The sequence below is a fragment of the Enterobacter sp. MGH 4 genome (genome assembly GCF_000534735.1).
In the GTDB taxonomy this organism is placed as follows: domain Bacteria; phylum Pseudomonadota; class Gammaproteobacteria; order Enterobacterales; family Enterobacteriaceae; genus Enterobacter; species Enterobacter intestinihominis.
Genome location: NZ_KI973289.1, coordinates 2,240,782 through 2,443,686, shown reverse-complemented (window position 1 = coordinate 2,443,686; position 202,905 = coordinate 2,240,782). Strand labels below are relative to the sequence as shown.

At 53.9% G+C, this 202,905-nt stretch carries 184 protein-coding genes, 3 tRNA genes, 2 rRNA genes, 1 other RNA gene and 9 pseudogenes (1 of these 199 only partly in view); 126 read left to right on the top strand and 73 right to left on the bottom strand.

From position 1 onward, the window contains the following. Positions 1 to 98 precede the first annotated feature (98 nt). The 4 genes from L350_RS10875 (at position 99) to dkgB (ending at position 4,286) form a co-directional block, all read left to right on the top strand. Positions 99 to 3,003: ribosomal RNA gene (locus L350_RS10875) — 23S ribosomal RNA — on the top strand. A 71-nt stretch (positions 3,004 to 3,074) separates the two neighbouring features. Beyond that, a 5S ribosomal RNA gene (gene rrf, locus L350_RS10880) occupies positions 3,075 to 3,190 on the top strand. A 55-nt stretch (positions 3,191 to 3,245) separates the two neighbouring features. Then, positions 3,246 to 3,322, top strand: a tRNA-Asp gene (locus L350_RS10885). A gap of 160 nt (positions 3,323 to 3,482) precedes the next feature. After that, positions 3,483 to 4,286, top strand: coding sequence for a 2,5-didehydrogluconate reductase DkgB (dkgB, locus tag L350_RS10890; RefSeq protein WP_032624808.1), 804 nt, complete (start codon positions 3,483 to 3,485; stop codon positions 4,284 to 4,286). A 30-nt stretch (positions 4,287 to 4,316) separates the two neighbouring features. Here dkgB and yafC read toward each other — a convergent pair whose 3' ends face one another. Then, positions 4,317 to 5,222, bottom strand: coding sequence for a DNA-binding transcriptional regulator YafC (yafC, locus tag L350_RS10895; RefSeq protein WP_022647124.1), 906 nt, complete (start codon positions 5,220 to 5,222; stop codon positions 4,317 to 4,319). Positions 5,223 to 5,326: 104 nt separating this feature from the next. Here yafC and L350_RS10900 point away from each other — a divergent pair, with 104 nt between their 5' ends. The 3 genes from L350_RS10900 (at position 5,327) to L350_RS10910 (ending at position 8,291) form a co-directional block, all read left to right on the top strand. Next, entirely contained in the window at positions 5,327 to 6,502 is a 1,176-nt protein-coding gene (locus L350_RS10900) for an MFS transporter (RefSeq protein WP_022647125.1), read from the top strand. Positions 6,503 to 6,639: 137 nt separating this feature from the next. Next, entirely contained in the window at positions 6,640 to 7,440 is an 801-nt protein-coding gene (locus L350_RS10905) for an endonuclease/exonuclease/phosphatase family protein (protein ID WP_032621812.1), read from the top strand. A gap of 77 nt (positions 7,441 to 7,517) precedes the next feature. Continuing rightward, positions 7,518 to 8,291, top strand: coding sequence for a class I SAM-dependent methyltransferase (locus L350_RS10910; RefSeq protein ID WP_023299379.1), 774 nt, complete (start codon positions 7,518 to 7,520; stop codon positions 8,289 to 8,291). Between the two features lie 52 nt (positions 8,292 to 8,343). On the opposite strand, the gene mltD is transcribed toward L350_RS10910, so the two are convergent. Both mltD and gloB read right to left on the bottom strand, forming a co-directional pair. Beyond that, a complete protein-coding gene (gene mltD, locus L350_RS10915) occupies positions 8,344 to 9,708 on the bottom strand; it encodes a murein transglycosylase D (RefSeq protein WP_022647128.1) in 1,365 nt (454 codons plus the stop codon). 68 nt (positions 9,709 to 9,776) lie between these two features. After that, positions 9,777 to 10,535, bottom strand: a complete 759-nt coding sequence (gloB, locus tag L350_RS10920; protein ID WP_032624806.1) for a hydroxyacylglutathione hydrolase — start codon at positions 10,533 to 10,535, stop codon at positions 9,777 to 9,779. 32 nt (positions 10,536 to 10,567) lie between these two features. Here gloB and L350_RS10925 point away from each other — a divergent pair, with 32 nt between their 5' ends. Next, positions 10,568 to 11,284, top strand: a complete 717-nt coding sequence (locus L350_RS10925) for a class I SAM-dependent methyltransferase (RefSeq protein ID WP_032624804.1) — start codon at positions 10,568 to 10,570, stop codon at positions 11,282 to 11,284. On the opposite strand, the gene rnhA is transcribed toward L350_RS10925, so the two are convergent. Beyond that, positions 11,285 to 11,863 carry a ribonuclease HI gene (gene rnhA / locus L350_RS10930; RefSeq protein WP_160840538.1) on the bottom strand — a complete coding sequence of 193 codons (579 nt, stop codon included), beginning with the start codon at positions 11,861 to 11,863 and terminating at the stop codon, positions 11,285 to 11,287. Between rnhA and dnaQ the strand changes: the two genes are divergently transcribed. The 9 genes from dnaQ (at position 11,817) to L350_RS10975 (ending at position 20,919) form a co-directional block, all read left to right on the top strand. Beyond that, entirely contained in the window at positions 11,817 to 12,548 is a 732-nt protein-coding gene (gene dnaQ / locus L350_RS10935) for a DNA polymerase III subunit epsilon (RefSeq protein WP_072201000.1), read from the top strand. The genes rnhA and dnaQ overlap by 47 nt on opposite strands. A 132-nt stretch (positions 12,549 to 12,680) precedes the next feature. Further along, a tRNA-Asp gene (locus tag L350_RS10940) sits at positions 12,681 to 12,757 on the top strand. A 387-nt stretch (positions 12,758 to 13,144) separates the two neighbouring features. Further along, entirely contained in the window at positions 13,145 to 13,864 is a 720-nt protein-coding gene (locus L350_RS10945) for a FadR/GntR family transcriptional regulator (RefSeq protein WP_022647132.1), read from the top strand. Then, entirely contained in the window at positions 13,861 to 14,874 is a 1,014-nt protein-coding gene (locus L350_RS10950; protein ID WP_032624803.1) for an ABC transporter ATP-binding protein, read from the top strand. The genes L350_RS10945 and L350_RS10950 overlap by 4 nt, the downstream gene beginning before the upstream one ends. Beyond that, positions 14,871 to 15,953: an ABC transporter ATP-binding protein gene (locus L350_RS10955; protein ID WP_032624802.1), complete on the top strand. Its 1,083-nt coding sequence runs from the start codon at positions 14,871 to 14,873 to the stop codon at positions 15,951 to 15,953. The genes L350_RS10950 and L350_RS10955 overlap by 4 nt, the downstream gene beginning before the upstream one ends. 2 nt (positions 15,954 to 15,955) lie before the next feature. Beyond that, on the top strand, positions 15,956 to 17,470 hold the full coding sequence (locus L350_RS10960; RefSeq protein WP_186004936.1) for an ABC transporter substrate-binding protein: 1,515 nt from the start codon (positions 15,956 to 15,958) through the stop codon (positions 17,468 to 17,470). A gap of 18 nt (positions 17,471 to 17,488) precedes the next feature. Further along, positions 17,489 to 18,430: an ABC transporter permease gene (locus L350_RS10965; RefSeq protein WP_032624801.1), complete on the top strand. Its 942-nt coding sequence runs from the start codon at positions 17,489 to 17,491 to the stop codon at positions 18,428 to 18,430. Positions 18,431 to 18,432: 2 nt separating this feature from the next. Beyond that, a complete protein-coding gene (locus L350_RS10970; RefSeq protein ID WP_032624799.1) occupies positions 18,433 to 19,308 on the top strand; it encodes an ABC transporter permease in 876 nt (291 codons plus the stop codon). Between the two features lie 9 nt (positions 19,309 to 19,317). Next, positions 19,318 to 20,919 carry a gamma-glutamyltransferase family protein gene (locus L350_RS10975; RefSeq protein ID WP_032624798.1) on the top strand — a complete coding sequence of 534 codons (1,602 nt, stop codon included), beginning with the start codon at positions 19,318 to 19,320 and terminating at the stop codon, positions 20,917 to 20,919. A 41-nt stretch (positions 20,920 to 20,960) separates the two neighbouring features. Here the strand turns inward: L350_RS10975 and L350_RS10980 are convergent, their stop codons facing one another. Then, positions 20,961 to 21,731, bottom strand: coding sequence for an amidohydrolase (locus L350_RS10980; protein ID WP_023305484.1), 771 nt, complete (start codon positions 21,729 to 21,731; stop codon positions 20,961 to 20,963). A 107-nt stretch (positions 21,732 to 21,838) separates the two neighbouring features. Further along, positions 21,839 to 24,283, bottom strand: a complete 2,445-nt coding sequence (gene fadE / locus L350_RS10985; RefSeq protein WP_032624797.1) for an acyl-CoA dehydrogenase FadE — start codon at positions 24,281 to 24,283, stop codon at positions 21,839 to 21,841. A 239-nt stretch (positions 24,284 to 24,522) separates the two neighbouring features. On the opposite strand from fadE, the gene lpcA reads away from it, so the two are divergent. Together lpcA and L350_RS10995 are read left to right on the top strand one after the other, a co-directional pair. Next, the gene (lpcA, locus tag L350_RS10990; RefSeq protein ID WP_003863232.1) at positions 24,523 to 25,101 is read left to right on the top strand and encodes a D-sedoheptulose 7-phosphate isomerase; all 579 of its coding nucleotides are present in this window, start codon (positions 24,523 to 24,525) and stop codon (positions 25,099 to 25,101) included. A gap of 48 nt (positions 25,102 to 25,149) precedes the next feature. Then, complete coding sequence (locus tag L350_RS10995; RefSeq protein WP_017383120.1) at positions 25,150 to 25,917, top strand: class II glutamine amidotransferase; 768 nt, start codon at positions 25,150 to 25,152, stop codon at positions 25,915 to 25,917. Here L350_RS10995 and dpaA read toward each other — a convergent pair. Beyond that, the gene (gene dpaA / locus L350_RS11000) at positions 25,888 to 26,628 is read right to left on the bottom strand and encodes a peptidoglycan meso-diaminopimelic acid protein amidase (RefSeq protein ID WP_006810008.1); all 741 of its coding nucleotides are present in this window, start codon (positions 26,626 to 26,628) and stop codon (positions 25,888 to 25,890) included. The genes L350_RS10995 and dpaA overlap by 30 nt on opposite strands. Positions 26,629 to 26,928: 300 nt before the next feature. Here dpaA and L350_RS11005 point away from each other — a divergent pair, with 300 nt between their 5' ends. The 9 genes from L350_RS11005 to L350_RS11045 all read left to right on the top strand — a co-directional run bounded on the left by L350_RS11005 (position 26,929) and on the right by L350_RS11045 (position 35,405). Then, the gene (locus tag L350_RS11005; protein ID WP_023305487.1) at positions 26,929 to 28,272 is read left to right on the top strand and encodes a Na(+)-translocating NADH-quinone reductase subunit A; all 1,344 of its coding nucleotides are present in this window, start codon (positions 26,929 to 26,931) and stop codon (positions 28,270 to 28,272) included. 2 nt (positions 28,273 to 28,274) lie between these two features. Continuing rightward, complete coding sequence (locus tag L350_RS11010; RefSeq protein ID WP_022647143.1) at positions 28,275 to 29,510, top strand: NADH:ubiquinone reductase (Na(+)-transporting) subunit B; 1,236 nt, start codon at positions 28,275 to 28,277, stop codon at positions 29,508 to 29,510. Further along, positions 29,503 to 30,297 carry a Na(+)-translocating NADH-quinone reductase subunit C gene (locus L350_RS11015; RefSeq protein ID WP_022647144.1) on the top strand — a complete coding sequence of 265 codons (795 nt, stop codon included), beginning with the start codon at positions 29,503 to 29,505 and terminating at the stop codon, positions 30,295 to 30,297. The genes L350_RS11010 and L350_RS11015 overlap by 8 nt, the downstream gene beginning before the upstream one ends. Next, positions 30,290 to 30,928: an NADH:ubiquinone reductase (Na(+)-transporting) subunit D gene (locus L350_RS11020; protein ID WP_003863219.1), complete on the top strand. Its 639-nt coding sequence runs from the start codon at positions 30,290 to 30,292 to the stop codon at positions 30,926 to 30,928. The genes L350_RS11015 and L350_RS11020 overlap by 8 nt, the downstream gene beginning before the upstream one ends. A gap of 6 nt (positions 30,929 to 30,934) precedes the next feature. Then, positions 30,935 to 31,531 (top strand): NADH:ubiquinone reductase (Na(+)-transporting) subunit E, encoded by a 597-nt coding sequence (nqrE, locus tag L350_RS11025; RefSeq protein ID WP_003863217.1) that lies wholly within the window; start codon positions 30,935 to 30,937, stop codon positions 31,529 to 31,531. Positions 31,532 to 31,541: 10 nt separating this feature from the next. Then, entirely contained in the window at positions 31,542 to 32,765 is a 1,224-nt protein-coding gene (gene nqrF / locus L350_RS11030; RefSeq protein WP_015571374.1) for an NADH:ubiquinone reductase (Na(+)-transporting) subunit F, read from the top strand. 2 nt (positions 32,766 to 32,767) lie between these two features. Then, positions 32,768 to 32,968, top strand: coding sequence for a (Na+)-NQR maturation NqrM (gene nqrM / locus L350_RS11035; RefSeq protein WP_003863212.1), 201 nt, complete (start codon positions 32,768 to 32,770; stop codon positions 32,966 to 32,968). Positions 32,969 to 33,075: 107 nt separating this feature from the next. Further along, positions 33,076 to 34,134 (top strand): DNA polymerase IV, encoded by a 1,059-nt coding sequence (dinB, locus tag L350_RS11040; RefSeq protein WP_032624796.1) that lies wholly within the window; start codon positions 33,076 to 33,078, stop codon positions 34,132 to 34,134. 113 nt (positions 34,135 to 34,247) lie between these two features. Then, positions 34,248 to 35,405 (top strand): DDE-type integrase/transposase/recombinase, encoded by a 1,158-nt coding sequence (locus L350_RS11045; protein WP_032624508.1) that lies wholly within the window; start codon positions 34,248 to 34,250, stop codon positions 35,403 to 35,405. Between the two features lie 82 nt (positions 35,406 to 35,487). Here L350_RS11045 and pepD read toward each other — a convergent pair whose 3' ends face one another. Then, the gene (gene pepD / locus L350_RS11050) at positions 35,488 to 36,945 is read right to left on the bottom strand and encodes a cytosol nonspecific dipeptidase (protein ID WP_032624795.1); all 1,458 of its coding nucleotides are present in this window, start codon (positions 36,943 to 36,945) and stop codon (positions 35,488 to 35,490) included. Between the two features lie 258 nt (positions 36,946 to 37,203). On the opposite strand from pepD, the gene gpt reads away from it, so the two are divergent. The 3 genes from gpt (at position 37,204) to crl (ending at position 39,469) form a co-directional block, all read left to right on the top strand. After that, positions 37,204 to 37,662 carry a xanthine phosphoribosyltransferase gene (gpt, locus tag L350_RS11055; protein WP_003863205.1) on the top strand — a complete coding sequence of 153 codons (459 nt, stop codon included), beginning with the start codon at positions 37,204 to 37,206 and terminating at the stop codon, positions 37,660 to 37,662. 104 nt (positions 37,663 to 37,766) lie between these two features. Next, entirely contained in the window at positions 37,767 to 39,011 is a 1,245-nt protein-coding gene (gene frsA, locus L350_RS11060) for an esterase FrsA (RefSeq protein WP_032624794.1), read from the top strand. A gap of 56 nt (positions 39,012 to 39,067) precedes the next feature. After that, positions 39,068 to 39,469, top strand: a complete 402-nt coding sequence (gene crl, locus L350_RS11065; protein ID WP_022647149.1) for a sigma factor-binding protein Crl — start codon at positions 39,068 to 39,070, stop codon at positions 39,467 to 39,469. A 131-nt stretch (positions 39,470 to 39,600) separates the two neighbouring features. On the opposite strand, the gene phoE is transcribed toward crl, so the two are convergent. Further along, on the bottom strand, positions 39,601 to 40,653 hold the full coding sequence (gene phoE / locus L350_RS11070; protein ID WP_022647150.1) for a phosphoporin PhoE: 1,053 nt from the start codon (positions 40,651 to 40,653) through the stop codon (positions 39,601 to 39,603). A 305-nt stretch (positions 40,654 to 40,958) separates the two neighbouring features. On the opposite strand from phoE, the gene proB reads away from it, so the two are divergent. The 5 genes from proB to L350_RS11090 all read left to right on the top strand — a co-directional run bounded on the left by proB (position 40,959) and on the right by L350_RS11090 (position 44,641). Further along, positions 40,959 to 42,062: a glutamate 5-kinase gene (gene proB / locus L350_RS11075; RefSeq protein WP_015571369.1), complete on the top strand. Its 1,104-nt coding sequence runs from the start codon at positions 40,959 to 40,961 to the stop codon at positions 42,060 to 42,062. An 11-nt stretch (positions 42,063 to 42,073) separates the two neighbouring features. Further along, on the top strand, positions 42,074 to 43,327 hold the full coding sequence (proA, locus tag L350_RS11080) for a glutamate-5-semialdehyde dehydrogenase (protein WP_032624793.1): 1,254 nt from the start codon (positions 42,074 to 42,076) through the stop codon (positions 43,325 to 43,327). A 111-nt stretch (positions 43,328 to 43,438) separates the two neighbouring features. Continuing rightward, a tRNA-Thr gene (locus L350_RS11085) sits at positions 43,439 to 43,514 on the top strand. 568 nt (positions 43,515 to 44,082) lie between these two features. Further along, positions 44,083 to 44,241 carry a hypothetical protein gene (locus L350_RS24465; protein ID WP_023303150.1) on the top strand — a complete coding sequence of 53 codons (159 nt, stop codon included), beginning with the start codon at positions 44,083 to 44,085 and terminating at the stop codon, positions 44,239 to 44,241. A 157-nt stretch (positions 44,242 to 44,398) separates the two neighbouring features. Then, positions 44,399 to 44,641: a hypothetical protein gene (locus tag L350_RS11090; protein ID WP_023303151.1), complete on the top strand. Its 243-nt coding sequence runs from the start codon at positions 44,399 to 44,401 to the stop codon at positions 44,639 to 44,641. A 21-nt stretch (positions 44,642 to 44,662) separates the two neighbouring features. Here the strand turns inward: L350_RS11090 and yecR are convergent, their stop codons facing one another. After that, entirely contained in the window at positions 44,663 to 44,836 is a 174-nt protein-coding gene (yecR, locus tag L350_RS24685) for a YecR family lipoprotein (protein WP_223862021.1), read from the bottom strand. 276 nt (positions 44,837 to 45,112) lie between these two features. Here yecR and L350_RS11095 point away from each other — a divergent pair, with 276 nt between their 5' ends. After that, positions 45,113 to 45,484, top strand: coding sequence for a hypothetical protein (locus tag L350_RS11095; protein ID WP_023303152.1), 372 nt, complete (start codon positions 45,113 to 45,115; stop codon positions 45,482 to 45,484). 87 nt (positions 45,485 to 45,571) lie between these two features. On the opposite strand, the gene L350_RS11100 is transcribed toward L350_RS11095, so the two are convergent. Beyond that, a complete protein-coding gene (locus L350_RS11100; protein ID WP_023303153.1) occupies positions 45,572 to 46,132 on the bottom strand; it encodes a tyrosine-type recombinase/integrase in 561 nt (186 codons plus the stop codon). 1,513 nt (positions 46,133 to 47,645) lie between these two features. Between L350_RS11100 and L350_RS24455 the strand changes: the two genes are divergently transcribed. The 9 genes from L350_RS24455 (at position 47,646) to L350_RS11150 (ending at position 55,013) form a co-directional block, all read left to right on the top strand. After that, entirely contained in the window at positions 47,646 to 47,822 is a 177-nt protein-coding gene (locus L350_RS24455) for a hypothetical protein (protein ID WP_013098603.1), read from the top strand. Then, positions 47,819 to 47,977 carry a hypothetical protein gene (locus L350_RS24450; protein WP_023303154.1) on the top strand — a complete coding sequence of 53 codons (159 nt, stop codon included), beginning with the start codon at positions 47,819 to 47,821 and terminating at the stop codon, positions 47,975 to 47,977. Before L350_RS24455 ends, L350_RS24450 begins: the two co-directional genes overlap by 4 nt. Beyond that, positions 47,943 to 49,391 carry a DEAD/DEAH box helicase family protein gene (locus tag L350_RS11115; RefSeq protein ID WP_023303155.1) on the top strand — a complete coding sequence of 483 codons (1,449 nt, stop codon included), beginning with the start codon at positions 47,943 to 47,945 and terminating at the stop codon, positions 49,389 to 49,391. The genes L350_RS24450 and L350_RS11115 overlap by 35 nt, the downstream gene beginning before the upstream one ends. 408 nt (positions 49,392 to 49,799) lie before the next feature. Next, positions 49,800 to 50,195, top strand: coding sequence for a hypothetical protein (locus tag L350_RS24250; RefSeq protein ID WP_032623407.1), 396 nt, complete (start codon positions 49,800 to 49,802; stop codon positions 50,193 to 50,195). After that, positions 50,185 to 50,541, top strand: coding sequence for a hypothetical protein (locus L350_RS11125; RefSeq protein WP_023303157.1), 357 nt, complete (start codon positions 50,185 to 50,187; stop codon positions 50,539 to 50,541). The genes L350_RS24250 and L350_RS11125 overlap by 11 nt, the downstream gene beginning before the upstream one ends. Before the next feature lie 656 nt (positions 50,542 to 51,197). After that, a complete protein-coding gene (locus L350_RS11130) occupies positions 51,198 to 51,413 on the top strand; it encodes a hypothetical protein (RefSeq protein ID WP_023303158.1) in 216 nt (71 codons plus the stop codon). Next, on the top strand, positions 51,410 to 51,769 hold the full coding sequence (locus tag L350_RS11135) for a hypothetical protein (RefSeq protein WP_023303159.1): 360 nt from the start codon (positions 51,410 to 51,412) through the stop codon (positions 51,767 to 51,769). The genes L350_RS11130 and L350_RS11135 overlap by 4 nt, the downstream gene beginning before the upstream one ends. Before the next feature lie 16 nt (positions 51,770 to 51,785). Continuing rightward, positions 51,786 to 52,826 (top strand): major capsid protein, encoded by a 1,041-nt coding sequence (locus L350_RS11140; RefSeq protein ID WP_023303160.1) that lies wholly within the window; start codon positions 51,786 to 51,788, stop codon positions 52,824 to 52,826. A gap of 324 nt (positions 52,827 to 53,150) precedes the next feature. Next, on the top strand, positions 53,151 to 55,013 hold the full coding sequence (locus L350_RS11150; protein ID WP_032624790.1) for a cell envelope integrity TolA family protein: 1,863 nt from the start codon (positions 53,151 to 53,153) through the stop codon (positions 55,011 to 55,013). A 42-nt stretch (positions 55,014 to 55,055) separates the two neighbouring features. Here L350_RS11150 and L350_RS11155 read toward each other — a convergent pair whose 3' ends face one another. From L350_RS11155 to L350_RS11165, 3 genes and pseudogenes are all read right to left on the bottom strand, one after another. Further along, positions 55,056 to 55,727 carry an EAL domain-containing protein gene (locus tag L350_RS11155; RefSeq protein WP_023303163.1) on the bottom strand — a complete coding sequence of 224 codons (672 nt, stop codon included), beginning with the start codon at positions 55,725 to 55,727 and terminating at the stop codon, positions 55,056 to 55,058. Between the two features lie 293 nt (positions 55,728 to 56,020). Beyond that, positions 56,021 to 57,271, bottom strand: a complete 1,251-nt coding sequence (locus L350_RS11160; protein WP_023303164.1) for a DUF6538 domain-containing protein — start codon at positions 57,269 to 57,271, stop codon at positions 56,021 to 56,023. A 172-nt stretch (positions 57,272 to 57,443) separates the two neighbouring features. Then, positions 57,444 to 58,010: pseudogene (locus L350_RS11165) on the bottom strand (site-specific integrase); the annotation flags it as partial. Between the two features lie 65 nt (positions 58,011 to 58,075). Between L350_RS11165 and L350_RS23270 the strand changes: the two are divergent. Next, positions 58,076 to 58,324 (top strand): annotated as a pseudogene (locus L350_RS23270) (transposase); the annotation flags it as partial. A 9-nt stretch (positions 58,325 to 58,333) separates the two neighbouring features. Here L350_RS23270 and L350_RS11170 read toward each other — a convergent pair. Further along, positions 58,334 to 59,485, bottom strand: a complete 1,152-nt coding sequence (locus L350_RS11170; protein WP_001254932.1) for an IS30-like element IS30 family transposase — start codon at positions 59,483 to 59,485, stop codon at positions 58,334 to 58,336. A 61-nt stretch (positions 59,486 to 59,546) separates the two neighbouring features. Here L350_RS11170 and L350_RS0122415 point away from each other — a divergent pair. Beyond that, positions 59,547 to 59,666: pseudogene (locus tag L350_RS0122415) on the top strand (IS3 family transposase); the annotation flags it as partial. 209 nt (positions 59,667 to 59,875) lie between these two features. On the opposite strand, the gene L350_RS11175 reads toward L350_RS0122415, so the two are convergent. The 4 genes from L350_RS11175 to L350_RS11185 all read right to left on the bottom strand — a co-directional run bounded on the left by L350_RS11175 (position 59,876) and on the right by L350_RS11185 (position 62,815). Beyond that, on the bottom strand, positions 59,876 to 60,949 hold the full coding sequence (locus L350_RS11175; RefSeq protein WP_032624789.1) for a hypothetical protein: 1,074 nt from the start codon (positions 60,947 to 60,949) through the stop codon (positions 59,876 to 59,878). Positions 60,950 to 61,073: 124 nt separating this feature from the next. Next, positions 61,074 to 61,529 (bottom strand): hypothetical protein, encoded by a 456-nt coding sequence (locus L350_RS24245; RefSeq protein WP_144300341.1) that lies wholly within the window; start codon positions 61,527 to 61,529, stop codon positions 61,074 to 61,076. Positions 61,530 to 61,538: 9 nt separating this feature from the next. Beyond that, positions 61,539 to 62,456 (bottom strand): glycosyltransferase family 2 protein, encoded by a 918-nt coding sequence (locus tag L350_RS11180; RefSeq protein ID WP_032624788.1) that lies wholly within the window; start codon positions 62,454 to 62,456, stop codon positions 61,539 to 61,541. Further along, positions 62,453 to 62,815, bottom strand: a complete 363-nt coding sequence (locus L350_RS11185) for a GtrA family protein (RefSeq protein WP_032624787.1) — start codon at positions 62,813 to 62,815, stop codon at positions 62,453 to 62,455. The genes L350_RS11180 and L350_RS11185 overlap by 4 nt, the downstream gene beginning before the upstream one ends. A 118-nt stretch (positions 62,816 to 62,933) precedes the next feature. Between L350_RS11185 and L350_RS24550 the strand changes: the two are divergent. Beyond that, a pseudogene (locus L350_RS24550) lies at positions 62,934 to 63,158 on the top strand (S24 family peptidase); the annotation flags it as partial. A gap of 71 nt (positions 63,159 to 63,229) precedes the next feature. Next, a protein-coding gene (locus L350_RS11195) for an IS3-like element ISSen4 family transposase (RefSeq protein ID WP_085950818.1) occupies positions 63,230 to 64,350 on the top strand; the annotation gives its coding sequence in 2 pieces (ribosomal slippage) (positions 63,230 to 63,488 and positions 63,488 to 64,350; 1,122 coding nt in all). Here L350_RS11195 and L350_RS11200 read toward each other — a convergent pair. The 3 genes from L350_RS11200 to L350_RS11210 all read right to left on the bottom strand — a co-directional run bounded on the left by L350_RS11200 (position 64,343) and on the right by L350_RS11210 (position 67,312). Continuing rightward, positions 64,343 to 64,603 (bottom strand): YjhX family toxin, encoded by a 261-nt coding sequence (locus L350_RS11200; protein ID WP_032624786.1) that lies wholly within the window; start codon positions 64,601 to 64,603, stop codon positions 64,343 to 64,345. The two genes, L350_RS11195 and L350_RS11200, sit on opposite strands and share 8 nt — an antisense overlap. Before the next feature lie 259 nt (positions 64,604 to 64,862). Continuing rightward, a complete protein-coding gene (locus L350_RS11205) occupies positions 64,863 to 66,800 on the bottom strand; it encodes a putative bifunctional diguanylate cyclase/phosphodiesterase (protein WP_032624784.1) in 1,938 nt (645 codons plus the stop codon). 17 nt (positions 66,801 to 66,817) lie between these two features. Beyond that, complete coding sequence (locus L350_RS11210; RefSeq protein ID WP_022647187.1) at positions 66,818 to 67,312, bottom strand: putative pterin-binding protein; 495 nt, start codon at positions 67,310 to 67,312, stop codon at positions 66,818 to 66,820. Positions 67,313 to 67,494: 182 nt separating this feature from the next. Here L350_RS11210 and L350_RS24670 point away from each other — a divergent pair, with 182 nt between their 5' ends. Together L350_RS24670 and L350_RS0122410 are read left to right on the top strand one after the other, a co-directional pair. Further along, positions 67,495 to 67,662, top strand: coding sequence for a hypothetical protein (locus L350_RS24670; protein WP_240183884.1), 168 nt, complete (start codon positions 67,495 to 67,497; stop codon positions 67,660 to 67,662). 2 nt (positions 67,663 to 67,664) lie between these two features. After that, positions 67,665 to 68,003 carry a hypothetical protein gene (locus L350_RS0122410; protein WP_240183883.1) on the top strand — a complete coding sequence of 113 codons (339 nt, stop codon included), beginning with the start codon at positions 67,665 to 67,667 and terminating at the stop codon, positions 68,001 to 68,003. A gap of 22 nt (positions 68,004 to 68,025) precedes the next feature. Here the strand turns inward: L350_RS0122410 and L350_RS0122405 are convergent. Both L350_RS0122405 and L350_RS11215 read right to left on the bottom strand, forming a co-directional pair. After that, positions 68,026 to 69,810, bottom strand: a pseudogene (locus tag L350_RS0122405) (diguanylate cyclase). 114 nt (positions 69,811 to 69,924) lie between these two features. Next, positions 69,925 to 71,034: an AI-2E family transporter gene (locus L350_RS11215; RefSeq protein ID WP_022647190.1), complete on the bottom strand. Its 1,110-nt coding sequence runs from the start codon at positions 71,032 to 71,034 to the stop codon at positions 69,925 to 69,927. A gap of 158 nt (positions 71,035 to 71,192) precedes the next feature. Between L350_RS11215 and mmuP the strand changes: the two genes are divergently transcribed. From mmuP to tauD, 6 genes are all read left to right on the top strand, one after another. Beyond that, a complete protein-coding gene (gene mmuP / locus L350_RS11220; protein WP_032624783.1) occupies positions 71,193 to 72,593 on the top strand; it encodes an S-methylmethionine permease in 1,401 nt (466 codons plus the stop codon). After that, positions 72,580 to 73,512 (top strand): homocysteine S-methyltransferase, encoded by a 933-nt coding sequence (gene mmuM / locus L350_RS11225; protein WP_032624782.1) that lies wholly within the window; start codon positions 72,580 to 72,582, stop codon positions 73,510 to 73,512. Before mmuP ends, mmuM begins: the two co-directional genes overlap by 14 nt. A gap of 222 nt (positions 73,513 to 73,734) precedes the next feature. Continuing rightward, positions 73,735 to 74,697 (top strand): taurine ABC transporter substrate-binding protein, encoded by a 963-nt coding sequence (gene tauA / locus L350_RS11230; RefSeq protein WP_032624781.1) that lies wholly within the window; start codon positions 73,735 to 73,737, stop codon positions 74,695 to 74,697. A gap of 10 nt (positions 74,698 to 74,707) precedes the next feature. Continuing rightward, positions 74,708 to 75,475, top strand: a complete 768-nt coding sequence (gene tauB / locus L350_RS11235; RefSeq protein ID WP_022647194.1) for a taurine ABC transporter ATP-binding subunit — start codon at positions 74,708 to 74,710, stop codon at positions 75,473 to 75,475. Then, entirely contained in the window at positions 75,472 to 76,299 is an 828-nt protein-coding gene (tauC, locus tag L350_RS11240; RefSeq protein ID WP_022647195.1) for a taurine ABC transporter permease TauC, read from the top strand. Before tauB ends, tauC begins: the two co-directional genes overlap by 4 nt. Then, entirely contained in the window at positions 76,296 to 77,147 is an 852-nt protein-coding gene (gene tauD / locus L350_RS11245) for a taurine dioxygenase (RefSeq protein WP_023305554.1), read from the top strand. Before tauC ends, tauD begins: the two co-directional genes overlap by 4 nt. A 69-nt stretch (positions 77,148 to 77,216) precedes the next feature. On the opposite strand, the gene L350_RS11250 is transcribed toward tauD, so the two are convergent. Beyond that, entirely contained in the window at positions 77,217 to 78,941 is a 1,725-nt protein-coding gene (locus L350_RS11250; RefSeq protein ID WP_032624780.1) for a bifunctional ornithine lipid synthase OlsF, read from the bottom strand. Between the two features lie 125 nt (positions 78,942 to 79,066). Continuing rightward, positions 79,067 to 80,041, bottom strand: coding sequence for a porphobilinogen synthase (gene hemB / locus L350_RS11255; protein WP_003859169.1), 975 nt, complete (start codon positions 80,039 to 80,041; stop codon positions 79,067 to 79,069). Between the two features lie 452 nt (positions 80,042 to 80,493). Here hemB and L350_RS0122395 point away from each other — a divergent pair. Further along, positions 80,494 to 83,268: pseudogene (locus L350_RS0122395) on the top strand (autotransporter outer membrane beta-barrel domain-containing protein). 87 nt (positions 83,269 to 83,355) lie between these two features. Beyond that, on the top strand, positions 83,356 to 83,982 hold the full coding sequence (locus L350_RS11260) for a helix-turn-helix domain-containing protein (RefSeq protein WP_022647199.1): 627 nt from the start codon (positions 83,356 to 83,358) through the stop codon (positions 83,980 to 83,982). Between the two features lie 2 nt (positions 83,983 to 83,984). Here the strand turns inward: L350_RS11260 and ampH are convergent, their stop codons facing one another. Continuing rightward, the gene (gene ampH / locus L350_RS11265) at positions 83,985 to 85,145 is read right to left on the bottom strand and encodes a D-alanyl-D-alanine-carboxypeptidase/endopeptidase AmpH (RefSeq protein ID WP_032624778.1); all 1,161 of its coding nucleotides are present in this window, start codon (positions 85,143 to 85,145) and stop codon (positions 83,985 to 83,987) included. 204 nt (positions 85,146 to 85,349) lie between these two features. Here ampH and L350_RS11270 point away from each other — a divergent pair, with 204 nt between their 5' ends. The 3 genes from L350_RS11270 (at position 85,350) to L350_RS11280 (ending at position 88,328) form a co-directional block, all read left to right on the top strand. Further along, positions 85,350 to 85,883, top strand: coding sequence for an isochorismatase family protein (locus tag L350_RS11270; protein ID WP_023305557.1), 534 nt, complete (start codon positions 85,350 to 85,352; stop codon positions 85,881 to 85,883). A 114-nt stretch (positions 85,884 to 85,997) separates the two neighbouring features. Next, a complete protein-coding gene (sbmA, locus tag L350_RS11275) occupies positions 85,998 to 87,218 on the top strand; it encodes a peptide antibiotic transporter SbmA (protein ID WP_022647202.1) in 1,221 nt (406 codons plus the stop codon). A gap of 12 nt (positions 87,219 to 87,230) precedes the next feature. Next, positions 87,231 to 88,328 (top strand): DUF1615 domain-containing protein, encoded by a 1,098-nt coding sequence (locus tag L350_RS11280; RefSeq protein WP_032624777.1) that lies wholly within the window; start codon positions 87,231 to 87,233, stop codon positions 88,326 to 88,328. Here the strand turns inward: L350_RS11280 and L350_RS11285 are convergent, their stop codons facing one another. Further along, the gene (locus tag L350_RS11285) at positions 88,329 to 88,631 is read right to left on the bottom strand and encodes a DUF2755 family protein (RefSeq protein ID WP_003859159.1); all 303 of its coding nucleotides are present in this window, start codon (positions 88,629 to 88,631) and stop codon (positions 88,329 to 88,331) included. It lies immediately after the preceding gene. Positions 88,632 to 88,879: 248 nt separating this feature from the next. Between L350_RS11285 and L350_RS11290 the strand changes: the two genes are divergently transcribed. After that, entirely contained in the window at positions 88,880 to 89,098 is a 219-nt protein-coding gene (locus tag L350_RS11290) for a DUF2754 domain-containing protein (protein WP_022647204.1), read from the top strand. Positions 89,099 to 89,101: 3 nt separating this feature from the next. Here the strand turns inward: L350_RS11290 and ddlA are convergent, their stop codons facing one another. After that, a complete protein-coding gene (gene ddlA, locus L350_RS11295) occupies positions 89,102 to 90,199 on the bottom strand; it encodes a D-alanine--D-alanine ligase (protein WP_022647205.1) in 1,098 nt (365 codons plus the stop codon). 104 nt (positions 90,200 to 90,303) lie between these two features. Between ddlA and L350_RS11300 the strand changes: the two genes are divergently transcribed. The 5 genes from L350_RS11300 (at position 90,304) to adrA (ending at position 94,661) form a co-directional block, all read left to right on the top strand. Next, on the top strand, positions 90,304 to 90,987 hold the full coding sequence (locus L350_RS11300; protein WP_032624776.1) for an extensin-like domain-containing protein: 684 nt from the start codon (positions 90,304 to 90,306) through the stop codon (positions 90,985 to 90,987). A 169-nt stretch (positions 90,988 to 91,156) separates the two neighbouring features. Next, complete coding sequence (locus L350_RS11305) at positions 91,157 to 92,371, top strand: multidrug efflux MFS transporter (RefSeq protein ID WP_032624775.1); 1,215 nt, start codon at positions 91,157 to 91,159, stop codon at positions 92,369 to 92,371. 208 nt (positions 92,372 to 92,579) lie between these two features. Beyond that, complete coding sequence (gene iraP, locus L350_RS11310; protein ID WP_003859148.1) at positions 92,580 to 92,840, top strand: anti-adapter protein IraP; 261 nt, start codon at positions 92,580 to 92,582, stop codon at positions 92,838 to 92,840. Between the two features lie 294 nt (positions 92,841 to 93,134). Further along, positions 93,135 to 93,455 carry a phosphate starvation-inducible protein PsiF gene (psiF, locus tag L350_RS11315; RefSeq protein ID WP_022647208.1) on the top strand — a complete coding sequence of 107 codons (321 nt, stop codon included), beginning with the start codon at positions 93,135 to 93,137 and terminating at the stop codon, positions 93,453 to 93,455. Positions 93,456 to 93,557: 102 nt separating this feature from the next. Continuing rightward, entirely contained in the window at positions 93,558 to 94,661 is a 1,104-nt protein-coding gene (gene adrA / locus L350_RS11320; RefSeq protein ID WP_032624773.1) for a diguanylate cyclase AdrA, read from the top strand. A gap of 16 nt (positions 94,662 to 94,677) precedes the next feature. Here the strand turns inward: adrA and proC are convergent, their stop codons facing one another. Further along, positions 94,678 to 95,487 (bottom strand): pyrroline-5-carboxylate reductase, encoded by an 810-nt coding sequence (proC, locus tag L350_RS11325; RefSeq protein ID WP_032624772.1) that lies wholly within the window; start codon positions 95,485 to 95,487, stop codon positions 94,678 to 94,680. Positions 95,488 to 95,584: 97 nt separating this feature from the next. On the opposite strand from proC, the gene L350_RS11330 reads away from it, so the two are divergent. The 5 genes from L350_RS11330 to ppnP all read left to right on the top strand — a co-directional run bounded on the left by L350_RS11330 (position 95,585) and on the right by ppnP (position 98,221). Beyond that, positions 95,585 to 96,043, top strand: a complete 459-nt coding sequence (locus tag L350_RS11330; RefSeq protein ID WP_022647211.1) for a YaiI/YqxD family protein — start codon at positions 95,585 to 95,587, stop codon at positions 96,041 to 96,043. A gap of 144 nt (positions 96,044 to 96,187) precedes the next feature. Continuing rightward, on the top strand, positions 96,188 to 96,712 hold the full coding sequence (gene aroL / locus L350_RS11335) for a shikimate kinase AroL (protein WP_022647212.1): 525 nt from the start codon (positions 96,188 to 96,190) through the stop codon (positions 96,710 to 96,712). A gap of 44 nt (positions 96,713 to 96,756) precedes the next feature. Continuing rightward, positions 96,757 to 96,948 carry a protein YaiA gene (gene yaiA, locus L350_RS11340; RefSeq protein ID WP_032624771.1) on the top strand — a complete coding sequence of 64 codons (192 nt, stop codon included), beginning with the start codon at positions 96,757 to 96,759 and terminating at the stop codon, positions 96,946 to 96,948. A 236-nt stretch (positions 96,949 to 97,184) separates the two neighbouring features. Further along, complete coding sequence (locus L350_RS11345) at positions 97,185 to 97,862, top strand: AroM family protein (RefSeq protein WP_032624770.1); 678 nt, start codon at positions 97,185 to 97,187, stop codon at positions 97,860 to 97,862. Positions 97,863 to 97,933: 71 nt separating this feature from the next. Further along, on the top strand, positions 97,934 to 98,221 hold the full coding sequence (gene ppnP, locus L350_RS11350) for a pyrimidine/purine nucleoside phosphorylase (protein ID WP_003859131.1): 288 nt from the start codon (positions 97,934 to 97,936) through the stop codon (positions 98,219 to 98,221). Between the two features lie 47 nt (positions 98,222 to 98,268). Here ppnP and rdgC read toward each other — a convergent pair whose 3' ends face one another. Then, positions 98,269 to 99,183 carry a recombination-associated protein RdgC gene (rdgC, locus tag L350_RS11355; protein ID WP_032624769.1) on the bottom strand — a complete coding sequence of 305 codons (915 nt, stop codon included), beginning with the start codon at positions 99,181 to 99,183 and terminating at the stop codon, positions 98,269 to 98,271. Positions 99,184 to 99,306: 123 nt separating this feature from the next. Here rdgC and mak point away from each other — a divergent pair, with 123 nt between their 5' ends. Continuing rightward, on the top strand, positions 99,307 to 100,212 hold the full coding sequence (gene mak, locus L350_RS11360; protein ID WP_003859127.1) for a fructokinase: 906 nt from the start codon (positions 99,307 to 99,309) through the stop codon (positions 100,210 to 100,212). 87 nt (positions 100,213 to 100,299) lie between these two features. Here mak and sbcC read toward each other — a convergent pair whose 3' ends face one another. Together sbcC and sbcD are read right to left on the bottom strand one after the other, a co-directional pair. Beyond that, positions 100,300 to 103,431, bottom strand: a complete 3,132-nt coding sequence (gene sbcC, locus L350_RS11365) for an exonuclease subunit SbcC (protein WP_032624768.1) — start codon at positions 103,429 to 103,431, stop codon at positions 100,300 to 100,302. Continuing rightward, complete coding sequence (gene sbcD, locus L350_RS11370; RefSeq protein WP_032624766.1) at positions 103,428 to 104,633, bottom strand: exonuclease subunit SbcD; 1,206 nt, start codon at positions 104,631 to 104,633, stop codon at positions 103,428 to 103,430. The genes sbcC and sbcD overlap by 4 nt, the downstream gene beginning before the upstream one ends. A gap of 187 nt (positions 104,634 to 104,820) precedes the next feature. On the opposite strand from sbcD, the gene phoB reads away from it, so the two are divergent. From phoB to L350_RS11405, 7 genes are all read left to right on the top strand, one after another. Next, positions 104,821 to 105,510, top strand: coding sequence for a phosphate response regulator transcription factor PhoB (phoB, locus tag L350_RS11375; protein ID WP_003859122.1), 690 nt, complete (start codon positions 104,821 to 104,823; stop codon positions 105,508 to 105,510). 21 nt (positions 105,511 to 105,531) lie between these two features. After that, positions 105,532 to 106,827 (top strand): phosphate regulon sensor histidine kinase PhoR, encoded by a 1,296-nt coding sequence (gene phoR, locus L350_RS11380; RefSeq protein ID WP_023299433.1) that lies wholly within the window; start codon positions 105,532 to 105,534, stop codon positions 106,825 to 106,827. 409 nt (positions 106,828 to 107,236) lie between these two features. Continuing rightward, complete coding sequence (gene brnQ / locus L350_RS11385) at positions 107,237 to 108,556, top strand: branched-chain amino acid transporter carrier protein BrnQ (RefSeq protein ID WP_003859118.1); 1,320 nt, start codon at positions 107,237 to 107,239, stop codon at positions 108,554 to 108,556. 81 nt (positions 108,557 to 108,637) lie between these two features. Next, positions 108,638 to 110,011 carry a proline-specific permease ProY gene (gene proY, locus L350_RS11390; RefSeq protein ID WP_017383160.1) on the top strand — a complete coding sequence of 458 codons (1,374 nt, stop codon included), beginning with the start codon at positions 108,638 to 108,640 and terminating at the stop codon, positions 110,009 to 110,011. Between the two features lie 599 nt (positions 110,012 to 110,610). Continuing rightward, positions 110,611 to 112,428: a maltodextrin glucosidase gene (malZ, locus tag L350_RS11395; protein WP_032624764.1), complete on the top strand. Its 1,818-nt coding sequence runs from the start codon at positions 110,611 to 110,613 to the stop codon at positions 112,426 to 112,428. 90 nt (positions 112,429 to 112,518) lie between these two features. Beyond that, positions 112,519 to 115,128 carry a DUF2339 domain-containing protein gene (locus L350_RS11400; RefSeq protein ID WP_032624762.1) on the top strand — a complete coding sequence of 870 codons (2,610 nt, stop codon included), beginning with the start codon at positions 112,519 to 112,521 and terminating at the stop codon, positions 115,126 to 115,128. Then, complete coding sequence (locus tag L350_RS11405; protein ID WP_032624761.1) at positions 115,125 to 116,504, top strand: DUF3999 domain-containing protein; 1,380 nt, start codon at positions 115,125 to 115,127, stop codon at positions 116,502 to 116,504. The genes L350_RS11400 and L350_RS11405 overlap by 4 nt, the downstream gene beginning before the upstream one ends. A 48-nt stretch (positions 116,505 to 116,552) precedes the next feature. Here the strand turns inward: L350_RS11405 and L350_RS11410 are convergent, their stop codons facing one another. Together L350_RS11410 and acpH are read right to left on the bottom strand one after the other, a co-directional pair. Further along, the gene (locus L350_RS11410) at positions 116,553 to 117,155 is read right to left on the bottom strand and encodes a peroxiredoxin C (protein WP_003859113.1); all 603 of its coding nucleotides are present in this window, start codon (positions 117,153 to 117,155) and stop codon (positions 116,553 to 116,555) included. A gap of 127 nt (positions 117,156 to 117,282) precedes the next feature. After that, a complete protein-coding gene (gene acpH, locus L350_RS11415; RefSeq protein WP_032624760.1) occupies positions 117,283 to 117,864 on the bottom strand; it encodes an ACP phosphodiesterase in 582 nt (193 codons plus the stop codon). 92 nt (positions 117,865 to 117,956) lie between these two features. Here acpH and queA point away from each other — a divergent pair, with 92 nt between their 5' ends. From queA to L350_RS24240, 6 genes and pseudogenes are all read left to right on the top strand, one after another. Continuing rightward, a complete protein-coding gene (gene queA / locus L350_RS11420; protein WP_022647221.1) occupies positions 117,957 to 119,027 on the top strand; it encodes a tRNA preQ1(34) S-adenosylmethionine ribosyltransferase-isomerase QueA in 1,071 nt (356 codons plus the stop codon). A gap of 53 nt (positions 119,028 to 119,080) precedes the next feature. Further along, positions 119,081 to 120,208, top strand: coding sequence for a tRNA guanosine(34) transglycosylase Tgt (gene tgt / locus L350_RS11425; protein ID WP_003859110.1), 1,128 nt, complete (start codon positions 119,081 to 119,083; stop codon positions 120,206 to 120,208). A gap of 22 nt (positions 120,209 to 120,230) precedes the next feature. After that, complete coding sequence (gene yajC / locus L350_RS11430) at positions 120,231 to 120,563, top strand: preprotein translocase subunit YajC (protein ID WP_003859109.1); 333 nt, start codon at positions 120,231 to 120,233, stop codon at positions 120,561 to 120,563. A 27-nt stretch (positions 120,564 to 120,590) separates the two neighbouring features. Then, positions 120,591 to 122,438 (top strand): protein translocase subunit SecD, encoded by a 1,848-nt coding sequence (secD, locus tag L350_RS11435; protein ID WP_032621613.1) that lies wholly within the window; start codon positions 120,591 to 120,593, stop codon positions 122,436 to 122,438. Positions 122,439 to 122,448: 10 nt separating this feature from the next. Continuing rightward, positions 122,449 to 123,420 (top strand): protein translocase subunit SecF, encoded by a 972-nt coding sequence (gene secF, locus L350_RS11440; protein WP_003859105.1) that lies wholly within the window; start codon positions 122,449 to 122,451, stop codon positions 123,418 to 123,420. A gap of 70 nt (positions 123,421 to 123,490) precedes the next feature. After that, a pseudogene (locus L350_RS24240) lies at positions 123,491 to 123,601 on the top strand (DNA-binding transcriptional regulator); the annotation flags it as partial. Between the two features lie 88 nt (positions 123,602 to 123,689). Here the strand turns inward: L350_RS24240 and L350_RS11445 are convergent. Both L350_RS11445 and L350_RS11450 read right to left on the bottom strand, forming a co-directional pair. Further along, positions 123,690 to 124,574, bottom strand: a complete 885-nt coding sequence (locus L350_RS11445) for a nucleoside-specific channel-forming protein Tsx (RefSeq protein ID WP_032621817.1) — start codon at positions 124,572 to 124,574, stop codon at positions 123,690 to 123,692. A 268-nt stretch (positions 124,575 to 124,842) separates the two neighbouring features. After that, complete coding sequence (locus L350_RS11450; RefSeq protein ID WP_032624927.1) at positions 124,843 to 125,382, bottom strand: SadB/YajI family lipoprotein; 540 nt, start codon at positions 125,380 to 125,382, stop codon at positions 124,843 to 124,845. A gap of 152 nt (positions 125,383 to 125,534) precedes the next feature. On the opposite strand from L350_RS11450, the gene nrdR reads away from it, so the two are divergent. The 5 genes from nrdR (at position 125,535) to thiL (ending at position 129,140) form a co-directional block, all read left to right on the top strand. Then, positions 125,535 to 125,984, top strand: coding sequence for a transcriptional regulator NrdR (gene nrdR / locus L350_RS11455; RefSeq protein ID WP_003859099.1), 450 nt, complete (start codon positions 125,535 to 125,537; stop codon positions 125,982 to 125,984). A 4-nt stretch (positions 125,985 to 125,988) separates the two neighbouring features. Then, on the top strand, positions 125,989 to 127,092 hold the full coding sequence (ribD, locus tag L350_RS11460) for a bifunctional diaminohydroxyphosphoribosylaminopyrimidine deaminase/5-amino-6-(5-phosphoribosylamino)uracil reductase RibD (RefSeq protein ID WP_022647225.1): 1,104 nt from the start codon (positions 125,989 to 125,991) through the stop codon (positions 127,090 to 127,092). 87 nt (positions 127,093 to 127,179) lie between these two features. Next, positions 127,180 to 127,650: a 6,7-dimethyl-8-ribityllumazine synthase gene (gene ribE / locus L350_RS11465; RefSeq protein WP_003859098.1), complete on the top strand. Its 471-nt coding sequence runs from the start codon at positions 127,180 to 127,182 to the stop codon at positions 127,648 to 127,650. Between the two features lie 21 nt (positions 127,651 to 127,671). Continuing rightward, positions 127,672 to 128,091, top strand: a complete 420-nt coding sequence (nusB, locus tag L350_RS11470) for a transcription antitermination factor NusB (protein WP_006809908.1) — start codon at positions 127,672 to 127,674, stop codon at positions 128,089 to 128,091. A 77-nt stretch (positions 128,092 to 128,168) separates the two neighbouring features. Further along, complete coding sequence (thiL, locus tag L350_RS11475) at positions 128,169 to 129,140, top strand: thiamine-phosphate kinase (protein ID WP_032624759.1); 972 nt, start codon at positions 128,169 to 128,171, stop codon at positions 129,138 to 129,140. A gap of 69 nt (positions 129,141 to 129,209) precedes the next feature. Here the strand turns inward: thiL and L350_RS11480 are convergent, their stop codons facing one another. The 4 genes from L350_RS11480 to xseB all read right to left on the bottom strand — a co-directional run bounded on the left by L350_RS11480 (position 129,210) and on the right by xseB (position 133,276). Next, positions 129,210 to 130,184: an aldo/keto reductase gene (locus tag L350_RS11480; RefSeq protein WP_032624758.1), complete on the bottom strand. Its 975-nt coding sequence runs from the start codon at positions 130,182 to 130,184 to the stop codon at positions 129,210 to 129,212. A 62-nt stretch (positions 130,185 to 130,246) separates the two neighbouring features. Then, positions 130,247 to 132,109: a 1-deoxy-D-xylulose-5-phosphate synthase gene (dxs, locus tag L350_RS11485; protein WP_022647228.1), complete on the bottom strand. Its 1,863-nt coding sequence runs from the start codon at positions 132,107 to 132,109 to the stop codon at positions 130,247 to 130,249. Positions 132,110 to 132,133: 24 nt separating this feature from the next. Next, complete coding sequence (gene ispA / locus L350_RS11490) at positions 132,134 to 133,033, bottom strand: (2E,6E)-farnesyl diphosphate synthase (RefSeq protein WP_022647229.1); 900 nt, start codon at positions 133,031 to 133,033, stop codon at positions 132,134 to 132,136. Next, on the bottom strand, positions 133,034 to 133,276 hold the full coding sequence (gene xseB, locus L350_RS11495) for an exodeoxyribonuclease VII small subunit (RefSeq protein ID WP_003859094.1): 243 nt from the start codon (positions 133,274 to 133,276) through the stop codon (positions 133,034 to 133,036). It abuts the gene before it with no gap. Between the two features lie 178 nt (positions 133,277 to 133,454). Here xseB and thiI point away from each other — a divergent pair, with 178 nt between their 5' ends. Then, positions 133,455 to 134,903: a tRNA uracil 4-sulfurtransferase ThiI gene (gene thiI / locus L350_RS11500; protein WP_022647230.1), complete on the top strand. Its 1,449-nt coding sequence runs from the start codon at positions 133,455 to 133,457 to the stop codon at positions 134,901 to 134,903. Positions 134,904 to 134,978: 75 nt separating this feature from the next. Here the strand turns inward: thiI and L350_RS11505 are convergent, their stop codons facing one another. The 3 genes from L350_RS11505 to panE all read right to left on the bottom strand — a co-directional run bounded on the left by L350_RS11505 (position 134,979) and on the right by panE (position 137,753). Next, positions 134,979 to 136,136 (bottom strand): DDE-type integrase/transposase/recombinase, encoded by a 1,158-nt coding sequence (locus L350_RS11505; RefSeq protein WP_032624508.1) that lies wholly within the window; start codon positions 136,134 to 136,136, stop codon positions 134,979 to 134,981. A 152-nt stretch (positions 136,137 to 136,288) separates the two neighbouring features. Further along, positions 136,289 to 136,879, bottom strand: coding sequence for a protein deglycase YajL (gene yajL / locus L350_RS11510; protein WP_022647231.1), 591 nt, complete (start codon positions 136,877 to 136,879; stop codon positions 136,289 to 136,291). Next, complete coding sequence (gene panE, locus L350_RS11515; protein WP_032624757.1) at positions 136,842 to 137,753, bottom strand: 2-dehydropantoate 2-reductase; 912 nt, start codon at positions 137,751 to 137,753, stop codon at positions 136,842 to 136,844. Before panE ends, yajL begins: the two co-directional genes overlap by 38 nt. A 125-nt stretch (positions 137,754 to 137,878) precedes the next feature. On the opposite strand from panE, the gene L350_RS11520 reads away from it, so the two are divergent. Then, complete coding sequence (locus L350_RS11520) at positions 137,879 to 138,370, top strand: YajQ family cyclic di-GMP-binding protein (RefSeq protein ID WP_022647233.1); 492 nt, start codon at positions 137,879 to 137,881, stop codon at positions 138,368 to 138,370. 32 nt (positions 138,371 to 138,402) lie between these two features. Here L350_RS11520 and L350_RS11525 read toward each other — a convergent pair whose 3' ends face one another. The 7 genes from L350_RS11525 to L350_RS11555 all read right to left on the bottom strand — a co-directional run bounded on the left by L350_RS11525 (position 138,403) and on the right by L350_RS11555 (position 146,693). After that, on the bottom strand, positions 138,403 to 139,764 hold the full coding sequence (locus L350_RS11525; RefSeq protein WP_032624756.1) for an MFS transporter: 1,362 nt from the start codon (positions 139,762 to 139,764) through the stop codon (positions 138,403 to 138,405). A gap of 114 nt (positions 139,765 to 139,878) precedes the next feature. Continuing rightward, positions 139,879 to 140,526 (bottom strand): L-fuculose-phosphate aldolase, encoded by a 648-nt coding sequence (fucA, locus tag L350_RS11530; RefSeq protein WP_017383181.1) that lies wholly within the window; start codon positions 140,524 to 140,526, stop codon positions 139,879 to 139,881. Between the two features lie 27 nt (positions 140,527 to 140,553). Beyond that, entirely contained in the window at positions 140,554 to 141,549 is a 996-nt protein-coding gene (locus L350_RS11535) for a LacI family DNA-binding transcriptional regulator (RefSeq protein WP_032624755.1), read from the bottom strand. A 60-nt stretch (positions 141,550 to 141,609) separates the two neighbouring features. Further along, a complete protein-coding gene (locus L350_RS11540) occupies positions 141,610 to 143,199 on the bottom strand; it encodes an FGGY-family carbohydrate kinase (protein WP_032624754.1) in 1,590 nt (529 codons plus the stop codon). Positions 143,200 to 143,210: 11 nt separating this feature from the next. Continuing rightward, positions 143,211 to 144,161, bottom strand: a complete 951-nt coding sequence (locus L350_RS11545; protein ID WP_000858088.1) for an ABC transporter substrate-binding protein — start codon at positions 144,159 to 144,161, stop codon at positions 143,211 to 143,213. A gap of 46 nt (positions 144,162 to 144,207) precedes the next feature. Further along, positions 144,208 to 145,191: an ABC transporter permease gene (locus L350_RS11550; protein ID WP_022647237.1), complete on the bottom strand. Its 984-nt coding sequence runs from the start codon at positions 145,189 to 145,191 to the stop codon at positions 144,208 to 144,210. Between the two features lie 2 nt (positions 145,192 to 145,193). Next, the gene (locus L350_RS11555; RefSeq protein WP_023299446.1) at positions 145,194 to 146,693 is read right to left on the bottom strand and encodes a sugar ABC transporter ATP-binding protein; all 1,500 of its coding nucleotides are present in this window, start codon (positions 146,691 to 146,693) and stop codon (positions 145,194 to 145,196) included. A 407-nt stretch (positions 146,694 to 147,100) separates the two neighbouring features. On the opposite strand from L350_RS11555, the gene fucI reads away from it, so the two are divergent. From fucI to fucU, 3 genes are read left to right on the top strand one after another with little or no spacing between them, the layout of a single operon-like run. Continuing rightward, positions 147,101 to 148,879 carry an L-fucose isomerase gene (fucI, locus tag L350_RS11560; protein WP_032624753.1) on the top strand — a complete coding sequence of 593 codons (1,779 nt, stop codon included), beginning with the start codon at positions 147,101 to 147,103 and terminating at the stop codon, positions 148,877 to 148,879. 49 nt (positions 148,880 to 148,928) lie between these two features. Then, entirely contained in the window at positions 148,929 to 150,332 is a 1,404-nt protein-coding gene (gene fucK, locus L350_RS11565) for an L-fuculokinase (RefSeq protein WP_023305580.1), read from the top strand. After that, positions 150,325 to 150,753, top strand: a complete 429-nt coding sequence (gene fucU, locus L350_RS11570) for an L-fucose mutarotase (protein WP_023299449.1) — start codon at positions 150,325 to 150,327, stop codon at positions 150,751 to 150,753. The genes fucK and fucU overlap by 8 nt, the downstream gene beginning before the upstream one ends. A 40-nt stretch (positions 150,754 to 150,793) precedes the next feature. Here fucU and cyoE read toward each other — a convergent pair whose 3' ends face one another. The 7 genes from cyoE to L350_RS11605 all read right to left on the bottom strand — a co-directional run bounded on the left by cyoE (position 150,794) and on the right by L350_RS11605 (position 158,156). Then, positions 150,794 to 151,681 (bottom strand): heme o synthase, encoded by an 888-nt coding sequence (gene cyoE, locus L350_RS11575; protein ID WP_022647242.1) that lies wholly within the window; start codon positions 151,679 to 151,681, stop codon positions 150,794 to 150,796. A gap of 11 nt (positions 151,682 to 151,692) precedes the next feature. Continuing rightward, positions 151,693 to 152,019, bottom strand: coding sequence for a cytochrome o ubiquinol oxidase subunit IV (locus L350_RS11580; RefSeq protein ID WP_032624750.1), 327 nt, complete (start codon positions 152,017 to 152,019; stop codon positions 151,693 to 151,695). Beyond that, complete coding sequence (locus L350_RS11585; RefSeq protein ID WP_022647243.1) at positions 152,019 to 152,633, bottom strand: cytochrome o ubiquinol oxidase subunit III; 615 nt, start codon at positions 152,631 to 152,633, stop codon at positions 152,019 to 152,021. Before L350_RS11585 ends, L350_RS11580 begins: the two co-directional genes overlap by 1 nt. After that, a complete protein-coding gene (cyoB, locus tag L350_RS11590; RefSeq protein WP_006809887.1) occupies positions 152,623 to 154,614 on the bottom strand; it encodes a cytochrome o ubiquinol oxidase subunit I in 1,992 nt (663 codons plus the stop codon). The genes L350_RS11585 and cyoB overlap by 11 nt, the downstream gene beginning before the upstream one ends. 16 nt (positions 154,615 to 154,630) lie before the next feature. Continuing rightward, positions 154,631 to 155,578: a cytochrome o ubiquinol oxidase subunit II gene (gene cyoA, locus L350_RS11595; RefSeq protein WP_006809886.1), complete on the bottom strand. Its 948-nt coding sequence runs from the start codon at positions 155,576 to 155,578 to the stop codon at positions 154,631 to 154,633. Positions 155,579 to 156,056: 478 nt separating this feature from the next. Then, a complete protein-coding gene (gene ampG, locus L350_RS11600; protein ID WP_032624749.1) occupies positions 156,057 to 157,532 on the bottom strand; it encodes a muropeptide MFS transporter AmpG in 1,476 nt (491 codons plus the stop codon). A 45-nt stretch (positions 157,533 to 157,577) separates the two neighbouring features. Next, complete coding sequence (locus L350_RS11605) at positions 157,578 to 158,156, bottom strand: lipoprotein (protein ID WP_022647246.1); 579 nt, start codon at positions 158,154 to 158,156, stop codon at positions 157,578 to 157,580. Positions 158,157 to 158,459: 303 nt separating this feature from the next. On the opposite strand from L350_RS11605, the gene bolA reads away from it, so the two are divergent. From bolA to L350_RS24665, 8 genes and pseudogenes are all read left to right on the top strand, one after another. Further along, complete coding sequence (bolA, locus tag L350_RS11610; RefSeq protein ID WP_003859051.1) at positions 158,460 to 158,777, top strand: transcriptional regulator BolA; 318 nt, start codon at positions 158,460 to 158,462, stop codon at positions 158,775 to 158,777. 331 nt (positions 158,778 to 159,108) lie between these two features. Further along, positions 159,109 to 160,407: a trigger factor gene (tig, locus tag L350_RS11615; protein ID WP_032624748.1), complete on the top strand. Its 1,299-nt coding sequence runs from the start codon at positions 159,109 to 159,111 to the stop codon at positions 160,405 to 160,407. A 260-nt stretch (positions 160,408 to 160,667) separates the two neighbouring features. Further along, positions 160,668 to 161,291, top strand: coding sequence for an ATP-dependent Clp endopeptidase proteolytic subunit ClpP (gene clpP, locus L350_RS11620; protein WP_006809880.1), 624 nt, complete (start codon positions 160,668 to 160,670; stop codon positions 161,289 to 161,291). Positions 161,292 to 161,418: 127 nt separating this feature from the next. Then, positions 161,419 to 162,693 (top strand): ATP-dependent protease ATP-binding subunit ClpX, encoded by a 1,275-nt coding sequence (gene clpX, locus L350_RS11625; RefSeq protein WP_006809879.1) that lies wholly within the window; start codon positions 161,419 to 161,421, stop codon positions 162,691 to 162,693. 184 nt (positions 162,694 to 162,877) lie between these two features. Beyond that, complete coding sequence (lon, locus tag L350_RS11630) at positions 162,878 to 165,232, top strand: endopeptidase La (protein WP_032624746.1); 2,355 nt, start codon at positions 162,878 to 162,880, stop codon at positions 165,230 to 165,232. Between the two features lie 210 nt (positions 165,233 to 165,442). Then, the gene (hupB, locus tag L350_RS11635) at positions 165,443 to 165,715 is read left to right on the top strand and encodes a nucleoid-associated protein HU-beta (protein ID WP_002444653.1); all 273 of its coding nucleotides are present in this window, start codon (positions 165,443 to 165,445) and stop codon (positions 165,713 to 165,715) included. A 212-nt stretch (positions 165,716 to 165,927) separates the two neighbouring features. After that, entirely contained in the window at positions 165,928 to 167,799 is a 1,872-nt protein-coding gene (gene ppiD, locus L350_RS11640; protein ID WP_032624745.1) for a peptidylprolyl isomerase, read from the top strand. 148 nt (positions 167,800 to 167,947) lie between these two features. Further along, positions 167,948 to 168,208, top strand: a pseudogene (locus tag L350_RS24665) (competence protein ComEA); the annotation flags it as partial. Between the two features lie 9 nt (positions 168,209 to 168,217). On the opposite strand, the gene L350_RS23255 reads toward L350_RS24665, so the two are convergent. Further along, positions 168,218 to 169,369, bottom strand: a complete 1,152-nt coding sequence (locus L350_RS23255; protein ID WP_001254932.1) for an IS30-like element IS30 family transposase — start codon at positions 169,367 to 169,369, stop codon at positions 168,218 to 168,220. A 50-nt stretch (positions 169,370 to 169,419) separates the two neighbouring features. Here L350_RS23255 and L350_RS23250 point away from each other — a divergent pair. Next, positions 169,420 to 169,551: pseudogene (locus L350_RS23250) on the top strand (helix-hairpin-helix domain-containing protein); the annotation flags it as partial. A gap of 97 nt (positions 169,552 to 169,648) precedes the next feature. Beyond that, positions 169,649 to 170,047, top strand: a complete 399-nt coding sequence (locus L350_RS11655) for a YbgC/FadM family acyl-CoA thioesterase (RefSeq protein WP_017694410.1) — start codon at positions 169,649 to 169,651, stop codon at positions 170,045 to 170,047. 62 nt (positions 170,048 to 170,109) lie between these two features. Here the strand turns inward: L350_RS11655 and queC are convergent, their stop codons facing one another. Both queC and L350_RS11665 read right to left on the bottom strand, forming a co-directional pair. Further along, positions 170,110 to 170,805 (bottom strand): 7-cyano-7-deazaguanine synthase QueC, encoded by a 696-nt coding sequence (gene queC, locus L350_RS11660; protein WP_022647250.1) that lies wholly within the window; start codon positions 170,803 to 170,805, stop codon positions 170,110 to 170,112. Positions 170,806 to 170,871: 66 nt separating this feature from the next. After that, on the bottom strand, positions 170,872 to 172,572 hold the full coding sequence (locus tag L350_RS11665; protein ID WP_032624742.1) for an SgrR family transcriptional regulator: 1,701 nt from the start codon (positions 172,570 to 172,572) through the stop codon (positions 170,872 to 170,874). A gap of 101 nt (positions 172,573 to 172,673) precedes the next feature. Between L350_RS11665 and cof the strand changes: the two genes are divergently transcribed. Next, the gene (gene cof, locus L350_RS11670; protein ID WP_032624741.1) at positions 172,674 to 173,492 is read left to right on the top strand and encodes an HMP-PP phosphatase; all 819 of its coding nucleotides are present in this window, start codon (positions 172,674 to 172,676) and stop codon (positions 173,490 to 173,492) included. A 41-nt stretch (positions 173,493 to 173,533) separates the two neighbouring features. Here cof and L350_RS11675 read toward each other — a convergent pair whose 3' ends face one another. Beyond that, positions 173,534 to 174,580 (bottom strand): PLP-dependent cysteine synthase family protein, encoded by a 1,047-nt coding sequence (locus L350_RS11675; protein WP_023299455.1) that lies wholly within the window; start codon positions 174,578 to 174,580, stop codon positions 173,534 to 173,536. Positions 174,581 to 174,695: 115 nt separating this feature from the next. Here L350_RS11675 and L350_RS11680 point away from each other — a divergent pair, with 115 nt between their 5' ends. The 5 genes from L350_RS11680 (at position 174,696) to amtB (ending at position 180,585) form a co-directional block, all read left to right on the top strand. After that, complete coding sequence (locus L350_RS11680) at positions 174,696 to 175,154, top strand: Lrp/AsnC family transcriptional regulator (protein ID WP_022647254.1); 459 nt, start codon at positions 174,696 to 174,698, stop codon at positions 175,152 to 175,154. A gap of 30 nt (positions 175,155 to 175,184) precedes the next feature. Continuing rightward, positions 175,185 to 176,939, top strand: a complete 1,755-nt coding sequence (locus L350_RS11685) for a SmdA family multidrug ABC transporter permease/ATP-binding protein (protein ID WP_032624740.1) — start codon at positions 175,185 to 175,187, stop codon at positions 176,937 to 176,939. Next, entirely contained in the window at positions 176,932 to 178,713 is a 1,782-nt protein-coding gene (locus L350_RS11690) for a SmdB family multidrug efflux ABC transporter permease/ATP-binding protein (RefSeq protein ID WP_032624739.1), read from the top strand. The genes L350_RS11685 and L350_RS11690 overlap by 8 nt, the downstream gene beginning before the upstream one ends. A 211-nt stretch (positions 178,714 to 178,924) precedes the next feature. Then, a complete protein-coding gene (glnK, locus tag L350_RS11695; RefSeq protein WP_006809867.1) occupies positions 178,925 to 179,263 on the top strand; it encodes a P-II family nitrogen regulator in 339 nt (112 codons plus the stop codon). 35 nt (positions 179,264 to 179,298) lie between these two features. After that, the gene (gene amtB, locus L350_RS11700) at positions 179,299 to 180,585 is read left to right on the top strand and encodes an ammonium transporter AmtB (RefSeq protein WP_022647257.1); all 1,287 of its coding nucleotides are present in this window, start codon (positions 179,299 to 179,301) and stop codon (positions 180,583 to 180,585) included. Positions 180,586 to 180,678: 93 nt separating this feature from the next. Here amtB and tesB read toward each other — a convergent pair whose 3' ends face one another. Then, positions 180,679 to 181,539: an acyl-CoA thioesterase II gene (tesB, locus tag L350_RS11705; RefSeq protein WP_022647258.1), complete on the bottom strand. Its 861-nt coding sequence runs from the start codon at positions 181,537 to 181,539 to the stop codon at positions 180,679 to 180,681. Between the two features lie 203 nt (positions 181,540 to 181,742). Here tesB and L350_RS11710 point away from each other — a divergent pair, with 203 nt between their 5' ends. Then, positions 181,743 to 182,270 (top strand): YbaY family lipoprotein, encoded by a 528-nt coding sequence (locus L350_RS11710; protein WP_022647259.1) that lies wholly within the window; start codon positions 181,743 to 181,745, stop codon positions 182,268 to 182,270. A gap of 37 nt (positions 182,271 to 182,307) precedes the next feature. Here L350_RS11710 and L350_RS11715 read toward each other — a convergent pair whose 3' ends face one another. Next, the gene (locus L350_RS11715) at positions 182,308 to 182,619 is read right to left on the bottom strand and encodes an MGMT family protein (protein ID WP_022647260.1); all 312 of its coding nucleotides are present in this window, start codon (positions 182,617 to 182,619) and stop codon (positions 182,308 to 182,310) included. Between the two features lie 170 nt (positions 182,620 to 182,789). On the opposite strand from L350_RS11715, the gene ffs reads away from it, so the two are divergent. The 3 genes from ffs (at position 182,790) to L350_RS11725 (ending at position 183,598) form a co-directional block, all read left to right on the top strand. Beyond that, an RNA gene (ffs, locus tag L350_RS23245) (signal recognition particle sRNA small type) lies at positions 182,790 to 182,886 on the top strand. Between the two features lie 248 nt (positions 182,887 to 183,134). Further along, a complete protein-coding gene (locus L350_RS11720; protein ID WP_022647261.1) occupies positions 183,135 to 183,386 on the top strand; it encodes a hypothetical protein in 252 nt (83 codons plus the stop codon). After that, positions 183,383 to 183,598: a hypothetical protein gene (locus tag L350_RS11725; protein WP_006809861.1), complete on the top strand. Its 216-nt coding sequence runs from the start codon at positions 183,383 to 183,385 to the stop codon at positions 183,596 to 183,598. Before L350_RS11720 ends, L350_RS11725 begins: the two co-directional genes overlap by 4 nt. Positions 183,599 to 183,668: 70 nt before the next feature. On the opposite strand, the gene L350_RS11730 is transcribed toward L350_RS11725, so the two are convergent. Then, positions 183,669 to 185,090: a MocR-like transcription factor YczR gene (locus tag L350_RS11730; RefSeq protein ID WP_032624738.1), complete on the bottom strand. Its 1,422-nt coding sequence runs from the start codon at positions 185,088 to 185,090 to the stop codon at positions 183,669 to 183,671. Between the two features lie 84 nt (positions 185,091 to 185,174). On the opposite strand from L350_RS11730, the gene L350_RS11735 reads away from it, so the two are divergent. The 3 genes from L350_RS11735 (at position 185,175) to L350_RS11745 (ending at position 190,125) form a co-directional block, all read left to right on the top strand. Then, positions 185,175 to 185,786 (top strand): membrane protein YczE, encoded by a 612-nt coding sequence (locus tag L350_RS11735; RefSeq protein ID WP_022647263.1) that lies wholly within the window; start codon positions 185,175 to 185,177, stop codon positions 185,784 to 185,786. 75 nt (positions 185,787 to 185,861) lie between these two features. Continuing rightward, positions 185,862 to 186,932: a LacI family DNA-binding transcriptional regulator gene (locus L350_RS11740; RefSeq protein WP_022647264.1), complete on the top strand. Its 1,071-nt coding sequence runs from the start codon at positions 185,862 to 185,864 to the stop codon at positions 186,930 to 186,932. Positions 186,933 to 187,035: 103 nt separating this feature from the next. Continuing rightward, positions 187,036 to 190,125 (top strand): beta-galactosidase, encoded by a 3,090-nt coding sequence (locus tag L350_RS11745; protein ID WP_032624737.1) that lies wholly within the window; start codon positions 187,036 to 187,038, stop codon positions 190,123 to 190,125. Positions 190,126 to 190,176: 51 nt separating this feature from the next. Here L350_RS11745 and L350_RS11750 read toward each other — a convergent pair whose 3' ends face one another. Next, on the bottom strand, positions 190,177 to 191,736 hold the full coding sequence (locus tag L350_RS11750; RefSeq protein ID WP_022647266.1) for an EAL domain-containing protein: 1,560 nt from the start codon (positions 191,734 to 191,736) through the stop codon (positions 190,177 to 190,179). Positions 191,737 to 191,949: 213 nt separating this feature from the next. Here L350_RS11750 and L350_RS11755 point away from each other — a divergent pair, with 213 nt between their 5' ends. Further along, positions 191,950 to 192,210 carry a type B 50S ribosomal protein L31 gene (locus L350_RS11755; protein ID WP_015571255.1) on the top strand — a complete coding sequence of 87 codons (261 nt, stop codon included), beginning with the start codon at positions 191,950 to 191,952 and terminating at the stop codon, positions 192,208 to 192,210. A gap of 2 nt (positions 192,211 to 192,212) precedes the next feature. Beyond that, positions 192,213 to 192,353 (top strand): type B 50S ribosomal protein L36, encoded by a 141-nt coding sequence (gene ykgO / locus L350_RS11760; protein ID WP_003859006.1) that lies wholly within the window; start codon positions 192,213 to 192,215, stop codon positions 192,351 to 192,353. On the opposite strand, the gene L350_RS11765 is transcribed toward ykgO, so the two are convergent. Further along, complete coding sequence (locus tag L350_RS11765) at positions 192,350 to 193,060, bottom strand: GNAT family N-acetyltransferase (RefSeq protein WP_032624734.1); 711 nt, start codon at positions 193,058 to 193,060, stop codon at positions 192,350 to 192,352. The two genes, ykgO and L350_RS11765, sit on opposite strands and share 4 nt — an antisense overlap. Positions 193,061 to 193,162: 102 nt before the next feature. On the opposite strand from L350_RS11765, the gene L350_RS11770 reads away from it, so the two are divergent. Beyond that, complete coding sequence (locus L350_RS11770; RefSeq protein ID WP_032624733.1) at positions 193,163 to 194,623, top strand: MocR-like pyridoxine biosynthesis transcription factor PdxR; 1,461 nt, start codon at positions 193,163 to 193,165, stop codon at positions 194,621 to 194,623. Here the strand turns inward: L350_RS11770 and L350_RS11775 are convergent. The 6 genes from L350_RS11775 to acrA all read right to left on the bottom strand — a co-directional run bounded on the left by L350_RS11775 (position 194,595) and on the right by acrA (position 201,431). After that, positions 194,595 to 195,062, bottom strand: coding sequence for a YlaC family protein (locus tag L350_RS11775; RefSeq protein ID WP_022647269.1), 468 nt, complete (start codon positions 195,060 to 195,062; stop codon positions 194,595 to 194,597). The genes L350_RS11770 and L350_RS11775 overlap by 29 nt on opposite strands. 116 nt (positions 195,063 to 195,178) lie before the next feature. Further along, positions 195,179 to 195,730 carry a maltose O-acetyltransferase gene (gene maa / locus L350_RS11780; protein WP_022647270.1) on the bottom strand — a complete coding sequence of 184 codons (552 nt, stop codon included), beginning with the start codon at positions 195,728 to 195,730 and terminating at the stop codon, positions 195,179 to 195,181. Positions 195,731 to 195,937: 207 nt separating this feature from the next. Beyond that, positions 195,938 to 196,156 (bottom strand): HHA domain-containing protein, encoded by a 219-nt coding sequence (locus L350_RS11785; RefSeq protein WP_015571250.1) that lies wholly within the window; start codon positions 196,154 to 196,156, stop codon positions 195,938 to 195,940. 28 nt (positions 196,157 to 196,184) lie between these two features. Continuing rightward, entirely contained in the window at positions 196,185 to 196,559 is a 375-nt protein-coding gene (gene tomB, locus L350_RS11790) for an Hha toxicity modulator TomB (protein ID WP_006809850.1), read from the bottom strand. Between the two features lie 509 nt (positions 196,560 to 197,068). Then, entirely contained in the window at positions 197,069 to 200,215 is a 3,147-nt protein-coding gene (gene acrB, locus L350_RS11795) for a multidrug efflux RND transporter permease subunit AcrB (protein ID WP_023299464.1), read from the bottom strand. Between the two features lie 22 nt (positions 200,216 to 200,237). Then, a complete protein-coding gene (gene acrA, locus L350_RS11800) occupies positions 200,238 to 201,431 on the bottom strand; it encodes a multidrug efflux RND transporter periplasmic adaptor subunit AcrA (RefSeq protein WP_022647272.1) in 1,194 nt (397 codons plus the stop codon). A gap of 141 nt (positions 201,432 to 201,572) precedes the next feature. Here acrA and acrR point away from each other — a divergent pair, with 141 nt between their 5' ends. Together acrR and mscK are read left to right on the top strand one after the other, a co-directional pair. Continuing rightward, the gene (gene acrR, locus L350_RS11805; protein WP_032624732.1) at positions 201,573 to 202,226 is read left to right on the top strand and encodes a multidrug efflux transporter transcriptional repressor AcrR; all 654 of its coding nucleotides are present in this window, start codon (positions 201,573 to 201,575) and stop codon (positions 202,224 to 202,226) included. A gap of 113 nt (positions 202,227 to 202,339) precedes the next feature. Then, positions 202,340 to 202,905: the 5' portion of a mechanosensitive channel MscK gene (mscK, locus tag L350_RS11810; RefSeq protein WP_032624731.1), read on the top strand. The gene runs 2,812 nt beyond the window's last position; only the first 566 of its 3,378 coding nucleotides appear in the window; it begins with the start codon at positions 202,340 to 202,342; its stop codon lies beyond the right edge, outside the window.

Here is a 202,905-nt window from a genome sequence, read left to right as displayed (position 1 = left end):
ATCTGGATCAAGCTGAAAATTGAAACGACACACAGCTCATGTGTGTTCGAGTCTCTCAAATTTTCGCAATCATGAAGTGAAACATCTTCGGGTTGTGAGGTTAAGCGACTAAGCGTACACGGTGGATGCCCTGGCAGTCAGAGGCGATGAAGGACGTGCTAATCTGCGAAAAGCGCCGGCGAGGTGATATGAACCTTTGACCCGGCGATGTCCGAATGGGGAAACCCAGTGCAATCCGTTGCACTATCGTTAACTGAATACATAGGTTAACGAGGCGAACCGGGGGAACTGAAACATCTAAGTACCCCGAGGAAAAGAAATCAACCGAGATTCCCCCAGTAGCGGCGAGCGAACGGGGAGCAGCCCGGAGTCTGAATCAGCTTGTGTGTTAGTGGAACGGTCTGGAAAGTCCGACGGTACAGGGTGATAGTCCCGTACACGAAAATGCACAGGTTGTGAACTCGAAGAGTAGGGCGGGACACGTGGTATCCTGTCTGAATATGGGGGGACCATCCTCCAAGGCTAAATACTCCTGACTGACCGATAGTGAACCAGTACCGTGAGGGAAAGGCGAAAAGAACCCCGGCGAGGGGAGTGAAAAAGAACCTGAAACCGTGTACGTACAAGCAGTGGGAGCCTCTTTATGGGGTGACTGCGTACCTTTTGTATAATGGGTCAGCGACTTATATTCTGTAGCAAGGTTAACCGTATAGGGGAGCCGAAGGGAAACCGAGTCTTAACTGGGCGTTAAGTTGCAGGGTATAGACCCGAAACCCGGTGATCTAGCCATGGGCAGGTTGAAGGTTGGGTAACACTAACTGGAGGACCGAACCGACTAATGTTGAAAAATTAGCGGATGACCTGTGGCTGGGGGTGAAAGGCCAATCAAACCGGGAGATAGCTGGTTCTCCCCGAAAGCTATTTAGGTAGCGCCTCGTGAACTCATCTTCGGGGGTAGAGCACTGTTTCGGCTAGGGGGCCATCCCGGCTTACCAACCCGATGCAAACTACGAATACCGAAGAATGTTATCACGGGAGACACACGGCGGGTGCTAACGTCCGTCGTGAAGAGGGAAACAACCCAGACCGCCAGCTAAGGTCCCAAAGTCATGGTTAAGTGGGAAACGATGTGGGAAGGCACAGACAGCCAGGATGTTGGCTTAGAAGCAGCCATCATTTAAAGAAAGCGTAATAGCTCACTGGTCGAGTCGGCCTGCGCGGAAGATGTAACGGGGCTAAACCATGCACCGAAGCTGCGGCAGCGACACTATGTGTTGTTGGGTAGGGGAGCGTTCTGTAAGCCGTTGAAGGTGTGCTGTGAGGCATGCTGGAGGTATCAGAAGTGCGAATGCTGACATAAGTAACGATAAAGCGGGTGAAAAGCCCGCTCGCCGGAAGACCAAGGGTTCCTGTCCAACGTTAATCGGGGCAGGGTGAGTCGACCCCTAAGGCGAGGCCGAAAGGCGTAGTCGATGGGAAACAGGTTAATATTCCTGTACTTGGTGTTACTGCGAAGGGGGGACGGAGAAGGCTATGTCAGCCGGGCGACGGTTGTCCCGGTTTAAGCATGTAGGCGGAGGTTCCAGGTAAATCCGGTACCTTATTAACGCTGAGGTGTGATGACGAGGCACTACGGTGCTGAAGTGATAAATGCCCTGCTTCCAGGAAAAGCCTCTAAGCATCAGGTAACACGAAATCGTACCCCAAACCGACACAGGTGGTCAGGTAGAGAATACCAAGGCGCTTGAGAGAACTCGGGTGAAGGAACTAGGCAAAATGGTGCCGTAACTTCGGGAGAAGGCACGCTGATATGTAGGTGAAGTCCCTGCGGACGGAGCTGAAATCAGTCGAAGATACCAGCTGGCTGCAACTGTTTATTAAAAACACAGCACTGTGCAAACACGAAAGTGGACGTATACGGTGTGACGCCTGCCCGGTGCCGGAAGGTTAATTGATGGGGTTAGCGGCAACGCGAAGCTCTTGATCGAAGCCCCGGTAAACGGCGGCCGTAACTATAACGGTCCTAAGGTAGCGAAATTCCTTGTCGGGTAAGTTCCGACCTGCACGAATGGCGTAATGATGGCCAGGCTGTCTCCACCCGAGACTCAGTGAAATTGAACTCGCTGTGAAGATGCAGTGTACCCGCGGCAAGACGGAAAGACCCCGTGAACCTTTACTATAGCTTGACACTGAACACTGGTCCTTGATGTGTAGGATAGGTGGGAGGCTTTGAAGCGTGGACGCCAGTCTGCGTGGAGCCAACCTTGAAATACCACCCTTTAATGGCTGGTGTTCTAACGTAGACCCGTGATCCGGGTTGCGGACAGTGTCTGGTGGGTAGTTTGACTGGGGCGGTCTCCTCCCAAAGAGTAACGGAGGAGCACGAAGGTTGGCTAATCCTGGTCGGACATCAGGAGGTTAGTGCAATGGCATAAGCCAGCTTGACTGCGAGCGTGACGGCGCGAGCAGGTGCGAAAGCAGGTCATAGTGATCCGGTGGTTCTGAATGGAAGGGCCATCGCTCAACGGATAAAAGGTACTCCGGGGATAACAGGCTGATACCGCCCAAGAGTTCATATCGACGGCGGTGTTTGGCACCTCGATGTCGGCTCATCACATCCTGGGGCTGAAGTAGGTCCCAAGGGTATGGCTGTTCGCCATTTAAAGTGGTACGCGAGCTGGGTTTAGAACGTCGTGAGACAGTTCGGTCCCTATCTGCCGTGGGCGCTGGAGAATTGAGGGGGGCTGCTCCTAGTACGAGAGGACCGGAGTGGACGCATCACTGGTGTTCGGGTTGTCATGCCAATGGCACTGCCCGGTAGCTAAATGCGGAAGAGATAAGTGCTGAAAGCATCTAAGCACGAAACTTGCCCCGAGATGAGTTCTCCCTGAGACCTTGAGTCTCCTGAAGGAACGTTGAAGACTACGACGTTGATAGGTCGGGTGTGTAAGCGCAGCGATGCGTTGAGCTAACCGATACTAATGAACCGTGAGGCTTAACCTTACAACGCCGAAGCTGTTTCGGCGAAGAGAGACAGACACGATTTTCAGCCTGATACAGATTAACAGAATTTGCCTGGCGGCTTTAGCGCGGTGGTCCCACCTGACCCCATGCCGAACTCAGAAGTGAAACGCCGTAGCGCCGATGGTAGTGTGGGGTCTCCCCATGTGAGAGTAGGGAACTGCCAGGCATCAAATTAAGTAGTAAGCCGGTGCATTAATCCGGTGGTTACAGAAGTATTCGGTGGAGCGGTAGTTCAGTCGGTTAGAATACCTGCCTGTCACGCAGGGGGTCGCGGGTTCGAGTCCCGTCCGTTCCGCCACTTATTAAAAGCCCTGAGCTAACGCTCAGGGCTTTTTTCTTTTCTGTCGTTTAACTATTGCGAAATTAGCAAAAATCCTCTGCGTTTTACGATCTTTTTCGACATAACAACCACAGCGATAATCCTCCTCAGTTTACGAACATAACGATTGAGGAATGATATGACTATCCCTGCACTGGGTCTGGGCACTTTTCGCCTGAAGGACGACGTTGTTATCGCATCTGTTAAAACCGCACTCGAGTTGGGCTATCGCGCTATTGATACGGCGCAGATTTATGACAACGAAGCTGCCGTAGGTCAGGCTATCGAGGAGAGCGGCGTACCGCGCCATGAGCTTTTCATCACCACCAAAATCTGGATTGAGAACCTCAGCAAAGACAAACTGATCCCAAGCCTGAAGGAAAGTCTGAAAAAGCTGCGTACTGACTATGTTGATCTGACGCTGATCCACTGGCCATCACCTGGCGATGCCGTCTCCGTAGAAGAGTTCATGCAGGCGCTGCTGGAAGCAAAAGAGCAGGGCTTGACGCGTGAAATTGGTATCTCGAATTTCACTATCCCATTGATGGAAAAAGCCATTGCCGCAGTGGGTAAAGAGAATATTGCTACTAACCAGATTGAACTCTCTCCTTACCTGCAAAACCGCAAAGTTGTGGACTGGGCGAAACAGCATGGCATTCACATCACCTCGTACATGACGCTGGCATATGGTAAGGCCCTGAAAGATGAAGTGATTGCACGCATCGCTGAAAAACACAATGCAACAGCTGCACAGGTGATCCTGGCATGGGCGATAGGTGAAGGATATGCCGTGATCCCGTCTTCAACCAAACGTGAAAACCTGGCAAGTAACCTGTTAGCATGGGATCTCCAGCTCGATGATGAAGATAAAAAAGCGTTCGCTGCACTGGAATGCAACGATCGTCTGGTCAGTCCCGAAGGGTTAGCACCTAACTGGGATTAGTAAAAACCCTCCCTCTGTGCCTTTAAACCCTCATACAGCTCCTCCGGGAGCTGTTTTTATATGCTCACTAAGGAAGTCGATAAATGCGCGTATGCGCGTACTTACCGCTCTGTCACTGTAATACACCGCGCTAAAAGGCATCTCTACAGGTAAGCGTTTGTCAGCCATTAGCTCAACTAGCTGGCCCGCGGCTATTTCCTTATCAATCATATAGTCTGATAAACAGGCGATCCCGTTTCCTTCAAGACATAGCTGTTTCAGCGTTTCCCCGCTATTAGACGAAAGTCCGCAGGTGATCTCATGAAGTTGTCCGTCATGACAGGCCACGGGCCAGGTGTTCAGCGAGACAGGTTCCGTAAAGCCCAGGCACAGGTGCTGCTTCAGCTCCTCAACGGTCTCAGGTTTGCCATGCTCTGCAATATATTGCGGTGACGCGATAATTTTGCGGTAGCTGGTGAACAGAGGGCGAGCGCGTAAACTTGAATCCGTCAGGGTTCCCGCGCGGATCGCCACATCAACTTTACGCTCAATCAGGTTAATAAACGTCTCAGAAGAGACCAGAGACAGGGTCATCTCCGGGTAGCGTTCGCGAAAGGGTTTAATCAACGGCATCAGGAAATGCAGCACGACCGGCGTCGCCGCATCTATGCGCAGCAGCCCACGCGGCGTGCTGCGTGATTCCATGATTTCCGTTTCTGCTGCCGCCATCTCCTGCAAAACGGACTGCACGCGTCGAAAATAACGTTCACCTTCTTCCGTCAGGCTGAGCTGCCGCGTTGTTCTGTTGAGCAGACTCACCCCGAGCTTCATCTCCAGCTTTTTCACCGAGCGGCTGATGGCGGAGTTCGCCTGCCCGAGCTGTTCGGCAGCACGGCTGAAGCTGCCGCTTTCAACAACGGCAACGAAGACAGTCAGTTCTTCCGATGTGGCTTTCATTATTGCATCACCTGCAAAATTCTATTGAGATTCTAACCATTTTTGTTATTTAAACACTGGCGCATACTGCCTGTCATCTTAATCCTGAAGAGACGGAGTATTTTATGCCACTGGCGCTTCTTGCCCTGACGATCAGTGCCTTCGCAATTGGCACGACCGAATTTGTTATTGTAGGACTTGTTCCTACCATTGCTGAACAACTAGCTATCTCGCTGCCTTCTGCCGGGCTGCTGGTATCTATTTACGCGTTAGGCGTCGCTGTTGGGGCGCCTGTGCTGACCGCACTGACTGGACGCTTTCCACGTAAACAACTGTTAGTTGCCCTGATGGTGCTCTTCACCGCTGGCAATATTCTGGCGTGGCAGTCACCGGATTACTCCACGCTGGTCATTGCCCGCCTGCTGACAGGCCTCGCGCACGGTGTCTTCTTCTCCATCGGTTCCACGATTGCAACCAGCCTGGTGCCAAAAGAGAAAGCGGCGTCAGCCATTGCGATTATGTTTGGTGGCTTAACCGTCGCGCTGGTCACCGGCGTGCCGTTAGGAACGTTTATCGGACAACATTTTGGCTGGCGTGAAACCTTCCTAGCGGTATCGCTGTTGGGCGTGATTGCTCTGGTAGCCAGCCTGCTGCTGGTGCCCTCCAGTATTCCGGGACGCGCGAGCGCCAGCCTGAGCGATCAGGTTAAAGTTCTGACACACCCGCGCCTGCTGCTGATCTATGCCGTTACGGCCCTGGGTTATGGAGGTGTGTTCACTGCGTTCACCTTCCTTGCACCGATGATGCAGGAACTGGCTGGTTTTTCTCCGGGCGCGGTGAGCTGGATTTTACTGGGCTACGGTATCTCCGTCGCAATCGGCAATATCTGGGGCGGCAAGCTTGCGGATAAGCATGGTGCGGTACCGGCGCTGAAATTCATCTTCGCCGCCCTGGTTGCCCTGCTGATGATTTTCCAGTTCACCGCATCGATGCAATACGCCGCGCTGGTAACGGTGTTGGTTATGGGGATATTCGCTTTTGGTAATGTGCCGGGATTGCAGGTATATGTTGTGCAGAAAGCCGAACGTTATACGCCTAATGCGGTGGATGTCGCATCTGGGCTGAATATCGCCGCATTTAATATCGGTATCGCACTCGGTTCGGTTATCGGTGGGCAGGTGGTTGAACATGTTGGATTAACCCAAACGCCATGGATTGGTGCGGTAATTGTGCTTATCGCTTTCCTCCTTATTGGTCTCAGTGGACGGCTTGATAAACCCGCTCGCGTCGCACTTGGATAAGTATCAGTAAGTGCTTGCTTACAAAACTGGAAAGCGGTTTCTCAGTAATTGCGTTGAAAGTGTGACCTAAAATCCCTATAACATTAGAACCAGTCCGTTTTCCGGGCTGGTTCATGTTACAGAGGCCGTTTCCAAAAGTGCGAAAAAATACCTATGCCATGCGTTATGTTGCCGGAATGCCTGCGGAGAGGATCTTGCCTCCGGGGTCGTTTGCGAGCCTTAGCCAGGCATTACCAGCGGGCACTCCATTAAGCAGTGACGAAAAAATTCGCGTACTGGTGTGGAACATCTTTAAGCAACAGCGTGCGGAGTGGTTATCCGTACTTCAAAATTTTGGTAAAGATGCGCATCTGGTTCTGTTACAGGAGGCGCAAACCACGCCTGAACTGGTCAGGTTTGCAACGACGAACTATCTTGCAGCCGATCAGGTGCCTGCCTTTGTTCTGCCACAGCATCCTTCCGGGGTGATGACCCTTTCAGCCGCACATCCGGTCTATTGCTGCCCGCTGCGTGAACGTGAGCCGATCCTGCGTCTGGCAAAATCAGCGCTGGTCACGGTCTATCCGTTGCCCGACACCCGTCTGCTGATGGTGGTAAACATTCATGCGGTGAACTTCAGCCTGGGTGTTGATGTGTACAGTAAGCAGTTACTTCCCATCGGCGATCAGATTGCTCATCACAGTGGGCCGATCATTATGGCCGGGGACTTCAATGCCTGGAGCCGTCCGCGTATGAACGCGTTGTACCGCTTCGCGCGTGAAATGTCGCTGCGTGAAGTTCGTTTTAACGATGACCAGCGCAAGAAAGCGTTTGGTCGTCCTCTCGATTTTGTCTTCTATCGGGGTTTAAGCGTGCACGACGCCTCCGTTCTGGTGACGCGCGCCTCCGATCATAATCCTCTACTAGTCGAATTCAGTCCCGGCAAACCTGATAAATAATGGTGCGTCAGGTCTGCCGTGGGGCAGGCCTGTGCGGGTGCTGCCCTTTATTTTTTAACCCATAAAAGGACAGCAACATGACAACAACACACTCCCATCATGACAACGTCGAAAAACAGTTTGGTTCTCAGGCAAGTGCCTACCTGAGCAGTGCCGTACATGCCTCTGGCCGCGATCTGGTACGTCTCGGCGAACGGCTCGCCGCGTTTCCTGACGCGCACGTGCTGGACTTAGGCTGCGGAGCGGGGCACGCCAGTTTTACCGCCGCACAGCAGGTTGCTCAGGTGACGGCGTATGACTTATCGAGCCAGATGCTGGATGTGGTTGCTGAAGCGGCGAAAGCGAAAGGGCTGAATAACGTCACGACGCGCCAGGGCTACGCTGAATCTTTACCCTTTGAGGATGCATCCTTTGAGGCTGTGATTAGCCGTTACTCTGCACACCACTGGCATGATGTGGGGCAGGCATTACGGGAAGTGAAACGCGTACTCAAACCGGGCGGAATATTCATCATCATGGACGTGATGTCTCCCGGGCATCCGGTACGGAATATCTGGCTCCAGACGGTTGAAGCGCTGCGTGATACCTCGCACGTGCAAAACTACTCCAGTGGAGAGTGGCTTACGTTTATCACCGAAGCTGGCTTGATTTCACGCTCATTGATAACCGACCGTTTGTCGCTGGAGTTCACGTCATGGATTGCACGGATGCGCACACCGGAGGCATTAACTCAGGCGATCCGATTGTATCAGGAGAGTGCCTCTGCTGACGTCAAGGCGTACTTTGAATTGCATGACGATGGTTCGTTTACCAGCGACACCATTATGGCTGAAGCGCAAAAAGCGGGATAAACAAAAAAGGCACCGAGGGGAATCGGTGCCTTTTTAATAAGCGATCGTACTATCAGGAATCTGGCGTAGCGCTGTTTTTCACAAACAACGTCAGCTGGTCGCCAGGTTGCAGGTTGTCAGTATCGTTGTTCCAGCGCATCACATCTTTGATGTTTACGCCGTGACGCTTAGCAATACTGGACAGCGAGTCGCCTTTACGTACGCGATAGGTAATGCTATCGCTGTTTTTAGCGAGACGCTGTGCGCTGCTACCTGCACCTACGGTCAGCGTTTGACCCACTTTCAGACCGGATCCGCGCAGATTATTCCACTGCTGGAGATCTTTCGTATTCACGCCAAGACGTGATGCAATACCTGAAAGCGTATCACCTGAACGCACCTTATAGCTGCGGCTGCTTACAGGCGACGTATCAGCAATCAGCGTAGACTGAACGGCTGCAATTTCACCCGAAGCTAAAGACTCACGTAACTGCTCCGCGTGTTTCTGCGGAACCATCACATAGCGCGGGCCGCTTGCACCCAGCGTGGAGCCTTTAACACCTGCATTAAAGGTTTTAAGCTTACTTACCGACATACCCGTCATATCGGCAACCTGTTGAATATCAACAGGGCTGCTGAGGCGGACACGCGCCAGTGCACGACTTTCGTCTGGTGTTGGCAGTTGTACACCGTAACGTTTGCTGTTCTTGAGAATGTCACTCAATGCCAGCATTTTCGGTACGTAAATCTTTGTTTCCTGTGGCAGTGAGAGCGACCAGAAGTCTGTGGATTTTCCACGCGCTTTATTCGCTTTCATTGCCTTCAGTACACGACCTTCACCACTGTTATACGCCGCGACAGTCAATAACCAGTCGCCGTCAAACATCTTGTTCAGACGTTGCATCATGTCGAGAGCGGCTGTCGTTGAAGCGACAACATCACGACGCGCATCGTAGTTGCGGGTCTGCTTTAAACCATAATTTCGCCCTGTGCTCGGAATGATCTGCCAGATGCCTGCTGCATTGGCGCCAGACGTCGCGTGCGGGTCAAAAGCGCTCTCCACTATGGGTAGTAGTACCAGTTCCATAGGCATGTTACGTTTCTTAACTTGCCCTGCTATCCAGTACATATACGGCTCTGCCCGTAATGTTACATCGTGGAGATAGCTCTTATTTCTCAAATACTTCTGTTTCTGTTCGCGAATCCGGCTGTTTTCCGGAATTCCCATCTTTAGCTCGTCGCCAATAGAGGCCCACAAGTCTTGTTCCTGCGCGAAGGATGTCCCATCGTCCAACCATCGCGCCTGACTCGTAAACTTCCCTGCTTCCCCTTGACCAGCCGCAGAAAGGCTCTGTGCGTGCTGTTGTACGTTGCTGCCGTTTTGTGACTGGCAACCTACAAGCAGGACAGAGGCGAGTAATATCGCTTTTGCCTTCATGTGTGTGTCAATAGTTGCTTAAAAGACGAGCGATGATAACGGCGAAATTTTGAAAAGGCAACCCGCAATTATCTGAAGTTATCTTTCTTTGACCTTAACCATGCAAATCGCGCTTCAGGTTGTAACAAATTTGTTTCTTGATTAATTTTATTAATTAAATCAACGTCATTCGTTCTTAAAAATAAATTTATTTGTCGCTCATTTTTCAGAATTACGGGGAGTGTTTTTTGGTTTTTTGCACGTAACTCCTTCACTTTCTGGTAATAATCCTGAATCGCCCGATCCTCTGGTAGTACGCTTGCAGCAAACTTCATATTCACTAATGTATACTCATGTGCGCAACAAATTACGGTGTCGGCTGGCAGCGCATTAATTTTTTGTAAAGATTGATACATCTGTTCTGGCGTGCCTTCAAACAGCCTTCCACAGCCGCCGGAAAACAGCGTGTCGCCACAAAAAAGATAAGGTTTGCTGTAGAAACAGAGATGACCGGAAGTGTGACCTGGCGTAGCAAATACGGAAAACTCGCACCCGAGGATGAAGATACTTTCGCCTTCTTCGATAACTTGCGTCGTACCCTTATCCTGTGTCTCTGCTGGTCCGTAGACGGGAATATGGGGATAGCGCGCAAGGAGATCGGGAACACCGCCGACATGATCGTGATGGTGATGGGTAAGGAGGATCGCTTCAGGCTGCCAGTCGTTTTCTTCTATCGCGTGCAGGATCGGTACGGATTCGCCGGGATCAACAATGATGCATCTGCGATCGTCATCGACTAAAACCCAGATGTAATTGTCCTGAAAGGCGGAAATACTGATAAGATTCATGCATTACCTCTTATAGCGTGGCGGGTGTTTTGATGAAACCGGCAAGGATACCTCAGACTGTCGCACCACCGGAACGTTGGGCAGAGTTGCCCTGGGGTGAATATTATCGCGAGGCCTTAGAACTTCAGCTTAAACCCTGGCTCGCGAAAATGTATGGTTTTCACCTGCTTAAGATTGGCAATCTGAGCGCAGAAATCAATACCGAAAGCTGCGCTATCTCGCATCAGGTTAGCGTATCGCTTAATGGCTCCCCGGTTCAGGTGAAGGCTGATCCGCTGCATTTGCCTTTTGCGGAAAAATCCATTGATGCCTGTCTGCTCGCCCATGCGCTGCCCTGGTGTAGCGATCCCCATCGTCTGCTGCGGGAAGCCGACCGCGTGTTGATTGACGACGGCTGGCTGATCCTGAGCGGTTTTAATCCGCTGAGTCTGATGGGGCTGCGCAAGCTAACGCCCGTGCTGCGCCGCACGCCGCCGTATAACAGCCGGATGTTTACTATGATGCGCCAGCTGGACTGGCTTTCACTGTTAAATTTCGAAGTGCTGAGCTACGGGGGTTTTCAGGTCATCCCCTGGACGCGTAAAGGCGGGGTCTTATTAAGTACCCATTTACCCGCGCTGGGCTGCATGCAATTTATTGTCGCGCGTAAGAGGACGATCCCACTTACGCTCAACCCAATGAAGCAAAGCAAATCAAAAACGCGGATCCGCCAGACCGTGGGTGCCACGCGGCAGTACAAAAAACCGTGATCAGGATTCAGGTTGATAACCTGCATCCTCATGGGTTGGGTTTGATGCCGCCGCGCGAGCCAGCTCGTCACAGCGTTCGTTTTCAGGGTGACCGGCGTGCCCCTTTACCCACTCCCATTTGATTTCGTGCTGACCGAGGGCGGCATCAAGACGCTTCCAGAGATCGACATTCTTGACGGGTTTTTTCTCTGCCGTTTTCCAGCCGCGCTTTTTCCAGTTGTGGATCCATTGGGTAATGCCCTGGCGAACATACTGGCTGTCGGTACTCAGCACCACGTCACAATGTTCTTTTAAGGCTTCCAGCGCCACGATGGCCGCCATCAACTCCATGCGGTTGTTGGTGGTCAGGAAATAGCCTTCACTAAATGTTTTTTCATGCTGGCGATAGCGCATAATGGCGCCATAGCCGCCGGGCCCTGGGTTACCGAGACAAGATCCATCGGTGAAAATTTCTACCTGTTTACGCATCTCTGGTAGACTTCCTGTATTTGAAACGTTCAGTAAAACGATAAGTCTGACATAAATGACCGCTATGAGCACTGCAATTACTCGCCAGATTGTTCTTGATACCGAAACCACCGGTATGAACCAGATTGGCGCCCACTACGAAGGGCACAAAATCATTGAGATTGGTGCCGTTGAAGTGGTGAACCGTCGTCTTACGGGCAACAACTTCCACGTTTACCTCAAACCCGATCGGCTGGTGGATCCGGAAGCGTTCGGCGTTCACGGGATTGCCGATGAGTTTTTGCTGGATAAGCCCACCTTCGCCGATGTCGCGGATGAATTTCTCGACTACATCAGAGGTGCAGAACTTGTCATTCATAACGCGTCGTTCGATATCGGCTTTATGGACTATGAGTTCAGCAAGCTCAACCGCGATATTCCAAAGACCAATACGTTCTGTAAAGTCACGGATAGCCTGGCGCTGGCAAGGAAGATGTTCCCCGGCAAGCGTAACAGCCTTGATGCCCTGTGCTCTCGCTATGAGATAGACAACACCAAGCGAACCCTGCACGGCGCATTGCTCGATGCCCAGATCCTGGCCGATGTTTACCTGACCATGACCGGCGGGCAAACGTCGATAAAATTCAGTATGGAAAATGAATCCCAGCAGACGCGGGACGAAGGCGGTATTCAGCGGGTCGTGCGTCAGGCGAATCGCCTGCGGGTTGTTTTAGCCAGTGATGAAGAGCTGATGAACCACGAATCTCGCCTCGATTTAGTTCAGAAGAAGGGCGGAAGCTGTCTGTGGCGTGGGTGAAAAAAGGCGGAAACGTTTGTTAAATCACCGTTTGGGTGATTTTTGCAGCAAACGATTCAAAACCTGAGAAAAAGCGTTGACGAGTTACGAGGCAAACCGTAATATTCGCCTCGTTCCCCAAACGGGAACAGTGGAGCGGTAGTTCAGTCGGTTAGAATACCTGCCTGTCACGCAGGGGGTCGCGGGTTCGAGTCCCGTCCGTTCCGCCACTATTCAGAAAGCCTGAATCAGAAATGATTCAGGCTTTCGTCGTTTTATACCCCCTAAAAACTCACCTATTCTCATTCTATTTTCATTAACAAAAATTTAATAAACAAAGTGCAATTTATTAACAAATGCACATTATTGGTGCGTAATTCGCACTGTTATTGTGCATTATGTCTCCATCTCACCTTCTGCCCTCATGTTGATATGTAATAATTATGTAAAAATAATTCATAAGAAATCATTTAGTTACCTGTCATTCTTTAGAAAACTCATGAACCAATGCGTTATTGGTTCGCTTATTGCTTAATCATTAGCACGATAAGTAGTTCGTCATATCAATAACTTATCGTTAATGAAAATAAAGTCATGATGAAAGCGAGCGAACCAATATGGAAAAACCTTCACGGGTTTTAGCAAATTCCAGCACCGCGCTTGACCAGTTGCGCGGGCTTATCAACCAGCACGAGTCAACACCAGGCACTCCGCTGCCCACTGAACGTGAGCTATCGGAAACACTCGGCGTAGGACGACGCGAAGTGCGTCGCGCGCTGGACGTGCTGGAAGAAGAAGGGCGGATCTGGCGCAAGCAGGGCAAAGGTACCTTCATTGGTCCGGCTGCCCCTGTTGAGCCGTTGGCGCTTCAGGGATTGGTTCAGCAAACCAACCTGCTGGAAGTCATGGAAGCTCGACTACAGCTCGAACCCGGCTTAGCCCGACTTGCGGCACTGCGTGCCACCAGGGAAAACCTCGCGCTCATGCAGCGCATGCTGGAACGCATTGACAAGGTCAGCCCGGATGACCGCGATCTTAACGAACTGTGGGATAGCGCCTTTCACCGCGCCATTGCGGAAGCAGCCGGCAACCGCCTGATGCTAGGGCTTTTCGATGCGATAGATGCCGTCCGCCGGGAGCCCGGCTGGCAGTATTTACGCGAGCTTGCCCGCACCCCCGAACGTGTCGACAACTACAACGACCACCATCACAAAATCATGTCAGCGATTATTCATCGCCAGCCTAATGAAGCTGCGGCCGCCATGCGCGAACACCTGCTCAGCCTGCAAACCGCCCTGATTCAGGCTATCCACCTTGAGGACGATTCCACGCTATGACGACGATACCCTTTAAGGATTCCACTCCCGTACTGCGGCTGCAAAACCTCAACGTTAAATTCGCGGGCTCGCCGGTGAGTGTGCTCGAAGATATCTCGCTGATGGTAAGGGCGGGCGAAACGCTGGCGCTGGTGGGCGAGTCCGGCTGTGGTAAAAGCATCACTTCCCTGGCGCTGATGGGGTTATTGCCTGCCAGCGCCCGGATCGTCAGCGGGGAGATGCACTTCCGCCGCCACGATCTGCGCAAGCTCTCGCCGCGCGAGTATGCCAATCTGCGCGGCAGCGAGCTGGCGATGATATTCCAAGAGCCCATGACCTCGCTCAACCCGGTTTTCACGCTTGGCGATCAGCTCAGTGAAGCGGTGATGCGCCATCAAACGATCTCCCGGGCTGAGGCGATGACGGTTGCGCTACAGATCCTGGAGAAGGTGCAGATCCCGGCCGCAGAGATGCGCCTTAAGGCTTACCCGCATCAGCTTTCCGGGGGGATGCGCCAGCGCGTGATGATTGCGATGGCGCTGATAAACCATCCCAAATTACTGATCGCTGACGAACCCACTACCGCTCTGGACGTGACCATTCAGGCGCAAATTCTCGCTCTGCTCAATACCTTAAAAGAAGAAACGGGCACGGCGGTGCTGATGATCACCCACGATTTAGGCGTGGTGGCCGAAGTGGCGCAGCAGGTGGCGGTGATGTATGCCGGCCAGGTAGTAGAGCAGGGAAGCGTCGAGGCGATATTTGCCGACCCGCAGCACCCGTACACAATTGGCCTGATGGGCTCGATCCCCTCCCTTGGCGTACGCAAGGGCCAGCTTTCCACCATTCCCGGATCGGTCCCGCTGCCGGAATCTATGCCTCAGGGCTGCCGCTTCGCCACCCGGTGTCCCTTCGCGCAGACGCGCTGTCATGCTGAAAAACCACCGCTCACTATGCTCGGCACGGGTCATCAGGTTGCCTGCTTCCGCGTGCCGCTGGAACAACACATTGCCCTGGGAGAAATTGCATGACCACGCCCATTCTTGAAGCCCGGGATCTGAGCAAGCTTTTCCCCGGCCCGAAAAAACTGTTTACGCCGGCCCGCTTTGTCACGGCTGTTGACCGCGTTTCACTGTCGGTGCTGCCAGGCGAAACGCTGGCTATTGTCGGCGAATCAGGTTCCGGGAAATCCACCCTCGGCCGTCTGCTGCTGCGCCTGCTGGGCGCCAGCGAAGGGCGCGTATTTTATCAGGGTGAGGAGATCACCCACGCCTCAGGCGCACGTCTGAACCAGCTCCGGCGTGAGCTACAGATCATCTTTCAGGATCCCTTCGCCTCGCTGAACCCGCGCATGACGGTAGAACAGATTGTCGGTGAGCCGCTGTGGCTGCACCAGAACATGAAAAAAGCGGATCGCCAGTACCAGGTCGCCGAGCTGCTCAGGACGGTCGGCTTGCCCGCGGCCTGGGCCGGACGTTATCCGCACGAATTTTCCGGCGGGCAGCGTCAGCGTATCGGCATTGCGCGCGCGCTGGCGTCAGGTCCAAAGCTGCTGCTGGGCGATGAACCGGTTTCCGCACTGGATGTTTCCGTCCAGGCACAGGTGGTCAATTTACTGGAAAGCCTGAAGCACCAGTTGGGGCTAACGATGGTGATCGTCGCCCACGGTCTGGCGGTTATCCGTCATATGAGCGACCGCGTGGCGGTGATGTATCTTGGGCAAATCGTCGAGCTGGCCACCGTCGACGATATCTTCGACGCGCCGCTGCATCCTTATACTCAGGCGTTAATCGCCTCAGCACCGCAAATGCAGCCAGGCGTAGCGCGGGATGCGCCGCTGTTGCAGGGGGATTTACCGAACCCGGCTAATCCGCCCTCCGGCTGCCGTTTCCACACCCGTTGCCCCTACGTTACCGATGAATGCCGCCAGGTCGAGCCGATTAATCAGTTCATCGACGGCGGGCGTCAGGTCGCCTGCCACCGCTGGCAGGAGATTAACCGCGATCGCAGCGTTATCCAGATCGCACCGCCATCCGCCGCATTTTTGCGCCGCCGCGCGCTGTTTGAACACGCGGCTACTCACTCCTCCCTTCCTTCAAGGAACTCATGATAATGACAATGCGTAATTCTCTTTTGACCGTACTGGGAAGTGTTATGTTGCTTGGTGCGGCGCTGCCCGCCCATTCTGAAAGCGTGCTGCGAATCGGCCTGGGTGCAGATCCGGACATGCTGGACCCGCATCTGGCGCGTACCTATTATGGCCGCTTCGTCTTTGCCTCCCTGTGTGACCGGCTGGTGGACGTGGACGAGCACCTCAAGGTGGTGCCGGGACTGGCGAAATCCTGGGCGTGGAGCGATGACGGCAAAACGCTGACCCTGGATCTCCGTGAAGGCGTGGCCTTCCACGACGGTGAAAAATTCGATGCCGCCGCCGCGAAATACAACCTCGACCGGGCCCTGACGCTAAAAGGCTCTCTGCGTAAAAGTGAACTCTCTTCCGTTGAGTCGGTGGAGGTCACCGGCCCGATGCAGATAGCCCTGCACCTGAAAACGCCGGATGCCGCACTTCTGATGCAGCTCACCGATCGCGCAGGCGCAATGATGGCGCCGGAAGCCGCGAAAAAAGCCGATTTTGCCGCCCATCCGGTCTGTTCCGGCCCCTATAAATTCGACAGCCGCGTGTCGCAGGACCGCATTGTGCTGACCCGCTTCGACAACTACTGGAACAAAGACGCCTACCACTTCGATAAAATTATCTATCTGCCGATCCCGGATGCCTCCGTGCGCCTGGCGAACCTGCGCGCGGGCGATCTCGACCTGACCGAAGGCATTGCCGCCAGCGACGTCAAAACCGTCGAAGCCGACAGCAAGCTGGCGCTGGCGAAGGTGACGGGCCTCGGATACCAGGGCATCACCTTCAATATTAACAATGGCAAAGTCCCGGCGAACGATCCCTTCAAAGATGCCCGCGTGCGTGAAGCATTTTCCCAGGCCATCGATCGCGATGCTTTAAACCAGGTAGTGTTCGAAGGGCTTTACACTCCGGCAAACCAGGCGTTTTCGCCGGTAAGCCCGTATCACGTCAATCTTCCGGTTCCCCCGCGTGACGTCGACAAAGCCAAAGCGCTGCTGAAAGCCGCAGGCGTCACCGCGCCGCTGACCGTCAATCTACTGGTGCCGAACAACCCAACCTCGCAGCAGGTGGGCCAGGTATTGCAGGCGATGGTGGCAGAGGCGGGCTTTAACCTGAACCTGCAAATGACCGAGTTCGCCACGCTGCTGGATCGCCAGCAGAGCGGTGACTACCAGTTGAGCTTCTCCGGCTGGTCGGGTCGCCCGGATCCAGATGGCAGCATCTACGGCTTTATCAACAGCAAAGGCACCCTCAACGACGGCCACTACAGCAATGCTCAGGTGGATGAATGGCTAACGCAGGCGCGTCAGAGCACCGATCAGGCCGCCCGCCAGCCGCTGTATGACAAGGTTGTGAAGCAGCTTCAGACCGATATGCCGATTGCATACCTTTACTTCGAACCGCGCATTTTTGGCCTGAACAAGCGCGTGCAGGGCTTTAAAGCGTACCCGGACGGCATTGTGCGTCTGGCTGGCTTAACGCTGGCGAAATAAACCTCCTGAGGAGAACCCATGCTGGAACTGATTTGCAAACGTCTGCTGCTGGCTATACCCACTCTGCTGCTGGTGAGCATTATGGTGTTCGGCCTGCAAAAGCTGCTGCCTGGCGATCCGCTGATTGCCATGGCCGGGGAGGAACGCAATCCGGCGGTGATCGCCCAGCTGCGTGCTGAGCTGAATCTGGACGCGCCGATCCCCGTGCAGTATTTCAACTGGCTGACGCGGGCGCTGCAAGGCGATCTGGGTGTCTCCTTACGCACTCATGAGCCGGTCACGCAACTGATTGCCAGCAAGCTGCCGGTCACGCTGGAACTGTCGCTGCTGGCGATGATTATCGCGCTGGTGTTTGGTATCAGCATGGGGATCCTCGCGGCGGTGAACAAAAACAGCTGGGTCGATCACGGGGCGAACTTTGTGGCGATCTCGGGGATCTCAATACCGCACTTCTGGCTGGGGATCCTGCTGATTCTGGTCTTTTCAGTAAACCTGCAATGGTTGCCTGCGTCCGGTTATGTGCCGTTCAGTGAAGATCCGATCCAGAACCTGCGGACATTGCTGCTGCCCGCGTCCGTGCTCGGAACCGGCCTGGCGGCGACGCTGATGCGCCATACCCGCGCGTCGATGATTGCGGTGCTGAAAGCGGATTACATCCGCACCGCGCGCGCTAAGGGGCTGCTGCCGAAAGCGGTGATCCTGAAGCACGCCTTTCGCAATGCGCTGGTGCCGGTGATCACCCTCACCACGTTGCTGTTCGGCGAGCTGCTGGGCGGGGCGGTGCTGACCGAGCAGGTGTTCACCATTCCGGGCTTCGGCAAAATGATCGTCGACTCGGTGTTCAACCGCGACTACGCGGTGGTGCAGGGCGTAGTGCTGATCGTGGCGATCGGTTTCCTGATGCTCAACCTGCTGGCTGACGTGCTCTACGTCCTTATCAACCCGAAAATGCGAGGTTAATCATGGCGGAACTGACGACGCAAACCGTGGCGCCCGCGCTGCCGCGCGCGCAAAACCGGGTGCTGAAAAAATTCCTCGCCAATAAAAGTGCGGTGATTGGCGCGATTGTGGTGGGCTTTTTTGTGCTGGTGGCGCTGCTGGCGCCGTGGATCGCGCCATTTAACCCGGTCAAAGCTAACTTCCTCGCGGTGCGCAAAGCGCCATCGGCGATGTACTGGTTCGGCACCGACGAGCTGGGGCGCGATATCTTGTCCCGCATTATCTGGGGGGCGAGAACCTCGCTGATGGCGGGCTGTATGTCGGTGGCGATCGCGGTTGTCATCGGCGTGCCGCTGGGGCTGGTGGCGGGTTATTTCCAGAAGATGTGGGACGGGGTGATCTCCCGCTTTATTGAGGCACTGCTGGCCTGTCCATTCCTGATCATGGCGATCGCGCTGGGGGCATTCTTAGGCCCAAGCCTGACGAATGCCATGATCGCTATTGGACTCTCGGCAATGCCGATCTTCGCCCGCCTGACGCGCGGCCAGGTGATCGCCATTCGCAACGAAGAGTACATCGACGGCGCGCGGGCGATTGGCCTGCCGGACCGCTGGATCATCATTAAATACGTTCTGCCCAACGTGATGTCACCTATCCTGGTGCAGGCCACGCTGGCCATTGCCTCGGCGATTATCGCCGAAGCCAGCCTTTCGTTTTTAGGGTTAGGCCAACAGCCGCCGAACCCATCCTGGGGCTCCATGCTCAACACCGCAAAAGGGTTTCTCGAACAGGCGCCGTGGATGTCGGTTTTCCCCGGCGTGGCGATTTTCCTTGCCGTTCAGGGCTTTAATTTACTCGGCGACGGGCTGCGCGATGCGCTCGATCCGCGCCACGACTAAGGAGTCATGATGACCAAAGCGCTCGATTTTACAACCGGTTACGATTCACGACGCCCGCCGATGATGGGCCATAACGCCGTTGCCACCTCGCAGCCGCTGGCGGCACAGGCGGGAATGAAGATGCTACAGCTGGGCGGAAATGCCGTTGATGCGGCGATTGCAACCGCCATGGCGCTGACCGTTGTCGAGCCGACCGGCAACGGCATCGGCAGCGATGCTTTTGCCATTGTCTGGGACGGTGAAAAACTTCACGGTCTGAATGCGTCCGGTCGTTCGCCAGCCAGCTGGCATGCGGATCTGTTTGCCGGAAAAACCGCCGTACCGGAAATCGGCTGGGACGCGGTGACCGTGCCGGGTGCGGTGTCGGGCTGGGTGGCGCTGGCTGAACGTTTTGGCACGCTGCCGCTGACCACGCTCGCGCAGCCAGCCATTGATTACGCGCGTAACGGTTTCCCGGTCTCGCCGCTGATCGGCCATCTCTGGCAGCGCGGCTACAACAAGCTGAAAGATCAGCCCGGGTTTAGTGCCTGCTTTGCGCCGGAAGGCCGCGCGCCGCGCGTGGGGGAGATCTTCCGTAACCCGGCGCAGGCGAACTCACTGGAGCTGATCGCCAAAACCAACGGCGACGCGTTTTACCGTGGCGAACTGGCGCAGAAAATTGCCGCCTTCGCCAAAGCACATGGTGCACACCTGACCGAAGCAGACCTGGCGAATCACCGTGTGGACTGGGTGGAACTGCTATCGCGCGACTTCGCGGGCGGTTCGGTGCAGGAATTGCCGCCAAACGGTCAGGGGATCGCCACCCTGATTGCGCTCGGCATTCTGGAGCAGTGCGGCATCGAGAAACATCACCCGGATTCCGTGCAGGGGCTGCACCTCTCTATAGAGGCAATGAAGCTGGCGCTGGCGGATCTCGATCGCTACGTTGCGGATGAAGAGCATATGGAGTTTGCCGCCAAAGCGCTGCTGAGCGACCATTATCTGAAGTCGCGCGCCGCGCTTATCAACCACGATAAAGCCTCTGATTTTGTGTACGGATCGCCGACGCAGAGTGGGACGGTTTACCTCAGCGCAGCGGATTCCAGCGGGATGATGATCTCCTTTATTCAGTCTAATTTTATGGGCTTCGGTTCAGGGATCGTGGTGCCGGATACGGGGATCAGCCTGCAAAACCGCGGCTGCGGCTTTGTACTCGATCCCAAACACCCGAACGCGCTGGCGGGCAGCAAGCGTCCTTTCCACACCATCATTCCGGGCTTTGCGATGGACGGTAACGGCAAACCGCTGATGTCCTTCGGCGTGATGGGCGGCCCGATGCAGGCGCAGGGGCACATGCAGATGGCGCTTCGCATTATGCTGCACGGGCAAAACCCGCAAGCGGCGATTGACGCCCCGCGCTGGCGCGTGGTGCAGGGCAGGGAAGTGGTTGTTGAATCGACCTTCGATCGCAATACCATCGCGGCGCTGCGCGAGCGCGGACACCAGATCGTGGTGGAAGATCCGCTTCAGGATTACAATTTTGGCGGCGCGCAGGTGATTTACCGTATGCCGGAAGGGCACTACGTGGCTGCGACGGAGAGCCGCAAAGACGGGCAGGCGTTGGTGAGTTGATTTGTAGGCCGGGTAAGGCGCAGCCGCCACCCGGCTTTTTCTTATCCAATGCTAAATGGATCTGCATCCTGCCAGGCCGGAAACTTCTCCCGATACTCCTTTAACGCCGTTAACGAGATCTCAGCGTCAATTCGTGTCGCCTGATGCGGCTCGGCGGTGGCAATAATCTCACCCTGCGGACTGATCACCCGGCTGTCACCGCGATAGTGATGCCCGTTGCCGTCCGTTCCTACGCGGTTACAGCCAACGACATAAGCCTGATTTTCAATCGCGCGCGCGGTCAATAAAGCCTGCCAGTGCAGGGAGCGTGGGGCGGGCCAGTTGGCGACGTACAACGCCAGGTCATAATCGTTGCGGTTGCGCGACCACACCGGGAAGCGCAGGTCATAGCAGACCAGCGGCAGAATACGCCAGCCGCGCCATTCAAATACCACGCGTTCGTTTCCGGCTTCATAATGTTGATGTTCATCCGCCATGCGGAACAGATGGCGCTTATCGTAGAAATGGACGTTTCCTTCCGGCTCGACCAGCAGGAAGCGATTGACCGGTCCGCGCCCGGTCTGGAGCGCGACGCTGCCGGCAATCAGCGCGTTTGTTTCCTGCGCCCTGGCGTGCATCCAGGCCACCACCTCGTCCTGCGGCATGGACTGTTTTGCTGCCTCCATCGCGAAACCTGTGGTGAACATCTCCGGCAGGACAATCACATCGCGTCCGGTAATCTCTTCCAGCTGGCGATCAAAATGGCGAAGGTTGGCGGGGCCGTCCATCCACACTAAAGGTTGCTGCAAAACAGAAATCTTTAAACCAGGCACGATACAGGCTCCTTAATAAACACTTTTTGACACTGTAGCACGTCATTACCAGAAAATGTGGCAATAAAAAACCCCGCGCGGGGCGGGGTTTGTGAGAGCAAAATACCTTATGCCGCTTCAGGTTTGCGGTGCTTCTCTGGCAGCTTTACCGGCTGAGTCGCCAGCTCTTCTGGTTCGAAATCATCCACGTTAATACTGCGCAGACGGCTCTCTTCGGCTTTCACCAGAATCGCAGCTTCGCTGTTGTCGATGATGCCACCCGCCAGCGCCTGTTTTGCCAGCTCATCCAGTCGTGTAAACGGCAGGTTTTTGCCCAGCTGTTTGCAGATCTTCTGGTGAATCGGGTCGGCGGCCATCACATCAAGCAGCGCTTCTTCCAGCAAACCTACCGGGTTATGCGGGGTAGGTTCCAGGTATTGACCACGGCCAATACGGGAACGGGTTGCGCTTGGTACCTGGAGGATCTTCGCCACTTTATGATCCAGCTTGTCAGACGGTGCCAGATGGTGACGACCGGTCGGGAAGATCACCGCGCGCAGGGCGCCCGCCACGAAGCGGTTCGGGAAGTTTGCCAGCAGGTCGTCAATCGCCTGTTCCGCCTGATACATCGCATCCTGCACGCCCCAGTGCACCAGCGGCAGATCCGCTTCCTGACGGCCTTCATCGTCGTAGCGTTTCAGCACCGCAGAGGCCAGGAAGATCTGGCTCAGCACATCACCCAGACGGGCGGAGATGCGTTCGCGACGCTTCAGACTTCCGCCCAGAACGGCCATGGAGACGTCAGACAGCAGCGCCAGGTTAGCGCTCAGACGGTTCAGGTGTTGGTAGTAACGTTTGGTTGCATCGCGGGTCGGCGTCGCGCTGGTCAGCCCCCGCGTCAGGCCGAGCCAGAAGCTGCGAACTTCATTGCTGCCAACGTGACCGATATGTTTGAACAGCAGCTTGTCGAAGGCATCCACGTCGTTATTCTGCGCGGCGGCCATCTCTTCCAGCACGTACGGATGGCAACGAATCGCACCCTGGCCGAAGATCATCATGCTGCGGGTCAGGATGTTTGCCCCTTCCACGGTGATGGCAATCGGTGCGCCCTGATAGCCGCGCGCCAGGAAGTTGCCTTCGCCAAGCATAATGCCTTTACCGCCTGCGATATCCATTGCATCAATAATTGACTGCTGTGCACGGTGGGTACAGTGGTACTTCACAATTGCCGACAGCACGGCGGGTTTCTCGCCCAGCATAATACCGTAGGTAATCAGCGAGGCTGCGGCGTCCATCACGTAGGCATTGCCCGCAATACGCGCCAGCGGCTCTTCGATACCTTCCATCTTGCCGATGGAGATTTTGAACTGACGGCGGATATGCGCGTAAGCCCCAATCCCCATCGCCACCGATTTCAGACCGCCGGTAGAGTTCGACGGCAGGGTAATGCCGCGGCCCACCGACAGACATTCCACCAGCATACGCCAGCCCTGACCGGCCATTTTCGGTCCACCGATGATGTAGTCAATCGGCACAAAGATATCCTGACCGCGAGTCGGGCCGTTCTGGAACGGTACGTTCAGCGGGAAATGACGACGACCAATTTCAATCCCCGGGGTCGAGGTTGGGATCAGCGCACAGGTAATGCCCAGATCTTCATCACCGCCCAGCAGTTTTTCCGGGTCAGAAAGTTTGAACGCCAGACCGAGTACGGTGGCGATAGGCGCCAGGGTGATATAACGTTTGTTCCAGGTCAGGCGCATGCCCAGCACCTGTTCGCCCTGCCATTCGCCCATGCAGACCACGCCAGTATCCGGGATCGCACCGGCATCAGAACCGGCTTCCGGGCTGGTCAGCGCGAAGCACGGAATTTCCTGACCATGCGCCAGACGCGGCAGATAGTGATCTTTCTGCTCTTCCGTACCGTAATGCTGTAACAGCTCGCCCGGGCCTAAGGAGTTTGGCACGCCAACGGTGATCGCCAGGATCCCGGAAACACCCGCCAGTTTTTGCAGGACGCGAGCCTGAGCGTAAGCGGAGAATTCCAGACCGCCGTACTCTTTCTTAATGATCATCGCGAAGAAGCGATGCTCTTTCAGATATGCCCACAGCTCAGGCGGCAGGTCGGCCATTTCGTGAGTGATGGCAAAATCGTTCGCCATGCGGCAGGCTTCTTCCACCGGGCCGTCAATAAAGGCTTGTTCTTCGGCGGTCAGACGCGGCTGCGGGTAGTTGTGCAGCTTTTTCCAGTCCGGGTTGCCCTGGAACAGATCGCCTTCCCACCAGGTCGTGCCCGCATCAATCGCCTCTTTCTCCGTGCGCGACATCGGCGGCATCACTTTACGGAATCCCTTGAACACCGGCGCAGAGATCATCGACTTACGCATCGGCGTCAGGTTAAACGGCAGCAAAATGATTGCCAGGGGAACAAGTACCCAGATATTCCACAGGCCAGCGACGCCAAGTGCAGCCGTCCAGGCCAGAAGAATCAGGCTACTCAGGAATAAACTGACACGGTGATAGAACAACACCCCGAGCAGCACAACGGTTGCGAAAATGCTCAAAATCATCATAAAGAAAAGCTCCCTTGCTTGTAGGAGGTCTGACCACTTGTGATGATATGGTTGTAGTTGATGTCATTTCCTTTAGCAATGTGTTTACAAAATAATTACAACCTGGTTCACATTGTTCGCGTTTTAGCCGGCACAAAAAATCAAAACGCCGGACGATTCGCATGGCTTTAGCTTCTCGCTTTTACTGCTATCCGGTACACTCCACTGTGTTATTTCATCAATACTGAAGGATTATCCTCATGTACCAGGATCTTATTCGTAACGAACTGAACGAAGCGGCGGAAACGCTGGCGAATTTTCTGAAAGATGATGCCAATATTCACGCTATTCAGCGCGCGGCGGTCCTGCTTGCCGACAGTTTCAAAGCCGGCGGTAAAGTGCTCTCCTGCGGTAACGGCGGTTCCCACTGTGACGCCATGCACTTCGCCGAAGAGCTGACCGGACGCTATCGCGAAAACCGTCCGGGCTACCCGGCGATTGCGATTTCCGACGTGAGCCACATCTCCTGTGTAGGCAACGACTTCGGTTACGACCATATCTTTTCCCGCTACGTTGAAGCCGTAGGCCGTGAAGGCGACGTGCTGCTGGGGATCTCCACGTCCGGTAACTCCGCTAACGTGATCAAAGCGATCGCCGCCGCGCGTGAGAAGGGCATGAAAGTGATCACCCTGACCGGGAAAGATGGCGGTAAGATGGACGGTACAGCGGACATTGAAATCCGTGTACCACACTTCGGTTATGCGGATCGCGTTCAGGAAATTCACATCAAAGTGATCCACATCCTGATCCAACTGATCGAAAAAGAGATGGTTAAGTAAGACTTCGCTGGGGGGCGCCGGTGCCCCCCGCTGTTGTGGAGGTGTTCTATGTGCGAACTGCTCGGGATGAGCGCCAATGTGCCAACCGATATCTGCTTTAGTTTCACCGGGCTGGTTCAGCGCGGTGGAGGAACCGGGCCGCATAAAGACGGCTGGGGCATTACCTTCTACGAAGGCAAAGGATGTCGCACGTTTAAAGATCCACAGCCCAGCTTTAACTCACCCATTGCCAGACTGGTGCAGGACTATCCTATTAAATCCTGTTCGGTGATCGCCCATATCCGCCAGGCCAATCGCGGCGAAGTGGCCCTGGAAAATACCCATCCGTTTACCCGTGAACTGTGGGGACGTAACTGGACCTATGCGCACAATGGGCAGCTCTCGGGCTATAAATCACTGGAAACCGGCAATTTTCGTCCTGTCGGTGAAACGGACAGCGAAAAAGCATTTTGCTGGCTGCTGCACAAGCTGACCGAGCGCTACCCCCGTACGCCCGGCAACATGACCGCAGTATTTAAGTACATAGCGTCACTGGCGTCTGAGTTACGCGAGAAGGGCGTGTTTAATATGCTGCTGTCTGACGGACGCTACGTGATGGCATTCTGCTCGACGAATCTGTTCTGGATCACCCGACGTGCGCCGTTTGGCGTCGCCACGCTGCTCGATCAGGATGTGGAAATTGATTTTCAGAAGGAGACCACACCGAACGATGTGGTCACTGTCATTGCAACGCAGCCGCTGACGGGCAATGAAACCTGGCAAAAGATCATGCCAGGCGAGTGGGCGCTATTTTGTCTCGGGGACCGCGTAATTTGACGCCAGCTGAGGCTGAACCACTTCATGGCTGAGCGGTTTACTCACCACGTAACGGCCATTGACGATGGACACCACCGGCGGCTTATGGGTCTGCTCGAAGTAGTCATAACCCGGTTTTAGCTGTTTCCAGAAATCTGTGTAAACAGAGTACTTATGGCGCGCCATGTTGGCATCCGTCATACGGAACGGATAGATGCTGACCTGAACATTCGGCTGGCCGAAGACCAGTGCGCCCGTGACAAACTGGAAGATTTCATCAATGCCGGAATCCGTCATCGCATAACAGCCGACAGACACGCAGGCGCCGTGGATCATCAGGTATTTCCCTTCGTAACCGTGCGCACGGTCGAAGGCATTGGGGAAACCGATGTTAATCGCTTTATAGAAGCGGCTGTCCGGTTTTAGCTGGTTACGCTGAACGTTGTAAAACCCTTCCGGACTTTTGAAGTCACCCTGGCGCTGTTTCGGCCCCAGTCCGCCAGAATAGTTACAGATTTTGTAGCTATCGAGCAGTTGATACGTCTCGCCCATTTTGACAAACAGATCGAGTGTGCGCTCTTCCTTGAAGATTTGAATATAAACAGGGGATCCCATCAACTGCTGTTTATACTCTTTGCTGACCGGCGTCGTTGAACTATTACTGCCAAGCAGCCCGGCAAACGACATGCACGGTATCAGAAGCATCGCAATGAACAATGCGATTTTACGCATACTACTGGTTCCTTGATAAAACAATGACCAACTTGCCAGAACGGCAAAAGACACCCGAAATCAGACTAATCTGGACAGGAGCGCTCACATTAGCACCGATGGAGATTTTCGCAAGAGCCAACCTTTGCGTTTACAAATTAGTTTTACTTTATAACCCATTCATATTGTCCTGACTCCAGGAACTTTGCGCAATAGCTCGCATTTCGGCGCGCCAGACGGCGGATTTACTGCCCTTGGCAGGGCCGAAAATGGTACACTCCGGCCTCTCTGGATTGTTGTTCATGGATACCTGCTAACCACATGTTTAGAATCAGAAAAGGACTCGATCTGCCAATCTCTGGCGTGCCTGAACAGCACGTAACGACCGGCGCCAGTATTCATCATGTCGCTATTGTGGGTGATGATTACGTGGGCATGCGCCCCGCGATGCTGGTACAGGAAGGCGATCGTGTAATAAAAGGCCAGGCACTCTTCGAGGATAAAAAAAATCCTGGCGTTATGTTTACAGCCCCAGCCAGCGGCACCGTTGTCGCCATCCATCGTGGTGAGCGTCGCGTTCTGCAATCGGTAGTTATTCAAATTGAAGGCGATGAGAAACGCGAGTTTGCGCGTTTTGACGCCGCCGATCTCGCTACCCTCAGCCACGACGCGGTGCAGACGCAACTGCTGGAGTCAGGACTGTGGACGGCGCTTCGCACGCGTCCCTATAGCAAAACGCCCGTACCTGGCACTGTGCCAGCCGCTATCTTCGTTACGGCCATCGACACCAACCCGCTCAGCGCGGATCCGCAGCCTCTTATCCTGGCGGAACGCAAAGCTTTCGATGCCGGCCTCACCGTGTTAACGCGCCTGACGCCGGGCAAAGTGCATGTCTGCCAGGCCAGCGGCGGTAAGCTGGGCGGGCATCCGCAAGGGCAGGTCGCCTTTAATGAATTTGCCGGCCCGCATCCGGCCGGGCTGGTGGGAACGCATATTCATTTCCTGGAGCCGGTAAGCCTGACGAAACAGGTCTGGCATCTTAATTATCAGGACGTGATCGCTATCGGTAAGCTCTTCACCACGGGTGAGCTGTGCGCAGAACGCATTATTGCCATCGGCGGCCCTCAGGCAACCCAACCGCGTCTGGTTCGCACGCTGCTTGGGGCAGACCTGACGGCGCTGTTGGCTGGCGAAACGAAAGAAGGTGAAAACCGCATTATTTCCGGTTCGGTGCTGAGCGGCAGACACGCGACAGGCCCGATGGCCTGGCTGGGTCGTTTCCATCTTCAGGTGAGCGTGGTGCTTGAAGGGCGCGAGAAAGAGCTGTTCGGCTGGGTGCTGCCTGGCGCGGAAAAATACTCGTTAACCCGTACCACGCTCGGCCACTTTTTGCGTCGTAAGCTGTTTAACTTCTCCACCAGCACCAACGGCGGTGAGCGCGCCATGGTCCCGATTGGCAACTACGAACGCGTGATGCCGCTGGATATTCTGCCCACTGTGCTGCTGCGCGATCTGCTGGCCGGCGATACCGACGGTGCCCAGGCGCTGGGCTGTCTGGAGCTGGACGAGGAAGATCTGGCGCTGTGTACCTATGTGTGTCCAGGTAAATACGAATATGGACCCGTATTGCGCGAGGTGTTAACCCGCATTGAGCAGGAAGGATAACCATGGGCTTAAAACACCTCTTTGAAAAAATTGAGCCGCACTTTACCGAAGGGAAGCTCAAAAAGTACTACCCGCTGTATGAAGCGACAACGACCATTTTCTACACCCCGGGTCTGGTGACGAAAGGCGCGGCGCACGTTCGCGACGCCATCGACCTCAAGCGAATGATGATTCTGGTCTGGTTTGCGGTCTTCCCGGCCATGTTCTGGGGGATGTATAACGTTGGGTTGCAGACTATTCCGGCGCTGCACCATATGTACGATGCAGAGCAGCTGGCGCAGGTGATTCAGTCTGACTGGCACTATCGTCTGGCGCAGTCGCTGGGGGTGAGCTTTGCGGCAGATGCAGGCTGGATCAGCATGATGACGCTGGGCGCTGTCTTCTTCCTCCCCATCTATATGACTGTCTTTATTGTGGGCGGTTTCTGGGAGGTTCTGTTCGCTATTATTCGCAAACATGAGATCAACGAGGGCTTCTTTGTTACCTCTATTCTGTTTGCGCTGATTGTTCCGCCAACGCTGCCGCTCTGGCAGGCGGCGATGGGGATCAGCTTTGGCGTAGTGATTGCCAAGGAGATCTTCGGCGGGACCGGACGCAACTTCCTCAACCCGGCACTGGCAGGGCGCGCGTTCCTGTTCTTTGCTTATCCGGCGCAAATCTCGGGCGACCTGGTGTGGACGGCAGCAGACGGATTCTCCGGCGCGACGCCACTTTCACAGTGGGCGGCTGGCGGCGGCGAAACGCTGGTTAACAATGCAACCGGACAGCCTGTCACCTGGTTTGATGCGTTTATTGGCAATATTCCAGGCTCCATCGGTGAAGTGTCTACCCTGATGATTTTGATCGGCGGAGCCATCATCCTCTTTGGCCGCGTGGCGTCCTGGCGCATTGTCGCTGGCGTCATGCTTGGGATGGTCCTCACCGCCACGCTTTTCAATTTCATTGGTTCAGACACTAACCCGATGTTCTCCATGCCGTGGTACTGGCACCTCGTGCTGGGAGGCTTTGCGTTTGGCATGATGTTCATGGCCACCGATCCCGTCTCGGCTTCGTTTACCGACAGAGGAAAATGGTGCTACGGCGCGCTCATTGGGGTGATGTGTGTACTGATTCGCGTGGTCAACCCGGCCTATCCGGAAGGGATGATGTTGGCCATTCTGTTTGCCAATCTGTTTGCGCCGCTGTTCGACTATCTGGTCGTGCGCGCCAACATTAAGCGGAGGAAGGCGCGTGGCTGAGATCAAAAATAACGACAGTATCAGCAAAACGCTGCTGGTGGTGCTGGTACTGTGTCTGGTCTGTTCCATTGTCGTGGCCGGTTCTGCCGTTGGGTTGAAACCGCTACAGCAGGAGCAACGTGCGCTGGATAAACAGCGTAACATCCTTGCCGTTGCCGGGCTGATGCAGGAAGGCATGACGAAGGATGACGTCGCAGCGGTGTTTGCCGAACGCATTACCGCACGGCTGGTGGATTTAAAAACCGGGGAGTTAATGGATAAAGACCCGGCGAAATATAACCAGGCGCTGGCGCTAAAAGATCCGCAGATGAGCACCATGCTTGACGCCTCGCAGGATCCGGCAGGCATTAAGCGCCGCAGCAATGTCGCGGAGATTTACCTCGTCCGCGACGAGCAAAAGCGCATCCAGGAAATCGTGTTGCCCATCTATGGCAACGGTTTATGGTCAATGATGTACGCCTTTGTGGCGCTGGATACCGATGGCCGTACGGTCAAAGGCATTACATATTACGATCAGGGCGAAACACCAGGGCTGGGGGGCGAAGTTGAGAACCCTAACTGGCGGGCACAGTTTGTCGGTAAAAAAGTGCTCGATGACAACGGCCAGCCTGCGCTGAAGGTGGTGAAAGGAGGAGCGCGTCCCGGTGATGAATTTGCCGTTGATGGCCTTTCCGGCGCTACACTCACCTCTAATGGGGTGCAGCACAGCTTTGATTTCTGGATGGGTGAACTGGGCTTTGGTCCCTTCCTGAAGAATGTACGTGAAGGAGCGCTGAACAATGGCTGATACGGGTGAACTGAAAGAAGTTAAAAAGGTGCTGATTGGCCCACTTTTAGCCAATAACCCGATAACGCTTCAGGTGCTGGGCGTATGCTCGGCTCTGGCGGTAACCACCAAGCTGGAAACGGCGGTAGTCATGACGCTGGCGGTAACGCTGGTGACAGCGTTTTCCAGCATGTTTATCTCAATGATCCGCCACCACATACCCAACAGCGTGAGGATCATTGTCCAGATGGCGATCATCGCCTCGCTGGTGATCGTGGTTGATCAGCTTCTGCGCGCCTTCGCTTATGAAACCTCGAAGCAGCTTTCGGTGTTTGTCGGCCTGATTATCACCAACTGTATCGTGATGGGGCGCGCTGAAGCCTATGCGATGAAAATGCCGCCACTGGCGAGCTTTATGGACGGTATCGGCAACGGGTTGGGTTACGGTGTGATCCTGTTGACGGTTGGTTTCCTGCGCGAACTTATTGGCAGCGGCAAACTGTTTGGCATTCCGGTGCTGGATACGGTACAGAACGGCGGCTGGTATCTGCCGAACGGCCTGTTCCTGCTGGCACCAAGCGCATTTTTCATTATCGGTTTGCTGATCTGGCTGATTCGTACGCTGAAGCCTGAACAGCAGGAAAAGGAGTAACCGACGATGGCTCATTACCTGAGTTTATTTGTGCGCGCGGTGTTTGTTGAAAACATGGCGCTCGCTTTCTTCCTGGGCATGTGTACGTTCCTTGCTGTTTCTAAGAAGGTATCGACGGCATTCGGTCTGGGTGTGGCGGTCACTGTTGTGCTGGGGCTTTCCGTTCCGATTAACAACCTGGTGTTCAACTTCGTGCTTCGCGATGGCGCGCTGGTGGAGGGCGTTGATCTTAGCTTTCTGAACTTCATCACCTTTATCGGGGTGATTGCGGCGCTTGTTCAGATCCTGGAGATGATCCTCGATAAATACTTCCCGTCGCTGTACAACGCACTGGGGATCTTCCTGCCGCTAATCGCAGTGAACTGCGCCATTTTCGGCGGCGTCTCATTTATGGTTCAGCGCGATTACAACTTCAGTGAATCGGTTGTGTATGGTTTCGGTTCCGGTATCGGCTGGATGCTGGCGATTGTCACCATGGCGGGGATCCGTGAAAAAATGAAATATGCCAACGTACCTGCGGGGCTTCGTGGCTTAGGGATCACCTTTATCACCACCGGCCTGATGGCGTTGGGCTTTATGTCCTTCTCCGGTGTGCAGCTATAAGGGCTAAAAGATGGAAATTATTCTTGGCGTGGTGATGTTCACGCTGATAGTACTGGTGCTGTCAGGGCTGATCCTGGCGGCGCGTGCGAAGCTGGTGAATTCCGGGGATGTGATCATTGATATCAATGACGATCCGCAGAATCAGATCCGTACCCCGGCAGGGGATAAGCTGCTTAATACGCTCTCCGGCAACGGGATTTTTGTCTCGTCTGCCTGTGGCGGCGGTGGCTCCTGTGGACAGTGCCGTGTGACGGTGAAAGAGGGAGGCGGTGATATTCTGCCAACAGAACTGTCGCATATCACGAAGCGTGAAGCGAAAGAGGGCTGCCGTCTGGCGTGTCAGGTCGCTGTGCGCCAGAACATGAAGATTGAGCTGCCGGAGGAGATCTTCGGCGTGAAAAAATGGGAGTGCGAAGTTATCTCTAACGATAACAAAGCCACGTTCATTAAAGAGCTCAAGCTGCGCGTTCCTGAAGGGGAGAGCGTCCCGTTCCGTGCGGGTGGGTATATCCAGATTGATTGTCCGGCACATACCGTGGCGTATGCTGACTTCGACGTGCCCGAGGAGTACCGGGCTGACTGGGATAAATTTAACCTCTTCCGCTTTGTTTCCGAAGTAAAAGAGCCCGCGCTTCGCGCTTATTCCATGGCTAACTACCCGGAAGAGAAGGGCATTATTATGCTCAACGTGCGAATCGCCACGCCGCCGCCGAATGTGCCTGATGCACCCCCTGGCGTCATGTCGTCATATATCTGGTCCCTCAAGCCTGGCGACAAAGTGACGATTTCCGGCCCGTTCGGCGAATTCTTTGCCAAAGACACTGATGCGGAAATGGTCTTTATCGGCGGCGGTGCGGGTATGGCGCCGATGCGTTCGCATATCTTTGACCAGCTCAAACGACTTGGCAGCAAGCGCAAGATCAGCTTCTGGTACGGGGCGCGTTCACTGCGCGAAATGTTCTATGACGATGAGTTTGAACAACTGGCACGTGATAACCCTAACTTTACCTTCCATGTGGCGTTATCCGATCCGCAGCCGGAAGATAACTGGACAGGTTATACGGGCTTCATCCACAACGTGCTGTATGAAAATTACCTCAAACAGCACCCGGCACCGGAAGATTGCGAGTTTTATATGTGTGGCCCGCCAATGATGAACGCTGCCGTGATTAAGATGCTAAAAGATCTTGGCGTGGAAGATGAGAACATCATGCTCGATGATTTCGGAGGCTGATTATGCTGACCTTTCTGGCGACCTTTGCGGTGTTTGTACTGGTGATATTCGGGATGTCCTTAGGCTGGATCATCAAGCGTAAAAGCATTCAGGGCAGCTGTGGAGGTATATCTTCCATCGGAATGGAAAAAGTGTGCGATTGTCCGGAACCGTGCGATGCGCGAAAAAAACGGATGGCTCGCGAGCAGCAACGCATTATTTAGTCTTGTATGTCGGGTAAGGCAACGCCGCCACCCGACAATTCCCACGCACACTTCTCAACCCTCATTTGTTTACTGTATACTTATCCAGTAATGAGTGAGGGCTTACTATGCGCAAAATAATCCATGTCGATATGGACTGCTTTTTTGCCGCAGTGGAGATGCGTGACAACCCGGCGCTGCGGGATATTCCCATCGCCATTGGCGGCAGCCGGGTTCAGCGCGGTGTCATCAGCACCGCCAACTATCCTGCTCGCAAATACGGTGTGCGCAGCGCCATGCCGACAGCGATGGCGCTAAAACTGTGCCCGCATCTCACTCTTTTGCCCGGACGTTTTGATGCCTATAAAGAAGCATCGAGCCACATTCGGGAGATCTTCTCCCGCTACACCTCTCTGATTGAACCGTTATCGCTGGATGAAGCCTATCTGGATGTCACCCACAGCGTGCACTGCCACGGCTCCGCCACCCTGATGGCGCAGGAGATCCGCCAGACTATTTTTAACGAGCTGAACCTGACGGCATCGGCAGGCGTCGCGCCGATAAAATTTCTCGCCAAAATCGCTTCCGATTTAAATAAGCCCAACGGCCAGTACGTCATCACCCCGGAAGAGGTTCCGGCGTTTTTAAAGACGCTGCCGCTCAGCAAAATCCCCGGCGTGGGCAAAGTCTCCGCCGCGAAGCTGGAAAGTATGGGGCTACGCACCTGTGAAGACGTTCAGCGCAGCGATCTGGCGCTGCTGCTTAAGCGTTTTGGTAAGTTTGGCCGCGTACTGTGGGAACGCAGTCAGGGCATTGATGATCGGGATGTGAACAACGAACGGCTGCGTAAATCGGTCGGCGTTGAACGCACGCTGAGCGAAGATATCCATGACTGGACAGAGTGTGAAACCATTATTACGGAACAACTCTATCCTGAGCTTGAACGACGCTTACTGAAGGTCAAACCAGATCTGCTTATTGCCCGGCAGGGCATCAAACTGAAATTTAACGATTTTCAGCAGACGACGCAGGAGCACGTCTGGCCACGCCTCAACAAAGAGGATCTTATTGCGACGGCAAAAAAGGCATGGGAAGAGCGGCGGGGCGGACGAGGGGTAAGGCTGGTGGGGCTGCACGTCACCTTGCTGGATCCGCAGCTGGAGCGTCAGCTGGTGCTGGGACTGTAGATTAGGCTAATCGTATGCCCGGTAAGCGAAGGGTATGAACCGGAAACATGGGTAACACTTTAGACCGGATACATGGGTAACAGTTATAACTGGCATAGAAGAGGAGACTCGCTATGCCCTGGACTGAGACCCGACCTATGCAACGCCTTGATTTTATCCGTGCCTGCCATGCAGGTACGGATTCTTTTTCTGCCCTCTGCCGTCTCTTCGGCATCAGTCGAAAAACCGGTTACAAATGGCTTCAGCGTTTTGACCCCTCTGACCTGTCATCTCTCTCTGACCGGTCGCGTGCTCCGCACTCCCACTCCCGGACAGTTCCTGATGATATCGCCGGGCAGCTTACGGCCCTGAGGCAAAAACACCCTGACTGGGGCCCCAAAAAACTGCGGATGTGGCTGCTCAATCATCACGTCGATTTTACCGTCCCCGCTGCCAGTACTATCGGCGATATCCTCAAGCGTGAAGGCCTGGTTCCGGATAAAAAGCGAAAACGCAGAACCCCGGGCAATCGCCAGCCCCTGACCATCATCAGTGAGAACAATCAGGTCTGGAGCGCTGATTTTAAAGGCAAGTTCAGGCTGCTGAGCCGGAAATACTGTCATCCCTTCACCCTCACCGACAATCACAGCCGGTATCTTCTGAGCTGCCGGGGAGCAGACCGGGAGAGCGAGCCCTTCGTCAGGCAGTGCCTGACGGATGCGTTCCTGGAGTACGGTCTGCCGGAAGTCCTGAGAACGGATAATGGTCAGCCTTTCGCAGGAACAGGTATCGCCGGGTTAAGTCGCCTTGCAGTCTGGCTGATAAAGCTGGGCATCAGACCGGAACGCATCAGAAAGGGGCATCCGGAAGAAAACGGCCGTCATGAGCGAATGCATCGTTCGCTGAAAAGTGCAGTAAAACAGGGCAACATATTTATGACGATGGAAGAACAACAGCGGTGGTTCAGTGGCTACCGGGAAGAGTTTAACTACGAAAGGCCGCATGAAGCCCTGGCGGGTGCAACGCCCGGAACGGTATGGCACCCCTCAGGCCGGCACTGGGATGGCAGGGTTCCTGAATATGCTTATCCGGAAGGAGGTACGGTCTACAGGGTGAAATCAAGGGGGACACTCTATATGGGGAAAAAGGGGACGGTGTTCCTGAGTGAAGCGCTGACTGATGAGTACATCATGCTGGAAGAACAAGATGATGGCCTGGAGGCCATCATCTTTAATGGAATAACGCTTGCGTACTACGACCGAAAAACCCAGAGTGTGCTCCGGATAGACTGAAAAGTGTTACCTATGTTCCCGGTCTGATCTGTTACCTATGTATCCGGTCATACAGAAGCGCCACCGGGCATCAAACGGCTTATTACTTAACAGGGATTGCTTTCAGCAGCTCAGTCAGCAGCGTCCAGTAGTGACCGACGCTTTCAATGTGAACCTGCTCATCCGGGGAGTGTGGCCCCGTGATGGTCGGCCCGATGGAGACCATGTCCATATCCGGATACGGTTTCTTGAACAGACCACATTCCAGACCCGCATGAATAACCTGAATGTTCGGGGTGCTGTTGAACAGTCTCTGATAAGTTTCACGCACCAGTGCCATGACCGGAGAACTTGCATCCGGCTGCCAGCCAGGGTAGCTGCCTTTTGCAGACGTTTTCGCGCCCGCCAGGGTACCCAGAGATTCCAGCATGCTCACAACGTACTCTTTACCGCTGTCGATCAGGGAACGGATCAGGCAAATGATCTCTGCGCTGTCGTCGCCCATGGTCACTACGCCCACGTTCAGGGAGGTTTCAACCACGCCTTTTGCGACGTCAGAATTGCGGATCACGCCGTTTGGCGTTGCGTTCAGCAACTGGACGAACGTGTCACGAGACTGAGTGGTCAGTGCGGCTTTATCCGTTGTAACGGACTCCAGTACCACCGTCAGGTTTTTCTCTTTCTCAGACAGCTCGTTTTTCAGGATATCCAGATACAGGCTGGAGAGGTTTTTCAGCTCATCCGCTTTCGCCGCAGGCACCGCCACGGTCGCGAAGGCTTCGCGAGGGATCGCGTTACGCAGAGTGCCGCCGTTGAAGTCCACCAGACGCAGATCCAGTTCAGCGGCATGGCCCGCCAGGAAACGCGCCAGCAGTTTGTTGGCGTTGCCCAGGCCCAGGTGAATATCACCGCCGGAGTGACCGCCTTTCAGCCCTTTCAGCGTCAGCTTAAAGGTTTCGAATCCGGCAGGAATCGCTTCGCGGGACAGCGGCAGGGTAGAGATGAAATCGATCCCGCCCGCGCAGCCCATGTAGATCTCACCTTCTTCTTCGGAATCGGTGTTGATCAGAATGTCCGCTTGCAGCCAGTTTGCCTGGAGACCGAACGCGCCATCCATGCCCGCTTCTTCAGTCATGGTCAGCAGCACTTCCAGCGGACCGTGTTCAACGCTGTCGTCAGCCAGCACGGCCAGCGCGGAAGCCATACCAATACCGTTATCTGCGCCCAGGGTCGTGCCGCGCGCCTTCACCCACTCACCGTCGATGTACGGCTGAATCGGGTCTTTTGTGAAGTCGTGAACGGTGTCGTTGTTTTTCTGCGGAACCATGTCCAGGTGCGCCTGCAATACAACCGGCTTGCGGTTTTCCATACCTGCGGTGGCAGGTTTGCGGATGAGAATATTGCCAACCTGGTCACGCTCAGCGTGCAGACCTTTTTCCTTTGCCCAGCCCATAATATGTTCGGCAAGCTGTTCTTCGTGATAGGAAGGGTGCGGAATAGAGCAGATTTTGGCAAAAATATCCCACAGCGGCTGTGGAGATAATTGAGACAGTTCAGACACGATAGGTCTCCTTGTCGATGCGCTGCAAAACAATGTTGCAGGTCACTGGGTTAGCAGGTTAATCGTTACCACAAGACGGGCTTGCGAGATGCATCTGAGAATACCACTTTCTCCCGTGGCTGGTAGCATTAAGCATGTAAAAACTCAGGCTCATGGCGCGTAACACTGGTTTTTAGTGCGTCAGATCTCTATAATCTCGCGCAACCTGGTTCACCCTCATTTTTTTAAGCCGTATATAAACAGGCTGGGACACTTCACATGAGCGAAAAATACGTCGTCACCTGGGACATGTTGCAGATTCACGCACGCAAACTGGCTGCGCGTCTGATGCCTTCCGAACAGTGGAAAGGCATTATTGCCGTCAGCCGTGGCGGTCTGGTACCGGGGGCGCTGCTGGCACGTGAGCTGGGTATTCGTCATGTCGATACCGTATGTATCTCCAGCTATGACCACGATAACCAGCGTGAGCTGAAAGTGCTGAAGCGCGCGGAAGGCGACGGTGAAGGCTTTATCGTTATCGACGATCTGGTGGACACCGGCGGTACCGCTGTGGCTATCCGCGAAATGTATCCAAAAGCGCACTTCGTCACTATCTTCGCGAAACCAGCGGGTCGTCCCCTGGTTGATGATTACGTCATTGATATCCCGCAGGATACCTGGATTGAACAGCCATGGGATATGGGCGTGGTCTTCGTACCGCCTATCTCTGGCCGTTAATTTCAGTACGTAACTTTACACGCCCGGTTATGCCGGGCGTTGTTCTTTTTGGCCTGCCACGCGTTACAATGGTCTCCAAGTGATGTATCCATGGAGGCAACGCAATGGCGCAGGCGAATCTCACCGAAACTCTTTTCAAACCCCGTTTCAAGCACCCTGAAACCTCGACGCTGGTGCGTCGGTTTAATCCGGGGACCATGCCTGCTGTTCAGTCAGCGTTAGATGGTAAAAACGTGCCCCACTGGTACCGCATGATTAATCGCCTGATGTGGATCTGGCGCGGTATCGATCCACGTGAAATCCTCGACGTGCAGGCGCGTATCGTGATGAGCGAGTCTGAGCGCACCGACAGCGATCTCTACGACACGGTGGTGGGCTACCGTGGCGGGAACTGGATCTACGAATGGTCAAAGCAGGCCATGCTCTGGCAGCAAAAAGCGAGCCAGGAAGAAGATGCCACTCTCAGCGGCAAACACTGGCTGCATGCGGCAAACCTTTACAGCATCGCTGCATACCCGCATCTGAAAGGAGACGAACTGGCGGAGCAGGCCCAGGCGCTGGCAAACCGGGCTTATGAAGAGGCCGCCCAGCGGCTGCCTGGCCGGATGCGTGAAATTGAGTTCGCCATTCCCGGCGGTAGCCCGGTGACTGGATTCCTGCATATGCCGGAGGGGGAAGGCCCGTTCCCGACGGTTCTGATGTGCGGCGGCCTGGATTCGTTACAAATTGATTATTACAGCCTGTATGAGCGCTACTTTGCCCCAAACGGGATCGCCATGCTGACGCTCGATATGCCATCAATTGGTTTTTCATCCAAATGGAAACTTACGCAAGACTCCAGCCTGCTGCACCAGCATGCATTAAAAGCGCTGGAGAATATCCCCTGGGTTGACCATACCCGGGTAGGTGCGTTTGGCTTCCGCTTTGGCGCTAACGTCGCGGTACGGCTGGCCTACCTTGAATCTTCCCGCCTGAAGGCCGTCGCCTGTCTTGGTCCGGTAGTGCATGCACTGCTAAGCGAGCCTGCGCGTCAGGGTAGCGTTCCTGAAATGTATCTGGACGTGCTGGCGAGCCGACTTGGCATGCATGATGCTTCAGATGAAGCGTTGCGCATTGAACTTAATCGGTATTCATTAAAAACGCAGGGCTTGCTGGGCCGCCGTTGCCCAACCCCGATGATGTCCGGTTTCTGGAAGAACGATCCATTTAGCCCGGAAGAGGAGTCACGCTTAATCACCTCGTCATCTTCGGATGGCAAATTGCTGGAGGTACCCTTCAGCCCGGTGTACCAAAATTTTGACAAAGGGCTTAAAGAGATCACACGCTGGATCACGCAGAGATTGTGTTAATAGTTTGCTAAATTTCGTTGGTTTGGTAAAACAGTGCTTCACAAAAGGAGATCGCAATGACGTTACCGAGTGGACACCCGAAAAGTAGACTGATTAAGAAGTTCATGGCTCTTGGCCCGTATATTCGAGAAGAGCAGTGTGAAGAGAATCGCTTTTTTTTCGACTGCCTGGCTGTTTGCGTCAACGTGAAGCCTGCACCCGAAAAACGTGAGTTCTGGGGCTGGTGGATGGAAATGGAAGCACAGGAAAACCGTTTTACCTATAGCTATCAGTTTGGCCTGTTTAATAAAGACGGGCACTGGCAGGCGACGAGCATCAAAGATCAGGAAGTGATCGATCGCCTGGAGCATACGCTAAAAGAATTTCACGGCAGAGCTCGCGACCTGCTGGCAACGCTGGATCTGAAGCTGGAGCCTGCGGACGATTTTTCCAGCGAAGCGGTGAAACTGAGAGCCTGATGATGTCACAGCGCCGGGTGGCGGCTACGCCTTACCCGGCCTAAAAACGTATTACTCCCCAGGTCCGGTAAGCACAGCGTCACCGGGCACAAAAAAACCGGCTCAGCGCCGGTTTTTTTATTACCACAACATCAGAACTGGTAGGTCATGCCCAGCGCAACGATATCATCGCTGCTTACGCCCAGTTTATTATCGTCATCGATCTGGTTGATTTTATAATCAACAAACGCAGACATGTTTTTGTTGAAATAATAGGTCGCACCTACATCGATGTATTTCACGATATCTTCATCGCCGATGCCTTCGATATCTTTGCCTTTAGACTGCACGTAACCCAGAGATGGGCGCAGACCAAAGTCAAACTGATATTGCGCAACCACTTCGAAGTTTTGCGCTTTATTTGCAAAGCCACCGGAAATAGGGGCCATATTGCGGGTTTCAGAATAGAGAGTGGCCAGATATATATCGTTGGCATCATATTTCAGACCGGTCGCCCAGCCTTCTGCTTTTTTACCTTCGCCGCGTGCCTGAAGGTTTTGCTCATTGGTGCGATCGGAGCTGGCATACGCACCAATCACAGAGAAATCGCTGCCGCCGAAGTCATAGCTCAGGGAGGTACCGAAGCCGTCACCGTTTTGCTTCTTCACGTCGCGGTTTTCATTTTTACCCTGGTATTGCAGGGTCATATTAAGACCGTCAACCATGCCAAAGAAATCGGTATTACGGTATGTAGCCAGACCGGAAGCGCGTTTCGTCATGAAATTATCGGTCTGCGCCAGGCCGTCACCGCCGAACTCCGGGAACATATCGGTGTATGCGGCGACGTCATACAGCGCACCCAGGTTACGACCGTAATCAAAAGAACCAAAATCTTTCAGTTTAATACCCGCAAATGCCAGGCGCGTTTTTTGAGAAGAGTCGCTTTCTGCTTTGTTACCCGCGAACTCTGCTTCCCAACGTCCGTAGCCCGTCAGCTGATCGTTAATCTGCGTTTCACCCTTAAAGCCAAAACGAACGTAAGTCTGGTCACCATCCTTCGCGTCATCATCACTGAGGTAGTGCATTGCTTTTACTTTGCCGTACACGTCCAGTTTATTACCGTTTTTATTATAAACTTCTGCTGCGTGAACAGATGTGGATGCAACTACGCCCATTACCACTAATGCCAGAGTGCTCTTTTTCATTTTCAATCCTGATTTTATAAAAACGCGCTAATATTCGCTGAGCAATAAGATTCAACTTATTACCCCGTGAAAAACAGGAAGGGTTTTATCGTTAGTGGGTGAACGTTTTATGACAAAGTAAGAATATGTCTAAAAAAGTATGTTTTAATTTTTCGGTAATAAAATTGTCAAAATCTGCCGCTACGCTTCCTGATCCCGCGCAACAAAGTGACGGGTGATGTGCTAAGGCAGTTGGCAACGGGGCTGACACCTGTTAAAACGTCTGACTGACATCATTTTCCCTTATTGTTGAACGGCAGAGAATCATGAGTGACAGCCAGACGCTGGTGGTAAAACTCGGTACCAGTGTGTTAACGGGCGGATCGCGCCGCCTTAATCGTGCCCATATCGTTGAGCTTGTACGTCAGTGTGCTCAGTTGCATGCCGCAGGGCATCGTATTGTGATTGTGACCTCCGGGGCGATTGCCGCCGGGCGTGAACACCTGGGCTACCCCGAACTCCCCGCGACGATCGCCTCCAAACAGCTGCTGGCCGCCGTAGGACAAAGCCGACTCATACAGCTCTGGGAACAACTGTTCTCCATTTATGGCATTCACGTCGGGCAGATGCTGCTGACGCGTGCGGATATGGAAGATAGAGAACGTTTCCTGAACGCCCGCGATACGCTGCGCGCGCTGCTGGATAACCATATCGTTCCGGTCATCAATGAAAACGACGCTGTTGCCACCGCTGAAATCAAAGTAGGCGACAACGATAACCTCTCTGCGCTGGCGGCGATCCTGGCAGGGGCCGATAAGCTGCTGCTTCTGACCGATCAGCAGGGGCTGTTTACCGCTGACCCGCGTTCCAATCCACAGGCAGAACTGATCAAAGACGTTCACGGCATTGACGATGCGCTGCGTGCCATTGCGGGAGACAGCGTTTCTGGTCTTGGGACAGGCGGTATGGGCACCAAGCTCCAGGCTGCGGACGTGGCGTGCCGGGCCGGTATCGACACCATCATTGCCGCGGGCAGCCGTCCGGGCGTGATAGGTGATGTGATGGAAGGCATCTCTGTGGGCACACGCTTCCACGCCCAGGCCTCCCCGCTGGAAAACCGCAAACGCTGGATCTTTGGCGCGCCCCCGGCTGGTGAATTGACCGTGGATGAAGGCGCGACCGCCGCTATTCTGGAAAGAGGAAGCTCATTGCTTCCAAAAGGAATTAAAAGCGTGACAGGCAACTTCTCGCGTGGTGAAGTGATCCGAATCCGTAACCTTGAAGGTCGCGACATCGCTCATGGCGTAAGCCGTTATAACAGCGACGCGCTGCGTCGGATTGCTGGCCACCATTCCCAGCAGATCGACGCCATCCTGGGCTATGAATATGGCCCGGTTGCCGTGCATCGCGACGACATGATTATTCGTTAAGGAGCCAGAACATGCTGGAACAAATGGGCGCAGCCGCGAAAGCCGCCTCGTATAAACTGGCGCTCCTTTCCAGCCGCGAGAAAAACCGCGTGCTGGAAAAAATCGCTGATTATCTGGAATCCCAGTCGCAGGAAATTTTGCTCGCCAACGAGCAGGATCTGCTGGAAGCGCGTCGCAACGGCTTGAGCGAAGCGATGCTCGACCGTCTGGCATTGACCCCGGCGCGTCTGAAAGGTATCGCCGATGACGTCCGTCAGGTGTGCAACCTCGCCGACCCGGTAGGGCAGGTGATTGACGGTGGGGTGCTCGACAGCGGGTTACGCCTTGAGCGTCGTCGTGTGCCACTCGGCGTCATCGGTGTGATTTACGAAGCGCGTCCAAACGTGACGGTGGATGTTGCCTCCCTGTGCCTGAAAACCGGTAACGCCGCTATCCTGCGTGGCGGGAAAGAGACCTGGCGCACCAACGCCGCCACGGTGAACGTCATTCAGCAGGCGCTGGAAGAGTGCGGCTTACCGGCGGCTGCCGTGCAGGCGATTGAAAGCCCTGACCGCGCGCTGGTCAACGAGATGCTGCGCATGGACAAATACATCGACATGCTCATCCCACGCGGCGGCGCGGGCCTGCACAAGCTGTGCCGTGAGCATTCCACCATTCCGGTCATTACCGGCGGTATCGGCGTATGCCATATCGTGGTGGATGACACCGCGGAGATCGAACCTGCGCTGAAGATTATCGTCAACGCTAAAACTCAGCGTCCAAGCACCTGCAATACGGTCGAAACGCTGCTGGTGCATCAGGGCATCGCCAGTACCTTCCTGCCAGCGCTGAGCAAGCAGATGGCGGAAAGTGGCGTTACGCTGCATGCGGACGAGAAGGCTCTCGCCCTGCTGAAAGACGGTCCGGCGAAGGTCGTTCCGGTTAACGCGGAGCAGTACGACGATGAGTATTTGTCGCTGGATCTGAACGTGAAGGTAGTTGCGGATCTCGATGACGCTATTGCGCACATTCGTGAACACGGAACCCAGCATTCTGACGCGATCCTGACGCGCACCCTGCGCAATGCCAATCGGTTTGTGAATGAAGTGGATTCGTCTGCGGTTTACGTGAATGCCTCGACGCGCTTCACCGATGGCGGCCAGTTTGGTCTGGGTGCAGAGGTGGCTGTGAGCACTCAGAAGCTGCATGCCCGCGGTCCGATGGGGCTGGAAGCACTGACCACCTACAAGTGGATCGGCTTCGGTGATGATACCATTCGTGCGTAAATAATCGCGGGTGATGCAAAAATAGCCGTTTGATTCAAAAGAGCATTGACGCATCACCCGGTTAGATCTACTCTTTTGCCCCGTGGTTACGCTCGTAACCGGTCTCTCAGGGCCGATATAGCTCAGTTGGTAGAGCAGCGCATTCGTAATGCGAAGGTCGTAGGTTCGACTCCTATTATCGGCACCATCAACAGAAAATCCCGTAAAAACAGCATTCTTTAGCATGTTTATCTAACGGTTTGTAACTTCTGTTAGCACTGGTAAACGCCTTTGCGTTGTATCGGCTCAAGTATTGTACAACGTACTGGCGGGTAGTTACCAGGCTCAAGCCCGAACAGCATTAGAAATTATGCCATCCCTTGAAGCTAAAAGAGTTGCCGGACTCTCTAAACACATCACTTGAACCCTTAGCGATACGTTCCGCGCTTCGTGCGGCGCTCAATGATGCTACACGTCGAGATGACGTTGCAGAGAATAAACAGGCGTAATGTTGGGAAGACTAACCGGATCGGGAAAGAATCCGGCTCTGCCACGGTTTCGATCACCGGAGTATAACGATCACCTGATAAGAGAACGTGCTAAGGCTTTATCCTCCCTGCGAAGGGATTACACCCTGCGGAAGCGCTACGCGCCGCCTTTTCTTATGTGCCCAACACGGCACGTAATGGTCATCCATTATCTGCACCATTGTAACTTTCGTTGTACTGTCTCTCTGCTGTACGTTGAGCGCTGGCAGATTCAGCGGAGGTGATATCATGTCAAAAGCCACGAATAAGGCAGCCACTAAGCGCAACAACCGTAAGATTCACGCTCGTAAATTCCTTGCTACGCCAGAAGGTAAAGCTTGGCTTGCTAAGAAGCAGGAAGAGCGAGAGGAAATCAAGCTGGCGCGAACGGCTAACAACATGTTTTAAGCTACCCATCACGGTGCTAAATGGCTTATATCGTCTAAAATCTATTAGTTGCACAATTTAGTGGGCTCTTTCTTTGGAGACACTCACCTTGACTGGAGAGCAACGAGATTTTGTTGAGTCAATGTATCAGGATAATACTAACAGTAGGGGGATGGTAATGACCAATAAGCAGTTACGTATCCACTATGGGTTTCATGGAAAACATAAAGAGAAAATTATTGAATGGGACGGATGTGATCAAATCAATACCGTGTTGTCAGCGCTTGTTGAAGATTTGAATATACCGACAGCTACTCAGACAGTTAACCTCCTTGAGCATGGCATTGATGATGTGTTCTTCTTTGATGAAGTAAGCAAAAAGTGGGAAGAGATCCCTACAAAATGGTTGGCAAGGGCATAAGGGGGCGATGTCCCCTTTATTTTATTTTTTAATATCGCCAGTACATTGATACTCCATTGAGACCAGTGTTTCCATACATCCGCTTGTGGATGGTTGAGAACAAACTGAAGTATAACCGCCGAAAGGCTCAGCACCAGAATAGCCACATGCAGCGCAACGCTGTGCTGCTGCTTGAGCGCCTTGCTGGACGTTCACTTTAGGGGGCGAACATCCCGAAAGAATAACTCGTTTTTACAGTCCCATCAGACTTGCTACCACCAGTTAGAACCTGTTGTTTCTATACAGCACACCCAGACAGAAGCAGAGAAGAAGCTAACAACATCAATAAACTTTTACGCATCAAGGATCATCCCTACCAAGAGTTTTTGTGTTAAGTTGTTGCGGTAAGATTGCTAACTTAAAATATAGCCTCAAAAACTTTAAGAGTTTTCTTAATGATTTCTGTCTGATTCTTGAAAGAAGGAATAATAGTTGCTGCGCGTGATAATGTTAATTGTTTCTATCTTGGCATTACCTGAAACATTAGGTTGCTCTTTTATTGTGTTCTTGTTTGTGAATAACTGGTTAAGTAAACAGGAGGCGATTGCCATCGCGCGTATTATTGCCGTCGAGATGCGTTCATCTGGTTATATAGATAGTTTCGAACTTCGTGTGAGCAGATTTGGGGCGAAGAAGTTTTTTAGTATGTTTGGGGAGTTTTACCTCAACCAATTTGATCCCGACACACGAGAGAGAAAGTATCAGGGGGATGTATCTCTGCAAGGTGTGGGTAATGTGTACTGTGAGTTCACTTATGATCACTACAAGTTTACCAAGTGCACCCTCACTGCTGGTGTGTTCTGATTGCTTTCCAAATGCTCTGGTGCGCCTTGCGTTAACCTTTCAGTCTCATGAGCGCCAGCGGCAGTACAATCAAGCGTTTCATATTGCTCACTCCCAAATGTTTGCAAGGGCAGCGCCCACGCTCTTAACGTCAATTTTCAAATAGTTCATGGTGACTTTGGGATCTGAGTGGTTCAGCGCTTTCATTGCTAAAGCCAAATTCCCGTTAGACTTCTCCCACACCTGTGTGGCAGAAAACTTGCGAAAAGAATGGCATCCTACTGTTCCTTTGATCCCCACATTCTCCGCAGCCTGTTTGATCTCACGGTTCACCTGTTCACGGCTGACAGGGGCTTTTCCTGATGCACGATTGCTGTGTGACGTAAAAACATATTCGTCTTTCGGGAATGCCTGGCGGCGACGTTCTACAATCTCCCACACCTTCGCAGGGACGATGATTTCTTTCTTCTTGCACGTCTTACTCTCCAGCACTTCCAGCGTATTTCCTTCCTTGAACTGGGTGAACTTTAAATTCACCGTATCCCCGACACGTAAGCATAAAGAGGCCATTGTTACCGCTACGTCTGCGAATAGCTGTTTGTTATGACTTTCAAGCCAGTTAATCAGCTTAAAAGCCTCTGCCTGGGTGATTATCTTCGTGGTCGCCATCTGCTTATCTCCGTAAATCTTGAAACTGTGAAATAAGATTATGATCATTTTCAGCAAGTTACAACTATTCAATCTCACATTTTTTTGACGGAGTGGTGGAAGGTTGCGCCATTTCCAGCACTACTGAACGCGAAAAAGCACGGACTCCTGTTTGAAATTCGAACAATTTCGGAATATCTTGAACAAAATCATAATGTTGGCAAGTCTAAACAGATGTTTGAACGTTGCCAAATCCTGGCGAGGCTATGCACGGTTTATGCAGATTCATTGCATACCAGAGAGGCGAAGGGCGAAGATAAAGCGTAGCGTATCAAATAAATCAATAGGTTAGGTATTCTATCTCACATTTCTACAGAACCTTGAGGTAGGGATATTGCACCGTAAATGATAATGATTCTCATTTGAATTGATTGTACTAAGAAATGATTAGAATGCTAATGAATTGGCTGGTTTCAGCATGGAAAAAGAAACATCGTTTCAATTTAGAAAACTCATTCAGCACATTGCACCTATCATGAAAGTGCTCATTGTGGACAATGATCGCTGTGAGCCGCACGGCGCAAGGCTTTCGTATAAGTGATGAAAGATACTTTGAAAGTGAGAAAGGCGCTCAGAGAGCGTTACTGGTGGATTATTTGGAATAGATTAAGCATCGCTTTACCTGGGGTTTAGCGGGTATTTAGAATGTAATTAGCGTGGGATTTTTCCGGCGCTATGGAGGCGAGTATTCGCGATTAACACGCAATCATGAGTGAAACGAGGGATGTAGGGTTAATTCTCCATAAAGTGGACTGTACAATTTGGTATGCGCTGATCACGCGCATGGAGGATAGCTATACAGGAAAGTGACTTCTACAGAAAAGTATTGTTGAGAAGAGATTTTTCCTGTATAGAAACTTGTCATGTTCGCTTCACTCACTGACACAAACCAACTACTAACTACCCTTAATTAAATTAAGGTTATTAATTATCTCTCTTATGTTCTCGTATTCCTCGAACATACATCATTGTGCAGGATGATCATGAGCAGATACCTTTTCATGCGACATTCACCCGCTGATCGCTGGTTCATTGTGAGCCTACGATCTCAACACATCAAAATTATGTAAAAGGGCTTATCATTAAAATGATGTGTTAACAGGTTCATTGTGCGATGTAGCGTAGCTACAAGATCGGCTCACTCGCATGAAGAGCCGGAAATGATGCCAATCGTAGAAGCGTCCTCTCCGGTTGGCAAAACTACCATAAAAACTTGTTGACTTCCACTAACTAATGTTGCTATAAAGCACATTATGTCATTGACATTTAGCAAGGCATTGAAATAGATCAATAAATGTCTTGACAAAACGTTCGTTTGTATGTTATAGTTAGGTATGTTCTGAAGAAACAGAACAACAATTCACTCTACAGATTTCCTTTAAGCCTCCTCCTGGGCATTCGGTGAGGGGGCTTTTCTGCGTCTGTAGCTCACCGACAAGGTGAGTCCCCACAATGAATAAGGAGACAATCTTCTATGAAGTATTTCAGCAGTGACCAGGTGTTTTATGAACTGGTGAGTGGTAAAGCCACAAGAGATTTAATCTACGCATCTATGTACGTAGCCAGAAAACGAAAGTATTTCGAACGTGAACAGATGTTTAAAGAAGCACTATCCCGTTTTGATGAATTTAAGAAGGATTCCAAAGAATGAAGATTAACTTCACCCCTGAAACTTACGAGGCTTTGATCAATCGGGCTAATCGTGAAAATAAAGCCGCCGCCGCACTGGTGAGCGAATTAATAACAACAATCCTTAACAAAGAGGAAACAAATGAACCAAAGAAGAAAAGTAATAACCTACGTTGATGCAATTTGCGGATCTGGAAAGTCCACCACGTTACAGCACTACATCAAATCAAGTTTATTAACAAACTCCGAAGCAATTCCCCCTCGTTATCTTCTCGTGATGCCAACACATGAATTATGTGGACAGGTGAGGGAAGAACTAAAAGACAGACGGGTGAAGAGTTTCCATGTGGACACCGAAACAGAAGCGGTAAGACACCTAATTTCCACCTTGGAATACGATTTCCAGCATTCGGTTATTATCTGTACACATCAATGTTTCATTCATTACTGCTATCGTGCAGCGCTTGAAACGGAACTTCAAAACCTTCTCCGTAATTTCAGTATCTTTGTTGATGAAATCCCTGATGCAATGTTTGGCGCTTACATCAAAGTGCAGCATACCAAACGGACGGAACAAAATTTCCCATTCCTGGATTGGCTGGAAGAGCGGGACGGATTGTTATTCCTGAGTGAGGATAAGCGTGAAGATTTCTACGACTATTGGCACGAAACAGAGGCGAATGGTGCTGAGTTAAAGCGCCTGCTCTGGGCGATTATGCAGGGTGCTGGACTTCTCTACGAAGAGAATAAACACCTGTTTGCCTTCACTGAGTCTCCAATTATCAGATCTGTAGAATGGGCTGAACAACTCACACTTTTAGGTGCTGGCTCTTCTCGAAGTTTGTTTACCTGGGCTGCTGAACATCTGGCGAAATACGAAGTTGAGGAAGCTGGTGAAGATTTACAGCCGCCACTTGAAAGACGTAAACATAAGCGTGTACCGATCTCCCTGGTCGCCGTATGTGAAAACAGATGCACTTTGACAGCATTACAGAAAGTGTTTCACGAACATCTCCAGGAAATCATCCAGCGCGTGCCTGGTGAATTTATCTTCGCTACCAACAGAGATAAATCCCTGTGTCAGTTTACTACGATAGGGGATGAAATTCTTACCGATGCTTCCCGTGGTATCCGTGTTTCAATGGCTTCCTATGGCCTGAACCATTACCAGCACATACACAATGCAGCGTTTCTTGGTTGCAGTAATCTTGATAAAGATTTCCAAGGTAAATGGCGGCAGTATGCGGAGCTTAACGGCTGGAATGTTGAAGAATTTGAACAGAAGCAACGCTCCGCGATGAATTATGAACGGTGCTACCAGTTTATTAGTCGTACATCTATCCGTAATGCTGACACTGATCACCCTCTGGTGTTCGTAGTACCTGATCTGGCAACTGCTGAATACATCAAAGAGCATTATTTCCCTGGAGCAAAGATTGAATGTCTGAAATTTGGGAAAGTGAGAAAGAAAGTTAAAGGTAACAACACCCGTAAAGAAGTACAGGAACACAAATCCAAAGGATTGACCCAAAGACAAACGGCTGAACTAATGAAGAAAGGGATCGCCACAATACAACGCCACTGGAACTAATCAGGAGGACTAATTGATACAATACATAAAATTGAACAACACAAACCAGATACAGATCAACGATAGCGGGAAGGGCGTTTACCATGCCCTGGTTTGGTTCTGGAGAGGACGTAGGACACGCATTTCCTACGGAGAACTATCTGATAAATCCGGTGTAAGTGATCACGGGATCAGGTTCTGGCTTCGTGCGCTGCGCAACATTGGTGTGATTGAGATAGATGATGAAAGTAGCTATTTATCATTCACGCTGAAACACATCGAACGAGACAATGTAGAATTTATCTACTCTAATTTCTAAAACTCACAATAGGGAAACTTTTATGATCATCGCTATGTATTGGTTATTTGCATTTTACGCAGTATGGACATTAACGAGAAAACACGGAAGTTTCCCTCTACGAGGAATGAATGGGAAAAAGAAAACGTAACGTAGTTACAAAATTTGAACGAAACGCACAATCATTATTACGAACATCTGATTTTCAAAATCTATCTCGCCTTTCGAAGGAATACAATTCTGTTCCTGGTGAATGGCAAACTACAATAATTGAAGAGAATAGCCCTGCAATGTCTCCTGACGAGATGGGCGCATTACAGGATATTCTCAATAGCTGCCCTGGTGCATTCTGGAAACCCAGGAAGATGAAAATCTTTAATGTGGATTCTTCAAATCTTCACAAATGGCAAATTCTTAATTTCTCCTCATACGAACATTATTGCGGCTGGCTTTCGGTTAATCACCTTAACAATTTAACCCGCGACTTTGACACCCTATTTGATACCAAGGAACATTATGACTCTTAACACTATGGACACCGTGAACATCGTGAACACCCTTATTAACTCTTTCCACGATATCTGGCATCTACCAGCATTGCAGCTTGTTAATAAGGCGTGGCGTGAGAGAACGCCCTCCGCGCTTCTGGAAGCGATACAATACACTGAACAGGCAATTACCGCCCTTGAACACTGGAGCGCTGCTGTAGAGCACCTGGTGCAGATGAACGGGGATACCGTCACCGTGGATCAGGCGTGGCGCATTGCCAATGACCTTGAAGAGCTTGCTTGCTCCCTGCAATACATCACCGCCGAACTTGCGGAACTGGCAGGAGCCATTGCCGAGAAATATGCAGTAAGCGAATTTGAATAAAAATGCAAGGAAAGTGAATAAAATTTCGGTTTGGGTATTGACAAATTAACAGAAATGTTATAGAATAAGAAGTATGGATAGTATTCGAATCACCTCTCCCTCCAGAATGCCGTTTCTCATAGCGGCACTCTCTCCATCTGAATTTTCTCTCTGAAAGCTGGTTGTTTTCCTTTGTTGTGTTTAGTTCCAAAGGGTGGCGCGGGCGTTCCCACTTGTGTCGGGTGGTAACGGACAATCACCGCGCACATTCTCTTTCAGAGAGCAAATTCTTTGCTCTAAACCTTATAACCCCGTTAGGATTATAAGTAGTCAGACTGAATAAATGCCGTCAGTGGTAGTTACGTTCAGGCTGGCAATCTCTTATTACTATTCCAGTGGTGATATTGAGATTCCATTCCCACTTCTCGCCATGACAGAAGGGCTTCTGTTTTGAAGTGGGAGCAATGACGGGCGATCCTTCTTCTGTTATTCGTAACAGTTGCGCCCTTCATTTTATTCAAGAAACCATTCTTTAACTTCATAATCCTCCGAAACGATGACGTTAAACAATGCTTTCTAACAAGGGCATACTCTTCAGGGCTACTTCGGTAGCCCTTCTCTTTACCCTGCATACAGCATTTATGTTGTACGCAGACACAACGCGAAGGAACAACACAATGTTCTTATTAAACAATCGCGACCGAATCCTAAAATACAAATCCGAAGTGATTCAAGTTAACCCTGAAATAACAGCTAAAGTGGCTGAAATGGCAGGATGCACTATAGAAGAAATTGAACTCGCTGTAGAGCGTTATTTCCCTTCTGAGGACACTCCTCAACTTAGTATGCAGGAACGGATCGCAATCAAATCCAAGGAAATCAAACAACAATGATTGTAGACCTAACCGAACTTTTCCCAATTCGTAAGAGTTTCACGGACGTAGTGAGCTACGCCACTGATTCTTTTGCAGTCGTAGAAGGTCGTGTTTTCGACCTGCCAGCGGATATTCAATGCGCCGATGTCATCGGGGCTGATGGCGCTTTATACACCTCCGGCGATAATGCCTTTGTGGTGGTAAGTGATTTCGTGAGTGCTGGCGACGGTAAAACCGTGAATGTCCTACGTGCGCCTAATGTTGGCAGCTTCGTAGCGCTCAAAGCCGACAACCTGAATGCAGCTAACCACGCCGCAGCTATTACCACGCTCGAATCCAAAGGATTCGTATGCCGTCCATTCTTCACCTCTTAATCAAGGATGATCATTAATGACTAAAATCGCAATTGGGCGTGAGATGGTCGATTTAGCGCCAATCTTCCAGGCCCTGCCGGAACGTAACTACCTTATGAATGCCCTCGACCTCTTCGACGAAGTAGGTGTTCAGAATCCGAAAGTGGTGGTGACACAGCTTCTGGATGATAACTACAGCCTGTTTAACACCCCGCAGAGCCGTTATTCATCAAACCACGACACTACCGCGCGTCAGAATGGTAAAGAATATTTGGTGGAGATTCCTTGGTTTGCAAGGGAAGACACCTTCAAACCAGTAGACGTACAAGGGAAAAGGGTACAAGGCACTGATTACGAACAAACCGTTACAGACCTGTACACCGAATACACTGGGAAACATAAAATTGCTTACCTTCGTACCCGAGAATCGTACCTGGCCCGCTGCCTCTTCAAAGGTGAAGTGTACACCCCTGCAACTGATGACCTGCTGATCTCTTATGCTGAATTGTTTGGCGTTGTGCCAATGACAGCCAGCGTGAGTGCAGCGACAGCGGCACAGGATTTTGATGCCATCTTAGACAAAGTTCAGGCTGCCGCAGGTGGATTGGCTGGTCAGATTGAACGAGTGATCGTATTCGCTAAACCTGCTGCATTCAGCCAGATTCGCTTCTCTGACAGTATGTCTAAAGCGTTCCAGTATGTAGCGCCATATGACGACCGTAACCTGTTCTACCAGCGTCACGAGCTTCTCCCTGGTGTTTCAACCTTTAGCCTACCTGGTAGCCCAGTAGATTTTGTGAAGGTCACAGACACGCTGATCCTTGCACAGATGCCAGATGATGCTGACATGGTGGCGGTTCCGGTGTTCAGCAAGGGCAGTGGCAGTACAAACCCTTATCAGAACATCTACGGCGCTGCCTCTGGCAACTTTGCGCTGATTGATGCTGCACCTGCTGAATACTACTCCTGGGGCTACCTGAGCGAGCGCGGCGATGCTTACCACGTTATGCACGAAAACAGCGCACTGCCTGTAAACCATGCGTTAGGTATGCAGGTGAAAATCACCATCACTGCTTAATGAGCAAGCGGCAGCCTGCCGCTGGAAATAATCAGGCGTTTTAATGAGGGATGCTCACTAATCCACAGCGCAATTGTGGCTCTGGTTGCATCCCTTTTTTTATTTCCCCCATAACAAGAGGAAAAATAGAGGTGGAACTCATACTCAAATCCAATCGTGGCCTACACGTCCGACTGAGTGCAGACGATGCAGAAGGGCTGCTCAAGGTGAGCCAGCTTTGCGAGCTATTAGAGATATCGTATACGGGCGTTAGAGCGCGTATTTTCCGTGGTGAAACCGTCGAAGCGGCAATTCATCACTTCTTGGATCAGAAAGGCGGTGGTGATGCTTGATATCAACGTAGCTTCCATCAAGACGACCGTTTCCTTTGTGGTCGATAAACAAAGTCTGGCGGAAGCCCGTAAAGCTGGCGATGACCTGAAAAAATACTTTGAGAAAATAGCCGATCCGAAGATTCGCTTCCAGGCTCAAAAGCAGCGCAGACAGAAAGCCCGTCAACAAGCTGACGATGCACGTTTTAATGATAAACCTCGTGATACGAAGGAAATGAAAGCCCAACGTGCGGCGGAGAAGCAGAAAGTCAGGGGTGAAAAGGCTAATCTGAAAGCGAAGCAGCAGCTACAGAAGCGCCAGGAAGTAGCCGAACTTAGACTTCGCCATGCAGGGCTGCAAATCTCTGGGATTAAAGGTAAATACGAGCTTGATCCTAAGTCTCAATATGAAGCGTTACGTATCATACGTCAGCAAACAGAGGAATTTGCCAAAGGCAATCTGACCAGTGCCCGTATGAACGCATCTATTCGTGAGCGTGTAACTCTGTTACGCAGAGAAGCCGCACAACAAGCGAAAGTGACACAGGCACAGCGTACCCAGTATGCCGCAGCAGCCACTAAGCTAAAGGCTCAGAAGGGCGGGAATGCTCCTATCGTCGGTGGTGGGGTATTAGGAAGCCTTGCGTTAACGGCTGGCTCCCTCGGAGTGGGGCAGCGAATTGTTGACAAAGGGAATGATAACCTCGAACTGGTGAGAATGAGTGAACGTGTGAAAACCAACCCAAACGCCATAAAAACGATGGTAGCCTGGGGACAGCAACACGGTGTTGATTCAGCTAATACCTCAAAAGCCGTCGATAACATGAAAGATGTGCGTGAACGCCTCGCCATGACTGTTAACGATGCTCAAATGAAGAATGGCGAATGGAAGGGTGGGGATGGTGGCATTACGTCGATAATGAACAAATTTGGATGGAGTAAGGATCAGATTTCCAAGTTCCAAGATTCACCACTCGATTTTGTTCAAGCTACGGTGAATGAAGGGCAACGCCGTGGTATGTCACAGGCTCAGATTGGTACGTTGATCGAGAGTTTAGGTGATGACCTGATGCACTACACCGATATGTTCATGAATAACGGTGCAGAGTATAACAAGACGCTGAAAACTCTCGTTGAATCGGGGCAGACGCTGAACGACGAGCAAATCCGCCAGGTATCCGCTTACGGCGATCTGTCCGTGGCAATGGGTAATCTGATGAATGGAGTAGACAATCAGTTGTTTACAGGCTGGATGAAAGGCTTTGCCGATGGGGGCGACGATCTGGTAAGGAACACCAAAGTGATCACAGAATCAGCCGGATTGCTCGGAGAGGGATTAGGCGACCTTGCTAAACAGGTGACGGGCTTTGTTGGAGAAATCTCCAGCGTAGTGTCCGATCTGAATGCTGGCATTCGTGAGAAGTTCCCAGATTGGTTTAGCGAAGCTAACAAGCCAGCGGCCCAGGCGGTAATAGATGGTGTAACAGGTAGTGCTGATAGTGCGGCTTCTTGGGTGCAGGACAAGACAGGGTTTAATACCCGTAGTGTCGGTCATGCTGTTAAAGATTGGTTAGGAATAGATGATCAGCCTACAGGGACAGCGGTAGAACAATACAGTCTGAATGGTGATTCTCTGCCAGGGGGATCGCTTCGTGATTCTGCTATATCATCCCTAACCAGCACCAATAGTGCGCCATCGTACAACCTTGCACCTGTATTCAATCTCAATCTTGAGGCGTCTGTTCCGCTCACAATTGCGAGTGATTCAAGTAGGCTTGCGGATTATGTGGATTTTACGGCGAAAGCCTCACAAGCGGCGTTTACTCAGTCACTAACCTTGTCAGCCTTGAGCGGTCAAAGCAGTACAGGCGGGTGATACATCAAAGGGGCGTAAGCCCCTTTTTTGATGGTTTCAACACTACAGCAATAAATCCACGTTTTTAAAAGGGACAGATTTAAAAAGATACCCCTGTAATCCCCAAACCCCCACCTCACGCAGTATTCCCAAATGTTCTCGATTCTCAATCCCTTCGATAATAACTTTGCCGCAGTGTTTTTTAATTGATGCAATTAACTGGTTGAAGGTTGGTTTTTTCACCTGCTCATTGAAGAAAATACGATCTATTTTTACCACTTCAAAGTAACCTTCTATCAAACTAACTACATTTGCATTACCTGCCCCAAGGTCATCGAGCCATAGCCCATTTACACCCTGGCTCAGCGATTTTAATAAGGGACTTTTCAATCCCTTATCCAAACCAGGGAAATGCTCAGAAAGTTCAAGTTTGATGAATGGCATCGATTCGAAAGTTTGTCTAAGTATGTAGTCATGACGTATTAAAAAAGCCATTTTCTGATCAATGTTCAGTGTACAAAATAGATTCTTTCGTTCGAACCACGTTTGCATAGTGGCAATGTTTCCACATTGTTCGTATAGGAAAAGCCGCTTCCTATCTAAATCCCAAGATGAAATTACGAATTCAGGGTGAAGGGGGCGTCCATCTGAGGCAATGAAGCGAGTGAGAAGCTCAACGCCTAACAACCTCTCGTCAATGCTCACTATAGGATCAGCAATGAATGTAGTATCCATAACAAATACCTTAAATTTTAATTAAAATTATATTGTAATTTTTATCACAATAAAGCAATAGTATTGCTAAAATTTATGGTACGGATGCAGGGTTTTGACTAAATGATTGATATGAAATGACTTTTTACTTTGCGGTGGGTGTTTGCTGATTGTTATATATTAGTCTTGTGATGTATTTCTGGTTGTTTTTTTGCTCGGTTTTTTGTTTGATACTGGTTCATATTCACCTAAATATATAAGTAATGTAATAATGTTCTATTCGATACGTTAACGAGGGGCTTACGCCCCTTTTCTTATGGGTTGTCAATTCTTGAATAGCGTAGCAATTCGATGTACTGCTGTAGCTCAACAGGGGAGGCGGCATTCTTGCTGTATGTTTTGAAACTCTCCGTTTCTCCTCTCGAATGTCCCAGAAGAAGGGCTATGCGATCTTCTGGGACGGGGTTTAACTTATCTCGACCAACCCCGCCCCTATCCAGAGTTTGAGCAACGAGATGCCTGATCGAGTGAAACACCTTGTTTTCCTGCCCTGGGAGAATGTCGCGTTTAAGTCGTCCAAAGCGGTTTACATGCCACGAGGAGCGCTTGCCGTCCTCTCTCTTGGTCACACTTGCACGGTAGAATAAAAAACCGTTGTGCGGCTTCTGGCAGCGTTCCAGAACCATTGTTCTAATCGCACTATGAAGTGGAACCAACCGCGCCGCATTGCGTGTCTTACCCTCCGTAACCTCGAAACATAGCACCCCCTCTACTTCACAGATATTGTCTGATTTTAAACTGGCTATTTCATTAATGCGCATCCCGCTATAAGCGGCGATAGTGGTCACATCCCTTAGCTCGTCCTCTCCTAACTTGTTAAACGCGCTAATGAGCTTCGTAATATCCTCTTCCGTGAATGCCTCGTAACTCTGGCGGCTCTGCGCTGTGTTGAGTTTATGCCCCCTGAACACGTTACTTTCCAGCGGTGGGGCGTCCTGGTATCGGGAAGAGGCAAGATCGAAAATGTTTGCCATTGCTGATAGATAGTTAGCCACTGTCTGGACTGCCTTTGTCTCTCTGAGATGATCAAGCCAGCCTGTAACGGTGGTACGGTTGATATCGTTAAGTTCCACATCCTTCTTTCGCAGGTAATTCAGGAATAGTTCTACGGCTTTCCTGGTCTTGCTTAATGTTCCCATTTTCAGGCGATCAGCGTTATGCATAAGGTAGATCTCTAACATCTTAATCAGAGAAGGGCATTGGTAGATAATCGGCGCTGATGCTTTCGGGGCAGCTTTCGCGTACTTAGCCACGCTCTTTAAATAGCTGATCGTGTCCTGCAAGCTGTCCGGTTTTGGAGGCTCTGCAATTTGCCTGATGTGGTGAAATTCATCGGCTATAACATCACGCTTCCTACGAGCCACACGAAGATCGGAAGTTTTCAGACTACGGACGAGAGTTTTTCTTCCACCAAATGCATTACGGAGCCATACAGGAATTGAGATCCTGACGTAATAAACTCCGTAACTATCGGAAATGATGTATTGATCCGGCTTGTATTTCATTTTCCACCCCGTTAAAGTTGAGGGGCGTTTATCATGTGCAGGGTGAATGCCAGATTATCAGCGTGCGTAAAAATCGTTAAATCAGGTAGTTGCGAAGGTCGTAGAAGAAGACCCGAACACAAGATTTATCGCGTGTTACACTCCTATTATCGGCACCAGTCATATCAAGTAGTTACGCATCATTTGTACATTCCTTATTTTCACTATGGGACATTTTTGGGACAGAAGAGCCGAAAATCGAGTCAATTTGTCGTGCATGTTCTGTCAGGTGGTTAGGTGCCAAGTGAGCATATCGACGAACCATTTCTATTGACTCCCAGCCTCCCATCTCCTGCAACACAGAAATAGGCACTCCAGCTTGAACAAGCCAACTTGCCCACGTATGTCTCAGGTCATGAAAACGGAAATCTTCAATCCCGGCTCTTTTTAGTGCAGCCCTCCATGCAGTGTTGGCATCGTAGCGCATCTTCCTCACTACAGGTGATTTGGTTCCGTCAGGCTTAGTGCTGCTTTCCTTGTAAACGAAAACCCACTTGTGGTGATTTCCGATTTGCTTTTTCAGCACTCGGCAAGCAGTATCATTCAGCGCCACGCCAATGGCCTGATTAGACTTGCTCTGCTCCGGGTGAATCCAGGCAACTTTTCTCTGCATGTCTATCTGCTGCCATTCCAGATTGATGATGTTCGAACGTCTTAAGCCAGTAGAAAGCGCAAACTCTACGACTGACTTAAGCGGCTCCGTGAATCGCCACGGGTTTAACAGACACCTCAGAGTCATTTAAGATGACTTAAAGAGAGGTGCCCATGAGCGGTAAGCGTTATCCTGAAGAGTTTAAAATTGAAGCAGTCAAACAGGTTGTTGATCGTGGTCATTCTGTTTCCAGTGTTGCAACACGTCTCGATATCACCACTCACAGTCTTTACGCCTGGATAAAGAAGTACGGCCCGGATTCTTCCACTCATAATGAACAGTCAGATGCTCAGGCCGAGATCCGCCGTCTTCAGAAAGAGTTGAAGCGGGTTACGGACGAACGGGACATATTAAAAAAAGCCGCTGTAGATTCAATCTGTCAATGCAACACCCCTTTCAATTATCTCTTTCGGTGTTTTGAACTTCAGTGTCTTTCTCGGTCTGTTGTTTAGCTGAGCAGCAACCAGATCTAGTTCATGTTGAGTATATTGGGCAAGACATGTCTTTTTAGGAAAGTACTGCCGAATTAGCCCATTTGTGTTCTCATTTGTTCCCCGCTGCCAAGGACTCTGAGGATCGCAGAAGTAAACTTTAACGCCGGTGCTGACAGTAAATTCTAGATGTCTGGCCAGTTCCATTCCTCTGTCCCATGTCAGTGATTTTCTGAGTTCTGACGGTAAACTCAGGAATTTGTCGGTAAGAGCCTGATTTACTGAGACAGAATCTTTGCCCCTGAGTCTAAGGATGATCGTATAACGTGATTTTCGGTCTACAAGTGTGGCTATATGAGAGTTTTTTGTACCTGAGACTAAATCGCCCTCCCAATGCCCCAGAGAGCGTCTGTTATCGATATTTCGGGAACGTTCGTGAATTGGTGTTCCGTTCACTATGTTAATCGTACCTCTTTCGCCTTTGCGGGTATGACGCCTGCCATGGCGAAGGCTATGCGACCGTCGCAGATGCTGTATATTCAGGTGGTGTAGCGCTTCACGGCTACGAAAGTACAGCGTTTTATAAATTGTCTCAGGTGATATTCGCAGCGTTTTTTGACGTGGTTTTGTTCGCCTTAACCATCCTGATATTTGCTCTGGAGACCATTTCATCTCCAGCTTTTCCAGAACAAGCTTTCGCAATGGTAAATTTTGATCCAGTAAGCACGGTTTTGGCCTTTTCGCCATTCTGTTGGCTCGGTTATTAGCATCAACAGCTTTGTAATAGCGTCTGCCCCGATTACGCTGAACTTCACGTGAGATCGTCGAAGGACTGCGATTCAGCGCAGTAGCTATCGCACGAATGCTCATTTTGGCTGACAAACCAGCTCGTATCTCCTCGCGCTCAGACAGTGTCAGGTGAGCTACAGCCCGCTTACGCTCATGGGGTTTTATGCCGCCAGTATCCCTTAACATAGTGAAGATCGTTCCGGGTTTTGAACCCAGGATATTCGCTATTTCACTGAAGCCTGTTCCGTTCTTCCATAGTTCAAAAACAGAGGCTTTTTCCTCTGCTGTAAATGTTCGTCTCATTCAAAAAACCTCCGCAACCCCATGTTTTCACATAACTGTTGCGTTGACCAATTGAATCTACAGCGATATTTTTGATTATGTCGAAATGTTTTATAACAGTAAGCGTCGGCATGGTTCGAGCGAGCAGATGCCACCGGCTGAATATGAAAACCTATATTATCAACGGCTCAGAAGTGTCTAGATTATCCGTGGCGATTCATCAAATAGTGGATTTGTAACCCTCACTAAAGAAATGATACCTGTTGGATCAGTTATAGAATTTGAAGCAAAAAATGGAACAGGAGGCTCAGTAACAACAAATGCGTCAGCAAGAATTATAGCATCAGCTTCAAATATAAGATGATTATATAGGCCGTTAACATTGTGTCTTTAACGGCCTATATGAATCACCTACCGCTCATTGAAAAAATCAAAGCACTTCAACATGTACAATGAAGAAATTATTAAAAGAATCTCAAAGACAAAGTAAACCCTAACCCCAGAAGCATATACTGTGGGAGAAAACCCCATAATCATAATGGATGCAAAGCCACACAGAATACTGGCAAGCGGCAATCCTGATATTGCTTTATTAAGCATCATATCTATGATTAGAAATAACATAGAGACTACAAAGGCAATGCAATAAGCATAGTTAAAATAGACAATTAATCGTGAAACATTCCCATTATCAGTAATGTTACCCTCAAAAAACAACCCACCGCACAAAGAGTGATATACCATAAGGGGGGCAAATGAGGATACAAGAATCAACATAAGGAGAGCGTGAAATGATACTATTTGCCTCTTGAGCCTTAAAAGCACAGTAAGTAATGAGGCAATGAGTAGCGGATAATTGTATTTGAACGTAATGAACTGATACACCTTATCAAATCCAAGTGACACCTTTTGCACCAGAGTAAAATGATCAAATAGCGGCATCCAATTAATAGTCTCTAAATGGAGTCTGTTAATGTTACCTGGAGCAGAAATGCATATTGCAAAGTTAATTGAAATTAGCGCAAGCAACAAATAAAAATATCTACACCTTGTAGATGGCATAGATGCAGTCATTATGGCAGAGCAAATAATAAGACATAAAGCAACCTGTTCCATGTATGAAACGTATATAGCAAGCGGTATGCATATAATTTTAACAAAATAACCGCTATCGGCGTTGAATAAAACAGAAAAAATATACACAGCCACAGATAGAGGAAGTAAGTAATTATAAAATCCAGTAACCCACCAAGAAGCGTCGCCATTTATAGTTGCAGGGATCAGGCTGAAAAGCAAAACAAAAATAGCAATATAAGTAGCTGATGGTTTAGCAGTTAATATTCGGCATGAAGAGTATGCAAGCAAAACTATAGATAAAGGAATTCCCAATTTCCAGAATAGAGAATATCCTATAGTGGAAACCATTAGTAGTTCAATTGCTGTCCTTCCACTCCATATGTGATAATTATTATAGATAAAATCCATAACCCTTCCGCTATTAAAAACAGAAAGGAATACATGGTCGTCATTTGTTGGTGACAGGCCTATAGTAGAAGCGTAGCTATACAGATAAGCGAAAACAATAGATAAAAGTAACGCAGACCTAATGCTAGACGCATTCATACTTAGCTTCATATGTTTTACCATTAAGATCAGTAAGTGAAATTAGAATGTATTTTGACTTAAACTCATTTTTCATAGACATTCTGGAGGAATAGAATCCAGACTTATCATATGTTCCTGGGCTGCTAAGGTATGCGCTCACATCCGGTCTACGTTGCATAGAGGTGAATAGCTCTACTTTACTATTTGAGCCAGAAAGTAAATAAACTCTTATTTGGCTGTTCGTTACGCCATCTGCAACGGCCCATCCAGAAACAAATGCAGAATTGCCTGATAAAGCGCACGAGTCAACATGAAAAGAGCTTATCGGTAAAGTCATTTCATCATCTGCACCAAAATCTATATTATTCCACGATAAAAAAAACACAAATGGAATAATAAAGCACAGTGATAATGAAGCATAGTATGCACTAGCTAAAAATTTACGTTGAAAGATAAGCATAACAATGAATTACCCATTTCTTTTGATAATGTATCGAGGTCTTGATTTTACCTCTATATATATTCTCCCGACATACTCTCCAAGCACTCCAATGCCTATCAATTGCACGCCACCAAGGAAAAGGACTGAAACAAGCAAAGATGGGTATCCATCTACTGGATTACCGAAAGCTAAAGTATCTATGATCATCCATGCCCCGTATAGGAAGGCCATTCCAGCTACTGCCACCCCAATATATGTCCACATCCGGAGAGGGAAAGTAGAGAAGCTCGTTATTCCCTCAAGGGCAAGGTTCCAAAGCTTCCATCCGTTGAATTTGGAATTACCCGCCACGCGTTCTGCACGAGCATATTCAACGACATCAGTTTTGCCACCAACCCAACTCAATACACCCTTCATGAAAAGGTTTCGCTCAGGCATGAGCTTGATGTTTTCCACTACTTCACGAGACATCAGACGGAAATCACCGACGTTCTCTTCAATCTGCGGATTACTGATTTTGTTATGGAGTTTGTAGAACCATTCCGCTGTCTTGCGCTTAAGTCGGCCATCAGTTGAGCGGTCTGTGCGCTTAGCCAGCACCATATCAGATCCTGCTTGCCACTTCGCTACAAGATGCGGGATGACCTCTATGGGATCCTGCAAGTCTACGTCTATCGGGATAATCGCATCACCGGTTGCATGGTCAAGCCCGGCGAATAACGCAGGCTCTTTGCCGAAATTGCGAGTGAAGGATAACGGCTTCACCAATGGGTCAGAAACGGCGATTGAATTTATAATAGCCTCAGTTGCATCCCTGCTACCGTCATTGACGAAGACTATCTCTACTTCGTATGGCTTGAGGTCCTCAAAATCTCTAACGGTTTTATAGAAAATTGGAATTGCGTCCTCTTCATTGAAGACGGGAACAACCAGAGAAATCTTCATTTTTCTTCCCTAAATACAATGTGTTTTGAATAAAAAAAACCGCAAATCAGGCTTATCAACGAGAACTCAACCAAGGTAATGACTGGTGCTATCTGATAATAGTCAGACAATTTTCCAACTAGTATGCTCATTATCCCCATAAATCCAACAAACAGAAAATACCTCTTCACCTTAGGCTTTGACTTGAAAGTAAACGCTGCATTAGCAAAGAAAGAGAATGTTACAGCAGCGGCGAAGGCCAGAAAATTTGCCGTAGCCTGATTAACAGAGAATGCATAGACACCAACAGCGAAGACAAACCAGTGAATCGCGGTGTTGAACACGCCTACAGTCAAATATTTTGAGAATAGCTTAAGCATATGAGTAGTTTGGTTGTTTTAGAATTTAGCGGAGTTTACCACCTAAGACCAATCTGATCAGCACTTGATCAATTTTAAAGGTTGGAATACTGTATATGCATACAGTTGATTGGGGGTTATGGGATTTCCTAGCCCTGCAGCGGACTACGTTGAGGATCGCATATCGCTCGACAAGCGCATAATATCTAGGCCAGCGGCTACTTACTTCATGAGATCAGGCGCGACACATTACCGTGAAGGAATCCTCAGTGGTGCCTTGCTGGTCGTTGATGCATCTTTAAGGCCGTGTGACGGTTCTTTGCTAGTTTGCAGAATGGAAAGTGAGCTCAGGATTAAGCGATACTGACCTGCTCCCCGTTGATTAGTACACCCCGATGTTAGTAATGTCTTCATAAGCCACATGAGGACATCCCCATGAAGAAGCGTTTTTCCGACGAACAGATCATCAGTATTCTCCGCGAAGCCGAAGCTGGGGTACCCGCCCGTGAACTCTGCCGCAAGCATGCCATTTCCGATGCCACGTTTTACACCTGGCGTAAGAAGTATGGCGGTATGGAGGTGCCTGAAGTTAAGCGCCTGAAGTCGCTTGAGGAAGAGAACACCAGACTCAAGAAGCTGCTTGCCGAAGCCATGCTGGATAAAGAGGCGCTTCAGGTGGCTCTTGGGCGAAAGTACTGACGACAGACCAGAAGCGGGAAGCCGTGATGTTGATGTGTGATGCGACCGGTCTGTCGCAACGTCGTGCCTGCAGGCTTACAGGTTTATCCCTGTCGACCTGCCGCTATGAGGCTCACCGTCCGGCTGCTGATGCGCATTTATCAGGGCGCATCACTGAGCTGGCACTGGAGCGCAGGCGTTTTGGCTACCGTCGTATTTGGCAGTTGCTGCGCCGTGAAGGGCTTCATGTTAATCATAAGCGCGTGTACCGGCTTTATCACCTCAGTGGCCTGGGCGTAAAACGCAGAAGACGTCGTAAAGGGCTGGCAACAGAACGTCTGCCGCTGCTCCGTCCGGCGGCGCCCAATCTGACCTGGTCGATGGATTTCGTCATGGACGCACTTTCCACCGGTCGCAGGATCAAGTGTCTTACCTGCGTCGATGATTTCACAAAGGAATGCCTGACGGTCACTGTTGCCTTTGGGATTTCAGGCGTTCAGGTCACGCGTATTCTGGACAGCATTGCACTGTTTCGAGGCTATCCGGCGACGATAAGAACTGACCAGGGGCCGGAGTTCACTTGCCGTGCACTGGATCAATGGGCCTTTGAGCATGGTGTTGAGTTGCGCTTAATCCAGCCGGGCAAGCCAACGCAGAACGGATTTATTGAGAGCTTTAACGGACGATTTCGCGATGAATGTTTGAATGAGCACTGGTTCAGCGATATCGTTCATGCCAGGAAAATTATTAATGACTGGCGGCAGGATTATAACGAATGCCGCCCGCACTCCACGCTGAATTATCAGACACCGTCTGAATTTGCAGCGGGCTGGAGAAAGGGTCATTCTGAGAATGAAGATTCCGACGTTACTAACTGAGTGTTGTATCTAATCGTGGGGGCAGGTCAAGCCCGGTAGTGTTAATGCGGTAGGGCTGACCGTTAACGGATTTGATCAGCTTTTTGGTTTTGAGCTTTTTGAAAACGGCGAGCGTGCAGTCAGCCAGCAGTAGCCCTTCGCGGCTATAGCATTCAACGGCGGTGACGCGGCCGGAGGTATTGCGGACGTGCACAATACGCCCACCTTTGGCGAGAACGTGTAAGGTACGTTGTTCCTGACGGGATAAATTCATACTGGAAAACCTGTTTAATCATCATGTGCAAAACGTGCAAACACACAGCGGTGTCCGCATTCGATTTCGGCGCATTGATAATCAGTCCGGCCTGGAAAGGTCGGTAAGCTGATTATCAGATGATTACATTCTCCAGCATCAAAGCCTCGGGTTGAGTTGAAAGGTATTTACGGGGTGAATGATAACACCTGATTTTTATAAGTGAATACCCAGGGGTGAAAAACGTGATCACGGTTGGCATCGGGTTGAGGAGAGGGAATCATTCCAGGCCGCTCTTAATTTTGCTGTCGACCTGAGGCTGTGGTTTGCTGAAAAGATATCCCTGCACAAGCTCGCAACCCAGAGCCTGAAGCCGCTCAAGCTGCTCTTCGGTCTCAACGCCCTCGGCTATAACGCCCATATTAAGGCTCTTAGCCATACCGGTAATAAGCTTCACAATATTAAGCGCATCTTCTTGTGTAGATATCGGATTGACAAAAGATTTATCGATCTTGATTTTATCAAAATTCAGTTCGCTGAGTCTGGAGAGCGACGAATAACCCGTGCCAAAATCATCAATGGAAATTCTTACGCCCAGTGCGCGGAGTTTTTTCAGAATCGCAATGGGGTTATTTCTGTCACTAAAGAGGGATGACTCCGTGACCTCTAACTCAAGACGGTTAGCCGGGAGCCCGGTCTCAGCCAGAACGGTCTGCACCGTATTAATAAATGATTTACTGCCTAATTGAACAGGCGAGACGTTTACGGAGATCCTGGCCGGAACAGCCCAGGAGACCGCTTCCCTACAGGCCAGTTTAAGTACGGTTTTACCTATCTCGTTGATCATGCCTGTTTTTTCTGCGGCGAAAATAAAGCTATCCGGGGAAAGCATTCCCTTGACGGGGTGCATCCAGCGAATAAGCGCTTCATAGCCGTAAATTTCCTTGCTGACGGAATTCACAATAGGCTGGTAATAAACAATAAACTCATTGTTTTCTATCGCCCTTGCCATATCATTTTCAAGCGTTCTGCTCTCCTGTAACTTCTGAAGCATTCGCTGGCGGAAAACTTTAATCTGCTGTGAGCCTGCCTTTTTGGCTTCATAGAGCGCCAGATCGGCGAACTTATAAAGATAATCAGCACGTCGTTCATTATCTGATAAAACAATACCCACGCAGGTGGCAATTTTTATGAGCTGGTTATTAATCGTATAGGGTTTACTGATATTCTCGCTGATTTCTCTAGCGCGCAAAACGGCTTCGCTTTCGTTTAACCCACTGGCTAAAAAAGCAAACTCGTCTCCGCCTAAACGGTAAAATCTGTCTGAAATATTGCTCATGGCGGTCAATCGCCTGGATACCTGACGTAACAGTAAATCGCCAGCATCATGACCATAGGTATCGTTGACCTCTTTGAATCGGTCTAAATCAAATAACATTACCGTAACGGGAACATGATTTTCTTCGGCCTCAAGATTGAGTTTGCTGAGCTCATCCCAGAAGTACAGACGGTTTTTCATGCCAGTGAGGGAATCATGGTAAACGTCATACTCTAGTTTTGAATTCTGAATCTGTAGGGTCTCCTTGGATAACTGGAGTTCTTCTGCAAGACTTTCAACCTGCCTGTGCGCTTTAAGGATGTTTTTATTTTGATAGATCGTTAAAAAACCCAGGATAATACTCAGAATGATCAGCAGTAAAGAGAGGGCTGAGTAAATATAATACAGGATCTGTATTTTATGGTTGCTACTGTTAATCGTGCTAATGTCTTTCGTTAACGCGCTTGATGAAAGCTGACTGAGTGGAGCATCCAGCAAATGCATGGTATGAAGGTATGTTTTTACATCCGAATGGCTCATTTTTTCGAGGTTAGCATCCAGATACGTAAGGATTTTATCAAGGCTTAACGCGAGGTCATGATGTGCCTGAACGTTTTTAATGTAATACCCTAAATCCCCCTCCTTAAACAGATCATTTTGGCTTAGCATAATTTCCAGCCGCATCCGGACCTGGTCTATCGTAACGTCATCGGAATCGGTTGCGTACAGACCAAGCCATGATTCAAAGCGGTAATATTCGGATACCAGTTGGGCGACAGACCATGACTCCGTGTAATGAGTCAGTTTTTGGAGCTCCTGCTGTCGATCGTAAACAAGAAAAGCAATATATCCAGTCGTGATAAAAAGAGAAAAAATGATACCAACCAGTATCCTGTTCATTATGTTCTCCTGAACTGCTATTCAATCTTCATTTTGCTGACCTGCCATGCCGATCGCGAGTAATATATCTGATTATTTAATTCAGGAAGACTGTCGTAGGGATATACAATGAATGCCGGACCTTTATCTCGGATGCGCATATATTCACCATTAACCTTCAAAGCGAGTATGGCATTATATTTTTTAAAGTCGCTGAGCGGGATGGCTGTCGCGTAATCATTAAGCGCTATAACATTGACCACGTTACCCTTTGCGCCAATATAATCCATGAGTTTGCTCATTGGAACACCCTCAAACTTTGTGCGGCCATTATACCAGGGGGATGATGTCTGGAAGCTCACCATACCGAGTTTTTCAAGGCTGGCGATATCAAACACGGCTTTTCCACTTTCATTCGTGTTCTCGATATTACCGTAAATCGTTAAAATGGGTTTACCAGCAGGTTTTGGCAACTCACCAGCCAGGGTGACGCTTTGCACTAAAAAGCAGCACAGCATTAGGATTAATCGCATTTCAGCCTCCACGTTTTAACATAAGTATAAGAATTATAATTTAGTTATCCTACTAGTTTATATATTTTATCTCTCCCCACGTTTATCCATCATAATCAGGATGTAAAAACGCCGTCAGTCGGCAGCCACCCGAGCGATGCTTAACCTTCTTACCGCAGACGCATGACAAGGAACCGTCCATCATGAAAAAAGATAGCTATGCCTTTTTAATTCCACTCATCGTTGGCGGGTTAGCGTTGATATTTGGCTTTGTTGTCTGGTCAATCGAGATTTATCGCGTGACATTTCTTACGGCCCTGGGGAACAGTATCTTGCTGCTGTCACATTGCTGCTGCCGCTGGTGGCGATAGTGATGTTCGCCGCGAAGAGGGCGTTTAAAGACAAAACCCTTGTTGACGTTGTCAAATTTTACCTCGGCCTCATCATCTTCAGCCTGCCGGTTGCCATTTTCGTCATCTTTACCGCGGCCTGGCTACTGAACGGAGAATACTCTGCCTGGAGCCAACCTTACCGGTATGAATCCGGCAGCAGAAATAGCTGTTCGGGGGCGGAAGTCTATGAGCCGGAACTCAAGAGAGAGATCCGCATCTGTTATCCTCAAGGATATTATTTAATCGATGGCACCCTGTACGTGGAAAAGCGGAGTAATTCGCTGGGTATGGTGGTGCTTTGGGCGATCGCGCGATCCTGAACCTCAGGCTCGAATAACCCCTTTAGCCCGCCTCCAGCATCCCAAAGCTGACAATCCGCGAGCGGCCCAGCTCTTTCGCCCGGTACAACGCGACGTCCGCCGCGCGCAGCAGATTATCGCTCTGCGCGTGCTGCGGATAGCTGGCGATCCCGATCGACACATCCACCGGGCCAATCTCCGAAAGCCCGTAGCGCAGCGAAAGCGCATGCACGCCGTTGTAGATCTCCGTTGCAGCGGCGTGCGCTGCTTCCTCATCTGCACCGGTAAGAAGCACCAAAAACTCTTCACCCCCATAGCGGAAGGCCAGCCCGCTATCGTGTACCGCCCGTTGAATAATGGCTGCCACGCTTTTGATCACCAGATCGCCAGCCTCATGACCAAAGCGGTCATTAATGCTCTTGAAGTGATCGATATCGATCATCAGGCAGCTTACCGGCTTCTCGTTACGCACGACCTGCTTCATTTGAGTACGTAACGTATCTTACAGATGGTGGCGGTTACGCAGCCCCGTCAAGGGATCGAACAGGGCTTTTTCCAGCAGCGCATCGCGCAGCCGCTGGTTGGCCAGCGCCAGTCCCAGCGCCTCGGCCATCAGTTCCAGATAGGCGCGGGACGGCGCGGTTTCAGGCGTGATATCCTGGAATGAGAGCAATCCAATCGCCTCGCCCTGAGCAATCAGGGGAACGCACAGCGATTGCTGCGCCTGTGATTCGGGCAGATGATAACAGCCGATATCCGGCTCGCCGTTCACTGGCGGATGGCTTTGACCACGCCGGACGGCCCAGCATTCGTCAGGATGGAACGGCTTTTTATCCCCTTCTGGCGATAGCCATTCGGCCGTACAGCGCATCTGCCACGGCTCGCGTTCCAGAATATACAGGCGCCCTGAAACCCCCGGCGCAATATTGGGTGCAAACAGCTCCGCCACATTCATCACGTCGGCAAAGTTTTCACAGCCCTGCAACCGCTGGGTCATTCGCGCCAGCAGTTCGCGGATGGCCCAGTCAGCATCGCGCTCTTTTTCCAGCCGCTGCCTTGCCAGCCCGTTCTCACGGAAGATGCGGATGGCCTGCGCCATATCACCGATTTCATCAACCTGGGTAAAGTTCGGCGTTTCGACGGCGTAATCCTGCGATGCAAGACGATGAACTACGTCACTCAGACGCACCACCGGACGGAGTACGCGGCGCTTGAGGATGAAAACCATCACAAACAGGAAGAGCAGGGCGGTCAGGCCGACCATCACCTCAGAGGCCGTTCGAAGCGTTTTGGACGTTTTGGTTGCGGCCTGCACGTCGGCAATAATGCGCTTGTCCAGCAGCATGCGAAAGCGTTCGATAGTGTTGTGTGCCCGTTCGAGTTCCAGCTCATAGCTCTTACCAAACAGCAGCGAAACGGCCTGCTGTTCCTCGCCACGGGCGATACCGTCAATGGCTGCCTGCTGTTCATCCTGTAGATCGTCTACAATTTTCAGTCCGTCGTACAGCAGCGCCAGCTCTTCGCCCGATGCCCCCGTATTTTTGAGCTGTCGCAGCGTGTGTTCGATATTCTTCAGCTCGGCTTCTTTCGCCTGATATTTCTCAAGCACCTCGGGCTCTTTTTGGATGACGTAAAGCCGCGCCAGATCGGAGAGCATCCAGGTGTCTGTCTCGATCTCCTCCGTCAGCTGATCGAAGACCTGGCGTTGTTTAACGGCTTCACGTTCGATGTTATCGGCGTGGGAAGCCATCAGCATGACGATGCCGGAGGCAATGGTCAGGCACACCGTGACACCATAAGCCCAGTTCGTGATCGTGGCGATTCGCACCTGTTGGATCCTTCTACGACAAATGTGAAAGAGCGTTCATTTCAGATTATAGAAAACCTCTGATTTATCGCGAAAAAAAAGGCGGCACAGGGCCGCCTCACAGAACGCCTTTCTTTATAGATCCGGAGAATTTCTCCCCTCTTCGATAAAGTCTGCGTCCAGCTCCTCGGCGTTGCCTGCGTGATCGCGGCCGGAGAAGAGGTTCCAGCAGGCGATAAACAGAGCGGCAATCAGCGGCCCAATCACAAAGCCGTTGATGCCGTACAGCTCCATACCGCCGAGCGTGGTGATCAGTATCAGGTAGTCCGGCATTTTGGTGTCTTTGCCCACCAGCAGCGGACGCAACAGGTTGTCCACCAGCCCGACGATAATGACGAAGAAGCCCACAATGAACAGACCCTGCCACAGCTGGTGAGTGGCAAACAGGAAGATGGCGGCGGGAACCCAGACGATGGCCGACCCAACGGCAGGCACCAGGGAGAGGAATGCCATCAGTGCGCCCCACAATACGCTGCCGTCAATACCGACAATAGCAAAGGCGATACCACCGAGCGTGCCCTGAACCACCGCCACGACCGCCGTGCCTTTTACCGTGGCGCGCGACACGCCGACAAACTTAGCGAACAGGTGCTGTTTGACGAAGTCAGACAGCGGCAGCGAGTCGAGGATCTGGCGCACCAGATACGGCCCGTCTTTCAGCAAGAAAAACAGCAGATACAGCATAATGCCAAAGCTGATGGCAAAGCCGAACGTCCCTTTCCCAATCAGGAACGCGCTGCCCGCCAGATACTGCCCGCCCTGTAACGCGACATCGGAGAGTTTTTTCTGGATCTGCGCGGCGTTGGTCAGGTTGTGATCCGCCAGGAAGCCGCTGGCCCAGTCCGGCAGGCGGTTGAAGATACCGGCGATCACTTCCGGGAACTGCGTGTTGTTCTGTTGCAGCCTGGTGTAAACCATGTTCAGTTCCACCGCGAGCGAGGAAAGGATCACCATCAACGGAATAAACACGATCAGGCAGATAATGCCGAGTGTGAGGAGTGAAGCCAGCCCGTTGCGATCGCCCAGCGCGGTACGCAGTTTGTTTTTCACCGGGTTGAAAATGATGGTCAGGATCGCGGCCCACAGAATCGCCGAGAAATAGGGAGACAGCACGTCAAAGAAGGCCCAGGTTACAAGGGCCAGGATGAGAATAAAGAAACCTTTGGTCAGTCCGTTAAATCGCATAGTGAGTCCTGGTGAAGAAGAAACTGTGTCGACTATAGAACTGATTTAAGGATTTACCAATAATTGCGCTGAAGTCGCGCCGGGTGGCTTTTTGTTAACAATCGCGGTATAACACTCCTTCTTTGGATGTTTAGATGTCCATACGTTTAGAAGGTAACATGCAAACACAACAAGAAAACGGGCAACTTAAGCGCACCATGAAAACCCGCCACCTGATTATGCTCTCGCTGGGTGGCGTTATCGGCACAGGGTTATTCTTCAATACCGGATATATCATCTCGACAACCGGCGCGGCGGGCACGCTGCTGGCATATCTTATCGGTGCGCTGGTGGTCTGGCTGGTCATGCAATGTCTGGGCGAACTTTCCGTGGCGATGCCGGAAACCGGCGCGTTTCACGTCTATGCCGCCCGCTATCTCGGCCCGGCGACGGGGTATACCGTGGCGTGGCTCTACTGGCTTACGTGGACAGTGGCGCTGGGATCGAGCTTTACCGCGGCCGGGTTCTGCATGCAGTACTGGTTCCCACAGGTTCCCGTCTGGACGTGGTGCGTTGTCTTTTGCGCTGTGATTTTTGGTCTTAACGTGATTTCCACGCGCTTTTTCGCGGAAGGGGAATTCTGGTTCTCGCTGGTCAAGGTTATCACCATCGTCGCCTTTATTATTCTCGGCGGCGCGGCCATCTTTGGCTTTATCCCGATGGCGGACGGCTCTGCCGCGCCGGGACTAAGCAACATTACCGCCGAAGGCTGGTTCCCGCACGGTGGCCTGCCGATCCTGATGACCATGGTGGCGGTCAACTTTGCCTTCTCAGGAACGGAGCTTATCGGCATCGCGGCAGGGGAAACGGAAAACCCACACAAGGTTATTCCGGTTGCTATTCGCACCACCATCGCCCGGCTCATCATCTTCTTTATTGGCACCGTGTTTGTGCTGGCGGCGTTGATCCCGATGCAGCAGGCTGGCGTGGAGAAAAGTCCGTTCGTGCTGGTGTTTGAAAAGGTCGGCATTCCGTATGCGGCGGATATCTTTAACTTCGTGATCCTGACGGCGATCCTCTCGGCGGCGAACTCGGGTCTGTACGCCTCTGGCCGTATGCTTTGGTCTCTGTCTAACGAGAAAACGCTGCCGCGCTGCTTTGCCCGCGTCAACAAAAACGGCGTGCCGCTGACGGCGCTTTCTGTTTCCATGCTGGGCGGCGTGCTGGCGTTGTTCTCCAGCGTGGTCGCGCCGGATACGGTGTTTGTGGCCCTGTCAGCCATTTCCGGTTTTGCGGTGGTGGCGGTGTGGATTAGCATTTGCGCGTCGCACTTCGTGTTTCGTCGCCGTCACGTGCAGTCCGGCCAGCCGCTATCCGCGTTGCATTATCGCGCGCCATGGTATCCGCTGGTGCCCGTGCTTGGCTTTATCCTCTGTCTGGTGGCCTGCGTCGGCCTGTGGTTTGACCCCAGCCAGCGTATTGCCCTTTATTGCGGGCTTCCGTTTGTCGCCCTGTGTTATGGTGCGTACTACCTGACCCGAAATCTGACCACGCAGGAGCCTGAACATGTCGCAGAATAATCCGCTTACCGCCCTCCTTGAAAAACAGCCGTTTGTCGTGCTGGATGGGGCGATGGCAACGGAGCTGGAAGCGCGTGGTTGTAACCTTGCCGACAGTCTCTGGTCGGCCAAAGTGTTGATGGAAAATCCGGAGCTGATCCGCGACGTACACCTCGACTACTACCGCGCGGGGGCACAGGTGGCGATCACCGCCAGCTATCAGGCGACACCCGCAGGCTTTGCCGCTCGCGGGCTGGACGAGTCGCAATCCCGGACGCTGATCGGCAAAAGCGTAGAGCTGGCACGCAAAGCGCGCGAAGCGTACCTGGCAGAGAACGCAAATGCAGGCACTTTGCTGGTGGCGGGATCTGTGGGCCCTTACGGCGCGTATCTGGCCGATGGTTCCGAGTATCGCGGCGATTATGTGCGTAGCGCTGAAGAATTTACCGCCTTCCACCGCCCGCGTGTAGAGGCGCTGTTGGATGCGGGCGCGGACCTCCTGGCCTGTGAAACGCTGCCTTCGTTCACTGAGATTAAGGCGCTGGCGGCGTTGCTGACGGCATATCCGCGCGCCCGGGCATGGTTCTCATTTACCCTGCGTGACAGTGAGCACCTGAGCGACGGAACGCCGCTGCGGGATGTTGTTTCTGCGCTGGAAAGCTACCCGCAGGTTGTCGCGCTGGGGATTAACTGTATCGCGCTGGAAAACACCACGGCGGCGCTGATGCATCTGCACAGCCTGACGTCGCTGCCCCTGGTGGTCTATCCGAACTCCGGCGAGCATTACGATGCGGTGAGTAAAACCTGGCATCACCACGGTGAAACGTGCGAGACGCTGGCGGGGTACTTACCGCAGTGGCTGGAAGCAGGCGCGAAGCTGATTGGCGGCTGCTGTCGGACCACGCCGCAGGATATTGCTGCGCTGACGGTTCAGCGCTGAGGCCTTTGCCGGGTGGCGGCTGCGCCTTACCCGGCCTACAAATTGCACGAACCGTAGGCCGGGTAAGCGCAGCGCCACCCGGCGAAACAACCGTACAAAATTCACTATCCTTTCCCGCTTTTTTTCTAAAAACGAATCGTCATTAGCGATTCTTTTTTATTCCTTTATCAAAAATCCCACGCCGGAAATACTGTCCTTATAACAACAAGGGGAGCAGACGGTATGGCAATTTCATCGCGAATCACGTTACTTGGTGCACTGGCGCTGTGGGCATTTCAGGCGCAGGCGGTGGACGTCACCGTCGCGTATCAGACTTCCGCGGAACCGGCGAAAGTCGCGCAGGCGGATAACACCTTCGCCAAAGCGAGCGGGGCGAACGTCGACTGGCGCAAGTTCGACAGCGGCGCGGCAATTGTGCGGGCGTTAGCCTCGGGCGACGTGCAGATTGGCAACCTGGGTTCCAGCCCGCTGGCCGTTGCCGCCAGCCAGCAGGTGCCGATTGAAGTCTTCCTGCTGGCATCGCAGCTCGGAAATTCCGAAGCGCTGGTGGTGAAGAAAAGCATCACGAAACCCGAAGATTTGATTGGCAAACGCATCGCGGTGCCGTTTATCTCCACCACGCATTACAGCCTGCTGGCAGCGCTGAAACACTGGGGCATTAAGCCGGGCCAGGTGCAGATCATCAACCTGCAACCTCCAGCGATTATTGCCGCCTGGCAGCGTGGCGACATTGACGGAGCATACGTCTGGGCGCCCGCCGTCAACGAGCTGGAAAAAGACGGCACCGTGCTGACCGACTCCGAAAAAGTGGGGCAATGGGGGGCGCCAACACTTGATGTCTGGGTCGTTCGTAAGGACTTTGCCGAAAAACACCCTGAAGTGGTGAAAGCCTTCGCCAAAAGCGCCATCGACGCCCAGCAGCCTTACATCAGCAACCCGGATGAATGGCTGAAACAGCCCGCCAACCTGGAGAAACTCTCACGTCTGAGCGGCGTGCCGGAAGCTGACGTGCCGGGGCTGGTGAAAGGCAACACCTATCTGACACCTGCGCAGCAGGTCCAGCAGCTGAACGGGCCGGTGAGCAAAGCGATTGTCGACACTGCGACGTTCCTGAAAGAGCAGGGCAAAGTGCCTGCGGTAGCAGCGGATTACAGCCGGTTCGTGACCGACCGCTTTGTGAAATAAGGGGGCTGCGATGCTGAACATTACCAACCTGTCTGCCGATTACGGCGGCAAACCCGCCCTGAAAGAGATCAACCTGACGCTGGACAGCGGTGAACTGCTGGTCGTACTGGGGCCGTCCGGCTGCGGGAAAACGACGCTGCTGAACCTGATCGCCGGGTTTGTACCGTATCAGCACGGCACGATCCAACTCGAAGGAAAACGGGTAACGGGGCCGGGCGCAGAGCGCGGCGTGGTCTTCCAGAACGAAGGGCTACTTCCGTGGCGAAACGTGCAGGAAAACGTTGCGTTTGGTCTGCAACTGGCCGGCGTAGCGCGTGAACAGCGTCTGAATACGGCGCGCGACATGTTGAAAAAGGTCGGGCTGGAGGGGGCTGAAAAACGCTTTATCTGGCAGCTTTCAGGCGGGCAGCGTCAGCGCGTCGGGATTGCCCGTGCGCTGGCGGCTAACCCTCAGCTGCTGTTGCTGGACGAACCTTTCGGGGCGCTGGATGCCTTTACCCGTGAGCAGATGCAAACCCTGCTGCTGCGCCTGTGGCACGAAACCGGCAAGCAGGTGCTGTTAATCACCCACGATATCGAAGAGGCCGTATTTATGGCGACGGAGCTGGTGCTGCTCTCACCGGGACCGGGACGCGTGCTGGAGCGTCTGCCGCTTGAGTTTGCCCGGCGCTATGTGGCGGGAGAGCCAGTACGCAGCATTAAATCAGACCCGCTATTTATCGAAAAACGGGAATACATCCTGAGCCGTGTGTTTGAACAGCGGGAGGCGTTCTCATGAGCATTGTCTTCAGTGAAAAAACGCGGCGGACGCGCCGTGCCTTACGCTGGCCGTTCTCTCGCCAGCTCACCTTAAGCGTCAGCACGCTGGTGGTGTTGCTGGCGGTATGGTGGGCGGTTGCCGCGCAGCAGTGGATCAGCCCGCTGTTTCTGCCCCCGCCAGGCCAGGTTCTGGAAAAACTGATCGCCATCGCCGGACCGCAGGGCTTTATGGATGCCACCCTCTGGCAGCATTTAGGCGCCAGTCTGACGCGTATTCTGGTGGCGCTGCTGGCGGCGGTCATTATTGGCGTTCCGGTGGGGATTGCGATGGGACTGAGCCCGACGGTGCGCGGCATTCTCGACCCGCTGATAGAGCTTTACCGTCCCGTACCGCCGCTGGCTTATCTGCCCCTGATGGTGATCTGGTTTGGCATCGGCGAGACGTCAAAGATCTTACTGATATATCTGGCTATTTTTGCGCCGGTAGCAATGTCGGCTCTGGCTGGCGTAAAGAGTGCGCAGCAGGTACGCATACGTGCGGCGCAGTCGCTCGGCGCCAGCCGCGCGCAGGTACTGCTGTTCGTCATTTTACCAGGTGCGCTGCCGGAGATATTGACCGGGTTGCGCATCGGCCTTGGGGTGGGCTGGTCAACGCTGGTGGCGGCAGAGCTGATTGCCGCCACGCGCGGCCTTGGGTTTATGGTGCAGTCGGCGGGAGAGTTCCTGGCGACTGACGTGGTACTGGCAGGGATCGCGGTCATCGCCGCGATCGCCTTTGGATTAGAACTGGGACTGCGCACGCTACAGCGTCGCCTGACGCCCTGGCATGGAGAAATACAATGAGTGAACGTCTGACGATTATCCCGTTGGGGCCGTACATTGGCGCGCAGGTGTCGGGCCTGGACGTAACCCGTCCGCTGAGCGATAACCAGTTTGAGCAGCTGTACCACGCGGTGCTGCGCCATCAGGTGGTGTTCCTGCGCGAGCAGGCCATCACCCCGCAACAGCAGCGCGCGCTGGCCCTGCGTTTTGGCGACCTGCATATCCACCCGGTCTACCCGCATGCGGAAGGGGTGGAGGAAATTATCGTGCTGGACACTCATAACGATAACCCGCCCGATAATGACAACTGGCATACGGATGTTACCTTTATCGACACACCGCCAGCCGGGGCGATTCTGGCAGCAAAACTACTGCCAGAGACCGGCGGCGATACGCTGTGGGCGAGCGGCATTGCGGCGTTTGAGGCGCTCTCCGCGCCGTTCCAGACCTTGCTAAGTGGCCTGCGGGCGGAGCATGATTTTAAAAAATCGTTCCAGGAGTATAAGTACCGTAAAACGGAAGAGGAGCACCAGCGCTGGCTGGATGCGGTCGCAAAGCATCCGCCGCTGTTGCACCCGGTGGTGCGTACCCATCCGGTGACCGGCAAGCAGGCGCTGTTTGTGAACGAAGGGTTTACCTCGCGCATTGTGGACGTAACGGAAAAAGAGAGCGAGGCGCTGCTCAGTTTCCTGTTTGCGCATATCACGAAGCCGGAGTTTCAGGTGCGCTGGCGCTGGCAGGAGAACGATCTGGCGATCTGGGATAACCGCGTCACACAGCATTACGCCAATGCGGATTACCTGCCGCAGCGAAGGATTATGCAGCGGGCGACGATTTTGGGGGATAAGCCGTTCTACCGTGCGGTTTGAGCCCCTCACCCTAACCCTCTCCCCAAAGGGGCGAGGGGGCTGACCGGTGCGGTTTTCACCCTCTCCCTTTTAGGGAGAGGGCAGGGGTGAGGGTATTAAGTGCGCCTCTATATACCGCTGATAGCGGTTCGCCTTCAGATAACACAGATCCACCAGCACCAGCCCGTCGATACAGTTATTGAACGCCGGATCGCTGCCGAAATCGATAAACTGCACGCCGCCTGGCTCGCATAGCTCGGAATATTGTTTATAAAGCGGCGGAATACCGCAGCCCAGATTGCCGAGCAGGGATTTGAGCTTTGTCAGGTCATCCACGTAATCCACCCCGCTAAATTGCGCCAGCACGTCCGGGAGTGACGCCGGGTAGGGTTGACGCGAGGCGGCTAACGGGTGGCTGGCCGGAAACCAGAGACGATAAAACGCGACCAGCAGATCCCGGGCGGCAGGCGGTAAGCCGCCGGAGATGGACACCGGACCAAACAGGTAACGGTAATGTGGATAGCGCGCCAGATAGGCGCCAATGCCTGACCACAGGTAGTCCAGACCGCGACGTCCCCAGTAGCGCGGCTGTATAAAGCTGCGCCCGAGCTCAATGCCGTGCTCCAGTATGTCCTGCATTTTTTCGTCGTAGTGGAACAGGCTGTAACTGTACAATCCCTCGACGCCGCACTTTTCCACCTGCATGGCCGTTGGCATAAAGCGGTACGCGCCGACAATCTCGAGGTCATCATCATCCCACAGAATAAGGTGCAGATAGTCATCATCGTAGCTGTCGGTATCCCGGCGTTTTCCGCTGCCTTCCTCCACGGCGCGAAAGGCAATCTCGCGCAGTCGCCCCAGCTCGCGCAGCAGAGGCGCCTCTTCCTGCCCGTTGCGCTGCCACAAATAGATGGTTTTACCATCGCTGGTTTTGCCCAGACATTCGGCCTGCGCCAGCTCCCGCTTCAGCGTGGCCCTGTCTTCCGGGCGGGCAATGGCGCACTGGGTTTTAAAGACGCCAGGCAATCCCTTGCCAAGTCGTATCACGTGCTGACGGCACTGCTCGGCCATCTCACGCGATGAAAGGGTAGAGCTAAACCGATCATTCCAGGCAATCTGCTGGCCGATTTTGATCGGCAGCTGGCTGTGGCGGCGGCGAAACATCTGTTGCATCAGCAGCAGCAGGGATACCGTCGGCGATACCAGGGTGCTGGCATAAAACAGCAGGCTGTTGTGGGCCTGAATATGTACCGGTAGCAGCGGTACCCGTAGTTTGCTGGCCAGCTTGATAAAGCCCGGATGCCACTTTTTATCGCGGATGCCTTTACGCGTTGGGCGGGAGACTTCGCCCGCCGGGAAGAAGATCAGCACGCCGGCGTTTTGCAGGTGCTGCTCCATCTGCACCAGAGATGCTTTTGCGGTTCTGCCGCCCATATTGTCCACGGGGATAAACAACGAGCTGAGGGGCTCAAGGTGAGACAGCATCCGGTTGGTGACAACCTTGACGTCCCGGCGCACGCGCGAAACGGCGTACAGTAGCGCCAGCCCATCCAGGGTGCCCGTCGGGTGGTTCGCTATCACAATGAGTGGGCCGTGTTCGGGGATTTGTTCGAGGTCTCGGGCGGAAATGGTGCAGAGAATATCAAGGTGTTCCAGAACCTGCTCTACCATATCCAGCCCTTTCAGGTGACGGTGGCTGGCGGCAAACTGCTGAAATTCGTCTTCGTGGAGCAGTCTTTTTAACAGACTTTTTTGCCAGGGTGCGGGCCTCGCCTGAGGCCAAAGGTCATCAAGAACGCTGTCGAGACTAAACATTGATCACTCCTCCTGCCGTCTTGCCCAGACAGTAGAAGGAGGAGATGTCGGTTGTATTGCAGTTTAGTGAAGATTCGCGCAGAGAGTAGGCCGGGTATGGCGAAGCCACCCGGCGCTAAAGCGGATTAACGCAGAATTTTCTTCTCAGCCAGATCCAGCGCGAAGTAGCTGAAGATCAGATCCGCGCCCGCGCGTTTGATCGCACCCAGGCTTTCGAGGATCACTTTCTCTTCGTCGATGGCACCCGCCTGCGCGGCGAATTTGATCATCGCGTACTCGCCGCTCACCTGGTATGCGCCCAGAGGCAGTTCGGTGCGTTCGCGAATGTCGCGCAGGATATCCAGATACGCGCCGGCCGGTTTCACCATCAGACAGTCTGCGCCCTGTGCTTCATCGAGCAGAGATTCACGAATCGCTTCGCGGCGGTTCAGCGGGTTCATCTGATAGGTTTTACGATCGCCTTTCAGCGCCGTGCCCGCCGCTTCACGGAACGGGCCGTAGAAGGAGGAGGCGAATTTGGTGGAGTAGGACATGATGGCGGTGTCGGTAAAGCCTGCCGCATCCAGCGCATGACGAATAGCCTGAACCTGACCATCCATTGCCGCAGAAGGTGCAATGAAATCCGCACCCGCGGCGGCGGCAACCACCGCCTGCTTGCCCAGATTCAGCAGGGTCGCATCGTTGTCCACGCCGTGATCGCACAGCACACCGCAGTGGCCATGAGAGGTGTATTCGCAGAAGCAGGTATCGGACATGACGATCATCTCCGGCACACTCTCTTTGCAGATGCGCGACATGCGTGCCACGAGGCCGTCTTCTTTCCATGCATCACTGCCGGTTGCGTCAGTGTGGTGGGAGATACCGAACGTCATCACCGAGCGGATGCCCGCATTCGCAATGCGTTCGATCTCGCGGGCCAGATGCTTTTCAGGAATGCGCATCACGCCCGGCATCGCGTCGATGGCTTTGTAGTCATCGATCTCTTCTTCAACAAAAATCGGCAACACCAGATCGTTTAAGGTCAGTGTTGTCTCTTCAAACATGGCGCGCAGTGCGGGTGACTTGCGCAGGCGACGGGGACGAGCAATTAAATCGGTCATGGTATGCCTGATGTTTGTGGAACAAAGAGGCTTAGTGTACCTGAAAGCGGAGAGTGGTGTTTTACTAAAGTTGTCTTTTAGATTTTCGAAATCGATTAATATACGCTACATGTATTTTGTATATATTATAAATCTTATTATGGTGTCCAGAGTGGTATGTGATATTGGTGAGGCTTCTATATTGGTTTGGGATTATAAATATAAATGATTTATTGCTTTTTATTATATGTGTCGAAGCAACTAAAGTAGTTTGCAATCAGTTGAATTTATAATATTTATTCATAATGATTGATATTGTCCTGGGTTTATAAGCTTATTTGTCTGAATACGGACTTAATGGAATCATTCATTGAACCTTTTCGAAGTGAAACTGCATAATTCCTTCCGCAATTAAACGTTGCCAAATGATTTGATGGACAAACTTGCTTACGTCCCTGAGGAGGGATGACCCAATGCAAACATGGAAAAAGAAACTGGTTGTATCACAACTTGCATTAGCCTGCACACTGGCTATCGCTTCTCAGGCCAATGCGAAAGATATATCCGGCACGACATATAATACTTTTGGATATGACAATACTGCGTCCACGCCCTGGTATTATGGTTATGCTGACTGGGATTATTCAGATGCCACACATGATGGTGACATTTATCCAGTCATCAATAAATCAACCGTTAACGGAGTTATTTCGACATACTATCTGGATGATGGTGTCAATGGCCGTGCGAACGCGTTGAGTATTTCTAACAGCACCATTAACGGCATGATCACGTCAGAGTGTATGACCACGACGTGTGCAGAAGGCGTGGATACTGACGGCACTACGCATACCCAGTACGATCGTTTTAGCCTGACTGTTGATAACTCCACCATCAACGATACCTACGAGCATTATGCGTATGATGTCGTTAATGGCGATACCACTGAAACGCATTATCTGGACACCTATGGTCTGGGTAACGCCATCACCCTGGATGTTGAGTCTGATATCGTTATTCAGAACAATTCCCACATCGCGGGCATCACGCTGACGCAGGGTTATCAGGAGCTTGATAACACGCCATACGACGGTGTTGAAGGCGTTGCTAACAGCAGCAATATCTTTACCGATACGCTGGTGGTGAAAGACTCTGTGCTGACCTCTGGCGCATACAGCGATCTGGGCACCAGCGGCTTCTACGGTCAAACGGCGAAGCCAAGCGACTACGGTGAAACCAACGCCACGGCTGCGGATGATGCGGCGCTGATCGTTGCTGCCAGTGCGTCTGATAACGCCATGCAGACCACCGCTACCCTCGATCACTCTACCGTTACGGGTGACATTCTTTTCTCCAGCACCTTTGATAACAACTTCTACGAGAATGGCGATCCGGCAACGGATACCACAGAAGATGGCGTCTATAACCCAACCACCAACGGCTGGGATGGTACCGATAAACTGGATGTCACGCTGACCAACGGCAGTAAGTGGGTGGGTGCAGCGCAGTCCAGCGTTGAAGCTATCGGCACTGCGCAGATGTATGGCCAGGGCTACAGCAACGTAGACTGGCACGCATTGTCCCCGAATAGCATCTGGCCTGATTCTACCTTTGACAGCAACGGTCACGTTGCCGGTGAAGAGGTGTATCAGAGCGGCCTGTTCAACGTGGCGCTGGATAACGGTTCCGAGTGGGATACCCGCAAGATCTCCAACATCGATGCACTGACGGTGAACAACCAGTCTCAGGTCAATGTTGAAAACTCCGGCCTGCTGGCAGATTCCATCACCCTGACCAATGCTTCAACCTTGAATATTGGCGACAGCGGTGCCGTGGCAACCGACAGTCTGTATCTGGATAGCTACAGCCGTGCGGCACTGTCTGAAGAGACGGCAGAACTGTATGCCAACACCATTACTGTAGACAACGGTGCAGAGCTGGCGCTGGGTCTGGGTCAGGTTGATACGCACAATATGGTGCTGACCGATGGCGGTGTGCTCAACGTTGCCAGCCGCGATTATGTGCTGAACAGCGACCTGAACAACGCACGCTATATCACCAACGATAGCCATAAAGCGGACTACGACTATGGTGTTGTCGCGCTGAACTCTGACGGCCATCTGGCGGTGAACGGTGACGTTGCCGGTAACTATAAAGTGCGCATCGACGATGCGACCGGTGCAGGCTCCGTAGCTGACTACAAAAACAAAGAGATCATTCGCGTCTATGACAATAACGCGGATACCGCTGCCAGCTTTACTGCGGCAAACAAAGCTGATTTAGGTGCATACACCTATCAGGCGCAGCAGAAGGGTGACACCGTTGTTCTCCAGCAGGAAGAGCTGACTGACTACGCCAACATGGCGCTGAGCATTCCTTCTGCTAATACCAACATCTGGAATCTGCAACAGGATACCGTGGGTACCCGTCTGACCAACAGCCGTCATGGCCTGGCAGATAACGGCGGCGCATGAGTGAGCTATTTTGGCGGCAACTTTGACGCGGATAATGGCACCGTTAGCTACGATCAGGACGTAAGCGGCATTATGGTGGGTCTGGATACTCAGATCGACGGTAATAACGCGAAGTGGATTGTCGGTGGTGCGGCTGGTTTCGCGAAGGGTGATATCAGCGATCGTACTGGTCAGGTCGATCAGGACAGCCAGACTGCGATGATCTACGCGTCGGCGAAGTTCATGAACGACATCTTCCTCGACAGCTCCATGAGCTACACCCGCTTCAACAACGACCTCTCTGCTACCATGAGCAACGGTCAGTATGTTGACGGTAATACCACGACTGACGCCGTTGGTTTCGGGATGAAACTGGGCTATGACTGGAAACCAAACCTGTCTGGCTACGTCACGCCTTACGCGGCGATCTCTGGCCTGTTCCAGTCCGGTGATGACTATCAGTTAAGCAACGACATGCGTATCGATGGCCAGTCTTACGACAGTATGCGTTATGAGCTCGGCGTGGATGCAGGTTATACCTTCAACTACGGTGGCGAGCAGGCATTAACCCCTTACTTCAAGCTGGCTTACGTGTATGACGATGCCGACAACAATGCTGATATCAACAATGACAGCATTGACAACGGCGTGGAAGGCTCTGCGGTTCGCGTGGGACTGGGCACTCAGTTCAGCTTCACGAAAAACTTCAGTGCTTACACTGATGCGACTTATCTGGGCGGCGGCGACGTTGACCAGAACTGGGGAGCAAACCTGGGTGTGAAATATACCTGGTAAGAAAAAACGCGGGGGATTTTGCCCCCGCTTTTTTATGTGCTTTAAAAATAATAAAGAACCGACATATACAGATGACTTGAGGTATGCATGAACGTTAATGCGAAACCACTTTCTGAATTAAGCCGGCTCATAAAGTGTCTGGAAGTCGCCGGTACCCCATTTAAAACGGAACCACAACAATTTATAACTACCGGCAATAATGATGATGAACCATTGACATTTGTAATACAATCCGGCCTGACAGTCGTTCACCGTAAATCAGATGAATTACTCGTGGGTATTGCACGGGCACCCTATATTCATGGATTAAGTGCATGGATTAATGACAGCTATCTTGAATATTCCCTGATGGCACAAACACCTTGTACCGGATTTTATTTGCCAGCCTCTACTGCATGCGAAATTATTCAAGAAGCACAACTCTGGCAAGAAGCGTTCTGCTGGCTTTCATGGCTAAATCATTTACTGGGAAAACGTGATATCCAGCTGGTCGGAAATAATTCGTATAGCCAAATTCGGGCGATGCTAATCAATATGGCCGAGTGGGATGACACGCTACGCTCAAAAATTGGTGTGATGAATCATATTCAGCGTAGCACGCGTATATCACGTTCGGTGGTTGCGGAGGTTCTGGCGGCGCTGCGTCAGGGGAACTACATCAATATGAGCCGGGGCAAACTGATCAGTATCAACCGTTTGCCCACGGATTATTAAGCTCAGTTAGCGGCCGTAAGTACCTGCGCTTTATTGGCGCTCAGCTCGGCGACAAGGTTATTTACGCCATCACTCATATTCACGAAGCGGGTGTTCGGTGACCGGGTGACCACCACAAAAGCGCCCACGTTTGATTGCGGAATCATCGCCATGTAGGTGATGAATCCGCCACCCCCACCGGTTTTTTGAATAATACCCGGGCGACCATCTTTTGGCGCCATATATACCCAGCCCATGCCGAGGGCATCGGCTTTACCGGGAACATCCATACCAATGACGCGACGTAACTGAACACGCTGGTAGATGAGCGTCTGCATTCGGTCGGCCTGATTACTGCGCGCGTAAAAATCCGATGAGAGGAACTGTTGCATCCAGCGCATCATGTCGCCAGGCGTAGAGTAAACCCCACCGCTGCCAATGGCTGCCAGCGTGTTATTACACGGGCTGGCCCCTTTTTCTGCCACCATCAGACGCTTGCACTGGTCCGGGGAGGGAGTGTAAGTAGTATCTTTCATCCCGAGCGGACGCGTGATTTGCTCTTCAAAAAGTTGAGGGTAAGGCTTACCTGAAGCCGTTGCTAACGCGTCGGCCAGCAGATCAAACGCCAGGTTAGAATAGCCAGCCTGAGAACCCGGGGCCGATTTCAGCGTTGCGGTGCTCAGGTAGTTCCAGCGTTGTTCGCGAGTTGGCCAGACAAAGACAGGGCGATGCGCAGCGCCACCGGGCTGTTCTCGCGGCAGGGCGCTGGTATGGGTCGCCAGGTTCACCAGCCTGATCGGCGTTCCCTGATATGTCGGAACGCGAGCGCCGGGTGGCGCATATTTGCTGAGCGGATCGTCGAGTTTTACCACGCCTTGATCGAGCAATTTCACCAGCATTTCGCTGGTCATCAGCTTGGTTATCGACGCGACACGGATAACGGAATCCAGCTGCGGGCGAACGTTATTTCCCGGTCGTGTTTCACCGAAGCTGCGAAACACCCGCTGGTTACCGTCGATCACGACCAGCGCCATTCCCGTCGCACCACTGCCGTAATAAATAAGGTTCGCATAGCGATCGGCAATGTCAGAGGCCAGAACCGGTGCCGTCAGAGGCTGTGCTGCCTGGGCGGTGGACAGGCTCACCGCACACAGCGCGGCGAAAGAGAGCAGACAACGTTTCAACGAAAAGCATCCATCCAGTGAATAAGGAGAGTTACGGGTAGTTATACTACTAATCGGCGTCGGGCAATCGTCCGATTTGCATAACGATAGCGAGAAAAACGTAACCGTGGGTAAATTTGCACAATTTACTTACGGCCAGACTCCCATTTTGTGACATCGGGCTTATGATAGTCACCAGTTACATTCATTATTGCGGAGAACGGTATGTCTGAAAAGCGTGTGGTTTTGGTGGTTGATATGCAGAATGGGGTGTTTAAGACGCCGCGCCATCAGAGTGAGAAATGTGTCTCACTGATCAATCAGCTTACCCAGGCTGCTGAGGCCGTTATTTTCATACAGCATACTGAAGCTGGCGGGCTAGAGGAGGGGAGCGAAGGGTTTGCATTGCTGCCCGATCTCAACCAGCCGGCAGGGGCGTTTTACGTCACGAAGACCGCTTGCGATGCCTTCTATAACACTTCGCTCGAGGCACTGTTGCGCGAACAGGAGATCGATGAATTTATTATCTGCGGCTGCGCGACGGATTATTGTGTCGATGCCACCTTTAAAAACGGTGTCAGCCGGGGCTACCACATCACGGTTGCGGAGGATGCCCACACCACGGCCAATCGTCCAGCGGCCGATGCCCAGGTTCTGATCGCGCACTATAACGATGTCTGGCGTAACTTCATCGCCCCTGCCAACCCGCCTTCGGTGAAACGCACCGAAACAATTCTTGAAAACTGGAAAGCGAACTAATAATTCACCCGCAGGTCTGACTTTTTTGCCTGAGCCGGGAGGCTGGCCCAGGCAAGGTTTCGTGTGGCGATATGTTAAACACAGCAACAGCCATAACAACAAGAAGGAAGCACAATGTTTAAGTCTTTTTTCCCAAAGCCGGGGCCCTTTTTCCTGTCGGCATTTATTTGGGCACTGCTGGCTGTCATTTTCTGGCAGGCCGGTGGCGGCGCGTGGCTGACCCGTCTTACGGGGGCAACGGGCGACATTCCCATTAGCGCTGCGCGCTTCTGGTCCATGAGCTATCTGCTTTTCTACGCCTATTACATGCTCTGCGTGGGGCTTTTTGCCATGTTCTGGTTTATCTATTCGCCTCACCGCTGGCAATACTGGTCGATTCTCGGCACGTCGTTAATCATCTTTGTCACCTGGTTCCTGGTGGAAGTGGGCGTGGCGGTCAACGCCTGGTATGCGCCGTTTTACGATCTGATCCAGACGGCGCTGAGTTCGCCGCATAAAGTGACCATTAACCAGTTCTACCATGAGGTGGGGATCTTCCTCGGCATCGCCCTCATCGCCGTGGTGATCGGCGTGATGAATAACTTTTTCGTCAGTCACTATGTGTTCCGCTGGCGTACCGCGATGAACGAACACTATATGGCGCACTGGCAGCACCTGCGTCATATCGAAGGTGCCGCACAGCGTGTGCAGGAAGACACCATGCGTTTTGCCTCTACACTCGAAGATATGGGCGTGAGCTTTATTAATGCCATCATGACGCTGATCGCCTTCCTGCCGGTGCTGGTGACACTCTCATCCCACGTTCCGGAACTGCCGATTGTCGGCCATCTGCCGTACGGCCTGGTCATTGCCGCGATTGTCTGGTCGCTGATGGGAACGGGACTGCTGGCAGTGGTGGGGATCAAGCTGCCGGGGCTGGAATTTAAAAACCAGCGCGTGGAAGCGGCCTACCGTAAAGAGCTGGTGTATGGTGAAGACGATCCCAACCGTGCGTCACCGCCTACCGTGCGTGAGCTGTTTGGCGCCGTACGTCGTAATTACTTCCGCCTCTATTTCCATTACATGTATTTCAATATCGCGCGCATCCTTTATCTTCAGGTTGATAACGTTTTCGGGTTGTTCCTGCTGTTCCCGTCCATCGTTGCGGGTACGATTACACTCGGTCTGATGACCCAGATCACCAACGTTTTTGGTCAGGTTCGCGGTTCGTTCCAGTACCTGATTAGCTCCTGGACTACGCTGGTGGAGCTGATGTCCATCTACAAACGTTTACGCAGTTTCGAGCGTGAGCTGGACGATAAGGATTTGCAGGAAGTCACCCATACATTAGGTTAAAAAGGAATTGCTATGCCATTTGCCGTACCACGTGCATTACCACTGACGTTACTCGCCGCCGTCGTGCTGGCGGGCTGTGCCGAGAAAGAGGCTACCTCGCTCAAAGAAGGGGAGAAGCCCGTTGATGTGGCGAGCGTGGTGCGGCAAAAAATGCCCGCCAGCGTGAAGGATCGCAGTGAGTGGGCTGATGTGCTGGCAACGACCTTCAAAAGTCAGAAGATCGCGCCTACCGAGGAGAACATCTGCTCTGTACTGGCGGTGGCGCAGCAGGAATCGATGTATCAGTCAGATCCTGTTGTGCCTGGCCTGAACAAAATCGCCTGGAAGGAGATCGACCGCCGGGCCGAATCGATGCATATCCCGGTTTTCCTGGTACATACCGCCCTTAAAATCACCTCGCCAAACGGGAAAAGCTACAGCGAACGGCTGGATACGGTGAAAACCGAGAGGCAGCTCAGCGCCATTTTCGATGATTTCATCAATATGGTTCCGATGGGGCAGAAGCTGTTTGGCTCGCTGAATCCGGTACATACCGGCGGTCCGATGCAGGTAAGCATCGCATTTGCGGAAAAGCATACCGACGGCTATCCGTGGGATATCGACGGTACGGTGCGTCAGGAAGTCTTCTCCCTGCGCGGTGGGCTGTGGTTTGGGACGTATCACCTGCTGAATTATCCGGCCAACTACGATAAACCGCTGTATCGTTTTGCCGACTTTAACGCGGGCTGGTATGCCAGCCGAAATGCAGCCTTCCAGAATGCGGTAAGCCGTGCCAGCGGTGTGAAGCTCGCTTTGGATGGCGATCTCATTGCTTACGGCAGCAGCGAGGCAGGGTCCACCGAACGGGCAGTGCGAAAACTTTCGACGAAGCTGGAGATGAGCAACAGTGACATTCGCCGACAGCTGGAGAAGGGTGACAGCCTGGCGTTTGAGAAAACGGATCTGTATAAGCAGGTTTTCGCGCTTGCAGAGAAGAAAAGTGGAAAGGCACTACCCAGAGCCATTCTGCCAGGCATTCAGCTTGAAAGCCCGAAGATCACGCGTAACCTGACGACCGCATGGTTCGCAAAACGCGTGGACGATCGTCGGGCTCGCTGTATGGGACTGTAATCAGTGGCGGTTGCGCCAGCGCAGCACGAGCGCAATCACGCCCAGAACCATGCTGCCCGCGAGGAAGGGAATGAGCCCGAATACGGTGCTCACGCCTAAACCGATTTCAACGCGCGGGCGGCCGGTATCCTGCACCTGCATCAGATGCTCATACACGCCAGGGGCATGCACCAGCATGTTCAGCAGTTGGGTTCCTGCCCAGAAACAAAACAGAACAAACAGGGCATAGGCAATATTCCCCGCCGTGGAGGTTTTTGGTTGTTTTCCGCCAAAAATCGGTTTCGACAATGTAAAGTCTGCCATAAGACCTCCCGAAAATATCACTCTGTTTTAATACGCGTCGTACAGGGTGAGTGTGACAGGTCATAGCATTTGTCAATATCAGAATCGTGGGAAATTCGGCTCAGGATTTCTCCTGGATTGTCGATTTCTGCATCACGTCACAAATTGATAACATAAGTGAAACTGCGCTGCTTTTCAGAATTTACGTATCCGCCACAGACGGCTTTATCAAACTGTGAGAGGATAGTTTTTTTTCTGCCGGAGTTGTCATGAAGCTCACTTCCAAACTACGCCGTGACTGGCATTACTACGCCTTTGCGATCGGGCTGATCTTTATACTCAACGGTGTTGTCGGGCTGCTGGGATTTGAAGCGAAGGGCTGGCAAACCTATGCGGTTGGGCTGGTGACCTGGGTAATCAGTTTCTGGCTGGCGGGATTCATTATCCGCCGTCGTCCCGATGAGACGACGGCAGAGAAAGCCGACTAACCGTCAGTTAACAGAGCTTTTCAGGGCGCTGTCAGCGGCGTGACGCTCCAGCGCCAGTTCAATCAGGCGGGTGATCAGTTCCGGATAGCTTATTCCGCTGGCCTGCCACAATTTCGGGTACATGCTGATATTGGTAAAGCCCGGCAGGGTGTTGATTTCGTTAATCACTACCTCGTTATCCGCCGTCAGAAACACATCGACGCGCGCCATCCCACTGCATCCCAGCGCCTGATAGGCTTCAACGGCGATCGCCCGGATCTTGTCGTTAACGTCAGGATCGAGCGCGGCGGGAACCACAACCTGGGCACCTTTGTCGTCAATATATTTGGTGTCGTAGGAGTAGAAGTCGCTATTCAGCACCACTTCACCACAGGTACTCGCCTGCGGGAAGTCGTTACCCAGTACGGCGCACTCAATTTCGCGCCCGTTAATTCCCTGCTCAACCACCACCTTGTGGTCAAACTCAAAGGCCAGACGAACGGCATCGTTAAACTGTGCTTCGCTGGTGACTTTGCTGACGCCGACGGATGAGCCCTGATTCGCCGGTTTCACGAACAGCGGCAGGCCGAGTTGCGCCTGGATCTGCGCGAAGCTGTGTTTATCGCGGTTGGCGCGAGTGAGCGTGACGAACGGTGCAATATTCAGACCGGCGTCGCGCAGCAGACGTTTAGTGACGTCTTTATCCATGCAGGCGGCAGAACCCAGCACATCGGAGCCGACAAACGGCAGGTTCGCCATCCGCAACATGCCTTGCAGGGAGCCGTCTTCGCCCAGCGTGCCGTGAACGATAGGGAACACCACGTCAATCTGTGCCAGCGCCTGCGCGTTCCCGGCATCGATAAGCTGTCCCTGTGCCACGCCTGGAACCGTTGCGACGCTGATATCAGAAGGATTAAGGGCGATGCGCGCCGGATCATCAGCGTGTAACAGATACTGGCTGGCATCGTTAACATGCCACTGGCCCTGTTTATCAATGCCCAGCAGCACCACGTCAAAACGGCTTTTATCAATCGCATCAACGATATTTTTAGCCGATTGCAATGACACCTCGTGCTCTGATGATTTTCCCCCAAAGACAATACCTACGCGCTGCTTTGCCATCTCACTCTCTTCCAGTCTGACGAAAAGCCAATAACATACCACGATGCCCGGCGGGTTTCGCGGCCTTCTGCCATAATGTTTCGAGGGATGTTGAAGGGGGGCGCGTGAAAGGAAAAGGTCTGCTTATTCTTATTGTTATTGCCGGGATCGCCACGGTGGGCTACCGCTGGTTGCCGCCGCATTACAACCCTTTCGTGCCGCTTACGCTTGACGATCCGCCTGGAAAAATAACCCAGTTTAAACTCCGGCACTTAACGCCGCAGGCGTGCGAAAACCTGTTAGCGCAGGCGAATCAACGCCAGCTTATCCGTACCCAGGCTGTCGCTGACAGCGACGGGGAGTGTCCGCTGAGTAACGTGGTGCGCGTGCGCGATTTTGGCCCGGTCAGCCTGAACAGCAGCTTCCTCGCCAGTTGCCCGCTGGCGTTAAGCTCGGCGCTGTTTGTCAGCCAGCAGGCCCGGCCGCTCACCAAAACCTGGACCGGCAGCGAGCTTACGCGTATTGAACATCTGGGCAGCTTCGCCTGCCGCAATATCTACAGCCGCCCGGATGCGCGGCGCAGCGAACATGCCACGGCGGATGCGCTGGATATCAGCGCTTTCAGGCTGGCAAACGGACAGCGTGTTACCGTCCTCAATGGCTGGAAAGCGGAAAAGACGCAGCCCTGGCTACAGGCGCTGCTGTCGGCAAGCTGCGGCTATTACGGTAACGGTCTGGGGCCGGACTACAATGCCGCCCATGCCAACCATTTCCATCTGGGAATGCGCGGCTATGGCTTATGTCGATGAAGCATAATCTTCCGCCGAAAATTGGATAGATTGTGACTTATCTCACAAATATGATGACTGGGAAGATAAAACACCAAAGTCTGCAAGGCCGCATCTCTGGCGCTATGTCATTGCGCGTAACTTGCTAATCTGTCGGCGAATTCGCCTAAAAATGAAGACTATTTCTGTTATGGAATCCTGGAAAGTTAACCTCATTTCAGTCTGGTTCGGCTGCTTCTTCACCGGACTGGCTATCAGCCAGATATTGCCCTTCCTGCCGCTTTACGTGTCGCAGCTGGGGGTCACTTCTCATGAAGCGCTCTCTATGTGGTCCGGCCTGACGTTCAGCGTGACGTTTCTGGTGTCCGCCATTGTGTCACCGATGTGGGGCAGCCTTGCGGATCGCAAGGGGCGCAAGTTGATGCTGCTCCGCGCCTCGCTGGGGATGGCGATAGCCATTTTGCTCCAGGCCTTCGCCACCAACGTCTGGCAGCTGTTTATTCTGCGGGCGATAATGGGGCTGACCTCCGGGTACATTCCGAATGCCATGGCGCTGGTGGCCTCACAGGTACCGCGCGAGCGGAGCGGCTGGGCACTCAGCACGCTTTCCACGGCCCAGATTAGCGGTGTAATTGGCGGCCCCCTGCTCGGCGGCTTCCTGGCTGACCATGTTGGGCTGCGCGCGGTCTTTATCATTACCGCCATCCTGCTAACGGTCACCTTTCTGGTCACCCTTTTTCTGATTAAAGAGGGCGGTCGGCCTGTCGTCAGCAAATCAGAACGCCTGAGCGGAAAGGCGGTTTTCGCCTCGCTACCTTATCCTGGCCTGATGATTAGCCTTTTTGTGACAACGATGGTGATCCAGCTCTGTAACGGCTCGGTGGGACCGATTCTGGCGCTGTTTATCAAGTCGATGGCACCGGACAGCAGCAACATTGCTTTTCTGAGCGGGATGATTGCCGCCGTGCCGGGCGTGTCGGCGCTGATGTCCGCTCCGCGTCTGGGGAAACTGGGCGACAGGATCGGTACGGCACGCATTCTGATGGCAACGCTCATCATTGCGGTGATCCTTTTCTTTGCCATGTCGTTCGTCACAACACCGCTTCAGCTCGGGGTGTTGCGCTTCCTGCTTGGCTTCGCGGATGGTGCTATGCTGCCCGCTGTACAGACGCTGCTGGTGAAATATTCCAGTGACCAGGTAACCGGCCGCATTTTTGGCTACAACCAGTCGTTCATGTATTTAGGCAACGTAGCGGGCCCGCTTATTGGCGCCTCGGTCTCGGCGATGGCGGGTTTCCGCTGGGTATTTGCCGCGACGGCGGCGGTGGTGCTTCTTAATATTGTTCAACTAGCCTTTGCCTTGCGCCGTCGCCGGCGAATCGCTGAGGCAAAGTCAGCCAGGTAAACACGATAATATATTATTAATTCTTATGATGGCCGCATTTTTATATAACGAAATGCGGCTTCTGTCTTTTAGAAAAACGTTTCGCTTGCGCTCCGAAATATCTTTTTTGGCAGCAATGTCACTTTTGCATAAGATAAAACCAATCCATGCTTTTCATTATTCAATGAGGGTGTTAATTTCAGGGGAAATCACATAAGGACATAGCACCATGAAAAATCTCATTGCTGAGTTGTTGGTTAAGCTTGCCCAAAAGGAAGAAGAGTCGAAAGAGCTGGTTGCCCAGGTCGAGGCGCTGGAGATCGTTGTGACGGCGCTGCTGCGACAGATGGCAAAACCAGAGCAGGAGGCGTTGATCGACAACGTTGAAGGCGCGCTGGAAAAAGCTCGCCCTGATTCACAGGTGCCTGCAGAGGACGCGGAGCTGCTTCAGCAATACGTAAAGAAGCTTTTAAGGCATCCTCGCAGTTAACCGGCCAGAGGTGAAATGACGTGTCACAGAATTGTCATGCAGGATGCCTGGCGTCGCTCTGTTTTTATTTTTACCCTGTTACCATGGGGAAATTAAAATGAAGCAGAGCACACTTTTCACCGCATTAAAATCGCTCGTAATTACCTCCTCCGTTCCTGTGAAACCGGTTAATAATAATCGCGCTGCGACGGGACTGAAATAACCCTGAATCACGGTGAAAATCATGGCCGCAGGGTGGTTTTTTTCCCGTAACGAACCAGACTTAACGTGGAACTTCACATAAAGGATGGTGCAATGAAAACAACAATACTGGTTACCCTGCTCTCTGGCCTGTGTCTGATCGCCTCAGCACATGCGGAAGAGAAAACGTTAACGCCCCAGCAGCAGCGCATGACGACCTGTAACCAACAGGCGACCTCGCAAAGTCTGAAAGGGGATGCCCGTAAAACGTATATGAGCGACTGCCTTAAAAATGGTACGACCAAACCGGGTGAAAAAAGCCTGACCCCGCAGCAGCAAAAAATGCGCGAGTGCAATGCCCAGGCGACACAGCAGATGCTGAAAGGCGACGATCGCAGCAAGTTTATGAGCGCGTGCCTGAAAAAACAGGCGTAGTGCTAACGGGTGAGTCACGGCTGTGGCTCACCCAAAATTTCATACTTTCCCCGCTATCCCCCTCTCTATAATTTGGGAAAATGTTTCAGAATATTCCCAAAAATGATGAATGATGAGTTTTATGACAATCACGAGAACATTCGGGAAGCGTGGTATCAGCAGCTTTCTCAGGATGACTCATACCGTTCCGGTCTGCGATTTGCCCGGCGAATACGGCTGGCACGCATCGTTGGTCTGGCGGCGCTGTTTGTTCCGCTTGCCAGCGTTCTGGTGAGTCAGCTTCTTTCTGGCGTCTGGTGGTTGTTATTGGTGGGCTGGGTCTTTGTCTGGCCCCATCTGGCCTGGCAGCTGGCTTTTCGTTCGACCTGCCCCCACGGCGGTGAAATCGTTAATCTGAAAATCGATGCCATCATTGCTGGCGTCTGGATGGGCTTAATAGGGTTCAATGCGCTGCCAACGGCGGCGCTGATCGTGATGATCGGCATGAACATGATGGGATCGGGGGGATGCCGCTTATTTCTGACAGGACTTGCGCTGCTTGCTCTGTCTGCCCTGCTCACCGTGCAATCCACGGGTACTCCTGTGCTATTGACCTCTGAACCGCTGGCGTTGTGGCTGACGCTCCCCGTGCTGGTGGTCTACCCCATGCTGTTTGCCTGGCTCAGCCACCGCACGGCGATCCGGCTGGCAGAGCATAAGCGTCGGCTTGAGCTGATGAGTACCCGCGACGGAATGACCGGCGTGTTCAATCGCCGTCACTGGGAAACGTTGCTGCGTAACGAATTTGAGGCCTGCCGTCGCAGCCATCGACAGGCGACGATACTGCTCATCGATATCGATCACTTCAAGACGATCAACGACACCTGGGGGCATGACGTGGGGGATGAAGCGATTGTCGCCATCACGCGCCAGCTTCAGCTGACCCTGCGCGCAGGCGATTATATTGGCCGCTTCGGGGGAGATGAATTTGCGGTGATCATGTCCGGCACGCCTGCCGAAAACGCGATTGCGGCGATGGCGCGCGTCCATGAAAGGCTGGTCAACATGCCGCTGCACGGAGCACCTATGGCGAGGTTGTGTATCAGCGTTGGGGTTGCCCCCTGGGGGGCGCAGTTCACGCACTATCGTGAATGGCTAAAGGCCGCGGACGTGGCCCTCTATAAAGCCAAAAATGCCGGACGGGGTCGCACCGAAGTGGCCGCCTGACGCCCGGCGTAACGCATCAGGACTTACTCAGCTTCTCTGATTTTTCCATGCATTTTTCCATCGCCTCGATCACGGCGGAGCGGAACCCGCGCTCTTCCAGCACGCGCACGGCTTCAATGGTTGTGCCACCCGGCGAGCACACCATATCTTTCAGTTCGCCCGGATGTTTACCCGTTTCCAGCACCATTTTGGCCGAGCCCATCACCGCCTGCGCCGCAAATTTGTAGGCCTGCGCGCGCGGCATACCGCCAAGTACGGCGGCATCGGCCATGGCTTCGATAAACATAAAGACATACGCTGGGGCAGAACCGCTCACGCCGACAACCGGGTGGATCATCGGTTCGGCAATCACTTCCGCTTCGCCGAAGCAGCGGAAAATGTTCAATACATCCGCCACCTCTTCAGAAGTAACCAGCGCGTTCGGGGTAACGGAGGTCATACCGGCATTTACCAGCGACGGGGTGTTTGGCATGGCGCGAACAATCTTACGGTCGTGCCCCAGCGCGCGGGCGAGCTGGTCGAGGGTCACGCCTGCGGCAATCGACACCACCAGGGTCTCTTTGTTCAGGCTGGAGGTGATCTCGCTCAGGACTTTAATCATGATATTCGGCTTAACGGCGCCAAAGACAATGTCCGCCACCTGAGCCACTTCCTGCGCGCTTTCGGCGGCGTTGATACCATACTCATCACGCAGCGCCGCGACTTTATCCGGGGATGGGGTATAGACCCAAATCTGCCCCGGCAGCACCTGGCCGCTGGCTATCAGTCCACCGAGGATAGCTTTACCCATGTTTCCGCAGCCGATAAACCCGATTTTCTTATCCATCACGTCTCTCCGTTATTATGCGTTGTTATCTCTCATTGATAGCTTAACAACGAAATGCAGGTGACAATAGTCGCCAGAATCATAATGGGGAGACACTATGGCGATTTGGGTTGATGCGGACGCGTGTCCGAATGTGATTAAAGAGATTTTATTCCGCGCCGCCGAGCGGGTGCAGATGCCGATGACGCTGGTGGCGAACCAGAATATCCGCGTGCCGCCCTCCAGGTTCATTCGTTCTCTGCGCGTGCCGGCCGGGTTCGACGTGGCAGATAACGAGATAGTACGCCTGTGTGACGCAGGAGATCTGGTGATCACGGCGGATATCCCGCTGGCTGCCGACGTGCTGGCGAAGGGGGCCGCGGCGCTTAACCCGCGCGGAGAACGCTATTCGCCGGCAACGATCCGGGAGAAGCTCACCATGCGTGATTTTATGGATACCCTGCGTTCCAGCGGCGTGCAAACCGGTGGGCCGGACAGCCTGTCGCAGCGCGATCGCCAGCAGTTTGCCGCCGAGCTGGATAAATGGCTGCTGGAAGTGAAGCGCCGCCCGGCGTAGCCCACCTCCGGGCTGTTTTGTGGTACAGTGTGACTTCCACAGGCTTGTCATTCCGTACCGCTTTGCAGTAAAGTTAGCGCAACATCTTCTGCAATCATTTCTTTACAGCCTTCAGTTATCCGGCAGCAAGGGGAACACCTGGTTATGAACCCACCCATCTTTTTAGTTGGCCCTCGCGGCTGTGGGAAAACCACCGTTGGTCTGGAGCTGGCGCGTCTGTGCCAGAGTCAGTTTGTCGATACTGACCACTGGCTCCAGGAGAATGCCGGTAAGACCATCGCCGATATCGTGGAGAATGAGGGGTGGGAGAGCTTTCGTGCGCGCGAAACGGCCACGCTGGAAGCGGTGACCGCGCCGTCAACCGTGATTGCGACCGGTGGAGGCATTATTCTGGCGCCGTATAACCGCCAGTTTATGCGCGAAAAGGGTGTCGTAATCTACCTCTGTGCCCCGGTTTCTACGCTGGTGGGGCGGCTGGAGGCGTTTCCGGAAGAGGGACAGCGCCCGGCGCTGACCGCGAAACCGCTGAGTGAAGAGGTCAGCGACGTCCTCGCCGAACGCGATGCACTGTACCGCGAGGCGGCACACCACGTTGTGGATGCGTCAGCGTCACCCGAGAAAGTTGCGATTCAGATTATTACCGCCCTGCGTTTGGCTTGCGCCAGCTGACAGCCGTCTATACTCATAGCTCAGACATAAAAAAAGGATGAGCTATGCCAACCAGACCTCCCTATCCACGTGAAGCCCGCATCGTTATCGTTGAAAAAGGTAACGGCGATCAGACCGTAACCTGGTACCAGCTGCGTGCCGATCACCCAAAACCTGATTCGCTGATCAGCGAACATGAAACCGAACAGGAAGCGCTGGATGCGAAACGGCGCTATGAGGATCCTGAGAAGTCCTGACAGGAATCCGAATTCGTTACAACCGTGCCTGAATCACACTTTTAACATATCGCTGATGTTAAGCAGCAGTTAATATTTAGTTATTACAGGTGGATTCGGAAAGGCCAGTCGATCTTTACATTACGGTGTAGAGATCCCCTGCTACCCTTGGTGCTGTTTTGTTGAAAAAATGAACAGTGCAGCGTAGTGAGCCTGTACTTGTGTGGCAGTTGTGGTAGTAACGGAAGGCGATCAAAATGAAGGCGACGTTGGCGATCCTCACGATTGGTGTGGTGCCTGTAAGCGAAGTATTACCGCTCTTAACCGAGCATGTCTCTGAACAACAAATTACGCATCTCAGTCTGTTAGGGAAGCTCAGTCGGGAAGAGGTCATGGAAGACTACGCGGTCGGAGAGGGGGAAGATCCCCTGGCAACGTTACTCAGTGACGGTAAACTGGCGCATGTGTCGCGCCAGAAAATCGAGCGCGCGCTACAGGGTGTGATCGAAGTGCTCGACAATCAGGACTATGACGTCATTTTGCTGATGAGCACAGCACCCGTTAAAGGACTCAGCGCGCGTAATGCCATTCTGCTCGAACCGATGCGGATTATCCCCCCGCTGGTGGCGTCAATTGTTGATGGTCATCAGGTGGGCGTGATCGTTCCCGTAGAAGAACTGCTGGATAACCAGACGGTGAATTGGGCCGCGCTGGAGCACACCCCGTTGTACGCGCTGGCAAACCCGTTCTGGGACAGCGAAGCGAAGCTAATTGCGGCCGGGCAGGAGTTGATCGACAGAGGGGCGGATGTCCTGATGCTCGACTGCCTGGGCTTCCATCAGCGGCATCGTGATTTACTGCAAAAGGCGCTGGATGTTCCGGTGCTGCTCTCTAACGTCCTGATGGCGCGCCTGGCGTCAGAATTACTGGTGTAATGATTTTGCGTGACAGGTCATGAGCATGGCCCCTATAGTGGATTTTTCTCTATAAATATAAGGGCCAGTTCATGCTTCAAAGTAACGAATACTTTTCCGGTAAAGTGAAATCCATTGGTTTTACCAGCAGCAGCACTGGCCGCGCCAGTGTCGGCGTCATGGCGGAAGGGGAATACACCTTTGGCACCGCAGAAGCGGAAGAGATGACGGTGGTCAGCGGCGCTCTGAACGTCCTGCTGCCGGGTGAAACGGAGTGGAAAGTCTACAGTGCCGGGCAGGTCTTCAACGTGCCGGGCCACAGCGAGTTCCATTTGCAGGTTGCAGAGCCAACCTCTTATCTGTGCCGCTATCTGAAATAAAAGCATGCCGGGTGGCGCATTCGCTTACCCGGCCTACGTTTTACCTGTCAACGCTGCGCTTCGCCGCCGAGACCTTCCACCAGGTTCTGGATCAGCGCCGCCAGCTCGCCGGTCATCAGGATAAAGTCTGCGTCAAAGCGCTGAGCATAATCTTCGCGGTCGATATCTTCGTTCTGATCGCGCAGTTCATCGCAGAATTTAAGGCGCTTCACGGAGCCGTCATCACACATCACAAACTGAATGCGCTGCTGCCAGTCGAGTGCCAGTTTGGTCACCACTTTGCCCGCTTCAATGTGCACGGCGATCTCGTCGCTCACCAGATCCTGTTTCTTCGCGCGGATCACGCCGCCATCTTCCAGCAGCGCTTTCAGCTCTGCTTCATCAAGGATCTGGAAGCCCTGCGCGGCAGTCCCGCTGCGCACCCACTCAGTCAGGGTCAGCTCAATCGGCGTCTCCAGTGCCAGCGGTACCACCGGTAATGAGCCAAGGCTCTTACGCAGCAGCGCCAGCGTATCTTCCGCTTTTTTGGCGCTGGCGCAGTCGACCATGATCAGCCCGTTCACGGTGTCGATCCACATCATGGTCTGGCTAAAGCGGCTAAAGGCGCGCGGCAGCAGCGAGTGCAGCACTTCATCCTTCAGTGAATCTTTTTCGGTTTTTTTAAGCTTACGGCCCTGTTCAGCTTCCAGCTTGAAGATCTTCGCTTCGAGCGCCTGCTTCACCACAGGCGTCGGCAGGATCTTCTCTTCTTTGCGGGCGCAAACGATGATTTGCCCCGTGCTGCTGGCGTGGGTCAGCGCATCGCTTTGAGAACCCATTGGCGAAACCCAGCCGGTTTTTGCCATATCCTGGCTACCGCAAGGGGTAAAGGAGTAAGCGGCTAACTGTTTTTCCATCTCTTCTGCACGCAGCGAAACGTCGCGGCTGAGACGGTAAACCATCAAATTTTTGAACCACAGCATGATAATTTCCACGGCCTTGTCGTTAAATCAGCGGGCATGATAACGAATTGTCGCATCGCTTGCATTGCTAATCGGGAAGCGGGCTTCTACTCTGTTGATAATCAAAATAATGAGGAGTGTCTTGTGCGTATTGGGATTGATTTGGGCGGCACCAAAACAGAAGTTATTGCGTTGAGCGAGCAGGGGGAGCAACTGTTTCGCCACCGTCTGCCTACGCCGCGCGATGATTATCACCAGACCATAGAGACGATTGCCCGCCTGGTCGATATGGCAGAGCAGGCAACGGGCGAGACGGGCACGGTCGGGATGGGGATCCCCGGCTCCATTTCGCCGTATACCGGCGTGGTGAAAAATGCCAACTCCACCTGGCTCAACGGTCAGCCGTTTGATAAAGACTTAAGCCAGCGTCTGAACCGGGAAGTGCGTCTGGCAAATGACGCTAACTGCCTGGCGGTCTCTGAGGCCGTAGATGGCGCAGCGGCTGGCGCGCAGACCGTATTTGCGGTCATTATCGGTACCGGCTGCGGGGCGGGCGTGGCCTTCGGTGGGCGCTCGCATATTGGCGGCAACGGCACCGCGGGTGAGTGGGGGCACAACCCGTTACCGTGGATGGACGAAGATGAACTCAAATACCGTGCCGAGGTGCCGTGCTACTGTGGCAAGCAGGGCTGTATTGAGACCTTTATTTCCGGCACGGGGTTTGCCACCGATTATCATCGTCTGAGCGGCCAGCCGCTGAAAGGCAACGAGATTATGCGTCTGGTTGAGGAGCAGGATCCGGTGGCTGAACTGGCGCTCAGCCGCTACGAAATGCGGTTGGCTAAATCACTGGCGCATGTGATCAATATCCTCGATCCGGACGTGATTGTGCTGGGCGGCGGCATGAGCAACGTTGACCGGCTGTACGCGACGGTGCCAACGCTGGTGAAACAGTGGGTATTTGGGGGCGAATGCGAAACGCCGATCCGCAAAGCCGTCCATGGAGATTCCAGCGGTGTGCGCGGCGCGGCGTGGCTCTGGCCGGAATAAACGCAAAACGGCAACTTGCGTTGCCGTTTTTGATGTTTGTACCCTCCCCCACAGAGAGAGGGCCAGGGTGAGGGCAACATCCCCCATTTACTGCACCGCAAACTCCCTGTCCAGCCTGCTATACCCCAGCCCGTTGATCTTCTTCACCTTGATCTGCACCGGAATACGTTCTTTCATTGCCTCTACGTGGCTGATCACGCCGATGGTTTTCCCGGTGGCGTTCAGCGCGTCGAGCGCATCCAGCGCGGTGTCCAGCGTTTCGCTGTCGAGCGTGCCGAACCCTTCATCCAGGAAAAGCGAGTCAATGCGCGTTTTGTGACTGACCAGATCGGAAAGCGCTAAAGCCAGCGCCAGACTGACGAGGAAACTTTCCCCGCCGGACAGGGTACGGGTATCGCGTACCGCATCGGCCTGCCAGGTATCAACCACCTCCAGCTCCAGCGCGTCGCTGGCTTTACGCTGAAGCAGATAGCGGCCATGCAGACGGTTGAGCTGCTGGTTGGCAAGCCACACCAGATTATCCAGCGTCAGCCCCTGGGCGAATTTACGGAATTTATCGCCGGTGCTGGAGCCTATCAGCGCATTGAGATAGCCCCAGTCGTCAGCCTGACGCGCCGCCTCCTCAATCTGCTGCATAAGCGCCTGCTGGTGCAGACGGTTATCGGCGTCCTGTTTGAGCTGCTGGCGGATCTCCCCCTGACGCGTGGTGTTTTCACGAAGCTGTTGCGCCAGCTGGTGTAACTGCGCCTGAAGGGTTGCGGCGTCGGTTTCCAGCCCCTCCGGGCGTTGTGCCTGGTGCGCCTGAAGCTGCTGGTTTGCCTGTACGGAGAGCGCCGTGGCCTGCTGGAGCTGGTTCTCCAGCGTCTGCTTTTGTTGTTCAAGCTGGCGGATCGACGCTTCATCCAGCAGGGCGGAGAGAAATGCCTCCTGACTGGCAAAGCAGCTCGCGGTCAGCGCGGCGCTGAACTGAGCCTGCGACTGCTGAAGCCGTTCACGCTCAAGCGTCTCCTGCTGCTGTAGGGTGGCGAGCTGGCTTTGTAGCGACACGCATTCGTCATGGATGCCGCGCCAGTTCTCAGGGATAACCGCGTCGGCTTCTGCGTCATCAGAATCCGGCAGCGTCTCCAGGATGGGCATCAGGGCGTTAATACGTTCCTGAATCGTACCGTGCTGGGCCTGTTTTTCCTGCCAGCGGGTATATTCAGCTTCGCGTGCGCTCAGCCAGGCGCTTTCGGCCCCTTCATCGGGCACGCTAAGCGACAGCGACTCTAGCGAGGCCGCCAGCGCCTGACGCGTCGCCGTCAGCTGCTGCTGGTACTGGCGCGCCTGATCTTCCTGTTCATTGAGCTGGTTTTGCAGCGTCAGACGCTGGCTAAGCTGATACAGCTGGCGTTCATACTGCTCCTGTTCACTCATCCAGGGGGCAATATCATCCTGAATATTCAGCGCTATGTTCAGGGAGGCGCAGACCTCCAGCCACTCTTTAGTGAATGCTTGCTCTTCCTGAGAGAGGGCCTGTACTTCCTCTGTCTCGCGCTGGATCTGTTGGGTGAGCGCATTCACCTGCCCGAGCACCAGCAATCCTTCCTCTTTTAGCGCGGCAACCTCTTTCTCCAGCGCGTCGCGGCGGCGCTGATTGTCGGTCAGTTCAAGCGCCTGATACTGCACAACTGCCGGGTGTTCGCTTGAACCGCAGAGCGGGCAAGGCTTACCCGCTTCCAGCTGAGCACGATAGTTCTCAAGATCCTTGATTGTTGACTCACGCTCACAGAGCGCTTTCAGGTCGGCAAGGTGCTGATTTTTCTCTTTGAACTGCTGACGCCGCAGGATCAGCGTTTCATTGAGCTTAGCCTGCTCAGCCTGCGCTTTCTGCACGCTTTCCGCATTATGGCGCAGCCGTTTTTGCAGCGGCTGATAGCGAGCGTGAAGCGCAGTCAGACGCTGGCGGAGCGCCCGCGATTGCGCCTGTTGCTCCATTGCCGTCGCGAGATCCTCAGCCGTCAGCGTCAGCGTACTCTCCGGCATCTCAGCCAGTTTCTGACGAAGCTCAGCCATACGCGCTGACTGGGCCACAAGCTGATTTTTATCGCGACTCAGTTGCGTAAAATGCGCCCGCCAGCCGGCAATTTCCTGCCCCCACTGACGGAAACGATCGTGTTCGGTTAGCCACTGCGTCAGTACCGTGTGCTCTTTCTGCAACTGTTCACGGTTGCGCAGCGCACCGTTGCGAATACGCGAGCGCTGCGCCGCTCTGTCGAGTAAGCGAGTGTTTACTTCAACAATTCGCGCTGTTGTCTGCGCCAGGCGGGTGGTCTGCTCCTGCTGATACTCCCACAGCGGACGTAGCTGGGCGGCGGGCTGTGCCAGCTGGAGCTTCGCCAGTTGCGGCGCGGCGTCCGTCAGAGCCTGTTGCGCCTGCTGCTGCGAAGCGGCTGCGCGTTGCTGCTCACGTATCAGCTCGTCGTTACGCGTAAGCCACTGAAAATCTTTCTGTTGGCTCTGCTGCTGTGCCAGCAGGATTTTTTCTTCGTCAGTAAGTGCCTGCAAACTTTGCTGCAAGTGCTGCTGCTGTTCCTCGCTCAGCAGCACAACGCCTGCGGCCTGCGCTTCGCACATCTCCAGCGCGTTGCGTGCCGCTTTGTGTTTTTCAAAAACCATGGCGGAAATGTGGCCGTAAATTTCCGTGCCGGTCAGTTCCTCCAGCAGCTCTGCCCGATCGCTCGGTTTAGCGTTCAGGAAGGCGGCAAACTGCCCCTGAGAGAGCAACATCGAGCGGGTAAAGCGACCATAGTCCAGCCCGGTGAGTGCGGCGGTTTGTTCCAGCTTATCCGTGACTTTATCGGCCAGAATTTTGCCGTCTTCGCAGCGGGCCAGCTCAACGCGCGGTGCCTGTAAGTTCCCGTCTGGCTGGTTGCGGGCGCGGTTCTGGCTCCAGAAAGCGCGATAAGCAACGCCTTTGACCTCAAATTCCACTTCAGCCAGGCATTCGGCGGTATCGCGCGTCATCAGGTCGTTTTGTGCCTGAGAGACCTTATTAAGACGCGGTGTTTCGTGGTAAAGCGCCAGGCAGATGGCATCCAGCAGCGTGGTTTTACCCGCGCCGGTTGCGCCGGTGATGGCAAACAGCCCATTGCTGGCGAAAGGCTCCGCGGTGAAATCGATTTTCCACTCACCCTTTAGCGAATTCAGATTTTTCAGACGCAGGCTCAGAATTTTCATGCGTTTTCGTCCTCGTCATTGAGGGAATGCAGGGTATGGGCAAACAGCTCGTTAAGCCTGGTGCGCCTGGCCTCGTCCACTTCTTCATGCGCAAGCCGCCGCGCGAACACCTCTTCAACCCGAAGTTCGCTAAGCGTTTCACGCTGGGCGTTCAGCAGAATTTTCTCGCGCTGCTCGCGGCTGCGACGTACCAGCAGCACCTCCACAGGAAGGTCTTCCGTCAGCGTCTGAATTTTACGCTGCATATCGTACAGGTAGTCATCGGTGGCGATTTCGATATCGAGCCAGACGGGGGGATTAAGCACTGCGCCGCGCCACTGCTCAAGCTGAGCGGTAATGGCGGCCAGATCGCCTTTCAGCACTGCCAGCGGCTGGGTGACCGGCACCTCAAGCGTCTCAACGGCGCTAAGTTTGCCTTCGGTGAAGCTCACCAGATGCACGGATTTGGCTTTGCCCGTTTCGTCAAAACTGAGGGAAATGGGCGAGCCGCAGTAGCGAATATGCTCGCATCCCCCGACGATCTGGGCCCGGTGAATATGCCCGAGGGCAATATAGTCGGCGGGAGGAAAGTTTTGCGCTGGAAACGCGTCCAGCGTACCGATATAAATCTCGCGCACCGCGTCACTCTTACTGGCCCCGACTGTGGTGAGGTGCCCGGTGGCAACGATAGGAATGGCCTGTTCGCCGCGCAGGGCGCAGGCTTCCGTATGCTGCTGGTGATAATAGCGGGTGATGGCCTGCAACAGATGCTGCTGTTTTTCGCTCCCGGACAGGCCTGCCTGGCTTTGCACGATATCGCGCGGGCGTAAAAACGGAATTGGGCATAGCACCGCGCCCGGTGTGCCGTCACGTTTTTTCAGGATCTGCGGCGCGTGTCCGGCGCTGGCCACCACGGTGGTATTGAGGAACGCCAGAATATCGCGGGATTCATTCAGCGTCGCCACCGAGTCATGGTTTCCGGCGACAATCACCAGGTGACAACCGGTTTGCTGGAGGTTGACCACAAAACGGTTGTACAGCTCACGCGCATAGCTCGGCGGCGATCCGGTATCAAAAATGTCGCCCGCCACAATAATTGCGTCCACCTCGTGAGCCTGAGCCGTCTCCAGCAGCCAGTTCAGGAACGCTTCATGTTCCGCGGCGCGGCTTTTGCTGTAAAAATTTTGACCCAGGTGCCAGTCTGAGGTGTGAAGTATGCGCATAAGAGATCCGTGGCAATAATAAGAAAGCAGGATTATAAACGTTCGGGGAACGGAAAATAACCGCTGTAATAAAACAACAGTTTGCTATTTATCGTGGTAATGTTTTTCATAAATCTGTCATAAATCTGACGCATAATGACGCCGCATTACAGACTTGTAACTTAAATACGATAAGACAGGGCAAAGTATGGCGAGACGTATTCTGGTCGTAGAAGATGAAGCTCCGATCCGTGAAATGGTGTGCTTCGTGCTTGAACAAAATGGCTTCCAGCCGGTTGAAGCGGAAGATTATGACAGCGCGGTGAACCAGCTGAATGAACCCTGGCCCGATCTGATCCTGCTGGACTGGATGCTGCCTGGCGGTTCCGGATTGCAGTTTATCAAGCATATCAAACGCGAGGCGATGACCCGCGATATCCCGGTGGTGATGCTGACGGCGCGCGGTGAGGAAGAGGATCGCGTGCGCGGTCTGGAAACCGGCGCGGACGATTACATCACCAAACCGTTCTCCCCGAAAGAGCTGGTGGCGCGTATCAAAGCCGTGATGCGCCGTATTTCACCGATGGCGGTGGAAGAGGTGATTGAGATGCAGGGCCTGAGCCTGGATCCTACCTCACACCGGGTCATGACCGGTGAAAATCCCCTCGATATGGGCCCCACCGAATTTAAACTCCTGCACTTCTTTATGACACACCCGGAGCGCGTTTACAGCCGCGAACAGTTGCTGAATAACGTCTGGGGAACTAACGTCTATGTCGAAGACCGAACGGTTGACGTCCATATTCGCCGCCTGCGTAAAGCACTGGAACTGAGCGGCCACGATCGCATGGTACAGACGGTCCGCGGCACGGGTTATCGCTTCTCGACCCGTTTCTGAACAATGACAGGAGTGTGACGCGTGCTGGAACGTCTGTCATGGAAAAGGCTCGTCTTTGAACTGATCTTATGCTGTATTCCGGCCCTCATTCTGGGGGCTATTTTTGGCTATCTGCCGTGGTTTTTACTGGTGGCCGTGACGGGGTTGCTCGTCTGGCATTTCTGGAATTTACTGCGTCTTTCCTGGTGGCTGTGGGTCGACAGAAGTATGACACCCCCGCCGGGAAGCGGGAGCTGGGAACCGCTACTCTACGGCCTGCACCAGATGCAGATGCGTAATAAAAAGCGCCGTCGTGAGCTGGGAAGCCTGATAAAACGCTTTCGCAGCGGCGCGGAGTCGCTGCCGGACGCAGTGATCCTGACGACGGAAGAAGGGACCATCTTCTGGTGTAATGGCCTCGCACAGCAGCTGTTGGGCCTGCGCTGGCCGGATGATAACGGTCAGAACATCCTCAACCTTCTGCGCTATCCCGAGTTCACGCTGTATCTGAAAACGCGTGATTTTAGTCGTCCGCACAATCTGAAGCTCAATAACGGTCGCCATCTTGAAATTCGCGTGATGCCCTACAGCGATCGGCAGTGGCTGATGGTGGCGCGGGATGTCACCCAGATGCATCAGCTTGAGGGCGCGAGACGTAACTTCTTTGCCAACGTCAGCCACGAGCTGCGTACGCCGTTGACGGTGCTTCAGGGCTATCTGGAGATGATGCAGGAGCAAACGCTTGAGGGGGCGCCGCGTGAGAAAGCGCTGCATACCATGCGGGAACAGACGTTCCGCATGGAAGGGCTGGTCAAACAGCTACTAACGCTTTCAAAAATTGAGGCTGCCCCGTCGCTGGCGCTAAACGACATCATTGATGTGCCGATGATGCTGCGAGTGGTGGAGCGCGAAGCCCAAACGCTGAGCCATAATCAACACACCCTGAGTTTTGATGTTGATAACACGCTGAAAGTGCTCGGCAGTGAAGATGAGCTGCGAAGCGCTATCTCAAACCTGGTCTATAACGCCGTGAATCATACCCCGACAGGGACGCATATCGCGGTGCGGTGGCAGCATACTCCGGCAGGGGCTGAATTTAGCGTCGAGGACAACGGGCCGGGGATTGGGCCTGAACACCTCCCGCGTCTCACCGAACGGTTCTACCGGGTGGATAAGGCGCGCTCGCGGCAGACCGGCGGGAGCGGACTGGGGCTGGCAATTGTGAAGCATGCCGTCAGCCACCACGAAAGCCGGCTCAATATCGAAAGCACCCTGGGTAAGGGCACGCGCTTTAGCTTCGTGATCCCGGAACGATTAATTGCCAAAAAAAGTGCCTGACAGCGTGTGTGTCAGGCTACCTTTCCACGGGCCAGCGATTGCTGGCCCGTTTGCTTTGCAGTCAAGCGAAACGCGAGTGAATATTATACGGCTGGTGCTTTTTTGTTCGCATGATTAGCCATGAGTTTTTCTTATACATGGCATATTATTTTGGTCTGAGTTTTCATGCTGGCATATTGTTCTGGTTTTACGATCCCTTCTTGCCTTTAAACGTTATAAGCGTTTAAATTGCCCCCCATATACTGTCAGACCGACTGTATTTGCGTGGTAAATCGAAAAACTATTCTTCGCCACGCCTGGACGGGAGCATATCCCGCTGAAATTGAGCAAATTTTCCGCTGTATCGTCCCGTCAGGGATGGCGAAAATCTCAACGTATTCAACACCACATCCACAGGCAGTAAGGTTTTATGACCCATCACTTGAAATCGCGTGACATTATCGCGCTGGGCTTTATGACATTTGCGCTGTTCGTTGGCGCAGGTAACATCATTTTTCCTCCAATGGTTGGCTTACAGGCGGGTGAACACGTCTGGACGGCTGCGTTTGGCTTCCTGCTTACTGCCGTGGGCCTGCCGGTACTGACCGTTATCGCGCTGGCGAAAGTCGGTGGCGGTGTGGACAGCCTCAGCACCCCGATTGGCAAAGTGGCTGGCGTTCTGCTGGCAACCGTCTGCTATCTGGCCGTTGGCCCGCTGTTCGCAACCCCGCGTACGGCGACCGTCTCCTTTGAAGTGGGTATTGCCCCGCTGACCGGTGACGGCGCGATGCCGCTGTTTATTTACAGCCTCATTTACTTCGCCATCGTGATTCTGGTTTCTCTCTATCCGGGCAAACTGCTGGATACTGTGGGTAACTTCCTGGCACCGCTGAAAATTGTGGCGCTGATTGTGCTGGCGGTTGCGGCCATCGTCTGGCCTGCGGGGCCCATCAGCTCCGCGATGGACGCCTACCAGAACGCGGCGTTCTCAAACGGTTTCGTGAACGGCTATCTGACGATGGATACGCTTGGCGCGATGGTGTTTGGTATCGTTATCGTTAACGCCGCGCGTTCCCGCGGGGTGACCGAAGCGCGTCTGCTGACTCGCTACACCATCTGGGCTGGCCTGATGGCCGGTGTCGGCCTGACGCTGCTGTATCTGGCGCTGTTCCGCCTGGGTTCAGATAGCGCAACGCTGGTCGATCAGAGCGCAAACGGCGCGGCGATCCTGCATGCTTACGTGCAGCACACCTTTGGTGGTGCAGGCAGCATGCTGCTGGCGGCGCTGATTTTCCTGGCCTGTCTGGTGACGGCGGTGGGTCTGACCTGCGCCTGCGCGGAGTTCTTCGCTCAGTATCTGCCGCTTTCTTACCGCACGCTGGTGTTTATCCTCGGCATCTTCTCCATGGCGGTGTCAAACCTCGGTCTGAGCCACCTGATTCAGGTCTCAATTCCGGTGCTGACGGCGATCTATCCGCCATGTATCGTGCTGGTAGTGCTGAGCTTCACCCGTCCGTGGTGGCATAACTCCACGCGAATTATTGCGCCAGCCATGTTTATCAGCCTGATTTTTGGTATCCTTGACGGGATCAAAGCATCAGCATTTGCAGAAATCCTGCCAGCCTGGACACAGCGTCTGCCGCTGTCCGAGCAGGGCCTGGCCTGGCTGATGCCTTCCGTTGTAGCGCTGGTTCTGGCGATTATCTGGGACCGTGCGGCAGGGCGTCAGGTGACATCCAACGCCCATTAATCAACGGCAACAAATTGTTTAACCACGGGGCTTAAGGCCCCGTGGTTTTTTGTTTTTTTCGTGTTGAATGGCAAGATTTTAATGGAAAGCACTAACAAACTTAAACGTGGATTGAGCACCCGCCACATCCGCTTTATGGCGCTGGGCTCGGCTATCGGTACCGGTCTTTTTTATGGCTCGGCAGATGCCATCAAAATGGCCGGTCCAAGCGTTCTGCTGGCCTACATCATCGGCGGCGTGGCGGCGTATATCATCATGCGCGCCCTTGGCGAAATGTCGGTTCACAACCCTTCTGCCAGTTCCTTCTCCCGCTACGCGCAGGAAAATTTAGGCCCGCTGGCCGGGTTTATCACCGGCTGGACCTACTGCTTCGAAATCCTGATTGTTGCCATTGCCGATGTGACGGCGTTTGGTATCTATATGGGGGTCTGGTTCCCCGCCGTGCCGCACTGGATCTGGGTGCTGAGCGTGGTGCTGATTATCTGCGCCGTTAACCTGATGAGCGTGAAGGTGTTTGGCGAGCTGGAGTTCTGGTTCTCCTTCTTCAAGGTCGCGACCATTATCATCATGATCCTCGCCGGTTTCGGCATTATCATCTGGGGTATCGGCAACGGTGGACAGCCAACCGGCATTCACAACCTGTGGAGCAACGGCGGCTTCTTTAGCAACGGCTGGCTCGGGATGGTCATGTCGCTCCAGATGGTCATGTTCGCCTATGGCGGAATCGAGATTATCGGCATCACCGCCGGGGAAGCGAAAGATCCGGAGAAGTCTATTCCGCGCGCCATCAACTCGGTGCCGATGCGCATCCTGGTGTTCTACGTGGGCACGCTGTTTGTGATTATGTCCATCTACCCGTGGAACCAGGTGGGCACCAACGGCAGCCCGTTTGTCCTGACTTTCCAGCATATGGGCATTGCGTTTGCCGCCAGCATTCTCAACTTTGTGGTGCTGACCGCCTCGCTGTCGGCCATCAACAGTGACGTGTTCGGCGTGGGCCGTATGCTGCACGGCATGGCGGAGCAGGGCAGTGCGCCGAAGGTGTTTGCCAAAACGTCGCGTCGCGGTACCCCGTGGGTAACGGTGCTGGTCATGACCGTGGCGCTGCTGTTCTCGGTCTACCTGAACTACATTATGCCGGAGAACGTCTTCCTGGTGATTGCGTCGCTGGCGACCTTTGCGACGGTGTGGGTGTGGATCATGATCCTGCTGTCGCAGATTGCGTTCCGTCGCCGCCTGTCGCCAGAAGAGGCCAAAGCGCTGAAGTTTAAAGTGCCGGGCGGCGTGCCAACGACCATTGTCGGTCTCATCTTCCTGGTCTTCATCATTGGCCTGATTGGTTATCACCCGGATACCCGTATTTCCCTGTACGTGGGCTTCGCGTGGATCGTCCTGCTGCTGGTGGGCTGGATGTTTAAATGTCGCCGCGATCGTCAGCTGGCGGAAGCACAGTAACATTCTTTTCCCCTCTCCCCGTGGGAGAGGGTTCCCCACAAATTAATGCGAGCACTGAGCAATCCCCTCGCCCCTCCGGGGAGAGGGTTAGGGTGAGGGGAACATACGGCGGTGGTGGTCATTCCGTTCACTTTATGTTCCTTGCTACTCTGTAACGACATGACCGGTGAACGTGCCAGGGTGGCTCAGTCGCCACCACCCTGGCGACCCGGGCTCCCGGCGGTAAATCGCCGCTTCGGGGTGCCCTCGGCTTATTCCTTCCGGCTTATCGGGTACGGGCGGAGGCAACGTCCCTGTAAAGCCGCCCTCTCGGCGCATCCCTGCGCCTCGCCCCGGCCGGAAGGCAAACGCCTCAGCGATTTACAGCCGGACCAGGGCATCGCTGACAGCCCTCAGTCATTTAGAAAGCAACTTTATTGCTTCTGCATAAAAAAATTACTGGGGATCCCTCAGCCCCGTGGGAGAGGGTTAGGGTGAGGGCATCAGGCCGCACTGATGCCTCCTCCCCCGTCCTCCTCCCCCAATAAATCCCATCATGGTGAGCTATCCTTAACAACCCTGTGGCAAGGTGACGTCAATTTCATCAAAGGGGATTCGTGATGTTAAACGCCTGGCACCTTCCGGTTGCCCCATTTGTTAAGCAAAACAAAGACAACCTTGTGATTACGCTCTGGCTGGCAGGGGAAAATCAGCCTGAACGTGTGACCCTGCGCGCCGAAGTGGATAACGAAGAGACATCGCTGAAAATGCACAAGGTGCGCAGCCAGCCTCAGCCGGGTATTACGGCGTGGCGGGCGAATATCGATTTGCGCAGCGGACAGCCGCGTCGCCGCTACGGCTTCAAGCTGCTGTGGAACAACCGCCAGCTGTGGTTTACCCCGCAGGGCTTCAGCCGTTTCCCTCCGGCCAGGCTGGAGCAGTTTGCCGTGGATCACCCGGATAACGGCCCGCAGTGGGTTAACGATCAGGTCTTTTACCAGATTTTCCCGGACCGCTTTGCGCGCAGTGAAAAGCGCACCGCCGACCAGGACAAGGTTTATTACCATCATGCGGTCGGTCACGACATCATTCTGAAAAAATGGGACGAGCCGCTGACCGCCCAGGCGGGGGGATCGACCTTTTACGGCGGCGATCTCGACGGTATCAGCGAAAAACTGCCATACCTGAAAAAGCTCGGCGTGACGGCGCTGTACCTGAACCCGGTGTTTAAAGCGCCAAGCGTTCACAAATACGATACGCAGGACTACCGCCACGTTGACGAGCAGTTTGGCGGTGACGAGGCGCTGCTGCGGCTGCGCCACAACACGCAAAAAGAGGGTATGCGCCTGATCCTTGATGGCGTGTTCAATCACAGCGGTGATTCTCATGCGTGGTTCGACCGTCACAATCAGTCGATGGGCGGCGCATGCCATAATCCGGATTCCCCCCAGCGTGACTGGTACAGTTTTGACGAGAATGGACGCGCCCTGGACTGGCTGGGCTACCCGAGTCTGCCGAAGCTCGATTTCCAGTCGTCAACGCTTGTGAATGAAATCTACGGCGGCGAAGACAGCATCGTGCGCCACTGGCTGAAAGCGCCGTGGAATATGGACGGCTGGCGGCTGGACGTGGTGCATATGCTGGGTGAAGCAGGCGGGGCGCGGAATAACCTTCAGCATGTCGCCGCCATTACCCGGTCGGCAAAAGCGGCCCGGTCGGAAGCATTCGTCTTCGGGGAGCACTTTGGCGACGCGCGTCAGTGGTTGCAGGCAGATGCAGAAGACGCGTCGATGAATTATCGCGGCTTCACCTTCCCGCTGTGGGGCTTCCTCGCTAACACCGATATCTCTTACGATCCGCAGCATATTGACGCCGAAACCTGCATGGCGTGGATGGAGAACTATCGCGCTGGCCTGTCTCATCAGCAGCAGCTTCGGATGTTTAACCAGCTCGACAGCCACGATACCGCGCGCTTTAAATCGCTGCTGGGTAAAGATGTGGCGCGTCTGCCGCTGGCGGTGACCTGGCTTTTCACCTGGCCGGGCGTGCCGTGCATCTATTACGGAGATGAAGTGGGGCTGGACGGTAACAACGATCCGTTCTGCCGCAAAACCTTCCCATGGGAGCCTGAAAAGCAGGATCAGGATCTGTTCAGCCTGTACCAGCGTATGGCGACACTACGCAAGCAGAGCCAGGCCCTGCGCTACGGGGGCTGTCAGGTGATGTACGCCCAAGATAATGTGGTGGTGTTTGTCCGCGTCTACAACCAGCAGCGCGTGCTGGTGGCGATCAACCGGGGTGAGGCGTGTGAAGTGGTGCTGGAAGATTCACCGCTGCTGGCCGGTAAAACGTGGAAGAGCAAAGAGGGGAAAGCGACGTTACAGGAGAACGTGCTCACGCTGCCGGCGATCTCCGCTACGGTCTGGTTCGGCAGCTAAGCGCAGGCAGCATGGTTTTCACCTTTTAGATGGCGCAAATGCAACTATTTGTGTCAATCTTAACGGATCTTTTACGGTGAAGGTGGAAACATGGACGAGCTTTACATCCTTGGCTGTTTGTTCCTGGTTTTTGCGCTGGTCGTGGCCCCCGTGCTTGCGGTGATAGGCTTTAATCGAAGCACGGCGGCGCGGCAGGAGATCGCCCGGCTTCGCCAGCGCATTGAGGCGCTTGAGCAGCATGGTGTAGCTGAGAAAGCGCCGGAGCCGGTGCAGACCGCCGCGCCAGTGGAGACACCAGCGCCGGTGCCAGAGGCCGTTAACGCACCTGTCGATCCCTGGCGTCCCGAACCGCCCGTCACTGAAGCAGAACCTGCGCCTGTCCCGGCGGCAAAACGGCCTTCCGCCTTTGGCGGCATCCTGTCCTCGCTGACGCGCTGGTTTATGCAGGGCAATCCGCTGGCAAAACTGGGGATTGTACTGCTCTTCCTCGGCCTCTCTTTCCTGCTGCGCTATACCGTTGAACATTCACTGTTTCCGCTTGAGCTGCGTCTTGCCGCCACGGCGCTGTTTGCCATGGTTCTGCTGGCCGTTGGATGGCGGCTGCGGCACAGGCAGCGGATCTACGCGCTGATCCTCCAGGGCGGGGCGACCGGCGTGCTTTACCTGACCGTCTTTGGCGCATTCCGGCTGTGGCAGATGCTGCCGATGACGCTGGCGTTTGCGCTGCTGGTGGTGATTTGCGCGGCGAGCGTCGGGCTGGCCGTGCTGCAAAAGGCGCTGAGCCTTGCCATGCTGGCGAGCCTGGGCGGATATCTTGCGCCGCTGCTCCTGTCTACCGGGGACGGTAGCTTTGTGGCGCTGTTCTCCTTCTATCTTCTGCTCTCCATCGGCATTCTCGTCATCAGCATCTGGCAGCACTGGCGCGAGCTCAACCTGCTCGGGCTGTTCTTCACGTTTGGCGTTGGCGGAGTGTGGGGGCTGAGCGACTACCAGCCTGAAAACTATGTTATCTGTCAGCTGTTCCTGATTGCCAATACGCTTATTTTTGGCGTGTTTAGCGTAGCGCTGTCGCTGCGGGCGCAGGAAAAAGGTAAACAGATTATTGACGGCGTACTGCTGTTTGCCCCGCCGCTGATTGGTTTTGGGATGCAGTACGGCATGACGTCTCACTGGACGTACGGCCCGGCGCTCAGCGCGCTGGGTTATGGTGCGTTTTATCTCTCACTGGCGTTCCTCGCGCTGCGACGTTACCCCTCCATTGGGCGACCACTGATTATGGCGGCGCTGGCGATTGGCGGCGGGTTTGCCACGCTTGCCATTCCGCTGGCGCTTTCGGCGCGCTGGACGGCGATGGCCTGGGCGCTGGAGGGGCTGGGTATCCTCTGGCTGGGCGTGCAACAGCAGCAGCGGCGTATGAGCTATAGCGGGACGGCGCTGCTGGTGCTGGCGCTCGGCAGCGCGATATGGGCGCAGATGAACGGCGTCACCTCGCTGAGCCTGCTGCTTATTTTCGCAGTGCTCAGTCTTTGCTGGCTGGCTGCGGCCTGGCTGTGGCAGAAAATCGTGCTGTCGGGCAGTTGGGCGCTGCTGGTCGGTGGGCTGCTGTTCTGGTTAGTGGCGCAACTGGGTGCGTCGCAACTGATCCTCAAGACAGAATTATCGGTTCTTGCGGGCGTGCTGGCGCTGACGGCGGTGTCGGCCTGGGGATGGCGGCAGGCTGCCGCTCGTCTGGCATGGCGGGAGCTGGATGCCAGCAAATGGCTGCTGTGGCCGGTGATGCTGCTGATGGTGCTTTATCAGGTCTGGCAACAGCAGATCCTGGCAGCCGGCTGGGCAAATCTGGCCTGGTCTATTGCGCTGCCTGCCGCCCTGATGATGCTGCGGCGCGACGAAGATAAACTTCTTCCGCGCATCGCAATGGGGCTGCATCTGTCGCTGTTGTGGATGATTTTACTCGCCATGGCCGCCGAGCTTTACTGGTTTGCCCGCTCCCTGCCATGGGGCATGGCGGCCTGGGGAAGCGGCATTGCGATGGCTGTCGGCGGTGGGGTGATTATGGCGCTCTCCGCGGCCGTACGGCGTCGCGGGTGGCCGTTCCGGGTATGGCCTGCGCTCTACGCCTGCCTTGCCGTGATCCCTGTGGTTGTGGCGCTGGTGGTATTGCTGGTCGTGACTAATTTCCAGGACGGGGTAGTCTATCGACAGACCTGGCTGCCGCTGGTGAACCCGCTTGAGGAAGGGGCGGCGTTCGCGCTGCTGGGGCTGGTGGTGTTTTATCGGGCAGTGGATCGCCACTATCCGGCATCGCTTGCTCAGTCCCGACCGTGGCCCGCCGTTGTGCTGATGGCGCTTGGCTTCTGGTGGCTAAACGGCGCGCTGCTGCGCGCGCTGGCGTGGTACGGCGAGGTGGCCTGGAATATGGAGTCGCTGTGGCATTCGCGGCTTATCCAGACCACCTTTGCCCTGTTCTGGATGTTCTGCGCGCTGGTGGTCATGATCCGCGCCACCCGTCAGGCCTCCCGTCAGCAGTGGCTTGGCGGTGCGGTGCTGCTGGGGGTGGTCATGCTCAAACTGATGCTGGTGGACAGCGCGGGCGGTGGCGGCCTGGCGCGTGCTGTCGCGTTTATTGGCGTGGCGATCCTGGTCCTGATTGTGGGCTATTTCTCGCCGCTACCGCCTAAAGCAGGAGAAGAAAAATGAAATGGATGAATGCGGTTGTTTGTGCGGCACTGCTGGCCGTGGCCGGTCCGGCATTCAGCGAGGGCGCGCCGGTGGAATCCCCGCGGGATTATGCCTATGGCCTGTCCCTTGATACCTCTGCCTCTTCGCCGTGGTATCGGGTCATGCTGCCGCTGGCGGTTTATCAGCAGAGCACATCGCCCGATCTGCGCGACGTGCGCGTGTTTAATCATTCGGGCGAGCCGGTACCGTTCAGCTTGGTTACCACGACGCGTCCGCAGCCAGCACCGACCACCACGGCGCTGCGCCTCTTTGCGCTTAACGCCTCGCCGGGCGGGGAAGAGGGCAGTGGCGATAAAATTATGTTACGTGCCAGAAACGGCGTGGAGATTGTGCTGGAAGGGCAACACGCGGCGGCTGCCGGACAGCATTATCTGCTGACCCTGCCGGAAAACGCGACGGAGGTTCCGCTCTCTCAGCTCCAGCTTTTCTGGGACACGCCGCAGGGCTCGTGGCAGGGGACGGCATCGGTCTATTACAGCGAGGATCTAAAAAACTGGTATACCCTGCGCGAAGAGATGCCCCTGCTGGACGTGATGAGTGGACAGGATCGCCTGAAGCTCGACCGCATCGATACCGATCTGGTGTTATCTCCTGAGGCGAATCGCTATCTGCTGCTGGTGCTGAACACGGGGCGTTCAGCCCTGACGTTAACCGGCGTCAACGCGATTAACGCTCCTGCGCAGCCGGAATCAGAGCACATTAGCCTGGCGGGAGAGGGGGAGCGGCTATCCGATAGCGAAGCCGTGTGGCGCTGGACGCATCCGCAGCCTCTGAGTGCGATAGCCTTCATGCTGAATGGCGACGGCGTTCTCCCGGCAGAAATAGCCTGGCGGGGGGCGGACAAGGATCGGTGGCATACGCTGAAAAAAGAGGTGATCTACCAGCTCGGCGGCAAAACGTCTGAACCTGTTCCGCTCCCGGGCGGGCTGGTCGAGGCGGTAAAAATCAAGACCTACAATGCGCGTTTGCCAGAGAACCTGCCGGGCGTGATCGGGCAACGCGTGCGCTATGATCTGGTGTTCAACGCGCAGGGAAAGGGGCCGTATCTGCTTGCGTGGGGGAACGGGGCTGCGAAACCGGCAAGCGTGGAGACGGATATGCTGATCCCGACCGAACTGCGTAAAACCTACGCTCTGGCAGCCCTGCCGATGGCGGATACGCTGGAACCTGTCCCGCTGGGCGGCGAGGCGCGTTTAACCGCGACGTCTGCGGCTGAGCAGGAAAGCAGAATGAAAACGCTGATGGTCTGGGGCGTACTGATCGTCGGGGTGATGGTGCTTGCGGGTATGGCATGGCGCATCTGGCGCGAGGTAAAAAAAGACGGCGCAGCATAAGCCATAAAAAAACCCGCGTAGTCGCGGGTTTTTCGTAAACCGTGCCGATTACAGGCTGGATACGTTCTCAGACAGGTATTTAGCTACGCCGTCTGGGGAAGCCGCCATACCTTCTTTACCTTTTTCCCACTGAGCCGGGCACACTTCACCGTGCTCTTCGTGGAACTGGAGCGCGTCAACCATGCGCAGCATTTCGTCGATGTTACGACCCAGCGGCAGATCGTTCACAACCTGGTGACGAACGATGCCGTTCGCGTCGATCAGGAAAGAACCACGCAGCGCAACGCCAGCGTCCGGATGTTCGATACCGTAAGCCTGCTGGATTTCGCGTTTGATGTCCGCAACCATCGCGTATTTCACCGCACCGATGCCGCCGTTTTCGACAGGGGTGTTACGCCATGCGTTGTGTACAAATTCAGAGTCGAAGGAGACGCCAACCACTTCCACGCCACGCTTCTGGAATTCTTCGTAACGTTTGTCGAACGCGATCAGCTCAGACGGGCAAACGAAAGTGAAGTCCATTGGCCAGAAGAACAGAACGGTCGCTTTACCGTTGGTGTGCTGTTTGAAGTTGAAGTTTTCAACGATTTCACCGTTGCCCAGAACGGCGGCAGCTGTAAAATCCGGAGCCGGACGAGTTACCAGAACCATATGATTCTCCTGTAGATACTAAGGTTATTTGGAACGCAACGCGGGCCAGTATAGAGGCAGCGCGGGAATAAGACAAAGAGGTGGTAACAATCGTTCCACCAGCTTTTACCTATCAATCGAACCGGCATCACAGTTCTTTATTTTTCGCCTGCGCCATCATGCGCGGGTAGAACTGCCAGAAGCGCGTCTCCAGCGCGTCATAATGTTCGTCCAGGTCGTGCCAGGAGTCGCGCAGCGCGTCCAGACGCGGTCGACGGCTGGCCATGCCGTTGAGCACGTTCTGAATGAAATCCATCTCGCGGTAACGCTCCAGCCAGCGTTCAGACCACAGATAGTTATTCAGATTCACAAAGCGCGGTGGGGAGTCCGGCAAAATGATCGACACCTGCGCGTGGGCGTAGCGCACAAACTCAGGCAGCGACATATCAGGCGACAGCTGGGACCAGTGGCGCGACAGGAAATGATCCCACATGACGTCGAGCGTGATCGGCGCCACGCGTCGCGTTTCGGGGCGGAACCAGGCTTTGGCTTCCGTCACTTCCGGCAGGTTATCGGTCAGCACGTCGATGCGGCGGTGCATAAAAATCCCGTCGATAACCTCGGGGGAATAATCTTCCGCGGGGTTGCCGCGTACGAAATCGGCCAGCAAATTGCCGGAGAGGGAGCTGTCCGCGAGGTGAGCGAGATGCAGGTGAGCGAGAAAATTCATGCGTTTTATTCGTCCGGTGGCGGCTAGTTGTTGCAGCAAAAGGGTGTGAGCACTAGACTATGCCGCCTGTTTTTAAGTCACGAGTATACGTCATGCGCGTCGCCGATTTCTCCTTTGAACTACCTGAATCCCTGATTGCTCACTACCCCATGCCTGAGCGTAGCAGCTGTCGCTTGCTGTCACTGGACGGGCCAACGGGCGCGCTGACGCACGGTACTTTCACCGATCTGCTCGACAAGCTCAACCCTGGCGATCTGCTGGTCTTTAACAATACCCGCGTGATCCCAGCGCGTCTGTTTGGCCGTAAAGCCAGCGGCGGCAAGATTGAGGTGCTGGTCGAACGTATGCTCGATGATAAACGTATTCTGGCACATATTCGCGCATCCAAAGCGCCGAAGCCGGGCGCTGAACTGCTGCTGGGTGATGACGAGAGCATCAAAGCGACCATGACCGCGCGTCACGACGCGCTGTTCGAGGTGGAGTTCAACGACGAGCGCACGGTGCTGGATATCCTCAACGCCATCGGCCACATGCCGCTGCCGCCGTACATTGAACGCCCGGATGAAGAAGCCGACCGCGAGCTGTATCAGACCGTCTACAGCCAGAAGCCTGGCGCAGTGGCGGCGCCAACGGCGGGCCTGCACTTTGATGAACCGCTGCTGGAAAAGTTGCGCGCCAAGGGCATTGAGATGGCCTTCGTGACGCTGCACGTCGGCGCGGGGACGTTCCAGCCGGTGCGCGTGGACAGCATCGAAGACCACATCATGCACTCTGAGTATGCCGAAGTGCCGCAGGAGGTGGTTGATGCGGTGCTGGCGGCGAAAGCGCGCGGTAGCCGCGTCGTGGCCGTCGGTACAACGTCGGTACGTTCCCTTGAGAGCGCTGCGCAGGCCGCGAAAAAAGAGCTGATTGAGCCCTTCTTTGGCGATACGCAGATCTTTATCTACCCGGGCTATCAGTACAAAGTCATTGATGCGCTGGTGACCAACTTCCATCTGCCTGAATCGACGCTGATTATGCTGGTCTCCGCGTTTGCGGGGTATCAGCATACGATGAACGCCTACAAGTCTGCGGTAGAACAAAAATATCGCTTTTTTAGCTACGGTGACGCGATGTTTATCACGTACAATCCGCAGGCTTTGAATGAGCGTGTCGGGGAATAAGTCCGCGGCACCGTGTTACAACGTTGGACTGTTTTTCTGACGTCGGAGAAAAAATGAAATTTGAACTCGATACCACCGATGGCCGCGCGCGTCGCGGTCGCCTGGTGTTTGATCGCGGCGTGGTAGAAACCCCCGCGTTTATGCCTGTGGGCACGTACGGCACCGTAAAAGGAATGACGCCGGAAGAAGTTGAAGCCACTGGCGCACAGATTATTCTCGGCAACACCTTCCACCTGTGGCTGCGTCCAGGCCAGGAGATCATGAAGCTCCACGGCGACCTGCACGACTTCATGCAGTGGAAAGGCCCCATCCTCACCGACTCCGGCGGTTTCCAGGTCTTCAGCCTGGGCGATATCCGTAAGATCACCGAGCAGGGCGTACACTTCCGTAACCCGATCAACGGCGATCCAATCTTCCTCGATCCGGAAAAGTCTATGGAGATTCAGTACGATCTCGGCTCCGATATCGTGATGATCTTCGACGAATGTACGCCATACCCGGCGGACTGGGACTATGCCAAACGTTCCATGGAGATGTCCCTGCGTTGGGCGAAGCGTAGCCGCGACCGTTTTGACTCCCTGCAAAACAAAAATGCGCTGTTCGGCATTATCCAGGGCAGCGTTTACGAAGATTTACGCGATATCTCGGTTAAAGGTCTGGTAGAGATAGGCTTTGATGGCTACGCTGTCGGCGGTTTGGCTGTGGGTGAGCCGAAGGAAGATATGCACCGTATTCTGGAGCATGTCTGCCCGCAAATCCCGGCGGATAAACCACGATACCTGATGGGTGTGGGTAAACCAGAAGATCTGGTGGAAGGCGTACGTCGCGGCATTGATATGTTCGACTGCGTTATGCCAACCCGAAACGCACGTAACGGTCATCTGTTCGTTACCGATGGCGTGGTGAAAATCCGTAACGCGAAGCATAAGAGTGACACCAGCCCGCTCGATTCCGAGTGCGATTGCTATACCTGTCGCAATTATTCTCGCGCGTATCTGCATCATCTCGATCGTTGCAACGAGATTTTGGGGGCGCGTCTCAATACCATTCATAATCTTCGTTATTATCAGCGCTTAATGGCTGGTTTACGTAAGGCTATCGAAGAGGGTAAATTAGAGAGCTTCGTGACCGATTTCTACCAACGTCAGGGGCGGGATGTTCCACCGTTGAACGTTGATTAATTTTAATAATGAGGGAATTTGAATGAGCTTTTTTATTTCTGATGCGGTAGCAGCAACGGGTGCACCAGCGCAGGGCAGCCCGATGTCTCTGATTCTGATGCTGGTTGTGTTCGGTCTGATCTTCTACTTCATGATCCTGCGTCCACAGCAGAAGCGTACTAAAGAGCACAAAAACCTGATGAACTCCATCGCGAAGGGCGATGAAGTCCTGACCAATGGTGGCCTGGTGGGTCGCGTAACCAAAGTAGCGGAAAACGGCTACATTGCTATCGCCCTGAACGACACCACTGAAGTGGTTATCAAACGTGACTTCGTAGCTGCCGTTCTGCCGAAAGGCACCATGAAGGCGCTGTAATCCCAACTTTTCCCAAAGGGAACTGCCGTGTTAAACCGTTATCCTTTGTGGAAGTACATCATGCTGGTCGTCGTGATTATCGTCGGCCTGCTGTACGCGCTTCCCAACCTGTATGGTGAGGATCCGGCCGTTCAAATCACTGGCGCGCGCGGTGTCGCCGCCAGTGAGCAAACGCTGATCCAGGTCCAGAAAACGTTACAAGAAGAAAAAATTACCGCTAAGTCTGTGGCACTGGAAGAGGGCGCAATTCTTGCTCGCTTCGACACCACCGACACGCAGCTCCGCGCACGTGAAGCGCTGATGGGCGTGCTGGGTGATAAGTATGTCGTGGCGCTTAACCTTGCTCCTGCAACCCCACGCTGGCTGGCTGCGCTGAACGCAGAGCCAATGAAACTGGGTCTTGACCTGCGTGGCGGCGTTCACTTCCTGATGGAAGTGGATATGGATACCGCGCTCGGCAAGCTACAGGAACAGAATATCGACAGCCTGCGCAGCGATCTGCGCGATAAAGGCATTCCGTACACCACCGTACGTAAAGAAGATAACTACGGCATGAGCATCACGTTCCGCGACAGCGCGGCACGCGATCAGGCTGTGACCTATCTGTCTCAGCGTCACCGCGATCTGGTGATCACCTCTCAGGGCAGCAACCAGCTGCGTGCGGTAATGACCGACGCGCGTCTGAGTGAAGCACGTGAGTACGCCGTTCAGCAGAACATTAACATTCTGCGTAACCGTGTAAACCAGCTGGGCGTGGCTGAACCACTTGTACAGCGTCAGGGTGCTGACCGTATCGTGGTCGAACTGCCAGGTATCCAGGATACCGCCCGGGCGAAAGAGATTCTGGGCGCGACGGCGACTCTGGAGTTCCGTCTGGTTAACGCCAACGTTGACCAGGCTGCTGCGGCTTCAGGCCGTGTGCCGGGCGATTCCGAAGTGAAACAGACCCGCGAAGGCCAGCCGGTTGTGCTGTACAAACGCGTGATCCTGACCGGTGACCATATCACCGACTCCACTTCAAGCCAGGATGAGTACAACCAGCCGCAGGTTAACATCTCGCTGGACAGCGCAGGTGGCAACATCATGTCTAACTTCACCAAGGACAACATCGGCAAGCCGATGGCGACCCTGTTCGTGGAGTACAAAGACAGCGGTAAGAAAGACGCCAATGGCCGTGCCGTGTTGGTGAAAGAGGAAGAGGTGATTAACATCGCCAACATCCAGTCTCGTCTGGGTAACAGCTTCCGTATTACCGGTATCAGCAACCCGAACGAAGCGCGTCAGCTCTCTCTGCTGCTGCGTGCCGGTGCGCTGATTGCGCCAATTCAGATTGTTGAAGAGCGTACCATCGGTCCAACCCTGGGTATGCAGAACATCAAGCAGGGTCTGGAAGCGTGTCTGGCCGGTCTGGCGGTGTCCATCATCTTCATGATCTTCTTCTATAAGAAGTTCGGCCTGATTGCGACCTCCGCGCTGATTGCCAACCTGGTGCTGATCATCGGTATCATGTCCCTGCTGCCGGGGGCGACGCTAACCATGCCGGGTATCGCGGGTATCGTTCTAACCCTTGCGGTGGCGGTCGACGCCAACGTACTGATAAACGAACGTATCAAAGAAGAGCTGAGCAACGGTCGTTCTGTACAGCAGGCGATTGAAGAAGGCTACAAAGGGGCGTTCAGCTCCATCTTCGATGCGAACGTAACAACACTGATTAAGGTTCTTATCCTGTATGCAGTGGGTACTGGCGCGATCAAAGGCTTTGCGATTACTACCGGTATCGGTGTCGCAACGTCGATGTTTACCGCTATTGTCGGCACCCGTGCCATCGTGAACCTGCTGTACGGCGGCAAGCGCGTCAAAAAGCTGTCTATCTGAGGAGTGCGTTGTGGCACAGGAATATACTGTTGAACAATTGAACCACGGCCGTAAAGTCTGGGACTTTATGCGCTGGGACTACTGGGCCTTCGGCATTTCAGGTTTTCTGCTGATCTTGTCCATCGTCATTATGGGCGTGAAAGGCTTTAACTGGGGTCTGGATTTCACCGGTGGTACGGTGATCGAAATTACCCTGGAAAAACCGGTCGATATGGACCAGATGCGTGAGTCTCTGCAAAAAGCGGGCTTTGAAGAGCCGCTGCTACAGAACTTCGGCAGCAGCCGCGACATCATGGTGCGTATGCCGCCGGTACACGATGCCAACGGCAGCCAGGAGCTGGGCAGCAAGGTCGTTCAGGTTATTAACGAAACGACCAGCCAGGATGCAACGGTTAAGCGTATTGAGTTTGTCGGCCCGAGCGTTGGTGCTGACCTGGCGCAGACCGGTGCGATGGCGCTGCTGGTGGCGCTGATCTCGATTCTGATTTACGTCGGTTTCCGCTTTGAGTGGCGACTGGCGGCAGGCGTGGTTATCGCTCTGGCGCACGACGTGGTGATCACCATGGGCATACTGTCTCTCTTCCACATTGAGATTGACCTGACGATTGTGGCATCCCTGATGTCCGTTATCGGTTACTCACTGAACGACAGTATCGTGGTATCTGACCGTATTCGTGAAAACTTCCGTAAGATCCGTCGCGGCACGCCGTACGAAATCTTTAACGTGTCGTTGACCCAGACGCTGCACCGTACGTTGATCACCTCCGGCACCACCCTGATGGTGATCCTGATGCTGTTCCTGTTTGGTGGCCCAGTGCTGGAAGGCTTCTCGCTGACCATGCTGATCGGTGTGTCTATCGGTACGGCCTCGTCTATCTACGTCGCGTCCGCGCTGGCGCTGAAGCTGGGCATGAAGCGCGAGCATCTGATCCAGCAGAAAGTCGAGAAAGAAGGGGCGGATCAGCCGTCCATTCTGCCGTAAGAGTCTTATGCGGTATCGAAATCCCGGCCTGCTGGCCGGGATTTTTTTTGTCTACTCCTGACAGTATGCATACCGCTGCTTCCGGCTCGACCGGTGCCTCAATATTGTGCAGACGGAGAGACGCTTTAGCGAAAGTGCGGACAGAGCTCTGGCAGATTTTTTGCGGAAGGTGAAGCAGTAAAAAGCCGGGTGGCGGCTACGCCTTACCCGGCCTACATTCGGATCGTAGGCCCGGCAAGCGCAGCGCCACCGGGCGAAGTCCGCACAGGTTAGAAGTTGTAACCCACGACCAGGTAACCACCCCAACCGGTAGAGCGAACGCTGAAGTCGCCGTTGCCGAAGTTCAGGCTGGCGTCGTCGTTCCACTGGCCACCGTTGTGCCAGTAACGCGCAACAACAGAGTAGTGCCAGTGATCGTAGTTCAGCGCCAGGATGTGGCTGGAGGCGATGGAGTTACTGGTACGAGCATGCTTCCCGTTGTTGTCATAGAAGTTATCGTCGCCCAGGTCTGAACCCCAGTCAAAGTTGGTGAAGCCGATATAGCTCAGGTTACCGCCCCACAGCTGAGTGATTGGCACAAAGTATTTCACTTTGAAACGGTAGCCATCCCACTCGTTCTCATTTGATGCGCCATAGTTCTGCCACTGGTATTTCGCATACACGTTCAGTGACAGGCTCATTGGCAGGCCGGTTTCGATGTCAGTACCCAGACCCATATACCAGGTGCTCTGTTCCTGAGAATCGTTGCGACCCATGTCATAGATGTAGTTGTTCGCGAAGTACCACTCTTTGAACGGACCAAACGCCAGGCTGGTTCCGGTCAGTTTGTCGATAGAGAAACGCGGTTCGATTTCCATGAACAGCGGGGAGCCATTGTTCCAGATACCTTTCGCATCGGAGTTACCGCCGAAGAATACCGGCAGATCGACGTAGCCGTAGAAATCAAACCAGTCTTTTTTAGCGAATGCTTCGTACTCGAGGTAAGTATCGTTGCGGATCTGCGGCCCGAAACGGGTGTGGTAGCTGCCTACCACGTTAACGCTCTGGTGCCACCAGTCGGAGAGATATTGTGGTTTGTCGTTTTCCGCTGCGTTAACAGTGAAAGAGGAGGACAGTGCCAGCACGGCGCCAGCTGCGAGTAATGTTTTTTTCATAATCATGCCACTGATTGAAATTCCCTTCCGGGAGTGAAAAATGCGCGAATTGCGTTTCTAAATATTTCGTGTTTCTGCGGAGCCTATTATAGGAATCCTTGCTCACAAAAATATGTGTTGTTTCACATATCTCTCACATACGTAATCGATTGCGTTCACGTTTGCGTACTTTAAACGGCCGGGATTGTAGCGGCAATCATTTATGTTGCCAATCCATACGAAATGTAAATGTTAGCGGAGTGACATTTCACTCCGCTAGAAGGGCGGGTTATTGCGCGGCAGGTTGAATGTCGTGAATGCGGATAAAGCCCAACTGTTCTGGCGTCAGTCCGCTCAGCTGGAGCGGGATATCAACATCGCTCGGTGCCAGCGTGCTGGCGGGGGCAGTGAAGAGCTGATTCTTCACGTTCACTTCCTGATAGCTCTCCGTGGTGCCCTGAATCTGGCCCCACTCTACGGTGCCGCTGAAGGCGGGAAGCGGATCGTTGGATTCACCCTGAATGCGTAATGTTGCGCGCGTACCATCGGCATTCGCTGCAACATTCACCAGAGACATCTTTAGCGTGCCAATCTGGCTGTTCAGACGCGCGGGCGTGTTTGCGCCCGGCAATAAATAAACGCCATTGCTGGATTTGGCATTCAGCGCGTTCTGCTGGGTGATCTTCACGGTTTCTTTATTAAGTTTGTCCATCGCCACATTGAGCGTATTCACGCTTTGTTTCATCTCGCGAACTTCACTTTGCTGTGCGCAGGCGCTGAGCGTGAACAGGCTCCCAACCAGCACTATTTTCAGGTAACGTCTTGACATTGCGTTTAATTCCTTGAAATCACACATTGCTGCAATGGTAGACAGGATAGTGGCGTCAGGCATAGATCCTTTGTCTCAAAAAGCTCTTCCTTTGTTGTCGGGCCAGTTCAGGGTAAAATAGAAATCAGTTAACCAGATAACAGGGACATCGTATGCATTGCCCATTTTGCTCCGCTGTGGATACCAAAGTCATCGACTCACGTCTTGTAGGCGAAGGGTCTTCCGTGCGTCGTCGTCGGCAGTGTCTGGTGTGCAACGAGCGTTTTACCACCTTCGAGGTGGCAGAGCTGGTAATGCCGCGCGTGGTAAAAAGTAACGATGTGCGCGAACCGTTCAATGAAGAAAAACTGCGTAGCGGGATGCTCAAGGCGCTGGAAAAACGGCCCGTCAGCTCCGATGACGTCGAAATGGCGTTAAATCATATTAAATCTTATCTGCGGGGGCTAGGTGAGCGCGAAGTGCCGAGCAAAATGATCGGTAACCTGGTGATGGAACAGCTGAAAAAGCTCGATAAAGTCGCCTATATTCGCTTCGCCTCCGTTTACCGCAGCTTCGAAGACATTAAAGAGTTTGGCGAAGAGATCGCCCGCTTACAGGATTAAGCCTATGCAGGACGAGATGTACATGGCGAGAGCCATGAAGCTGGCGCAGCGCGGTCGGTTTACCACTCACCCTAACCCTAATGTCGGGTGCGTCATTGTTAAAGATGGCGAGATCGTGGGTGAAGGTTTTCACTACCGCGCAGGCGAGCCGCACGCTGAAGTGCATGCCCTGCGCATGGCGGGGGAGAGGGCGCGTGGCGCGACGGCTTACGTGACGCTGGAGCCATGCAGTCATCACGGGCGCACGCCTCCGTGCTGCGAAGCACTGATTGCGGCGGGAGTCTCGCGCGTTGTCGCCGCCATGCAGGATCCTAACCCGCAGGTGGCGGGCCGCGGGCTGTATCGTCTGCAACAGGAAGGGATCGACGTCAGTCACGGCCTGATGATGCAGGATGCCGAAGCCATCAACAAAGGCTTCCTGAAGCGTATGCGCACCGGTTTCCCGTTTATCCAGCTTAAGCTTGGCGCGTCACTGGATGGCCGCACGGCGATGGCGAACGGCGAGAGCCAGTGGATCACCTCGCCACAGGCAAGGCGCGATGTGCAACGTCTGCGCGCACAAAGCCATGCTATTCTCACCAGCAGTGAAACGGTGCTGGCTGACGATCCGGTCCTGACCGTGCGCTGGGATGAGCTGAATGCGGATACCCAGGCACTCTATCCGCAGGAGAACCTGCGTCAGCCGCTGCGCATTATTATTGATAGCCAGAACCGCGTGACGCCGGAGCACCGCATCGTGCAGCAGCCGGGGGAAACCTGGATTGCCCGCACCAAAGAAGATACGCGCGAATGGCCGCAAGGCGTGCGCAGCATTATGGTGCCGGAACACAACGGGCATCTCGATCTGGTGGTGCTGATGATGCTGCTGGGTAAACAGCAGGTCAACAGCATCTGGGTTGAAGCCGGTCCGACGCTCGCCGGCGCGCTGCTCCAGGCAGGGCTGGTGGATGAGCTTCTGGTCTACGTTGCGCCTAAACTGTTAGGTAACGACGCGCGCGGCCTGTTTGTGCTGCCCGGCCTTGAAAAACTGGCCGATGCGCCGCAACTCTCATTCAGCGAGATTCGTCCGGTAGGCCCGGATGTCTGCCTCCATTTAACGACAGCGTAATTGCTCCTGAAATAGGGAAGCAGTGCGCAAAGTATTATGATAAAATCCGCCCCCCTGCGGGGCCAAATGAACCCGTAAAGGAAGAGTATGAACATTATTGAAGCTGCTGTAGCTACCCCGGACGCTCGCGTCGCCATCACCATTGCGCGTTTCAACAACTTCATCAACGACAGCCTGCTGGAAGGTGCGGTTGACGCCCTGAAACGTATCGGCCAGGTTAAAGATGACAACATTACCGTCGTTTGGGTACCAGGTGCTTACGAACTGCCACTGGCAGCGGGCGCGCTGGCGAAAACCGGTAAATACGACGCGGTGATTGCACTGGGTACTGTTATTCGTGGCGGCACTGCGCACTTCGAATACGTTGCGGGCGGTGCAAGCAATGGTCTGGCGCACGTTGCACAGGATGCTGAAATTCCTGTCGCGTTCGGCGTACTGACTACCGAAAGTATTGAACAAGCCATCGAACGTGCTGGCACCAAAGCCGGTAACAAAGGTGCAGAAGCTGCACTGACCGCGCTTGAAATGATCAATGTATTGAAAGCCATCAAGGCCTGATTTTTTTGTAAGGGGAATTCCGTGAAACCTGCTGCTCGTCGCCGCGCCCGTGAATGTGCCGTCCAGGCACTTTACTCCTGGCAGTTGTCCCAGAACGACATCGCTGATGTTGAATACCAGTTCCTGTCAGAACAGGACGTGAAAGACGTTGACGTTCTGTACTTCCGTGAACTGCTGTCGGGAGTGGCGACTAATAGCGCGTATCTCGATGGTCTGATGAAGCCATACCTGTCCCGTCTGCTCGAAGAGCTGGGCCAGGTCGAAAAAGCAGTGTTGCGTATCGCGCTGTTTGAGCTGTCTAAACGTGATGATGTGCCGTACAAAGTGGCCATCAACGAAGCGATCGAACTGGCAAAAACCTTCGGCGCTGAAGACAGCCACAAGTTTGTAAACGGCGTGCTGGATAAAGCCGCACCTGCGATCCGTCCCCACAAAAAGTGATCCGCAAACCGGAGTCTTGCATTGCCTTTTTGGCAGTGCGGCTCCGGTTTTTTCTTTTATTTGCTGAGGCATAACGTATGGCATGCGGCGAATTCTCCCTGATTGCCCGTTATTTCGACCGTGTCAGAACCTCTCGTCTTGATGTTGAAACCGGCATTGGCGATGACTGCGCACTTCTCAATATTCCCGAAAAACAGACGCTGGCAATCAGCACCGACACCTTAGTATGTGGGCGTCACTTCCTGCCCGTTATCGATCCTGCCGACCTGGCGTATAAGGCGCTGGCGGTAAACGTTAGCGATCTGGCGGCAATGGGCGCCGACCCGGCCTGGCTGACGCTGGCTCTGACCCTGCCGGAGGTGGATGAAGCCTGGCTTGAAGCCTTCAGCGATGCCTTGTTTGAACAGCTGAATTATTACGATATGCAGCTGATTGGCGGTGATACCACCGCCGGGCCGCTGTCGATGACCCTGGCAATCCACGGCTATGTGCCAGCGGGGCGCGCGCTGAAGCGTTCGGGCGCAAAACCGGGCGACTGGATCTACGTGACCGGTACGCCGGGGGATAGCGCGGCCGGGCTGGCGATCCTTCAGAACCGTTTAGCAGTTGAAGATGCTGACGATGCGGCGTACCTGGTGAAGCGCCACCTGCGGCCCACACCGCGTATTTTGCACGGTCAGGCGCTGCGCGAGCGGGCCAGTTCTGCTATCGATCTCTCTGACGGGTTAATCTCCGATCTCGGCCATATCCTGAAGGCCAGTGGCGTGGGCGCACGGATCGATCTGGATCTGTTCCCACTGTCAGAGCCGTTGCGTCGCCATGCCGAGCCTGAACAGGCGCTGCGCTGGGCACTATCCGGTGGGGAAGATTATGAGCTGTGCTTTACCGTTCCCGAGCTGAATCGCGGGACGCTGGATGTGGCGTTAGCGCATCTGGGGGCGAAATTTACCTGCATCGGGCAGGTGATGCCGGAAAGTGAAGGGCTGCTGTTTGTCCGCGACGGTGCCCCGGTTACGCTTGACTGGAAAGGGTACGATCACTTCGCGTAATTTTGTGCGCTCTGTATTGCCGGGTGGCGCTGCGCTTACCCGGCCTACGGATTTTGTTCCCTGAATTGTTTATTTAAACCCTACCACCGGATGTTGCTGATACGGCGTCTCCAGCTCGGCAATCTGCTCCGGCGTCAACGATAAGTCCACCGCACTCAACAACTCGTCCAGCTGTTCTTCCCGCGATGTGCCCACAATCGGCGCGGCGACACCGCGCTTGCTCAGCAGCCACGCCAGCGCTACCTGTGCGCGCGTTGCACCGATATCGTCGGCGATCCCGGCTAATCGTTCGGCAATTAACGCATCGCTGGCTTCTGTATCGTCATACAGATTTTTACCTACTTCATCCGATACCAGCCGGGCGGTAGTTTCACCCCACGGACGGGTTAACCTTCCGCGCGCCAGCGGGCTCCACGGAATCACCGCCACGCCTTCCTGGTAGCAGAGCGGCAGCATCTCGCGTTCTTCTTCCCGGTAAATCAGGTTGTAGTGATCCTGCATAGTGACAAAGCGCGCCCAGCCGTTCTGCGCCTGGAGATCGAGCGCCTGAGCAAACTGTGAGGCATGCATGGACGATGCGCCGATGTAGCGCGCTTTACCGGCTTTCACGACGTCGTTCAACGCTTCAAGCGTCTCTTCGATCGGCGTGTTGTAATCCCAGCGGTGAATTTGCAGCAGGTCGACGTAATCCATGTTCAGGCGTCTGAGGCTGTCATCAATGGAGCGCAGGATCTGTGCGCGAGAAAGGCCTTCCGCCAGATCGCCTGACGGGTAATACACCTTGGTGGCGACCACAATCTCATCCCGACGGGCAAAATCTCGCAGGGCGCGGCCCACAATCTCTTCGCTGCTGCCGTCGGAGTAGCTGTTGGCGGTATCGAAGAAGTTGATGCCGCCGTCAATGGCGCGCTTAATGATAGGGCGGCTGCTCTCTTCCGGCAGCGTCCAGGCGTGATTTCCCCGGTCAGGCTCGCCAAACGTCATGCAGCCCAGGCAAAGCCGGGACACCTTGAGGTCTGTTTTTCCTAATGTCGTGTATTGCATGGTTCCGCTCCTGCTGTTTAAACAATACGTTTAAGCATAGCAGGAGCAGAAAAGGGGAGGGATCAGGCCAGCCAGGTGCGGATTTTAGCTTCGATACCGACGGCGTCCAGGCCAATGTCGGCGCGCGCCTCGTCCTGAGTGCCTTGCGGGATGAAGTGGTCCGGCAGGCCGAGATTAAGCACCGGAACGACTTTACGGTTCGCCATCAGCACTTCGTTCACACCGCTACCCGCGCCACCCATGATGGCGTTCTCTTCCAGCGTGACCAGCACCTCATGGCTTTCCGCCATGCTCAGAATCAGAGATTCATCGAGCGGCTTCACAAATCGCATATCGACGAGCGTCGCATTCAGGGTTTCAGCGACTTTTGCCGCTTCCGGCATCAGCGTACCAAAGTTCAGGATCGCCACTTTTTCACCGCGACGTTTCACCAGACCTTTACCGATGTCCAGTTTTTCCAGCGGCCGTAATTCAACGCCAAGGGCATTGCCGCGTGGATAACGTACCGCACAGGGACCGTCCTGATAGTGGTAACCGGTATACAGCATCTGACGACACTCGTTTTCGTCGCTTGGCGTCATGATCACCATGTCCGGGATGCAGCGCAGGAAGGAGAGGTCAAATGCGCCCTGGTGCGTCTGGCCGTCAGCCCCCACGATGCCCGCACGGTCGATAGCAAACAGCACCGGCAGCTTCTGGATGGCAACGTCATGGATCACCTGATCGTAGGCGCGTTGCAGGAAGGTAGAGTAAATCGCTACCACCGGCTTGTAGCCGCCAATCGCCAGGCCCGCTGCGAAGGTTACCGCGTGCTGCTCGGCAATGGCGACGTCGAAATACTGGTCCGGGTATTTTTTGGAAAACTCGACCATGCCGGAGCCTTCACGCATGGCAGGCGTCACCGCCATCAGCGTGTTGTCTTTCGCCGCCGTTTCGCACAGCCAGTCGCCAAAGATTTTTGAGTAGCTCGGCATCCCGCCGCTGCTTTTCGGCAGACAACCGCTGGTATGGTCGAACTTGGGCACCGCGTGGAAGGTGATCGGATCTTTTTCCGCCGGTTCGTAACCACGCCCTTTTTTGGTCATGATATGCAGGAACTGCGGGCCTTTCAGGTCGCGCATGTTTTTAAGCGTCGTCACCAGACCTAACACATCGTGGCCGTCCACCGGGCCAATATAGTTAAAGCCCAGCTCTTCAAACAGCGTACCCGGCACGACCATGCCTTTGATATGTTCTTCGGTACGCTTAAGCAGCTCTTTGATCGGCGGTACGCCGGAGAAGACTTTTTTCCCGCCTTCGCGCAGTGAGGAGTAAAGCTTACCGGACAGCAGCTGCGCCAGATGGTTATTCAGCGCGCCGACGTTCTCGGAGATCGACATTTCGTTATCGTTGAGGATCACCAGCATGTCCGGTTTGATATCGCCCGCGTGGTTCATGGCCTCAAAAGCCATCCCGGCGGTGATCGCCCCGTCACCAATCACGCAGACGGTACGGCGTTGCTTATTCTCTTTTTCGGCGGCAACGGCAATCCCGATGCCTGCGGAAATGGAGGTGGAAGAGTGGCCGACGCTTAACACGTCAAACTCGCTCTCGCCGCGCCACGGGAACGGATGCAGGCCGCCTTTCTGGCGAATGGTGCCAATCTTATCGCGACGTCCGGTCAGAATTTTGTGCGGATAGGCCTGGTGGCCAACATCCCAGATCAGCTGATCGAACGGCGTGTTATAGACGTAATGCAACGCCACGGTCAGCTCAACCGTGCCAAGTCCGGAGGCGAAGTGGCCGCTGGAGCGGCTAACGCTGTCGAGCAGGTAGCGACGCAGCTCGTCACACAGCTTCGGCAGACTCTCTTTCGGCAACAGACGTAACTCCTGAGTGGAGTCAACTAACGCCAGTGTCGGGTATTTGGCAATATCAAAACTCATCAAAGGCTCATCGAGATATATAGTTTATTTATTACGCTGGATTATGTAGTCCGCTAGCGCTTCCAGTGCCGAGGTATCCAGCGATTGCGCGGCCAGCTCATTCAGTGACCGGCGGGCATCGTCTATCAGATCCCGGGCTTTACGTTGGGCATGCTCAAGGCCCAACAGGGCGGGGTAGGTACTTTTGCCAAGCTGCTGATCCGCACCCTGACGTTTTCCCAATGTTGCAGTATCGCCCACCACATCCAGAATGTCATCCTGAACCTGGAATGCCAGACCGATACTTTCTGCGTATCTGTCCAGAATCGGCAGGGCTTTGCGCCCGCGTTCACCCGCGCTCAGTGCGCCCAGACGAACGGCTGCCCGAATCAGGGCGCCCGTTTTGTGACGGTGGATGCGCTCCAGCTGTTCCAGAGTTACCTGACGACCTTCAGCCTCTAAATCCAGCGCCTGGCCGCCGCACATCCCGGCGACGCCGCTGGCCATTGCCAGTTCGGACACCATTGCCAGACGATCGCGATCGCTCACTTCAACCATCGGCGCATCGCTCAGAATAGAGAACGCCAGGGTTTGCAGCGCATCACCCGCCAGAATGGCATTCGCTTCGCCGAACTTAATGTGGCAGGTCGGCTGACCGCGACGCAGATCGTCATCGTCCATGGCCGGCAAATCATCGTGGATCAGCGAATAGGCGTGGATACACTCCACGGCGGCTGCCGGGGCGTCCAGCGTGTTATCGCTGATACCGAACATGTTGCCCGTGGCATACACCAGGAACGGACGCAGGCGTTTACCCCCCAAGAGTGCGCCATAGTGCATGGCTTCAACCAGAGGAGTGTTCTGAAAAGGCTGCGGCTCAATGAAACGGCGCAGCGCGTCGTTGGCGCGGATGACGCGCGCCTGAAGCGCGTTGGAGAAATCCATTTACTCGGCGTCCGGTGTGAATGGCGTGGTTTTAGCGTCTTCGCTGTCGGAAAGCAGGATCTGCACACGCTGCTCGGCCTGCTGGAGTTTTACCTGCCCCTGGCGCGCGAGCTGCACGCCGCGTTCAAATTCGTTGAGCGCGTCTTCCAGCGGGAGATCGCCGCTCTCAAGACGGGTAACGATCTGCTCCAGTTCACTCAGCGCAGTTTCGAAACTGGCCGGTGCGTCGTTTTTCTTCGGCATAGTGAATTGACTCTTAAATTTTTCGCCCTGACATGGTAACGGACTCGGGGCAATTATCAAATAACGCGAGTGGCGCGATGGTGGTATACTTGCGCGCCTGGATGCAGCCACGGGTGTGGGCTGCTGTATCATTTTCCACTACAAGCCTTTATAAGCTTGCCTAAGAAACATTGCCGCCATGAAGTTTATCATTAAATTGTTCCCTGAAATCACCATCAAAAGCCAATCCGTGCGTTTGCGCTTTATTAAAATTCTCACCGGGAACATTCGTAACGTATTAAAACACTACGACGAAACGCTCGCCGTGGTGCGTCACTGGGACCACGTTGAAGTCCGCGCGAAAGACGAAAACAAACGTCTTGATATTCGCGACGCGCTGACCCGTATCCCGGGTATTCACCATATTCTGGAAGTGGAAGACGTTCCCTTCACCGATATGCACGATATCTTCGAAAAGGCGCTGGTACAGTACCGCGATCAGATCGAAGGGAAAACGTTCTGCGTACGCGTGAAGCGCCGTGGTAAGCATGAGTTTAGCTCCATTGACGTTGAGCGCTATGTCGGCGGCGGTCTGAACCAGCACGTTGAGACGGCGCGCGTGCGCCTGACTAATCCGGACGTTACCGTTAATCTTGAGATCGAAAACGATCGCCTGCTGCTGGTTAAGGGCCGTTATGAAGGTATTGGCGGCTTCCCGATCGGCACGCAAGAAGATGTGCTGTCGCTGATCTCCGGCGGGTTCGACTCCGGCGTTTCCAGCTATATGCTGATGCGTCGCGGCTGCCGCGTGCACTACTGCTTCTTTAATCTGGGCGGCGCGGCGCACGAAATCGGCGTACGTCAGGTGGCGCATTACCTGTGGAACCGTTTCGGCAGCTCTCACCGCGTGCGTTTCGTGGCGATCAACTTTGAGCCAGTGGTTGGCGAAATTCTTGAGAAAGTGGATGACGGCCAGATGGGCGTGGTCCTGAAACGTATGATGGTGCGTGCGGCGTCCAAAGTGGCTGAGCGCTACGGCGTGCAAGCGCTGGTCACCGGTGAAGCACTGGGGCAGGTCTCCAGCCAGACGCTGACCAACCTGCGCCTTATCGACAACGTGTCTGATACGCTGATCCTGCGTCCGCTGATCTCTCACGATAAAGAGCACATCATCGATCTGGCGCGTAAAATCGGTACTGAAGATTTTGCCCGCACCATGCCGGAATATTGCGGCGTGATCTCAAAAAGTCCAACCATTAAAGCGGTGAAGGCGAAGATCGAAGCGGAAGAAGAGAACTTCGATTTCAGCATCCTGGAAAAAGTGGTGGCGGAAGCGTCCAACATCGATATCCGTGAGATCGCCCAGCAGACCGAGCAGGACGTGGTTGAGGTGGAGACGGTCAGCGGCTTCGGTGCTAACGATACGATTCTGGATATTCGTTCTGTTGATGAGCAGGATGACAAGCCGTTGCAGGTGGAAGGCGTGGAGGTGGTTTCGCTGCCGTTCTACAAACTGAGCACCCAGTTTGGCGATCTCGACCAGAGCAAAACGTATCTGCTGTGGTGCGAACGTGGGGTCATGAGCCGTTTACAGGCGCTGTACCTGCGCGAGCAGGGCTTCGCGAACGTGAAGGTGTATCGCCCGTAGCCTATTGCCCGGCGGCGCTTCTGTATGACCGGATACATAGGTAACAGATCAGACCGGGAACATAGGTAACACTTTTCAGTCTATCCGGAGCACACTCTGGGTTTTTCGGTCGTAGTACGCAAGCGTTATTCCATTAAAGATGATGGCCTCCAGGCCATCATCTTGTTCTTCCAGCATGATGTACTCATCAGTCAGCGCTTCACTCAGGAACACCGTCCCCTTTTTCCCCATATAGAGTGTCCCCCTTGATTTCACCCTGTAGACCGTACCTCCTTCCGGATAAGCATATTCAGGAACCCTGCCATCCCAGTGCCGGCCTGAGGGGTGCCATACCGTTCCGGGCGTTGCACCCGCCAGGGCTTCATGCGGCCTTTCGTAGTTAAACTCTTCCCGGTAGCCACTGAACCACCGCTGTTGTTCTTCCATCGTCATAAATATGTTGCCCTGTTTTACTGCACTTTTCAGCGAACGATGCATTCGCTCATGACGGCCGTTTTCTTCCGGATGCCCCTTTCTGATGCGTTCCGGTCTGATGCCCAGCTTTATCAGCCAGACTGCAAGGCGACTTAACCCGGCGATACCTGTTCCTGCGAAAGGCTGACCATTATCCGTTCTCAGGACTTCCGGCAGACCGTACTCCAGGAACGCATCCGTCAGGCACTGCCTGACGAAGGGCTCGCTCTCCCGGTCTGCTCCCCGGCAGCTCAGAAGATACCGGCTGTGATTGTCGGTGAGGGTGAAGGGATGACAGTATTTCCGGCTCAGCAGCCTGAACTTGCCTTTAAAATCAGCGCTCCAGACCTGATTGTTCTCACTGATGATGGTCAGGGGCTGGCGATTGCCCGGGGTTCTGCGTTTTCGCTTTTTATCCGGAACCAGGCCTTCACGCTTGAGGATATCGCCGATAGTACTGGCAGCGGGGACGGTAAAATCGACGTGATGATTGAGCAGCCACATCCGCAGTTTTTTGGGGCCCCAGTCAGGGTGTTTTTGCCTCAGGGCCGTAAGCTGCCCGGCGATATCATCAGGAACTGTCCGGGAGTGGGAGTGCGGAGCACGCGACCGGTCAGAGAGAGATGACAGGTCAGAGGGGTCAAAACGCTGAAGCCATTTGTAACCGGTTTTTCGACTGATGCCGAAGAGACGGCAGAGGGCAGAAAAAGAATCCGTACCTGCATGGCAGGCACGGATAAAATCAAGGCGTTGCATAGGTCGGGTCTCAGTCCAGGGCATAGCGAGTCTCCTCTTCTATGCCAGTTATAACTGTTACCCATGTATCCGGTCTAAAGTGTTACCCATGTTTCCGGTTCATACCCTTCGCTTACCGGGCCTACGGTACCGTACACTTGTAGGCCGGGTAAGGCGTAGCCGCCACCCGGCTTTTTTTACTCGTAGTAGTTATAAATCCCTGCCGCCATCACCAGCGATGACGCCACTTCGTACGCTTTTTCGCGCCCGACCAGCAGGTCAATAATCTTCAGGCCAAAATCAATGGCGGTACCCGGCCCCTGGCTGGTGAGCAGGTTAACGCGCGGATCCCAGACCACGCGTTTATCCACCCACTGGTCTTCCGGAATCGTATCCTTCAGGCCTGGGAAGCCGGTCATATTGCCGATGGGGAAAATGTCGTGCGGAACCAGTACCGTACCTGCGGCCGCACAGATTGCCGCGACGATACGCCCGGAAAGATGAAACTGACGAACGGTTTCAACCAGCAGCGGGCTGTCGCGGAAACACTCCGCGCCCTTCAGACCGCCCGGCAGCACGATAATGTCGTAATCACCGTCCGCCACCTGTACAAGCGGTGCATCTGCCAGGATCTTGACTCCACGCGAGCAGGTAATCGCCAGACTTCCGTCGCTGGCGACGCTGGCGGTGGTAACCTTAATACCACCACGTACCATCAAATCAATGGTGGTGACCGCTTCTGTCTCTTCGCTACCAGGGGCGAGGCATACCAGTGCCGATGCGCTCATACTCACTCTCCTTTCGTTTTACTAACTCAAACAGACGGCTGTTTTCCGCAACGGTAATGCCGTGTGCCCGGGCGCGTTTTAACAGATAACCGGTAATGTAATCAATTTCGGTATGCCGCATAGCCCGGATATCCTGCAGCATTGAGGAGATATTTTCTGCCGTACTCTCAATGACCTGGTCGACATAATAACGTAAATCAGACTCTGAGGTGTGGTAGCCTTCGCGTTCAATGACGGCGGCAACTTCTCGGCAAATCAGCGCTAACCGATCGGGATGCTGGCGCAGATCACCGTTAGGGCAATCCAGCAGGGCAGTCAGCGGATTGATCGCGCAGTTGACCGCCAGTTTGCGCCACAGTTCTGCGCGAATGTTATTGTGCCAGGCGACGTCAGGCAGCGTGCTTTGCAGGGTATCCGCAAGATAGCTGTAATCGCCGGGCTGTTCACGCGCCGGGCCGATATGGGTGATGCCACTGGCAACATGAATAATGACGTTACCGTCGCGGCGTGCCGCGTGGGTGGTTGTTCCCATCAGCAGCGGTTGCCGGACAGACTTTAGCTCTTCAATGGTACCCATACCGTTGTGAATAAGCAGGACTGGCGTGCTTTCAGGTAATTGGGCGGCCAGGCTTTTCACCGCATCGGAGACCTGCCAGGCCTTCAGCGTGACCAGCAGCAGATCGCTGCTCGCGAGAAATTCCGGATCGTTTGCCGTCAAAGACTCGTTAAAAATTGAACCGTCTGTACCCATCACATTCACACTGCAATAGGGTTGGGGAATTCGCAGCCAGCCCTGAACGTCGTGTCCCTGTTTGCATAGCGCGCTAAGCCAGAGTTGACCAAGGGCGCCGCATCCAAGCACTGTTACTTTCATTGTTCCTCCTCACCTGCAACTGCGCCAGGTGCTAAGACGCTAAGTATAGCGCCATCAGCTAAGCTTCTCGTTATGCCTCGTTGCAGGTATTATGCAACGCAACAAAAATGAAGGGAGAAGAAAAGATGCCATCTTTCGATATTGTTTCTGAAGTTGATCTGCAGGAAGCGCGTAACGGCGTAGATAATGCTATTCGTGAAGTGGAGTCACGTTTCGATTTTCGTGGCGTTGAGGCGACCATTGAACTGAACGACGCGAACAAGACAATCAAAGTCCTGAGTGAGTCTGATTTCCAGGTCAACCAACTGCTGGATATCCTGCGCGCCAAGCTGCTCAAGCGCGGCATTGAAGGGACCTCACTTGATGTACCGGAAGATTTTGTTCACAGCGGCAAAACCTGGTTTGTAGAAGCGAAGCTGAAGCAGGGGATTGAAAGCGCGGTACAGAAAAAAATCGTTAAGCTTATCAAAGACAGTAAGCTGAAAGTGCAGGCGCAGATCCAGGGGGAAGAGATCCGCGTGACCGGAAAATCCCGTGATGACCTGCAATCCGTGATGGCGCTGGTGCGTGGCGGCGATCTCGGTCAGCCATTCCAGTTTAAAAACTTCCGCGATTAAGACAATTATGCCCGGCTAAACCGGGCATTTTTTCAGGCCTTCAGCGCCTGCTCTACCTCAAAGCGGTTAGTCACTTTGCTGTCAATTTTGACATACGCACTGCGCTCTTCCGGGACAATCAGCACTTCGCTCACGCCCTCTGTCGCTTCCAGACGCTGTTGTAACGCGTCACCGATTGCCACGTCATCGGGAATTTCTACCCGCAGGCTACTCACATAGCGCGGCTCTTTCATGGTGCTGGCAACAAACAGCCAGAGCATCGCCAGCAGCGCACCGGCGAGGAACACGGTCTGAGAATCAAAAAGACCGTCCACCCAGCCGCCGAGGGACCCGCCGATCGCCACGCCGAGAAACTGGCTGGTGGAGTAAATGCCCATCGCGGTGCCTTTGTATCCTGCCGGAGACTCTTTGCTGATAAGCGACGGCAGCAGGGCTTCCATCAGATTAAACGCCAGGAAGAACAGCTGTACGCCTGCGATCAGCTCCCAGAAATGTGGGCCGGCGCCCCACAGCACAATCTCGGCAATCAACAGTAACGCCACGCAGCCCACGAAGACGCGTTTCATTTTGCGCTTCACTTCGGCGTAAATAATGAAGGGCACAACGGAGACAAACGAGATCAGCATTGTGACCAGATAAATTTTCCAGTGCTCTGCCGCCGGGAAACCTGCTGCGGCAAGTTGACCGGGCAGGGCGACAAAGGTGGACATCAGCAGAATGTGCAGGCACATAATGCCGAAGTTCAGCTTAAGCAGGCGCGGCTCGACGATGACTTTGCTGAAGCAGCCTTTGACCATCCCGGATTCACGGTTCAGGACATGGTTTTTACTGTCCGGCACAACCCACAGCGTGAGTGCGATCCCGATGGTTGCCAGCACGGCTATCATCCAGAACAGGGCGTGCAGGCCGAGTGAATGGGTAATAATCGGCCCCAGCACCATGGCAATGGCAAACGTGACGCCGAAGCTGACGCCAATAAACGCCATGGCTTTGGTGCGGTTTTGCTCGCGGGTTAAGTCTGACAGCAGCGCCATCACGGCGGCGGCAATCGCCCCGGAACCTTGCAGGGCGCGGCCAAGAATAATTCCCCAGATGGAGTGGGAGAGGGCAGCGATGATGCTGCCAAGTACAAACACCAGCAGCCCGCCGACAATCAGCGGTTTGCGACCCACGCGGTCGGAGAGCAGGCCAAAGGGGATCTGGAATATCGCCTGTGCCAGGCCGTAGATACCGATCGCCAGACCAATCAGCGCTTCGCTGGCACCCTGTAACGCCATGCCATATGTGGTCAGAACGGGCAGGACCATAAACATGCCAAGCATCCGCAGCGAGAAAACAGTCCCTAAACCCCAGGTCGCACGCAGTTCACCTGGCGTCATTTTATAATCGTTCATTACCACCTCTACCAAAAAGCAGGCCATAGTTTAGGCGGGGTGATAAGTGCGGTAAATAGGTGTTTGTTTAAGAGATATTACGAGGGTGTGATAAAAGCACCCCCGGATAAAAAATTACGCCTCGACGCGCAACCCGTAGCTTTTAAATTTCTCAAGAACAATGGCAATTTCATCGTCACTGAGTACCGGAACGGGATCCACGATCGCCAGCGTGGCCAGGTAGAGTTTTGCCAGCACCTCTACCTCCTGCGCCAGCCACAGTGCCTTCTCAAGATTTTCTTCGCAGGTGATCAGGCCGTGGTGCTGTAATAGCGTCGCTTTGCGATCGCGTAACGCGACCGCGACATGCTCTGACAGCGCGCGCGTCCCGAAGGTCGCGTAAGGCGCGCAGGGAATGGAGTTTCCCCCGGCGGCGGCAATCATATAGTGAATAGCAGGAATGGGGCGGTTGAGTATCGAGACGGCGGTACAGTTAACCGCATGGTTATGGACGACGGCGTTAGCATCCGGGCGGGTCTGATACACAACCTGATGAAAACGCCATTCGCTGGAGGGCAGTTTATCCTCTTCGTGTCGCCCCTGTGCATCGACATAGACGATACTCTCTTCGGTCAGATGCTCGTAGGGAATTCCGGTCGGCGTAATCAGCATACCGTCGCGATAGCGAACGCTGATATTCCCGGCGGTGCCCTGATTTAATCCCATGCGGGTCATCTCAAGGCAGGTGTCGATAATGTCTCTGGCTAATCGGGCTCGTTCCATTTTTTTTCTCCGGGTACAGTTTTATTTTTACTGGCGGGAACGTTTGACCAGCTTCATATCGACTTTCGCCGTCTCGTTGACCGCTTCGCCGTCGATGGCTCGCTGCATCAGTTCAAACGCTTTTTCCGCCCAGGTATCTTCATCCTGCTGCATGGACCAGACGCTGTTAGGCAGGAACCCCAGCATGGGGTGCTCATCGAAGGTGCCAATATTGATGTGTTGAGGCACGGTACCGGTACGCGTCCGCAGGGCTTCGATTGCCCCTTCCAGGACGGGTAACGATGAGGCGATAAACGCCTGCGGAACACCCTGGCTGTCGATAAGCGAATCCATCAGGGCATATCCCCCCTCCGGCGTATTGTCCGGCCCTTCGATGACCCACTCGCGATGGTGAATACCGGCTGTTTTCAGGGCCTGCAAATAGCCGTTCAGACGGTCCGTAATGCTGGGCAGTGCGGTATCGCCCACAAGGAACCAGAGCGGCGTTTTGCACTCTTCCAGCATATTGCGGGCCAGTTCATCCCCCCCAGCCTCGTTATGACTCTCTACCAGCGCGTTGTCAGTAAAGCCAAAATCCCGGTCGAGGAGCACCAGTGGCTTTTGGATCTGCCGCAAATGATGCTGCTGATTTTCCAGCGTTGAGGGAACGATAAATAAGCCGTCCACGTTGCGCGCCATCAGAGCTTTTACCAGCTTGTTTTCGTAATCCACATCGTTGTAAGTACAGCTGATCATCAGTTGGTAACCCGAACGGCGACAGCGCAGTTCGAGTTTCTCGGCGAGCGTTGCAAAGAACACGTTTGAGATGTTGGGCACGATGAGCCCCAGCGTCTCGGTTTTGTTTAACTTCAGACTGCGCGCCGAATGGTTGAGGGTATAGCCGAAGCGCTCGACGAGTTCATTAATTCGGGACTGTGTTTTCACACTGATCCGATACTGTTCGGCTTTCCCGCTCAGTACCAGCCGCACGGTGGTGACGGATAAATTCAGATCCTTCGCTATCTGTTCAACTGTTTTGGCCATCGCTACGCCTCAATCCTTAACGTACGTAAAAACTGCTGATAAAGCATACGCATCCTGCCATTACATTTCCTGCTGCATCAGGAGATTAAGCGCCTGTTGCTGGGTCCACAGCATCAGGTACGCCTCATATTTTTGCCGGTGGAAGGCCGCGGTTTCCGGCCGACAGGTGATGATATCGCCGGCTTTGACCATTTCCCGGGTGGCGTCGGTAAGCGTTGCCCATGCACCGCTCGCCACAGCGCCGCAAATGGCCGCGCCGAGAGTGACCGCATCTTCTTCGGCTAAAAGGTGAATATCGCAGCCTGTGGCATCGGCATACTCCCGCAGCCAGAGCCGGTTATGAGTAGCCCCACCACAAATGACAATGCGCGACAAGGTGTGCCCATGATGTTTCAGAGTATCCATAATGTGTCGTGTGCCGTAGGCAATGGCCTGTAGCGTGGCCAGATAGAGCCTCGCCAGCGCGCGCTCACCGGTCTCTAATGTCAGACCGACAACGCTGCCCCGGGCATCAGGACGCGAACGCGGCGAGCGGTTGCCGTGGTGATCGGCCAGAATGTGCAGGTTGCGGGTGGGATATTTTTCTTCCTGTTCAAGTGCGGCTACCCAGTCGTTGAGTAATGCCACCGGATGGCATTGCGCCGCTTCTGCTTTTGCAAACAGCTCTGCGCTGACTCCGTGCTCGCGCAACGTCCAGTCGACCAGCGCCCCGGCAGCACTTTGCCCGCCTTCCGTCAGCCAGTAGCCCGGCAGCATGGCGCTCCAGTAAGGTCCCCAGACGCCGGGCGTATGGATCTCCGTCTGACTGGCAAGCATATGGCAGTTCGAGGTTCCGCTGATGAGCGCCAGCGTGCCTTCCGGGTGTGAGCCCGTCAGCGCCACGCCACCCGCGTGGGCATCGATCATGCCGCTTGCCACAACCACTTCTTCGGACAAACCCAGAGCTTGCGCTGCCTGCGGGCTAAGTTTCCCGACGCATTCAGCGACGTCCAGAATAGTGCCGGGAATTTTTGTCAGTAAGTTTTCCAGCCCCACCGCTCTGAGCAGCGATTCGCTGAACTGCGCCTCATGCGCAAGGTAGTTCCATTTGCAGGTGAGGGTGCACAGGCTGGCGACGTCCTGGCCCGTCGCTTTCCAGACCAGAAAATCGGCAAGGTCGTAAAAGCGCCAGGCCTGATTCCAGGTTTCAGGATGATGCCGCTGCAACCACAGCAGTTTTGGCAACTCCATCTCGATGCTGACCTCGCCGCCCACGTAGCACAGGGCCGGATCGCGTGTGGCATTGATGTGAACGGTTTCTTCGTGAGCACGATGATCCATCCACATAATGATGTCCTGCGATGCCGGACTGTCCGGGGAGACGCTCAGGCCGTTACCGTCAGCATCCAGCGCGACCAGCGAGCACGTGGCGTCGAAGCCAATCGAACGAATGGCGTCAGGTGAAATCCCAGAGGAGTCGACGGCTTCCCGCACCACCGCACAAACCTGCTGCCAGATTTCCACAGAGGATTGTTCCACGCGCGCATTGCTGGCGTGAAACTGCGAAATCGGACGGGTCGCGAAGCTCAAACGCTCGCCTTGCGCAGAGTAAAGCCCTGCACGAACGCTGGCTGAACCTACATCTACCCCGAGGAAATAGCCGTCACTCATCATGAACTTCCTTATTTTTTACCAAACGGATGCAGCAGTTTATCAATTTCAGGCGTGTTGATATTCTGCGCATTGACATATTTCACTGGAATATCAATTTCTTTGGCCACCGTCTGTCCGGAAATCACCGCGTTCAGCGCTTTTATGCCCTGATAACCAATCTGATAGGCGTCCTGCACCACGAAGCCCTGAATCACACCGTTTTTAAGGAAGTTAATGATGGCTTCGGTGCTGTCAAAACCGATGACTTTTACTTTGCCCTTCAGATTCTGGCTGTCGATAGCGTTCGCAACGCCCAGGGTTGAGCCTTCGTTGGTGGCATAAATACCGGCGATATCCGGGTTGGCCTGAACCATATCAATGGTTTTATCCATCGCTTTTTGCGGGTCGCCATCGCTGTATTGCACCGGCAGTACCTGAATATTCGGGTACTTCTCTTTCATCCGCTCGCTGAATCCTTCAGAGCGCTCAATGGCGGACGTCGTCCCGGCTACGTGAGCGATAATACCCACTTTCCCCTTCTGGCCTACCTGCTCCGCCAGCGCATCCGCAGCCTGTGCGCCCGCCTTACGGTTATTGGTGGCGACAAAGCTGGCCGGGATATCCGAGTTCACGCCCGAGTCGAAGGTCACCACTTTGATCCCCCGGCTGTTGGCGGTTTCGACCAGCGGGGCAAGGGCGTTTGCATCAAGTGCGGCCAGCAACAGGCCGTTTGGTTTTTGTGCCATGGTGTTTTCGACTAACTGGATCTGTTCGGCGATTTGCGTTTCATCGGCAGGGCCAACGTAGCTGGTTTTGTCACCCAACTCTTTTGCGGCAGCTTCCGTTCCCATTTTGACCGTCTGCCAGAATTCGTGCTGGTAACCTTTACTGACCACCGGCAGGTTTAAATCTTTTGCCAGCGCGCTGCTGGACAGGATGGCAACGAGCGACAGGGCGCTCAGGATATGGCTGGTTTTCATTATTTTGCTCCGTTGTAGGGTTGGCAGGGCTTGTTGTATCGAGAACCTAACGCATTCTTTTACGTAACGTGTCCAGGTAGACGGCGGCAACGACGACCACGCCCATCGCCACCATCTGCCAGAACTGGGACACGCCCATGAGATTGAGGCCGTTTTTCAGCACGCTCATAATGAACGCGCCTATGATGGTGCCGCCAATCGTGCCCACGCCGCCCATCAGACTGGTACCGCCGATCACTACCGCCGCGATGGCTTCCAGCTCATAACCCACGCCCACGGTTGGCTGGCCTGAGTTGAGACGAGAGGCGAGGATCACCCCGGCCACGCCGGTTAACAGGCCGCAGAAGGCGTAAACGAAAATTTTCACTCGCTGGACTTTGATCCCGGAAAGGTGTGCCGCCGTTTCATTGCTGCCGACAGCGTAGATATAGCGGCCCATCACCGTTTTCTTCAGGATCCACATGGCGATCAGTGCCACGATGACCAGGTAGAACACCGGATAAGGCAGAACGTCGAACAGGCGACCCTGTGCTAGCAGCTTGAACTGCGGGTAGTCAGAAAAATAAATCGCGCGGCCATCGGTCATCACCATATTGATGCCGCGTACCGACATCATTAAGCCGAGGGTGGCAATAAACGGTGGTATGGTCATTTTGGTGACCAGAAACGCGTTCACATAGCCGCAAAGTCCGCCTGCGAGCACGCCTGCCAGAATACAGACCGGCAACGGCATACCAAACCCGGCGGCGATGCCCACCGCAACCCCTGAGAACGCCACCACCGATCCGAGTGACAGGTCGATCCCGGCGGTAATAATCACAAAGGTCACGCCAATGGCCATGATGCCAATCACCGCCGTTTGCAGGGCGATAGTCATGATATTTTCAGTATTAAAGAAGAACGGTGAGCTGAAGCTGAAAAACAGAACCAGCAATACCAGGCTAAAAAGAGGCGCCAGACGCATCAGGAGCGCTTTATTTATTTTCATCGTATGACTTCCGCTTTGCGGCGATGGAACGGTAACGGACATGATTAATCCTCCAGCGTGGCGTATTGCATGATTTTTTCCTGGGTGGCGTGCTCAGCCGCTATTTCGCCGGCAATGCGGCCGCTGCGCATCACGAGTATGCGGTCGCACATTCCTAATACTTCCGGCAGTTCGGATGAAATCATGATGATCGATTTACCTTTAGCGACAAGGCGATTCATTAATTCGTAGATTTCCAGCTTGGCGCCAACGTCAATTCCCCGGGTTGGCTCATCAAAAATTAAAATATCGGTGTCTTTGCAGACCCAGCGGGCAATAATAATCTTCTGTTGATTACCGCCGCTTAAATTCAGTGCCGCCTGTTCCAGATGTGGCGTTTTTATTCGCAGCGTATCCACCAGTTTCTGGCTGGACTCCCGGCAGCGTTTTTCATCAACATTACCTGCGGCGCCAGCGTAGTCCGGGTAATTGCCGAGCATAATGTTCATCTCAACAGAAAGGCCGAGGGCGAGTCCCTCTTTTTTGCGGTCTTCTGTTAAATAGCTGATGCCTTTCTCAATGGCGTCAGCCACGTCTTTAATACGTGTGGGGGTGCCGTTCAGCGTCAGGGTGCCAGCGTCGATAGCATCGGCGCCAAACAGGGCCCGGCCCAGTTCAGTTCGGCCTGCGCCCATTAAGCCAGCGAGACCGAGGATCTCACCGCGCCAGAGGGTAAAGTTGATGTCATGCAGTACACCATTACGCGTCAGGCCGTTCACCTCCAGCACTTTTTCTCTGCGCTGATGCGGCGGGCGTTTTGGGTAGATGTTATCGAGATTGCGGCCAACCATCATGGCGATAAGCTCGCCGATCTGAACCGTTTCATAATCTACGGTGGCGATGTATTGTCCGTCGCGCATGACGGTCGCGCGATCGGCGATCAGCGCCAGCTCTTCCAGACGGTGCGAGATGTAGACAATCCCCGTGCCCTGAGCCTTGAGCATCCGCGTGACGTCAAACAAACTCTCGATTTCACTTTCGGTCAGCGCGGCGGTGGGTTCATCCATGATTAGCACTTTGGCATTGACCGAAATCGCTTTGGCAATTTCCACCATCTGCTGCTGGGCTACGGTTAATTCACTGACGCGGGCGTCCGGGGCGATTTTTAAATTCAGCGTGTGCAGTATTTTCTCAACCGCCTGGCGCTGGGCGCGTTTATCTAACTGCCAGCGACTATTTTTGCAGAATTCACGGCCAATAAAGATATTCTCTTCCACGGTTAAATCGGGGAAGAGATTAAATTCCTGATGGATAATCGTAATACCTGCATGCTGAGCACTTAGCGGATCGCTGAATGATACGGATTGCCCTTCAAAGCGAATTTCACCGGCATCAGGTTGGTAAACACCGGATAAAATTTTCATCAGCGTCGATTTGCCGGCACCGTTTTCACCTAAGAGGGCATGAACTTCGCCGCAGCGTAAATCGAAATCAACCTGATTCAGCGCCAGCACGCCGGGAAAGCGTTTGGTAATGCACGTCATCTGAATAAGAGTCTCTGACATTGCAAAATTCCTGTGTTGGAAAGGCAATGAATCACAAGCCACAGTGATTTAGTTAATAAGCTAACTCGACTTAGCTTTCGTCCTTAAAAGCTATTTTAGGGTTATAATTTAGCCAAATCATTTGTATTCAAATTGTGACGTCGTGCAAAGGTATTTTGTTATTTAATTGAATTTAAACGATATGTTTAGTTTTTGCTGAATCGTAATACCTGACACTGATCGAATTTTGACCTCTCATCGTGAAACTGCTCACAGATCCTGCACATTTATCTTGTCTCATTTTTAGTGTGAACCCTAAGCTAATTCGAGTTAGCAAATTTCACCACTTTCCGTTCACGGCGCTGCCTGGGCGCTTTTTCACGGCTATGCCCCTGAGACGGATAGGTTAACCAACGTGAGGAAGGGCTATGAAAACGATAAAAGCGTTACCCCGTATTGGCATTCGACCTGTTATTGATGGCCGCCGAATGGGCGTACGCGAGTCTCTGGAAGAGCAGACCATGAACATGGCGAAAGCCACGGCGGCGCTACTTAGTGAAAAATTACGCCACCCCTGCGGTACGCCCGTTGAGTGCGTGATTGCCGATAGCTGCATTGCCGGAATGGCGGAGTCCGCCGCTTGCGAAGAGAAGTTCAGCACGTGCCACGTTGGTCTGACGATCACCGTCACCCCCTGCTGGTGTTACGGGAGTGAAACCATTGATATGGATCCTCTGCGTCCGAAAGCGATCTGGGGCTTTAACGGCACCGAGCGTCCGGGGGCAGTATACCTCGCGGCGGCACTGGCGGCGCATAACCAGAAAGGGATCCCGGCGTTTTCCATATATGGCCACGATGTACAGGATGCGGGCGACGAGACCATCCCGGCAGACGTTGAGGAAAAATTGTTGCGCTTCGCCCGTGCGGGCCTGGCGGTCGCCAGCATGAAGGGGAAAAGTTATTTGTCGGTGGGCGGCGTCTCGATGGGGATTGCGGGCTCGATTGTCGATCACAACTTCTTTGAATCCTGGCTGGGGATGAAGGTGCAGGTGGTGGATATGACCGAACTGCGTCGCCGCATCGATCATAAGATTTACGACGAGCAAGAACTTGAGCTGGCCCTGGACTGGGCGCAAGCACATTTCCGTTTCGGCGAGGATAAAAACGCGGAGCAGTATCGTCGCAATGAACAGGAGAATGCCGCGATCCTGCGGGAGAGTCTGCTGATGGCGATGTGCATCCGCGACATGATGCAGGGTAACCCAAAACTCGCTGCGATGGGCCGCGTGGAGGAATCTCTGGGCTATAACGCCATCGCGTCCGGGTTCCAGGGACAGCGCCACTGGACGGATCAGTATCCAAATGGCGATACCGCAGAGGCGCTGCTGAACAGCTCCTTTGACTGGAACGGTATTCGCCAGCCGTTGGTGGTGGCGACGGAAAATGACAGCCTGAACGGGGTAGCAATGCTGTTTGGACATCTGATGACCGGTACAGCGCAAATCTTTGCCGACGTGCGCACCTACTGGTCGCCAGAGTCGGTTGAGCGTGTTACCGGCCAGAAACTCACTGGACGGGCTGAGCAGGGCATTATTCATCTGATCAACTCCGGCTCGGCGGCACTGGACGGTACAGCGGAGCAGAAAGACGCCGAGGGGAAACCGACCCTGAAACCACACTGGGACATTACTGAGCAGGAAGCCAACGCGTGCCTGGCCGCAACCCACTGGTGTCCGGCGGTGCATGAATACTTTCGCGGGGGCGGTTTCTCATCAAACTTCCTCACCCGAGGTGGCGTGCCATTTACCATGACCCGCGTAAACCTCATCAAGGGGGTGGGCCCGGTATTACAGATAGCGGAAGGCTGGAGTGTTGAGCTGCCGGAACAAGTACATGACATTCTGAATAAGCGCACCGATTCAACCTGGCCCACCACCTGGTTTGCCCCACGTCTGACCGGTAAAGGCCCGTTCAGCGACGTCTATTCAGTGATGGCGAACTGGGGGGCTAACCACGGGGTGCTAACCGTCGGGCACGTCGGTGCTGATTTCATCACTATGGCGTCCATGCTGCGCATTCCCGTGTGCATGCATAACGTACCGGAGGCGCTGATTTATCGGCCGACGGCCTGGGGCGCTCACGGTATGGATCCGGAAGGGCAGGATTACCGCGCCTGTGAAAATTACGGACCGTTATACAAACAATAAGCCGGTTTGCCAGCCTGCTCCGGCGGACTGGCAGCCTGTGGGGACCGCAATGAAAAAATGTTTTCTGGTTCTCGATTGTGGCGCGACGAACGTGCGCGCCATTGCGCTGGATCCTGAAGGGAATATTGTGGCGCGAGCCTCGGTGGCGAACGAAAGCGAAAGTGCCGCTGAAAATCCGGCCTGGCACCAGTGGTCGCTCGACGCCATCATGCAACGTTTTGCCGTCTGTTGTCAGAAAATCAGCGCAGTGCTGAGCAAGCATCAACTGTGCGGAATGAGTGTGACGACCTTTGGCGTGGATGGCGCGCTGGTAGATGAGCGCGGAGAACTGCTTTACCCGATCATCAGCTGGAAATGTCCACGGACCGTGCCGGTGATGGAAGCGGTTGCCCGTTTGTGCTCCCCGGCTGAACTACAGCAGATCACCGGCGTTGGGCAGTTTAGTTTCAACACGTTGTATAAGCTAGGCTGGCTTCAGGACAACCATCCCGATCTGTTACAGCGTGCTCACGCCTGGCTTTTTATCTCCTCGCTAATCAACCATCGCCTGACCGGAAAAATGACGACCGATCTCACGATGGCCGGTACCAGTCAGATGTTCGATCTGCATCAGCGGTGCTTCAGCGAAACGATCTTAAGCAAGATCGGCGTGCCTCATTCCCTTTTCCCGCCGCTGGTTTCCCCCGGAGAGATGATGGGTGAACTGCAGCCCGACGCTGCATCCAGACTCGGATTGCCTTGCGGTGTGCCGGTGATCTCCGCCGGGCACGATACGCAGTTTGCCCTTTTTGGCGCCGGTGCGGGAATTAATGAGCCGGTTCTCTCTTCGGGAACCTGGGAGATTTTAATGGCGCGCACATCGCAGGTTGATACCGCTTTACTGGGGCAATACCCGGGCGCGACCTGCGAACTGGATAGCCGGACAGGGCTCTATAATCCGGGAATGCAATATCTGGCGTCTGGCGTACTGGAGTGGATCCGCGCGCTGTTCTGGTCGCCTGATGTCAACTGGGACACTATTCTGGCTCAGGCGGCGGCAATTCCGTACGGGGCGGATGGCGTCACGATGAATACCCAGTTGCTCGATTCTCCGCTCGCTGGCTGGCAGGGCGTTACGCTCACCACCACGCCAGCCCATTTTTACCGCGCAGCCCTGGAAGGACTTACGGTGCATCTGCAAGAAAAACTCCAGGCGCTGGAGGCGATCGCGCAATTTAAGGCGCGTGAACTCCTGCTGGTGGGGGGAGGTAGCCGCAATATGCTGTGGAATCAGCTCAAGTCCAATGCGCTTGGGATCCCGGTGAAGGTTCTTGAAGATGCAGATACGACCGTGCTGGGGGCGTCTTTGTACGGATGGTGGGGCGTCGGAGAAACGGCCAGCGCTGAGGCTGCTCGCGATCGGGTCCACTATCGTTACCGTTATTTCTATCCTGAGGAACAAAGCCGTGCTTAAAACGATATCCCCACTGATTTCACCCGAGCTGCTGAAAACGCTGGCAGAGATGGGCCATGGTGACGAGATTATTTTTGCAGACGCTCACTTTCCCGCGCACAGCCTGGGGCCAAAGACGATCCGCGCAGATGGACTGCTCATCAGCGATTTGCTGGCCGCGGTGATACCGCTGTTTGAACTCGATAGCTATGCGCCACCGCTGGTGATGATGGCCCCTGTCGACGGGGATACGCTCGATATACAGGTAGAAGCACGCTATCGCAACGCACTCTTTGGTGAGGCGGAAGGGGAGGGGATTATGCGTATTGACCGTTATGCGTTTTATGCGCGGGCACAGAAAGCGTACGCCATTGTGGTGACAGGCGAGACAGCGAAATACGGCAATATACTGTTAAAGAAAGGGGTTACGCCGTACCAATAAAAAACGCCGGGTTAAACCCGGCGTTTTCACTTCAGTCTTCTTACCAGACGTACGTCAGCAGGCTTTGTGAATCTGGCACCATGAAGTCTACGGACATCATCACGGACAGGGAGGTGATGGCGACAATCGAGAACACAAACAGCTTGCGTGCCCAGACCTTGTCATCTTCCACTTTGTAACCGCGCAGAGCCATGCCGAGCCACCAGACGCTCACCGCAGCGGCCACCACCAGATATTTATATCCGGCGTAACCGCCCAGAGAGAGCATCAGCGTTGCCACGGCAAAAGCGATGATGTACAGCGTGATGTGGTTTTTGGCAACTGAGATGCCTTTCACGACCGGCAGAACCGGAATGTTCGCTGCCTGATAATCCTTAAAGCGGAAAATCGCGATGGCGTAGGAGTGCGGCATCTGCCACAGGCTAAAGATAGCCAGCAGGATCAGCGCACCGCTGTCGAACTCGTTCGTGACGGCGCAGTAGCCAATCACCGGCGGCGCAGCGCCGGAGAGAGAACCAATCAGCGTGCCGTAGACGGAGTGGCGTTTCATATACAGGCTGTAGACGCCTACATACACCACGAACCCCATCACCCCCAGCCAGCAGGCCAGCGGGTTAGCACCAAACCACAGCAGCATAAAGCCAGCAATACCCAGCAAGGTGGCGTACACCAGCGAGACGGAAGGAGCAATCAGGCCTTTAACCAGCACCCGATTTTTGGTCCTTTCCATCTTCTTGTCGATATCCATGTCGATGTAGTTGTTAAATACACAACCGGACGCAACCACCAGTGACACACCGACCAGCGTGTAAATAAAGAGGGTGTAATCAATGCTGCCTTTAGAGGCCAGCAGGAACCCTCCGATTACGGAGATCAGGTTGCCAAAGATGATGCCTGGTTTCGTGACTTGCAGGTATTGCTTAAACATACTCGCCGCTCTTAGTGAACCATCATGTTGTAGTTAAGGTTCCACATAATCCAGATGGAACCGACTACCAGGATAGCGATGATAATCACGGTAAAGATAAAGGCCGTCATGTTCCAGCCTTCATCGGACTTGGTGTTCATGTGCAGGAAGCAAACCAGATGCACCAGAATCTGAATCACCGCGGTCACCAGGATTGCGCCCAGGATAACCGGCTTAGATGCAGAACCGTTCATCACCATCCAGAACGGGATCAACGTCAGGATGATCGACAGGATGAAACCTGTCATGTAGGTTTTTACGCTGCCGTGGGAAGCGCCATGATCGTTAGAATGACTCATTACATCGCCCCCATCAGATAGACAACAGAGAACACACAGATCCATACCACGTCCAGGAAGTGCCAGAACAGGCTCAGGCACATGATACGGGTACGGTTAGTACTGGTCAGGCCGCGACGGGAGATCTGGAACATCAGCACTGCCATCCAGATCAGACCCGAGGTCACGTGCAGACCGTGGGTGCCGACCAGCGCGAAGAACGCTGACAGGAAGCCACTGCGATCCGGACCAAAGCCTTCCGCAATCAGGTGATGGAATTCATAGATTTCCATCCCGATAAAGCCAGCACCAAACAACCAGGTCAACGCCAGCCAGGAAACAACCTGGCTTTTGTTGTTTTTGTACATGGCGATAGCCGCCATGCCGTAGGTGATGGAGCTGAATAACAGCAGTGCGGTTTCAACCAGAACGAACGGCAGCTCAAAGATGTCCTTACCGGTCGGGCCGCCCGCTGTGCCGTTCACCAGAACGGCATAGGTTGCGAACAGACAGCAGAACAGGATGCAGTCGCTCATCAGGTAGATCCAGAAACCGAAGACTTTCGTCGGTCCTGTATCATGGTGCGCATGTTCATGCGCGTGGGCAGTCGAGTGCGCCAGAGTATCAGTTGCCATTTTTCAGCCCCGCTTTAGAAATCTCGTCAAAATGCTGGTTTTCCAGCTTTTCAACTTCACGGACTGGTACGTAGTAGTCCACGTCCTCGTCAAAGCTCTTCACAATCCAGCTGATTACGATGCCAGCGAAGCCAACAATCGCCATCCACCAGATGTGCCAGATCATTGCGAAACCAAATACCGTTGCGAAGGCGGCAATCACGATGCCCGCACCGCTGTTTTTCGGCATATGGATCTCTTCGTAATGTTCAGGTTGCTTGTACGCTTCACCTTTTTCTTTCATTTCCCAGAATGCGTCACGCTCATGAATGTGCGGCACTACGGCAAAGTTATAGAACGGAGGTGGAGAAGAGGTAGACCACTCCAGCGTACGGCCACCCCACGGGTCACCGGTCAGGTCGCGGTTCAGGTTACGGTCACGGATAGACACGTAGTACTGAATCAGCTGGCACAGGATACCGCAGGCAATCAGCGCGGCGCCGCCCGCTGCAATCATCAGCATCGGATGGAACTGCGGATCGATCTGCTGGCTCAGACGACGGGTCATCCCCATGAAGCCCAGCACGTACAGCGGCATAAACGCCACGAAGAAGCCGATGATCCAGAACCAGAAGGCGCGTTTGCCCCATTTTTCGTTCAGGGTGAAACCGAACGCTTTTGGCCACCAGTAGGTCACACCTGCGAAGCAGCCGAAGACGACGCCGCCGATGATAACGTTATGGAAGTGCGCAATCAGGAACAGACTGTTGTGCAGGACAAAGTCAGCGCCCGGAACCGCCAGCAGCACGCCGGTCATCCCACCTACGGAGAAGGTCACGATGAAGCCGATGGTCCACAGCATCGCTGAGTGGAACTGGATACGGCCCTGGTACATGGTGAACAGCCAGTTGAAGATCTTAACCCCGGTCGGGATCGCGATAATCATAGTGGTAATACCGAAGAAGGCGTTTACGTTGGCGCCCGCACCCATGGTGAAGAAGTGGTGCAGCCAGACGATGAACGACAGGACGGTAATACACACGGTTGCCCACACCAGAGAGGTGTAACCAAACAGACGTTTACGCGAGAAGGTTGCCGCGATTTCGGAGAACACACCGAACACCGGCAGAACCAGGATGTACACTTCCGGGTGACCCCAGGCCCAAATCAGGTTGATGTACATCATCATGTTGCCACCCATATCATTCGTGAAGAAATGGGTACCCAGATAGCGATCCAGGGTCAGCAGCGCGATGGTGACGGTCAGAATTGGGAACGACGCGATAATCAGGACGTTGGCGCACAGAGATGCCCAGGTAAATACTGGCATCTTGAACATCGTCATACCTGGTGCACGCATCTTCAGGATGGTCACGAAGAAGTTAATACCGGTCAGGGTGGTACCGACACCGGAGAGCTGAAGCGCCCAAATCCAGTAGTCAACGCCCACGCCCGGACTGTACTCAATTCCCGAAAGTGGCGGGTAGGCCAGCCAGCCGGTCTGAGCAAATTCGCCCACACCCAGTGACAGGTTAACCAGGATAACGCCGACAACGGTGAACCAGAAGCTCAGGTTATTCAGGAACGGGAACGCAACGTCGCGCGCGCCGATTTGCAGCGGAACGACAACGTTCATCAGACCGATTACCAGCGGCATCGCCACGAAGAAGATCATGATAACGCCGTGAGCGGTAAAGATCTGATCGTAGTGGTGCGGTGGCAGGAATCCGGCTTCGCCCGCAGACGCAAGCGCCTGCTGGCTACGCATCATGATTGCATCCGCAAAGCCACGAATTAACATGACGATACCGACGATGCAGTACATGATGCCGAGTTTTTTGTGGTCAACCGAAGTCAGCCACTCGTTCCACAGGTAGCTCCACTTACCGAAGTAAGTGATCAGGCCAACTAAGGCCGCGCCACCAATGATAATTGCAGCAATCGTAACCATGATAATGGGTTCATGGTACGGCACCGCATCCAATGTCAATTTTCCGAACATTTTCTTCCTCGGCCCCTTAGTGAGCGGTTTCCGCGTGGCTCATGTCCATGCCTTCCATACCCTGGTGCGTGTTGTGCTCGCCTTCAGGCTGGGTCATGTCCATGCTCATGCCGTGATCCATAAATTTGCCAATAACATCTTTGAACAGATTCGGTTTCACGTTAGAGAAGTACTCCACCTTGTTGTATTCGCTAGGTGCAGCCACTTTTTCGAACGCCGCCATGTCAGACATGGTGTTTGGAGACTGCTTCGCTTTTGCAACCCACTGGTCGAAAGTCGCGCGGTCTGGCGTAGCGATAGCTTTGAACTTCATACCCGAGAAGCCCGGGCCACTATAGCTGGCGGAGATACCGTCGTAGGTGCCTGCTTCATTCGCAATCAGATGCAGGTTAGTCTGCATACCGGCCATCGCGTAAATCTGGCTGCCCAGACGTGGGATGAAGAAGGAGTTCATTACGGAGTTGGAGGTCACTTTGAACTGAACCGGAGTGTTCGCCGGGAAGGCGATTTCATTCACGGTAGCAATGCCCTGTTCTGGATAGATGAAGAACCATTTCCAGTCCATGGAGACCACTTCAATGGTAATGGGTTTTTCATCGTGAACCAGCGGTTTGCTCGGCTCAAGTGCGTGAGTGGTTTTCCAGGTCAGTACAGCAAGGAACAGGATGATCAGAATAGGTACCGTCCAGACCACAGCTTCCACTTTATTGGAGTGTGACCAGTTAGGGCTATACTTCGCATCTTTATTGCTCGCACGATACTTCCAGGCGAAACCAACAGCCATCAAGATGGCAGGAATAACCACAATCAACATCAGGCCAAAAGCCGTCAGTATCAATGAACGTTGTTCCAGTCCAATCTGTCCTTTGGGGTCTAGTAGTGCAGAATCGCAGCCACTGAGTAATACAGTGCCTGCGAATAATGACAACCATCCCAAACTTTTATTGTATTTCCTGAGTCTCATTTAACGACCTCAATTCCACGGGAGTCTGGTGGCGTTTAAAGTGTGGGGGCATTTTACGGGAAGGTTACATTACTGTAAACATCATTAGCCCTGTGTCAGGAAGGTGTTACCGGGTTCTGCCGCACATGTCACAAGTGTTGCAAATTATGTCGCGTTTCCAGACGGAAGCCGCACGGAGTGGGCGTTATAACGAAAGGGTGTCCCAGCATACCGCAAAAGGGACAATTGGTATAACCATTGCGAAAAACACACAATTAGTTAACAATTAATTATCAATAAAAAGACAACTAAAAAACGAAAATTCAATGTTTCGAATGCTGAATCGTTTAATGAAAAATAGCGTAGCGAAATAAGCTCCAATAATTTCCGAATGCTATCCCGCACAAAACAACAAATATTTTTTTTGTCGATGGCGGTTATTTCACCGTTATAATTTCGGGCTGTTATTACAACGGGAAATAACCTTTCGCTTTTTACTTCATGTCATCTGCGTCTTTCGTAATGACATGAAATCCAGCATCCCACCCGTCAGGATCCCCGCCAGGGCGAGAAACACACCTGCATCAAGCAGAAGGGTTTCAAAAGGAAGTGACAAGTCGGTAGTCGCATTCATGATGAGCACCGTGAGCCACCCTACCAGGGCAAGACAACCTGCCATTAGCAGACGCAGGGCAAACCGATAGGCAGCGTGATATTCCGTGCGCGGCATGAAGTGTTCCGTCCGCTGGGTATATTCCAGCGTCTGGCGACAGACCAGCAGCAATAAAATCCCCGGCACGGCCGCCGCCACCGAGAAGAGATAAAAGGTCGGCCAACCGTAGGCTTCAACAAACCAGCCCGCGACGGGGCCAACGTATACGCGCCCGACGGCGGAAAGGGCAGAGAGCAGCGCAAACTGGGTAGCGGAAAATGACTTATTGCACAGCGTCATCAGCAGGGCGACAAATGCCGCAGTGCCCATACCGCCGCACAGGTTCTCAAAGAATACCGCCGTCCCCATACTGATCATATTCTTGTCGGTGATCGACAGCAGCCAGTAACCGGCATTCGATGCGCCCTGAAGGATGCCAAATATCAGCAGAGCGCGGAACAGCGTCAGGCGCTGCATCAATACGCCGCCGTACAGCGCGCCGACAATCGTGGCAAACAGCCCCAGGGTTTTGTTCACCACGCCGACCTCGCCCGCATCAAACCCGACGCCGCGGATCAGGAAGGTAGTGGTCAGACTCATGGCGAAAGCGTCGCCAAGCTTATAAAGGACAATAAGCAGCAGGATCAGCCAGGCATTATTGCGACCAAAGAAGTCGCGCAGCGGTGCGGCGACGGCCTGCTCCAGCGAGCGTGGAACCGGGATCACATCGCTCGGTTCAGGCGCGAACAGAGTGGCAATAATGCAGGGGATCAGCAGTGCGGCCATCAGCCAGTACATGCCCTGCCAGCCGAGATAGCGGTCAGCAAGCCACAGTGCGAGTCCGCCGGAAACCAGCATACCCAGGCGGTAGCCGAGCACGCTGATTGCCGCACCGGCGCCACGCTCTTCTGCTGGCAGGACGTCCGTTTTCCAGGCGTCAAAAACAATGTCCTGCGAGGCGGAGCAGAAGGCGATGACCACCGCAAGCGCGGCCATCCAGCGCAGCTGCGTTGACGGTTCAAGGAAACCCATTGCGGCAATGGCGAGCAACAGCAGCACCTGCGTCATCACTAACCAGCCGCGACGGCGCCCGAGGAACGGTGGGGTATAGCGATCCATCACTGGCGACCACAGGAACTTAAAGACGTAAGCCTGGCCGACGAGCGAGAAGAAACCAATGGTTTTAAGATCGATGTTCTCAACCGTCATCCACGCCTGTAACGTGCCGGAGGTGAGCGCAAGGGGTAAACCGGAGGCGAAACCCAGGATCAGCAGAATAGCTGATTTCGGTTGCTGGAAAATGCGTAAGTAGTGACTGGACATGTTCTTATGAACTGACCCGGTGAAGCACCGGGTCAGTCAGCAGGATTAACGTGCGTTCTGCTTGATGAAGTCGTGAATGCTGGTGTCCTGTGCCATGTCGGCAATGGTGTCAGTCAGCACGCTGTTAACCGCGTTAGCGATATTTTTGTTGGAGGCCTGGAATGCGCCTTCAACGGAATAGCTTGCACGGTAGTTTTTGTTCATCTTGTTGCCGTTCTTCGCGGTAGCGATGATGGAGATATCGGCTTTGGTCGCAATGTTGTAGCGAACGTTACCCTGGGAGACGTCAGCGTACAGGTTGTTCACGATGATTTGCAGATCAACCGCGCCGCTTGGGCCAATCATGTAGCCACGGGAGGTCATCTGTTTTTCCAGTACTTCCTGCAACAGGAAGCGCAGGTCGCGGGAAGCGGTCAGCGTAACCTGCTGGTTGTCGCGAGTCACTTTCGCCAGCGCCTGGTCCTGACGCTGATCGGCACCATTAATGCTGACCGTCACGCCCATCAGGCTTGGATCCTGCTGAGGCAGGGTAATTTTTGGTGAAACGTCAATGGTCGTCGGCGGGGTTGCGCAACCGGCGAGCATAAAGAGTGCTACCAACGGAAAGAAGATTTTTTTTAACATTTTCGGGTTCTCAACGAATCGTAAGCAAAGAGAGAAAAATTGCCGCCATCATAACATCGCCAACGGCCAGGGGAAGTGGTCAACGCATGTAAATTCATCGCCTTGTCCGAAAACTGACCACCTTGCCGCTTTTCTCTGCCTGTAAGTGACAAAACGTATGAACCTCATAGTGAACTTCATCCGTTTGGATGAGAAAATCAGACGAAAGCTAAATATTTGTTGTCACGGTGTAATGGAACCGGTAAAAGCGGCTAATATTTAAAGGGATGGGTGACATCTTAGCGTTGTCGGAGGAGTGATTTCATGATGATACGTGAACAGATAGAAGAAAAATTAAGGGCAGCGTTCAACCCTGTGTTTCTCGAAGTTGTCGACGAAAGCTATCGTCATAACGTGCCGGCAGGTTCTGAAAGCCACTTCAAAGTGGTTCTGGTCAGCGATCGCTTCACGGGAGAACGTTTCCTGAACCGACACCGCTTGATCTACAGCACCTTGACGGAAGAACTCTCCACAACCGTACATGCGCTGGCGCTGCATACCTACACCATTAAGGAATGGGAAGGGCTGCAGGATACGGTATTCGCATCACCGCCTTGTCGGGGGGCAGGCACCATCGCCTGATAAATCGGATTTGCAACCGCCGGAGTTTTTCCAGTATGTTGCTTACAGATTTCGTCAAAACGGCCTTCGGGCCGTTTTGTTTTGTCTGAGTTTTGAGCGGATGGCGCGTTTTTAAGGCTAAAAATAGCCTTAAAGTGTGAAAAAAGCCGCAGCAACATGCTCCAACCGTTCTCGACTCACCTAAGTGATGCCGCTATAATGCCGCGTCTTATTGAATGTCTTCGGGATGATTCTGGCGACAGGGAATGTGAATCTGCACATAAGAGAGCATCCCGGTATAACAGACAGATTCAGAGTTGACCGAGCACTGTGATTTTTTTGAGGTAACAAGATGCAAGTTTCAGTTGAAACCACTCAAGGCCTTGGCCGCCGTGTAACGATTACTATCGCTGCTGACAGCATCGAAACTGCTGTGAAAAGCGAGCTGGTCAACGTAGCAAAAAAAGTACGTATTGACGGCTTCCGCAAGGGCAAAGTACCAATGAATGTTGTTGCTCAGCGTTATGGCGCTTCCGTGCGTCAGGATGTGCTGGGTGAACTGATGAGCCGCAACTTTATCGACGCGATCATCAAAGAAAAAATCAATCCAGCCGGCGCGCCAAACTACGTTCCAGGTGAATACAAGCAGGGCGAAGACTTCACCTATTCCGTAGAGTTCGAAGTGTACCCGGAAGTTGAGCTGAAAGGTCTAGAATCAATCGAAGTTGAAAAACCGATCGTTTCCGTGACTGACGAAGACGTTGACGGCATGCTGGATACCCTGCGTAAGCAGCAGGCGAACTGGAAAGAGAAAGAAGGCGCTGTTGACGCGGAAGACCGCGTAACCATCGACTTCACCGGTTCAGTAGACGGCGAAGAGTTCGAAGGCGGTAAAGCGTCTGATTTCGTACTGGCGATGGGCCAGGGTCGTATGATCCCAGGCTTCGAAGACGGTATCAAAGGCCACAAAGCAGGCGAAGAGTTCACCATCGACGTGACCTTCCCTGAAGAATACCACGCTGAAAACCTGAAAGGTAAAGCAGCGAAGTTCGTCATCAACCTGAAGAAAGTTGAAGAGCGCGAACTGCCAGAACTGACTGAAGAATTCATCAAGCGTTTCGGCGTGGAAGATGGTTCTGTTGTGGGTCTGCGTGCTGAAGTGCGTAAAAACATGGAGCGCGAGCTGAACGGCGCTGTACGTAACCGCGTGAAGTCTCAGGCGATTGAAGGTCTGGTGAAAGCGAACGACATCGACGTTCCTGCTGCCCTGATCGACAGCGAAATCGACGTTCTGCGCCGTCAGGCTGCACAGCGCTTCGGTGGCAACCAGCAGCAAGCGATGGAACTGCCACGCGAGCTGTTCGAAGAGCAAGCGAAACGTCGCGTTGTTGTTGGCCTGCTGCTGGGCGAAGTGATTCGTACCCACGAGCTGAAAGCTGACGAAGAGCGTGTGAAAGGCCTGATCGAAGAGATGGCTTCTGCATACGAAGATCCATCAGAAGTGATCGAGTTCTACGGTAAGAACAAAGAGCTGATGGACAACATGCGCAACGTTGCACTGGAAGAGCAGGCTGTTGAAGCGGTACTGGCGAAAGCGAAAGTAACCGAAAAAGAGACCTCTTTCACCGAACTGATGAACCAGCAGGCGTAATTTCGCCCCAACGGTTTAAAGTTTGAACAAAAAACCCGTTGCCCTCCGGCGACGGGTTTTTTTTATCACAGCTTTAGTCCTGGAAGGGTGCTAAAACGCCCTTTCAGTGTTAGCGTTACAACAAAACGTTGTTATGCTTGAAATAGGGCATGGCGACCCCCATTAGTATGTAATCACGATGATTGAGACTGGCTGATAATCCGTCCATAAGGTTACAATCAGTACAGCAGGTGTTTTCAATTTTGAACCAGGAGACGGAAATGTCATACAGTGGCGAACGAGATAACTTTGCACCCCATATGGCGCTGGTGCCAATGGTTATTGAACAGACCTCACGCGGTGAGCGATCTTTCGATATCTATTCCCGTCTGCTCAAGGAACGCGTTATCTTTCTGACCGGCCAGGTGGAAGACCATATGGCTAACCTGATCGTGGCGCAGATGCTGTTCCTGGAAGCGGAAAACCCGGAAAAAGACATTTACCTGTACATCAACTCGCCGGGCGGTGTGATTACGGCGGGCATGTCTATTTATGACACCATGCAATTCATCAAGCCGGATGTCAGCACCATCTGTATGGGACAGGCAGCGTCCATGGGGGCTTTCCTGTTAACCGCAGGGGCGAAAGGTAAGCGTTTCTGCCTGCCTAACTCCCGCGTGATGATTCACCAGCCGCTGGGTGGTTACCAGGGCCAGGCGACGGATATTGAAATCCACGCCCGAGAAATTCTGAAAGTAAAAGCGCGCATGAATGAACTTATGGCGCAGCATACGGGTCAACCACTCGAGCAGATCGAGCGCGATACCGAGCGCGATCGCTTCCTGTCTGCACCAGAGGCAGTTGAGTACGGCTTAGTCGACTCCATTTTGACCCATCGTAATTGATGCCCGCGACGCGAGTGTGCCGCTATACTAATTTAGGGCGGCACGTTGCCTGTAAGCAGCTTGCGTCTGAGTATGGCATTTGCGTCGTCATGTGCGGCACATAGAACTTAAAAAGAGGTTTGGACTCATGACAGATAAACGCAAAGATGGTTCGGGCAAACTGCTGTACTGCTCTTTTTGCGGCAAAAGCCAGCATGAAGTGCGTAAACTGATTGCCGGGCCGTCCGTGTATATCTGCGACGAATGCGTCGATTTATGTAACGACATCATTCGCGAAGAGATTAAAGAAGTCGCGCCGCACCGTGAGCGCAGCGCGTTACCAACGCCACACGAGATTCGCCACCACCTGGACGACTATGTCATTGGTCAGGAGCAGGCGAAAAAAGTGCTGGCGGTGGCGGTATACAACCACTACAAGCGTCTGCGTAACGGCGATACCAGCAATGGCGTGGAACTGGGCAAAAGTAACATTCTGCTGATCGGGCCTACGGGTTCCGGTAAAACGTTGCTGGCGGAAACGCTGGCGCGCCTGCTGGATGTTCCGTTCACCATGGCGGATGCCACCACCCTGACCGAAGCCGGTTATGTGGGTGAAGACGTTGAAAATATTATCCAGAAGCTGCTCCAGAAGTGCGATTACGACGTACAGAAAGCCCAGCGCGGGATCGTCTATATCGATGAGATTGACAAAATCTCCCGTAAATCAGACAACCCATCCATCACCCGTGACGTCTCGGGCGAAGGCGTGCAGCAGGCGCTCCTGAAGCTGATTGAAGGTACGGTTGCGGCTGTTCCACCGCAGGGTGGGCGTAAACATCCGCAGCAGGAATTCTTGCAGGTTGATACCTCCAAGATCCTGTTTATCTGTGGTGGTGCGTTTGCAGGCCTGGATAAAGTGATCTCTCACCGTGTGGAAACCGGCTCCGGCATTGGTTTTGGCGCAACGGTGAAAGCTACGTCTGAAAAACCAAACGAAGGCCAGCTGCTGGCGCAGGTTGAACCGGAGGATCTGATCAAATTTGGTTTGATTCCGGAATTTATCGGCCGTCTGCCGGTTGTGGCGACCCTGAACGAACTGAGCGAAGACGCGCTGATTCAGATCCTGAAAGAGCCGAAAAACGCGCTGACCAAGCAGTATCAGGCGCTGTTTAATCTGGAAGGCGTTGAGCTGGAATTCCGTGACGAAGCACTGGACGCGATTGCCAAGAAAGCGATGGCGCGTAAAACCGGTGCCCGTGGCCTGCGTTCTATCGTGGAAGCAGCATTGCTCGACACGATGTACGATCTTCCTTCTATGGAAGATGTCGAAAAAGTCGTGATCGACGAGTCCGTCATTGGTGGCCAGACCAAGCCGTTACTGATTTACGGTAAACCGGAAGCGCAGCAGGCATCTGGCGAATAATTCACCATTTCATACAATCAGTTAATCAAAAAGGGGGGATTTTATCTCCCCTTTACTTTTTCCGTATTCATGGCGTTGAATGTATGGGAAACATCCCCATATACTGGATTACATGTTAATGGTTGTGTGAAGCACAGTTACATGACCAGTTTACCTGGCGGACACTAAACTAAGAGAGAGCTCTATGAATCCTGAGCGTTCTGAACGCATTGAAATCCCCGTATTGCCGTTGCGCGATGTGGTGGTTTATCCGCACATGGTCATACCCTTATTTGTAGGGCGGGAAAAATCTATCCGTTGCCTCGAAGCCGCCATGGATCATGATAAAAAAATCATGTTGGTTGCGCAGAAGGAAGCATCAACGGATGAGCCGGGTGTAAACGATCTTTTCACCGTCGGGACCGTGGCCTCTATTTTGCAGATGCTGAAGCTGCCAGATGGCACCGTGAAGGTGCTGGTGGAAGGCTTACAGCGCGCGCGTATTACCACTCTGTCAGACGATGGCGAGCACTTCTCTGCGAAGGCAGAGTACCTTGATTCACCGGAACTTGATGAGCGCGAGCAGGAAGTGCTGGTACGCACCGCGATCAGCCAGTTTGAAGGCTACATCAAGCTGAACAAGAAAATCCCACCTGAAGTGCTGACGTCGCTGAACAGCATCGACGATCCTGCACGTCTGGCGGATACCATCGCTGCGCACATGCCGCTGAAGCTGGCTGACAAACAGTCCGTGCTGGAAATGTCCGACGTTAACGAACGTCTGGAATACCTGATGGCGATGATGGAGTCTGAGATCGATCTGCTCCAGGTTGAGAAGCGCATTCGCAACCGCGTCAAAAAGCAGATGGAAAAATCGCAGCGTGAGTACTATCTGAACGAGCAAATGAAAGCCATTCAGAAAGAGCTCGGCGAGATGGACGATGCGCCGGATGAAAACGAAGCGCTGAAGCGTAAGATCGACGCGGCGAAGATGCCGAAAGAGGCGAAAGAGAAAGCCGAAGCTGAGTTGCAGAAGCTGAAAATGATGTCTCCGATGTCGGCGGAAGCGACCGTTGTACGCGGCTACATTGAGTGGATGGTTCAGGTTCCATGGAATGCCCGCAGCAAGGTCAAAAAAGACCTGCGTCAGGCACAGGAAATCCTTGATACCGACCACTATGGCCTGGAACGTGTGAAAGACCGCATTCTTGAGTACCTCGCGGTACAGAGCCGTGTGAACAAAATCAAAGGTCCAATCTTGTGCCTGGTAGGGCCTCCAGGGGTGGGTAAAACCTCTCTGGGCCAGTCCATCGCCAAAGCGACCGGACGTAAGTACATCCGTATGGCGCTGGGCGGCGTGCGTGATGAAGCGGAAATCCGCGGTCACCGCCGTACCTATATCGGTTCTATGCCGGGCAAGCTGATCCAGAAGATGGCGAAAGTGGGCGTCAAAAACCCGCTGTTCCTCCTCGACGAGATCGACAAAATGTCTTCGGACATGCGTGGCGATCCGGCGTCGGCGCTGCTTGAAGTGCTTGATCCAGAGCAGAACGTGGCGTTCAGCGATCACTATCTGGAGGTCGACTACGACCTGAGCGATGTGATGTTCGTGGCGACGTCGAATTCCATGAACATTCCGGCACCGCTGCTGGACCGTATGGAAGTGATCCGTCTGTCCGGTTATACCGAAGACGAGAAGCTGAACATTGCTAAGCAGCACCTGCTGCCGAAGCAGATTGAACGTAACGCGCTGAAAGCTAACGAGCTGACCGTTGAGGACAGCGCTATTGTCGGCATTATTCGTTACTACACCCGTGAAGCGGGCGTGCGTAGCCTTGAGCGTGAGATCTCTAAACTGTGCCGTAAGGCGGTTAAGCAGCTGCTGCTGGATAAGAGCCTGAAGCACATCGTGATTAACGGCGACAATCTGCATGCTTACCTCGGCGTTCAGCGCTTCGACTATGGCCATGCGGACAACGAAAACCGCGTTGGTCAGGTGACTGGACTGGCGTGGACGGAAGTGGGTGGCGATCTGCTGACCATTGAAACCGCCTGTGTACCGGGTAAAGGCAAGCTGACCTACACTGGCTCGCTCGGTGAAGTGATGCAGGAGTCCATCCAGGCAGCGTTGACCGTGGTGCGTGCGCGCGCGGAAAAACTGGGTATCAACCCGGATTTCTACGAAAAACGCGACATTCACGTTCACGTTCCGGAAGGGGCGACGCCGAAAGATGGCCCAAGCGCGGGTATTGCTATGTGTACGGCGCTGGTTTCCTGCCTGACGGGGAACCCGGTCCGTGCTGATGTGGCCATGACTGGTGAAATTACGCTGCGTGGTCAGGTACTGCCCATCGGCGGGTTAAAAGAAAAACTGCTGGCGGCACACCGTGGTGGGATCAAAACCGTATTGATTCCTTACGAGAATAAACGCGATCTGGAAGAGATTCCGGACAACGTTATTGCCGATTTGCAGATCCATCCGGTGAAACGCATTGAGGAAGTTCTGACTCTCGCACTGCAAAATGAACCGTCCGGAATGCAGGTTGTAACCGCAAAATAGTGACCTCGCGCAAAGAGCGCTAATAAAAACAAGGCTGGTAAGTCATTTCGTACTTGCCAGCCTTTTTTTGTATAGCTAATTTAGATTGCTGATTGGGTTAGCCATCAACAACGGGTGTTGTAAGGTCATAGCAGGACTGATATAACTGCTGCGCGGTCGCGCTGTGAAGGATTCAGGTGCGATATAAATTATAAAGAGAGGAAGAGAACAGTGAATAAATCTCAACTGATTGACAAAATTGCTGCGGGTGCTGATATTTCTAAAGCTGCAGCTGGACGTGCTTTAGATGCTTTAATTGCTTCTGTTACTGAATCTCTGCAAGCTGGGGACGACGTTGCACTGGTAGGCTTCGGTACTTTTGCGGTTAAAGAGCGTGCTGCCCGTACTGGCCGCAACCCGCAGACCGGTAAAGAGATCACCATTGCTGCCGCTAAAGTGCCGGGTTTCCGTGCAGGTAAGGCGCTGAAAGACGCAGTAAATTGATTGCTTTCCCGCTCCAGGGAAGCTGAAAAGTACAAGGGCGCATCGTTTGATGTGCCTTTTTTGTTTGTCCAGACCTGATTTGTGCGAGTTTATGCGAGTTGTGGGCTGACAATTGCCCTGTTTTCTTGTCACAATACGCCTTTACGCGCGACGGTCAGGATTTTCCGTCAGCGTCAGGTAACCAGTCACCTACAGCGGAGTGTTGTTACACCATGATGGACAGCTTACGCACGGCTGCTAACAGTCTCGTGCTCAAGATTATTTTCGGTATCATTATCGTGTCGTTCATATTGACCGGTGTGAGTAGTTACCTCATCGGCGGTGGCGCGAACTACGCCGCAAAAGTGAATGGCCAGGAAATTAGCCGTGGGCAGTTCGAGAACGCTTTTGCTGGTGAACGTAACCGCATGCAGCAACAGCTGGGCGACCAATACTCTGAACTTGCAGCCAACGAAGGCTATATGAAAAACCTGCGTCAGCAGACGCTGAACCGCCTTATCGACGAAGCGCTGCTGGACCAGTACGCGAAAAGCCTCGGTCTGGGCATCAGCGATGAGCAGGTTAAAAAAGCCATCTTCTCGACGCAGGCTTTCCAGTCTAATGGGAAGTTCGACAACGCGCGTTACAACAGCATTGTTAACCAGATGGGGATGACGGCTGACCAGTACGCACAGGCGCTGCGTAACCAGTTGACCACGCAACAGCTGATCAACGCGGTGGTGGGCACCGATTTCATGCTGAAAGGCGAAACTGAAGCGCTGGCGGCACTGGTGGCTCAGCAACGCGTGGTGCGTGAAGCGACGATTGATGTCAATGCACTGGCGGCGAAACAGCAGGTTAGCGACGCTGAAGTTAATGCTTACTATGAGCAAAACAAGAACAACTTCATCTCTCCTGAACAGTTCCGCGTAAGCTATATCAAGCTGGATGCAGCTGCGATGCAGAAAAACGCGACTGACGCCGAGATCCAGTCTTATTACGACCAGCATCAGGATCAGTTCACTCAGCCGCAGCGTAACCGTTACAGCGTGATCCAGACCAAAACGGAAGCAGAAGCAAAAGCCGTGCTGGACGAGCTGAACAAAGGCGCTGATTTCGCGACCGTGGCGAAAGCAAAATCCACCGACATTATTTCTGCCAAAAACGGTGGTGATATGGGCTGGCTGGAAGATTCCACTACCCCGGACGAGCTGAAAAATGCGGGTCTTAAAGAGAAAGGCCAACTGTCTGGTGTAATCAAATCCTCCGTTGGCTTCCTGGTGGCGCGTCTGGACGATGTCGTGGCGGCGAAAACCAAGCCGCTGGCTGACGTTCGTGATGATATCGCTGCGAAAGTGAAGCAGGAGAAAGCGCTGGACGCCTTCTATGCTCTGCAACAGAAAGTGAGCGATGCCGCAAGCAACGACAACGAATCACTGGCGGGCGCTGAGCAGGCTGCTGGCGTGAAAGCGGTTGAGACGGGCTGGTTCAGCCATGAAAATCTGCCGGAAGAACTGAACTTCAAACCGGTTTCAGATGCCATTTTCAATGGTGGTCTGGTAGGTGAGAACGGTACGCCGGGCAGCAACTCAGACATCATTACCGTTGACGGTGACCGTGCGTTCGTACTGCGCGTCAGCGAGCATAAAGCCGAGGCAGTGAAGCCCCTGGAGGAAGTGAAAGATCAGGTGGTGGCGCTGGTGAAACACAACAAAGCGGCACAGCAGGCAAAACTGGATGCAGAGAAAATTCTGGCCGACCTGAAAGCCGGTAAGAACGATGCGCTGAAAGCGGCTGGCCTGAGCTTTGGCGAAGCCAAAACGCTGAGCCGTACCGGTCAGGATCCTGTCAGCCAGGCGGCGTTTGGTCTGAGCCTGCCGGCGAAAGACAAACCTGTCTTTGGCACCACGACCGATATGCAGGGTAACGTGGTGGTTCTGGCGCTGGATGAAGTGAAAGCCGGCACGCTGCCAGACGCGCAGAAGAAGGCCATGGTTCAGGGAATTACCCAGAACAATGCCCAGATTGCTTTCGAAGCGTTGATGAGCAACCTGCGTAAAGAAGCCAAAATCAAGCTGGGTGATGTGGTCACTCAGGAGCAATAATTACGTACCTGCTCGCAGATTTTCGTAACGCTCTGCAAAAACTAAAGGCCGCTTTCGCGGCCTTTTCCATTTCTGCAATCTGCTGTTTGTCCCTGTTTTCTCGTACGGCTATCGTGGCGTGGCTGTCAACAAACAAGGAGAAAACAGCATGAAATGTGGAATCAAAGCACTGTTAATTACACTGGCTATTGCCACTTCCGGGATGAGTGCGGGAGCGCTGGCGGCGTCGCCCTCGGCTAAAGCGCAGGCTGCACAGACCAAAACAGACTCAGCTGCGCAGGCTCATACGCAATCAAAAGCGACTGAGGCCGGTAAAAGTGCAGAGGATGACGGTACGCGAGTCAGCATCAATTCGGCATCGGCAGAAGAGCTCGCGCGCGTGATGAACGGTGTGGGACTTAAAAAAGCCCATGTAGATTCAATCTGTCAATGCAACACCCCTTTCAATTATCTCTTTCGGTGTTTTGAACTTCAGTGTCTTTCTCGGTCTGTTGTTTAGCTGAGCAGCAACCAGATCTAGTTCATGTTGAGTATATTGGGCAAGACATGTCTTTTTAGGAAAGTACTGCCGAATTAGCCCATTTGTGTTCTCATTTGTTCCCCGCTGCCAAGGACTCTGAGGATCGCAGAAGTAAACTTTAACGCCGGTGCTGACAGTAAATTCTAGATGTCTGGCCAGTTCCATTCCTCTGTCCCATGTCAGTGATTTTCTGAGTTCTGACGGTAAACTCAGGAATTTGTCGGTAAGAGCCTGATTTACTGAGACAGAATCTTTGCCCCTGAGTCTAAGGATGATCGTATAACGTGATTTTCGGTCTACAAGTGTGGCTATATGAGAGTTTTTTGTACCTGAGACTAAATCGCCCTCCCAATGCCCCAGAGAGCGTCTGTTATCGATATTTCGGGAACGTTCGTGAATTGGTGTTCCGTTCACTATGTTAATCGTACCTCTTTCGCCTTTGCGGGTATGACGCCTGCCATGGCGAAGGCTATGCGACCGTCGCAGATGCTGTATATTCAGGTGGTGTAGCGCTTCACGGCTACGAAAGTACAGCGTTTTATAAATTGTCTCAGGTGATATTCGCAGCGTTTTTTGACGTGGTTTTGTTCGCCTTAACCATCCTGATATTTGCTCTGGAGACCATTTCATCTCCAGCTTTTCCAGAACAAGCTTTCGCAATGGTAAATTTTGATCCAGTAAGCACGGTTTTGGCCTTTTCGCCATTCTGTTGGCTCGGTTATTAGCATCAACAGCTTTGTAATAGCGTCTGCCCCGATTACGCTGAACTTCACGTGAGATCGTCGAAGGACTGCGATTCAGCGCAGTAGCTATCGCACGAATGCTCATTTTGGCTGACAAACCAGCTCGTATCTCCTCGCGCTCAGACAGTGTCAGGTGAGCTACAGCCCGCTTACGCTCATGGGGTTTTATGCCGCCAGTATCCCTTAACATAGTGAAGATCGTTCCGGGTTTTGAACCCAGGATATTCGCTATTTCACTGAAGCCTGTTCCGTTCTTCCATAGTTCAAAAACAGAGGCTTTTTCCTCTGCTGTAAATGTTCGTCTCATTCAAAAAACCTCCGCAACCCCATGTTTTCACATAACTGTTGCGTTGACCAATTGAATCTACACAGGCCATTGTTAGCTACCGCGAGGAGTACGGTCCTTTTAAAACCCTTGACGATCTCAAGCAGGTGCCGGGTATGGGCAGCGCGCTGGTTGAGCGCAATCTCGCACACCTGACGCTGTAATCGCGTAATCACTTGCACTGCGGCAAAAATTTGCCAGGATAAAGAGGTCATACCAGTTATGACCTCTGAACCTATAACAACGAAAGGCTATTGCGCTATGCAGACACAAATCAAAGTCCGTGGTTATCACCTCGATGTTTACCAGCACGTCAATAACGCCCGCTACCTTGAATTTCTTGAAGAGGCGCGCTGGGATGGCCTGGAGAACAGCGAAAGCTTCCAGTGGCTGACCGCACACAACATCGCGTTTGTGGTCGTCAACATCAACATTAACTACCGCCGCCCGGCTGTGCTTGGGGATGTGCTCACCGTGACCAGTGAGGTCCAACAACTGAATGGCAAAAGTGGTGTATTGAGCCAGGTCGTCACGCTTGAGCCAGAAGGGCAGGTGGTGGCCGATGCGCTGATCACCTTTGTCTGTATCGATCTCAAAACCCAGAAAGCGTTGCCGCTGGAAGGGGAGTTGCGCGAAAAGCTGGAGCTGATGATCGCATAAGTAATATTCAGGAATGCCCGCGCTGTCGACTCCTGTTGTACGACAGCGCGGACAGTTAGCCCTTATTTCAGACCGGTCTTTTTCTGCATCGCGGCCATCACGCCCGCTTTATCCGCAAGATAATGATTCAGACCGTTCGCGCGCAGGTTACAGGCGGCACACTGCCCGCAGCCGTCCCCTTTAATGCCGTTGTAGCAGGTCAGGGTCTCGTTGCGAACGATATCCAGCTTGCCCCAGTAGTCGGCCAGCGCCCAGGTTTCGGCTTTATCCAGCCACATCAGCGGCGTTTCGAAGCGGGTCTCTTTTGCCATACCCAGATCGACGGCGTGATTGAGTGCTTTCACGAATTCATCCCGACAGTCCGGGTAGCCAGAGAAGTCGGTCTCACATACGCCCGTGATCACCGCTTCGGCTTTCACCTGGTAGGCATAGATTGCCGTCAGGGTCAGGAAGAGAATATTACGCCCAGGTACGAAAGTATTCGGAATGCCGCTGGCATCCGGTTCGTAATCAGGAACCGGAATGCTGTCGCGGGTGAGGCTGCTGACGGCCAGTTCATTTAACAGCGTCACGTCCAGCACTTTATGAGCGCGGGCGCCCAGTTTGAGGGCCAGTTCACGAGCGACATCGATTTCAGCGCGATGACGCTGACCATAATCAAAAGTGACGCAATGCACTTCATCATACTGGTGAAGTGCCTGAATCAGGCAGGTTGTGGAATCTTGTCCTCCGCTGAACACGACGACGGCACGTTTCATAGATCATCTCGACAGTTACGGTAAAAGCGTCATGTTAACGCCTGGCTAAAGCGGCGACCAGCTTCTTCACGCGTTTGGTGGAGGAAGCCAGGCTTCGGTGAAGTCAAACCAGCCGCGAGTGTTAAGGCGTATTCCGTTGACGCCCGGAGGAGCGCTGATTTGATACTGGTAGTTAAAGAGCGGTGTCAGGACGGCTGTCTCCATTAATCGGCTGAAGATAGCCTGAAGTCCTGCGTGTCGGTCACGTTCGTCGGCCTGCGTCTGCACCGCATCCAGCGTGGCCTGCAAATGGGCGTATGCCGGTGCGCTCAACAGATGCGGCCAGAGCGCATCGCAGCGGAGCCATTGCTCAAGGGTGTACGCTGGCGCTTCGCCAATCAGTCTGTCTCCCATCATGATGTCTGCATCGGCAAGCTGCTGGCAACCGTCCCACGTCTTGGCGTCGTGAAAGATGACGGTCAGTTCACACCCCTGCCGCGCAAGGTATGCTTTTAACTGACTGGCCATGGTGTGAAGCTCAACCGGCAGGTGGTAGACAAGCGTCAATGCCTCTGGCAGCACAACGTCGGTTAAATCAGTCCACTGGGGGATCGCCCAGCCGGGAAGCAGTTCCTCGGTAGGAGTGATGAGCCCTTCGTTCAGGGGAAGCGTGTGCAGCAGCGTTGAGAGATGAATGATATTAATCAGCCGCTTTGCCTGAAGTTCGCTCAGACGCGGACTTTGTTTCAGCGTGAGGTAGCAGAAGCCCAGACTGGTGCTGTTACTCACCAGCCGCAGGCTGGCCAGCTCGTCGGCCTCGCCAATGGCGATTTGCACCGGGTGGCGACAGCTGGTGCCCAGACTGTAGTCAAAAAGCTGGGGCGTGATCCAGTACTCGATAGCCTTAAGCAACGGATGGCCAAGATGATACTGCTCGTGGCTTTCCAGACGCACCAGTTCAGGCTCAAAAACGCTCAGCCGAAAGGGACCGCTGCCCACCACGGGGTAATCAGGATGCGCCAGACGGCTACAGTAGGTTGCCAGCCTGTGCGCCAGCCAATAGTCAGGTTGATGCAGAATAAACGTCAGGCTTTGCGGATGCGTGGTTTCGATACGTAAGACGCTGCGGAAAAGCGTGTCCATGCCGGGCTGCGATAGCAGCGCCGTCAGGCTTTGCCTGAGCTGTGCCGTCTCTATTTTATCGCCGTTATGCCAGTGCAGGGTGGAGCGTATGTAGAAATGCCAACGCAGGCCGTCAGCAGAGACTTCCCAGTGATGCGCCAGATCGCCCGTGGGTTCACTGCTGTTACCATTAAAACGCATCAAACCAGAGAATACCTGTCCCGCCAGATGCTGCTCCGCCCGGCCAGGGAGAAACCCCGGCTGAAGCGGCTCCAGCGAGCGATAGTAGGGAATACGCAGCGTCGGCGTATCGTTCTGCCATTGCCCGCCCATAAACGGATGCAGCAGCGATCGCAAATCTTCAGGCGCGAGCTGGGCCAGCTCCAGCGCGTTGTGCTGCTGTCCACTTTTCAGGGCCTCTTCCATCATCGTATTACGCAACGAATCCGGGGTGACGTGAAAGCGTAATTCCCCACGCTTTCCTCGTCCGGAGCGGGCGTTCCAGCTTAGCCAGCCCGCCTCCTGCGCCTGGCGCAGCAGGGTGCGTACATGTCGCTCGCTGCAAAAGCAGCGGCTGGCAAGTTCACTGATGGTCACCTGCTGCGTTGCGCCGGCGGAGGGGTGCCACAGACGCTGATACTGGTTAAGACGGTTAAGCTGGCGCATGAAAAACCCGGAACAATAATTATCATCTATTCACTATTACTTCCGTATATCTCACGTAATACTGATGCACAAGTTAACTGCATCACATTTCGGGAGTAATTATGGCTCGGCTCGCTGCATTTGATATGGACGGCACGCTGTTAATGCCGGATCACCGTTTAGGGGAGAAAACCCTGAACACACTTAAGCGCCTGCGCGAGCGTGAAGTCACCCTGACGTTTGCCACTGGTCGTCATGTGCTGGAGATGCGCCATCTGCTGGGAACATTTGCCCTCGATGCGTTCCTGATCACCGGCAACGGGACGCGCATTCACTCCGTCGAGGGCGATGTGCTGCACCGTCAGGATCTGGATCCGGAAGTGGCGGACATCGTCCTGCACAGCACCTGGGATACGCAGGCCAGCGTGCATGTTTTTAACGATGAAGGCTGGTTTACCGGGCGTGAGATCCCGGCCTTGCTGCACGCTCACGTTTACAGCGGCTTTAAATATCAGCTCATCGATTTGCACCGCATTCCGGCACACAAGGTAACCAAGATCTGCTTCTGCGGCGATCACGACGATCTCTGCCGCCTGCGTATTCAGCTTAACGAGGCGCTGGGTGACCGGGCGCACCTGACCTTCTCGGCGGTGGACTGTCTTGAAGTGCTGCCGGTGGGCTGTAACAAAGGATCTGCGCTGGCGGTGCTGAGCGATCGTCTGGGGCTGACGATGCAGGACTGTATGGCCTTTGGTGACGCCATGAACGACCACGAGATGCTGAGCAGCGTAGGCCGTGGTCTGATTATGGGGAACGCGATGCCGCAACTTATCGCCGCGCTCCCGCATTTACCGGTTATCGGACACTGTCGTAACGAAGCGGTGTCCCATTTTTTGACGCATTGGCTGGACAAAAATAACCTCCCATATTCCCCCGAATAGCGAGATCCTTCCAGCAAGCCAGGCTAAAGCCTGGCTTTTTTTTATTTCACCAGATGCAAAATCTGCGCTTTCCACGGCTCAACATCGCCAATATTGGCCTGCACCCATTCTGCGTTGTAATAGGTGTCCAGGTAGCGCTCCCCGCTGTCGCACAGCAGCGTGACGACAGAGCCGCTAAGGCCTTCTTCACGCATTCTCGCGGCCAGTTGTAGCGCCCCCCACATATTGGTGCCGGTAGAGGCTCCGACCTTACGGCCAAGCTGTGTCTCCAGCCAGTGCGCCGTCGCGACGCTGGCGGCGTCCGGCACGCGGAGCATCTCATCCACAACGTCCGGAATGAACGAGGGTTCGACGCGCGGGCGACCAATTCCTTCGATCTTGCTCCCCACAGGGCTGCGCAGGCTGGCATCGCGAGATTGCCAGTAATCAAGGAACACCGAGTTCTGAGGGTCAACCACCATCAGCTGCGTATCATAACCCTGACAGCGGATATAACGTCCGATGGTGGCGGAGGTTCCGCCCGTGCCCGCGCTCATGACAATGTAAGAGGGGACGGGATGTGGCTCGTGGGTCATCTGGCGGAAAATGCTGTCCGCAATGTTATTATTGCCGCGCCAGTCGGTGGCGCGCTCGGCGAAGGTGAACTGGTCCATATAGTGACCATTTAGTTCGCGGGCCAGCATTTCGGAGGCCGCATATATTTCGCAGGCGCTTTCCACAAAGTGGCAGCGTCCGCCGTAAAATTCGATCTGTTCAACTTTACGTTTCGCCGTGCAGGAGGGCATCACAGCGATAAACGGCAGGCCCAGCAGGCGGGCAAAGTAGGCCTCTGAGACGGCAGTTGATCCGGACGACGATTCAATAATCGTGGTGCCTTCTTTAATCCAGCCGTTACATAAACCGTATAAAAAGAGTGAACGCGCCAGGCGATGCTTCAGGCTGCCGGTAGGATGGGTACTTTCATCCTTCAGGTAAAGCTGAATGCCGGGAAATCCAGGCAAAGGCAGGCGGATCAAATGGGTATCTGCCGAGCGCTGATAGTCGGCATTTATTTCGCTGATGGCATGTTTAACCCAGGTGCTATTCATCGTAGTTATCCGTTTGTCATTTTGTGCCCAGCATAGCGAAAAGCACAGAAAAAATTGTTGCTATCTGGCCTTTAAAATAGAATGTAAGGAGAATAATTTTCTCTGGGAGGTGGATATGCTAGATAAAATTGACCGCAAGCTGCTTTCTTTGCTGCAAAGCGACTGCACCCTCTCTTTGCAGGCGCTGGCAGATGCCGTTAATCTGACCACCACACCGTGCTGGAAGCGCCTCAAGAAGCTGGAAGACGATGGCATTCTGCTGGGACGTGTGGCGCTGCTGGACCCCGAAAAACTGGGGCTTGGACTGACCGCCTTCGTCCTGATAAAAACGCAGCATCACAGCAGCGAATGGTACAGCCGCTTCGTCACCCAGGTTTCCGACATGCCCGAGGTGCTCGGCTTCTGGCGCATGGCGGGGGAATACGACTATCTGATGCGTGTTCAGGTGGCAGACATGAAGCGCTACGATGATTTTTACAAGCGGCTGGTCAATAGCGTACCGGGCTTGTCCGATGTCACCTCCAGTTTCGCCATGGAACAGATTAAATACACCACAGCGTTACCCATTGAATAACTTCATAAAATATCTTCAGGAAAAGACCGCGTGCGATTATTTGCCCAAATAAGCTGGTACTTTCGTCGGGAGTGGCAACGCTACCTCGGCGCGGTGGCCCTGCTTATTATCATTGCCATTTTGCAACTGATCCCGCCCAAAGTGGTGGGATACGTCGTGGATGGTGTTACGGAACAACATTACACCGCCGCACGGGTGATGATGTGGGTCGGTACGCTGGTGTTGACGGCCGTGGTGGTTTACCTGCTGCGTTATGTCTGGCGCGTGCTGCTGTTCGGCGCGTCCTATCAGCTTGCCGTTGAGCTGCGCGAGGACTTTTACCGCCAGCTGAGCCGCCAGCACCCTGAGTTTTATCTGCGTCACCGTACCGGGGATCTCATCGCCCGCGCCACTAACGATGTGGACCGTGTGGTGTTTGCCGCCGGTGAAGGGGTGTTAACGCTGGTGGATTCCCTGGTGATGGGCTGTGCGGTACTGATTGTGATGTCTACGCAAATTAGCTGGGAGCTCACGCTGCTGGCGTTGCTGCCGATGCCGCTGATGGCGCTGGCGATTAACCGCTACGGCGAGCAGCTCCATGAACGCTTTAAGCTGGCGCAGGCGGCGTTCTCGTCGTTAAACGATCGCACCCAGGAGAGCATGACCAGCATCCGCATGATCAAAGCGTTTGGTCTGGAAGACAGGCAGTCCGCGCTGTTTGCGGCCGACGCCGCCGATACCGGTGCGAAAAACATGCGCGTGGCGCGTATAGACGCCCGCTTTGATCCGACAATTTATATTGCGATTGGCATGGCGAACCTGCTGGCGGTGGGCGGCGGCAGCTGGATGGTGGTGCGAGGCACCATGACCCTCGGGCAGTTAACCAGCTTTGCGATGTACCTCGGGCTGATGATTTGGCCGATGCTGGCGCTGGCCTGGATGTTTAACATCGTTGAACGTGGGAGCGCCGCCTACAGCCGTATCCGCGCCATGCTGGCGGAAGTGCCGGTAGTGAACGATGGCAGCGAGCCGGTACCGGAAGGTCCGGGTGTTCTGAAGGCTGATATCCGCGTCTTTATCTACCCGCAAACGGAACATCCGGTGCTTGAAAACGTCAGTTTCACGCTGCGTCCTGGTCAGATGCTGGGCATCTGCGGCCCGACGGGCTCCGGTAAAAGCACCATTCTGTCACTGATTCAGCGCCATTTTGACGTGAGCGAAGGCGATATCCGTTTCCATGACGTCCCCCTGCCACGTCTGCTGCTGGATGACTGGCGCAGCCGCCTGGCGGTCGTCAGCCAGACGCCGTTTTTGTTTTCAGACACCATAGCCAACAATATCGCGCTCGGGTGCCCGACGGCGACACAGGACCAGATCGAGCATGTGGCGCGCTTAGCCAGCGTCCATGAGGATATTCTGCGCCTGCCACAGGGCTACGACACAGAAGTGGGTGAGCGGGGCGTTATGCTCTCCGGTGGACAAAAACAGCGTATCTCTATTGCCCGCGCGCTGCTGCTGGACGCTGAGATCCTGATTCTGGATGATGCGCTGTCCGCGGTTGATGGACGTACCGAGCATCAAATTCTGCATAACCTTCGCCAGTGGGGGGAGGGGCGCACGGTCATCATCAGCGCGCACCGTCTGTCGGCCCTTACCGAAGCCAGTGAAATTCTGGTGCTTCAGCACGGGCATATTGCTCAGCGTGGTCAGCATGAGCAGCTTGCCGGGCAGGCCGGCTGGTATCGGGATATGTACCGCTATCAACAGCTTGAAGCTGCGCTGGATGAGGAGGTCACCGATGCGTAAGTTTGGACAGATGTGGCCGACGTTAAAACGGCTGCTCGCCTATGGCTCACCGTGGCGCAAACCGCTTTCCATCGCCGTACTGTTACTGTGGATCGCCGCGATTGCGGAGGTGACCGGTCCGCTGCTTATCAGCTATTTTATCGATAACATGGTGGCGAAAAGCTATCTGCCGCTGGGGCTGGTGGCGGGGCTGGGTGTGGCGTATGTCGGGCTACAGCTGACGGCGGCGGGGCTGCACTATGCGCAGTCGCTGCTGTTTAACCGGGCCGCCGTGGGCGTGGTCCAGCAGCTACGCACGGATGTGATGGATGCCGCGCTGCGCCAGCCGCTGAGCGAGTTTGATACCCAGCCGGTCGGGCAGGTTATTTCGCGCGTCACCAATGACACCGAGGTGATCCGCGACCTTTATGTGACCGTTGTCGCAACGGTTCTGCGCAGTGCCGCATTGATTGGCGCGATGCTGGTGGCGATGTTCAGTCTGGACTGGCGGATGGCGCTGGTGGCGATCTCTATTTTCCCGGCGGTGCTGATTGTGATGGTAATTTACCAGCGCTACAGCACGCCGATTGTTCGTCGCGTGCGCGCTTACCTTGCAGACATCAATGATGGCTTCAACGAAGTGATCAACGGCATGAGCGTTATCCAGCAGTTTCGCCAGCAGGCGCGTTTTGGCGAGCGGATGGGAGAAGCCAGCCGTTCGCACTATATGGCGCGGATGCAGACGTTACGTCTGGACGGCTTCCTGTTACGCCCGCTGCTGAGCCTCTTCTCTGCGCTGGTGCTGTGCGGGATGTTGATGCTGTTTGGCCTGACGACGCGTGGAACCATTGAGGTGGGAGTGCTGTACGCGTTTATCAGTTACCTTGGCCGTCTTAACGAACCGCTGATTGAACTCACTACGCAGCAATCGATGCTGCAACAGGCGGTAGTCGCGGGTGAGCGTGTGTTTGAGCTGATGGACAGGCCGCGTCAGACCTATGGCGATGATGAACGTCCGCTGGAAAGTGGATCCATAGCGTTTGATCATGTCTCGTTTGCCTACCGCGACGATCAGCTTGTCTTGCAGGATATCAACCTCGAGGTACCGTCGCGCGGTTTTGTCGCACTGGTTGGGCATACCGGCAGCGGCAAAAGCACGCTCGCCAGTTTGCTGATGGGCTACTATCCGTTGACGCAGGGGGAGATCCGTCTGGATGGACGGCCTCTTTCCGCGCTTAGCCACAACGCGTTGCGTAAAGGCGTCGCGATGGTGCAGCAGGATCCGGTAGTGCTGGCGGATACCTTTTATGCCAACGTGACGCTGGGACGATCTTTCACGCCTGAGCAGGTATGGGAGGTGCTGGAAACGGTGCAGCTGGCAGATCTGGCGCGCGGGTTAAGCGAGGGGATCAATACCCGGTTGGGCGAGCAAGGCAATAACCTCTCTGTCGGGCAAAAGCAGCTCCTGGCGCTGGCGCGCGTGCTGATTGAGACGCCGCAGGTGTTGATTCTGGATGAAGCGACCGCAAGCATCGACTCCGGTACCGAACAGGCGATCCAGCTGGCGCTGGCTGCCGTGCGGGATCGCACTACGCTGGTGGTGATCGCTCACCGCCTCTCAACGATCGTCGATGCCGATACCATTCTGGTGCTGCACCGTGGCCAGGCCGTTGAACGGGGTACGCACAAAGCGCTGCTCGAGGCGAAAGGACGCTACTGGCAGATGTATCAGTTGCAGCTGGCAGGCGACGAGCTGGCCGCCAGCGTGCGCGAGGAGGAGTCGCTCAGCGCCTGATGCACCATAACAAGGCAATGCGCTAACAGTCTTAACCGTTGGTGCAAAACTGAAACGCACCCTGCACTGCCATGGTGCGTTTTTTTTCACCCCTTCGCGGCGCATGCGCGCCGCGGCGCTTTCCTCCTCACATTTCACTTCTGGCACACCCTTTGCAATATCCCTCTCGTGTTAGCTGCGGCCATTACCGAATTCTGACTGGAGGGGATATATGAAGCTGGTTACGGTGGTAATCAAACCATTCAAACTCGAAGACGTGCGTGAAGCGCTGTCTTCCATGGGTATTCAGGGGCTGACTGTCACCGAAGTGAAAGGCTTTGGGCGTCAGAAAGGTCATGCCGAGCTTTATCGCGGGGCGGAATACAGCGTTAACTTCCTGCCAAAAGTGAAGATTGATGTGGCGATTGCCGACGATCAGCTTGATGAGGTGATTGATGTCGTCAGCAAAGCGGCCTACACCGGAAAAATTGGCGACGGCAAAATTTTCGTTGCCGAACTACAGCGCGTCATTCGCATCCGTACCGGCGAATCTGACGAAGCGGCGTTGTAAGTAACTCCTGGCACACAGTGATAGGGATCGAGAAAATGATGAAAGCAACAATGAAAACAGGTCTGGGTTCGCTGGCACTGCTGCCGGGCCTGGCAATGGCTGCACCTGCTGTGGCAGACAAAGCCGATAATGCCTTTATGATGATTTGCACCGCGCTGGTGCTGTTCATGACGATTCCGGGGATCGCGCTGTTTTACGGAGGCCTGATCCGCGGCAAGAACGTACTCTCCATGCTGACGCAGGTTGCCGTCACGTTCGCGCTGGTGTGCGTGCTGTGGGTGGTTTACGGTTACTCGCTGGCCTTCGGGGAGGGTAACGCCTTCTTCGGCAACGTTAACTGGGCGATGCTGAAAAATATCGAACTGACCGCGGTAATGGGCAGCTTCTATCAGTATATTCATGTCGCGTTCCAGGGCTCATTCGCGTGCATCACCGTGGGGCTGATTGTGGGCGCGCTGGCTGAGCGTATCCGCTTCTCAGCGGTACTGATTTTCGTGGTGGTCTGGCTGACGCTCTCCTATGTCCCGATTGCGCATATGGTCTGGGGCGGTGGTCTGTTGGCTTCCCATGGCGCTCTGGACTTTGCGGGCGGCACCGTTGTTCACATCAACGCCGCCGTAGCCGGCCTGGTAGGCGCATACCTGATTGGCAAGCGCGTGGGCTTCGGGAAAGAAGCATTTAAGCCGCACAACCTGCCGATGGTCTTTACCGGCACCGCCATCCTCTACTTTGGCTGGTTCGGCTTCAACGCAGGTTCAGCCAGCGCCGCTAACGAAATCGCCGCGCTGGCCTTCGTGAATACCGTGGTGGCAACTGCCGGGGCCATCCTCTCATGGGTATTTGGCGAGTGGGCCGTTCGCGGCAAGCCATCCCTGCTGGGTGCCTGTTCTGGGGCGATTGCCGGTCTGGTAGGTATTACGCCAGCATGCGGTTACGTGGGCGTGGGCGGCGCATTGCTGATCGGTATCGTCGCGGGTCTGGCGGGGCTGTGGGGCGTTACCGCACTGAAACGTATTCTGCGCGTTGACGATCCGTGTGATGTATTCGGCGTACACGGTGTGTGCGGCATTATCGGCTGTATCATGACCGGTATCTTTGCTGCACAATCTTTGGGCGGCGTGGGTTATGCTGAAGGCGTGACCATGATGCATCAGGTGCTGGTCCAGCTTGAAAGTATCGCGATTACGGTTGTCTGGTCGGGCGTTGTAGCCTTTATCGGCTACAAGCTGGCCGATATGACCGTGGGGCTGCGCGTACCGGAAGAGCAGGAGCGCGAAGGTCTGGACGTCAACAGCCACGGCGAGAATGCGTACAACGCATAATTTGAGTGCCTTGCCGGGTGGTGGCTTCGCCTTACCCGGCCTGAAAAAGTGAAATTTGCAGGCCCGGTAAGCGTAGCGACCGGGCTTTTTACCTCACCCGCGATTACGCATCACACCTTCCTGCACGGTAGAAGCCACCAGCACACCATCCTGGGTGTAAAACTCCCCGCGAACAAAACCGCGTGCGCTGGACGCAGAGGTACTTTCTACGCTGTAAAGCAGCCACTCGTTCATGTCGAAAGGACGATGGAACCACATGGAATGGTCAATCGTGGCGACCTGCATCCCTTTTTCCAGGAATCCCACGCCGTGCGGCTGTAGCGCAACCGGCAGGAAGTTGAAATCCGACGCATAACCCAGCAGATACTGATGCACGCGCAAGTCTGCCGGTACGCTGCCGTTGGCGCGGATCCACACCTGGCGGGTGGGCTCAGCAGTATGCCCCTTCATTGGGTTATGAAATTCGACCGGGCGGATCTCCAGCGGTTTATCGCACAGAAACTTCTCTTTTACCTGCGGCGGCAGTAGATGTGCGAGTGCGCGGGCAATTTCGGTTTCCGATTTCAGATCGTCCGGCGATGGGGCGGACGGCATCTGTTTTTGATGCTCATAGCCCGGCTCTGGCGCCTGGAAGGAGGCGGTCATGTAGAAGATGGGTTTCCCATGCTGGATGGCCGCCACACGGCGAGCGCTGAAGCTTTGGCCGTCACGCAGAACTTCCACGTCGTACACAATCGGTTTAGCGCTGTCACCGGGGCGTAAAAAGTAGCTGTGGAATGAGTGCACCAGACGGTCTGCCGGAACGGTCTCCTTAGCGGCATATAGCGCTTGCCCCACGACCTGGCCCCCAAAAACCTGGCGTAAGCCTAAATCTTCGCTCTGTCCGCGAAAAAGCCCTTCTTCTATTTTTTCCAGGTTCAGCAATGTCAGCAGATTGTTCAGTGCCTGACTCATAGTGGTCCTCAATAAACGCCGTGGCGAAAGATACGCTGAGTATAACGCAGAAACGATAGTGGTCCGATGGGTAGAATTATCTTAATACCTGGGCAAAATTAGGCATAAATCCGTGATTTGTGCCACACTTGTTTACGTTATGTGAATAAAACGACATCGGATGGGATCGATCCCGCCGGTGCATTGATGATAAGGAGACTTCAATGAAACTCGTGCCTATGTTAAGCGGTGTTGCAATGGCGGTGGCGTTGTCCGCCTGTGCGGATAAGAGTGCCGATGTAGCGGTACCAACGGCGACCCCAAACGGGATTAACACCCTTTCACAGCAAGCTATTCGACAGCCTAACGTGTCCGGTACCATCTGGATCAAACAGAAAGTCGCTCTGCCGCCTGACGCGGTTTTAACGGTCACGTTATCCGATGCGTCTCTGGCGGATGCACCGTCTAAAGTCCTTGCACAGCGTGCAGTTCGTACAGAGGGTAAACAGGCGCCGTTCAGCTTCGTGCTGCCGTACAACCCGTCTGACGTTCAGCCTAACGCGCGTATCCTCCTGAGCGCGGCGGTAACGATCAACGATAAGCTGGTCTTTATCACCGATACCGTGCAGGAAGCGGTCAACAAAGGGGGCACCAAAATCGACCTGACCCTGGTCCCGGTGCAGCAGACTGAAGTGCCTGTGGCAACGCAGACCAATCAGCCGACCTTGCCTACACCGCCAACACAGTTGTAACTTTCTTTCGCCCTCTTCATCTTGACGGGAGAGGGCGTCAGTATTCCCAGCGATACTTCTGCATATCTATCTGTCCCGTCCCGGACACCTGTACCCCTTCTGAGAGTAATGCCTGACGCTGGCGCTGCAAGTCTGGCCCGGTGAGGGAAATGGCACCATGGCGATTAACGACCCGGTGCCATGGTAACGTACTTCCCTCCGGAAGCCTTCTTAGCACGCCGCCAACCTGACGCGCTGCGCGCGGAGAGCCCGCCAGTCGGGCGACTTCCCCATAGGTCGTAACACAGCCTTCCGGAATCGAGGCCACGATTTGCCACACTCGCTGTGGGAAAGAGTCGTGTTCGTCCATTGTTTCTCCAGCGGGAATTCAGCGAAGGGTAATGTTATACGAAGATAAAGAAGATTGTCGGGTCAGTTTGCGCAATAATCCAGCATCCAGTTGCCAGCGGCTTGCAATTGAGGTGCTCCACAGGGATAATGCGCCAGCGCGTTGGTTATCAACGCTCTCAATGGGGGCTCTGTTGGTTCTCCCGCAACGCTACTCTGTTCACCAGGTCAGGTCCGGAAGGAAGCAGCCAGGGCAGACGACGTGGGTGCCGGGATGTAGCTGGCAGGGCCCCCACCCATTTGTGTTCTTCTCTGAAGTTTCCCCCCTATATAAACCTTCTCAATTATGTGCCTATTTTGTTCGTGCAATATATCCTTCATTGAACTGAAATAATAATGTCATAAACCTGTAATAATAGACTGTCATTTTATTATCGGGCGTCTTTTTGTTGTCATAAGCAAAAAAATATATATCTGGATAACAAACTTATCTTCGTGTATTAAATTAAACACGTGTTCCGAAAGGATGTGACAATCATGGTAACTGCGGTTTTAAACGTTAAAATTGATGAAGCGCTAAAAGAAAGACTCCGCCACTATGCGGAAGACAATAATGAGAATTTAAGCGTGACCACAGAGAAACTGCTGCTGCTGGCATTTGAAGCAGTAGAAGAGGCGGGAGTATCGGAAGAGGATGTTGATAATCAGCATACGGAAGAAGAGAGTGTAAATCCATTTACTCCTAAAGAAATCAAAGCACTACGTAAACTTCTGAAGAAGAGAAAATGAAACAACAACTATCGACAGCCAGCGATTACAACGAGGCCTGCAATCTGTTACGTTCGGGCTATGTGAAACATGTTCGTCTTGGCTGGAATGTAGGAAGCGATGAGTTCTTTCGAATTGCGTCTGACTGGTGTGATACCGGTGCAAAAATAAAGAAAGAAGGTGAAAATTTCATTATTTCGCTGAAAGGCTTCCCGATTCCTCCTCAACATTAAGTTGTTCTTCATGAAAACAGCTGACTGCATGCGTTACAGTCAGCTGTTTTTATTGTTTCTGGCGAATAATTTACACCAGGCTCCGTTTTACTGGCGGTGTACTTTTATTTAAGGCAAGCCACAGCGGTTTGATACGCAGTAATGCCTCTTCAAGTTCTGGCGAATTGAGTGAGAAGGGCATACGCAGGTAGCGGTCAAACGCGCCTGAAAGCCCAAAGCGCGTGCCGGTGCCCATAATGATGCCTGTCGTTTCCGCACGTGCCGCCAGTTGAGTCGCCAGCATGCCGGGTAGTTCAATCCAGTATGAAAGTCCTCCCTCCGCTTCCTGAAACCGCCATTCGGGGAAATGCTCCCGTAACATCTGGCCGCAGCGGTCACGCCGTTCTGCCAGCATTTGCCGCCGGGCAGGCAGGAAGGTTTCACTGTTTTCGATAAGCCACAGCGTGGCCAGCTGTTCCAGCACCGGAGAGCCCAGATCCAGCGTATCGCGCGTCTGTGCGAGCGTGGCGATAGTGCGGGACGAGGCGCGGATCCAGCCGAGACGAAGCCCACCCCAGAAGCTTTTGCCTGCGGAACCCAGCGTAATCACTGCGGCCTCCTGGTTAAAGGCGGCCAGCGGCGGCGGCGGGGGAGCATCGAACCAGAGATCGACCATGGTTTCATCCACCACCAGCGTGGTGCGGGTTTGCGCGGCGATGTCGGTTATGGTCTGACGCGTCGCGGCATCCATGCAGCGCCCGGTCGGATTATGAAAATCCGGCATTAGATAGGCCAGACGCGGGGCTGTCTGGGCAAGCGTTGCGGCAAAACCATCGGTATCCCAGCCCGTTTCTGGCAGCGAGACGCCCACGGGCCGGCATTGCGCCCCCTGAATCGCGGCTATCGCCAGCGGGTAGGTGGGATGATCCACCACCACGCGATCCCCGGGCCCGGTCATCATTCTTAAGATCAGGGCGAAGCCGCTGACGGCACCGTTCACCACCATCACTTCGTCTGCCCGGGTGGGCAGACCGCGTGCGGTATAGCGGGCGGCGATAGCTTCACGCAGCGCTGGAAGCCCAAGCTGATCGTAGCCGGTCAGCGCCAGATTCGGCGTAATGGTCGTCAGCGCGTGGGTGTAGGCCTGATGGATCTCTGGCCCTGCGTTGAGCGCGGCGGTTGAGAGATCCAGCGCCGCGCTGGCAGTGGAAAGCGTGGGCACGGCCCGGCTGTCTGGCAGGATCGCCCGGGAACCGCTGCCGTGACGGCTCTCCAGAAAACCCTCTTCACGCAGATGCGCCAGCGCGCTGCTGATGGTGGTGCGGCTGACGTCCAGTGCGGCGGCCAGTTCCCGCTCTCCGGGCAGGCGCGTGTTTAGCGCCAGCCTGCCATCCAGAATTAACAGGCGTAACGCGTCAGCCAGCTGGCGCCACCGCGGGGTGCGGGAAGAGGTTTGCTGCCAGTGCCCTAACAGGCGAACCAGAGACTGGCTTCCAAAACGTCGTGATGACATGTGCAGTCCACTATTTGAAAACTGGACATTAATCATAGTGCCATTTTCAGCGAAGATGGAAGCTGGTTCTTCGGAGAAGAGAAAATGGTGCGTCGTCTGGTACAACTTTATGTCGGTTTAGCCCTTTACGGACTTTCAACCGCGATGTTTATTCGTTCGGATCTGGGTGTTGATCCCTGGAATGTTTTTCACCTTGGCGTCGCCATCCAGGCCGGAATGAGCATCGGCACGGTGATGATTTTAACCGGGGCTGCGGTGCTGCTGCTATGGATCCCGCTGCGTCAGCTTCCGGGGCTGGGTACGGTCAGTAACGTGATTTGTATTGGCCTGGCGGCAGATGCGTCAATGGCATTGATCCCGGAACTCACCTCGCTGCCCGTGCGCATCACCCTGCTGGTTTCCGGCATTGTGGTTAACGCCCTTGCCACCGGAATGTATATCGGCGCGGGTTTTGGCGCAGGCCCGCGCGACGGTCTGATGACCGGCATACACGCCCGGCTGGGCTGGTCGATCCGCAGCGTGCGTACCGCAATCGAGGTGACCGTGTTGATCGTCGGCTATCTCCTCGGGGGAGCGTTTGGCGTCGGAACCGTGCTATATGCGTTAACCATCGGCCCGCTGATCCAGCTTTGTTTGCCGTGGTTTCGCCAGAGACCGCGCATGCAGAAAGCCGCGCAGCCGGAGCGGATTGCTTAATTTTGCGAAGCGCTCACAGGCTATAATGGCGTAACTGTGTCAGAATAGTGACTACCTTTTACGACGCCAGAATCTATGAAAGCGATCACTCTTTATGACGTTGCCCGCGTAGCGGGCGTTTCTTATCAGACCGTTTCCCGGGTGATTAACGACGCGGAACACGTTTCTGCCCGTACGCGGGAAAAGGTCCGACAGGCCATGGCGGCGCTACACTATGTACCTAACCGTGGCGCGCAGCAGCTGGCCGGAAAACGCACCCGCACGCTGGGGCTGATGACCAGCGATCTGGCGCTGCATGCGCCGTCGCAAATCGCCTCAGCTGTAAAATCCCGGGCAGTGGAGCAGGGGGCTGGCGTGCTCATCTCTATGGTGGAGCAGCCCGCGCAGTGTCAGGCTGCTTTGCAGGAGTTACTGGCGCAGCGCGTGGAGGCGCTGCTGGTGAACGTTCCGCTGGAAGATGCTCAGGCAGAAATGCTTCAGGAAATGGCCTCGCCGACCCCGGTTCTTTTTCTTGATGTTTCCCCCACAGCTCGGGTTAACAGCCTCGTTTTCAATGCTGAACAGGGCGCTGGCCTGGGGGCGGAGCATCTGCTTTCGCTGGGGCACCGGCGAATTGCGCTGCTCGCCGGGCCGGAAAGTTCTGTCTCTGCCCGGGCTCGTCTGGCGGGATGGAAAACTACGCTGGCTCAGGCTGGCGTTGAGGCGTTTGCGGTGGCGCAGGGCGACTGGAGCGCGGCCTCGGGCTACGAGAAAGGGCATCAGCTTCTGGCGGGCGCACAGCTGCCGGAAGCGATCCTTGTGGCGAACGATCAGATGGCGCTTGGCGTTTTACGCGCCTGTGCGGAAAAAGGCGTTGCGGTACCGGGGCAGATCTCGGTTGTCGGGTTTGATGATACGGCTGACAGCGCGTGGTTTTCCCCTCCGCTGACCACAGTTCGGCAGGCGTTCCGCGAGGCCGGTGAACGCAGCGTGGAGTGGCTCCTGGCAACTGCCCGTCACGCCGAACCCTGGCAACAACAACTTCCCGTTACGTTGATCGTTCGTCATTCCACCGCGCCGCGCGCCGTACAACAGGCCGATCGTGAAGAGCTGGCGCAACAGCTAAGAACGCTGGCGCTGCTGGCGGAGAAACTGGCGCGCAGCTAGCGCTTTTGTGATCGTGCTCGCCTGGTGACGATCAAAGTCTTTACCGCCACCGTTTACCATGGCATGTTGACTAAAATTGTGAGCGCTTCGCAAAGAGGTTGATATGTCTTCCACATTGCCGCTGACCCTCAGCGCAATTCTGGCTCGTCGTGACTGGGAAAACCCGGGCGTGACGCAGTGGAATCGTCTGGCCGCACACGCGCCTTTTCATAGCTGGCGCGATGAAACCCTCGCCCGGGAGGATAAGCCTTCGCTGAGCAAGCGTCTGCTTAACGGCATCTGGCGATTCAGCTTTTTCCCGGCACCAGAGCAGGTGCCCGAGGCATGGGTAACGGACGATCTGTCTGATGCCGTTGAGATGCCCGTGCCGTCGAACTGGCAGATGGAGGGATTCGATACCCCCATCTACACCAACGTTACCTATCCGATAAATGTGAACCCGCCCTATGTTCCGGCTGAAAACCCAACCGGTTGTTACTCGCTCACATTTGAGATGGATGATGCCTGGCTGCTCAGCGGGCAAACCCGCATTATCTTTGATGGGGTGAATTCAGCTTTTCATCTGTGGTGTAACGGCCAGTGGATGGGCTATTCCCAGGACAGCCGTCTGCCTGCGGAGTTCGACCTCAGCGCGGTGCTGCGACCGGGGCAGAACCGCCTGGCGGTGATGGTGTTACGCTGGTGCGACGGAAGCTACCTGGAAGATCAGGACATGTGGCGGATGAGCGGCATTTTCCGTGACGTCTCGCTGCTGCACAAGCCGGAAACGCAGATTGCCGATTATCAGATCGTGACCGATCTGAATGCCGAATGCGATCGGGCGCTGCTCCGGGTTGACGTTGCGCTGGAAGGCTTACGCTATGCCGAATGCGAGGTGGCGTTTACCCTGTGGCGTAGCGGCGAAGCCTGCGCGCGAACCACGCAGCAGCCCGGATCGGCCATCGTGGACGAACGCGGCAGTTGGGCTGAACGGCTTACGGTGGCGATACCCGTGAACGCTCCCGCGCTGTGGAGCGCTGAAACACCGGAATGCTATCGGCTGACAATGTCGCTTCGGGATGCGCAGGGTAACGTGCTGGAAACTGAAGCCTGCGATGTCGGTTTCAGACGCGTCGAAATCAGCAACGGCCTGCTGAAGCTTAACGGCAAACCGCTGCTGATCCGCGGCGTGAACCGTCACGAACATCATCCTGAGAAGGGGCAGGTGATGGATGAGGCGACCATGCGCCGCGACATCGAACTGATGAAGCAGCATAACTTCAACGCCGTGCGCTGCTCGCATTATCCGAACCATCCTCTGTGGTACACGCTTTGCGATCGCTACGGCCTGTACGTGGTCGATGAGGCGAATATTGAAACCCATGGCATGGTACCGATGAGCCGTCTGGCGGACGATCCGCGCTGGCTGCCTGCCATGAGCGAACGCGTAACGCGTATGGTGCAGCGGGACCGGAATCATCCGTCCATCATCATCTGGTCCCTGGGGAATGAGTCCGGGCATGGGGCGAACCACGATGCGCTGTACCGCTGGCTGAAAACCAGCGATCCCACGCGGCCGGTGCAGTACGAAGGCGGGGGGGCCAGTACGGCGGCAACCGATATTATTTGCCCGATGTATGCCCGCGTCGATCAGGATCAGCCGTTCCCGGCGGTGCCAAAGTGGTCGATTAAAAAATGGATTGGTATGCCGGACGAAACCCGTCCGCTGATCCTGTGCGAGTATGCCCACGCGATGGGTAACAGCTTTGGCGGCTTTGCCAGCTACTGGCAGGCATTCCGCAGCCATCCCCGGTTGCAGGGCGGCTTTGTCTGGGACTGGGTCGATCAGGCACTGACGAAAAAAGCGGAAGACGGCACGGCATTCTGGGCCTACGGCGGCGATTTTGGCGATAAGCCCAACGATCGTCAGTTCTGCCTCAACGGGCTGGTGTTTCCCGAACGCACCCCGCATCCCGCCCTTTACGAGGCACAGCGTGCCCAGCAGTTCTTTACCTTTACGCTGGTGAGCACCGCTCCGCTGGTCGTCGATATCCAGAGCGATTATCTGTTCCGTCATACTGACAACGAAAGTCTGCGATGGTCGGTGGCGCGTGACGGTGTGGTGTTGGCTTCCGGCGAAATAACCCTTTCTGTTGCGCCCCAGGGGACACAGCGCGTGGAGATCCCGCAGCCTGAACTTGTCGCTGAGCCGGGCGAGGTCTGGCTCAACGTGGAGATCGTTCAGCCGCAGGCCACGCCGTGGTCGCCGTCCGGCCACCGTTGTGCCTGGGATCAGTGGCCCCTCCCGGCTCCGCTGTACCTTACGCCACCGAAAGCAGACGGAACCCCACCACAGTTAACGGTGCTGGAAGAGGTGCTGGACATCACTCATCAGCAGCAGCGCTGGCAGTTTAGCCGTCTCACCGGCAACCTGACCCAGTGGTGGAACGCGGGCGCTGAAACGCTCCGTTCCCCGCTAACGGATAACTTTACCCGGGCGCCGCTGGATAATGACATTGGCGTCAGCGAGGCGACCCGCATCGATCCGAACGCGTGGGTGGAACGCTGGAAAGCGGCAGGGATGTATGAGATATCCTCGCGCCTTATCCAGTGTGAAGCGGAACAGCATGCCCGTGAGGTGGTGGTGACCACGCAGCACGTCTGGGAGCATCAGGGTAAAGCGCTGTTTATCAGCTACAAGGTCTGGCGGATTGATGACCACGGGTTACTGCACGGTGATGTGCAGGTGACGGTGGCGTCTGACATTCCTGAACCCGCTCGCGTGGGCCTGAGCGTTATGCTGGCGGATATCCCGCAAACGGTGCGCTGGCTGGGGCTGGGCCCGCTGGAGAATTATCCGGACAGAAAACTGGTGGCGCAGCAGGGGCGCTGGGCGTTACCGCTGGACGCCATGCAGACGCCGTATATCTTCCCGACGGAGAACGGTTTACGCTGCGACACCCGTGAGCTGACGTTTGGCTCACATCACTTCCAGGGACAGTTCCATTTCTCCCTGAGCCGTTACAGCCAGCAGCAACTGCATACGACAACGCATCACCATTTGCTACGGGAAGAGGATGGCTGCTGGTTGAATCTTGATGCGTTCCACATGGGCGTGGGGGGGGACGACTCATGGAGCCCGAGCGTAGCACCCGCCTTCATTCTGCAAAACCGTCGGCTGCGCTACACGTTTAGCTGGCAGCAGAACGGCTGAGCCGAAACGTGCGGCCACTGTCGTGGCCGCACGTAACACCGCGTAATGGGTTTATTTCCTGAGGTTGTGCTCGGCCCAGCGAATGAAATCTTCTTTAGGCAGCGCCTTGCTGAAATACCAGCCCTGTCCGTACTGCACGCCGTGGCGATGCAACCATTCGAGCTGCCCTTCAGTTTCAATGCCTTCTGCGACCATCGCCAGCTTAAGCGATTTGGCCATTTCGATGATGTGGGGAGTCACGTTCTTATACTCCAGCGCGTCCACAAAGGATTTATCAATCTTCAGGGTATCGACATCAAGATCCTGCAAATAGCTCAGGCTGGAGTAACCCGTACCAAAATCATCAATGTAGATGGCATGCCCGGAGCGCCGAAACGCAGCGATGGCAGGGGCGCTGACGGCAGGATCGGCAAAGCCGCGCTCGGTCAATTCAAGGGTGATCTGGCGCGGGTGGACGCCCCATTTGTTGAGCAATTGACTCAGCAGGCGAGGCAGCTCGGGGGACGTTAAATCGGCTGGCGCAAGGTTGACAGAAATGTGCAGTTCCGGGTGATGATGCAGCCAGGCACCTAAATCCTCAAACACCTTATTCACTACTAGCTGCGTCAGCGTTGAAATAAGCCCCGTCTGCTCCGCCAGGGGAACAAAGAGATTAGGCGACAGGTCACTGCCATCTGGCTGCGGCCAGCGCATCAGCGCTTCTGCACCCACCAGTTTTCCACTGCATAGCGCCACAATGGGCTGATAGTGAACCTCGATCTCCCGGTTGTTGATCGCGTCGATCAGCCGGTTACGCGGGGAAAGCAAACGGCGGAGGATGCGAAGCACAATAAGGGCTGCAACCAGGCTTATCAGTATGCCAGCCGGTAGCCAGATGATCAGCTGCTGATGCCAGGATGCCGCGAGCGGTTTTAACGATGCCCAGGCAATAACCGTAAGCCCCAGTTCTGGCACCGGTTTTAACACGTACATCGAGCCGTTGTATTGCACGCGCTTAACGTCCTGCTGCTCCTTAACGACAGAAAGAATATACGGGTCGAGAATATTGCTTCTGGCAAATATCCGATGGGTTTCGCTTCCCACCAGGGCGGCATCCATCGAAATGTCACCGAACGGGACAACATCCACAAGCGACGCCGGATCGACCATTACCAGATAATGTCCTTTCCCCAGAACGGCCATATAACGGTGAATGCCGAGGTCGTTTTGCGAGGTGAGCCACGCGCTATATCCGTCTGCGGTGATCCGCATCGGGGGCGGTAAGATCGCCGTATTACTGGATTGTTCCAGAGAGGAGCAGAGCGGCTTCAGGTTATCGATATACATCACTTCCTGAATATAGCGCCATGAGAACGCGACACGACGCATTTCGCGTAAGTGCGGAGGAGTGCAGGGCGGGGCGTTGAACAACTGTAGGTGCGTGAGCGCCTGTTTTGCCTGCGCAACGACTCTGTCGGTACGGATCAGGGCGCGCGAGGCATATCTGTCCAGTGCATCCACAAATTTCGCCTCTGCCTGACGATGCGCCAGCCAGATACTGAGGCACACAGGGACCAGCACAGAGAAGATCAGTACGCCTGTCACCAGGCTGACCAGATGTCGGGTTCGCATGCTGCTGTATCCTTTCCATATGCCCGACCAGGGCATGGAGTTTGCGCGCCAGAGGAAAAATTTTTTATCGCTAAATGATATAGTTATAGCATGTAACAGTCTCTGGCAGTATTTGAAAACCTTTCAAAAACAGGCTGTGCGTCACAGGGGTTGTTTTTGCAGCAAAGCTCAGATAGTATTTTGTTATGTTATAACAATACATGAAGGCCAGAGATGAAACCGAATATCCATCCAACCTATCGCACCGTTGTGTTTCACGACACCACGGCTAATGAATATTTTAAAGTTGGCTCAACGATTAAGACAGACCGTGAAATTGAACTTGAGGGGAAAACGTATCCCTACGTTACTCTTGATGTCTCCTCTAAATCACATCCGTTTTATACCGGGAAGCAGAAGACCTTCTCGACGGATGGCAGCGCGGCACGCTTCCGCAAACGTTTTGGCGGCTTTCTTGATGCGAAGCGAGGCTAATCATGCAGGTGCTTAACTCATTGCGCAGTGCAAAACAGCGTCACCCGGATTGCCAGATAGTCAAACGCAAGGGACGCTTATACGTGATTTGTAAATCTAACCCGCGCTTTAAGGCGGTGCAGGGGCGTAAAAAAAGACGCTAGAGGCGCGTTTCTCGCCAGCTTTCCAGGGATCTTTTCTGTTTGCCATCGACGGTAAAATTGTCGGTGGCAAGCCAGCTTTCAAACGCGCTCGCCAGCGCTGACCACTCTTTGTCGAGAATTGAAAACCAGTCGGTGTCCCGGTTTCGGCCTTTAATGACCAGCGCCTGGCGAAAACGCCCTTCAAACTGAAAGCCAAGACGCAGGGCCGCTTTGCGGGAGGGTTCGTTCAGGCTGTCGCACTTCCATTCATAACGTCGGTAGCCCAGGGTATCGAACACGTACCGCATCAGTAGATACTGCGCTTCTGTCGACATGGGCGTGCGGCTTAACAGTGACGAGAAGTGAACATGTCCCACTTCTACAACGCCGTTTTTAGGATCGATCCGCATAAGGGACAGCGTCCCGACAGGAGATTGGGTCTGGTTATCGATAACGCTAAAGTGGATGGGATCGGATAATTTGCTCACGCTCGCCACCCATTCGGCAAACTCCTCTGCGGTGGCATCGGGTTCACGCAGCAGCCACGTCCAGCTTCGGGTATCTCCGGCCAGGGAATACGCAGCGAACAACGCGTGGGCATGCTCCACGCGCAGCGGCTCAAGCCGACAATAGCGACCCTGAAGTACCACCCGGGACGGGTGCGGGCGAGGCTGCCAGTCGGTAAGGCTTTCCCCTACAGGTTGTCCAAACTCATTGAATACACTCATCTTTATTTCCACGATGTTGAAAAGATCTCCAGATTAGTGAATTACTGGTTCCTTAAAAAGAACCACCAGGCTATGTTTTGCTGGTACCACGAGGAGGTAAAGATGAATATACCGGGTGATGAGCTATACACCCTGCTCCATGCTGCGCTGAAAAAACGTGGGGAAGAAACGCTCCAGCGCGCGCTCTACCTTGCTTTGCGGGAGGCCATACTGTGCGGAAGGCTTCGGTCCGGCAGTCATTTGCCCGGCTCGCGAACGCTGGCGCAGCAGATCTCGGTGTCCCGAAACACCGTTAATGCGGCGCTGGACCAGCTCACGCTCGAAGGTTATTTGCTGCGTAGCCGCCAGGGTACGCGGGTGGGGCAATTCGCGCATCGTACGATTGCCCGGACATTACCGGACCCGGACGTCAGGCTGACAAAACGTGTTGCCCTGCTGCCCGCGCCTGTGCCGCGCGACACTCCGGTGATGGCATTTACGCCAGGAACGCCTGCCATCAACTATTTCCCCTTGCCGCTGTGGCGGCGGTTATACGATCGCGTCCTGCGCGAGGAGGGGAGCGCCCTGTTAGGGTATGGCGACCCGGCCGGCGAGCCGACGCTACGGGCCGCCATTGCCCGCCATCTTGCGCTCTCCCGCGGCATTGACTGCGATGCCAGCCAGATTGTGATAACCGAAGGGGCACTGGAGGGCGTCAATCTGTGCACGATGCTGTTAAGCGAGCCGGGGGATGTCGCCTGGGTGGAAAATCCTGGCTATAGCGGCGCCAAAAGCGCTTTCGTCAAAACCGGCCTGGCGATGACCGGCATACCGGTGGATGACGAGGGGATGTGCTGGGAAGGGCTGTGTGCGCCTTCACCCGCGCTGATTTTTACCTCGCCATCGCATCAGTTCCCTTACGGAAGCGTGCTCAGCGCGCGGCGGCGTCTGGCGCTGCTGGAACTGGCCCGGCAGCACAGCGCGTGGATCATTGAGGACGATTACGACAGCGAATTCCGTTATGCCGGTGAGCCCGTACCGGCGATGCTGGGAATGGTCAACAATGCGCCCGTTGTGTATCTGGGGACGTTCAGCAAAACGCTGTTTCCGTCGCTCAGAATGGGGTTCATGGTATTACCGCCAGCGCTGGCGAAGGCGGCGCGTCCGGCCATCGGCTCGCTGCTGCGCGGCGGGCATCGCGCTGAACAGCGCACCCTGGCGCTATTTATTGAGGAAGGCCACTATGCGCGACATCTTGCCGCCATGCGCCGACTTTATCGTAAGCGATACCGCCAGCTGCGGGAGGTGCTAAGCGCAGAGCTTCATACGCCGCACCGTGTTCTTGCCGGAGAAGGAGGGATGCACCTGGCGCTGGCGATTGACGGTATCGACGACCAGCGGCTGGTGGAGCAGGCAAGAGCATTTCAGCTGGCACCCGCTGCACTGAGCGGGTACTACCTTGAGACGACGCAGGGGCAAACCGGTCTGGTTTTAGGTTACGGCAATACCTCTGCTTCGCAGTTTGCGCCGGGTATTCGACGTCTTCAGGCGCTCATTACACAGCAGCGGGGCGGGAAAGGGTAAAGACATCATAAAAAGAGAGCTGGCCCTTGGTGATGACCATTTTCTGCAACTTCTCTTTTTGCCCGGCTTCGACAGCCGGCGAGTGCAGGATGCTGTCGATCAGCTCCTTCGGCACGTAACGCGTGTTGTACCACTCCCCGTTGTAGCAGACGCGGAAATCGAGTACGTCGATATCTTCATACCGGTAACGCGGATTGACGTCGAAAAAGAAAAACGCGTTAAACACCACGAACAGCACAACCAGCAGCCAGACGGAATCGACCAGCGTTTCAGACTTCAGCATGACGATAAGCGTTGCCAGCCAGGCGGCGTACATGGCGACGAACAATCCGGGATGTTTGCGAATAAAGCTGATGCTAAAGCGCGGACGATTGTCGCGCTTTTCGCGGGTATTGAGCTCGTCGATGGTGGCGGTAAGCAGGCGCTGTATCTCTGTCATTTTTTGCCTTTATGATTGTTAAAAATACAGGTGATCTGACTATTTTATGAGAGGGGTTTATGCGATGAAAGTAACAGTTATGCCAGGAAAAAGCATAACAGTTACTCAGGATGCGCTTAGATCATTTTAATGATTTTCGCCGGATTCCCGCCCACTACCGCATTGGCCGGCACGTCTTTGGTCACTACCGCGCCGGAAGCGATAACCGCATTATCGCCAATGGTCACGCCCGGATTAATCACCGCACGTCCGCCGATCCAGACGTTATGGCCTATGGTGACCGATTTACCGTACTCCAGCCCGCTGTTACGTTCGGTCGCGTCCAGAGGATGCGTGGCCGTATAAATGTGCACCCCCGGTGCGAGCATACAGTTATCGCCAATGCGGATAGGGCAGACGTCCAGCATGACGCAGTCGAAGTTGGCGTAAAAATTGTTGCCCAGATAGATGTTATAGCCGTAGTCGCAGCGGAAGCTCGGCTCAATATAAGCGCCTTCGCTTTGACCCAGCAGGTCAGCTAATAAGGCGCGACGTTCGGCCTTCTCATCGGGTGCGGTATGGTTATAGCGGTGAACAATATGACGAGCGCGTAAACGGTCAGCCCTCAGCGTGTCATCGCCGGGGCGATAATATTCACCGGCAATCATCTTCTGTTTTTCTTCACTCATGGGAACCTCTCTGGAATCGTTTTACGTAGCGTAAAGAGGATTAGCCAGAAAGGGAACGTTCCCTAAAAGTGGCTGTGACAGGAGTCACAACATTCTTGCGTATAAATACGTTTTATACGGGGACCTGGCGTTTGCACTTGAAGCGTAATACGAAAGGTAAATTCAGCTTAACAACGGGCGTAGTGCCTTAAAGTCTCTCTTCAACGACTAACGAACAAATTTCCATACCGAAGAGGGGATCTTGTCATAGAGTTTATTCATGGTCAGTTCAGCAAGACGATGGTCGGCAGCTGAATAAAATACCGCCAGTTCATTATCAGACAGCTCGTATTTATTTTTCTCAATAACACGCTCGAGCGTGTCAATTGACTGACAGCGTCGCAGGCGCATCAAATAATCGACTTTAGTTAATGGTTTATCAGACATAAAATTCACCTTAGTATTTGTAATAATTTTAACAGGAAAGACTAACCGGATTAGCTCTGCTGACATTCGTGAAACAGCGAAATAGACGGTTTCCTGATTTACGCCATTTCTGCAAATCCTGTGCGTTAATGCCGTAGCTGCTGAACAACATAAAGGTGTCGTCCAGGTATTCATCAATTTGCTCTATCAACTTATTATCTTCATTGTACTTAATTTTATAATTAAGTGCGAAGGTTGCGATATGCTCGATCAGCTCATTAAGCTGTAAATTGATAGCAGACGTTGGATCGTTCACCCAGCCATGGTTACTTTCTTCAAGATTGGCAAGGCAGTCATGGTACAAGGATTCGCAGAGAAATTTCAACTGCGCGATATCATGCCTTTTTGGCGAGTACTCGTCCATAGCGCATCCCCTTCTGAGTGATTTTTTACTCACCGAACATCATGTCGGGATGGATACAACTTGCTTAGCCACACGGGAGCTGTGTTCCTGATAACTCTAACTATAAGCCACTCTGATCAGGATTTCACCGCGCTATTACGAAAAATTACAATTAAAACGTTTCCTTGCGAGCGCTTACGCAAATGTGACCTCAGACGCGAACACTTTTATCGAGAGAAACCCTTTTTTTAATCCGTTCCTTAAGATTCATTGAGTTAGCGCAATGTTTCATTTGAAGTCCGGATTCAGATGTCTTCGGCATTTACGATGATTTAGGATTTGTCCGAATATTTTAGGCGATGAATTGATATTAAAAGAATGCTGAATTCTACGATTAGCTTATCGGATTATTATGATAAGTCTTATCAGGACGGGTGAAAATAAATAAAACGACAATAAGACTATTTTATGAATTTTTCTGAAAATGAAAAAGGCCGCAAATGCGGCCTTTTTATCATGTGAAACCGGTATCAGTGATGTTCTACCGAATGATTGTGCTCCACATCTTCATTTTTGCGGCTAAAGCGGCGACGTACCACCACGAAGAACACCGGTACAAAGAAGATGGCGAGAACGGTCGCAGTGACCATACCACCCATTACACCGGTACCTACCGCGTTCTGTGCGCCGGAGCCTGCGCCTGAGCTGATAACCAGCGGCATAACGCCGAGGATAAACGCCAGGGACGTCATCAGGATTGGACGCAGACGCATACGAACGGCTTCAAGCGTTGCTTCAATCAGGCCTTTACCTTCTTTCTCCATCAGATCTTTGGCGAATTCGACGATAAGTATCGCGTTCTTCGCCGACAAGCCAATGGTTGTCAGCAGGCCCACCTGGAAGTAAACGTCGTTAGTCAGCCCACGGAAGGTTGCGGCAAGCAGCGCACCGATAACCCCCAGCGGAACCACGAGCATAACGGAGAACGGAATCGACCAGCTCTCATACAATGCCGCCAGACACAGGAACACCACAATCAGTGAAATAGCGTACAGGGCAGGGGCCTGGTTACCGGACAGACGTTCCTGATAGGACATACCGGTCCAGTCGTAGCCAATACCCGCAGGCAGTTTGCTGGCCAACTCTTCCATCAGGTTCATGGCTTCACCGGTGCTTCGGCCCGGCGCCGCCTGACCGAGGATCTCCATCGAAGGCAAGCCGTTATAACGCTCCAGACGCGGCGAACCGTATTCCCAGCGCGAAGTTGAGAAGGCGGAGAACGGCACCATCTGGCCATCGCTGCCGCGAACGTACCAGTTGTTGATATCGTTCGGCAGCATACGGTATTGCGCTTCGGACATGACGTACACTTTCTTCACGCGACCACGGTCGATGAAGTCGTTGACGTAGCTGCCACCCCAGGCTGCACCCAGCGTGGTATTGATGTCACTGATGGACACACCCAGCGCCTGTGCTTTTTCCTGGTCGATATCGATCTTGTACTGCGGCGTATCTTCCAGACCGTTAGGACGCACGCCCACCAGCAGGTCAGGGTGTTTAGCCACCTCGCCAAATAGCTGGTTACGCGCCTGAGTCAGTTTTTCGTGGCCCAGACCGCCCTGGTCAATCAGCTGGAAGTCGAAGCCGGTTGCCGTACCCAGTTCAACAATCGCTGGCAGGTTAAAGGCGAAGACCATCGCATCTTTAATCTGTGAGAAGGTACCCATGGCCCGGTTGGTAATGGCTTCAACTTTGTTCTCATCCCCCGGGCGTTCGGACCAGTCTTTCAGAGAAACGAAGGCAATACCGGTGTTCTGACCACGACCCGCGAAGCCAAAGCCGTTAACCGCAAACACGGATTCGACGTTGTCTTTCTCTTTGGTCAGGAAGTAGTCGGTCATCTCATCCAGCACTTTTTGCGTACGTTCTTGCGTCGCACCCGCCGGAAGCTGAGCCATGCTCAGGAACACGCCCTGGTCTTCATCTGGCAGGAACGAGCTTGGCAGACGAACAAACAGGAAAGCCATGCCCACCACGATGATGATATAGAGCAGCAGATAACGACCGGTGCTGCGGAGGATGTTCCCCACGCTGTCGGTGTAGTGATGCGTACTCTTATCAAACATGCGGTTAAACCAGCCGAAGAACCCTTTGTGCTCGCCGTGGCCACCTTTCTTAATCGGCTTCAGCATGGTCGCACACAGGGCTGGCGTCAGGATCAGGGCTACCAGCACCGACAGCGCCATCGCGGAAACGATGGTAATAGAGAACTGACGGTAAATCGCACCGGTTGAACCCCCGAAGAAGGCCATCGGGATAAATACCGCAGACAGAACCATCGCGATACCGACCAGCGCGCCCTGGATCTGGCCCATTGATTTACGGGTTGCTTCCTTCGGCGGCAGGCCTTCTTCCGCCATCACACGCTCAACGTTTTCGACCACTACGATGGCGTCATCCACCAGCAGGCCGATGGCGAGCACCATCCCGAACATCGTCAGGGTGTTTATCGAATAGCCAAATATCGCCAGAACCGCGAAGGTGCCGAGCAGTACAACCGGCACGGCGATGGTTGGGATCAGCGTTGCGCGGAAGTTTTGCAGGAACAGGTACATTACCAGGAAGACGAGGATGATCGCCTCAACCAGGGTTTTTACCACTTCGTGAATCGAAATTTTAACGAACGGCGTGGTGTCATACGGGTAAACAATTTTCAGACCTGACGGGAAGAAAGGTTCCATCTTCTTCAGTTCTGCACGGATAGCCGTCGCGGTGTCCAGGGCGTTCGCCCCAGTCGCCAGTTTGATACCTAAACCGGAAGCCGGTTTACCGTTGAACTTCGCAATAACGTCGTAGTTCTCGCCACCCAGCTCCACTTTCGCCACGTCACGCAGGCGAACCTGCGAACCGTCCTGATTCACCTTCAGCAGAATTTTACTGAACTCATCCGCCGAGGTCAGACGCGTTTGCGCGATGATAGACGCGTTAAGCTGCTGGCCTTTCACCGGCGGCGTGCCGCCTAACTGACCGGCTGCAACCTGGGCGTTTTGCGCTTTAATTGCGCTGATCACGTCAACCGGGGTCAGCTGGAAGTTGTTCAGCTTATTCGGATCCATCCAGATACGCATCGCGTACTGTGAACCGAACAGCTGAACGTCACCCACACCAGACGTACGGCTGATGGCGTCCTTCATGTTGGCGCCCACGTAGTCGGAAATATCTTCCTGCGTCATGGTGCCATCGGTGTTAATCACGCCGACAACCATCAGGAAGCTACTGGACGATTTCTCGACGCTCACACCCTGTTGTTGCACTTCCTGCGGCAGCAGGGGCATCGCCAGCTGCAGTTTGTTCTGCACCTGAACCTGCGCAATGTCCGCATCCGTACCTGATTCAAAGGTCAGGGTAATCTGAACTGTACCGGTTGAGTCACTGTTTGAGGACATGTACATCAGGTTATCGATACCGTTCATGTTCTGTTCGATAACCTGCGTAACGGTGTCCTGCACCGTTTTGGCATCAGCGCCCGGGTAGGTTGCGGAGATCGTCACTGCCGGCGGCGCAATCGTTGGATATTGCGCAACAGGCAGCTTAAGGATCGCAAGTCCCCCGGCCAGCATGATGATAATGGCGATCACCCACGCAAATATGGGGCGATCGATAAAGAAATTAGGCATGTCTTAACGGCTCCTGTTTAAGTTAAGACTTGGTTTGTTCTGACTGGCCAGCGGCCGATGCTTGTTGTTTGTCGTCAGATTTCACTTCCTGAGCTTTGACCTGCGCGCCAGGACGAACTTTTTGCAAACCAGTAATAATCACGCGATCGCCATCTTTCAGACCTTCCGTTACCAGCCACTTGTCGCCAATCGCCTGCGTTGCAGTGATATTGCGTGTTTCGACTTTGTTATCGGCACCCACAACCAGCGCGCTCGCATCGCCGCGTGGCGTACGGGTCACACCTTGCTGCGGAACCAGAATGGCGCTTGGGTTAGTCCCTTCTTCAAGACGGGCGCGTACGAACATACCCGGCAGCAGGGTTTTATCCGGATTCGGGAAAATAGCCCGGATGGTGATAGAGCCGGTGGTCTGATCGACGGTCACATCAGAAAATTCCAGTGTGCCTGTCTGTGAGAACTTGATACCGTCGTTGGTAACCAGTTCAACTTTGGCTTTACCGTTTTCCTGTTTCAGTTGTCCGCTGGCAAGCTCCTGTTTGAGACGCAGGAAATCGTTGCTGGACTGTGTAACGTCAACGTAGATCGGGTCAAGCTGCTGCACGGTGGCCAGCGCGTTGGTTTGACCGTTCTGCACCAGCGCACCTTCGGTGACGGCTGATTTACCAATACGACCGCTGATAGGGGAGGTCACTTTGGTGTAGGCGAGGTTAATACGCGCGGTTTCTACCGCCGCTTTCGCCGCCACAACGGCTGCATTGGCTTGCTGTGCATCGGCCAGGGCAGAATCGTAATCCTGTTGACTGATGTACTGCGTGCCGAGCAGTTTCTTGTAACGATTCAACGTCAGTTGCGAAATTTTGGCTGCCGCTTCTGCTTTCGCCAGATCGCCTTTAGCGCTCTCATAAGACGCCTGATAGGTTGCTGGATCAATCTGATAAAGAGACTCACCTGCTTTCACATCACCGCCTTCGGTGAAGTTACGTTTCAGGATGATACCGCTCACCTGCGGACGTACTTCTGCAATGCGATAGGCGCTGGTGCGGCCCGGTAGTTCTGTTGTCATCTGGAGAGGTTCGGATTTGAGCGTCACGACGCCAACTTCTGGCACCTGCTGAGCTCCTTGTTGAGCCTCTTTGTCGTCACATCCTGTAAGCGCTAAGCTGCCTGAGAGCATCAGAACGACCGCCAGAGGCGTTAACCCTCTGTTTTTGTTCATATGTAAACCTCGAGTGTCCGATTTCAAATTGATCAAGGGTCCTGAGTCTAAAAACCCATTGCTGCGTTTATATTATCGTCATGCTATGGTACATACATTCATAAATGTATGTAAATCTGACTCCTGTAAATTCATCAACGTATGGCACGAAAAACCAAACAACAAGCGCTGGAAACCCGACAACACATTCTGGATGTGGCAATGCGTTTGTTCTCACAGCAGGGTGTTTCGGCAACCTCGCTGGCGCAGATTGCTCAGGCCGCGGGCGTCACGCGGGGAGCGATTTACTGGCATTTTAAAGACAAGTCAGATCTGTTTGGTGAAATCTGGGAGCTTTCAGAGTCCAGCATCAGCGATCTTGAGAGTGAGTATCGGGCAAAATTCCCTCACGATCCACTCTCAGTATTAAGAGAAATATTAGTATATATCCTTGAAGCGACTGTTGTGGAAGAACGCCGACGTCTGATGATGGAAATCATCTTCCATAAATGTGAGTTTGTTGGCGAAATGGCGGTGGTTCAGCAGGCGCAGCGCGACCTGTGTCTGGAAAGCTACGATCGCATCGAGCAAGTTCTTAAGGAATGTATGCAGGCCGACATGCTTCCCGCTACGCTGTTAACGCGCCGGGCGGCGATCCTGATGCGCAGTTATATTTCCGGCCTGATGGAAAACTGGCTTTTCGCCCCGCAGTCGTTCGATCTGAAATCAGAGGCGCGCAGCTACGTCGCGATTTTCCTGGAGATGTGCCAGCTTTGCCCGACCCTTCGCAGCGAGGGAGCGCCGCTTACTGCCTGAATCTTTCCAGGAAATGTCTTAGAGGATTACCTTCCCGCTATTCTGCTTTAGCCGGGCGTGATATTCTTCACGCCCGACTATTTTCGGTCATTTCTCAGATCACATTCACGACTATGCTGCACACCTATCGCTCGACACATTCTGTTCTGGCCGTTTTTTTGATCCTGCTGTTTTTCTTTGCAGCCGCACCGCATTCCTGGGCCCGTGCAGACAACGGCAGTGACGTCCCGACGCGTGCCGAGGTTCAGTCGCAACTCGACACCCTGAATAAACAAAAAGATCTCTCCGCCCAGGAAAAGCTCGTTCAGCAGGACCTGACGGAAACCCTGGATACGCTGGATAAGATCGATCGCATCAAAGCCGAAACGGCCCAGTTGCGGCAGAAGGTCGCTCAGGCGCCGGAGAACATGCGTAAAGCAACGGAGGCCCTGAACGCGCTTAGCGACGTTGATAACGACGATGAAACCCGAAAAACGCTTGCCACGCTTTCGTTGCGCCAGCTCGAGTCGCGCGTGGCGCAGCTGTTGGACGATCTGCAAACGGCGCAGTCCGATCTCTCGACCTATAACAGCCAGCTGGTTTCGCTGCAAACCCAGCCTGAGCGCGTGCAGAACGCCATGTATTCTGCATCGCAACAGCTACAGCAGATACGTAACCGTCTGAATGGCATTACCGTGGG

Excerpts from the sequence above, each read along its gene's own strand:
- dkgB (WP_032624808.1), top strand. The coding sequence starts at position 3,483 with ATGACTATCCCTGCACTGGGTCTGGGCACTTTTCGCCTGAAGGACGAC.
- yafC (WP_022647124.1), bottom strand. The coding sequence starts at position 5,222 with ATGAAAGCCACATCGGAAGAACTGACTGTCTTCGTTGCCGTTGTTGAA.
- L350_RS10900 (WP_022647125.1), top strand. The coding sequence starts at position 5,327 with ATGCCACTGGCGCTTCTTGCCCTGACGATCAGTGCCTTCGCAATTGGC.
- L350_RS10910 (WP_023299379.1), top strand. The coding sequence starts at position 7,518 with ATGACAACAACACACTCCCATCATGACAACGTCGAAAAACAGTTTGGT.
- mltD (WP_022647128.1), bottom strand. The coding sequence starts at position 9,708 with ATGAAGGCAAAAGCGATATTACTCGCCTCTGTCCTGCTTGTAGGTTGC.
- gloB (WP_032624806.1), bottom strand. The coding sequence starts at position 10,535 with ATGAATCTTATCAGTATTTCCGCCTTTCAGGACAATTACATCTGGGTT.
- L350_RS10925 (WP_032624804.1), top strand. The coding sequence starts at position 10,568 with ATGAAACCGGCAAGGATACCTCAGACTGTCGCACCACCGGAACGTTGG.
- dnaQ (WP_072201000.1), top strand. The coding sequence starts at position 11,817 with ATGAGCACTGCAATTACTCGCCAGATTGTTCTTGATACCGAAACCACC.
- L350_RS10945 (WP_022647132.1), top strand. The coding sequence starts at position 13,145 with ATGGAAAAACCTTCACGGGTTTTAGCAAATTCCAGCACCGCGCTTGAC.
- L350_RS10950 (WP_032624803.1), top strand. The coding sequence starts at position 13,861 with ATGACGACGATACCCTTTAAGGATTCCACTCCCGTACTGCGGCTGCAA.
- L350_RS10955 (WP_032624802.1), top strand. The coding sequence starts at position 14,871 with ATGACCACGCCCATTCTTGAAGCCCGGGATCTGAGCAAGCTTTTCCCC.
- L350_RS10960 (WP_186004936.1), top strand. The coding sequence starts at position 15,956 with ATGACAATGCGTAATTCTCTTTTGACCGTACTGGGAAGTGTTATGTTG.
- L350_RS10965 (WP_032624801.1), top strand. The coding sequence starts at position 17,489 with ATGCTGGAACTGATTTGCAAACGTCTGCTGCTGGCTATACCCACTCTG.
- L350_RS10970 (WP_032624799.1), top strand. The coding sequence starts at position 18,433 with ATGGCGGAACTGACGACGCAAACCGTGGCGCCCGCGCTGCCGCGCGCG.
- L350_RS10975 (WP_032624798.1), top strand. The coding sequence starts at position 19,318 with ATGACCAAAGCGCTCGATTTTACAACCGGTTACGATTCACGACGCCCG.
- fadE (WP_032624797.1), bottom strand. The coding sequence starts at position 24,283 with ATGATGATTTTGAGCATTTTCGCAACCGTTGTGCTGCTCGGGGTGTTG.
- lpcA (WP_003863232.1), top strand. The coding sequence starts at position 24,523 with ATGTACCAGGATCTTATTCGTAACGAACTGAACGAAGCGGCGGAAACG.
- L350_RS10995 (WP_017383120.1), top strand. The coding sequence starts at position 25,150 with ATGTGCGAACTGCTCGGGATGAGCGCCAATGTGCCAACCGATATCTGC.
- dpaA (WP_006810008.1), bottom strand. The coding sequence starts at position 26,628 with ATGCGTAAAATCGCATTGTTCATTGCGATGCTTCTGATACCGTGCATG.
- L350_RS11005 (WP_023305487.1), top strand. The coding sequence starts at position 26,929 with ATGTTTAGAATCAGAAAAGGACTCGATCTGCCAATCTCTGGCGTGCCT.
- L350_RS11010 (WP_022647143.1), top strand. The coding sequence starts at position 28,275 with ATGGGCTTAAAACACCTCTTTGAAAAAATTGAGCCGCACTTTACCGAA.
- L350_RS11020 (WP_003863219.1), top strand. The coding sequence starts at position 30,290 with ATGGCTGATACGGGTGAACTGAAAGAAGTTAAAAAGGTGCTGATTGGC.
- nqrE (WP_003863217.1), top strand. The coding sequence starts at position 30,935 with ATGGCTCATTACCTGAGTTTATTTGTGCGCGCGGTGTTTGTTGAAAAC.
- nqrF (WP_015571374.1), top strand. The coding sequence starts at position 31,542 with ATGGAAATTATTCTTGGCGTGGTGATGTTCACGCTGATAGTACTGGTG.
- nqrM (WP_003863212.1), top strand. The coding sequence starts at position 32,768 with ATGCTGACCTTTCTGGCGACCTTTGCGGTGTTTGTACTGGTGATATTC.
- dinB (WP_032624796.1), top strand. The coding sequence starts at position 33,076 with ATGCGCAAAATAATCCATGTCGATATGGACTGCTTTTTTGCCGCAGTG.
- L350_RS11045 (WP_032624508.1), top strand. The coding sequence starts at position 34,248 with ATGCCCTGGACTGAGACCCGACCTATGCAACGCCTTGATTTTATCCGT.
- gpt (WP_003863205.1), top strand. The coding sequence starts at position 37,204 with ATGAGCGAAAAATACGTCGTCACCTGGGACATGTTGCAGATTCACGCA.
- frsA (WP_032624794.1), top strand. The coding sequence starts at position 37,767 with ATGGCGCAGGCGAATCTCACCGAAACTCTTTTCAAACCCCGTTTCAAG.
- crl (WP_022647149.1), top strand. The coding sequence starts at position 39,068 with ATGACGTTACCGAGTGGACACCCGAAAAGTAGACTGATTAAGAAGTTC.
- phoE (WP_022647150.1), bottom strand. The coding sequence starts at position 40,653 with ATGAAAAAGAGCACTCTGGCATTAGTGGTAATGGGCGTAGTTGCATCC.
- proB (WP_015571369.1), top strand. The coding sequence starts at position 40,959 with ATGAGTGACAGCCAGACGCTGGTGGTAAAACTCGGTACCAGTGTGTTA.
- proA (WP_032624793.1), top strand. The coding sequence starts at position 42,074 with ATGCTGGAACAAATGGGCGCAGCCGCGAAAGCCGCCTCGTATAAACTG.
- L350_RS24465 (WP_023303150.1), top strand. The coding sequence starts at position 44,083 with ATGTCAAAAGCCACGAATAAGGCAGCCACTAAGCGCAACAACCGTAAG.
- L350_RS11090 (WP_023303151.1), top strand. The coding sequence starts at position 44,399 with ATGACCAATAAGCAGTTACGTATCCACTATGGGTTTCATGGAAAACAT.
- L350_RS11100 (WP_023303153.1), bottom strand. The coding sequence starts at position 46,132 with ATGGCGACCACGAAGATAATCACCCAGGCAGAGGCTTTTAAGCTGATT.
- L350_RS24455 (WP_013098603.1), top strand. The coding sequence starts at position 47,646 with ATGAAGTATTTCAGCAGTGACCAGGTGTTTTATGAACTGGTGAGTGGT.
- L350_RS24450 (WP_023303154.1), top strand. The coding sequence starts at position 47,819 with ATGAAGATTAACTTCACCCCTGAAACTTACGAGGCTTTGATCAATCGG.
- L350_RS11115 (WP_023303155.1), top strand. The coding sequence starts at position 47,943 with ATGAACCAAAGAAGAAAAGTAATAACCTACGTTGATGCAATTTGCGGA.
- L350_RS24250 (WP_032623407.1), top strand. The coding sequence starts at position 49,800 with ATGGGAAAAAGAAAACGTAACGTAGTTACAAAATTTGAACGAAACGCA.
- L350_RS11125 (WP_023303157.1), top strand. The coding sequence starts at position 50,185 with ATGACTCTTAACACTATGGACACCGTGAACATCGTGAACACCCTTATT.
- L350_RS11130 (WP_023303158.1), top strand. The coding sequence starts at position 51,198 with ATGTTCTTATTAAACAATCGCGACCGAATCCTAAAATACAAATCCGAA.
- L350_RS11135 (WP_023303159.1), top strand. The coding sequence starts at position 51,410 with ATGATTGTAGACCTAACCGAACTTTTCCCAATTCGTAAGAGTTTCACG.
- L350_RS11140 (WP_023303160.1), top strand. The coding sequence starts at position 51,786 with ATGACTAAAATCGCAATTGGGCGTGAGATGGTCGATTTAGCGCCAATC.
- L350_RS11150 (WP_032624790.1), top strand. The coding sequence starts at position 53,151 with ATGCTTGATATCAACGTAGCTTCCATCAAGACGACCGTTTCCTTTGTG.
- L350_RS11155 (WP_023303163.1), bottom strand. The coding sequence starts at position 55,727 with ATGGATACTACATTCATTGCTGATCCTATAGTGAGCATTGACGAGAGG.
- L350_RS11160 (WP_023303164.1), bottom strand. The coding sequence starts at position 57,271 with ATGAAATACAAGCCGGATCAATACATCATTTCCGATAGTTACGGAGTT.
- L350_RS11170 (WP_001254932.1), bottom strand. The coding sequence starts at position 59,485 with ATGAGACGAACATTTACAGCAGAGGAAAAAGCCTCTGTTTTTGAACTA.
- L350_RS11175 (WP_032624789.1), bottom strand. The coding sequence starts at position 60,949 with ATGGATTTTATCTATAATAATTATCACATATGGAGTGGAAGGACAGCA.
- L350_RS24245 (WP_144300341.1), bottom strand. The coding sequence starts at position 61,529 with ATGCTTATCTTTCAACGTAAATTTTTAGCTAGTGCATACTATGCTTCA.
- L350_RS11180 (WP_032624788.1), bottom strand. The coding sequence starts at position 62,456 with ATGAAGATTTCTCTGGTTGTTCCCGTCTTCAATGAAGAGGACGCAATT.
- L350_RS11185 (WP_032624787.1), bottom strand. The coding sequence starts at position 62,815 with ATGCTTAAGCTATTCTCAAAATATTTGACTGTAGGCGTGTTCAACACC.
- L350_RS11200 (WP_032624786.1), bottom strand. The coding sequence starts at position 64,603 with ATGAATTTATCCCGTCAGGAACAACGTACCTTACACGTTCTCGCCAAA.
- L350_RS11205 (WP_032624784.1), bottom strand. The coding sequence starts at position 66,800 with ATGAACAGGATACTGGTTGGTATCATTTTTTCTCTTTTTATCACGACT.
- L350_RS11210 (WP_022647187.1), bottom strand. The coding sequence starts at position 67,312 with ATGCGATTAATCCTAATGCTGTGCTGCTTTTTAGTGCAAAGCGTCACC.
- L350_RS24670 (WP_240183884.1), top strand. The coding sequence starts at position 67,495 with ATGAAAAAAGATAGCTATGCCTTTTTAATTCCACTCATCGTTGGCGGG.
- L350_RS0122410 (WP_240183883.1), top strand. The coding sequence starts at position 67,665 with ATGTTCGCCGCGAAGAGGGCGTTTAAAGACAAAACCCTTGTTGACGTT.
- L350_RS11215 (WP_022647190.1), bottom strand. The coding sequence starts at position 71,034 with ATGCGATTTAACGGACTGACCAAAGGTTTCTTTATTCTCATCCTGGCC.
- mmuP (WP_032624783.1), top strand. The coding sequence starts at position 71,193 with ATGCAAACACAACAAGAAAACGGGCAACTTAAGCGCACCATGAAAACC.
- mmuM (WP_032624782.1), top strand. The coding sequence starts at position 72,580 with ATGTCGCAGAATAATCCGCTTACCGCCCTCCTTGAAAAACAGCCGTTT.
- tauA (WP_032624781.1), top strand. The coding sequence starts at position 73,735 with ATGGCAATTTCATCGCGAATCACGTTACTTGGTGCACTGGCGCTGTGG.
- tauB (WP_022647194.1), top strand. The coding sequence starts at position 74,708 with ATGCTGAACATTACCAACCTGTCTGCCGATTACGGCGGCAAACCCGCC.
- tauC (WP_022647195.1), top strand. The coding sequence starts at position 75,472 with ATGAGCATTGTCTTCAGTGAAAAAACGCGGCGGACGCGCCGTGCCTTA.
- tauD (WP_023305554.1), top strand. The coding sequence starts at position 76,296 with ATGAGTGAACGTCTGACGATTATCCCGTTGGGGCCGTACATTGGCGCG.
- L350_RS11250 (WP_032624780.1), bottom strand. The coding sequence starts at position 78,941 with ATGTTTAGTCTCGACAGCGTTCTTGATGACCTTTGGCCTCAGGCGAGG.
- hemB (WP_003859169.1), bottom strand. The coding sequence starts at position 80,041 with ATGACCGATTTAATTGCTCGTCCCCGTCGCCTGCGCAAGTCACCCGCA.
- L350_RS11260 (WP_022647199.1), top strand. The coding sequence starts at position 83,356 with ATGAACGTTAATGCGAAACCACTTTCTGAATTAAGCCGGCTCATAAAG.
- L350_RS11270 (WP_023305557.1), top strand. The coding sequence starts at position 85,350 with ATGTCTGAAAAGCGTGTGGTTTTGGTGGTTGATATGCAGAATGGGGTG.
- sbmA (WP_022647202.1), top strand. The coding sequence starts at position 85,998 with ATGTTTAAGTCTTTTTTCCCAAAGCCGGGGCCCTTTTTCCTGTCGGCA.
- L350_RS11280 (WP_032624777.1), top strand. The coding sequence starts at position 87,231 with ATGCCATTTGCCGTACCACGTGCATTACCACTGACGTTACTCGCCGCC.
- L350_RS11285 (WP_003859159.1), bottom strand. The coding sequence starts at position 88,631 with ATGGCAGACTTTACATTGTCGAAACCGATTTTTGGCGGAAAACAACCA.
- L350_RS11290 (WP_022647204.1), top strand. The coding sequence starts at position 88,880 with ATGAAGCTCACTTCCAAACTACGCCGTGACTGGCATTACTACGCCTTT.
- ddlA (WP_022647205.1), bottom strand. The coding sequence starts at position 90,199 with ATGGCAAAGCAGCGCGTAGGTATTGTCTTTGGGGGAAAATCATCAGAG.
- L350_RS11305 (WP_032624775.1), top strand. The coding sequence starts at position 91,157 with ATGGAATCCTGGAAAGTTAACCTCATTTCAGTCTGGTTCGGCTGCTTC.
- iraP (WP_003859148.1), top strand. The coding sequence starts at position 92,580 with ATGAAAAATCTCATTGCTGAGTTGTTGGTTAAGCTTGCCCAAAAGGAA.
- psiF (WP_022647208.1), top strand. The coding sequence starts at position 93,135 with ATGAAAACAACAATACTGGTTACCCTGCTCTCTGGCCTGTGTCTGATC.
- adrA (WP_032624773.1), top strand. The coding sequence starts at position 93,558 with ATGATGAATGATGAGTTTTATGACAATCACGAGAACATTCGGGAAGCG.
- proC (WP_032624772.1), bottom strand. The coding sequence starts at position 95,487 with ATGGATAAGAAAATCGGGTTTATCGGCTGCGGAAACATGGGTAAAGCT.
- L350_RS11330 (WP_022647211.1), top strand. The coding sequence starts at position 95,585 with ATGGCGATTTGGGTTGATGCGGACGCGTGTCCGAATGTGATTAAAGAG.
- aroL (WP_022647212.1), top strand. The coding sequence starts at position 96,188 with ATGAACCCACCCATCTTTTTAGTTGGCCCTCGCGGCTGTGGGAAAACC.
- yaiA (WP_032624771.1), top strand. The coding sequence starts at position 96,757 with ATGCCAACCAGACCTCCCTATCCACGTGAAGCCCGCATCGTTATCGTT.
- L350_RS11345 (WP_032624770.1), top strand. The coding sequence starts at position 97,185 with ATGAAGGCGACGTTGGCGATCCTCACGATTGGTGTGGTGCCTGTAAGC.
- ppnP (WP_003859131.1), top strand. The coding sequence starts at position 97,934 with ATGCTTCAAAGTAACGAATACTTTTCCGGTAAAGTGAAATCCATTGGT.
- rdgC (WP_032624769.1), bottom strand. The coding sequence starts at position 99,183 with ATGCTGTGGTTCAAAAATTTGATGGTTTACCGTCTCAGCCGCGACGTT.
- sbcC (WP_032624768.1), bottom strand. The coding sequence starts at position 103,431 with ATGAAAATTCTGAGCCTGCGTCTGAAAAATCTGAATTCGCTAAAGGGT.
- sbcD (WP_032624766.1), bottom strand. The coding sequence starts at position 104,633 with ATGCGCATACTTCACACCTCAGACTGGCACCTGGGTCAAAATTTTTAC.
- phoB (WP_003859122.1), top strand. The coding sequence starts at position 104,821 with ATGGCGAGACGTATTCTGGTCGTAGAAGATGAAGCTCCGATCCGTGAA.
- brnQ (WP_003859118.1), top strand. The coding sequence starts at position 107,237 with ATGACCCATCACTTGAAATCGCGTGACATTATCGCGCTGGGCTTTATG.
- proY (WP_017383160.1), top strand. The coding sequence starts at position 108,638 with ATGGAAAGCACTAACAAACTTAAACGTGGATTGAGCACCCGCCACATC.
- malZ (WP_032624764.1), top strand. The coding sequence starts at position 110,611 with ATGTTAAACGCCTGGCACCTTCCGGTTGCCCCATTTGTTAAGCAAAAC.
- L350_RS11400 (WP_032624762.1), top strand. The coding sequence starts at position 112,519 with ATGGACGAGCTTTACATCCTTGGCTGTTTGTTCCTGGTTTTTGCGCTG.
- L350_RS11405 (WP_032624761.1), top strand. The coding sequence starts at position 115,125 with ATGAAATGGATGAATGCGGTTGTTTGTGCGGCACTGCTGGCCGTGGCC.
- L350_RS11410 (WP_003859113.1), bottom strand. The coding sequence starts at position 117,155 with ATGGTTCTGGTAACTCGTCCGGCTCCGGATTTTACAGCTGCCGCCGTT.
- acpH (WP_032624760.1), bottom strand. The coding sequence starts at position 117,864 with ATGAATTTTCTCGCTCACCTGCATCTCGCTCACCTCGCGGACAGCTCC.
- queA (WP_022647221.1), top strand. The coding sequence starts at position 117,957 with ATGCGCGTCGCCGATTTCTCCTTTGAACTACCTGAATCCCTGATTGCT.
- tgt (WP_003859110.1), top strand. The coding sequence starts at position 119,081 with ATGAAATTTGAACTCGATACCACCGATGGCCGCGCGCGTCGCGGTCGC.
- yajC (WP_003859109.1), top strand. The coding sequence starts at position 120,231 with ATGAGCTTTTTTATTTCTGATGCGGTAGCAGCAACGGGTGCACCAGCG.
- L350_RS11445 (WP_032621817.1), bottom strand. The coding sequence starts at position 124,574 with ATGAAAAAAACATTACTCGCAGCTGGCGCCGTGCTGGCACTGTCCTCC.
- L350_RS11450 (WP_032624927.1), bottom strand. The coding sequence starts at position 125,382 with ATGTCAAGACGTTACCTGAAAATAGTGCTGGTTGGGAGCCTGTTCACG.
- nrdR (WP_003859099.1), top strand. The coding sequence starts at position 125,535 with ATGCATTGCCCATTTTGCTCCGCTGTGGATACCAAAGTCATCGACTCA.
- ribD (WP_022647225.1), top strand. The coding sequence starts at position 125,989 with ATGCAGGACGAGATGTACATGGCGAGAGCCATGAAGCTGGCGCAGCGC.
- ribE (WP_003859098.1), top strand. The coding sequence starts at position 127,180 with ATGAACATTATTGAAGCTGCTGTAGCTACCCCGGACGCTCGCGTCGCC.
- thiL (WP_032624759.1), top strand. The coding sequence starts at position 128,169 with ATGGCATGCGGCGAATTCTCCCTGATTGCCCGTTATTTCGACCGTGTC.
- L350_RS11480 (WP_032624758.1), bottom strand. The coding sequence starts at position 130,184 with ATGCAATACACGACATTAGGAAAAACAGACCTCAAGGTGTCCCGGCTT.
- dxs (WP_022647228.1), bottom strand. The coding sequence starts at position 132,109 with ATGAGTTTTGATATTGCCAAATACCCGACACTGGCGTTAGTTGACTCC.
- ispA (WP_022647229.1), bottom strand. The coding sequence starts at position 133,033 with ATGGATTTCTCCAACGCGCTTCAGGCGCGCGTCATCCGCGCCAACGAC.
- xseB (WP_003859094.1), bottom strand. The coding sequence starts at position 133,276 with ATGCCGAAGAAAAACGACGCACCGGCCAGTTTCGAAACTGCGCTGAGT.
- thiI (WP_022647230.1), top strand. The coding sequence starts at position 133,455 with ATGAAGTTTATCATTAAATTGTTCCCTGAAATCACCATCAAAAGCCAA.
- L350_RS11505 (WP_032624508.1), bottom strand. The coding sequence starts at position 136,136 with ATGCCCTGGACTGAGACCCGACCTATGCAACGCCTTGATTTTATCCGT.
- yajL (WP_022647231.1), bottom strand. The coding sequence starts at position 136,879 with ATGAGCGCATCGGCACTGGTATGCCTCGCCCCTGGTAGCGAAGAGACA.
- panE (WP_032624757.1), bottom strand. The coding sequence starts at position 137,753 with ATGAAAGTAACAGTGCTTGGATGCGGCGCCCTTGGTCAACTCTGGCTT.
- L350_RS11520 (WP_022647233.1), top strand. The coding sequence starts at position 137,879 with ATGCCATCTTTCGATATTGTTTCTGAAGTTGATCTGCAGGAAGCGCGT.
- L350_RS11525 (WP_032624756.1), bottom strand. The coding sequence starts at position 139,764 with ATGAACGATTATAAAATGACGCCAGGTGAACTGCGTGCGACCTGGGGT.
- fucA (WP_017383181.1), bottom strand. The coding sequence starts at position 140,526 with ATGGAACGAGCCCGATTAGCCAGAGACATTATCGACACCTGCCTTGAG.
- L350_RS11535 (WP_032624755.1), bottom strand. The coding sequence starts at position 141,549 with ATGGCCAAAACAGTTGAACAGATAGCGAAGGATCTGAATTTATCCGTC.
- L350_RS11540 (WP_032624754.1), bottom strand. The coding sequence starts at position 143,199 with ATGAGTGACGGCTATTTCCTCGGGGTAGATGTAGGTTCAGCCAGCGTT.
- L350_RS11545 (WP_000858088.1), bottom strand. The coding sequence starts at position 144,161 with ATGAAAACCAGCCATATCCTGAGCGCCCTGTCGCTCGTTGCCATCCTG.
- L350_RS11550 (WP_022647237.1), bottom strand. The coding sequence starts at position 145,191 with ATGTCCGTTACCGTTCCATCGCCGCAAAGCGGAAGTCATACGATGAAA.
- L350_RS11555 (WP_023299446.1), bottom strand. The coding sequence starts at position 146,693 with ATGTCAGAGACTCTTATTCAGATGACGTGCATTACCAAACGCTTTCCC.
- fucI (WP_032624753.1), top strand. The coding sequence starts at position 147,101 with ATGAAAACGATAAAAGCGTTACCCCGTATTGGCATTCGACCTGTTATT.
- fucK (WP_023305580.1), top strand. The coding sequence starts at position 148,929 with ATGAAAAAATGTTTTCTGGTTCTCGATTGTGGCGCGACGAACGTGCGC.
- cyoE (WP_022647242.1), bottom strand. The coding sequence starts at position 151,681 with ATGTTTAAGCAATACCTGCAAGTCACGAAACCAGGCATCATCTTTGGC.
- L350_RS11580 (WP_032624750.1), bottom strand. The coding sequence starts at position 152,019 with ATGAGTCATTCTAACGATCATGGCGCTTCCCACGGCAGCGTAAAAACC.
- L350_RS11585 (WP_022647243.1), bottom strand. The coding sequence starts at position 152,633 with ATGGCAACTGATACTCTGGCGCACTCGACTGCCCACGCGCATGAACAT.
- cyoB (WP_006809887.1), bottom strand. The coding sequence starts at position 154,614 with ATGTTCGGAAAATTGACATTGGATGCGGTGCCGTACCATGAACCCATT.
- cyoA (WP_006809886.1), bottom strand. The coding sequence starts at position 155,578 with ATGAGACTCAGGAAATACAATAAAAGTTTGGGATGGTTGTCATTATTC.
- ampG (WP_032624749.1), bottom strand. The coding sequence starts at position 157,532 with ATGTCCAGTCACTACTTACGCATTTTCCAGCAACCGAAATCAGCTATT.
- L350_RS11605 (WP_022647246.1), bottom strand. The coding sequence starts at position 158,156 with ATGTTAAAAAAAATCTTCTTTCCGTTGGTAGCACTCTTTATGCTCGCC.
- bolA (WP_003859051.1), top strand. The coding sequence starts at position 158,460 with ATGATGATACGTGAACAGATAGAAGAAAAATTAAGGGCAGCGTTCAAC.
- tig (WP_032624748.1), top strand. The coding sequence starts at position 159,109 with ATGCAAGTTTCAGTTGAAACCACTCAAGGCCTTGGCCGCCGTGTAACG.
- clpP (WP_006809880.1), top strand. The coding sequence starts at position 160,668 with ATGTCATACAGTGGCGAACGAGATAACTTTGCACCCCATATGGCGCTG.
- clpX (WP_006809879.1), top strand. The coding sequence starts at position 161,419 with ATGACAGATAAACGCAAAGATGGTTCGGGCAAACTGCTGTACTGCTCT.
- lon (WP_032624746.1), top strand. The coding sequence starts at position 162,878 with ATGAATCCTGAGCGTTCTGAACGCATTGAAATCCCCGTATTGCCGTTG.
- ppiD (WP_032624745.1), top strand. The coding sequence starts at position 165,928 with ATGATGGACAGCTTACGCACGGCTGCTAACAGTCTCGTGCTCAAGATT.
- L350_RS23255 (WP_001254932.1), bottom strand. The coding sequence starts at position 169,369 with ATGAGACGAACATTTACAGCAGAGGAAAAAGCCTCTGTTTTTGAACTA.
- L350_RS11655 (WP_017694410.1), top strand. The coding sequence starts at position 169,649 with ATGCAGACACAAATCAAAGTCCGTGGTTATCACCTCGATGTTTACCAG.
- queC (WP_022647250.1), bottom strand. The coding sequence starts at position 170,805 with ATGAAACGTGCCGTCGTCGTGTTCAGCGGAGGACAAGATTCCACAACC.
- L350_RS11665 (WP_032624742.1), bottom strand. The coding sequence starts at position 172,572 with ATGCGCCAGCTTAACCGTCTTAACCAGTATCAGCGTCTGTGGCACCCC.
- cof (WP_032624741.1), top strand. The coding sequence starts at position 172,674 with ATGGCTCGGCTCGCTGCATTTGATATGGACGGCACGCTGTTAATGCCG.
- L350_RS11675 (WP_023299455.1), bottom strand. The coding sequence starts at position 174,580 with ATGAATAGCACCTGGGTTAAACATGCCATCAGCGAAATAAATGCCGAC.
- L350_RS11680 (WP_022647254.1), top strand. The coding sequence starts at position 174,696 with ATGCTAGATAAAATTGACCGCAAGCTGCTTTCTTTGCTGCAAAGCGAC.
- L350_RS11690 (WP_032624739.1), top strand. The coding sequence starts at position 176,932 with ATGCGTAAGTTTGGACAGATGTGGCCGACGTTAAAACGGCTGCTCGCC.
- glnK (WP_006809867.1), top strand. The coding sequence starts at position 178,925 with ATGAAGCTGGTTACGGTGGTAATCAAACCATTCAAACTCGAAGACGTG.
- amtB (WP_022647257.1), top strand. The coding sequence starts at position 179,299 with ATGATGAAAGCAACAATGAAAACAGGTCTGGGTTCGCTGGCACTGCTG.
- tesB (WP_022647258.1), bottom strand. The coding sequence starts at position 181,539 with ATGAGTCAGGCACTGAACAATCTGCTGACATTGCTGAACCTGGAAAAA.
- L350_RS11710 (WP_022647259.1), top strand. The coding sequence starts at position 181,743 with ATGAAACTCGTGCCTATGTTAAGCGGTGTTGCAATGGCGGTGGCGTTG.
- L350_RS11715 (WP_022647260.1), bottom strand. The coding sequence starts at position 182,619 with ATGGACGAACACGACTCTTTCCCACAGCGAGTGTGGCAAATCGTGGCC.
- L350_RS11720 (WP_022647261.1), top strand. The coding sequence starts at position 183,135 with ATGGTAACTGCGGTTTTAAACGTTAAAATTGATGAAGCGCTAAAAGAA.
- L350_RS11725 (WP_006809861.1), top strand. The coding sequence starts at position 183,383 with ATGAAACAACAACTATCGACAGCCAGCGATTACAACGAGGCCTGCAAT.
- L350_RS11730 (WP_032624738.1), bottom strand. The coding sequence starts at position 185,090 with ATGTCATCACGACGTTTTGGAAGCCAGTCTCTGGTTCGCCTGTTAGGG.
- L350_RS11735 (WP_022647263.1), top strand. The coding sequence starts at position 185,175 with ATGGTGCGTCGTCTGGTACAACTTTATGTCGGTTTAGCCCTTTACGGA.
- L350_RS11740 (WP_022647264.1), top strand. The coding sequence starts at position 185,862 with ATGAAAGCGATCACTCTTTATGACGTTGCCCGCGTAGCGGGCGTTTCT.
- L350_RS11745 (WP_032624737.1), top strand. The coding sequence starts at position 187,036 with ATGTCTTCCACATTGCCGCTGACCCTCAGCGCAATTCTGGCTCGTCGT.
- L350_RS11750 (WP_022647266.1), bottom strand. The coding sequence starts at position 191,736 with ATGCGAACCCGACATCTGGTCAGCCTGGTGACAGGCGTACTGATCTTC.
- L350_RS11755 (WP_015571255.1), top strand. The coding sequence starts at position 191,950 with ATGAAACCGAATATCCATCCAACCTATCGCACCGTTGTGTTTCACGAC.
- ykgO (WP_003859006.1), top strand. The coding sequence starts at position 192,213 with ATGCAGGTGCTTAACTCATTGCGCAGTGCAAAACAGCGTCACCCGGAT.
- L350_RS11765 (WP_032624734.1), bottom strand. The coding sequence starts at position 193,060 with ATGAGTGTATTCAATGAGTTTGGACAACCTGTAGGGGAAAGCCTTACC.
- L350_RS11770 (WP_032624733.1), top strand. The coding sequence starts at position 193,163 with ATGAATATACCGGGTGATGAGCTATACACCCTGCTCCATGCTGCGCTG.
- L350_RS11775 (WP_022647269.1), bottom strand. The coding sequence starts at position 195,062 with ATGACAGAGATACAGCGCCTGCTTACCGCCACCATCGACGAGCTCAAT.
- maa (WP_022647270.1), bottom strand. The coding sequence starts at position 195,730 with ATGAGTGAAGAAAAACAGAAGATGATTGCCGGTGAATATTATCGCCCC.
- L350_RS11785 (WP_015571250.1), bottom strand. The coding sequence starts at position 196,156 with ATGTCTGATAAACCATTAACTAAAGTCGATTATTTGATGCGCCTGCGA.
- tomB (WP_006809850.1), bottom strand. The coding sequence starts at position 196,559 with ATGGACGAGTACTCGCCAAAAAGGCATGATATCGCGCAGTTGAAATTT.
- acrB (WP_023299464.1), bottom strand. The coding sequence starts at position 200,215 with ATGCCTAATTTCTTTATCGATCGCCCCATATTTGCGTGGGTGATCGCC.
- acrA (WP_022647272.1), bottom strand. The coding sequence starts at position 201,431 with ATGAACAAAAACAGAGGGTTAACGCCTCTGGCGGTCGTTCTGATGCTC.
- acrR (WP_032624732.1), top strand. The coding sequence starts at position 201,573 with ATGGCACGAAAAACCAAACAACAAGCGCTGGAAACCCGACAACACATT.